We start from the raw sequence: 230,686 nt of genomic DNA, 5'->3' as shown, positions 1-230,686 counted from the left end.
TTGCTGGACTACCATTATATTCTCTAACTTCGATTTCTCGGTCAGATTTCCAGACTATTGCTCCTAATAAAGCAAGAGAAACACCTTCAACATTTCCTGCGTGATGGTCAGCTCTATCTAAAACTCCATTTAAGTATTTTTGTAATGTTTCTATTGAGTCAATTGAAATTGCCATATTTTAGTTTTATTGTTTAAATTTAGTTCGGTGTCAATTGAATGCCAACGGTTTTGTGTATGATTTCGTTGCGTGTTTAAGCTACTAAATTAGTAAACTAAAACGAACCAGAGGAAATTCCGAAGGAATTTCCAAGTAGGCTAGAACTAGCAATGAATTATACACGTTGTTGGCAACTGGCTTTTATTCCATAATGTTCCAACCAAGCCAACGGTTCAGTTAATTTATGTTTATTAAATTCTAAATGTATTACTCGTCTTTTCTTTCCGTTTGTTGTTCTGTTCGATGCGTGTAAAGTCAGAGGTTTCATTAACATTGCTCCACCTTTTTCCACTTCACAGATAAATTCGTTTTCAATATTCCAATCTTTTGAGTCCACTCGAACAATTCCGTTCAAGTGAGATTTTGGAATGACTTTTAAAGCTCCATTATTTTTGTCCGTTTTGTCTAAATGAACTCGGATTGTAATCGTGTCTTGCAAAATTTTAATTGGTGGTTGAACTCCGTTTTGTCCTTTTTTAAATGTCCAATTCACATAATTTTCCAAATCAGCTTTTTTGTCAACTGAAATGCTCAAATCTTGGTGATAAGCAACAAACCAATTCGATTCACTTGGTTTGTCAAAATAAATGGCTTTGGTCAGGAAATATTCGGATTCGGAAAGGTCAGAAATTAATTCAGTTAGTTTTTTGTTAAACAACAAATCACTCAATTCAGGAACATTTTTGATTAATTGTCTAATCGCAAATAAATCCTTTGTTTTCATAAATGAATTTCCATCTTGTTCAGCATTTTCAATACAAGCTAAAATTCGGTTTATTTCATTCTCCGAATACAAGTCAGTTAAAACGGAAAACCCATTTTCTTCAAGTTCTATTTTGTTCCTTGCGTAGTTCATTTTTCAGCTTGTAGCCAACGGTTTTGTGTATGGCTAGTTGCGTTGGCGAGAACTAAGTTAACAAAAGAAAACGAACCAGAGGAAATTCCGTTAGGAATTTCCAAGTAGGCTAGAACCAAGCAATTGGTTATACACGTTGTTGTAAAACGTTTTTTAATTTTGGTTTCCATTTTTTCAATTCCGCTAACATTTCATTTTTAGTATTTTCTAAATGTTTCTTATCGACGTTTAATTTATCTAACGAATCGTAATATTCAACAAAAAGTCCGTAAATATTTTCAAATCCTACGCTATCGTAACAAAATTTATCAGATTCCGAATAAAAGTCATAGCAAGAAAATGCATTACTTTTAATTTCAGAAACTCCTTTTATAATATCTTTTTTATCGTTCAGTATTTCGTCAATTATTCCGCTTGAATAGAGTAGTCCTGCGTCTCTTTTGGTTGGAATTTCAATATTCAACTCTTCTATTGTCCATTTTAGATATTTTCTCAATTCAGATATTTCGTCAGTTCTTTTCATTGCTGCTAAAATTCCAAGGTATTTTGAGTCATAACCATCTAAAAGTCCTGCAATAGCAAGTTCAGGATATTCCATTTCAGAGAGATATCCGCAAACGTATTTTCCTAAATATTGATTGAAGTTCATTGGTTTCGCAAATGTTTTACAACGGTTTTGTGTATGGCTGGTTGCGTTGGCTAGGACTAAGTTAGCAAAATAAACCGAACCATTAGGAAAATCCGTAGGATTTTCCGAGTATACACAAACCAAGCAATTGGTTATACACGTTGTTGTGCACTGTTAATTTTTGTTCTTAGCTTTCATTTGAGGTTTACCAACTTTTTCCAATTTTATATTCAGTTCCTTTCTTCTCCTTTCAATTTTCTTAGGTTGTATAAAAACAAAATCAAATAATGCTTCAATAACTTCAATTAACCATTCTGCTTCTCCATTTTCAACAGGGACTATTTCTCCTGTATTTATATCTTTCGTTGGATGTGCTGCAAAGTTGCCAATATTTCTAAGAGCATCCACAGAATCAGTAATATGGGAAGGAATGCCTGGAAGGTCTATAAATTCAGCAATTTCTTGAGCTAATGTTCTTTTCTGAATTTTAAATTCTTCTCTCAAAATACTTTGTAATAATCTTCGATTGAGAGCAGCTGAAGCTTTTGGACTTAAAGACAATATCATTAGAGATTCTTCATAATCTTCTAAATATTGTTTGGGAATATCTTTTATGTTTTGAAATTTAGATTTACTCGGATAAATCATAGTTTCAGTTTCCGACTCAAGTTTCCAATTGATTTGTTTAATTCCAGAATATTTTTGTTCAGAAAGTTTGACTACTAATTTTTCACAATTCGGACAATGAGTAACATGAATTTCATGCATAATATTTTTATCAGGTGTATTAAATACAACTGATTCCCAATCGAAATTTACTTTTGCTGAACAATGAGTACAAAGCATATTTTATCTATGTTATTAGTTTTAATTAATTATTGTTTGCTGTTTGGCTTTAATTGTGCACAACGTGTTTGTGTATGGCTTGTTGCGTTGGTAGGAACTAAGTTAACAAAAGAAACCGAACCAATAGGAAATTCCGATAGGAATTTCCGAGTACACATAAACCAAGCAATTGGTTATACACGTTGTTGCCAACTGGCTTTTTTCAATTAATAATCTTGAATTAAAACTTCAGTAGGAATATGTAGAGTAGTGTTGAGTTTTCTAATCATATCTAGAGTCAGTTTTCTTTTTTTATTCAAAATTTCGCTAACTCTGCTTTTAAATCCAACAACTTCTGCTAAATCCTTTTGTTTCATTCCCATTTGTTCCATTCGGAATTTAATTGCTTCTATTGGGTCAGGCATTCCGATTGGGAATTGTTCATTTTCATATCTATCAATCAAAATTGACAGGATTTCCAATTCGTCTCCATCTTCCGTTCCTTTTTTTGCATCAAAAATTTCCTCAAGTCTGTTGAGTGCGTTTTGATAGTCTTTTTCGTTTCTAATTGGTAATATTTTCATAATTAGATATTATTTGCGTCAATTTTATCATATTCAGCGTGAGTTCCGATAAACCTTATCCAGCATATTCCGTATTCAAAATTAAATTTTACAATTAAACGATAATTATTACCTTTAATATTGTAAACAATTCGATTGTCTTTTAAAATACTAGCACTCGGATATTCACTTTTTAATTCGTTAATATTGTTCCATTCGGATTTTTCAGTTTCTCTATACCACGATTTTAATTGTTCTTCACAATCAGCGTGTTTTTCCCAAAAATCTCGTAAAGTTCGTTTTGCAATTACTCTCACATTATAATTGTTTGACGCAAATATAATAAAAAAGTTACCAATTTGGTAATTAGTTCAATTTTTTTAGCTTGTTGGCAACGGTTTTGTGTATGATTAGTGGCGTGTTCCACGCACCTAATTTAGCAAATAAAAACCGAATAGAAAATCCGCGAGGATTTTCGTAAGCAAGCTCTAACTAGCCATTAATTATACACGTTGTTGTGCGTAGGCTTTTTTTCGTTTCAGATGATTTCTTTTTTGTTCAATCAGCTAAAAAATCCGACACACTTTTATTTCAGTCAATTTATTAATTTTTGTTCTAAAATCTCAAAAAAATCCGTTCTGTTTTGTATTCCGAACGTTTTGACATCCAGTTTTTCAGCCCGAACCTTTTCGGCTCGCTGAATTTTCGATGCAAGGACTGAACTTTTGGCAATTCCTTTCAGCGTGCAGTTCAGCCGTAATGTTTGTCGTTTCTGTTATTCAGCCGAAACTTTTCGGCTCGCTGAATTTTCGATGCAAAGAACAGGTTTTGGGCAAATCCTAAATTCCGCTTTTTTCCGCACGTTTTGTAATTCCGTTCGAGTGATAAATTCCACGTAATTTTTTCAATTTCATTTTCGGTTTCAATTTTCAGTTTTTGTTCTTAAAAATCAAAAAATTTTCGATGTATTTCGGATTTTTCTTGGTCTGTTCAGCTTACGCACAACGTGTTTGTGTATGATTTCGTTGCGTGTTTAAGCACTAAAGTTAGCAAATAAATCACAGATAGAAAGTCCGCGAGGACTTTCGTAAGTAGGCTATAACTAGCAATGAATTATACACGGTGTTGGCACCAGTTTTTTATTCAATTTCATATACTCGCTTTCTGAAAACTTCTTCTTTTAAAATTAATTCATTTTCGATAGCATATTCTAAGGTGACTGATTCTCCATTTGAATTATAAAATTTCCATTCGTTCGTCAGATTTCCGCATTTTAGATTTGCTCCACCTTCGCAAGTATTTTCAATATTTTTTGAGCCATATTCATAAACTCCATTTGCTTTGATTTTATTATTTGAATAATAATAGCTCCATTCTCCAATTTTGAACTCATAATATGCTGTAAAAGGTACAACTCCACATACAGTATAACTTCCAGATGAAAATTTTCCTGAAGATTTGATTATTCCACTCTCATAAAATTCAGTCCAAATGCCGCTTCGTAATTCATTTCTTAAATTACCACTAATTTTTTTATTGCCACTTGGATAATACTCAATAAATAAACCGTTCTCAATTTTATCATTTGAATAGTTTAAAGTAAAACGCAATTGACCATTAGGATAATAATGACTTAATATTTTAGTTCTTTTTCCGTATGAGTTTTTATTCGCAGCATTATCAAGATAGGTGTTTTTATTCGTAAAATACTGTTCAATTTTTATTTGTCCGTTATCGTAAAAATCACTCCACACTCCATTTTTAACACCTAAAGAATCGTAATTTTCTATTTTTTTTGGTTTACCATTCTCATAATATGATTTCATAAAGGTTTTATTAGAAAAGACATAACCGTTTCTAGCAGTATCTAGTCTAAATTTAACACTATCTCTTAGTTTTCCGCTTTTGTAATAATTGACTCCTAAACCAGTTATTTTTTCATCTAAATAATTTTCGATTAATTCTAACTGACCATTTTCGTAATATTGGCGATACTGACCATTTAATTTACCGTTTTTTAATTCGAAAATCTTTGCAGGAATTGAATCATTTTTTTTGTAAAATTGAATCCATTTTCCATTGGATTCATCTTTTCTCTCAAGCTTATATTTATCTCTAATTAAATACCACGATATGTTGCTCCAATTCATATATTTTTCATCCTGACTTTCAGGATACAGAAAATATTCTTCGTTAGAATAAATGACTGATTCGATTTTATTTTGCGAAAAAGAATCCCAAAAGCTGAAAATCAGAAATATTAATAATATTGAACGGTTGATTTTAAATTGGTGCCAACGGTTTTGTGTATGATTAGTTACGGAAAAGGACGTAAGTCATTTTCCGATTAGCAGCTAAGTTAATTAATTATTGTGAATTTCCGATTGGAAATTCCGCAGTAATTAATTATACACGTTGTTGGCAACTGTAGCGACACATCTGAGTAATCACATTCAGATTAGAGTGTTGGAGCAGGAGTGAATTTTCATACATGTATGATAGATTTTTCTAATAAAAGAAAATTGTACAAAATTAGATTAAAGCTCCTCTTTAAAATAAAGAATTTGAGTGATCATCTTTTTACGTTTGAGTGATTATTTCCGCAAGCTTTCTCAAACTCAAATAAAAATTTTCTCAGAATAGTTTTTTAGTGAATGTGCCTTAACCTCAAAAAAAAAAATCGCGAAAAGAAAACCAGGCTTTTTTTCGCTACAATGAGTTTTAGAGTTTGAGTAAGCTTTCAACTTTAAGAGTAAGAGTGGCAATAGTTCCAAAGATGTAATTATAGTAACTCTGTATCACTTGGAGTTACAATTTCGGAGCTATTGTTACCAACGTGTTTGTGTATGATTTCGTTGCGTGTTTCAGCAACTAAATTAGTAAACTAAAACGAACCAGAGGAAATTCCGAAGGAATTTCCAAGTAGGCAAGAACTAGCAATGAATTATACACGGTGTTGGCAATAGTTTTTTAATCAATCGAAATTTCATAAATCAATAATTGTCTGTCGTTATCTTCGTCATTTGTCAATTCCGATTTCAAATTGCCTTTACGATAATATATTTCAATAAATTCAGGTAAATCCGTATTGTATTCTATAATGCAATAATATTTATCCTCATGCTCTAATAATTCTGTCATTTGTTTCTTTTCCTCATCCATAAAAACAATATCTGAATTCGAATAAATAGGAATGTTTTGTATAATACTTGTTTTCAAAAATGTGGTTTTAGTTTTTACTAAAGTCCTTTTATCATTGAGTTGGATAAAAACTCTAAAACTGAAAATTGAATCATTAAGTTTTCCATAATCTTTGTCAATTACATTTGCATTAGGAAATACTATGTCAGATTTTATAATCGATTTTCCATTATACTCATAACGCTTGATTGACAATGATTTTCCTATTAAATCTTTTCCAGTGAATTTAATCTCTCGGTATTTAATGCCTAAAAAATCAACTAGTTCAGTTGAGCTTTTGTTATCAATAATTTCGTTTTCTGAAATGTCGATATTATTTTGAGCGGTAATGTTATATGTAATTAAAAGAAATAAAATGATTATTATTTTTTTCATTTTTTATCTTTTTTTAGTGTTTGGTTTAATATCTGAACTTTTTTTCGATTTAGTATATTCACTTTAACAGAATCTAAAAAAACCTTGTGCAAAATATCTTCTTTTCTTTTAGAAAATAAAACAATCTCATTATCTTTAATTAGATATTTACCATAAATTGAGTCATAAGTCATACTAGCTTCGAGTAATAAGCTATAAGTATAGTCAGACCTTAAATCTAGAGACATCTGTCTAACATTTCTTTTTTGGGTTTTATAAGTTCCAAAAACTTCTTTCTTTTTAACTCCGCAAGAGTAAAATCCAATTATTAAGATTAATATAATTGAAGTTTTGTAGTTCATAGGGTTCTTAAATTATTGCCAACGTGTTTGTGTATGGCTTGTTGCGTTGGCGAGAACTAAGTTAACAAAAAGAAACGAACCAGTAGGAAAATCCGATAGGATTTTCCGAGTACACACAGACCAAGCAATTGGTTATACACGTTGTTGTGCATAGTATTTTATAGAAATTTTGATTCAGTTCGTTCAACTAAATCAGCATTTCTTGTTACCTGGTCTTTCAATGCTAAATAATGTATTGCTAAGATTAATTGAATATTCGGATCATTTAAATCAAATGAACTTTTGTTATTAAGTATCTCATGATATTGCAAGTTCAAACCGCTAAAATTTCCAGAAGCTTCAATTTTTTCAGCATATTTGGCAATATTCGGATTTGTTTTTCCTATATCAGCCAGATATTTTTGGTATTTCCCTGTTGCAACTGCACAAAGACTTTTAGCTTTTATTTTACTCGGAAAATATGTTGTTTCACAAAACATCCAAATTTCATTGAAAGTCGATTCAGAAATACTCTTGTAAAGTTTTTTCTGTTCGTTAAAATCTATTTTTGTCCAAATTCCAACACCTTTTACTTGTAATGAATCGTGATTAGTTTTTTCAAAGCAAGTCTTGAAGTTAGAATTACATATTTCCTTTTTGAAAAATTCTCTAATTTCTTTTAAATCAGCTATTTGTTCAGTTGTGAAGTTAGCTTTTAATTCCGAGTTAGAATATGACTTTTCGCAAGAATTAAACACTTGTAAAAGTACTATTGTTAATATTAGTAAAAGTGTTTTTCTCATATTATGCACAACGTGTTCGTGTATGGCTTGTTGCGTTGGCGAGAACTAAGTTAACAAAAGAAACCGAACCAGAGGAAATTCCGATAGGAATTTCCAAGTAGGCTATAACCAGCAATTGGTTATACACGTTGTTGTGCAACGTTAATTTCATTTTGAATTCTATCTGTTTCTGATTTAACCAATGGCTTAAGATTTAGCTCTCTAACTTTAGCAATAAAATCATTTGCCTTATCAAAGTTCTTTCTCTCTAGTTCAACATTAGCCAAGTTCAACAAAGCTATAGATGTATCATTTTCAGTCCTTAAACCTATTTCTATTGCTTTTGACCATTCAGAATAGCTCTTTTCCCATTCATCATTATTAGAGGCAATCGCTCCTTGAGTAAAATGATAGTAACTCTTTTGTCCTTTACTCAGTAAATCAGGGTTTTTGATTTTTGAAATTAGTTTTTCAGCTTTATCGTAATTTTCTTTTTTGAGCTCTTGAAATGCTATATAAACTGTTCCATATCTGTAATGTCCATAGATTATAAGTCCAGCGGCTAGAAGCATCATTGACATACTTATATAATCTTCTTTCATTAAATAAAAAAAAGAGGCTATAAGACTAATGCAAACTATGACTATTCTGTAAGTTTTGTTAAACATAAATTCCCGAATTATGTTTCGTAAAATGAAATAAAAAGCTATTAATCAAACTCAGTTTCTATTTTGTTTAGGTTTGCAATTTCTTTGTTTAAGTATTTAATACTCACTTTTGGAGGAATTGATATTTCAATACAAGTTTCACTAAAAACTAAACTTTCAGAAGATAACTTGCTTTGAAAATCATTTGACATTATTAGTGATTTTAATATCAATTTGAACATTTTTTTGTCATTATATTCTTCGAATAATTTTTCAATTTCCTTTTCTTCAAATACTTTAAACCTACTGACATGAATTTCTATTGATGGAGGAATGGAAATTCCAACAATGACTCTATTTGTTCTGAAACCTGCTTTTTCAATCAATGGTAATACATCAAAAACATCTTTGACATAATTGATAAATTTATTCTTAGCATTTGATCCTAAATCTCCAATTTTGGAAAGACCATTTTTTAGTTGGTTTAGAACTTGATCAGTACTATCAGAAATAGTTTCAGTCGTTTTTTTAATCATCGATTTTTCTTCCATTGAATATTTTCTGGTTTAGTCTTTAATGTTGCACAACGTGTTTGTGTATGGCTTGTTGCGTTGGCAAGAACTAAGTTAACAAAAGAAAACGAACCAGAGGAAATTCCGTTAGGAATTTCCATGTAGGCTATAACCTAGCAATTGGTTATACACGTTGTTGGCAATAGTTTCTTAATCAATCTTCAACATATTTCTCCAATCTTATTGTTGCTCGATGAAAAATAAATTGTGTTTCTGTTTCAGTAAACTCAATTTCATCAAAGTAAATTGTATAAATATTATCGTTAATTCCACCATTAACTAATCCTGAAAATGAATTGCCGTTCATTTCAGAATCTTCATAAATTGTATGAAGAAATTCCCAAGTAAAGTCATCTATAAATATGCTTACGAATATTTCAGCGTGAGGTATATTATTGAAATCAGTTTTAGTGAAAGGGTTAATTCTAACAAATGTAAAAGTCATAACAGGATCATCAAGAAAGATAAAACAGTCATTGGGTTCGGCAATAAAAGATTCAAGAAACATTTTTTCCTGGCATTCAGGTATGTCTTCCTTACTGTCATCACTTTTTGAACAACTAATTGATAGAATTAAAAATAAAAAAAACAATCTTTTCATAATTTGAGTCAATAATTATTGCCAACGTGTTTGTGTATGATTTCGTTGCGTGGTTTAAGCACTAAAGTTAGCAAATAAAACACAGATAGAAAGTCCGCGAGGACTTTCGTAAGTAGGCTATAACCAGCAATGAATTATACACGGTGTTCTACGCAGTTTTTATTCAGCTATTCTTTTTTTTAAATCCATTCTTTCGTGTAATATTCTCGTAATCTCAACATAATTTTCGTTTAAAGTTCTATAGAATATTATATGTCGATTTGATTTTATTCCTAAAAGTTGCTTTGAAATTCCTGCATAATTCTTTCCTAAATCTGGGTTTTCAGCAATTTCCTCACAATTTGAGATTAGTCCATCGTAATATTTATCGGCTTGTTTTTCCGACCAAACCTCAAATGTATATTCCCAAATTTTTGATAAATCCGCAACAGCTTTATTCGTTAGTTTATATTCAGCCATTCGAGTGCTTTTTGGCTTTTAGAGATTCAAGATGTTTTTTCGGGTCAAAATCGTGCGCTATTCCGCTGTCTATTCCTTCTTGAATTGCTTTTTTCAATGCAATTACTTTACTTTCTTCTTCTTCCAAAAGTCTTAATCCTGCTCGTATTACTTCGCTAACGTTTTTAAATCTTCCTTCACTAATACTACTTTGCACAAATTGGTCAAAATAATTTCCGAGTGATATTGATGTGTTTTTGTTCATTTTGATACTATTTATATCAAATATACCAAAAATTGGTATGATTGCAAAATTTTTCTCAAATTGCGTAGAACGGTTTTGTGTATGATTAGTTACGGAAAAGGGCGTAAGTCATTTTCCGATTAGCAGCTAAGTTAATTAATTATTGTGAATTTCCGTTAGGGAAATTCCGCAGTAATTAATTATACACGTTGTTGCATCACTTTTGCGACAGAGTAGAGTAAGCACGTTTTACTTAGAGCGTTGAAGCAGGAGTAATCACATTTAGCGAGTTTGAGTAAGCAGAATTAGCCGTTTGAGTAGAACGTTCCGCAAACAAGCTCAAAATCCGTTAGAGTAAGAAACCTTTTCTTTTTTTGTATAGAGTTTGAGTAAGCTTCTCCTTCAAGAGTTTGAGTGAGCAATAGATCTAAAATTATAAACTTATAGACTGAATTTAAAAAGGAGTTAGGATTTGGAGCAATTGGTTGCAACGGTTTTGTGTATGGCTTGTTGCGTTGGCGAGAACTAAGTTAACAAAAGAAACCGAACCAATAGGAAATTCCGATAGGAATTTCCGAGTATGCAGAAACAGAGCAATTGGTTATACACGTTGTTGGCAACTGTAGCGACACATCTGAGTAATCACATTCAGATTAGAGTGTTGGAGCAGGAGTGAATTTTCATACATGTATGATAGATTTTTCTAATAAAAGAAAATTGTACAAAATTAGATTAAAGCTCCTCTTTAAAATAAAGAATTTGAGTGATCATCTTTTTACGTTTGAGTGATTATTTCCGTAAGCTTTCTCAAACTCAAATAAAAATTTTCTCAGAATAGTTTTTTAGTGAATGTGTTTTAACCTCAAAAAAAATCGCGAAAAGAAAACCAGGCTTTTTTTCGCCACAATGATTTTTAGATTTTGAGTAAGCTTTCAACTTTAAGAGTAAGAGTGGCAATAGTTCCGAAGTTGTAATTATAGTAAGACTGTATCACTTGGAGTTACAATTTCGGAGCTATTGTTACCAACGTGTTTGTGTATGGCTAGTTGCGTTGGCAAGAACTAAGTTAGTAAAAGAAACCGAACCAGTAGGAAAATCCGCAGGATTTTCCGAGTACACACAAACTAGCAATTGGTTATACACGTTGTTGGCTATAGTTTTACTCGTAAATTCCAAACCATTCTAGTTTATCTTTCCATCCAGTTTTTTCATATGCAGTTTTATCGTTTTTGTATATCCTTAATATTTTATTTATTTCCGTTTCTCTAATAATAGATTTTAATGAATCTATATCAGATTTTGGTACAGACTTATCGGCAATTAAATTAACAAAAACGTTAAACTGATTTGTTTCATAACAAGAGTAATACCTTGCTGCTTCTCTAGTAATGTTATGAAGTGTTACTCCAATGTATCTATCAGTTCTAGCAATGAGTTTTTCATTATTATAACCTACATAGATATTAAGTCCACATTCGTTAAAGTTATTTTGAGTTAATTTTGTATTACTTATTGGTAAATCAATTGAAAGATTAACACTTTTTTTTAAATAGTCAAAACCATTTTTAATTTTCATTAATGGCACATTATAAGTGGAATCACTTTCTCTTTTTAGATATAGAGAGTCTTTATTTCTAGATAATTTATAATCGAAAATTATTTCCTCCTCAATTTCTGGACCATTACCAATTAATTTGGTTACATAAAGTTTTCTGGAATCGAATTCCCAATTATTTAGGTAATTCAAACCCATTTCATCAACAATTAATGAGTCTTTGAAAAATTGAAATTCTATTGGATTCCAAAATCCACCAGTACTCCAATTCCCTATGAATTGTTCTTTCTCTGAATTAGTAGAACAACTCAAAATAAGAAGAATTAATAATAAAAATTTTATACTTTTCTTCATTTCAAAATTATTGCCAACGTAGACGTGTATGATTAGTTACGTTTTGTTATTACTAAATTAGCAAAAAGAAACTAACCATTTTATTTATGGTAATAAATATTCCAAATATAAGAGGAACAAGTAATTAATTATACACGCTGTTGTTTTTAGTAATTTGGAAATGACCATAGGGAATCTCCATAATTACGTAGGAATGACAGACGCTACATAACAGATTCTGAATCCGGTTTATGGTTTTCAAATTATGTACTATATCGCGGGATATGGTATCGTCATTTTAAAAGCGATCATTAAAAGTTGTTGCGTATTAAAGTATTCAGCACTTTAAATGATAAGTATTTGGGTAATTACTTGACTTTGTCGAAAATATTCTATACCTTAAGGCAAGCTTTATGCGAATTCATTCGTATTTGAGAGTAAAACTCTCATACGATTTCAATCGAAAGCTTGACAAGGAAAAAAATCTATCGAAAGTCAATTCCGTACTGCTTTTAGAGTACTGACCTTAATCTACAAGTTTTGATGATGGCAATAAACCTGGGAAGATCAGAAAGGCTGGCATTATTAAATACAACGGTTTTGTGTATGGCTGGTTGCGTTGGCAAGAACTAAGTTAACAAAAGAAAACGAACCAATAGGAAATTCCGTTAGGAATTTCCGAGTATGCACAAACAAAGCAATTGGTTATACACGTTGTTGGCAATTGGCTTTTACTTTTTCATCTCGTTTTTAAAAAATTCCGCCAATTTTTTTCTCTTGGTTTCGTTTTTCAATATATTCTGCAACCACATTTGAGGTTGTTCAATTGCGCTTTTATATTCTTTATTTTTATAATCTTTAAATGCCGAAAAATCAAACCAATTCTTTTTATGAATGTGCTGAAGAGAATATACAGCCATTTCTCCATTTGTTGCTTCAAAAAATGGACAGATATGGACTTTAGTTCTTGTTGTGTCAGAAAGTTTGGTAATGAGAAATTCAGTTAGTTTACCTTTATCGTTATTCGAGAATTCTTTCCATTGCGTTTCGCTGAAAACGAGTGTTTTTTCGTTTCTTTTAAATTCCTTTTCATTTATATATTGTTCTCCACCTAAGCAACCACCAGTTTCGAAAACTAAAATATTCCACAATTCAGATATCGAGTAAGTCTGTGTTATTTTAATCAATTCGGTTTTCTCAATTTGAGCAATTTCCAATTTCAATTCCGATTGATTTTTACACGAAATCAAAGTTGAAATCAGAAGTAATATGTTTAAAGCGTGTTTCATTTTCAGCTTATTGCCAACGGTTTTGTGTATGATTAGTTACGGAAAAGGGCGTAAGTCATTTTCCGATTAGCAGCTAAGTTAATTAATTATTGTGAATTTCCGTTTGGGAAATTCGGCAGTAATTAATTATACACGTTGTTGCCCACAGTTATTTTTATTCTTTCAATTTTTTTATTTGTTTCTTCGTTCTGATTAAATTCAAGTCTGTCAATTGCTATTCCACTTTTTCCTTTTATTATTTCCGCATTAACAATTCGTTCCAAATAATCAATTTCGTTCGCACTTACTCCGTAATAATCAAATATAAGAATATCATATTTTTCAAAATCACACTTAATAGTTAATGCTTTATTTTTTCCGATTGTCAGATTATTCAATTTTTCTGTAGAATCCAATTCTAAATTTTTTGCTAAAATTTCCGCTTTTGTTCCGTCAACATTTAGTTTTTCCGTTATATAATTCTCAACAGTAAGTGATTTCATAAATTTTCGAATTCCACTTTCTGAATAATCTTTTGTTAGCTTTAGTTTAGGGATTTTTTTCTCAAAGTGATTCATTATTTCATTTCGGAAATTCTGAACTAAACTATTTCCTTTTGAATCAAAATTCGGCAAGCACAATCTTATGAGTTTTCCAGATTCCATATCAAATTCAGGGATTAAAATTCCCTTAAATTCAAATTTTGGACTATGAAAAATAATGTTCGTCATAATTGTTGGCAACGTGTTTGTGTATGATTTCGTTGCGTGTTTCAGCAACTAATTTAGCAAATACAAACCGAATAGAAAATCCGCGAGGATTTTCGTAAGTAGGCGAGTACTAGCAATGAATTATACACGGTGTTGTAAGCCGTTTTTAATTCAGTTCTATTTTTTCAAAATTCTTTCTGCTTAACATTTCTTTAAATTTATTTCTGTTAAGACTTTTGTTAGTTCGATAATGCCAATGATGATAACCAAATTCAATGTTGTAATAATCTCTGGTTTGTTCAAATCCGATTTTAATTATTTCTCCGATGAATTCATTAAATACAGATTCGTCTTTTGTGTGTAATCGAATTTTTTTATGTTCGTCCAAAGTAAGATTTGTTTCTCCTTTTTTTGAATGAACCACAATGTCAATAAATCCGTTTTTTAATGTTGATTCGTTATTTGATTTTAAGAACTCAATTATATTTTCTTTAGAAATTAAATCTTTTCCTGCGAACAATTCAGTTTGTTCATTTTCCCAATGGTCACGTAAATAAATCCAAAAACCGTCTGTTTTAGGCAAAAAATCAATTGCCTTAAAAAATGTTTTTATTAATCGACAATTGTCTGCAACAAGTTCAAATTCAAATATTTCGTTTTCATTTTTACCATAAGCAACAAAACATTCTTTTATCAAATCCGTTTCGTATTCGTTTTCGTCAGTTCCGAATGCAATTCCAGTTGGTGGCGTAAATTCCGTTTCTTCTTTTTTTAATTCGTAAGAATTTAAATTAGAAAGCATAAAAACATCTGAATTCATTTCGATAGCGTTTTCAGGTAACTCAAATTCTTCTAAATTATCTAATCGGCAAGTTTCGATTAATTCAGGGTTAATTATCCCTTCGTTTTCCGCTATTTCAATTGATTTAGCCAAACAATTTCCACAATGTGTTCCGTAAGTATAAAAGTTTGAATAAACTCCTGTATTATCGTCTAAAGTTCCATTTAATAGGAAGTACCAAAATTCTCGCTTTTTACTCATTTTTGTTGGTCTGTTCAAATGGCTTACAACGTTGTTGTATATGGTTTGTTGCGTGTTTCAAGCAACTAATTTAGTAAATAATTACCGACCAAGAAAGTCCACGAGGACTTTCGTAAGTAGGCAAGAAGCCAGCAATAAATTATATACGGTGTTAGCAGCAGTTATTATTTTTTCGAATATTTTCTAAAAGCACTTATTAATTGATATATCAAATATGAGCTAAAAATTCTAGATATACTATCAAAAAATACTGCATTACTTGAGTACATCTCTTTTTTTACATCAAAGACTATGTTAAAGCGATGAGCAGGATTCATAAAACTAATAAATCGACCAATTTCATTAATTATTAATTTAGGATTAAATTGGGTTTGGTTTAAACTATATTTAACTAAAGTATACCAAATAATGGAAAAAAAGATAAGCCAGCAAAAAGCAACAAACCAATTTAACCCGTGATTATTTGATATTAGATTAGTAAATAATATAAACTTATCTGAAAACATTCCCTTTTCTTTTCTAATTGACTTTAAGTGTGCTTTCATTTCATATTTATAATACATTAACTTGGTTGGTGTATCTAAATTCTTTTGAGCAACAATTTTCAATTGTCGATAAGTTTCTATTCTATCTTTTAAAGTATTTTCAGTTTTAAGTAAATTCGATTTGCACCATTTGATATTTATTGGCACAATGTCAACTAGATTACAGCTTGATATTTTAATTTTTGAAAATTCTGAAAAGTTAATAGAACTTATCATTGCATTTCCTAAATTAACTCCCTTTAAAGCAAGTAAAGATTTTTCTGTTAATGGCGATAAAGCATTGATTAATACATTTCCATTATTAAAAAAATATTTTATAATTCCAACACGTAATTTTATATTGTTTATTGATAAGGTTGAATCTTTTAACTCTCCATGAATTTGAATGTAGTCGGTTGTTAAGTTTCTTAATAAAAAGTCAGTGTTGTGATTAGAATTAAATTCTAAAAATAATTTATTAATTGTGTTTTTATTACCTCTATTTGAAAGAGTTAAAGTGCTTTTGGACTCTCCTCCAATTAGAGATATTAGATCTGCTTGTTTAGGTATTAATTGAATGTCGCGATTAAATTCGTTTTTTTCAAATTTAAAATTTTTTGTTTTAAACTGATCAATAACTAATTGTTTCGAATGGTTGAATTGGCAAGATTCAAATATGAAATTTATGGTTCTTAGTTGTTTAGAAGAAAAATATTGATGAAACGTACAACTAGAAAAAGTTAAATTTTTTAAGTCTATTTTTTGAACTAAAAAACGTTGATTAAAAATACAATTGATGAAAGAGTAATTTTCATTAGTTTGATATCCTTGAATTTTAAATTCAAAATTAAATACACAATTAATAAATGTTATTGATTTATTGTTGCCTGTTGAAATATTATTATCAATATTAATTTCATCTATAACAGTTAGGTTAAAAATATTCTTCTGTGTCTCTAGAAAATATCTAAATCTTCCAAAATTTACCTCTTCATTTTGTTTTTTGTCCAATAGTGTTTTTTTATTGCTGCTAACATGTTCGTGTTATGGCTAGTTGCGTTGGCAAGAACTAAGTTAACAAAATAAACCGAACCATTAGGAAAATCCGCAGGATTTTCCGAGTAAACACAAACTAAGCAATTGGTTATACACGTTGTTGGCAACTGTAGCGACACATTTGAGTAATCACATTCAGATTAGAGTGTTGGAGCAGGAGTAATCACATTTAGCGAGAAGAGTGAGAAAACCTTAAGGTAATGAGTGAAAATTTCCGCAAACTAGTTTAAAAACGTTTAAAAAAAATAAATTTTTCATCAAGATAGTTTTTTAGTGAATGTGTCTTAACCTCAAAAAAAAATCGCGAAAATAAAACTAGGCTTTTTTTCGCCACAATGAGTTTTAGAGTTTGAGTAAGCTTTCAATTTTAAGAGTAAGAGTGGCAATAGTTCCGAAGTTGTAATTATAGTAACTATGTATCACTTGGAGTTACAATTTCGGAGCTATTGTTACCAACGGTTTTGTGTATGATTAGTTACGGAAAAGGGCGTAAGTCATTTTCCGATTATTAGCTAATATAATTAATTATTGTGAATTTCCGATTGGAAATTCCGCAGTAATTAATTATACACGTTGTTAGCAACTGTAGTGTAGCACAAGTCATTGGTAAATCACAGAACTAGCTATATACCTCATAGCAACCGAAAGAGAATGCTATAACTAACATTAGCTGATACTCCCAAGAAACCGTTGATTTGGCAAAAGAGAAAAGTCCATAATAACATTTAGGTTGCACCACAGGAATAATAACGAACACCTTTTTTGGATTTTAGAACGATACAGAACGCAAGCGATAATTCGACTGACTTACAAAAAAACAATTTTAAATGATCGAAGATATTATCTTAAAAATAAATTGTTTACCATTGAAGTAAGAAATTATCTTGAGAGTTTCCTAGCTATAATTTAATAAACAAAAACAGACCATAAAAGCGTTTAGTTCTCCAAAAAATGATAAACGAAAATCTTAAATGAGAAATTTGAGATTTTTGTGTTAATAATAATAGTTCAAATAGAGTAGTGCTGTTGAATTTTTGCACTATTGTTGTTAACGGTTTTGTGTATGATTTCGTTGCGTGTTTAAGCACTAAAGTTAGCAAATAAATCACAGATAGAAAGTCCGCGAGGACTTTCGTAAGTAGGCTAAAACCAGCAATGAATTATACACGTTGTTGTAACCAGTTTTTTATTTTTAAAAATACAATAAACTTGAAAAAAATAAAGCAATAACAAGTAATATAAATCCGATACTTATTATAACGTTAATCCTTTTTTTTGTTATCGTCCAAGTGTTAAATTCCTTAAAATATTTTAAATACGTGTCATTTTTAAATGTAGCGAAATAGCAAATTACATAAGAAATTATACCAAATGCAATGAAAACGTATTTAGGTAAATTAAATTCAAATCCAGAGACTTTTAGCGCAATGATAGTTAAACTGATAAGTATTATAAAAATTAGACCTACAAGCCAGCCACCAATTAAATGTAAACTAAAACCATTTTTTTGATTAGTCCAAAAGTCATCTAAATATTCCTTTGTGTTTTCTATTCCATACTTCGTTTTCATTCTTCTTTTGACAGCAGGAATTTTATATAACAACAAAGCAGGATTTATTTTGTTAAAGAGAAAATGAATTTTTTTCTCAATTAGATAAAGACAAAAGTGTAAAATATTTAATCCTTTTTTCATTATTCAAGTACGATTTCTCAAATTGGTTACAACTATTTGTTGTTGTTATAAATCTTTGGATTTAATCCAGCCATTGTTGAAATAATAATTACAGTTATAATTAAAAATCCAACTCCTAAATAAAAGGCCTTGTAATAATATTTTTTAATTCCGCTTTTTGAATCAACTTCATTAAGAATTTGTTCATATGTTATTTTCTTTCCTATTAATTTGAAGTAAATCAACAATAGATAAGCTCCAATGTAGCCAACAATTATTTGTTTTATTATTATATTAAAAAGTTGGTTCACTTGGTTTTTCTCAAATTGGTTACAACGGTTTTGTGTATGGCTGGTTGCGTTGGCGAGAACTAAGTTAGCAAAAGAAACCGAACCAATAGGAAATTCCGCTAGGAATTTCCGAGTATGCACAAACTGAGCAATTGGTTATACACGTTGTTGTGCTTTCGTTATTTAATTTCTTTATCGATATTCTCAACAAGTAGAAGAGCCTCTTCTTTATATTGTCTTAAATGACCTAAGTAGCCATTGTAATACAGTCCATAAAATGAAATTATTCTATTTCTATAATCAATAGATGAAAGTGCATATTTTACAAAGTCTTCATTAAATACACCTTTTTCATAATCTTCAAACCAAGTCATATTGTTTTTAAAATAGCTGCGGTTTTCTTTGAAATCTAGAATTACTTCTTGTAAAGCTACTTCAATTTCAATGTTAAAGGAAGAATAAAAATTATTAATCTCTATTGAAAGACTATCTTGATAGGAATTAAGAACTGTGCTATTTTGTTCTAATAAATTTAATCCTTTCGTTTTTAGTTTTATGTCTGGGAAGCCACCAAGAGTTCTAATACAACGGTTACATTTTAAATAATCATCATAGGTCATTTCCTTATTAATGACTCGTTTGAATAAACTATCTTGAGATTTACTACCAACAAGTACTTTATCAATGGTTTTAATATCAGATAATAAATCACTTTGTATAATTGAATAAATACCTTTAATTGTATTATTAAGTTTACGATTCTCATTCCAATTACTAATTGATAGCGCAATTAAAATTCCAATTACGACAAGTACAATCTCTCCAAGAGCATATTTAAAATACTTTCCAGTTTTTCCCTTTGAAAGTAAATTTTGTCTAATTTTTCTAAAGAATTTTATCATTTGTTAGCAGTTTCTGATAATGAAGCACAACGTGTTCGTGTATGGCTTGTTGCGTTGGCAGGAACTAAGTTAACAAAAGAAAACGAACCAGAGGAAATTCCGTTAGGAATTTCCGAGTACACACAAACCAAGCAATTGGTTATACACGTTGTTGTGGTGTCGTTTTTATTCTTTCAATTGTTTTGTCAGTAAGTATTTCTAATTCAATTTGTTCGGTTTGATAACTGTTTTCAACTTCCATACCAGTTTTAGATGAGAAAATATCCCATTTTAAATTCAAGCCATTTCCTAACTCGATAATTAATTCTCTTAAATTATGTCCATTTTTTTTTAAATCTGCCATAATCCAATCTCCAATTCCGTGAGCTGATTTTAGGTTATCCGAAAAAATCAAATAATATTTTGGTGTATCATTTTCATAGATAACATTTTCATTAAATTCTAGTTCTAAGAAAGGGTAGAAGCGTTTATTTTCTTTTCCACTTATTAAATAAGATTCTGTATTGAGTGCTATTTTATCCATTTACTTTGTCAAAATAAGTGTAAAACTCGTCTTCTTTAATCATATGATTTATAACGTTTAGAACTTCTTTTCTATTCAGTTTATCAATCAGTATCAAGTCAGTTGCACAAAAATATTTTCCATTTAAACATTCACCAGTTTTCTGATTCTTTTGTCTCAACGATTCAATATTTTCATAAGTAAAAAATGTAGCTACATACTTATCTCCATTTTCAAATGTTACTATTACATCTGAATTATCATTTAATTCCGTTTTTTCTCTAAGAATTGGTTCTTTTTCTTCTGTTCCAATCCAAACGCTTTTTATGTTATTCATTTCGTTTCTTAAATGCACCACAACGGTTTTGTGTATGGCTGGTTGCGTTGGCGAGAACTAAGTTAGCAAAAGAAACCGAACCAATAGGAAATTCCGCTAGGAATTTCCGAGCACACACAAACTAGCAATTGGTTATACACGTTGTTGGGTGTTGTGCTTTTTAATAATATGTATATTTTTTCCCATCAATAGGAGGAATTGTTTTTTTAGATAAAGTCAACAAACTGTTTTTACTAAGTTCAATCCAATTCTCTATTTTATACTCACATTTAAAAGAGCTTGTGAATATTCCATTTACCTGTTCTATCCGAATCGGATGTTTCAAAAGAATATCTAAAGTGTTTAAGATTTCAGTCTGTGATTCTTCAATCCAATTTTCATTAACATCTTCAGAAGAAGGATTAAACATTATATCGTTATACCAGAAATAGGAATTTGGATGTAAATTTGGAATCGCATACACTTGAGATAGTGTCCATAAAGACTCAACACAGATCTGAAATTTAAAAGATTTGCAAAATGGAGATTCAAACTCTAATTCTAACTCATTCAAAGTTGGAATTATATTAAAATCAATTTCCTTAAATTGATTCTGTATGGTTTTTATAAAATCTTCATTTTTGATCTTCATCGTTTGAGGATTACACCCAACGGTTTTGTGTATGGCTTGTTGCGTTGGCAAGAACTAAGTTAACAAAAGAAAACTAACCAGTAGGAAATTCCGTTAGGAATTTCCGAGTACACACAGACTGAGCAATTGGTTATACACGTTGTTGGCAATAGTTTTTAATTCCAATTGTGCTTGTTTTTTAACCCTTTTATGGATTTCTTAATTGAAAAACTTATTAGTTTGTTTATTTTACTAGAAAAAGCTATATCATTATTACCATCAAAACTCTCATTATAAAAGTGTTCTTTTTTTAGAATAATATCTTTACTTTTTAAATCGTAAATAGTTATAATAAGTCTAATTTCTTTTTGTCTTTTAAGTTCTGTGTTAATATCAATAATAGGGAGTTCATCCTTTAGAATGTCAATTGAAGTGTCTATTAGAAAATCAAATTTGGTTTGTTCATATATTACAGCAAGTCCTTCTTCAGTTCTGTCTTTTTTAGGCAAGAAAAGATTATTAAACTCTGATATTAAAGCGAATTCTTTTCCTATTTTTTTATTAAGATACTTTTTGTAATTTATTAAAACTTCATTCTCGAAAGAGAAATCTATATTTTTTCCTAAAAAAGGTTTATTAATAATCCATTTACCAATTTCTGGATTGAATTTTATGGGCTTAACTTCATAAGAATAGTTAGAATCATATGAAGCACAAGACGAAATTAAAATTATTAATATCAGAAGTAGGTTTCTCATAATTATTGCCAACGTGTTTGTGTATGATTACGTTGCGTGTTTCAGCAACTAATTTAGCAAATAAATAACGAATAGAATATTCCGCAGGAATATTCGTAAGTAGGCGAGAACTAGCAATTAATTATACACGTTGTTAGGTACAGTTAATTTAATTGGTGTTATGTTTTCAAAAGGCTCTTTTTCCGTAACGAATTCTAATCGGTCTAATGCAATTCCAGATTTTCCTTTTTCAATTTCTGAATTCACAAGTTTTTCTAAAATCCCTATTCCGTTCGAATCAACACCATAATAATCTAAAATAATAAAATCATTCTTTTCAAATAAGCATTTTATTATCAACGCTTTTTTATTGGTTAAACTTAAATGTTCAACTTTATCTGAAAGATTAATTCCGATTTCATCCACGATTCTTTTTCCGACATGCTTATCAATCCACATTTCGTTTTTTAGATATTTGTCAACGGTTAAAGGACTTATAATTTCCGAGATAATTTTTTTCTGATAATTTTCTGCGAAAGGGAAATTCGATTTTTGACTTTGAAATTGTTTAATCAGCTCTTTAGTTAAGTTATGACCTAAAACAGAATTATTTTCACCAATAAAAGGAACATATATTCGTATTAGTTTTCCTTTGTTTAGGTCAAATTCAGGTACAGAAATTCCATTTATTTTAAACTCATTAATATGAAAGATGCTGTTTGTCATAATTGTACCTAACGGTTTTGTGTATGATTAGTTACGGAAAAGGGCGTAAGTCATTTTCCGATTAGCAGCTAAGTTAATTAATTATTGTGAATTTCCGTTTGGGAAATTCCGCAGTAATTAATTATACACGTTGTTGTGACACTTTAGCGACAGATTAGAGTAAGCACGTTTACTTAGAGTGTTGAAGCAAGAGTAATCACATTTAGCGAGTTTGAGTAAGCAGTTCTCGCCATTTGAGTAGAACATTCCGCAAACCAGCTCAAAATCCGTTAGAGTGAGCAACCTTTTCCTTTTTTAAATTTAAGAGTTTGAGTAAGCTTCAACTTTAAGGGACTGAGTGAGAATAAGAAGTAATAAAGTTTAAATTATAGTAACTTAATATGAGAAGGAGTTAGGATTTGGAGCTATTGGTTACAACGTGTTTGTGTATGGCTTGTTGCGTTGGCGAGAACTAAGTTAACAAAAGAAAACGAACCAGAGGAAATTCCGTTAGGAATTTCCAAGTAGGCTATGACCAAGCAATTGGTTATACACGTTGTTAGGCACTGGAATTATCTTCTATTTGTTTCATCAATTATTCTTACCTTAGGTATAAGTGATTTTATCTCTTCAATATTATCTATTTCAGTTACATCAACTAAAAAATGATGCAAGCCTTTTAAATTGACAATTTCACTAGGAATTTGTTTGAAGCGATTTCCATGCATCCATAAATTCCCAACACTTTCTATACTTAAAACTTCTCTAGGAAATTCATAGAAATTATTATTAGAGATATTAAGCATTTGTAAGTTTTTTAAGTTGGTAAAACTTTCTGGCAAATCATCTAGTTGATTTGAACCAAGACTTAAATTCCAAAGTGATTCTAGTTTTCCAAATTCTTCTGGTAACTCTTTTAATTTGCAATAACTGAAATTGATGTTTCTTAATTTTTTCAAATTTCCTATTGAATTGGGAACTTTTGATAATTGACTTGCATTAGCTATAATTGATTTTAAATGAATACAATTTTCTATTTCTAGAGGAATAATTTTTATTTGAGAACCAGAAATATCCAAAACTCTTAAATTAGTTAGTTTTCCAATTTCGGGAGAGAGAATTGTGGTCGAAGAATTTCTATAACTTAACTCATAAATTTTTTTAGGTTTTTTTAAGGCTTCAGATATTGAATTAGCAACGATCATAGAATCTTTTTGAATTGATTCTTGTAAAATCTCTATAGCTATTTCATTTATGTAATTTGAAAGAACAGTAAATTTTCTAATTTCGGTAGAATCCAATTCCAAGTAATTGATTTTAATATCTTTTCTCTTAAAATTTGAAAATTTTCGTTTGTATTCTTTGTCTGCTATTTCCTTTGATGTTTCTAAATAACCCATATATTTAAAATAGGGATTATAAAAGTATTCATTACTCTTAAAATCATCTACGACAAACAATTTAAATATTTCAGAGAATGAAGTATTCTCATATTTGGTGTTGTAAAATTCATTTGCTCCAACTTTAACTTTTACGTAATTTCTATTTATGTTAAATTCAATTGAAGGAATTATTAATCCTGAATCTTCAATTTGTTTAAGTTGCCCTCTAATTTTGATTTTTAATGGTAAGATATGTTCTTTATTTGCTTTTTTGTCAATTTTTTTTTGAGATTGACCTTTAACACAGCTTAAATTTATGACCATTAATAATATCAGCAGATTTAATCTCATTAGCAGTATTTTTTTCTTGTGCCTAACGTGTTTGTGTATGGCTTGTTGCGTTGGCAGGAACTAAGTTAACAAAAGAAAACGAACCAATAGGAAATTCCGATAGGAATTTCCGAGTATGCGATAACCAAGCAATTGGTTATACACGTTGTTGGGTGTAGTTTATTTATTCAGTCAATCTGTTTTTTAAATCCATTCTCTCATGTAATATTCTTATTACTTCAATTTCATTTTCCGAAATCAAATGATAAAATATTATATGTTTTCCAGACTTGAGTCCAAGTAAGTTTCTGTTTATTCCATCATATTCTTTTCCGATATCAGGATTTTCTGCTATTCCTTTACATGCAAATTTAATTGTTGCATAATATTTGTCCGCTTGAGTTTCAGACCAATTTTCGTAAGTATAATTCCAAATGCTATTAAGATCTTCGTTGGCTTTTTGTCTGAAAGAAATTTTAACCATTCTTTCTTTTTTCAGATTTTAATTTTTGAAGATTTTCTTCGAAATCAAAGTTTTCTACTATAGGACTATTCAACCCTTCTTGAATAGCATTTTTTAATGCAATCACTTTGCTTTCCTCATTTTCTAAAAGACGAAGTCCAGCTCTGATTATTTCACTAACGTTTTTATATCGTCCAGCAGAAATTTGGGTTTGTACAAATTGGTCGAAATAATTTCCGAGTGATATGGATGTGTTTTTACTCATTTTTCAATCTTTTCTCAAATGTACCAAAAATTGGTAAAATATCCAAATTTACTCAATTTTCTCAAATTACACCCAACGTGTTTGTGTATGCTTAGTTGCGTGTTTAAGCAACTAATTTAGCAAATAAAAAACGAATAGAATATTCCGCAGGAATATTCGTAAGTAGGCTATACCTAGCAATTAAATATACACGTTGTTACCACACGTTTTTATGTTCCTTGCATAACAAAAATTGTTTTATCGAAATCTTTGTTTTTCAAATCTTCTTTTTTTATTCCGAAATAACATTCTGAAATTCCTATTGTATCAAACCTATCATACATACTAAAACTAAAAAGGTTAATAAACTGCGGTCTAAGAATGTTAACTTGTTCTTTAATTTCCTCATTATGATAATCAAGCGATTCTAGGTATGCATATGACCAGTCGTATTCTAAATCGTCTTGAATTGGTGCTGGAATTCCAAGTATCACTTCACTCATACAATAATCGTCGAATCTTTCAATAAATTCAGTCATTGTACTTTTATCATTATCAGTAAAGGATGCTTGTTGATACTTCCAGCCAAAATTAGAACACGGAAGTCTAAAGTCTAATTCATATTCAATAGCAGTTTGTTTAAATTGATATTTTTTAATTAGTTCTTTTGGAAATTTAGTTTTCCGTAAATCACTAATGGAACCAGCGTAATATAAAACCTTGTATTCGGTTTTTGGGATTTGAAATAAATATTCAGCTCCATATTCATTCTCAGGATTCTTGAAATATGAGAAAAAATATAATATTCCTTCTTTTGGTAAATATTCATTTTTATGCAAAAAACTTATATGTTCTAGATTAATCTGACCAAAAAACACCATTGGATTATTATTGAATTTAGGCCAATTTAATGATTGTGGCAAATCTGGCGTTCCTCCAAATTTAGAATCTCCTATTTTTATTTTTTTCTTTGAATCAAAAACATAAATATATGGTTCTAGTAAAGAAACTATTTTTTCGGTTTCATCAAATTTAAATGCTTTAACATCCTCAATATTCTCATTCAATTTTTTATCGTAAAAACTGTAAGAATTTTTATTATTGCAACTGAAAAGCATAAATAAAATCATAAAATAGGTTAATGTTTTTCGCATAAATGTGTGGTAACGGTTTTGTGTATGGTTAGTTGCGTGATTAAGCAACTAATTTAGTAAACAAATACTTGCCAGAGAAAATTCCGCAGGAATTTTCCAAATAAGCACTTACCAAAGCAATTAATTATACACGTTGTTGTGCAACGTATTATACCCACGTAATGTATAAAATCATTCTTGCTTTATCTTATAGTTTGTTACATTTTTCCTCTTTAATCGTTATTATAATATACCAACCTATTAAACTTTAAAAATGAATCAACTTGTTGTAGAAACTAAAAACCTCAATTTTTCATATTCCAAAAACAAGAAAGATATTGAAGATTTAGAACTTAGAGTTCCCAAGGGAAGTATTTATGGTTTTTTAGGTCCAAATGGCTCAGGGAAAAGTACTACCATTCGTCTAATTCTTGGTCTTTTAAAGAAAAACTCTGGAACTGTTGCTCTTTTTGGGGAACTCTTTAATGGACAATCAAGACTTAAAGTTTTGAATAAAGTAGGTGGTTTAATAGAAAATCCATCTTTATATGAGCATTTAAATGCGATTGATAATTTGAAAATATCTGCCAACTACAGACAGAAAATATCGTCAAGTAGAATTTTTGAAGTATTAGAGATTGTAAACCTAACTAACGCTAAAAACAAAAGAGTTAAAGAATATTCACTAGGAATGAAACAGCGTTTAGGATTAGCAATTTCTTTATTAAGCAATCCTGAACTAATCATTTTAGACGAGCCAACAAATGGATTAGACCCAAAAGGGATTATAGAAATGCGTACCCTTATTAAAGACTTAAACAAAAAGTTTGGGACAACAATTTTTATTTCAAGTCACTTGTTAAGTGAAATTGAGAAAACCTGTACACACGTTGGTATTATTAGGAATGGTAAAATGTTATATCAAGATACTGTGGCAAGTTTAAAAGAATCTAAAGAAACAAATATCAAATTTGAAATAGAAGTGGATAAGCCTATTGAAGGGATGTCTGTACTTAAGAATTTGAAAATAGAAAACATTTCGTTGCTTGATGGTTTTATACAAATTGAAGTAAAAAGTAAAAATGAAATAACAGATGTGATAGATGTTTTAAGAACTGATAGAATTAATATTTATCAGGTATCCATTAAGAACAATTTAGAAGAACTCTTTTTATCATTAACCGAAAATTAATAGTATGTCAGCAATCTTATATTATACTGCAAGCTTAAAAAATGAACTTATTAAGTTAAAACGAACATTTGCTTTTTGGCTTACAATTATTAGTGCAGTCCTTTTTCCTATATTATTTATTGTAGCTTACATTTTTGAACATGAAACTTTAGTTCCGGCAGCAGAAATAAATCCTTGGGAAAAATTTATGGTTACTCAAATTGAAAATTCTACTCCCTTTTTTATACCAATGTTTATTGTTTTAATAACGAGTTTGATTATGCAAATAGAACATAAATCTTTAGGAATAAAACATCTATTTGCATTGCCTGTACCCAAGTCGAGTATATATTTTGGAAAACTAAGTATTGTTATTCTAGCTATAATGGTTACTTATTTATACTACTATATAGCAATTCTCTTATCAGGTGCTTTATTAGGTTTTGTTTATCCAGATTTAGGGTTTTTAAATTTTTCGCCCGAACATTTGAGATATATTAAAATTTTAATTACATCTTTTGTAGCTTCTTTTGGTATTATTGGAATTCAATTTTGGTTAAGTTTCAGATTTAAGAACTTTGTTATTCCTTTAGGCTTTGGAATGTTTTTAGCTATTATAGGTATCATCGTTTCACAAGCTCCACAACAATCCATTTATTTTCCATACTCATTTAGTGTTTTATCAGTTTCTTTGGGTGAAAAAATGCCTTTAATTTTTGGTATTTCCTCTGTTACTATATTCAGTATTATGTGCTTTTTAATAACAAGTGTTTTAGGTTATTTAAACATAAAGAAGTTAAATATTAAATAAGCAAATAGTAAATAATTTTAATGATTATTCACTTTGTTTGTAGATTTTCTTATATGTTGCACAACGTGTTTGTGTATGGCTAGTTGCGTTGACAGGAACTAAGTTAGCAAAATAAACCGAACCAATAGGAAATTCCGATAGGAATTTCCGAGTACACACAAACTAAGCAATTGGTTATACACGTTGTTGTGTTTAGTTATTTAATTCAGTTAATATTTTTTCTTTGTCTTTACTCCAAATCGTATATGTAAATGTTCTTTTATTATGAAAAAACATTTCATCTTCCAATATTGTCGCACTTGATAATACATAAAAAGCTATACTAAAAAGTTGAAGTAAATTTTTAATGAATGAAGTCAAGAATGATGGGTTTTCTCCAAAGTCATCAATAACTCTCATTCCGAACACATATTTCCCAAAAGTTCTACCAGTCAACGATTCAAATATCGGATTAATAATAAATAAAGCTAAAAATGCCAACAAGTATGGATATATACTTTTTTCGATTAAAATTCTGTCAATAAGATAAAATATTCCTAAATAAAATCCATAGTCAAATACTTTCGCAAATAATCTTATCCAAAATTCGTCTAAATTCGGGTTTAACGGAAATTCATATTCAAAATTTTCTCCTTGCCTTGTAACCGTTTTATAAGTTTTAGCATTAGATATTCTTTTCGTTTTTTTCTTTTGCAGTTCGTATTTGATTATGAGTTTGGATAAATAGTACAGAGTATAGTATGTAAGTATTAAAACTCCAATAGCTATTAATTCAAATGTAAAGTCGTTCGTCATAATTAAACACAACGTGTTTGTGTATGATTAGTTACGGAAAAGGACGTAAGTCATTTTCCGATTAGCAGCTAATATAATTAATTATTGTGAATTTCCGATTGGAAATTCCGCAGTAATTAATTATACACGTTGTTAGCAACTGTAGTGCAGCACAAGTCATTGGTGAATCACAGAACTAGCTATATACCTAACAGCAACCGAAAGAGAATGCTATAACTAACATTAGCTGATACTCCCAAGAAACCGTTGATTTGGCAAAAGAGAAAAGTCCATAATAGCATTTAGGTTGCACCACAGGAATACTAACGAACACCTTTTTTGGATTTTAGAATGATACAGAACGCTATCGATAATTCGGCTGACTTACGAAAAAACAATTTTAAATGATAAAACATATTATTCTAAAAATAAATTGTTTGCCATTTAAGTGATCAATTTTCTTGAGAGTTTTCTAGCTATAACTTAATAAGCAAAAACAAACCAAAAAGCGTTTAGTTCTCCAAAAAATGATAAAGCGAAAATCTCAAATGAGAAATTTGAGATTTTTGTATTAATAACAATAGTTCAAATAGAGTAGTACTGTTGAATTTTTGCACTATTGTTGTTAACGGTTTTGTGTATGATTAGTGGCGTGTTAAAGCACTAAAGTTAGCAAATAAATCACAGATAGAAAGTCCGCGAGGACTTTCGTAAGTAGGCTATAACTAGCAATGAATTATACACGGTGTTGTGCGTAGGCTTTTTCGTATTCAATTGAATAAAGATTTACCTAAATTTTTAAACATATCTATGTAAGATTTTTTTCTATTCATTAAAGCTCGTTCTGGATATAATTCCGCTTCTTTTTTCAATTCAGACGCAATTTGTTTTAATTCCTCATTGTTAAATTCACAATCCACAAAAAATTCTTCGTCATCTTTGGCATTTGGATGGCGAGATTCTAAATCAAACGTTATTCTTATTCGTTTTTTATGCGCATATTTTTTAGTCAGTTCAAATTCCAAATTTGGTTCCATAAATACAAGTGAATCCGTATCTGTTTCTATATCATTCGAAAGTTGCTCAAACCATTCAATAATGTCTTTTAAATCTCTTACCAAAAGAGAAGGGTCAACCGTTTCCCAATTTCCGCAATCACTTTTTACTTTTAAATAAACTAACAACCAATTTGAATCATATTCACAATCAGTTATTTCAGGAAACTGATAATTCGTTATCCTAAATTCAACTGTTTGGTTATTTATTCCTTTAAATGTCATTTAATTCAGATTGTTTTTCGTTCGTAAGTAACTAAAAAGTTTAAATTTTAGTTCGATTTTCGTTGGTCTGACAGCTTACGCACAACGGTTTTGTGTATGATTAGTTACGGAAAAGGACGTAAGTCATTTTCCGATTTGTAGCTAATATAATTAATTATTGTGAATTTCCGATTGGAAATTCCGCAGTAATTAATTATACACGTTGTTAGCAACTGTAGTGCAGCACAAGTCATTGGTAAATCACAGAACTAGCTATATACCTCATAGCAACCGAAGAGAATGCTATAACTAACATTAGCTGATACTCCCAAGAAACCGTTGATTTGGCAAAAGAGAAAAGTCCATAATAGCATTTAGGTTGCACCACAAGAATAATAACGAACACCTTTTTTGGATTTTAGAACGATACAGAACGCTAGCGATAATTTGGCTGACTTATGAAAAAACAATTTTAAATGAACGAACATATTATCTTAAAAAGAAACTGTTTACCAATGAAGTAAGAAATTATCTTGAGAGTTTTCTAGCTATAAGTTAATAAACAAAAACAGACCATAAAAGCGTTTAGTTCTCCAAAAAATGATAAACGAAAATCTTAAATGAGAAATTAGAGATTTTTGTATTTACAATAATAGTTCAAATAGAGTAGTGCTGTCGAATTTTTGCACTATTGTTGTTAACGTAGACGTGTATGATTAGTTACGTTTTGTTATTACTAAATTAGCAAAAAGAAACTAACCATTTTATTTATGGTAATAAATATTCCAAATATAAGAGGAACAAGTAATTAATTATACACGCTGTTGTTTTTAGTAATTTGGAAATGACCATAGGGAATCTCCATAATTACGTAGGAATGACAGACGCTACATAACAGATTCTGAATCCGGTTTATGGTTTTCAAATTATGTACTATATCGCGGGATATGGTATCGTCATTTTAAAAGCGATCATTAAAAGTTGTTGCGTATTAAAGTATTCAGCACTTTAAATGATAAGTATTTGGGTAATTACTTGACTTTGTCGAAAATATTCTATACCTTAAGGCAAGCTTTATGCGAATTCATTCGTATTTGAGAGTAAAACTCTCATACGATTTCAATCGAAAGCTTGACAAGGAAAAAAATCTATCGAAAGTCAATTCCGTACTGCTTTTAGAGTACTGACCTTAATCTACAAGTTTTGATGATGGCAATAAACCTGGGAAGATCAGAAAGGCTGGCATTATTAAATACAACGTGTTCGTGTATGGCTTGTTGCGTTGGCAGGAACTAAGTTAGTAAAAGAAACCGAACCAGAGGAAATTCCGTAGGAATTTCCAAGTAGGCTATAACCAGCAATTGGTTATACACGTTGTTAGCCACTGCTTTATTGTCTTATACCAATATATTCATATGTTTTTTCCCATAAATCTAAATTTATTGAAAACCAAGCCTCTACAAACTGTTTATCGGACCATATATTGTCTTTTATCTCTAACATCGATAGATTTTTTTTTGGCCAAGGGTTTTTATCTACAATCTTAATTATTTTAAGAAAATCATTATAAATATCCTGATCAATTTTATTCTTATTTTCAATTATGAATTTTTTATTTTCTTGCCATTTTTTCTGTTTTAAAGAATCAATTGCTAATTCTACTGTTTTAGACGATGAAAAAAGGGTTGCGTTTGATGGGAAATATGTTTTTCCGTCAGCTTTTATAATCTTTTCTATTCCATTATGATTAATTTTATCACCAGCTAATAAATCTATATATCCTTCTTTAGGAGCTGTAAGATAATTCCATCTGACAATCGAGTATTTATCTGAAAAATGTTGCATTGCGACATAGTATTCATAGTTTTCTTTTAAAATTTCATTTCTTAATTCATAATTTAAGTTGCTCTTAAAAAATAGTTGTTGAAAAAGTACAACACTTAGTCCACTAACGACTGCAATTAGTACGCTCTTGAAGAGGCTGAGATTTTTCTGATTATTGTTATTGGATTTCTTTTTCATGTAGTTGTGGCTAACGGTTTTGTGTATGGTTAGTTGCGTGTTTAAGCAACTAATTTAGTAAACAAAAACGTGCCAGAGAAAATTCCGAAGGAATTTTCCAAATAAGCAACGACCAAAGCAATTAATTATACACGTTGTTGTGTGTAGTTTTTATTTATTCGTTTTATAAGTACTTGTTATTCCCTCAAAGAGATCTTCAATACTTATGTCTGTTAAAGCACTAGATATGATAATACTTTCTTTATAATTCCTGTTATTCATAATCGCAAGAAATTTTGAGAGTAAGTTTCTTTTTCTCGTTTTGTGTATATCTCTTTTCACGAATACCTCAATACTTCTTTTCTTTAGTCTTTGTATTTTGGTAATATCTCTCCATTTTACTTTTCCTAATGATTCATATTTAGAATTATCAATTAAAAAATCATCTGTAATTTGAATAGCATATTTTTTTCGAAGAATTTTAAAAAATGAAAATAAGAGTGCTGAAAAATATATAACTCCAATTATTCCTATTGTTTGAATATGTTTCTCTTTCATAAACACATTTCTTAAAAATAATTCAGGATTAGCTAAAAACCAAATTGAGGCAAAAAGCATTAAACTAAAGAAAAGTATTCCTAATAAAATTCGATTCTTTTTAAATTTAATTTCTTTATTCATTCATTCATTTACTTTTTCTATGGTAACTGTTTTGCTTAATGTGCACTATTTCTCAAATTACACACAACGTGTTCGTGTATGGTTGGTTGCGTTGGCGAGAACTAAGTTAGTAAATAGAAAACGAACCAGTAGAAAATTCCGCAGGAATTTTCCGAGTACGCAACGACCACAGCAATTAATTATACACGTTGTTGTGTGTAGTTTTTTAATCGTTTTATTATTTTCCTTGCGTTACTTTCGATTACTTTCCATTCCCACAATTCAGGATTTCCAAATTCAGGATTAGTGCTTTTCCAATTTTCAGCTCTTTTTTTTGAATTCACAGAAATTCGACATTCAATTTCGTTTTCAGCATTTATTAAATTCAATTGAATGTAAATAATTCCCCAACCATCAATTCGGTTTCGGTAAGTTTTTCCGTTACAATATTTTGGGTCAAGTTTTAATTCCGTTATTGAGAATCTGCCTTTACTTTCAGGATGGTAAATTCCAAATCCTAATTGTTTTTTATTTTCAGCAATCGAGTGAGAGAAATAGTCTTTAAATTCAGAGTAATTTTTTATCCGAACCAAATCTTTTTCCATTTCAGAGTATGATTCATAAAGTTCAGCTTTAGAATCCGATAGAATAAACTCAATCAGTTCAAAAAACTCTTTCTTATTTATGATTTCTGTTCTTTGCATTCGGTTTTCTCAAATTACACACAACGTGTTTGTGTATGGCTAGTTGCGTTGGTAAGAACTAAGTTAGCAAAAAGAAACGAACCAGTAGGAAATTCCGTTAGGGATTTCCAAGTATACACAGACTGAGCAATTGGTTATACACGTTGTTGGCAACTGTAGCGACACATTAGAGTAATCACATTCAGATTAGAGTGTTGGAGCAGGAGTAAGTTTTCATAGATGTATGATAGATTTTTCTAATAAAAGAAAATTGTACAATTTTAGATTAAAGCTCCTCTTTAAAAATAAAGAATTTGAGTGATCATCTTTTTAGATTTGAGTGAATGATTGCACAAACTTTCTCAAACTCAAATAAAAATTTTCTCAGAATAGTTTTTTAGTGAATGTGTCTTAACCTCAAAAAAAAAATCGCGAAAAGAAAACCAGACTTTTTTTCGCCACAATGAGTTTTAGATTTTGAGTAAGCTTTCAACTTTAAGAGTATGAGTGGCAATAGCTCCGAAGTTGTAATTATAGTAACTCTGTATCACTTGGAGTTACTATAATTATAACTTCGGAGCTATTGTTACCAACGTGTTTGTGTATGATTTCGTTGCGTGTTTCAGCAACTAAATTAGTAAACTAAAACGAACCAGAGGAAATTCCGAAGGAATTTCCAAGTAGGCTAGAACTAGCAATGAATTATACACGTTGTTGCCATTTCGTTGTTTTTATTCAGTTCGAATTTTCATTTAGATGTAAATTTAAAATGCATATATTTGTTTTTATTAAATTGTATATTATGAAAACAAAATTACGTTCTTTTTTATTAAATTTAGTAATAGTAATTATGCCTGTTCTTGGTTTTAGTCAATGTCCAGGTACAATTACTTTAACATCACAAGCAGAAGTTGATGCTTTTCCCACAAATTACCCTTCTTGTACAGATATAGACGGTACATTAACAATCAGTGGGAATGATATAACGGATTTAACACCTTTACTTGGTATAGAAACGGTTTATCATTTATATATACAAGACAATCCATTACTTGTTGACTTAACAGGTTTGAATAATTTCACAGGAGAAGGTGTAGATGAATTTATAATATCAAATAACGATAATCTAATTAATATAAATGGTTTGAGTTCCTATGTATCAAATTATGGAATTCGATTACATTACAATAATTCTTTACAAAATTTAATAGGTATATCTCCTTCATTTGCAGGAACCATACAACTATTAGGGAATCCTAATATACAAAGTTTAGAAGGACTTGAAGTCATATCGTCTTTATTTGGAATTTTATTACAGAGTAATAATTCGTTGTCCGATATTTCCGCATTGTCAAATGTTAGTTTGGGTAACGATACTTATGTAGACATTATAATTACAGATAACCCTAATTTATCAAATTGTAATATAGAATCAGTTTGTTACTCTTTAGCGAATTGTATTTCAGAGTGTAGTTATCAGATTGAAAACAATGCAGAAGGTTGTTCAAATATTTTGGAAATAGGCTATAATTGTGGAATTGAACCAAGAAATGATGATTGCAGTAGTTCGTTTTTATTAACTTTAGGAGAACAAATCGTTGCATATAATGAGTTGGCAACATCATCAAACCAAATACCATCTTGTAATAATGTTAGTAATAGAGCAGACGTTTGGTTTAGTTTTAATACTGGTGCTAATGAATTTATTGATATTAACGTAAGTGAAGGTTATAATTTACAGTTATGGAGTGGAACTTGCAGTTCATTGACCCAAGTAAACAATGCTTGTAGTACAGGTTCATTAGTGAATATTCCAGTCTCAACATTTACTTACTATAAGCTACAAGTATGGAGTGAAGACACAGGTAGAATGGCAACAGGTTTATTCGATATTGTTATTCAAGACGAATTGTTATCTACGCAAGACATTTCACTCATAGAATTTAGCTTATATCCTAATCCAACAAGTAATATTTTGAATTTAAAATCTAATAAGACTATTACTCAAGTTAAAGTACATAATCTTTTGGGTCAGGAGATAATGAGTTTGAAACCGAATTCATTTAGAGAAGAAATCGATTTGGTTGAACTAAATTCTGGAATGTATTTAGTTACCGTTGAAAACAATAATTCATCGGCAGTTTATAGAGTGATTAAAGAATAATATTTGGACAAATTATTCAATAAAAGTTCGTTGCTCACAATGAATGGCAACGTGTTCGTGTATGGCTTGTTGCGTTGGCAAGAACTAAGTTAACAAAAGGAACTAACCATTAGGGAAATCCGCCGGATTTTCCGAGTACACACAAACCAAGCAATTGGTTATACACGTTGTTGGCAGTTGCTATTTACCAGTCATATATTTCTTTAATATTTCCAATTTCGCTAGAAGGTAAACTGTTAATTTTCTTTATAGCAGTAATAGAGGCTGTGTCTTTATAAACTGAACTATACATATTTAAGCCTTCTCCAGGATATAATACTTGAAACGCATAACTCATGATCCTTTTTTCAATAATATTTTTTCTTTCAGCATTTACAGGTTCATTAGTTAAAGCTGTAAGTATAGAACCAGTTTCTTCTTCTTTATGATTGTAAATTTTTTTAATAAATACCTTAAAGGCTACTGATTTTATATTAAATTTTTGAGGTTCTTCTATTGGTTTTGGGAGCTCTTTAGCATCTTCATAAACCTGCACTTTCTTAGAAATCATAACTTCAATAAGCTTTTTCAGATTAATAATCGGGTCGTCAATTATAACCATAGTTTTTCTTAATTTATCTATTATTAGATAGTCATTTTCTTTCTTTAATAATACATACCTAGTATTAATATTGGTCAATATTTCATTATGAATTTCCATAATATTATTTTAAAAAGGGGCTATTAATATTGAAAGTTACTCTTTTTTTTCCAATGGGTAATATTACCGATTGAATCTGAGGTGAACCTACAGATTGAGCAGTTTTCAACCAATTAATATCGTGAATGCTTGGTTTTATTGTGCCATTTGGATGTGTATGAGAAAGAAGTATTTCTTTAGCGTCAATTGGTAATTCTACGCTATTACTTGTGCCTTTGTATATGCAATAGTAATTACCATTATTTATTGTAAACATAATAGCAAATTCAATTTTAAATCTCTCAGACATCTTTCTAATTAAAGATTGAGTTGGTAAAAAATCTAATGTTAGCCCATACTCTGGGAGTCCATGTTCTTCGAATATTGAAATAATATTTTGAGGTGTTAACATTATTTTAGGTTACTGCCAACGTGTTCGTGTATGGTTGGTTGCGTGTTTCAGCAACTAATTTAGCAAATAAAAAACGAATAGAATATTCCGCAGGAATATTCGTAAGTAGGCTATAACTAGCAATTAATTATACACGTTGTTAGCTGTAGTTATTTTTCGAAGTGAAAAATATACTATTAAAATTCCTGATAAAACTAAAACCCAATATAAATAGTTGTATTCCAATGATAAAACCCAATTGTAGATATTAGCACCAAATTTAATTGTAAGCAGCCATGTTAGATTTGATAGAAAATGTATTAGAATAGTGTAAAGAATATTTCGTGTTTTAGAATAAATTAGACAGCATATAACGCCAAAAAGGAATGTTGGGATTAAATTCCTATAACTTGGAAGGTGAATTAATGAAAAACAAATACTTGAAATTATGATTGAAATTTTACTTGAGTACTTCTTTGACAATTCTACAAACAAGTATTTTCTAAAAAATAATTCTTCAAATATTGGAGCAATAAATAGAACAGCTATAGTCCTATAGAATAAAGAAATATTTGAACCTTGATAATTTGTATATGGTTCAATTGGAACATTATTTATTGTATCCAAGATTCTTGTGAAATCAAAACATGGTCTATCAAAAAAATATAAGCCAATGTTCATTATTAGAAGATAAATTACAATTTCTAAATTCAATGATTTTACTTTTTTAATTCCATTATCCCATTTGAGTTTCATTTTAGAAATAAAAAATAATACTATGATAAATGAGATTGAATAAGGAACAATACCAGAAATCCCAATTAAATGCAGAATTGAATTTGTTTCAAAATTAGTAGTATCTGCAAAATACCATACAGGATAAGATAAAGCTAATTCAATAACCATTAATAAAGCGGTAAGTAAGAATGCCTTGAGGATGTTCATTTTTTAATTACTGCTAACGTGCTTGTGTATGGTTAGTTGCGTTGGCTAGGACTAAGTTAGTAAACAAAAACGAACCAGAGGAAATTCCGAAGGAATTTCCAAGTAGGCGAGAACTAGCAATGAATTATACACGTTGTTGTGCTTTCGTTATTTTTCTAGCCTATCTTTAATCTTTTCTTTAATTATCTCAGCAAGTTCTTGTTGTTGTATCAAATCTCGATTGTGGTTTTTTATAGCAAAAAGTTGATAATCAAAAACTCGAATTTTAAAGTCTCTACTATTATTAATATAATCTAAATAGTCAAGATTTAATTTATGATTTACTGCAAAATCGAGAAACCAATCTTTTTGTTGAAATTCTGTAATGTTCCTATCGGTAGCGTTTTTAACCAATTCATATTTTTCGTTAATGATCGCTTGTGAATAATAGTCTTCTATAGAAAAAGAAAGTGAATCAGAATCTATATCCATAGTATTAAATGTTTTAAAAAGTTGATACCCTTTTTTGGTGTTCGATATATTATCATGATTTGTAATAAGACGGATACCGTAGGGAAATGTATATTGATTTTCATCATTTATGGTTTCGTATTCGATTGAAGGCACACTATCGTAAAGAATTCGATTCATTAAAGTATCCTTTTGTTTGTAATATTTAATGACAAGAGAGAGGTTTAAGCTATCTGCCTTTATATCTTTATAAATTTGTGTGTAAACTTGTTCTTCATAGGTTTTAGCTTTTCTATCTTCATTCCAGTTATTAATGCTTAATGCAATCAAAATTCCAATTACCACAAGTATAATTTCTCCAATCGCATATTTAAAATACTTTCCAGTTTTATTTTCCATAAGCAAGTTTTGTCTAATTTTTCTAAAGAATTTTATCATTGGTTAGCGGTTTCTGATAATGAAGCACAACGTGTTCGTGTATGGCTAGTTGCGTTGGCGAGAACTAAGTTAGTAAAAGAAAACGAACCAGAGTAAAATCCGCAGGATTTTCCGAGTACACACAAACTAAGCAATTGGTTATACACGTTGTTGTGCTTTCGTTATTTTTGTTCTAATTCAATTAGACCTAAAATGTAACCAGCGTATTCTTTGTAAGAAATTAAAATTCGGATATAATTTTTTTTGTAAAAAAGCTTATAACTTGCTAATTGATTACGATAAGTTTCGCTTTCAAATATATACAATAGCATATCTTCATTATATCTTTTTTCAGTCCAATCTACAAACCAAGAATATTGCTGAAAGTCTTTTATGTTTTCTAAAGAAATATTTTTAACAACTTGAACTTGAGTCTGAATCCTTGGCATGGCACTTGTATAAAATTCATCAATCCTATCTGGTAGTGAATCTTTTGTTATTGTTTTAATAACACCATTATTATTGAATAGATTATAACCTTTTGAATTAATTTCAAAGGAACTAAATGTTGCAACATCTATGACGCATATTTTACAGTCTTTATAATTAAGAGGGCTTATAGTATCGTAAAAAGATGGTTTTATTCTTTTTTCTAAAATATCCTGAATTCTTTCTTCTTTTTCTTCATAGATTCGAACTATTCGCCCAATTTGTGTTGTGTCAATTATTAAGTCATTTTGTATTTGTTTATAAATTTCTTTTAGTTCTTTTTTTGCTGTATGTTCATTACTCCAGTTATTAATTCCTAATGCAATTAGTATTCCAATTACCACTAGGACAATCTCACCGATTGCATATTTCAAATACTTTGTAGTTTTGTTTTTTCCCATAAGGTCGTAACGTATTTTTCTAAAGAATTTTATCATTGGTTAGTTATTTCTCGAAAGTTAGGATAATTATTTCATTCCGTTCGAGTGAGAATAATGAAGCACAACGGTTTTGTGTATGGCTGGTTGCGTTGGCAAGAACTAAGTTAACAAAAGAAAACGAACCAATAGGAAATTCCGTTAGGAATTTCCGAGTACACACAAACCAAGCAATTGGTTATACACGTTGTTGTAAGTAGTGCTTTTATTCATTGCAATGTACCTTTATTTTTTCTTTAGCATCTAAATCTCCTAAATCAGCTGATAAGGTAAAGTTTTCACAAGCCTTATTAAGTTCAGCTTTTTCCAAATATATTCCGCCAAGAAAGAAATGGCTTTCGGCTTTATTATAATTTGCTTTAATGGAATTTTCAAAGTCAATTATTGCTAGATCATATTTTTTAGTAAAAAAGTAATTTACACCACGAGAAAATTGAATTTTACATTTATGTATTTCAAAATCATTATCGTTATCTAATTTATCAAAGTCAAGATTTGTTCTTAAACCTAACGTACCTCCATTTGAATTTGCAAAACTTGTCAAAGCTCCACTTGTATTCAGTGCTTTTGTAAAATATTCAATGGCTTTTTTTGGTTTTTCTAATTCTTGATAGTTAGTTCCGATGTTATAGAGGGCAAGAGTGTTATCAGAATCAAATTCTAATATTTTTTTATAGTCCATAATTCCGCCATCAAGGTTTCCTAGTTCAGTTTTGTAATATCCACGATTTAAAAGTGCAGGTCTGAAATCAGATTGTTTTTCGATAGATTTATCGAGTAATTCAATCGCTTTTTTTAAATCACCTTTCTCTTCGTATTCGAAAGCTTGATTATAGTATTCATCAGCAGAAGTGAAGTCACAAGAGTACAATAGCACTCCGAAAATTAATATGTAAATGAGTTTTTCTCGCATTACTTACAACGGTTTTGTGTATGGCTTGTTGCGTTGGAAAGAACTAAGTTAACAAAAGAAAACGAACCAATAGGAAATTCCGTTAGGAATTTCCGAGTACACACAGACTGAGCAATTGGATATACACGTTGTTGTGTTTAGTTATTTAATTCAGTTAATATTTTTTCTTTGTCTTTACTCCAAATCGTATATGTAAATGTTCTTTTATTATGAAAAAACATTTCATCTTCCAATATTGTCGCACTTGATAATACATAAAAAGCTATACTAAAAAGTTGAAGTAAATTTTTAATGAATGAAGTCAAGAATGATGGGTTTTCTCCAAAGTCATCAATAACTCTCATTCCGAACACATATTTCCCAAAAGTTCTACCAGTCAACGATTCAAATATCGGATTAATAATAAATAAAGCTAAAAATGCCAACAAGTATGGATATATACTTTTTTCGATTAAAATTCTGTCAATAAGATAAAATATTCCTAAATAAAATCCATAGTCAAATACTTTCGCAAATAATCTTATCCAAAATTCGTCTAAATTCGGGTTTAACGGAAATTCATATTCAAAATTTTCTCCTTGCCTTGTAACCGTTTTATAAGTTTTAGCATTAGATATTCTTTTCGTTTTTTTCTTTTGCAGTTCGTATTTGATTATGAGTTTGGATAAATAGTACAGAGTATAGTATGTAAGTATTAAAACTCCAATAGCTATTAATTCAAATGTAAAGTCGTTCGTCATAATTAAACACAACGGTTTTGTGTATGGCTGGTTGCGTTGGCAGGAACTAAGTTAGCAAAATAAACCGAACCATTAGGGAAATCCGATAGGATTTTCCGAGTACACACAAACCAAGCAATTGGTTATACACGTTGTTAGGCGCTGTGTTTTAATTATTTAAATAATTCTCTTAATGGGGTTCCCGAATTTCCACTTGGTAATTGAAGATTCAGCATCATTGTTAGGGTAGACGAGATATCTGTAGGTGAAACTTGTCTTACAGATTCTCCATGTGAGATCCCGTTTCCAAACCATAATAAAGGTACATGAGTATCATAACCATATCCAGAACCATGAATGGTTCCTTTTACTAAAGATACGTCAATTTCAGAATCATCATCTTGAACAAAACCAGCATTAAAAGTTAAGATGACATCTCCAGATCTTTTTTGATTGTAACCATTTTGAGCGCGTTTTTTCATTCCAGAATTATATTGAGTAGTTTGCATGTGGTATGCTGTTAAAGCACTACTAATTCCTTTGAGATTTACCAAAAAATCGACTGCATCTTGCTGTATGCTTTTTAGTTGAATTCCCTTTTCTAAAATAATATCTCTATTTAAATATAATTGTTCATCATCAAAATTTTGAATCCACGAACCTTTTCCATATTTGGTGTTTAAATATTTTTCTAATTGTTCTTTATATTTAGCCATTCGTACTACTCCAGTTGGGATGTTGATATCATTAAGATATGATGCAATAGGAATTGCTCCGTGATCGGAAGTAAGAAATAGCGTGTACTCTCCTTTGCCAATATTCTTATCTAAATACTTTAGAAGCTTACTTATTTCACGATCTAATCGTATATATATATCTTCAACTTCTACTGAATTAGGTCCAAAAACATGTCCAGCTTTATCAGTTACAGAATAGCTAATAGTTAGCATATCGGTGTCTTTATCGATGCCTAATTTTTCATTTTTAATGGCATCTAATGCAAATTCAGTAAGTAATGTGTTTCCTGCTGGTGAAAAGCCTAACATCAAATATTCGATATTTCTTTTCTTGTATTTTACACGAAGTTTTCTAAAATCATAAGGAAAAGTAGGGCTGTCTTCTCCAAGAATAAGCTCATATTTGTTGTTATCTCCATAACTTTCAGTATAGTTTTCTATTGGGTAAAATGTATTCCAGACCGTGTCTAAATATTTACTCGATTTTTCTAATTCATTAAACCTACTAACCCATTTAGGTAATTTATTCATATAGTAAGAACTAGAAACAAAATATCCAGGACTAGTTTCAATATCATGCCAATATGCTGCGTTAGCGAGATGACCTCCAGGTAATACTGCTCCTCTGTCTTTTAATGAAACACTTATTACTTTCGATCTAAAATTTGTACTCAAACGAAGCTGGTCAGAAATTGTAGTGGTTAATAGCTGTTTTGGGGAAGACCCAACATTATTTTTATTTTGACTACCAATCAATACAACAGTGGTATCTTCCACACTTTTAACATATCTATTTTTATAGCGATTGAACCAACTATTCGCTATAACACCATGTTTAGATGGTGTGGTGCCCGTATATATTGAAGAATGTCCAGCAGCTGTAACCGTAGGTGTATAATTATATTGGGTGTTTTTAAAATTGAATCCATCGCGTAAAATTCTTTTAAAACCATCATCGCTATATTTTGCTGCATACCTATACAATTGTTCAGATCTCATTTGATCTACTACAATCCCAATAATCAGTTTGGGCTTTTTTAAACGATCAGATTGCCCGTATGAAAAATTAGAACTAATTATATACAGTATTAAAATTGAAATTATACTTTTGGATTTCATTATGTTAAATATTGATTTGTTTATTGAAGACGAAGCGGTATCTGTTTTGTTACATTGCGCCTAACGTTGTTGTGTATGATTAGTTGCGTGTTTTAAGCACTAAAGTTAGCAAATAAATACAGATAGAAAGTCCGCGAGGACTTTCGCAAATTGGCTAAAATCAAGAAATTAATTATACACGGTGTTGGCAATTGGCATTATTTATTTTGTCTCTTGAATTTTGTCAGGACTTTGACGACTATCAAAAACGTTTGCAATTTCAACTCTTTTAAAATCAAAATTTATCCAATAAACGATTTTATAATTTTTAAAAACTAAATACCGAAATTCGTGTTTTCTATTTGATAGATTTAATTCGACTTGACCAATTTCAGGTTGGTTTTCCAAATCAATTGTACTATCTATAATTCCATTGATTAATTTTTGAGCTATGCGTTTTCCTGCTTTAAATTTATAATAACTATAAATATCATCGAGTTTGTCCTCCGCTAATTGTAACCAATAAACTTCTAATCCCATTTTTGGATTTTGGCTTTTAGATCTGTAGCTTTAATCATTCTTCCATTTTTGGAATCTTCCATAGCTTGGTCAATTTCAGAGTTGTATTGCTCCATACTCATTGGTTTTAGGTTTTTCTCAACAAGTTCGGTTTTTCTTTTTCGCAATAATTTTTCAAGTCCACTAACTATTTCTTCGTTTTGTAGTCTTAAAAACTCTTGAATGAATGATATTTTTCGGGTTTCTAAATCCATTTTATTTACTTTTTATCAAAGATACAAAATTATCAATTCAGTTGTCATTTTTCTTTAATTGACGGATTTTACTGCTTGTTGCCAACGGTCTTGTGTATGATTAGTTACGGAAAAGGACGTAAGTCATTTTCCGATTATTAGCTAATATAATTAATTATTGTGAATTTCCGATTGGAAATTCCGCAGTAATTAATTATACACGTTGTTAGCAACTGTAGTGCAGCACAAGTCATTGGTGAATCACTGAACTAGCTATATACCTCATAGCAACCGAAAGAGAATGCTATAACTAACATTAGCTGATACTCCCAAGAAACCGTTGATTTGGCAAAAGAGAAAAGTCCATAATAGCATTTAGGTTGCACCACAGGAATACTAACGAACACCTTTTTTGGATTTTAGAACGATACAGAACGCAAGCGATAATTTGGCTGACTTACGAAAAAACAATTTTAAATGAACGAAGATATTATCTTAAAAATAAATTGTTTACCATTGAAGTAAGAAATTATCTTGAGAGTTTCCTAGCTATAAGTTAATAAACAAAAACAGACTATAAAAGCGTTTAGTTCTCCAAAAAATGATAAACGAAAATCTTAAATGAGAAATTTGAGATTTTTGTATTAATAACAATAGTTCAAATAGAGTAGTACTGTTGAATTTTTGCACTATTGTTGTTAACGATTTTGTGTATGATTAGTTACGGAAAAGGACGTAAGTCATTTTCCGATTAGCAGCTAAGTTAATTAATTATTGTGAATTTCCGATTGGAAATTCCGCAGTAATTAATTATACACGTTGTTAGCAACTGTAGTGCAGCACAAGTCATTGGTAAATCACAGAACTAGCTATATACTTCACAGCAACCGAAAGAGAATGCTATAACTAACATTAGCTGATACTCCCAAGAAACCGTTGATTTGGCAAAAGAGAAACGTCCATAATAGCATTTAGGTTGCTCCACAAGAATAATAACGAACACCTTTTTTGGATTTTAGAACGATACAGAACGCTAGCGATAATTTGGCTGATTTACGAAAAAACAATTTTAAATGAACGAACATATTATCTTAAAAATAAACTGTTTACCATTGAAGTAAGAAATTATCTTGAGAGTTTTCTAGCTATAACTTAATAAACAAAAACAAACCAAAAAGCGTTTAGTTCTCCAAAAAATGATAAACGAAAATCTTAAATGAGAAATTAGAGATTTTTGTATTTAAAACAATAGTTCAAATAGAGTAGTGCTGTTGAATTTTTGCACTATTGTTGTTAACGGTTTTGTGTATGGCTAGTTGCGTTGGCAAGAACTAAGTTAACAAAAGAAACCGAACCAATAGGAAATTCCGATAGGAATTTCCGAGTACACACAAACCAAGCAATTGGTTATACACGTTGTTGGCAATAGTTTTTTAATAATCGTCTAAAATTTGTTCAGTTGAGCAAATTTTACTAAATAAAATATCGAGCTCTTTTGCTGTGCATCTATCAGAAAAATCTTCTCTTAAAAAATTAATCATTTTTGGGATTTCCAATGTTTTTTCTACAATAATATATGATATATCTTTTGAATTAAATCCAAATCTACAATCAGAGATGTTTTCATTAGCTTCTTCTTTATTTTTATTGAAAAAACTTAAATCTAATGAAAATGAAGCATTATTCATTTCTTTTTTAGTAGGTACAAGTCTCCATTCTCGTTCATCATAAAACTTATAATTAGGATTATTCACATCTTTTCTTTTTAGTAATCCAGAATAGTTTTTTGCGTAACTTTTTATTTGTAAAATTTCTAAATCTTGTTTTCTTGTTAAGTTCGTGTCTTTTTTTCGTCTTTCTTTAATTAGTTCAAATAAACTTTTAGCAAAAAGAGAATTGTGATCTATATATAAAACAGGATTTACTCCGTTTTTAATTGCCCAATTTTTAGATAATCCAATTCCATACTTTCCATAGGCATCAAAATGTTGTTCTGAATCAGATAAGGGAATATCACAAAATGAAATCATTGGATGTGCTGCATTCGATGAACCAGAACCAAGTTTTAATTTTTCAACACAGTATTTAATTCGAAACCCTTCTTTTAAGATTGATGTTAATACTTTGAAAGAATCAGTGTAATGAATTATTGAATTTGTACTTATTGCCATTCTGTTTAATTATTGCCAACGGTTTTGTGTATGATTAGTTACGGAAAAGGGCGTAAGTCATTTTCCGATTAGCAGCTAAGTTAATTAATTATTGTGAATTTCCGTTTGGGAAATTCCGCAGTAATTAATTATACACGTTGTTAGCCACTGGCTTTTTTATGATTCAATATTTAGTTCCAATTTCAGATGTCCACTATCTATTTCCCTAACCATAATTCCAGATAAGTCAAGGTCGTCAATATCGTGTCCCCAAATTCCATATTTTCCATCAGTTTTATTCCGATTAATCATACCTTCTCTTTCGTTGATAGGTATTGTTTTTATTATGCTCGTTTCCTCTTCTTCTTTATAAATTTGATTATATGCTTTACTGATTTCTTCAATTAATTGTTTTCGAGTAAATCCTTTTGAAGAATCAGACATTATCATTATTTCAACTGGATTGCTTAATGGATAATCAATTCTTAAAAGTGCAAATTTTCTCTCTATTACGATTTCATCTTTTCCGATTAGACTTTCAATTTCTGATTCAGGGTTTTTAACAGAAATCCAAGGCATTATGTCATTTTCAAATCCCTCTTTGGCATCTACTTTGACTCCAAAAGTAATTTCATTTACAGTTTGATTCAGCTCCGTTTTATTCTTTTCGTTTTTCGTTTTGCAACCTTGAATAATGAATACAAATGAAATTATCAGCAAAATATTTTTCATAAAGTTTGGTTTTCAGCTTGTGGCTAACGGTTTTGTGTATGGCTTGTTGCGTTGGCGAGAACTAAGTTAACAAAAGAAACCGAACCAATAGGAAATTCCGATAGGAATTTCCGAGTATGCAGAAACAGAGCAATTGGTTATACACGTTGTTGGCAACTGTAGCGACACATCTGAGTAATCACATTCAGATTAGAGTGTTGGAGCAGGAGTGAATTTTCATACATGTATGATAAATTTTTCTAATAAAAGAAAATTGTACCAAATTTGATTAAAGCTCCTCTCGAAAAATAAAGAATTTGAGTGATCATCTTTTTACGTTTGAGTGATTATTTCCGCAAGCTTTCTCAAACTCAAATAAAAATTTTCTCAGAATAGTTTTTTAGTGAATGTGCCTTAACCTCAAAAAAAAAAAATCGCGAAAAGAAAACCAGGCTTTTTTTCGCCACAATGAGTTTTAGATTTTGAGTAAGTTTTCAACTTTAAGAGTAAGAGTGGCAATAGTTCCGAAGTTGTAATTATAGTAACTCTGTATCACTTGGAGTTACAATTTCGGAGCTATTGTTACCAACGTGTTTGTGTATGGCTTGTTGCGTTGGCAAGAACTAAGTTAACAAAAGAAACCGAACCAGAGGAAATTCGGTTAGGAATTTCCAGGTAGGCTATAACCAAGCAATTGGTTATACACGTTGTTGCCTCACGTTTTTTATTCTTTTTCCATTTTCGATGGTTTTGGTGGTGGCGGAATTTGTCGAAAATAATCAAAGAAAACTCTTAATTCTAATGTGTCATGAGTTTCCTCTTTTATTTCGTCAAATGTGCGTGTCAATTTAATTAATATTTCTTTCAGTTCTTTTCCGTTTTTACTCGTATCTATCGTGATTTCTACAAGTGCTTTTTTAGGTGACTGAGCATATCTAAAGTTTTCATCTTTATTCAGATAATGTTTTTTTAAAATCCGTTTCAATTCTGATATTGAATATCCTCCGTCTTTTAATATCGAGTCAGATGTTATTGGGATTACATTTCTATATTTTATTAGTCCTCCATCGTAAAAGTAAGGTGTAATTCTTTTTTTTAATTTTCCATCATCAAATTCCACAATTAATTTTTTATTATTCTCGCTGTAACTTCTAACTATATTGGTTATTTCTCTAAAATTTAAAGTGGTTGTGTCAAGTCCAACTAGTTCAAAAGTTTCTTTTTGTAATTCTCTGTCAGTTGGGTAATTTCTTATTTCAGTTGTTTTGTTTTTACAACTCAAAATCAGAAAGATTGACAATATGTAGATGATTTTCCTCAAATGTGTGGCAACGGTTTTGTGTATGATTAGTTACGGAAAAGGGCGTTAGTCATTTTCCGATTAGCAGCTAAGTTAATTAATTATTGTGAATTTCCGTTTGGAAATTCCGCAGTAATTAATTATACACGTTGTTGGCAACTGTAGCGACACATTAGAGTAATCACATTCAGATTAGAGTGTTGGAGCAGGAGTAATCACATTTAGCGAGAAGAGTAAGAAAACCTTAAGAGAATGAGTGAAAAGTTCCGCAAACTAGCTTAAAAACGTTTTTAAAAAAATAAATTTTTCATCAAGACAGTTTTTTAGTGAATGTGTCTTAACCTCAAAAAAAAATCGCGAAAAGAAAACCAGGCTTTTTTTCGCTACAATGAGTTTTAGAGTTTGAGTAAGCTTTCAACTTTAAGAGCAAGAGTGGCAATAGTTCTGAAGTTGCAATTTTAGTAAGTGAATTTGAATAAGAGTTACAATTTTGGAGCTATTGTTACCAACGTGTTCGTGTATGGTTAGTTGCGTTGGCTACAACTAAGTTAGTAAAAGAAAACGAACCAGAGGAAAATCCGCAGGATTTTCCGAGTACACACAAAACGAGCAATTAATTATACACGTTGTTGTGCTTTCGTTATTTTCAACTCAATTTATTTTCTAATTCTTGTTTAATAATATTTAAAATAGAATTTACTTGTTCCAACATCTGTTTTTGTCTTTCTAATCTGTTAAACTCATCAATAGATTTCAAAAATAGATTTCCAAAATAAGAATCATTTGTAAAGAAAGTCTCGGAGATGGTCAGACTATTAATTTTTCTCGAATTATAACCTAAATAATGTCTCATTTTATTGCTGGCTATTTTAAATATGAAATGACTAGTTTCATTATTAAGATTTTCTAATAATTTCATTGAAGATTCTTGGTCCTCAAAACCAGATTCAAAGTCTGCAATAAACTGGGCTAATAAATTTCTTAAATTTTCATTTTGTATTAAGTCAATTTTACCAGCACTAATCAAAGAATTGTAGGCTCCTGTAACTGGTTCAGCTCTATACCAGGAAGTGCTATAAGCAATAAGATGACTTAAAGAATCTAAATTTGTATCAAAATATTGATACTCTTTTTTATTATGTCTTTCATAAATTCCTGCTAGAGCTTGACTATGGCTCATTACCTTGGATTGAGATCCAAGAGTTTTTCCTATTCTTTCTTTAGAAACTTTAAAGTCCGCATCCAGAGCATTCAAAATCTTAATTTCTTCGTTTGAAGCTTTTCGGTTTTCATTCCAATTATTGATTTGAAGAGCAATCAAAATTCCAATTACCACAAGTACAATTTCACCAATAGCATATTTAAAATACTTTCCAGTTTTATTTTTTTCCATAAGATCGTATCGTATTTTTCTAAAGAATTTTATCATTGATTATCGGTTCTCATAATGAAGCACAACGGTTTTGTGTATGGCTAGTTGCGTTGGCGAGAACTAAGTTAGCAAAATAAACCGAACCATTAGGAAAATCCGATAGGATTTTCCGAGTACACACAAACCAAGCAATTGGTTATACACGTTGTTGTACAACGTTTTTTAATTCCGTTTCTATTATTTTTCCTAGATTTATAAGGTTAACAGAGTCTTGCTCGTTAAATTCTTTTTCAAATTTTAAAAAGATTGAATTGTCCTTAAATTCCAAACTAAATTCATTGACTTTAACTAATTCATCTGTTATATTTCTAGTTATTATTTCTTCTAATTCCGTTTGACTCAATGAAGATTCTAGAATGTATTTTTTGTTAAATTCTTTTCTATCATTAAGTTTTTTGTCAAATTTCAGGAATAGATTCGCAATTTTTTCATTTAGATAAGCAGGTCTAATTATGAGTTCAGGAAGATTTGATTCCGTTTTTAAAATCAATCCATTATGTTTACTTTCAGTATCAATTTCAACCATAGATTCTCCAGCAGTTCCCATTATTTCAGTTTTATAGGAGTTGCGAATAGATAATAAATATGCATCAAAATCAAATTCCGTTAATTTCCAAGTGTAGATGTTTTTTAAAAATTTTCCTTTTGGAATAATTGAGTATTTACTTAAATCAAATCGAATTCCTTTTGCGACTTCCATTGGGAATTTCTTTTTTAGAAAGTACAGTATTTTTCTATTGCTTTTTTCTATTTCGGAAGTCATTTCTCAAATGTTGTACAACGGTTTTGTGTATGGCTAGTTGCGTTGGCGAGAACTAAGTTAGCAAAAAGAAAACGAACCAGTAGGAAAATCCGCAGGATTTTCCGGGTACACACAGACCAAGCAATTGGTTATACACGGTGTTGCCAGTAGTTTTTATTACACTTCAAATATTTTATCAAATGGAATGTCAAATTTACCTTCTCTATGATAAAAACGTAGAATTCCGTTTATTTATAAGTTCCACTTTGTATTGAATCCAACTCAATATCTGCAAAAGAGTAATTGTCTTTAAGTTTATAATCAACTTTTTTTCGTTTGTAAGTTGTATTTGCTTTGAGTCATTTTTGTTTTGAATAATAATTAATTCTTAGAATAAAATCTCTGAAAAAACCTTGTATTTCAATGAATTTTATAAAAACCCATTAGAGTTTAGTTTTCAATTAGAAGAAAATGTAAAATAAAATTACAATTTTGTAAAACGTTCTTCTAACTCAGATTCATCGTAGGCTAAGGTTAAGTTATTTTCATCGATATTTAGTATAAAAGCTCTAAAGCCAAAATTCTGACCAATTACTGTAAAGTTAGTTTCTTCATTATTATAAGTTATAGTACCTGTTGTCTGTGTTTCTATTTCACAAGAATTTCCAGAAAATGTTACCTTATCATAAATAAGGTCTTCAGAAAATGATATTGTTTCCAATATTTCACAATTATCTAGATTTTGAGGGTTGTTATTTATTAATCTTGTTTCAATTTGCCATACACCCATAATAAGTTCGGCATTATTTCTAACATCATCATAATCATCATCATCATTTGAATCCTTATTACAAGAAGATAAAAGAAAGATAGAAAGCAGTAAGATACTTTTAAATAGTGTTTTCATAATTTAATTACTTAAGAGTTATTTATAATGCATCGTACGGGTTTGATAATGTCATCACAATTTTTAACGCCTAATTACTTTGTCATATTTATACATAATGTTTAAAATTATATAGTCTTTATTCAGGATGGGGCAATATTACTGGCAACGTGTTCGTGTATGGCTTGTTGCGTTGGCGAGAACTAAGTTAACAAAAGAAAACGAACCAGAGGAAATTCCGTAGGAATTTCCAAGTAGGCTAGAACCAAGCAATTGGTTATACACGTTGTTGTATGCAGTTTTTGTTATTCCAATTTCCAAGTTTTCTTATCAACTGTTTTTATAGATTCAATTTTGTAACCATTCAGTATAATTTGTTCAATATTTGATTTACCTAGTCCACAACTTGTTCTTTCGAAAACAAATTTATTATTTGTCAATTCAGACGGATTTACTTTAAAACCATCGATTGACGAAATACATTGGCTGAAAAGATTCAATTCATAATCACCATTTTCTCTCTTGGTTAAATGAATTTGAATTTCTTTGTCTTGAAAATCCACAATATAAGATTTGACATGTTGACATTCTCTGTAATTCATTGGACCTTTAAAAGAAGTCTTTTCATAAAAATCAATCTTTTCTATTAGTGTTATACTGTCAATTTCACTTTTGTCAGAAGTAAGATAATATTTGTTGTTTATTTTATTTAAGTCGAATACACTTTCGTCTATTGGTTTTAGCTTACATTCTTTTTCACATGACGTAAGAATTAAAAAAAGAAGTAAGTTCATTATAATTCGCATTCAGTTCGGTTTAAATTGCATACAACGTGTTTGTGTATGATTAGTTACGGAAAAGGGCGTAAGTCATTTTCCGATTAGCAGCTAAGTTAATTAATTATTGTGAATTTCCATTTGGGAAATTCCGCAGTAATTAATTATACACGTTGTTGCATCACTTTTGCGACAGAGTAGAGTAAGCACGTTTTACTTAGAGCGTTGAAGCAGGAGTAATCACATTTAGCGAGTTTGAGTAAGCAGAATTAGCCGTTTGAGTAGAACGTTCCGCAAACAAGCTCAAAATCCGTTAGAGTAAGAAACCTTTTCTTTTTTTGTATAGAGTTTGAGTAAGCTTCTCCTTCAAGAGTTTGAGTGAGCAATAGATCTAAAATTAAAATTTATTGACTTAATTTAAATAGGAGTTAGGATTTGGAGCAATTGGTTGCAACGTAGACGTGTATGATTAGTTACGTTTTGTTATTACTAAATTAGCAAAAAGAAACTAACCATTTTATTTATGGTAATAAATATTCCAAATATAAGAGGAACAAGTAATTAATTATACACGCTGTTGTTTTTAGTAATTTGGAAATGACCATAGGGAATCTCCATAATTACGTAGGAATGACAGACGCTACATAACAGATTCTGAATCCGGTTTATGGTTTTCAAATTATGTACTATATCGCGGGATATGGTATCGTCATTTTAAAAGCGATCATTAAAAGTTGTTGCGTATTAAAGTATTCAGCACTTTAAATGATAAGTATTTGGGTAATTACTTGACTTTGTCGAAAATATTCTATACCTTAAGGCAAGCTTTATGCGAATTCATTCGTATTTGAGAGTAAAACTCTCATACGATTTCAATCGAAAGCTTGACAAGGAAAAAAATCTATCGAAAGTCAATTCCGTACTGCTTTTAGAGTACTGACCTTAATCTACAAGTTTTGATGATGGCAATAAACCTGGGAAGATCAGAAAGGCTGGCATTATTAAATACAACGTGTTTGTGTATGGTTAGTTGCGTGTTTAAGCAACTAATTTAGTAAACAAAAACGAACGCGAGAAAATTCCGAAGGAATTTTCCAAATAAGCACTTACCAAAGCAATTAATTATACACGTTGTTAGGCACAGTTATTTATCATACCACGAGTAAATTAATTCCGTTATTTTCTCTACATCATTTTCATTCACAGAAAGTCCATATGTAGTAATTAATTCGCTTGTTATTACTCTTTTTATTTTTTCCAATTCGTAACCATTCTGCAAGTCAAGAATTAGTTTTTTGCTTAATTTTCTAAAAGAATCGCTTTTACCAGATGGTATAATATTGGTCTGGTATATAATTTTACTCAACGCACTAATGTTATGTTGGTCAAGAACTTTCATTCAATTTTTTTAAGGTGCTAATTAATTCAGTTTTCTTATTAACTGTTCTATCATTGTGCGTTTCCCAAGTACAATATTCAGTCAGATTTTCATTTAATCCAATTAGGAAATTCCGATGTCCATTATACCAAGTCTCCGGTTTTTCAGATTCAAACCAATTCCGCAAGAGTGGGATTCCGATTTCTATGAGGAATTTTTTAATCCGCTTATTGTTTTCTATTTCAACCGCTTTTAAATTTATAGTCCATTTGTCTAAAGGTTTTGAGTAAGTTCCAGAAATCACTCTCCAAAACCCTAAAAGTTCTCTTGATTGTCCTTTCATAGTTCTTCCATTCCAACCAGGAACAGAAACTCCCATTCGATGACCTTTTTCTTTGTCAAATGAAATTGATAAATCGTCATAAATTTCAATTCCGCTCAACATTTCCGAAACCTGTTTAGTTCCGATTGAGTGAGTAAACCCTTTAATTGGATGCGATTTGTAACTTGTCTTTATCAATGTTCGTTTTAATTGTGCCTAACGTGTTTGTGTATGGCTTGTTGCGTTGGCAAGAACTAAGTTAACAAAAAGAAACTAGCCATTAGGAAAATCCGCAGGATTTTCCGAGTACACACAAACCAAGCAATTGGTTATACACGTTGTTGTACCTAGTTTTTTATTGTTCATCTTCAATAATTTCAGTTTCTATTATTTCGTAATCATTATTGTGTAAATCTATTAAACCAATTAAATTTTCAGATTTATCTCCATGTAGTCTAATTAAACCAGTATTCTTTTCTAAAAAACTATTTAATATTTCTGAACTTTTCTCATCAAGAGATGATATACTTAGAATCTCATTTATTAAAGTAAAAGGAGTAAAGAGAAGTCCTTTAATTGACCACCATCCAGAAAGTAAAATAATAAGTATTGAGTTCCTCTTTTTTCTTTTGCCACAATCAAAACACATTATTCTATTTTCGATGAAGCTAGAGTAAAAAATTAAGATTGATAAAACTCTTTTAAATTCAAATCCACCAATTGTATTGTTTCTTTCTCCACAGTTTGGGCATGGAAGTTTTTCAATTTTTCTTATTAGAGATTCTTGTTCGGATTTTGATAAAGTATCATTTTCTACTTTTACCCAAGTAATTAAGGATTCGTCTAATTTTCTTTTTTCAATTTCTTCTGTAAGAACTTTAAGTACTTCTTTTCTTAAGCTCTTAGATTCATTAATAGCAATTTTTTCAATCTCGAAATCAGAATATTCTTTATAGTTATTTCTGATTTCATCAATGCTTATCATTTGTTGGTTTTAAATTAGGTACAACGTGTTTGTGTATGGCTTGTTGCGTTGGCAAGAACTAAGTTAACAAAAGAAACCGAACCAATAGGAAATTCCGATAGGAATTTCCGAGTACACACAAACCAAGCAATTGGTTATACACGTTGTTACAAGTTGTTTTTTATCTGATAATCTGCTATAAAATCTAATGGATTGTTTCCTGTTGAATTTTCCATTCCTAGATCTTTAGGACTGAAATTCGGATAAGGCCAAATAACATGACAATTTGATAATTTAAGTAATTTGCTTTTTTTAATATTTTCGACAAATGATTTATGTTTTTCATTTTCGTTACTGTACATAAAAGTTATTGTGCTAGCAACTAGGTCTGCAAACTGTAATGATAATTCGGTTGAAGAATCTTTCAATGTTAATGTGTCTATTTGAGTTGGAAAAACCATTTTCCTATTCCCATATCCAACTTCTTGAGTTTTAACATTCATTTGTTTCATGAACTCAATAAACTCTTTATAGAATTCAATTTGCTTTGAATTATCAAAAACAATATTAATTTTTGCATTATGTTTCTTGTGCCATAAATCACATAAATTTAAAAATGATGACAATGTTACGTCTAAAGTAAATTTAGTTACAGATTCTAAAATTTGTTCGATTTGTTCTCGACTTTCTATTATAGGGTTGATAAAAGTTTCTTTAAATTCCACATCTATGGATTCAGAAAAATCATTAACAATTGAATAAAAAGCGTTGATAGAATCATCATCCTTTTGCCTCATCATTTTTATAAATGATTCCAGAACCTTATTAAATGACGTTTTGTCCCATACTAATTCTCCTAAATAAAACAAGTAGTTTGTGTAAATAAGATTTCTCCCATCAATATATAAATCAATTCCATTATCATAAAAAACAGGTTCAATAAGTTGATCAACAATTTGTGCAACAGTAGCAAATTTCTTATGACAAGTTGAACTAATTATATTCTGTTCACAGATTAATTCGTGATTGATAAAATCAATTATTTGTTTTCGCCCTGTAGAACTATTTTTTAATTTTTTAAAATGGATTTCTCCACCATTGTCAAATATTTTTGACAATTCATCTTGTTGTTCTTGATTAAACTGGACAGAGGCTAAAGAAAAAACTTTCTGTTGTTGATTAAGCAAATCTTGTCCTGTATTTCCTGCTTCATCAAAGTATATTGTGTGTTTCATTTAAATGACTTGTAACGGTTTTGTGTATGATTAGTGGCGTGTTTAAGCACTTAATTTAGCAAATAAAAACTGAATAGAAAATCCGCGAGGATTTTCGTAAGTAAGCGAAAACTAGCCATTAATTATACACGTTGTTACCTACTGGCTATTTTGAATTATTCCTTAGATTTTCCAATAACATTTATAATCTGTTCCGTTGGGCTAGAAGGACTTTTTTCAAATTCAATTTCTGAATTTACTTTTGAAATTAATCCATTTCTTAAGTCATCCAATTGTGCTTTTTCATCTGTGAATAACTTAAAAAGCTCGATTTTAGTTAATAAACTTGATTCTTGTCTTTGATTATATTTATAAATATGAAAGAAAATTTGCACTAGAAACAAAGTTAAAGCAGCTATTGTAATTCTCATTGCAATGTCTGGCCAACTTATATAAGATTCCTTTTCAATGTTACTTATTAGTACTTTATAGTCATTGTTTTTCCCATATCTGTCTTCTATTAGTTTCTTTATTTCGGTTAATTTTTCATTTAATTTTTCATCACTAGTGTTTTTTAATAGTCTAGTTGTAGTTAACATTTTAATTCTTTCAGCTTCTAATTCTCTTATTTTATTTGCTTCATTTAAAGCTACAGTCCCAAATGAAGCACTACTTCCAACTATTACAATAACTATCATTGCTATCAAACTAAAAAACACTCTTTTGCTAGATATAGAAACACGTTCTTCAATAGATATAATAACTTTATCTAAAAGGGTCTTTTGTTTTTTAGTTTCAATTATATCATTTTCTGATTCATTAAATAGATCAATTTTTTTATTTTTTATTAGAACGTAAATTTTGTAAACTACATAAATATTAATCAAGTAATAAATAATTGAGATAATAGTATAGTAAAAATTTAAGTTTAAATTCTCTAGAGAATTAATAGCTGGATTGAATGAATTTATAATAGAAGGAATCAATAATAGGTAAGCAAATTTTGACGCCTTAATATTAAATTTTGTTAAAATCCAATTAATGAATAAAGCTAGCGCCAAAGTCGTACTCCAATCACCTATGCGATGGAAAAAAGCAAATTCATCACCTCCATTTGCAAATGCTATAATAAAGGATAGAATTAGTCCAGAAATTGAAATTAATATTAAGCTTTTACTAATAGAATCAATTTTGTTGTTTAAAATATTCATTTCACTATAGTTTGGTTAGCTTGTAGGTAACGGTCTTGTGTATGGAAAGTTGCGTTTTATCAGCGAGGATTTTCCGAAGGAAAATCAGAAGTTGGTAAAAAAGCAACCACCTTTATTTAAGCACTAATCTAGCAATTTTTTATACACGTTGTTATAAAATGTAGCGAAACATTTGAGTAAACGCGAATTGCTTTGCCGTCAAGTTATTTAATAAAAGGAACAAAAGCTAAACGAGTTTTGCTTTTACAGCTTAATAGCGAAAAGTGTTTTTTTTCAAAACTCTTTGTAGCATTTTGCTTTTGAGTAAGTAAATCCGTTTAAATTTAATTCCCGATTGAGTAAAAATCCGCTTTATTAATTTTTCCGAAAGAGGCTAAAATCCGAAGTTGAGTGAGCAGAATCTACTCAATAATTCAATCAGATCTGAGAGCGGAAAAAATCAGAAGGAGAGGAGGAAAACAATAAATATCCATTTAGAATTAACGATTGGTTTCGGATAGAAGTTTTTTCCGAGCTATTTTTTATAACGATTTTGTGTATGGTTAGTTGTGTTGGCTAGGTCTAAATTAATAAAAGAAAACGAACCAGAGGAGAATCCGTAGGATTTTCCGGGTAGGCGAGAACCCAACAATTAAATATACACGTTGTTGTGCATAGTACTTTTAATTAAAGTAGAGATGCCTTAACGACTTTAATCGTTACAATACTTGGCATAGGAGTAATTAAGTCTGCATAAGCTAAATAAACATCATTATTGAGAATTGTTATTCCTCTTATTGTAATATTTGACATGTCTAAATTAGAAAGGATATCAGAAAAAGAATTTGTCAATGTGTCATATTCAGCGATAAATGAGTTTGTCTGGTTTGAATTTTTATTTCCTGAAACTATAATTTTATCATTGTATAAATCAGTAAAGGATTCATGTATTTGATAAGGTGTTGTTTCTTGAGTCCAAGTGTCAGTTACAAAGTCGTATATATTTATTTCGTTGAAACTATTACATTGTTGATTCATGAAATCTTCAAACGAATCACATTCTCTACCTCCAAATATGTGAATTTTACTGTTATAAATTTCTCCATCATTTTGATCTCTATAGCCATACGGCATTGATGAAACATCGAAATCAAATGTATCTAAACTAGTATCATAACTTATAATTTTGTCATTTCCAGCAAAAATTAGTAATTCATCATTGAATGAAGTAGTTCTTAGATATCTCAATTGGGTAAAGCCATTATCTACAGTAGTTATGTTATTTAAATTCAAATCATATTTATAAATATCATTTGACGAAACAGAATAAATTGAACCATTGATTATTTCAATTTGTCTACTTTCTGCAACATCGGGATGAGTTAAATCGTTTTGAGTTAATGTTGTTAAATTATATTTCAAAACACTTTCATTTAATCCATTGTCAGCTGAATAAGTAATAAAAAAAGAGTTTTCACTTGAGCTACTTGCCAAATCTAATTCCAAAGTATCAACTTGGAATGTCAAAATTTCGGTAAAGTCTAAAGATGTTATATTTAAATTTGACAATTCATTATCGGAAGAACAAGAACTCAGAGAAATTGTAACTAATAAAACTGCTAATAAGTTTTTCATAATATCTGGATGGTTTAGAAATTTTACTTTAAACTATATAAAAACCTTTTTATTATTTGTTATTGAGTTAATTAATGTTAAATGTTTTTCGGTTCGCGGTATTATGCACAACGTGTTTGTGTATGGCTAGTTGCGTTGGCTAGGACTAAGTTAGCAAAAGAAACTGAACCAGTAGGAAATTCCGCTAGGAATTTCCGAGTATGCGATAACCAAGCAATTGGTTATACACGTTGTTAGCCACTGGCTATTCAATGTAATATTTCTGTTAAATAAACAATTCCATAAATCCAGCCTAAATATAAAGCTGTATAAGTCAGCGAATAAACGGCTGAAATTCCTAAATTCCCTTTTGTTTCTATCGATTTAGAGAACACAAATTTTAAAGCTCTGAAAAACACCCAATAAAGTGTTGTTAAAATTATAAAAAGTGAAAACCAAAATATAGCCTCTAATAATAATAGTAAAATGATTATCAAAAATGTCATTCCGATCCAAAGTAATATTGATACAATCAGACCACCAATTCCGTCACCAACATCTACTGAAGGTGTATCAAAAGTTGGAGAAGCATTTCCGATAATATTTCCTCTTTTAAATTTTCTAAATTTTGGAAAATTGTCTGTTAGCCCAATTCCTTTGTAAAGTCCATAAGTCATAAATAGAAAAAGAGCAGTTCCGATTATTGAAAGTGATAAATATAAATTCGATGTGATAGTACGATTATAATTTTCTCCAGTGAGATAAACCGTTAAAGATGTAATTCCGATTACTAAAAGCGAAATTAGGAAAACTGATTCCCCTTTTAAATATTCCTTTTTGTTTTTCAATTAGAGTTTTTTTTGCTTGTGGCTAACGGTTTTGTGTATGCTTAGTTGCGTGTGTAAGCAACTAATTTAGTAAATAAAAAACGAATAGAATATTCCGCAGGAATATTCGTAAGTAGGCTAGACCTAGCAATTAAATATACACGGTGTTGTGCTTTCGTTATTTTTTAATTATTGATTTTATTTTATCAAATTCTTTATTAATATGTAATTCCAAAATCGATTTTGTTTCTTCAAAACCTTGTGATTGATAACGAAACTCTTCTTCGCCGAAGATTAATGATAAATTTAAATCCTTATTAACTTCTATTATCATTTCTAAATCATTCTCATTTAGCATAGAAATCCAAAAAGCTCCGTGTTCCTCGTCCATTTTTTTAATATCCTCTAGAGCCTTTGTAATGTCATTAGCATTTACATCTTCTTTATTGTAACCACCTGCATATTGAATATATGAGTCAGATAGTGAGACTCCTTTAGATTGAGAAAAATATAATTCAAGACGTTTACTAAATTTATCGAATTGGGGAATTTTCCTTTTTGATAAATATTTTGATAGTCCAGTTTTGTCATTTATCAAGAAATGAAAATAAATAGCATAAGTTATACTAAACCCTTTACTCAATCCTAGAGTTTCAGAAGTTTCCTCCATTGATTGAGAATTGTTTTTCTCGTGCTTTTTTTCCTGATGATAACTGTAACAAATAAACTTTATCAAGTCTTCATTAAATTTTTCAAATACAGATAATATGGATTTAGAATTTATTCCGCTCTGTTTTATTTCGTCATCAGAAAGTTGTTTGAGTATTTCTTGGTCAGAAGTAATCAAATCAACTTTTATAAGTCCAGTTATCCTTTCATCCATTTTCGAAACAAGAGGATGATTAAATAAATCTATGTTCTTTTTTCTTTTAAACCACATTCTTTCGTAGGTGTGTTTTTAATGAAGCACAACGTGTTTGTGTATGGTTAGTTGCGTGTTTCAGCAACTAATTTAGTAAACAAAAACGAACGCGAGAAAATTCCGAAGGAATTTTCCAAATAAGCGACGACCAAAGCAATTAATTATACACGTTGTTGTGGTGTCGTTTTTAATTCGGTTAATAATTGTGTTCAACTCGATTTATATAAAAATCATTTGTTTTTTTAAGTAAGTCAAAAACTCCACTTTCTTTTAAATTTTCTACAACTTTTTCCATTGATTTTGCATAATCCGAAGTCAGCTGATAATCTTCATCTTCGTGATAATGTTCATTATATTCCTCCATATCAAACCCTGAATTTTCGTCAAATTCCGCAAAACCTTGATATTCCCAATCTCCAGTATTTTCTTTCAAGTCCGCAATAAGTTCGTCCGTATCATATCCACCAAATTTTTCTCTATAATACTTTAGAGACTTTTGAAATTCTTCTTCTGAATTCAAGCACAATAGGTTTGTGTCTATAGAGAATCCGTAAAATGTTTCTTCTTGATGTTCTTTCGCAAACTTGGTAATTTTAGCTATTGCAAATTCAGTTAATTTATTAGTATCAAATTTGCTTTTAGATTCAGTCATTATATTCGTTTTGATTCCGTTACAATTTATCAGAAAGATTGGAATAAGTAGGATTAAAATTTTGTTCACAATGTTCGTCTTAAATGCACCACAACGTGTTTGTGTATGGCTAGTTGCTTTGGCGAGAACTAAGTTAACAAAAGAAAACGAACCAGAGGAAATTCCGAAGGAATTTCCAAGCAGGCTAGAACCAAGCAATTGGTTATACACGTTGTTGTACGTAGTATTTTTAGTTTATTAAACCATTTTCCATTTTTCCGAATGATAAATCTGTTCCAAATTCAAAATCAAATTTTGGAATTATATTGCTAAATTTTTCAAGATTCAGTTCATTAATAGTTAATGGTTTTTCAGGTTTAAATAAAATATCAAATTGTTTTTTTTCAGTTGTTCTATGTACGTCTTGTAAATCGTGAGAAAATAATCCTTTCTCACTATATTCAATCCAATCATCCAAACGAGAATTCTCTTTCGTGATTTTTATAGCATTTGTTGTTCTTGCTAAACTCTCAAGGATTTCTTCGAGCTCTTTATATAATTCTAAAGATTTAGTGACACATTTAGGTCTAAAACCTCTGTTAAACGATGAAAACATTGCAATTTGTCCCAGTTTATCAATTCCGAACCAATCAAACTCATAATCGTAACTTTGGTTTTTGATATTCTCCCAATCTTCGTTAGTTAAAAACTCCATATTTTTCAACTCATCAATATCTAAATTAGTAGAGAATTCAACTTCTTTATTTGGTTTTTTATTGAAGAGTTTTTTCAATTTCCACATAGTTTGGGATATTACGTACAACGGTTTTGTGTATGGCTTGTTGCGTTGGCAAGAACTAAGTTAACAAAAGAAAACGAACCAATAGGAAATTCCGTTAGGAATTTCCGAGTATGCACAAACAAAGCAATTGGTTATACACGTTGTTATGTGCTGTTGCGACACACAAAGCAAAGCACATAAAGTTGGCAGGCAACGAGTTCAAATTATTAAATCACTTGCTAATTGCCATTATTAGCAAAATCTATCTAAACTCAGATTAGAGTGAGTATAATTTTTATATTAGTGTTAGGGAAGGAGTAAGCACGAAAAAACTATAAGATTTAGATTAGACGTTTGAGTGAAAAACTCTGAATGTTCCATTTTAAGACTTAAGTATCTCCAAAAAGAAAAACCTTTCATGTATGTTTTTAAATTAGACCTTGTAGGTTTAGTGAGTGTGATTTATTTGAGAAAAACTAAGTATAAATTTTAGTGGAATTTACCTAAAGAAGACAAATTTCGGAGCAATTGCATTTAACGTGTTTGTGTATGGCTAGTTGCGTTGGCGAGAACTAAGTTAACAAAAGAAACCGAACCAATAGGAAATTCCGATAGGAATTTCCGAGTACACACAAACCAAGCAATTGGTTATACACGTTGTTAGGCAACGTTTTCAATAACTTTTTCAATTTCCGAATCCGTTTTTATCTTCATTCCGCTTTCTGTGAATTCATAAAGCAATGGATCGTCAGACACTTTTTTAATATAATTTTTCTCAACAAGTAAATTCAAATATCTCGTTACTTCTAAATTAGTATTATATGTCATTTTAGAAACTTCAAAAATTTGAAACCCCATATTCTTAATTGGTTCAGTAAATTCGTTTGATTGTAACCATAATTGCTTGAGTAAGATCTTCATAGTTTTGAATCTCAATTTATCGGTTTCTAAATCTTCGATAATCTCATAGGTTTCAAAAATGAATTTTTTATATTTCTTATTAGAAACTCCAAATAGAAAAACTTTTTTTGGTTTTTCAATAATTCGCTTGTGAAGAAGTCTTAATTTAATGTCATTTTCATAATTAGGAAAACTATCTAAAACTTGATTTTTAGAAATTTGTCCGCTAAAATATTTTCTTGCCATATTAGCAGCATATTGTCTGTCGGATTTCTGTTTGTTTTCTGTCATTCCCAAATGTTGCCTAACGTGTTGTGTATGGCTAGTTGCGTTGGCGAGAACTAAGTTAGCAAAAAGAAACGAACCAGTAGGAAAATCCGATAGGATTTTCCGAGTACACACAGACCAAGCAATTGGTTATACACGTTGTTACCCAACGTTATTTTTTTATTTATTCAACTGTATTTATAAAAACGTGAATAAATCTTATTGAAAGAATTAAGCTTAAAAAAATCAGAAATAGAAATAGATATTTTCCATAAAAGATTAATTCAGTCTGTAATCTTAAATTCATTGAGTTTTTGAAAAGAGGCACACACAAAGAAATTATAGCAATTAACAAACTGGCATAAATTGCTACTTTCAAATAATGCACCAAAGAAAGATAACCACTTGTTTTTCTTAAGTCTCTCATTATTTTCGTGTCTATTGTGTATAAAAGTGTTGAAACGGTTAATAGAAAACCAAATAAAACACTAAAAACTACCATTGTAGAATTTAAAAGTTCTGCAAAGTTGATCGAATTTACAATATCATTATCTAATAAGTAAATAGCAAGTACAATAATGAAACTCACAGGATATGGATAATATGTAGCTATTTTATTCAATTCTATTTTTATAAATTTCTCTAAAAAACACTAAATGTAATTGAAATTTTAATTCCAATTGTTGATAAACTTCTTTTGTTCTAAATTCTCCGTGTCTTGTTATTTCGACTGTAATTGAATCCGATATTCTATTTGAGATAAAGTTAAACACTTTTTCCTCAACATCTTCATCATTTCCTACAACTTCCATAGTTTGAATATTACCAGTCGTAACACGAAGAAGATTATTAACCATATTTCGTACTGGATTTATTGGAAGACTTTCCTTTGCTGATGTTGTAACTTCAAATGAAATTTTATTTGCTCCAAATTCCTTTATTAGCTTTGAGAATTCTGTTACAGCTAAACCTTTATTATCTAACAAAGGTGTGATTTCAGTCGGATTTGCAATTTTTACTTTTAATTTTCTATAACTAGTTGTTCTTAAAAAATTATCTAAGGATGATTTGTAAGCAATTCTCTCAAATCTAAAAACAGGTAAATCAAAGTTCAATCTTATAAAGTTTTCAATCGATGTGACGTTTACTCCAGGTCTTCTGCTTACAACAGCTATAATATTCGTTTGTTTGTCAAAAATAAATGATGTTTGATAGCCTAAACCATCGTCATCGTCTAAATTTAGATTTTCAGTAGCTTTTGAGGTTTTATTCTGTTTTGGTGGTATATTTTCTGTTTGAGTAAACGCAAATGTTCCAAATATATAATCGTTTTTGTATTTTCTTTTACCAAATAAACCAACTTCTCCGTGTGTTTGATATACATTTTCGTATTCTCTATCTTCTGGAAGTTCAAACGCTTTAGTTATCTTATTTTGAGCGTTAACATATTCCGCTTCATTGATTATTGGAATAATCTTAAAGTAATTAACGCTTAAGTTTTTTTGTGTCATATAGTTTTTCAGGTTTGAGTGGTTAATCCCAACTAGCGTCAAATTATCTTGTTGACATTCAGTTAATTGAAATTTTTTACAAATCTAATAATTTTTTGCTAATATCTTGATTGAATTTTACTCGTTAGCTTGAGGAATTAATCGGATTCTGCTGTTAATGTTGGGTAACAGTTTTGTGTATGATTAGTTACGGAAAATGGCGTAAGTCATTTTCCGATTAGCAGCTAAGTTAATTAATTATTGTGAATTTCCGTTTGGGAAATTCCGCAGTAATTAATTATACACGTTGTTGCATCACTTTTGCGACAGAGCAGAGTAAGCACGTTTTACTTAGAGCGTTGAAGCAGGAGTAATCACATTTAGCGAGTTCGAGTAAGCAGAATTAGCCGTTTGAGTAGAACGTTCCGCAAACAAGCTCAAAATCCGTTAGAGTAAGAAACCTTTTCTTTTTTTTGTATAGAGTTTGAGTAAGCTTCTCCTTCAAGAGTTTGAGTGAGCAATAGATCTAAAATTAAAATTTATTGACTTAATTTAAATAGGAGTTAGGATTTGGAGCAATTGGTTGCAACGTGTTTGTGTATGGCTAGTTGCGTTGGCTAGGACTAAGTTAGCAAAAGAAACCGAACCAGTAGGAAATTCCGATAGGAATTTCCGAGTACACACAAACCAAGCAATTGGTTATACACGTTGTTGTGTGGCGTTATTCTTTCAAGTAAACAACTCCAAATTTTTCCTCTATTAATTTCAAATTAGGTTTTCCTTCTTTTACTTGTCGACTTGTTTCTGTAAAAAAATCTTCAGCCCAATTTCCAGGAAAGATGTAACTAATCACTTTCGCGTTTTCATTTCCGACATTTTTCATATAATGAGCAATTCCTCTTGGGCAATGAATAGTATCTCCAGAATCAATAGTCATTTTTTCATTTCCGACAACGATTTCAAGTTTTCCTTTTATGATATGGAATGTTTGGTCTTCCCATTTATGATAATGGTTAGGAATGAATCCATTAGGTTCAATAACTCCATCTGTAATTACGTATTCCGAATTTGTCGCATCTTTTCCAACTACAATTCCAGTAAATTCATTTTCAGTCATCCAAAACTTTTTACTGGATTCCCAATTCTTAATCACAAGTTTTTTAGTCGTTTTTTCAATTCTTTCGTTCATTTTTCAGTTCTCGGTTTTAATGACACACAACGTGTTTGTGTATGGCTTGTTGCGTTGGCAAGAACTAAGTTAACAAAAGAAACCGAACCAATAGGAAATTCCGATAGGAATTTCCGAGTACACACAAACAGAGCAATTGGATATACACGTTGTTACCTGTAGTTTTTTCAATCCGCAATTCGTTTTAATAATTTTGCTGTTTTAGGTTCAATTTCACCGTTATATTTTATACTTGACGCTTTGTTGTTAGTTAATATTTTATAAAAAATACAAGCATTTAAAAAAGCGCCATATTTATTAGAATGAATTTCATCTTCATAAAGTTCCACTTCAGGATATTTCGTTAATATTTCATAAAATTTAGTTCCATTATTGGATCTTAATATTTTATTTTTATTAGCTAAAATTTCGTAAGATTCGTTTATCAGTTTAATTTCTTGTTCTAAGTTCTTAATAATTGGTGAACAATAGTCGTAATCTTCTAAGTCTTTTTCAATCGATCTACCTGAATAGCAGTATTCCTTTGGGTATCCTTTTTTTGATGGCCAAGTATTAAAAAGTATAAATTTGCAATTTGGATTAGAAACTAATTTTTTAATATCTGTAATAGCTTTATTCACTTTTAAATCTCGATTTTCTGGAATTAAAACACTCACAGTTCCTGTTTGAAAAATTATAATATCCCACTTTTTTTCAAGAATTTTTTTTTCAGTTACAGTAGTTTCTTCAGCTGTTTTTTTTCTAGTGCTAATTCCGTTTTCTGTCCAAGAAGTAATCATATCTGTTAAATGCGCTGATAATGACATTCCAGGAAAAGTGATTTTTTCAATATTTATGAATGGAGTAGTTTCCACAAGCATGTTTCTTAATGTTTGAGTCATTCCATTATATTCAGTTAGACTATTTCCAATAAATAAAACATTTATTCTTTCGTTAAATTGCTTTTTTTGTGACTTACAACTGATAGTCGCTAAAGATAAAATGATAAATAGAATGATTCTCATAAATTACAGGTAACGTAGACGTGTATGATTAGTTACGTTTTGTTATTACTAAATTAGCAAAAAGAAACTAACCATTTTATTTATGGTAATAAATATTCCAAATATAAGAGGAACAAGTAATTAATTATACACGCTGTTGTTTTTAGTAATTTGGAAATGACCATAGGGAATCTCCATAATTACGTAGGAATGACAGACGCTACATAACAGATTCTGAATCCGGTTTATGGTTTTCAAATTATGTACTATATCGCGGGATATGGTATCGTCATTTTAAAAGCGATCATTAAAAGTTGTTGCGTATTAAAGTATTCAGCACTTTAAATGATAAGTATTTGGGTAATTACTTGACTTTGTCGAAAATATTCTATACCTTAAGGCAAGCTTTATGCGAATTCATTCGTATTTGAGAGTAAAACTCTCATACGATTTCAATCGAAAGCTTGACAAGGAAAAAAATCTATCGAAAGTCAATTCCGTACTGCTTTTAGAGTACTGACCTTAATCTACAAGTTTTGATGATGGCAATAAACCTGGGAAGATCAGAAAGGCTGGCATTATTAAATACAACGGTCTTGTGTATGATTAGTTACGGAAAAGGACGTAAGTCATTTTCCGATTATTAGCTAATATAATTAATTATTGTGAATTTCCGATTGGAAATTCCGCAGTAATTAATTATACACGTTGTTAGCAACTGTAGTGCAGCACAAGTCATTGGTGAATCACTGAACTAGCTATATACCTCATAGCAACCGAAAGAGAATGCTATAACTAACATTAGCTGATACTCCCAAGAAACCGTTGATTTGGCAAAAGAGAAAAGTCCATAATAGCATTTAGGTTGCACCACAGGAATACTAACGAACACCTTTTTTGGATTTTAGAACGATACAGAACGCAAGCGATAATTTGGCTGACTTACGAAAAAACAATTTTAAATGAACGAAGATATTATCTTAAAAATAAATTGTTTACCATTGAAGTAAGAAATTATCTTGAGAGTTTCCTAGCTATAAGTTAATAAACAAAAACAGACTATAAAAGCGTTTAGTTCTCCAAAAAATGATAAACGAAAATCTTAAATGAGAAATTTGAGATTTTTGTATTAATAACAATAGTTCAAATAGAGTAGTACTGTTGAATTTTTGCACTATTGTTGTTAACGGTTTTGTGTATGATTAGTTACGGAAAAGGACGTAAGTCATTTTCCGATTTGTAGCTAAGATAATTAATTATTGTGAATTTCCGATTGGAAATTCCGCAGTAATTAATTATACACGTTGTTAGCAACTGTAGTGCAGCACAAGTCATTGGTGAATCACTGAACTAGCTATATACCTCATAGCAACCGAAAGAGAATGCTATAACTAACATTAGCTGATACTCCCAAGAAACCGTTGATTTGGCAAAAGAGAAAAGTCCATAATAGCATTTAGGTTGCACCACAAGAATAATAACGAACACCTTTTTTGGATTTTAGAACGATACAGAACGCTAGCGATAATTTGGCTGACTTACGAAAAAACAATTTTAAATGAACGAAGATATTATCTTAAAAATAAATTGTTTACCATTGAAGTAAGAAATTATCTTGAGAGTTTCCTAGCTATAAGTTAATAAACAAAAACAGACTATAAAAGCGTTTAGTTCTCCAAAAAATGATAAAGCGAAAATCTTAAATGAGAAATTTGAGATTTTTGTATTAATAACAATAGTTCAAATAGAGTAGTACTGTTGAATTTTTGCACTATTGTTGTTAACGTGTTTGTGTATGGCTTGTTGCGTTGGCAAGAACTAAGTTAACAAAAGAAAACGAACCAGAGGAAATTCCGTTAGGAATTTCCAAGTAGGCTAGAACCAAGCAATTGGTTATACACGTTGTTGGCAACTGTATTTTAAAGAATATTATCTAAATCTTGTCTTCCAACTATTGTCATTATATTTATAACATCTTCATTTACTTTATAGAAAATGCTATCAGATCCACATACACAACGTCGATATCCTTTTTTTATAAAATCAACAGATTCAAATGAAAAAGGTCTCTGAGCAATTATCTCAAAATATTCAAAAAAAGAGTCAAAGTATTTATCCGCTTGAGTAATTCCGAATTTTTTAACTCCGTAATGATGGATTCTAATTAAGTCTTCTTTGGCAGTATTACTTATTCTAAATTTAGCCATTGAGTAAGTCCTTTGATTGCTTTAGAATTTGAGCTTTACTATCAGAAGTAAATCCACTATTTTCAGCTCTTTCCAGTTTAGTTCTTATCCAATCAATTTGAACTTGTTGACTTCTTGCTTGTCTAATTAAATCGTTGACTAATTCACTTTTACTTGAATATTCTTTATTGTCAACTTGATTTTTTAGCCATTCATCATTTGGTTTTGTGAATGAAATACTTTGCCTTGCCATAATATTGATTTTTGATGTAAATTTACACCAAATATACATCAATTGCAAATTTTCCCAATATTGTTGCCAACGGTTTTGTGTATGATTAGTTACGGAAAAGGACGTAAGTCATTTTCCGATTAGCAGCTAAGTTAATTAATTATTGTGAATTTCCGTTTGGGAAATTCCGCAGTAATTAATTATACACGTTGTTAGCAACTGTAGTGCAGAACAAGTCATTGGTAAATCACAGAACTAGCTATATACTTCACAGCAACCGAAAGAGAATGCTATAACTAACATTAGCTGATACTCCCAAGAAACCGTTGATTTGGCAAAAGAGAAAAGTCCATAATAGCATTTAGGTTGTACCACAGGAATACTAACGAACACCTTTTTTGGATTTAAGAACGATACAGAACGCTAGCGATAATTTGGCTGACTTACGAAAAAACAATTTTAAATGAACGAAGATATTATCTTAAAAATAAATTGTTTACCATTGAAGTAAGAAATTATCTTGAGAGTTTCCTAGCTATAAGTTAATAAACAAAAACAGACCATAAAAGCGTTTAGTTCTCCAAAAAATGATAAGCGAAAATCTTAAATGAGAAATTTGAGATTTTTGTGTTAATAATAATAGTTCAAATAGAGTAGTGCTGTTGAATTTTTGCACTATTGTTGTTAACGTGTTTGTGTATGATTTCGTTGCGTGTTTCAGCAACTAATTTAGCAAATACAAACCGAATAGAAAATCCGCGAGGATTTTCGTAAGTAGGCGAGTATTAGCAATGAATTATACACGGTGTTGTAAGTAGTGTTTTTTTATTTTAAATTCAGTTCCAAATAGTTTTCCCCAATTTTCTGCATTGTCAAATTTTCTTGGAATCGTAATGGCAAAATCCTGTCGTTTAGGCACCATATTTATTAATTCCACTTCTACAATTGGGACTTCAGTTCCGTTACTGGTCAGAAGTAAATCATTTACATTTATTTCTCCTTGTATTATTTCTCCAGTTAGTATATTTCCAATTCCATCTCCGTTTGGAAATCCATTTGTGATTCTAACTATTGTGTAGAATTCATCGGAATCTTTAAATAATTCCTCAAAGTCTTTTTGTCCGACAATATTACCATAACAATAGTTTTCTTTAAAAATCAGATTATCAGTTTTTGCTCCTTTAAACATTGTTGATTCAACAGAACAATTATTAATCGTTGCGTTAGTCAAGTCCGAATTTCTAAAGTCAGCTGTTTTTATATTACAACCTATAAATTTTGCTCCATTCAATTTCGATTCCCTGAAATCCAAAAAAAGAAAACAGTTTTCGAAAAATATATCAGATAAGTCTTTTCCTTTTACAGAAAGGTCTTCGTCAAAATCCCAATTCAGAAAATGTCTTTTTCCCTCTGAATAAGCAGAGAATAATTCTTCTAAAGTTCTGTTTTCCGTTTCGTTCATCACATTACTTACAACGGTTTTGTGTATGGCTTGTTGCGTTGGAAAGAACTAAGTTAACAAAAGAAAACGAACCAATAGGAAATTCCGTTAGGAATTTCCGAGTACACACAGACTGAGCAATTGGATATACACGTTGTTGTGTTTAGTTATTTAATTCAGTTAATATTTTTTCTTTGTCTTTACTCCAAATCGTATATGTAAATGTTCTTTTATTATGAAAAAACATTTCATCTTCCAATATTGTCGCACTTGATAATACATAAAAAGCTATACTAAAAAGTTGAAGTAAATTTTTAATGAATGAAGTCAAGAATGATGGGTTTTCTCCAAAGTCATCAATAACTCTCATTCCGAACACATATTTCCCAAAAGTTCTACCAGTCAACGATTCAAATATCGGATTAATAATAAATAAAGCTAAAAATGCCAACAAGTATGGATATATACTTTTTTCGATTAAAATTCTGTCAATAAGATAAAATATTCCTAAATAAAATCCATAGTCAAATACTTTCGCAAATAATCTTATCCAAAATTCGTCTAAATTCGGGTTTAACGGAAATTCATATTCAAAATTTTCTCCTTGCCTTGTAACCGTTTTATAAGTTTTAGCATTAGATATTCTTTTCGTTTTTTTCTTTTGCAGTTCGTATTTGATTATGAGTTTGGATAAATAGTACAGAGTATAGTATGTAAGTATTAAAACTCCAATAGCTATTAATTCAAATGTAAAGTCGTTCGTCATAATTAAACACAACGGTTCTGTGTATGATTAGTTGCGTGGTTAAGCAACTAAGTTAGCAAACATTTACGAACCCGTGAATATTCCGCAGGAATATTCGCAAGTTGTGAAGAACCTAGCAATTAATTATACACGGTGTTGTAACCAGTTTTTTTTATTCAGATTTAAATCAATATTTGAGTATGACAAAATAGAGAAACAACCAATTTCTTTTTCAATTCCAATCATAAACCCATAATATAACTCATCTGTATTATCGTATTCGTCATATGTTTGTTCGTGCTTGTCATTTTTAAACCACCAACTCATAAGTTCAAAAGTATTTAAATCCGATAAATTTTGATTGTTTTCATCTGGTCCATATTCGTCTATAATCAAGCCTATAAGTTTCTTTAAGTCAATGGGCTTACAATTCGAAGCACGCAATTCTAAATGTTCAGCTTTTCCGTCAAAGATTGAGATTTGGAACTGGTCAAATATTTTGAGAAATTTTGATTTTAAATCAAACAGTAAAAAATTCTTATTATCATTCGTTTCCGCAATAGAATCAGTTTTAAATACTGAATTTTCATAGAGAAATTCAATATCTATTCCTAATAATTCTTTTATAGTTCTAATTTTTCTCAAATTGGTTACAACGGTTTTGTGTATGATTAGTTACGGAAAAGGACGTAAGTCATTTTCCGATTTGTAGCTAAGATAATTAATTATTGTGAATTTCCGATTGGAAATTCCGCAGTAATTAATTATACACGTTGTTAGCAACTGTAGTGCAGCACAAGTCATTGGTAAATCACAGAGCTAGCTATATACCTCATAGCAACCGAAGAGAATGCTATAACTAACATTAGCTGAAACTCCCAAGAAACCGTTGATTTGGCAAAAGAGAAAAGTCCATAATAGCATTTAGGTTGCACCACAAGAATAATAACGAACACCTTTTTTGGATTTTAGAACGATACAGAACGCTAGCGATAATTTGGCTGACTTACGAAAAAACAATTTTAAATGAACGAACATATTATCTTAAAAAGAAACTGTTTACCATTTAAGTAAGAAATTATCTTGAGAGTTTTCTAGCTATAACTTAATAAACAAAACCAAACCAAAAAGCGTTTAGTTCTCCAAAAAATGATAAACGAAAATCTTAAATGAGAAATTTTGAGATTTTTGTATTTAAAACAATAGTTCAAATAGAGTAGTGCTGTTGAATTTTTGCACTATTGTTGTTAACGTTGTTGTGTATGGTTAGTTGCGTGTTTAAGCAACTAATTTAGTAAACAAATACGAACGCGAGAAAATTCCGAAGGAATTTTCCAAATAATCAACGACCAAAGCAATTAATTATACACGGTGTTGGCAAATCGTTTTTATTTATTCGTTTTTATCTTCTTCTTCTATTGCAGGATGATACAAACTTATTTCAATTCCAAAATTTAGTTCTCCAGCCAACTTTAGTAATTCAGGTTGCAAATATTCAGTTTGACACCAAAAATCCGCCATTTGATTTTCAATTCCGAATCCAATAGTTGGGACTTCGCTTATATTTAGTCCGAAACTTGAAATTCCTTTAAGCTTCTTGAAATTATCGGTTAAAAATTTGATAACATCTTTTCTTTGAGTCTCAAAATCATTAAAATCCGCATTGCTTAATTCAAATCGGCATCCACTTTTTTCATAAATAAGTTGTTTTCCAGTCTTTTTGAAAGGACGTTTTTCTCCTTTTAAATGCTTTTCGTATGGTTGCATTTCGGTGATTTCCAAAAATCCGTTCACATCAAATTTTTCTCCTTCAATTATTAAAATACAGCTCAAATTTATTTTTGTATTGTTTGAATTCCGATTATCAAATTCAGTTTATTTTTCGTTTCCAATAAGTTGCTCTCAAATGTTTGCCAACGTGTTTGTGTTATGGCTAGTTGCGTTGGCAAGAACTAAGTTAACAAAATAAACCGAACCATTAGGAAAATCCGCAGGATTTTCCGAGTAAACACAAGACCAGCAATTAGTTATACACGTTGTTGTAAAATGTTTTTCTATTTTTTTCTCCAGTCCTTAAATCCGATTACATCATTTCTGATTTCTTTTTTCCATTTATTTCCGTAATCTTTAATCAGATGTTCAAATATCACTTCATTATAAGCAATTATTAAATCTTTTTCTGGACTAGTGCAACCGAATTCATAAAAGTATATCTTATATTCTTTTTCAAATATTGGATCTGTTGCAATTATTGTTGGTGCAATTCCACCTGCTAGTAATAGAAAAGGTATTTCATTTTTTATATCCATTTCAGCCATTTCTTTCGCCTTTTGTATTTCAGTTATGAAATTTAATTTTGAAGCACCAGAATTGTTTATTTGTTCTTTAGTTAATTCACCAATTCTTGTGAATGTTATAGTTTCATTGTCATTTTGAGCATTAGTGATAAATGTAGAAATTCCAATTATTAGTATTATTATATATTTCATTATGACTTGCGATATATTTTATTTAATACTCAAATTTAAATTTTTAAATGAAGATTATAGAATGCAAATTAGTTTGCAATACATTGGCTTGAGTGAAATAGCCTTTCGGATTAGCCAAATGTTTTACAACGTGTTTGTGTATGATTTCGTTGTGTTGGCTAAGTCTAAATTAGTAAAAGAAAACGAACCATAGGAAAATTCCGCAGGAATTTTCCGAGTACACACGAACCGAACAATGAATTATACACGGTGTTAGGCAACGTTATTTTGTTTTAATCGGAATCGACAATTCAATATTTGTTCCAACAGCTTTTTTGTCAGCAGTTTTGGTAGGAATAAATTTAGGTAGTGATTCTATTATTTTTTTAATTTCTTTTCTCGCTTGATTTCCACCTGGAATTGAGTTCAAGGTTTCCACGTTAGAAACATATCCACTTTTCGCAATGCTTACTTTGTATTTTAGGATTCCGTCTTCTTTTGGCGGTTTTATATTTGTAGTTTTTAATTTGTCAATAACATAGGAATGAATAGATTTCATTGTACATTCAGTTATTTTATCCTTATCTGCTTCATTTTCACAACCCACGTATGATAATGGTTGAACAAGTGATTCAGCTTCTTCTTTGTTTGGTAAGCAAATTCCTTTAATTCCTTTTTTGCTTGTTATAGCCACAAGTCCCAATCCTCTTTTGTAGTAACGTTTTTCTTTAGTACCATTTGAGTATTTATTTTCAACAACAATTAGGTTTTCATAGTTACAATAAGGCGATTCAAAACTTCCATCAATTTCGGCAACTTTTCCAGTCTCCCATTTAATCCCTTTTTGAGGTTTTGCAATTAAAAGTATCTGATCTTTTTTCTTGACCTCGTTATACATAAAAATTGTGTCATTTTGGTTTCTCAGCAACAGGTCATATACAGTTCCATTTCTAAAATCTTGCTCATATTTGAAATATTCTTTTCCGTCAATTTCTTTTTTTTCAGTTACCCTTTCCACATAAAATGCATTTCCCCAAGTAATATGTTTTTCAAATCCGATTTCAAGTGGAAAATAGCTTTCTCCGAAACTTTTATCGCAAAATTCGCTTTGTCCGAAAGTTAAAATTGGTAGAATTGCTAATAATAAAAATATTGTTCTTTTCATTCGTTGATTTGGTTTTAATGTTGCCTAACGGTTTTGTGTATGATTAGTTACGGAAAAGGGCGTAAGTCATTTTCCGATTAGTAGCTAAGTTAATTAATTATTGTGAATTTCCGTTTGGGAAATTCGGCAGTAATTAATTATACACGTTGTTACCTGCTGGCTTTTAATTCAGTTTTATTTCCATTGTTTTATTTTCAACATCAATATCAATCCAATCTCTAGTGTTTTCTTCAGGAATACAATCTATCAAACTCAATCCATCTTTATATTCTTTTAAAGACTGTTTTCCTAAATTTATTGTTAAATTATAAATCGTTTGTCCAGTTTGACCAGTCCAGGCAATAGTTTCTATAAACTTAGTTTTACTTATGTTTTTATAATCCAAATATTCCTTATTGTTCTCAAATCCAATTAACGGTTCGGAACTTACTCCATCACACCAAAAGTGTTTTAATTCTTTATCTGCTGAATACTGAAATTCTCTTGAAATGGCATATTCTAAATGAACACAAAATTTAGAATTGAATGATTTATTATAATCTTTTTGTTCGGTTTCCATTTTTTAGCTTGCAGGTAACGGTTTTGTGTATGGCTTGTTGCGTTGGCGAGAACTAAGTTAGCAAAAGAAACCGAACCAATAGGAAATTCCGCTAGGAATTTCCGAGTACACACAAACTAAGCAATTGGTTATACACGTTGTTAGCAATTGCAGTGACACATATAAGTAAGCCGTTTCGTCGCTTAAGAGATATGCCGTATTCTGCATCATTTCCTTTTTAAGTTTAGATCTTTCAATTTAAGATTTCTACGTCTGAGTTAATCAATTATAGAGGTAGGAGTGAACCTTTTTGAAATAAATCACATCTCCAATTTACCTTTAAAACACAAGAATTAACCTGTTTTCTAGTTTTTTACACGAACTCACACGACTTGACACGGACTATATACGGAGTAAACACGGAGTAAACATGGAGTAAACATGGAGTAAACACGAAGATAACCTTAAGTATAACATGTTATTAAATAACTATGCAATTAGCTTAAAACAGATGTTTGTCTGAGTGAGTTTCGAAGTTTGAGTAATTCAACAAAAAGATTAATTGATAAAAAATTATGATTTTTAGAAATATTTACCTTTTGGAAGTAGGATTTGGAGCTGTTATTGCTAACGGTTTTGTGTATGGCTTGTTGCGTTGGCAAGGACTAAGTTAGCAAAAGAAACCGAACCAATAGGAAATTCCGATAGGAATTTCCGAGTACACATAAACCAAGCAATTGGTTATACACGTTGTTGGCAACTGTAGTGACACATTTGAGTAATTACATTCAGATTAGAGTGTTGGAGCAGGAGTGAGTTTTCATACATGTATGATAGATTTTTCTAATAAAAGAAAATTGTACCAAATTTGATTAAAGCTCCTCTCGAAAAATAAAGAATTTGAGTGATCATCTTTTTACGTTTGAGTGATTATTTCCGCAAACTTTCTCAAACTCAAATAAAAATTTTCTCAGAATAGTTTTTTAGTGAATGTATCTTAACCTCAAAAAAAAAATCGCGAAAAGAAAACTAGACTTTTTTTCGCCACAATGAGTTTTAGATTTTGAGTAAGCTTTCAACTTTAAGAGTAATAGTGGCAATAGTTCCGAAGTTGTAATTATAATAAGACTGTATCACTTGGAGTTACAATTTCGGAGCTATTGTTACCAACGGTTTTGTGTATGATTTCGTTGCGTGTTTAAGCACTAAAGTTAGCAAATAAATCACAGATAGAAAGTCCGCGAGGACTTTCGTAAGTAGGCTAGAACTAGCAATGAATTATACACGTTGTTACCTGTAGTACTTATGCGTGTGATTTCATTTTCCAATCTATTATATTCCGTTGTTTTTTATCTACTGCAACTCCTACTAATATCAATATTTTATTCTTTGAGAAATATTTTTGATAGTATTCTTTTTCTAATATTTGCTCTAAAGCGATTTCTGAATCATTTTGTTTAAATTCAATAATATGAATGTAATTTTTAGTTTCAATAACTGAATCAATTCTACCTTTATTAGTTTCTACTTCGGAATGAATATCGAAATCAAGTAAAGTCAATAGAAAATGGATATGACTATGAAAGTATCCTTCTGTTATTTTCATATCGTATGAAAGAGAAGCAAATACACCTTGTAAGATTTTGAAAAATTCAGCCAAGTCATTTTTAATTAGACACTCTTTTAAATTATTTAAAGTTTGAAATTTTACAGGTAAAATATCTTCTCCGTTTTTTTCGTCAAGTTCCTTTAATCCACCATTTTCAATAAATTTTACTTTTATTTGATTACGAAGGTCAACTATTGCTCTTTGTTTTCCAAGATATTCTGCAATCTCACTTTTCTCTGTTAAATTTTCAAAATTTGAACTTATAGTTCCTTGAATAACTGCATTTATTCGTTCGATTTTGTATGGTATTCCAAGAATTTTTTTCCAGACAATTGTTACTTCGTTTTCAGTGTTTTTTGTTTTTAACTCTTCTTCTTGTTTATGAAAATTTGCTGTTTGTGGAATTGCATTAATTACATCAATTATATTTCCTCCAAGTTTCATTGAATGGTCAAACAAATCGATAATCTTTTTATCTAATTCACTATTAACCATAAGACCACCAACAAGATTGATTATTCCTAATTGAAATTTTGTAGCGTATTGTTTGTCAACAGCGTTAATGTAAATTTTATCTAAAGACTCAAATAAATCGTCATATTGAACCTTGTATGATTCTTCATAAAGTTTGATTAATTCTCTGTCTTTCATTTAAAATACTGATGTTTTTTCGTATTACAGGTAACGTTGTTGTGTATGGTTAGTTGCGTGTTTAAGCAACTAATTTAGTAAACAAAAACGAACGCAAGAAAATTCCTTCGGAATTTTCCAAATAAGCAACGACCAAAGCAATTAATTATACACGGTGTTGTGCGTTCGGCTTTTTTAATATTTTAATAATTCCAATCTAATATATGCGACTTACGAATCGTTTATTTTCATCATTATTCCATTGTACTTGATATGTTGTTCCGTTTAACTGGTCAAGTAGAATAAAATTGAAGTTATTTTTAGTTGGATAAAGAGTAAACCTTCCGTTTATTTCTTTGTCATCCCAAATAAGTGAACTTGAATTTAAAATTAGCTCGCCTTCATAACCTTCTTCTGATATAGTGAAATGTACTTGCCACATTTTTCCATTTCGTGTGTCCAATTTAATAAAAGTCCAATAGTTTGTAGTTGGAAATAATTTGTAAATAGGAACTTTCAATTGTTGAATTTCAGTTTGTTTTTCAACTTGCTTTTCTACTTTTTGTACTGCGCTTATACTGTCTTGTTCTATTTGCCCATATGAATTAAAGGCAATTAAAATCAGAAAACAAATCAGTACAAAATTCCTCGTATTCATGTTTTTAATTTTATGTTCTGTTCGTTGGTCAGCTGACGCACAACGTGTTTGTGTATGGCTTGTTGCGTTGGCAAGAACTAAGTTAACAAAAGAAACCGAACCAGTAGGAAAATCCGCAGGATTTTCCGAGTACACACAAACTAGCAATTGGTTATACACGTTGTTAGGCATAGTTTTATTCTTCTTCGTCTATTACTAATATTCCGTTAATTTGTTGTTTAAAAACACCTTTAGCGATTAACTGTTGAATTCCAGTAGAAACTAATTTATTGGATACTTCGAGTTCCCTAGCTATAATTTTATGAATACCTGTTATCCATGGTTGTTCTGGAAGTTTCTTTTCTATTTCAGATAAAATTTCGTCATCCAATATCCTAGAAGCAAATTGCTTTTCTTGACTTTTATTTTTTTCTTGAATGATTTTAACAACAAATTTTTCTTTTTTCTGAGAACGATTTATAATTCTAGTATAGCTTCTTATTTGGGCAAATGATCCAGATATTATAAATTCAATGGTATTTGCATCAATTGCAGTTCTACTATCTAAAATATCGGAGAAAACAGAAAACTCATCTTGTGACCAGAATTCATAATCAGGCTGAAAATAACTCATGCCATTCATGTCATTTTCAAATTCTACATTTAGGGTTAATGTTCTATCAGTTGATTTTGTTTTTTGTGATTTAACAGTAAATTCATTTTTCAGTTGATATTTCATTTGGTTATGAACCATGTTACAGAATGAACTCAAATCATCAATACACTCATTTAAATACTCATCAGATATTGAAATTGAAAGTTTATTAGTATTATATTTTTTTCTGTACTGACTATCTGTGCGGCCTAATCGATGAACAAGAAGATGTCTTCTTTCATGATATTCCTCCATTTTACTTCTTCCAGGTGAGAAACTACCCATTTCGATATAAAAGTGTTTTTTGTAATATTTAATTATTTCACTAAATCCGCTACTTGATAATTTTCTACATTCTTTATTGATTACTTTATTAAAAAAATTCGCAGTTGATTTAATCGACAGTATCTCTGCTTGAGAAAGTTGAAACATTAGATCTTGCTTCTTGAAGGGTTCTTTAGTTTCTAAAAAAGCATCGCGAACTAAATCGACTAAGAAGACTTCTAAAGCAGAAATTAGTCTAACGAAAATAATTTCGTTAAGATTTTTTCGTCGTTTAATTTTTCTGCTTTTTTTTGTTCCAAAGTTAGTGGGTTGTGATACTATATGATTTAGACTTGTTTCTTCATCGAACTTTAGTCTATGCCTTCTCCAAAAGTGGAGTAAGTTTTCTGTTTCGTCAAAAGCGTAAATTGTTGATATATGAAAATATTGCAATTCCGTTATCTCTCTCTTAAAGTTTAAATAGGATTTCAAATTTTGATTTTAAATTATGCCTAACGTGTTTGTGTATGGCTTGTTGCGTTGGCAGGAACTAAGTTAGCAAAATAAACCGAACCAATAGGAAAATCCGCTAGGATTTTCCGAGTACACACAGACTGAGCAATTGGTTATACACGTTGTTGGCAAATCGTTTTTTAATAATATGTCATATCAAATTCACCACCTTTAATTCTAACAACTTCTCCATCTGAATTCACAGCATCATAACTAAAAGAACCTCCTAATATTCTATTTTCTATATCATGAAAAACAATTTCTAACTGACCTGTAAAATCTATATTTGTTGTGAAGTTATAATCTGGAGAATTTATTTTGTACTTTCCATAATTAGAATCAAATTCATTCCCAAGAATATAAATATTTCCTACTTGATTTGATTCTAAGTTAATATCAACAATTACTATTTTAATTGATCTTGATATAAAATTAGGAGATTCTCCATCATTTAAAAAGCTCAGACTTATATATGGTTGATTATCGGAAAATCCATACACCAAGCTCGCAGCGAGACCAGTTCCGTTGAGAGCTGCTTTGGGTTTTATTAATTTTCCATTTACTCTACATTTAATTCCGCCATTACCATCAAACTTATAGTTTTCGTCAGATAAATCGACAGGTGCTATTTCACAACTAATAAATGTAATTAGTGAAAATATTAATATGAGTTTCTTTATCATTATTATTCTATTAATATATAATAGATGTAGTTTTTTTGCAAAGGTTGCGTCAAAATGTTTGCCAACGTGTTCGTGTATGGTTGGTTGCGTTGGCGAGAACTAAGTTAATAAAAGAAAACTAGCCTGTAGAAAATTCCGCAGGAATTTTCCGAGTAAGCAACGACCACAGCAATTGATTATACACGTTGTTACAACACGTATTCTAGATTCCATGTATTAATTCGCCTTGTTCAATTAATTTTTTACCAAATTCGGAGTGGCAATCTAAATTGATTATTTCGAAATCTACATGCTTGTAGAAATATTTTCTTAAATTTAATTCTATATGTTCAGTATCTAATTCTGAGTCATTTCTGAGCATAATTCCGATTACAAAATATGGTTCTTCATATTCTCCAACATTTATAAATAAACCTAAGTAAACCCTATTCAATGGTACAAGATTGAGGTTGGTTCTCTTAATTGCTTTAATTATAATTTTTTTATTCGATGAACTTACTTTTGAAAAAATGTTGTGAACTTTATTTATTTCTACTTCTTTTTTTAAAAGAGATTCTTGAGTTAAATTGACCATTATATCTTTGGTAATATCAATTCCACCATTTTTATTGATTTTGTAAGCATTATAAGTTAGAAAAGGACCCTTAAATAAAAACCAAGGCCCAAAAATCAAGTTTATTCTGTTATATTTTTTTCTAAAATTAGGGATTTCATTTTCTCTTTTAATAAAGATAGCAGGAGAGAACCTTAACAAAGAAACCAACCCTAGACCAATTCTATAATTGAACATAATAAATCGCGCTCCATTATTGATATCATTTTTGAGTAGATTCAAATCAGATATATCAATGTTTTGGAGTTTTTGATTCATATGTGTTGTAACGGTTTTGTGTATGGCTTGTTGCGTTGGCGAGAACTAAGTTAACAAAAGAAACCGAACCAATAGGAAATTCCGATAGGAATTTCCGAGTATGCAGAAACAGAGCAATTGGGTTATACACGTTGTTGGCAACTGTAGCGACACATCTGAGTAATCACATTCAGATTAGAGTGTTGGAGCAGGAGTGAATTTTCATACATGTATGATAGATTTTTCTAATAAAATAAAATTGTACAAAATTAGATTAAAGCTCCTCTTTAAAATAAAGAATTTGAGTGTTCATCTTTTTACGTTTGAGTGATTATTTCCGCAAGCTTTCTCAAACTCAAATAAAAATTTTCTCAGAATAGTTTTTTAGTGAATGTGTCTTAACCTCAAAAATAAATCGCGAAAAGAAAACCAGGCTTTTTTTCGCCACAATGAGTTTTAGAGTTTGAGTAAGCTTTCAACTTTAAGAGTAAGAGTGGCAATAGTTCCGAAGTTGTAATTATAGTAAGACTGTATAACTTGGAGTTACAATTTCGGAGCTATTGTTACCAACGTGTTTGTGTATGGCTAGTTGCGTTGGCGAGAACTAAGATAGCAAAAAAGAAACTAACCATTAGGAAAATCCGTAGGATTTTCCGAGTACGCACAGAACCAGCAATTAGTTATACACGTTGTTGGCAATAGTATTTTTATTTAATTCATAATAATATTCATCGAAGTAAAAATATTCTTCCATTAAGGTGTATCTTATTCGAAGTAATAATTTTTGTTCCTTCTCAAACCAATAATAATCTTCAATTTTCTCTGTATAAAAAAGCTTATTTTTTGGTTTAATAATAAATATTGATTCTTCAGCGCTCAAAGAGTAAATGTTTACCTTGTTGTCATTTATGCAAGCAATTAAGTCTGTCCCATTTAACCAAATAGGTTTATTGCCTTTTGCGTTTAATTTATTTAATTTGAAGTCAGTCAGATTATAAGTGTAAATTTCATTTTCCTCATTGCTTAATACTATTTCATTTTTCAAATCAGACCAACATTGTTGCTCAATTATAAATTTTTTTTTCAAATCAGTTATTGATTTTAACTGTTTGTTCTCAAATATTCTAATGACAGTCTTTTTGTCACGGTTTTCTAAAGTCAGTATTTGAGTTTTATCAGGACTTAAAAAGGCTCTGTTAACATTAATAGAATCAAATCCAATAGAATCGTAAACTTTGTAATTCAGAGATTTTTTGAGTTTCAATATGCTTAAATCTCTTTTGCCATTTCGCTGGTTATAATGATTGTGAAATTTTTCTACATAGATAGTATCGTTGTTTATCCAATTATCATTTATCCTATATGCATCTTTTATTGTCCAGTCATATTCGTCTGTGTCAGGTAATTTTAGATAAGCACTATCGTTAATTTTTACATTAAAAATTCGAGAGTTTTGAGGACTCGGAATAAAGTTCGTTTTGTCAATAGAATTAGAAAGGTAGAAAGTATCAGTTCCAACTTTTTCATTTGAACAAGAAATAAAGAATATAAATAAGAAGATTATTGTAATTTCTCTGGTCATTTCAATATTATTGCCAACGGTTTTGTGTATGGCTAGTTGCGTTGGCAGGAACTAAGTTAACAAAAGAAACCTAACCAGAGGAAATTCCGTTAGGAATTTCCAAGTAGGCTATAACTAAGCAATTGGTTATACACGTTGTTGGCTGTTGGTTTTCCCATTTCATCTGAGTAAACCATTAATTTTTTATTTTCTTCTAATCATATATGAATTAAAAGATTTAGTTGAACTCATTTGTTGTTGCCAAAATACAATAGGAATTATTGCGCTTACAGTTCCAATTGCTCCATAAAAAAACCATAAAAAGATTGTTGCTACAAGTCCAATTCCAATTCCAACAAGAATAATTGTATTATTTACTTCAGCTTTTATGTCATTCACGTGTTTCTTTTCCAATTTTCCACAATTTTGACAATTCACATTAAATTCATCTCCTTTTTCCATTTGTAAATCAGGTCGAGTAGAAGCGTTTGATTTTATTTTAATATCCTTTTTACAAGATTTACAATAGGTTACTAAATTCATACTGTATTCAGTTTTATTTTATTGAGTTTGAGTAAGTGAACTTACTGCCAACGTAGACGTGTATGATTAGTTACGTTTTGTTATTACTAAATTAGCAAAAAGAAACTAACCATTTTATTTATGGTAATAAATATTCCAAATATAAGAGGAACAAGTAATTAATTATACACGCTGTTGTTTTTAGTAATTTGGAAATGACCATAGGGAATCTCCATAATTACGTAGGAATGACAGACGCTACATAACAGATTCTGAATCCGGTTTATGGTTTTCAAATTATGTACTATATCGCGGGATATGGTATCGTCATTTTAAAAGCGATCATTAAAAGTTGTTGCGTATTAAAGTATTCAGCACTTTAAATGATAAGTATTTGGGTAATTACTTGACTTTGTCGAAAATATTCTATACCTTAAGGCAAGCTTTATGCGAATTCATTCGTATTTGAGAGTAAAACTCTCATACGATTTCAATCGAAAGCTTGACAAGGAAAAAAATCTATCGAAAGTCAATTCCGTACTGCTTTTAGAGTACTGACCTTAATCTACAAGTTTTGATGATGGCAATAAACCTGGGAAGATCAGAAAGGCTGGCATTATTAAATACAACGTGTTTGTGTATGATTTCGTTGCGTGTTAAGCAACTAAATTAGTAAAAATGAACCAAACCAGTGGACAATCCGCAGGATTTTCCACGTAGGCTATCACTAGCAATGAATTATACACGTTGTTACCCAACGTTTTTTAATTTTTCTAAATTCAATTCGTTTTCTACTAGACAAATAATTTCATAAAAGGTACTTGAACTATTGATTAATTCCATTCCAGATACTATTAAGTTCTTGAAATCAGGTTCAAAAACCTCTATATATTCTTTATAGCCTTTCGATATTTTTTTCTTTAAATCTGAAATAGAGATTTCACCAACGAATCTTTTAGGATAAGAATATCCGATTTTCAATTTTTTATTATAACAATCATTTTCAATTTTAAACACTAAACCTTTAGAATCTATTACAATTGCATCTAATTTAGAATCTATTGGTGTGATTCCACTCCAATGAGAAAAAATTGAATGATTAATAAGACTTTCGAGATTTGAGAAGACTTCAAATTCCCATTCTATATTATTATCTAACAACAAAACAGGTAATTTAATATCTTGATCTTTTTCTGACTGAACAATTTCGTTTAAAGATTTAGACCACTCTTTCTCTTTCAGTTTATCATTTTTCATTTATAGTATTTTGGTCTAATGTTGGGTAACGGTCTTGTGTATGGTTAGTTGCGTGTTTCAGCAACTAATTTAGTAAACAAAAACGAACGCGAGAAAATTCCGAAGGAATTTTCCAAGTAGGCAATTGCCAAAGCAATTAATTATACACGGTGTTGGCATAAGTTTTTTTAGAACCAGTTGTCATATTCAATATCAAATCGACCGTCAAGAACTTCCACTATTTCATCTGTTTCTGGGTTTATACAAGTAAAATAAAACACACCAGAAATTATTTGGTTTTCTTCGTCAACAAGATTGAAAGTTATCTCTCCATTAAATTCGTCTGTCGTAATATGATTAAATGAATTATAATAGTAAATATTAGGATTGTTTGGGTCTTGTGTGTTTGTTGAAAAACCGTATTCTGCAGATATTGAACCATCAGTTTTTAAAACAATTGGATATGTTTGCCCAGTAACAATTGGTTCATCTGATGCTGCCAATTCTATACTAACATTTTTATCAGTAAGAGAATTACTTGCTCTAATTGCTAAATGATATCCTGGTTCTAATCCATAGTATTCGTATTCATAATATCTATACTGTGCTCTTAAAACAGTCGTGTATCCAGCACTGAATCCACCATTATTCCTTGGTAGAAACGTTTCTCCGTCAATTTTACAGCCAAAGGTGTTTTTTCCTTCTGTAGTTATTGCAGGTAGAGAACTTTCTGTTCCATCGTCATCATTCGAACAAGAATAAAGACTAAAAATTATAAAAAATATTAATAGTTTTCTCATTTTCACAAATTTATGCCAACGGCTTTGTGTATGATTAGTTACGGAAAAGGACGTAAGTCATTTTCCGATTAGTAGCTAATATAATTAATTATTGTGAATTTCCGATTGGAAATTCCGCAGTAATTAATTATACACGTTGTTAGCAACTGTATTGCAGCACAAGCCATTGGTAAATCACAGCATTTAGCTATAAACCTTAGTGTAACCGAAACAGAATGCTAGCTCAAAGCTTTTTAGATAAGCTTAATATTCAAAAATTAAAATAAGAAGTAATTATCATTCTAGCATTTAGGTTACACACTTTATAAAAAGAAGGACACCTTTTTTGGATTTTAGAACGATACAGAACGCTATCGATAATTCGGCTGACTTGCGAAAAAACAATTTTAAATGATAAAACATATTATTCTAAAAATAAATTGTTTGCCATTTAAGTAATCAATTTTCTTGAGAGTTTCCTTGCAATAACTTAATAAATAAAACCAGACCATAAAAGCGTTTAGTTCTCCAAAAAATGATAAAGCGTAAATCTTAAATGAGAAATTTGAGATTTTTGTATTAATAACAATAGTTCAAATAGAGTAGTGCTGTTGAATTTTGCACTATTGTTGTTAACGGTTTTGTGTATGGCTGGTTGCGTTGGCGAGAACTAAGTTAGCAAAAATAAACCGAACCATTAGGAAAATCCGATAGGATTTTCCGAGTACACACAGACTAAGCAATTGGTTATACACGTTGTTGCCAATTGGCTTTACCTTTTATTCAATACGCTTATATTTAGTTATCTTCTTTATTTTTCCATTTCTGCTAGGATGGTAAAAACTTAACCGTTTGTTAGAGATTTTAACAGTCCAATTGAAATTCGTTTTGTTTCCATTTCTATATTCAGTCAGAGTATAAAATTCACCATTTTGAGTGATTTTTCCATTACTAACTTCAGGCTTATATTTCTGATAGGTTTTCCATTTCTTTTTATTATTCACTTTCCAACTTTTCCAAGTGAAAGTTGAGTCAGAATGAATTGTTATTTCCGAAATTTCATATGAGTAAGTTGTACTGTAATTATGGTTGTGTTTTAAATAAGTTCGGTCAGAATTTTGTCCAAAAACACTTGAAAAATAAAAAATTAATAATAAAGTTAAGATTTCTTTTTTCAATTATGAGTGATTTTCAGCTTATTGGCAACGGTTTTGTGTATGGCTTGTTGCGTTGGCGAGAACTAAGTTAGCAAAAGAAACCGAACCAATAGGAAATTCCGCTAGGAATTTCCGAGTACACACAAACTAAGCAATTGGTTATACACGTTGTTAGCAATTGCAGTGACACATATAAGTAAGCCGTTTCGTCGCTTAAGAGATATGCCGTAATCTGCATCATTTCCTTTTTAAGTTTAGATCTTTCAATTTAAGATTTCTACGTCTGAGTTAATCAATTATAGAGGTAGGAGTGAACCTTTTTGAAATAAATCACATCTCCAATTAACCTTTAAAACACAAGAATTAATCTGTTTTCTAGTTTTTTACACGAACTCACACGACTTGACACGGACTATATACGGAGTAAACACGGAGTAAACATGGAGTAAACACGAAGATAACCTTAAGTATAACATGTTATTAAATAACTATGCAATTAGCTTAAAACAGATGTTTGTCTGAGTGAGTTTCCAAGTTTGAGTAATTCAACAAAAAGTTTAATTGATAAAAAATTATGATTTTTAGAAATATTTACCTTTTGGAAGTAGGATTTGGAGCTGTTATTGCTAACGGTTTTGTGTATGATTAGTTACGGAAAATGGCGTAAGTCATTTTCCGATTAGCAGCTAAGTTAATTAATTATTGTGAATTTCCGATTGGAAATTCCGCAGTAATTAATTATACACGTTGTTAGCAACTGTAGTGCAGCACAAGTCATTGGTAAATCACAGAACTAGCTATATACTTCACAGCAACCGAAAGAGAATGCTATAAGTAACATTAGCTGATACTCCCAAGAAACCGTTGATTTGGCAAAAGTGAAACGTCCATAATAGCATTTAGGTTGTACCACAGGAATAATAACGAACACCTTTTTTGGATTTTAGAACGATACAGAACGCAAGCGATAATTCGACTGACTTACAAAAAAACAATTTTAAATGATCGAAGATATTATCTTAAAAAGAAACTGTTTACCATTGAAGTAAGAAATTATCTTGAGAGTTTTCTAGCTATAACTTAATAAACAAAAACAAACCAAAAAGCGTTTAGTTCTCCAAAAAATGATAAAGCGAAAATCTTAAATGAGAAATTAGAGATTTTTGTATTTAAAACAATAGTTCAAATAGAGTAGTGCTGTTGAATTTTTGCACTATTGTTGTTAACGTGTTCGTGTGATGGCTAGTAGCGTTGGCTGGCACTAAGTTACTAAACTAAAACGAACCAGAGGGAAATCCGCAGGATTTTCCGAGTACACACAGAACAAGCTATTAGTTATACACGTTGTTAGCAACTGTAGTGCAGAACAAGTCATTGGTGAATCACTGAACTAGCTATATACTTCACAGCAACCGAAAGAGAATGCTATAACTAACATTAGCTGATACTCCCAAGAAACCGTTGATTTGGAAAAAGAGAAAAGTCCATAATAGCATTTAGGTTGCACCACAGGAATAATAACGAACACCTTTTTTGGATTTTAGAACGATACAGAACGCTATCGATAATTCGGCTGACTTACGAAAAAACAATTTTAAATGATAAAACATATTATTCTAAAAATAAATTGTTTGCCATTTAAGTGATCAATTTTTATGGGATTTTCCTTGCAATAACTTAATAAATAAAACCAGACCATAAAAGCGTTTAGTTCTCCAAAAAATGATAAAGCGAAAATCTTAAATGAGAAATTTGAGATTTTTGTATTAATAACAATAGTTCAAATAGAGTAGTACTGTTGAATTTTTGCACTATTGTTGTTAACGTGTTTGTGTATGGCTTGTTGCGTTGGCGAGAACTAAGTTAGCAAAAGAAACCGAACCAATAGGAAAATCCGCAGGATTTTCCGAGTAAACTATAACCAAGCAATTGGTTATACACGTTGTTGTAGGTAGTTTTTCTTTTCCCAGAATACATAAACAATAAGTCCAACGCTAATAATAACCATTGCAATAATACCAAGTTTTATTCCTAAAGTTGGATTGTCATAAAACCTATCATTAAATAAGCCAAATATAAATCCAAATAGTCTTGTTGGAATAAATGCCAAACTAATTAAAATAGCAAGATATTTTGGGTTAGAATACTTTGTTAATATAGAATGAATTATTGGAGCAATATGGATTTCCGCAATGCCAAGAAATAATAATGCTATAATATATAAAATTGTATGTTTTTCGGTTGGGACTCCTGGAATTAGATATATAATTCCATATGAAATTGCTCCAAAAATAAAACCAATCATCAATTTAAAAAATTGTGTACTATAGAAAAATGTCCAAACTATAATAGCGATTATACTAATTGGTAAAATAAGAGTAGAATTAATAGTTTGCCATAAATGTTTCGGAATATTTAAGGATGAAATTTCGCTGAATTCAAATTGTAAATCAGAAATCCGAATATATGAGATTTGGTAAATTCCCCAAAATAAACCTACAACAATGAATGCAAGGGAAATATTTAAAATTCTTTTACCCATTGGAAATTCATTCTTGAATTTTTTATCTTCAATTTTATCTTTAGATATGAGTATTGGAATTATTGAGATAAGCATTAATATACCTGATATTATGAATCCAATATTGTAACCATATTCTTCTCCAAAATATCCAATTAATGACATGCCAAGAAATGAACCTAAATTTATTGCTAAATAAAATATAGTGAATCCTGAATCTAATAACTTAGTTTTATTTAAATATAACTTTCCAAAATTTGAGATAATATTTGGTGTATAAAAACCACTACCTAAAACTACAAGAAACAAACCAATATAAATTCCAGTAGTTGAAGTAATACAAAGAGTAAATGCTCCAAATGCTTGAATAATACCACCAAAAATTATAGCTTTTTTATTCCCAATAATCAAATCACCAAGTAGAGCTCCTAATATTTGTGAAACAACTATAGAGCCTGTAAACCAGCCCATTATACTCAATGCTTCAGTTCTTTCCATTTTTAGAACTATTCCTGTCATATGTAAGATTATAAGTATTCTTAAACCATAATATGATCCTCTCTCAAGCATTCTTGATATTGCGTAGTAAAAAGTTTCTTTTGTGTGTTTCTGATTTCGATTTTTTTCCATTCAGTTTCTTGGGTTGGTAAATTACCTACAACGTAGACGTGTATGATTAGTTACGTTTTGTTATTACTAAATTAGCAAAAAGAAACTAACCATTTTATTTATGGTAATAAATATTCCAAATATAAGAGGAACAAGTAATTAATTATACACGCTGTTGTTTTTAGTAATTTGGAAATGACCATAGGGAATCTCCATAATTACGTAGGAATGACAGACGCTACATAACAGATTCTGAATCCGGTTTATGGTTTTCAAATTATGTACTATATCGCGGGATATGGTATCGTCATTTTAAAAGCGATCATTAAAAGTTGTTGCGTATTAAAGTATTCAGCACTTTAAATGATAAGTATTTGGGTAATTACTTGACTTTGTCGAAAATATTCTATACCTTAAGGCAAGCTTTATGCGAATTCATTCGTATTTGAGAGTAAAACTCTCATACGATTTCAATCGAAAGCTTGACAAGGAAAAAAATCTATCGAAAGTCAATTCCGTACTGCTTTTAGAGTACTGACCTTAATCTACAAGTTTTGATGATGGCAATAAACCTGGGAAGATCAGAAAGGCTGGCATTATTAAATACAACGGTCTTGTGTATGATTAGTGGCGTGTTTAAGCACCTAATTTAGCAAATACAAACCAAATAGAAAATCCGCGAGGATTTTCGTAAGTAGGCGAGAACCAGCCATTAATTATACACGGTGTTGTGTAGAGTTTTTTTACTTTTTATTTAATGATTTAATCACATCTGAAATAAATTCTTCAGGTAAATAATGTCCAGATTCGTAGAATTTCAATTTTTTGTCTTTAATCTCGATATTATCATAAAAATCCTGTGCCTCCTTTTGAGTATACCAATTATCTTTTGTTCCCATAAGTAAAGTAATAGGCGCTTTTTGTAATGGTGCATATATTTCACTTGAAAAGCGTTCCTCCACCTTTTTTGCGTTTTCCTCATTGAGCCCTAAACTCATACCTGCCTTAAGAGCACTTCCCAAAGGTGCTACGCATGCGACTATGCGGTTCAATCTGTTATCAACCGAGTTTAAATAAATAGCCATTAATCCACCCATACTATACCCAACTACATCAAAAGTAATCTGCTCCTCTTTCGCAAGTGATTGCATATAGTCCATTATTACTCTGACATCTTTAACCGAAGTTGAATAAAGGTTGACTATTTTTTGTAAATCTTGTGTTGCGAAAAATGAAACTGGAGATGCAAAGTCGGCTTCATAACTTCTTTCTCCGTGATATTTAGCATCAGGTATAATAACGTTATAGCCGATAGATACTAGTGAATCTTTTAATTTCACATATTTTGTAGAAAGGCTTGATGTTGGATTAACCCAATTTTCTTTACTTCCAGTTAGGCCGTGAAGTAGAAAAACGAACTTGTTTGTTTTATTAATTTTTGGTTTAATAACGTAGAATGGAACTCTAGAATCAAATCCGTCTATGACCATTTTTTCAAAAATAGTATCATCGTCTGAAGTATTACTTTCAGCAACTTTAGCATTGTATTCTACTTTTGGAAAATAACTTAAATAGTCAATTTTTTCTTGGGCAAATGAAATGGTACTAATGAAAATTAGTCCAAATAGTATTATTATAGTTCTGATTTTTCTCATAATTATTATTGATTTCTGGTTAGTTTTTCAAATTCTACACAACGTGTTTGTGTATGGCTAGTTGCGTTGGCGAGAACTAAGTTAATAAAAGAAAACGAACAAGAGGAAATTCCGTTAGGAATTTCCAAGTAGGCTAGAACCAAGCAATTGGTTATACACGTTGTTGGCAGTAGTATTTATTCGTTAAATTCAATTTCATAATCAACTTTTTTCCAGTCTATTTCTTTATAAATACTCAATAGATAGCTAAGTATCTCTCTATTAAAATATCTAACCATCGAACCTCCACTTTTTCTTTCTTTATTATTGTACCTAAATATAAATTTAAAAGATGGTGCATCTATTAGGAAAGGTAATTTTTCTGGAAATCTGTCAAGCTCACTTCTGTTTAGAATTTCGATAAGCGATTCAAGTTGCTTTGATGTCAGCTTGCCTTCATAATTACCAGTAAATGGTTCTGTGTATTTTTCTCCTTTAAATTTTGCGTTACCTAAAGAATCTATTTCAATTTTCATTTTCGGACAACTGCCAAAACAGGTTGTGCCTCTAAAGAAAACAGATTGAAAATTAATATTATTCTTTTTGAGTGATGATTTTCGACTGTAATTGTAATGTTTTTCAGGACTGGATAAATTCCTTCCAATAACTTTGTTTAGATTGAGTTGTAAAGAATCTTTATTGATTAGTTTATAATCAAAATAGTATAATGTAGAATCAGCAACAAAATAAATACTATCTCTAGTTCCGCTCGAAACTTCGTAAGTATTTTTTAAAATCAGTTGATTGTTTTTTATTTGATATTGAAATTTGTCCTGAAAAGTTCGAAATTCTACAGAAACTAAAGTGTCATTTTCCAAATTTTCGCCAATCCAAATTCCGTTCAGAGAATCTTGTCCAAATATTGAATTTAGAAATAGAAAAATGAATATTGTTACGAGGTGTTTCATCATATTACTGCCAACGTGTTTGTGTTATGGCTAGTTGCGTTGGCAGGAACTAAGTTAATAAAAGAAACCGAACCTGTGGAAAATTCCGCAGGAATTTTCCGAGTAAACACTGACTAGCAATTAGTTATACACGTTGTTACCTGCTGGCTTTTATATTTTCTTTTCCGAATTCGTTGTCAAAATTCCTAACTCTTTTATTGGGATGCTCATATTCAGCGTTCAAAAGTAGGTCTCTCCAATCTGTTCGTGCGAGTTCTATCATTTTTTTTAGATGAACAATATCCTTATTTCCTGTGTATATTAATGCTCGTAAAATTCTATTGCTCCGAAAATCTTTGTTAGAGATTAATGCCTTTTGAATACACCAAATTGCTTCTCCGTAGTTTTTTCTATAATCAGATTTAAGTCTATTTTTTATGTCAGTTGGATATAAATTCAGATTTATAGTTTTTTGGTCAATATCATCTTCGCATTTTAAATCAGCATTTATAATCTCAATTATTTTTCCGAAACCAATAGTCCGACTTCCTTCGCAAAACTTGAATTCCATATTTTTATAAAGTCTCTTTGAAAAATATTCTGTACCAATAATGGCTATTTCTGCTTTTACTTTTGTTCCTAATTCTACAGTTTTTTGTCCAATATATGTCTGTTGTCCAGAAGTTAAATAATCTGGATAATTGTCAAATTCAATATGAGGACGATAACCAGAATGTGCAGGATTATTTCGTCCACCTTGTTCGGTAGTTAAAAATTCTAATTCAGCTATGAAGTCAGTTTGTTTCACAATGTTTTCAGCTTGCAGGTAACGTGTTGTGTATGGTTAGTTGCGTGATTTAGCAACTAATTTAGTAAATAAAACACAGATAGAATATTCCGCAGGAATATTCGTAAGCAAGCTAGAACTAGCAATTAAATATACACGGTGTTGGCAAATCGTTTTTATTCCACCATTGGTTTTATAATACTGGTTTTTTTCTTTCCTATTAAACCAATATTTATTCCATTATCGATAAGAAATGTAATGGGAAATAATATTATTCCGATACAACCAAAGTTAAAATCTGTAAATATTTTCATCCCATTTTTTGGGTTCATTCCTTCTTTAGTAACTGATTTGAAAATTTTCCCAAATAAGAAATAGTCGATAGTCGTCCAGCCCTTTTTTAGAGGAGTTTCTAGAACCTGATCTACATAATCAATATTTTCTTGATTGAATTTTCCACGTTTTGGTCCGTTTCCGCCTAATAATTCTCCAGACCAGCTATTTACTTTAGAATTGTGAAATTGTATATCGTCTATTGTCAGCCAATCATTACTAGGCCAGATAAAATTAATTTCCGTTTCACTTCCTATTGCAGTTATCGTATAAACTCCGTTCGATAAGACATTTGTTTTGTCATCAATTGAGAAAATTGAATGGTCAGAAAACTTTCTTTCCAAATATTCTTTCCAATTTTTAATATCAGTTCCGATTTTCATTCAAATGTTTGCCAACGGTTTTGTGTATGGTTAGTTGCGTGGTTAAGCAACTAAGTTAGCAAACTTTAACGAACCCGTGAAAATTCCGCAGGAATTTTCGCAAGTATGGAAGAACCTAGCAATTAATTATACACGGTGTTGTGCACAGGTTTTTTCATTCAGTTTCTTTTCGGAAATACGTTTTATATTTTTTATCAGTCCAAAATGCTTTTACTTTTCTCAAATCAAGAGTTCCATTTTCGTTAATCCGATAAAGTTTGTTCCTTTTCCAATAGAGTTTATTTGGTGGTTTAACTCTATTTTGTCCACCACTTGATAATGATGACATTATAAATTCATTTAATTCAATTCGGTTAATTTTAAGGTCAGCGGAAAGTACTAATGAATCTTTAATTTTATTTCCATTTAAATCTCGAACTTGCAAAGAGTCCGAAACTAACTCGGATTTGAAATAAATAGTGTCATTTGACACTTCCCATTTTCCAGTTGTCCAACTTGACGAAAGGTCAAATCTGTAATTATGGACAAAAGTTGAGTCCGATTTCAATTCAATACTTTCCGAAAATCGGTCATTATAAATTCCGACATATTTGTCTTGTCCAAAAGTCAAATTGGATATCAGTAAAATCAGGATTAATTCGGTTAGTCTCATTTTTGGTCAACTTGTGCACAACGGTTTTGTGTATGGTTAGTTGCGTGTTTCAGCAACTAATTTAGTAAACAAAAACGAACGCGAGAAAATTCCGAAGGAATTTTCCAAATAAGCAACGACCAAAGCAATTAATTATACACGTTGTTGTAAGTAGTGCTTTTTTCGTTCACTTACTTAATTTCAATATTCGAAATGCTCCTTGAATTACCAACGCAAAAACTATTGTTCCGATAATCAAATCAGGTTTACTCGAACTCAAATAATTTACTAAAATTCCAGCAATTATTACTCCTAAATTTATAATAACGTCATTCGAGGTGAAAATCATACTTGCTTTCATATGTGCTTCTTCTTTGCTCTTTGACTTTTGCAAAATGTAAAGACAAATTCCATTTGCGATAAGTGCAAAAATCGAAACGATAATCATTGTTGAAAAATCGGGAAGTTTCTCGTCTCCGAAAAATCTCCTTAAAACTTCTACAAATCCAATAATCGCGAGTGTTATTTGAAAATATCCAGCAAGTTTAGCAATCCGCTTTTTCTTTATTATTGTTCCGCCAACCGCAAACAAACTAATTCCGTACACAAAACTGTCCGCAAGCATATCCAAACTGTCGGCAACAAGTCCCATAGATTTTGAGATAATTCCTGTTGTCATTTCAATTATGAAAAAAGCAAAATTGATTGCAAGTACAGACCAAAGTAGCTTTTTTTGGTTTTCGTTTTCTTTAAATTCCGTTTGGTCGGTTTGTTCCGTTGAGATTTTTTTTCCGCCTAAATTCAGTTCGATAACTGACTTTTCGATTTGGTCAATTTCTCCGCTGTGAAAAACGGTCAATTTCCGATTCGGAATATCAAAGTCCAAATTCGCAATACTTGAAATTCCGTCCAATTTCATTCGGATTAGATTTTCCTCTGAAGGACAATCCATTTTGGTAATTTCAAACATTGTTTTATTCACTCGTTTTCTGGGTTTTTCGGCATTACTTACAACGTGTTTGTGTATGGCTAGTTGCGTTGGCAAGAACTAAGTTAGCAAAATAAGCCGAACCTGTAGGAAATTCCGATAGGAATTTCCGAGTACACACAAACTAAGCAATTGGTTATACACGTTGTTGTATGCTGTTTTATAAAGCAGAATACTTTGTGTAATTCATAACATAAGTTCTATTTCCTTTTTCTTGAATTGCATAATAGTAGTTTAGAAAACATACTTTTTTTATTAATTGTAAATTTTCAATATTAATAGCAATTGCATATTTTTTTAGAATATAAGCATTAGGATATTCTGGTGTCATTAATTGGAAATTTTTCATGTTATTTTCTATTCCTAAAGTTATGTAACCCTTATTTCCAATTTTCGAAAAATCAAAATCTTTTATTAAAATGGTCTCTTTTTTTAATTTAATTAGAATTGAACAGGTATCTGTAACCTTAGGAATGAGGATTTTGTTCTCATTGATTTCACATTTTAGGGTATCCTTGTCTGATATAATATATATATTGACTTTTTTTGGTTTTACTATTCGTCCATTTTTATAAAATTTAAATTCGTGACTATCTTTTAAAGATTGTGCAGAACAAAACAGACTAGTAGATAATAGAATTAATAAGAATAATTTCATACTGGATTTGGTTTCGATTTAATTGCATACAACGGTCTAGTGTATGATTTCGTTGCGTGTTTAAGCACTAAAGTTAGCAAATAAATCACAGATAGAAAGTCCGAGAGGACTTTCGTAAGTAGGCTCTAACTAGCAATGAATTATACACATTGTTGTGCTTAGTGCTTTATTCTTTATTCAAATCGAAAGCCATTTTTATAAAATCAGATACACTTTTTCCTAAAATAGCTCTTCCTGCATCGTGAGGAAATTCCAATTTATATCGTCCGCTTGCTGAACCATTCAAAGCAAAGTCCAAACCATCAATGGTTACAATGCACCAATGGTTTTCTCTACATTCGATAATTACTTCGTCAGCGTAAAAAGGCCAATCTCCATTATATTCAGTTTTGTTTATTTTTCTCGACTTATAATTTGGGTTTATATTCCTTTGTAATTCGTCAATTACAGTTCTTTTATGTTCTTTTTTAGGTGTTTGCTTATATCTTGTAGTTTGACTTCTATAATCTTTCTTTCCGAAATCTTTATCGTATAACATACCAAAGTCAAAAACTGTTGTTGCAGATAATTGCAAACCTTTTTGTCCTAAACATTTGAAAATAAATTGTCTTGATAATGCAGAAACAAACTTCTCAAATATGATAATAATATGATTTGTTATTTTTTGATAAACTTCGTGGTTTAAATCGAAGTTCATTAGTTTTTCGTAGTCTTTTTTGTCAAGAAGTTTATTTTCAAAATCTTCCCATAATTTTCTTGCATTAATTCCAATTCGTGTATTATCAGTAATCAAATCGAAATTGTGATATCTTGCTAATTTCCCGAACTCAGAAAGAATAAAAAGAAGTTCTTTTAAATCTGAATTAGTAAGGATAAATTCATTGTCTAAATCAAATTGTGGTCTATCGAAGTTGAAGTAATAATTGTCTATTATTTCCTTTAGTAACTTTTCTAAATCGTGTCCTAAGTTTTTGAGATATCTAAAATTTGGTAGTTCTTGGTGTTTATGATAATGTCCTATACAAATGTAAGCTTTCATAAACCTTTCAAATCCTTGAGATAAAAGCTGAAAAGGAAGGAAATAAAAGTCGTTATTTAGGTTGATGTTTTGAAGTTCGCCAAAACCTAATTTAATCAGCTTGTCAGAGGTTTCAAATTCCTCTAAAAGTGCAAACTGTTTTATGTTTTCGATTTCTGGCATTCGGTTTTTTCGGCATTAAGCACAACGTGTTCGTGTATGGCTTGTTGCGTTGGCTGGAACTAAGTTAACAAAAGAAAACTAACCATTAGGAAAATCCGCAGGATTTTCCGAGTACACACAAACCAAGCAATTGGTTATACACGTTGTTGTACATAGTTTATTCCTCTTGATCTAAACTTTTAATTTTTTTATAAAAACTTCTTTTTTCTTCAATATCAATTGGTATTTTTTCTTCAAATTTCTCAGTTTGAACTGTAACTCCAGCAATTACTCCAGAAATTCCTGAAGCAACATTTAAAAATATCTCCCTTGAGCATTCCATATCATCTGATGATTTCGTTTTAAGTTTATTACATGATTTTCTAATTGAATCTGTTTCAAAACTGATGTTTTTTTCCGAATGTGCAAATTCATTTCTTATTTGTCTAAGAATATTAATGTCACTCATAATTACCTTATCAATAAGTCCAATTGAGTAAGCTAATTTAATTTTAGAAGAAAATGTTCCAACTGGACCATTAAAGGAAAAAATTTCTTTAAGGTGTTTGTTACTTCCTATCAATTTTTTTTTAAGTAAAATTTCTAACTTTTTATCTATGTAAGCTGTTGCATAAAGCGACATACCTCTATCGGATTCCTTAGTTAATTCACTTCTTAATTTTGTGAAATCTTTGAGTCTTTTTTTAAATTCATCAATCATAAAGTTAATTTACAAAGTTCTTATTTCTATAATTATGTACAACGGTTTTGTGTATGGCTTGTTGCGTTGGCAAGGACTAAGTTAGCAAAATAAACCGAACCATTAGGGAAATCCGATAGGATTTTCCGAGTAAACACAATCCAAGCAATTGGTTATACACGTTGTTGGCAACTGTAGCGACACATTAGAGTAATCACATTCAGATTAGAGTGTTGGAGCATGAGTAAGTTTTCATACATGTATGATAGATTTTTCTAATAAAAGAAAATTGTACCAAATTAGATTAAAGCTCCTCTTAAAATAAAGAATTTGAGTGATCATCTTTTTACATTTGAGTGATTATTTCCGCAAGCTTTCTCAAACTCAAATAAAAATTTTCTCAGAATAGTTTTTTAGTGAATGTGCCTTAACCTCAAAAAAAAAAATCGCGAAAAGAAAACCAGGCTTTTTTTCGCTACAATGAGTTTTAGATTTTGAGTAAGCTTTCAACTTTAAGAGTAAGAGTGGCAATAGTTCCGAAGTTGTAATTATAGTAACTCTGTATCACTTGGAGTTACAATTTCGGAGCTATTGTTACCAACGGTTTTGTGTATGATTAGTTACGGAAAAGGACGTAAGTCATTTTCCGATTTGTAGCTAATATAATTAATTATTGTGAATTTCCGATTGGAAATTCCGCAGTAATTAATTATACACGTTGTTAGCAACTGTAGTGCAGCACAAGTCATTGGTAAATCACAGAACTAGCTATATACCTCATAGCAACCGAAGAGAATGCTATAACTAACATTAGCTGATACTCCCAAGAAACCGTTGATTTGGCAAAAGAGAAAAGTCCATAATAGCATTTAGGTTGCACCACAAGAATAATAACGAACACCTTTTTTGGATTTTAGAACGATACAGAACGCTAGCGATAATTTGGCTGACTTATGAAAAAACAATTTTAAATGAACGAACATATTATCTTAAAAAGAAACTGTTTACCAATGAAGTAAGAAATTATCTTGAGAGTTTTCTAGCTATAAGTTAATAAACAAAAACAGACCATAAAAGCGTTTAGTTCTCCAAAAAATGATAAACGAAAATCTTAAATGAGAAATTAGAGATTTTTGTATTTACAATAATAGTTCAAATAGAGTAGTGCTGTCGAATTTTTGCACTATTGTTGTTAACGTGTTTGTGTATGGTTAGTTGCGTGGTTAAGCAACTAAGTTAGCAAACTTTCACGAACCAGTGAATATTCCGCAGGAATATTCACTGGTAGGGAAGAACCTAGCAATTAATTATACACGGTGTTGTAGTGCGTTTTTATTCCGCTATTATTCTTTTATTTCCGCACGAAGCACATAATTTCGCTTTTGGCGTTCTGTATGGTTTTCCGCAATTTTCACAATCAGACCCAATTTGTTCGAGTGAATGATGCATAATTGCATTCGGTTCAGTTTCTCCAAATCCAGTCAAATTATTATAGTATTCCAATAACTCTTTAAACTTTTCTTGTCTATCTGATTTTGCTACTTTAAATCCTTTAGAATATAGTTCAGACGCTATTGCAAACTCATTTTTATCCAACATTGGAATTTCCATTTTACATCTCCAGCAATATTTAATTTCCATTCTATTATTTCATTATTCCATTTTCGAAAATTGTTGTTTTGTAAAGATGCTCAAACCCTTTTTGCTTTACTCTAACTTCATCTAATGTTCTTTTTGATTTTAAGACTCCAACAAATTCAGAATATTCGTAGTCTGAAAATATTATGAAACCTCCATTTTTTGTCATTAAGGACGAAACATTAATAAATTCTAATTCCGACTTTTTTAATCTCGGAAGTAAATCTTTGTATCCAATTACAAAATGGTTTTCAGGTCGTAAATTTTCCTCAAGTCCGAATCTCGTTCTGTAAACATTGTAGATGTGTTCTTTGTCCACTTTTCGGTCACTATCAAAACTGCTGAAAAATAATTCAGAATTTTTAAGTGTAATACATTCAGATACAAGTTCAGCTTGAATATTAGTCAAGCTCAACATTTGAAATAATTTACTAAAATTCGATTGTTTACTGTTCATTTCTCAAATGCACTACAACGTGTTGTGTATGGCTTGTTGCGTTGGCGAGAACTAAGTTAGCAAAAGAAACCGAACCAGTAGGAAATTCCGCTAGGAATTTCCGAGTAAACATAAACCAAGCAATTGGTTATACACGTTGTTGGGTGTAGTATTCAAAATCACCACCATACTTATTTATGAACTTTTCTTTTGATATATATTTACCTTCTCCACGTGACGTTCCCATTCCTGTTTGAACCCAGAATAATGATTCCTTTCCAAAGTCGATGAAAACAGACCTTTCAACTTCTTCCCAGCTTTTTCGAGCCCACTTCCAGTCAAAGACTAATTTATTATTTGCGGGCAAATTATTATAAAATCTGTATAATACATCAAAGTTATCCTGATTCGAAACTTCGAAATTATCTTTAAAATCAATTCCATTTATCAACCATAACATTCTTTCACCATAGAACTTTTCTCTCTTTCTTATGACTGATTTTTGTATAGGTGAGTTTTGTAATTCTATAACAACATCACTATTTGTTAAAATATCAGCTATGTGCCTTTTTCCATCTTTCTTGATTACTATTTCAGCATTTTCCTTTCCAAATGTCAACTTCCAGTGTAAATGCCAAAAGGTCTCTGGTTCATACCAATGATCACAACTCTTGTCTTTAAGATGTGCCCAATGCCATACTTTTATTTCTCCACATTTTGAAACGACTTTCTTGCCACATAATGGACATTTTCCAAAAGTTTTTGGTATTGCTTCTGTTTTTTCATCATTTAATAATGCCCAAATCATTTACTTAGTCATATTACACCCAACGTGATTGTGTATGGTTAGTTGCGTGGTTTAGCAACTAATTTAGTAAACTTTTACGAACCTGAGAATATTCCGAAGGAATATTCCAGATGAGCACTTACAAAGCAATTAATTATACACGGTGTTCTACGCAGTTTTTATTCAGTTCGTAATAATAATTATCTCTATTCGCATTGTCTGGAAGTCCTGCAACTTGTCCATCTCCTAATTCCATTATTATCCAACCTCCATTTTTCTTTTTTGCAACATCCATTGTAAAGAAATTACTTTCTATTCTCGATGCAATTTTTTGGAAGAAATCAATATTTGGTTTTTCAGAATCATAATTTCCCTCGTCCCAATAATTGAAAATTTGAACAACTTTTTTATTTAAGAAAACAATTCTAAATTCTTTAGTTAATGGCATTTTACTTTTCGAGTGTTCAGTTAGAAACTCTAATTCTATAAACTCGCGGAAAACAATTCCCTCGTTTAAATAATCTCCTCGTAATTCAAGAAATCGATTGACTATTTCTTGAACTTTGTTTTTTTTAGATGCGTTTGGTATAAAACAAGCGTCATTCCAATTATGCTTTTCCGATTTCACATAATCTTTTACAATTATTGGCTTATTTCCAAATTCAGTTGATAACTTTAAAATACTGTTTTCGGAAATGTCTTTAGTCCAATTTGATTTTGGTGTTTCGTCAATTATTTTGTCATAAGATTCTGGTAAATAATGACAATGTTTGTATTCCTTTGGATTGTTAATCAACTGAATATTCTTTTTTAAAAGTCCATTGTAAAACTGTTCGTAAATTTTCGGTGTCATCATCCAACCACGATAAATTCCTAATTCTATTTTTTCACAAGTTTTAATGAATTTCAGAGCATTATTTATATTTCCGTCTTCTATTTCCTCAAAGCTAAATAATTCAGTTTCAAATCCGTTTTCTCTCGCAGAATTAAATTCAGATTCATAGTCAGGTTCGACTATTTTATTATCAATTACGCTGTCGTTAAATATGATTTTCATTGGTCTGTTAAATTGAGTAGAACGGTTTTGTGTATGGCTGGTTGCGTTGGCAAGAACTAAGTTAACAAAAGAAAACGAACCAATAGGAAATTCCGATAGGAATTTCCGAGTACACACAAACCAAGCAATTGGTTATACACGTTGTTGGCAACTGTAGCGACACATCTGAGTAATCACATTCAGATTAGAGTGTTGGAGCAGGAGTGAATTTTCATACATGTATGATAGATTTTTCTAATAAAAGAAAATTGTACAAAATTAGATTAAAGCTCCTCTTTAAAATAAAGAATTTGAGTGATCATCTTTTTACGTTTGAGTGATTATTTCCGTAAGCTTTCTCAAACTCAAATAAAAATTTTCTCAGAATAGTTTTTTAGTGAATGTGTTTTAACCTCAAAAAAAATCGCGAAAAGAAAACCAGGCTTTTTTTCGCCACAATGATTTTTAGATTTTGAGTAAGCTTTCAACTTTAAGAGTAAGAGTGGCAATAGTTCCGAAGTTGTAATTATAGTAACTCTGTAACACTTGGAGTTACAATTTCGGAGCTATTGTTACCAACGTGTTCGTGTATGGTTAGTTGCGTTGGCTAGAACTAAGTTAGTAAAAGAAAACGAACCAGAGGGAAATCCGTAGGATTTTCCGAGTACACACAGACCAAGCAATTGACTATACACGTTGTTGGCAATAGTACTTTTCATCGAGTTCTGTTTTTTAATAATTGCTTAAACGAAAAATTGGTTTCGTCTTTGAGTAAATTCAAAGCAATTAATCTAATCTTAATGGACTCATTCGATGCTTTAAATTTTATAGATAGCTTGTTTAATAAATTCAGAACTAAAAGTCTGTTTACAGGTTGATTATCCAAATAGAGATAACTTTTATGTATTCTCTCTTTTGCAAAGTATTTTGAAACTTCTTTTAATAACGGATTTAGTGGAATTAATAAATGACTTGCAAAAATATTTGCTTGTATTTCTAATCGTCTATTTGACATATCAGAAACGTAATATTTTAGAGATAAACTATAATCATTATCTTCTTTTTTATCAATACTATTTTCTAATAATTTTCCGTGTAAAATTAAATGACCAATTTCGTGACAAAGTGTAAATCTTAAACGGTTTTCTTCTAAATTTTTGTCAACAGTAATTTTCATTGGATTGAATTCAATTTTCCCTAAAATGTCATCAGTTAGGTTGTTGAATTCAAATTTGACAGGATATTTTGATTCAATAAATTCACATAATTTTTGAGTATCCAAACAGTAATTTTCGTGAATATCGTATCCGTAAAGTCTTTCTACAATTCCTTCGATACGTTTTTCAGTCAGATATGGAATGTTTATGTACTTTTCTTTGTGCGTGTAGGAATCAATTATTTTCAATTCAAGTAATAAATCGGCTAGGTTAGTTAAAACCTTATTATTGACTGAAGCCAAAAATGGTTCCGAATTATTATCCTCAAATTCTATTTCCTGTTTGAATTTATCTTTACGGAAATTAATCCAATCAAGTTGATTGTTTGATTGAACCTTTAAAAGTCCAATTTTCAAAGATTTAGCTATATTTATTGTTCTTTTAGCAAAGCCTTTTGTTGATACCATAATTCCTTTGGTATCGTGTTCGCCAACTTGTCTTAATTTCGATTCAAATTCTTCTATGTCATCGACAGAAACATTTTTATTCAAATCTTTACATTCAAAGACTGTCAAATGAGAATACTGTTCTGCGTTTGGTATATAAGATTCTATAGTTATATCGAATATTATGTCGCTTTTTCGTCTCTCTGATGGATAACCTTTTTTAGCGAAAATTTCACTATGATTTCTACTCAAATAGAACTCATCGTTTTCTAAAAGTTCTTTGAGTAAATCAAAAACCCTTTTTTCAAAAATGTCTCCCTTTAAAGTTGTATTCATTCAGCGTTCTTCTGTATTGTTGCCAACGTGTTCGTGTTATGGCTAGTTGCGTTGGCGAGAACTAAGTTAGCAAAAAAGAAACTAACCCTTAGGAAAATCCGTAGGATTTTCCGAGTACGCACAGACCAAGCAATTAGTTATACACGTTGTTGCCTGTAGTTTTTATTTTTTCAATCGTTTATCAAACCATTCAATTACCAATTCGTTCAATTCTGTTTTATAATCTGAAAAGTAATGGTCTGTGTTAAATTTTCTTAATTCAAAATCATAATTGATTTCAGATAGTTTTTCTGCAATTTTATCAGCTTGTTTAGGGTTTACTCTTTTGTCATTTGTTCCACACAAAATTAAAAGACTGCTATTTTTATCTAATTCGTCTGCCCAATAAATTACTGACCTTTTTTTTAATTCCGATTCTTTATTTTTCCAATAATCAGGAATACATTCGGCAAATACATTAGTTTCCATTTTTGGTCTAAAATTAACTGTGTCAAATAAGTCGGATGCTCCATTCCCAACAATAGCTGTTTTTATTTTGTCTGATTTTTGTAACGCCAAATAGGTCATCATTCCACCTCTCGACCAACCGAACATTCCAATACAATTCGAGTCGGCTTTTTCAATTTCCTTTACGGTTTCTGTTAAATTTAGCACGTCATTAATTTCAGTTCCGCCAAATTCATCCCTTTCTCGATAGTTACTACCAATAATTACATAACCTTGTTCCGCTAATTTGGAAGTGTACATAATCAAAGTTGCAACTGTTAATTGAGCAAAATCCCTATTTCCACCACGATTGAAAATTACAACTGGATATTTTCCATCTTTTTTTGGTTCAACTAATAATCCTCTAACTTTTTGGTTGTCACTTTCGTAAGTGATAAAGTAAAAATCCAATTTTTTGAGATGCTCAAAATCAGGAAATAATTTATTGTCTTGAGAAATTCTATTCCAGATTGGTGTGTTAGAAATATCAATTAAATTTTTAGAGATTAGTTTTCCGTTTTGAGCAAATCCGAAACTTACAAAAAGTAAAAAAATGATTGAAGTTAGAATTCTGTTCATTGATTGGTTAAATTACAGGCAACGTGTTCGTGTAATGGTTAGTAGCGTAAAAGTACACGCTTATTTTTCCGCAGCAACAATATAATAAAAAGTACGCAAAGATCATCGTCTTAGCCAGCAGAAGCTATTAACTATACACGTTGTTGTGCATAGTGCTTTTCACGTTCAGCTTGGTTTTCTGATGTTGTTTATTTAGTTCAAATGTGTGCGTTGGACATACTCTTTTGTAATTTTTGGTGTAGCGTTGGATGATGCGAATTGCAAATGTGTATGGATTTTTAGCGTTGGCATAAAACTAACAAATTTTCAATATTCAATTAATCCATTACGAACTTAAATCCTGCTGTGATAATACTAGAACTAAAAGATGTATCTCTATCGTACTGATAAAATTTTAAGTCAATATTTTTTAGACCTAGTTTCCAAATATGTGCCTTTGCGAAAATATCTGTATAAGACACTCCAAAACCAATTTGGTTAGCAGAATATTCGGAAAGGTCATAATCAGACGTATAAAACTCATCGGTAGATAAAGCACTTTCATAAGGTCTAAAATAATCGGCTGCTGTTTGGTTATAAAATCTATAAGATGGATACAACGTAAACTTATCAGTTATTTTAATTGGAACTTCAATACTTGCAGTATGTGAAGATATTCCCCAATCATCAAAATAATAGCGATAGAATGTTCTTACTGTAAATGTTTCATTTAAATACCAATTTAAACGACCACCAACAGCAACTTTAATTCTTGAATCTGGCAAACGCTCAATTGCATCTGCTAGTTGAAAATTATCTATAAATGAATTTGCTACATCATTAAAATACACTCTTTGAAATGGTGTAGATAATAAACCTTGTTGTTGCACAAAATCTAATGCTAACGAACCTTGTACATTCTTGTGAAGAATTTGAGAGAATCCAAAACCTAAAGAATAAGAATTACGTCCTTCATCTTTAAACTCACTAAATCTAGGATTGTAATTTGTGTTGCCTGTAATTGTGTTTTGTGTGAACAAACTATTGTTTAAACCATTACCGTTCTCTCCAAATGGTCTTAATTCAGTTGGGTAAATGGCGTTCCAAGTATCAATATAAACATTTGCATTTACACTCAATTCTGTATTCTTTTCATTAAATAATTTTGTGTAACTACCACCAACACCAGCTGAAAAATAATCGTATTCTGATGAAATAGATATTTTTGCAGACCAAATATCATTTCTGTCGTCAGAGCTATGACTATAATTTCCTGTTAAATTTACCCAAAGGTCGCTACTTGATGCACCAGAAGATGCTTGAAATGGGTCTGCTGGTCCATCATCAAAAGGTCCAACGTTACTTGAAGATGCTGATGTGTAAGCAGAAACTCCAGCATCAATGGTTAGTACATCATCATCATTTAAAGGTATTGAAACTACAAAGGTTCCTGTAATATCTGTTAATTCTTCAGTACCTATTCCGCCACTTACCGCAGCATTATCTCCATCTTGAGAATAATAACTTGTTAGAAAATCTACTTCTGTAGTTTCTAGTACACGTTTTTTATAAATTTTAGTTGAGTCTTGCGTTGTTTGCGAATAGGTTTTAACAAAAGCAAATACGCATAATATCAAAATAAATTTTTTCAACTTTCTTGTTTTATTAGTTACAGCCACAGCCTCCTCCAGTTTTCCCTCCATTTGCTCCTACAGCTGCTTCACGATATGAATGCATCGTAGAAACATTTCGGTCACATTTCTTATCTGCCAATGCCATATCTGGGTCATTTATATTTACTTTTTCGTATTCTTTAACCACAACACAACTACTAAAGCAAGTAGATATTAATGCAACGCATATAAATTTTTTAATCATAATTTATCTATTTCTATATTCTTTGATTTCGTAATATTTCCTCTATCATCGATGATTATACATTCTATTTTTGGTAATTGATTAATGCGGTCTAAACCAGCTTCTTTTCCCATAACAAATACTGAAGTTGCTAGTGCATCTGCCAATTCTGCTTTAGGTGCAAAAACGGTTACACTTATAATTCCAGTAGAAGGATATCCAGTTCTTGGGTCTATAATATGTGCGTATCGTTTGCCATTAAAGTTTACATATTTTTCATAATTTCCAGAAGTAACTACAGCTCCATTCGTAATAGGTAGTAATGCAAAGACTTTATTTTTATCCATTGGGTTTGTAATCGCAACTTTCCATTCATCTCCATTGGGTTGTTTTCCCCAAGTATTCATATCTCCAGAAGCATTAATAATTCCAGAAGGTACACCTTTTGAAATAAGAAGCGATTTTGCTTTATCAGCTGCATATCCTTTTCCAATAGCGCCAAAACCAATTTTCATTCCTTCTAATTTAAGAAAAACAGTGCTATCCATTTTATCTAAAACAATGTTTTGATAGCCAACTTTTTCTACAGAAGAAATTATTTCCTCTTTTGAAGGCATTTTAGTCATACTTCCGTCAAACTTCCAAATTTTGTCCATTGAAGCATAGCTAATGTCAAAAGCACCATCGGTCAATTTTGAAATACCTATTGCTCTTTCAATTAAATCAAACAATTCTTTGTCAACTTTCACAGGTTTAATTCCTGCATTGCGATTAATTTCGGATGTTTGAGAAGTATTATCCCAAGATGAAATTAAATTTTCAATTCTTGATATTTCTGCAACAGCAGTATCGATATATATGTTTGCTTGTATAGAATCGTTTGCTACAACAGTAATGTCAAATCGACTACCCATTAATTTGAGTGTTCTCTTATATGGTTGTTGTGCTGTACAACCCATTGTTGAGAATAAAAATAATAAAGTGATTAGATGTTTCAAATTACTTTGTAAAAGCGTTTAATTCTTTAATATAATTTTCTGGTGTAGTCTTTTTATAACTACTTTTTCCTAACACTTGGCCATTAGAGTCAAGTACTACAACAAAAGGAAAAAAACCTTGTTTATTGTATTTTTCTGCAAGTAATGCATTCGCTTTTGTTTGTTTTTCTGACAATGTGTTTTTCTTTCTTCTAGGAAAATCTGCCTTTAGCATAACATAATTATCTTTTGCATACTTTTTAAAAGTGTCTGTGCTCCAAATTTCTCTGTCAAGTTTGATACAAGGTGCACACCAATCTGAACCTTGAAATACTAATATTATGGGTTTACTTTCTTTTGATGCAATTTCTTTTGCATCGTTAATATTTGTTTGCCATTCCTGAGCCATTGTTGCGCTTACGCTTACAAACATTACTATTAATACCACAACTATTCTTTTCATTTTTGCTTTTAATTAATATTCATAAATTTATAGTCAACAATTAGACCAATACCTATCAACGAATGTATTGTTTTTTTGTTATATGAATTGCTTATTTTTTTTGGTTTAATGTTAGAGTCAATTCGAGCATTGGCAAGAAACAGCTCTTTTGGTTTTTTCAGCGTTGGATTGTGTGTCGGCAAAAAAACAAATGTGCTGTTTGTGCGTTGGCTTTTTTAGTTCAAATGTTCAGTTTTAGCACGATTTCCGCATTATGCACAACGGTTTTGTGTATGGTTAGTTGCGTGTTTAAGCAACTAATTTAGTAAACAAAAACGAACGCGAGAAAATTCCGAAGGAATTTTCCAAATAAGCACTTGCCAAAGCAATTAATTATACACGTTGTTGTAGCCAGTGCTTTATTTTTTATAGTAATAACTTCGTGTCAAATTATAACCAACTGTCTTATTGTTTTCTTTTCCCCATTTTGCTAAATCAGTATGTCCTGAATTTTTCCATTCGACATAATTTTCTATAATTTCCAAATCTTCATTCAATTCCTTCGTCCAATATTCTTTTCGGTTGTTATCAGTCAGTTTGGAAATTTGTTCCTCAATCTTTTCAGCAAGTTTTAAGTCCTCTGAAGGGTTTCCAATATAGCCTTCTGGTAAGTGATGAATAGAGTAATAAATGTTGTAAGTCCACCAACTTAAAATCGTTTCTCTCGCTAAATCATCTTCAGGATTTAATTCGATTGCCCTAAATAAATGCTCTTCACTTTTGTAATATTTCCCGAACCAGCGAAATGGTCTATTATCAATTATTTCAATTTCACACCATTCTTCTAATGTCGGTTTTATTAGTTTATCACTCAAAGGTTGTGGGAATGGACCATAATCCGCGTCTTGAATATTCTCAAAAAATGGAAATAAGAATTTAGCAAAATCAATCTTCTGGTCAAGTGTCCAATTTTTAGTTGATTTTAGAAATTCCGCAAGTTTTTTGAATGCTTGTTTTCTTAAACCATTCTCTCTATCAATACAATAATCGGCATAATCTTTCCATTCGGAATTTTCCGAGGCTGCTTTTGCAACAGTTAATAAAGCGATATTTTGGTCTTTAGCAATCATTTTCTCGCATTGGCTACAACGTGTTTGTGTTATGGCTAGTTGCGTTGGCAGGAACTAAGTTAATAAAAGAAACCGAACCTGTGGAAAATTCCGCAGGAATTTTCCGAGTAAACACTGACTAGCAATTAGTTATACACGTTGTTACCTGCTGGCTTTTATATTTTCTTTTCCGAATTCGTTGTCAAAATTCCTAACTCTTTTATTGGGATGCTCATATTCAGCGTTCAAAAGTAGGTCTCTCCAATCTGTTCGTGCGAGTTCTATCATTTTTTTTAGATGAACAATATCCTTATTTCCTGTGTATATTAATGCTCGTAAAATTCTATTGCTCCGAAAATCTTTGTTAGAGATTAATGCCTTTTGAATACACCAAATTGCTTCTCCGTAGTTTTTTCTATAATCAGATTTAAGTCTATTTTTTATGTCAGTTGGATATAAATTCAGATTTATAGTTTTTTGGTCAATATCATCTTCGCATTTTAAATCAGCATTTATAATCTCAATTATTTTTCCGAAACCAATAGTCCGACTTCCTTCGCAAAACTTGAATTCCATATTTTTATAAAGTCTCTTTGAAAAATATTCTGTACCAATAATGGCTATTTCTGCTTTTACTTTTGTTCCTAATTCTACAGTTTTTTGTCCAATATATGTCTGTTGTCCAGAAGTTAAATAATCTGGATAATTGTCAAATTCAATATGAGGACGATAACCAGAATGTGCAGGATTATTTCGTCCACCTTGTTCGGTAGTTAAAAATTCTAATTCAGCTATGAAGTCAGTTTGTTTCACAATGTTTTCAGCTTGCAGGTAACGGTTTTGTGTATGGTTAGTTGCGTGTTTCAGCAACTAATTTAGTAAACAAAAACGAACGCGAGAAAATTCCGAAGGAATTTTCCAAATAAGCAACGACCAAAGCAATTAATTATACACGTTGTTGTAAGTAGTGCTTTTTTCGTTCACTTACTTAATTTCAATATTCGAAATGCTCCTTGAATTACCAACGCAAAAACTATTGTTCCGATAATCAAATCAGGTTTACTCGAACTCAAATAATTTACTAAAATTCCAGCAATTATTACTCCTAAATTTATAATAACGTCATTCGAGGTGAAAATCATACTTGCTTTCATATGTGCTTCTTCTTTGCTCTTTGACTTTTGCAAAATGTAAAGACAAATTCCATTTGCGATAAGTGCAAAAATCGAAACGATAATCATTGTTGAAAAATCGGGAAGTTTCTCGTCTCCGAAAAATCTCCTTAAAACTTCTACAAATCCAATAATCGCGAGTGTTATTTGAAAATATCCAGCAAGTTTAGCAATCCGCTTTTTCTTTATTATTGTTCCGCCAACCGCAAACAAACTAATTCCGTACACAAAACTGTCCGCAAGCATATCCAAACTGTCGGCAACAAGTCCCATAGATTTTGAGATAATTCCTGTTGTCATTTCAATTATGAAAAAAGCAAAATTGATTGCAAGTACAGACCAAAGTAGCTTTTTTTGGTTTTCGTTTTCTTTAAATTCCGTTTGGTCGGTTTGTTCCGTTGAGATTTTTTTTCCGCCTAAATTCAGTTCGATAACTGACTTTTCGATTTGGTCAATTTCTCCGCTGTGAAAAACGGTCAATTTCCGATTCGGAATATCAAAGTCCAAATTCGCAATACTTGAAATTCCGTCCAATTTCATTCGGATTAGATTTTCCTCTGAAGGACAATCCATTTTGGTAATTTCAAACATTGTTTTATTCACTCGTTTTCTGGGTTTTTCGGCATTACTTACAACGGTTTTGTGTATGGTTAGTTGCGTGGTTAAGCAACTAAGTTAGCAAACTTTAACGAACCCGTGAAAATTCCGCAGGAATTTTCGCAAGTATGGAAGAACCTAGCAATTAATTATACACGGTGTTGTGCACAGGTTTTTTCATTCAGTTTCTTTTCGGAAATACGTTTTATATTTTTTATCAGTCCAAAATGCTTTTACTTTTCTCAAATCAAGAGTTCCATTTTCGTTAATCCGATAAAGTTTGTTCCTTTTCCAATAGAGTTTATTTGGTGGTTTAACTCTATTTTGTCCACCACTTGATAATGATGACATTATAAATTCATTTAATTCAATTCGGTTAATTTTAAGGTCAGCGGAAAGTACTAATGAATCTTTAATTTTATTTCCATTTAAATCTCGAACTTGCAAAGAGTCCGAAACTAACTCGGATTTGAAATAAATAGTGTCATTTGACACTTCCCATTTTCCAGTTGTCCAACTTGACGAAAGGTCAAATCTGTAATTATGGACAAAAGTTGAGTCCGATTTCAATTCAATACTTTCCGAAAATCGGTCATTATAAATTCCGACATATTTGTCTTGTCCAAAAGTCAAATTGGATATCAGTAAAATCAGGATTAATTCGGTTAGTCTCATTTTTGGTCAACTTGTGCACAACGTGTTTGTGTATGGCTAGTTGCGTTGGCAAGAACTAAGTTAGCAAAATAAGCCGAACCTGTAGGAAATTCCGATAGGAATTTCCGAGTACACACAAACTAAGCAATTGGTTATACACGTTGTTGTATGCTGTTTTATAAAGCAGAATACTTTGTGTAATTCATAACATAAGTTCTATTTCCTTTTTCTTGAATTGCATAATAGTAGTTTAGAAAACATACTTTTTTTATTAATTGTAAATTTTCAATATTAATAGCAATTGCATATTTTTTTAGAATATAAGCATTAGGATATTCTGGTGTCATTAATTGGAAATTTTTCATGTTATTTTCTATTCCTAAAGTTATGTAACCCTTATTTCCAATTTTCGAAAAATCAAAATCTTTTATTAAAATGGTCTCTTTTTTTAATTTAATTAGAATTGAACAGGTATCTGTAACCTTAGGAATGAGGATTTTGTTCTCATTGATTTCACATTTTAGGGTATCCTTGTCTGATATAATATATATATTGACTTTTTTTGGTTTTACTATTCGTCCATTTTTATAAAATTTAAATTCGTGACTATCTTTTAAAGATTGTGCAGAACAAAACAGACTAGTAGATAATAGAATTAATAAGAATAATTTCATACTGGATTTGGTTTCGATTTAATTGCATACAACGTGTTTGTGTATGGCTTGTTGCGTTGGTAGGAACTAAGTTAACAAAATAAAACGAACCGTTAGGAAAATCCGATAGGATTTTCCGAGTACACACAAACTAGCAATTGGTTATACACGTTGTTGTGTGTAGTTTTTTTATTCTAACCTCTTTTTAATATCCATTCTCTGATTTAGAATTCTTACGATTTCAACAATTTCATTGTCAACTTTTCTATAGAAAATAAGATGAGATTTTATTTTAGTAAATCTATAGTTTTTTCGAGTTTGTTCTGCAGATTTTCCAATTAAATAATTGTCTGTAATAAATTCAATTTCTCCAATTATTAAGTTGTAATATCTATCAGCTTGTTCTTTAGACCACTTATGAAAAGTATAAAGCCATATATTATTTAAATCATCTATCGCTTGTTGACTTATTCGATATTTATTTTTACTCATAAGTGTTTGCGATGTAATTCATTCAGGTTTTGTTTAGGATCAAAATTTTCAATAAATCCACTTTTTTCTCCAACTTTTAGAGCTTTAATTAATTCTCTTTCTTTTTTTTCTTCACTTTCTAATAGTCTTAGAGCAGAACGAATTACTTCACTAACAGAACCATATCTGCCAGACTTTACTTCGTCTTTGATGAAATCCTCAAAGTGATTTCCGAGTGATATTGATGTGTTTTTTCCCATTTTGAAATACATTTATTCAAATATACCAAATCTTGGTAACGTAGGCAAATTCTCAAATTACACACAACGGTTTTGTGTATGATTAGTGGCGTGTTTAAGCACCTAATTTAGCAAATAAAAACCGAATAGAAAATCCGCGAGGATTTTCGTAAGTAGGCGAGAACTAGCCATTAATTATACACGTTGTTGCCCACAGTTTTTATCCTTTGCTTAAAACTCTTTTCGTTTGTCGAACTAAATTCACATATAATTCTTCTCTTTCATTTTCGTCCATTTTACTTATTGGTCTGCTTGGTGGATTTATTGCTTGAAATTTATTCAAATCATCGAATTCCTCAAATAAGCAAGGTTTCAAAATGACGGTTAAAATTACAGCACCATCTTTTTCAGCACTTTCTAATAAAGGTGGCAATTCGTCTGTTGCAATAAATTCTGAACCTAAAAAATCTGTACTAACGAGAAGTATCGCAACTTTGGTTTCCGCTATTGCTCTTTTAATTTCCTCTTTCCATTTTTGTCCAGGCAGAATTTTACTATCATCCCAGAAATCTATGTCATTTTTGAAAGGTTTAAAATGTCGTTGAATATCATTTAAATAGTCTTTGTCTAAATGACTGTAACTAATGAAAACCTTGTTCCTTTCCAATTTTGTTTCTTGCTGATATTTTTGGTGTACAACTTTTGGTAAAATTCCCAATTCCTGATTTACATAAAATAAAGTCTTTTCCGCTACAATCTCGTATTGACATTCAGGACTCGGATTTCCAGCGTGCGAATTATCACGGTGTTTTTGTAAGTCCTCCGCAATTGTTTTTTGAATTTCATCTAAAAAAATTGCTTTGTACTCGTCAGAATAAAAATCATATAATTTGTGTTTTAAATCCTGCAATTTTACCGATGTTTCTGTATAAGGATTTGCAAGACTGCTATTTTTACAAAATTCCCTTGCCTCGTCTCTAATTATTTTTTCGTTATTCATTTAATCGGTTTTTTCTTTGGATTTCGGATGTTTTTTCAAATTGTGGGCAACGGTCTTGTGTATGGTTAGTTGCGTGTTTAAGCAACTAATTTAGTAAACAAAAACGTGCCAGAGAAAATTCTGAAGGAATTTTCCAAGTAGGTAATTGCCAAAGCAATTAATTATACACGTTGTTGTAAACAGTTTTTATTCACAATTCAGATTTAGTCTTTGTCGGACATTTTCATTTCCTAATTCCAAAGATTTCTTCCAATTCTCACAAGCTTTTTCATTATCTAAATTCAGTTTATAAGCATTTCCCAAATTCGCATAAACAATTGGGTAATCTGGGTTAATTCGGATTGACTCTTTGTAATCAGAAATTGCTTTTTCATTTTCTCCCATTTTCATATAGATAAGTCCACGATTCATATGAGCTTCGTTGTCATTTGGATTTAGTTCTAAAGATTTTGAGTAATCAGAAATTGTCTGCTTTTCCTTTCCGCCTAATAAATGTTGTGCATAAGCTCTATTGTAATATGCGTCTGCATCTTCAGAGTTAACTTCGATTGCTTTTGTAAAATATTCTATTGCCTTTTCCTGATTTCCTTGTCTTGCTTGGTAAATTCCGAGATTATAATAATCAGCTCCATTACAGCTAAAAAGCATAAAAGCAAAAATCAAAAAGCCATATTTAACTGCTCTTTTCATTCTTTCGATTTTTCTTAACCTCTTTTTTAATTGAACTTTTTCGAGCCCATTCGCTTAATTCAGAATTTGGGTCTTGAGCTTGTTCGTCAAGTTCAGTTTTAGTTAAACCTTTAAAATTTTTCTTTGTTATATGAATGCTTTTCGACATTTCTTAAATTGTTTACAACGGTTTTGTGTATGGTTAGTTGCGTTGGCTAGAACTAAGTTAGCAAAAAGAAACGAACCAGTAGGAAAATCCGATAGGATTTTCCGAGTACACACAGACCAAGCAATTAATTATACACGTTGTTGTGCGTAGTTTTTTATTTATCCGTTTTTATTAAATCCAAATAATAATGATATTCCTTTTTTAATTTTTTTTGTTCAGAATGAATTTTGTCTTTATTAATCTTTTTGGATTGCCTCTCATTTTTTTTGTATTCTTTTCGGTCAGTTGAAATAACCGTAAATCTTCGTTTATGTTTGTCTTCTATTAAACCAAAAAGATGATTATAAATTTTTTTTAAATATGCTTTAGATTCTTTTTTTGTTTTATCAATCTCTATTACTTTTTTAAATAAGGAATCAATATTCTTTAGAGGATCATTATAAAAGATAAATTTATTTTTGTTTTTAATCAGTAAATAAGAATTCCAGTGATAATGATAATAAATCCAGTATATACCATTTGTGAGGTTATCATCAACTTTATTCTCGACATCAATTAAATCTGTTATATAAATTTCTTCAATGTTAACGTCTGAAGAGAATATTTGTTTTTCATTTAATATACTAATCACCTTTGAATGTACATTTTTAAAATCAGAAACTTCAAATGCGCTTTGACAATAAAATATATTTGGAATTATTAAAATGATTAATAATAGTTTTCTATTCATCTTTTCTACAACGTTATGAAAATCAGTTATTAATATTTTTTGATTTTCAGTTTTTTAACCATTTACTAAACGTTAATATGAAGTAATTATTTTCTTTCCGCAATTTGAGGGAATTACGCACAACGTGTTTGTGTATGGCTAGTTGCGTTGGCGAGAACTAAGTTAACAAAAGAAAACGAACCAGTAGGAAAATCTGCAGGATTTTCCGAGTACACACAAACTGAGCAATTGGTTATACACGTTGTTGGCATTTCGTTGTTTTTAGATTTAATATGTTTTTCAGAAGTCAATAAGAAAATTGATATATTTGGTCTTAAGTCATTTACATCTAAACTCAAATTATGAAAACAAAGTTACATTTTTTGGTATTATGCTTAATACTAGGCTTATTACCTATCCTTAATTTTAGCCAATGTCCAACTTCAAACATTACTTTAAGTTCTCAAGCAGAAGTAGATGCTTTTTCAACTAATTATCCAGATTGTACTATGTTAACTGATCGTTTAACTATAAGTGGTGCTGATATTACAGATTTAACAGCGTTATCAACTATTACTTATATTCCAAATTTGAGGATTTTGGACAATCCATTATTAACAGAATTAGATGGATTACATAATTTACAATCTTTAATCTCAAATAATACTGCTTTGCAATTAGAAGACAATCCTTTACTAACTAACCTTACTGTATTTACAGGTCTAACTTCATTGAGTCATTTGCATATTCAAGGCTGTTCTTCACTAGTAAATTTAGAAGGATTAAATTTTGTTACAGATTTTGATCCCAATGGAATAGGTGGAGGAGGTTTTACGGGACTTAAAATCGATGATAATATTTCGTTGACAGATATAAGTGCTCTAACAAATATATCAAATGCCAATATTGATATTGGGTTGTATGCTTTTTTCATTATTATATCTAACAATCCTGTTTTGGGTAGTTTAAATGGGTTGCAAGCATTCGATGGAGTCTATGACTTTTTGCAAATAATAAATAACGATTCTTTAATTAATTTAACAGGATTAAGTGACAATTTTGGCGTTTCTGACCAAGATTTTGTAATTTCAAATAATGATTTATTACAAAGCTTAGGAGATATTGGAGGAGGTGGTATTTCTCAATTAGTTATAGACAATAACCCCTTACTTGATGATATTTCTGCATTTAATAACTTTTCAACAACATTTGGTCCTTTCCTAAAAATCACCAATAATCCGAATTTGTCTATATGTGAAAATAATCTTTTTTGTGCTTCCATTAATCGATTACAAGAGCCTGATTTTATAGACCTATATCCTCTTTTCATAATTGAAAACAATGCTGAAAGTTGTAGTAGTGTTGGAGAAGTGGCTTTTGCTTGTGGATTTGTACCTTTTAACGATGAGTGTGATAATGCATTCTCGCTTACGATTGGACAACAATTACAAGCATATGATGACCTTTCTACAACTTCGATTCAAATACCAAGTTGTAATGATGTTAATAGACTTGATGTATGGTTTAAGGTCAATTCTGAATCTTTTAACAATTTGGATATTATTGCAGAATCTAGTTATAATTTACAGCTTTGGGAAGGTGATTGTTCAAATTTAACCCAAGTGATTAATGCTTGTGCTGAAAATGCATTATTGGATATTCCTGTAACGACAAATACAGATTATTATATACAAGTTTGGTCAGATTCTGAAACAGATAGAGCAACAGGATTATTTGATATTTTAGTTCAAAACGCTACATTAACAATTGAAGATTTTACATTTAAAGATTTTACTTTATACCCAAATCCAACTAGCAACATTTTGAATTTAAAATCTAATAAGAAAATGGATTTTGTAAGAGTATATAATCTTTTAGGTCAACAAATTTCTAGTTCCAAGCCTAATTCACTGGTGGAAGAAATCAATATGTCAGAATTAAATTCAGGAATGTATTTAATTTCTGTTGAAATTGATGGCAATTCAGTTGTTTACAGAGTTATGAAAGAATAATTTTAATGAGATATTTTTGTAATTTGAAATATTGTTAAAATTATTATTCACAATGAATGCCAACGTGTTTGTGTATGGCTTGTTGCGTTGGCGAGAACTAAGTTAACAAAAGAAACCGAACCAGTAGGAAATTCCGATAGGAATTTCCGAGTACACACAAACCAAGCAATTGGTTATACACGTTGTTGTATGTAGTTTTTATTCATTAACATATTTGATGCTTGGTCTTTTCTTAAATAGTTTTAACTCCTCATCTATGAAAACAACTCCATTTAAATCCATTCTGATTTTTCTTTCATTGTCATTACCAAAAACAAAAATATCTAAAAGGAATTTTTCTTTTAAATCCGTAATTATTTGAGTTTTGGATTTTGGCCAATTAATAATTGAGTCTTTTCCTGGTTTTGGGAAAACAATATCATAAGTAATACTATCGATTTTTGAATTATTCCACTGAAACTCGCTAAAAGTAATTTCTAAATCATATTCTGCGAGGTTTATATGTTCTTCTTGCTTCTCGATAGTAAAATCTATAAACTCATTTAATTGGTCATTACCTGAATTATCGCTTCTAAATTCTTTTAATAATTTTCTTAATTCTGATTTGGTCAGATATAAATTTTTCTGATCGTTTAAATCTGTTTTATAAGTTTGATAAACAGATTTGCCAAACTCTTGAATCGTTTGTTTTTTTTGTTGACAGGAAACACCAAGAAAGAACAAAAAAAGAAGTAATAAATTTAGTTTATTCATTTGTTTTTAATGTTTCATCAATTTCTCAAATTACATACAACGTGTTTGTGTATGCTTAGTTGCGTGTTTGAGCAACTAATTTAGTAAACAAAAACGAACGCGAGAAAATTCCGAAGGAATTTTCCAAATAAGCACTTGCCAAAGCAATTAATTATACACGGTGTTGCCAGTAGTTTTTATTTCACTGTAAATACTTCATTAATAGGAATATCTATTTTTTTGTTTCCTTCATAAAATCTGAATATTCCATTTATTCTGTAGGTTCCTTTTTGCAATGAATCAAATTCAAAATCAACAAAAGAGTAACGTTCTTTCAATGTGTACTCGACTTTTTTTTCTCTTCCATTAAATTCAATTTTATTGACGATAATATGTCTGTTTTTTATTTTATACAGTTCGAGATTAGATGTTAAAGAAACTTTGATACCGTTATCTCCTATTTTAGAAGAGTATGAGTTTATTTTTGCAGTAATAAGTTTGTCAGACGCGTATGTCGTTCTGTTTGCATATTCAAAAGCATAGGTCATAGCAATCGAAAGTCTATTCTTTATATAGTTAAGATTTAATTCATTAGAATTAGATTTTATTGGCTTAAATTCGGATGATAAATAATCTTTTCTATTATTCACTATTTTTGGAATTGCATTTAAGATTTTGTTGTATTCAGAAGTTATTTCTTCTAGATTACTGTCTTTATTCGAGATTGCTTTATCTATATTAGAAATAAGCAATTGAAACCTTGAATCTAATTGATTTAACTCATCGATTTTTCGTGAAGGTTGTTCTTCAATTTTCAAATAGTATTCTCTCTTGTATCGATTTAGAACTTTATTACTGAATTCATAATTTGCTTGATAAAATGAATTATCAGATATTTCTTCTTGTTGATTTTTGCAAGAGAAGAAAGTGAAAATGGCTAAAAAATAAACTAAAAATCGGTTTTTCATTTAATCAATAAACATCAATGTTTTCGGTTCAGTCAAATTACTGGCAACGTGTTTGTGTATGATTAGTGGCGTGTTTAAGCACCTAATTTAACAAATAAAAACCGAATAGAAAATCCGCGAGGATTTTCGTAAGTAGGCGAGAACTAGCCATTAATTATACACGGTGTTGCCAGTAGTTATTTTTCCGAATCAAAATCCGTATTCAGTTTGTTTAATCAGATACTGAATTGCATCTTTTTGACTTTCTCCTTTTTTCAAAACATCCATTATTTTTAGAGTATTCTGTTTGATTTCAGCACTTTGTGAACCATATCCAGCAGTTAAATATCTTTTCATATAATAATCAATGTAGTAAAACTGTTTTTTAGTAATATCGAAAAAGGCGTAATTTCCCTCTCCATTTTGTCCGATAACGTACTTGTCAGTTTTTTTAACGGTTGAAAATGATGTCATTCTTTGTCCGCCACTTGCATTAAATCCTAATTCTTTTTCGTCATATTGAACAGTCAGTTTATAATCTCCCGGAATTGAAGTCATTCCATTTTTTTGACTACAACTATAATATTCAGTTCCGTTAGTTGATGCTGTCTTTTGAGCAAAAAGTGAATTTCCTACAAATGTTAGTAATGCAATAAAAAGTATTTTTTTCATATTCGTATTTTAGTTTTTCTGATATATTTTATTCAATTCCGTTCTAAATTCTCTTAATTTGGTAATATCGTTGAGTTTGAATTTCTTTGATTTAACCATCTTTAAATATTCTATATAATATGTAACGAAAGCCTCAAGAGGAACAACAGTTTTCCCTGGACTATTTGCTATTAACGTTTCATATTCCTTAACAGCCATTTCATACGCTATTCTCGTTAAATCTCTATTTACTTGATTTCGCTGTTGTATCCAAGTTGTTAAAATAGAAATTGAACCACCAATTAAAGCACCTAAAATCACAGCTATTTCAGTCGTTATTTCCATTTGTTCAATGTTTAGTTACGGTTTTTTTTTAATTACTGGCAACGTGTTTGTGTATGGCTAGTTGCGTTGGCGAGAACTAAGTTAACAAAAATGAACTAACCAATAGGAAATTCCGATAGGAATTTCCGAGTACACACAAACCAAGCAATTGGTTATACACGTTGTTACCTGCTGGCTTTTAATTTCTTTACCTATGTCAATCCTTTTTTTTCAACACCATAATATTTTTCTCTGTATCCAAATTAGGAATATATTTTTTAGTGTCAAGCATTTTTTCAACCTCTAATTTTGTTAATATTTTACCATTTTCATCTTTCCAAACAATTGATTCACTCAAACGTAAAGTTGTTCCATTTTTTTCTTTCTTAATTGTGTATGCCTTTTTGAATATCAATTCGTATAATAATTCGTCTAATTTTTTGCTTCTCAAATTTCGAGCAATTATTATCCCATTTTTATCGATAAGAATATTATCTGGAATACCATTTACAGCATAAATTAGAGAGGCTTTATTATTTGTTCCTTCTAAATCGCTTACGTGTTTCCAGTTCAAGTTGTCTTTTTTTATAGCTTTTATCCAATTTTCTTTATTCTCATCTAAAGAAACTGCAAAAATCTCAAAATTAGATTCTATATATTTATTATAAACTTTAACTAATTCTGGGTTTTCTTCACGACAAGGAAGACACCACGAAGCCCAAAATTCAAGAAGAACATATTTCCCATCAAGTTCAGATAATTGTTTTTGTATACCGTTTTGATTATTCATTGAAAAATCAACGTACTTTTCTCCTATTTGAGGGGTTTTAGTGATGTTCAAATCTAAATAGTCAGATATTATTTTTCCATATTGTGATTGTCTATTTTTAATGGAAAATTTATTAAATAGTTTTTCTGACTCTTCATGTCCAAATGCCTTTGCCATAATAGATAAGTTATGAGCACTTATTATATTATTTGGATTGTTTTTTATAAACTCTAACTCGAACGCAACTATTTCTTCATAGGATTTTAGTTCCTTATATTTACTCTTTAATGATGTAGCTAATCTGTCTGTAATTGAGCCATTTATAATTGCATTCTCAAAATTTGAATTGCTAGAATCAAAAGTCATATTTTTGTTTTCAACCCATATTGTTTTTGCAGTAGAACCATCTCTCCAAAGAATTAGTTTCGCTGGAAAATAGGTCAGTTGAGTATTAAAAACAAAAGTGTTGTCAAGGACTTTTACTGAATCAATGAATTTGTTTGATAATGGATTTTGTAATAGTAAGATTGTTCCATTGACTAAATTTTTAGTTTTTCCATTAATTGAAAACTTGCTGTCATTTTGTCCAAAACAAGAGTTTGTTATTAATGAGATAAGAAATAATTTTATCACTAAATTTTTTTTCATAGTTCTGATTTTCAGCTTGCAGGTAACGTGTTTGTGTATGATTTCGTTGCGTGTTTCAGCAACTAAATTAGTAAACAAAAACGAACCAGAGGAAATTCCGAAGGAATTTCCAAGTAGGTGAGTACTAGCAATGAATTATACACGTTGTTGTAGCACGTTATTATCAGATTAATAATTTTTTACAAACTCATAAATAGGATCAATTCCTTTTTTATAATCATCAAATGTTCTTATTATTTCAATATCTGGTTTTATGGTATTATCAATACCTTTATATAAATTATGATATTTTGTTGAATAATTTAATTTAATATTAGAATACGGAAGATAAAAAGACTTAATATTACCATAATGATTTGGCATACCTGATGTTTCTTCACCAATGACTGTAGCATTTGTAAAATGTTTAAATGCAAGAGTATTGAGTATAGCTGAAGAATAAGTTCTTTGTCCAACAACAACAAATAACTTGTCTTTTTGGTTAAGAGATTTGTTTACACGAATTTGTCTAATTAGATTCTTAATTATTGATGAATTACCACCTGTATTGAATCTCATGTCAAAAATTAGTTTTTTAACTTTTTTAGTTTCTATTGTATTCAATATTTTTTGTTCAAACTTCTTGTACGAAGGGTATTTTGTTGCTTCTAATTTATTACCTGTTGCTAAAACAGATTCTTTACTAATGCATTTATTATATTGGATGTAGTATATTTTATCTTTTTCATAATATTTTTCCTTAAAAATGTTTCCTTTACCTTCTATATAATATGGTCTTAATCCATCTATTTTTGTGCTTATTCTAGTTTTTTTGTCATATCTTTCTGTCGCCACATTTTCAAATGACAATTGATTTTTACTGTTTTCAAAACCAATTCTGTAAATAGAATCTGAAGACTTTGAAAAACCAAAATAGTCAAGAAGCTTTTTGTTGTTTATTAATCGAATCGTTCCTTTCTTAATTGTTGCATTATTATCATTAGAAAATATAGTTTTTATACTATCAATAATTGTTTTAATATGGTATTCATTTATTGAGACCATTTTTTTGTCAAGAATTTCGTAATTATCTTTTGAAGTACTTACAACGTGTATATCTTCCCCAAACCAAGTGCAATTAATTGGAATATTCTTTTGGATATTCAAAAATTTGGAAATGTTTATAGTTGTATGAGAATCTCCAATTTTGGCAAGCAATTGACTCAATTTCATTGTAGTTTCAAAATCTGAATCAGAATCTAATTTTGAAATGATTTCTTCAATTCCTTCTTCAAACTCATTTTTTGTTAATTTAAAAAATAGGTTAATATGTTTTTTTTGTAATTCGGATTTCAAAAAATTAAGGTCAGTAGTCCAATCTTCCGTTTTTATTTCTTGGCAGAATGATAAAGTACTTAATAATATTATTATAAATAAGGTTAAAATCTTCTTCATGTTCAATTTGAGTTTTTTTTTAATGTGCTACAACGGTTTTGTGTATGATTAGTTGCGTTGTTTAAGCAACTAATTTAGTAAATAAAACACAGATAGAATATTCCGCAGGAATATTCGTAAGTAGGCTAGACCTAGCAATTAAATATACACGTTGTTGTGCCTAGTTATTATAAAATTCAACCGATTCTTTTATTAATTCAGTCAAAATATTAATATTATCTGTGACTTGTTTAGGTGTAACAGTTACTTGTAAATTTCTTTTATTCGCAGTAGATGTTATTCCTAAATCATCAAGTTTCTCAATCCATTCTTCTTTGTTCATAAGTTCAAAATAGATATGAGTAAATTGTTTCTTTGGTTTAAAATGTATGAAGTTTCTTGATTTGAAACCATCATTAAGTCCAATATAATACTTATTATAATTTAATTGTTGCGAACTGTCTAGATTGCTATTTAAGATTTCAAGAAGTTTGTCAACTATTTCTACTGTTTTTTTAGTTGCTCTTTTATTCCAATAATCTCTATTAGTTTCTACTAATTTAGCTTCTACTGTATCATCTCTTCTCAATGCAAATTGGTTCATTACTGTCACGAAGTCTAGGACAATTTTATTTCCAACTTTTAAAGCATTTAGTTGAATTGCAATTAATGGAATGTGACCATTAAACAAACTTAAAACGTTTAAAAATCTACTTGTTATATCTTCAGCTACAATTACAGCACAATGTTCATAATGTGGATATCTTTTCTTTTCAATATCCCAATATTCAAGACATCTAATTATATGACTAGCATCTAATTCGCCAAGCATAATTTCTACTTCGTATCTTTTTTCGTTTTGTGTATCTGCAAGAAGTAAATCAAGTCTTCCAGATTTATGTTTTCTTTCCCGTTCAATTAAATCTAGTTCTCCAAGTCCTAAAATTTGAGGGTTTTCAGCGATTTTATTTTGAAGCCAATCTTCATTAAAATCTGGACTGTTTTTTAATGAAAGTTTTTCGGCAAATGTGAATTCAAGTTTACTCATTTTATGTTTTTGGTCGGTTTTCGTTAATTAGGCACAACGTGTTTGTGTATGGCTTGTTGCGTTGGCAGGAACTAAGTTAGCAAAATAAACCGAACCAATAGGAAAATCCGCTAGGATTTTCCGAGTACACACAGACTGAGCAATTGGTTATACACGTTGTTGGCAAATCGTTTTTTAATTATTCTCAAACTTTATGATTCTATTTGACGATTTTTTCATCTAAATAAATCAATCTTTCTCTGTAATAGATTGAATCATTTTTAAGTAAATCTGCATACTCTTTAATTATACCTCTAAGATTAAAATTTAATTTTTCTCTTTTATGTTTAACTTTATATTCGATATCAACTTTATTATTAGTAAAAAAAATGGTATCTAAAACAACTTCATCAATATTTGAGAATTCTTTGTTAAGCTTTTCATTATGTAGTAAAATCACATTAGCATTTTCAGCAATTAATGGTTTATATTTTATAGAAATGTCTATTGTTTTTTCTTTTAGTTTAACTGAGTATTTAAACTTATAATTACTACCATATTCATGTATAGTATCTCCTGACTTATCGAAAAACCATCCTTGATTTAAATATTGCTTGCCATCAATATTTTTATATTGCATGATCTTATCTATTTTTTGGTTTTTATATAATTTCCATTTACCTGTTTTTTGCGTTTTAAACATATGACCTTCACTTGTAATATAGCTATTATCATAATTTTTAACATAGATACTATCTATCGAATTTTTGTTTCTATAAATAGCTGTTTTTATTGTGTTAGATTTTAAGCTATCGTAAACTATAGTTGAATCAATTTCAACATTATTTCTAAATAATTGAATAGATTTAATATTACCATTCTCGTAATATTTTATATATTTCCCTTCTAGTATTCCATTTTTTGTTTTTTGATATTCAGCTTTTAGATTTCCATTGTCGAAGTATTCTTTTTTGTTTTTTAAGCAAGAAACAAAAAAGACACAAACAAATAATATTGAAAAAATTAAATTCAGTTTTATTCTATTCATTTGCTTTTGGTTTTTGTTTTAAGTGGATTTCTAAATGTTTGCCAACGATTTTGTGTATGATTAGTTACGGAAAAGGACGTAAGTCATTTTCCGATTAGCAGCTAAGTTAATTAATTATTGTGAATTTCCGATTGGAAATTCCGCAGTAATTAATTATACACGTTGTTAGCAACTGTAGTGCAGCACAAGTCATTGGTGAATCACAGAACTAGCTATATACTTCACAGCAACCGAAAGAGAATGCTATAACTAACATTAGCTGATACTCCCAAGAAACCGTTGATTTGGAAAAAGAGAAAAGTCCATAATAGCATTTAGGTTGCACCACAGGAATACTAACGAACACCTTTTTTGGATTTTAGAACGATACAGAACGCTATCGATAATTCGGCTGACTTATGAAAAAACAATTTTAAATGATAAAACATATTATTCTAAAAATAAATTGTTTGCCATTTAAGTGATCAATTTTCTTGAGAGTTTTCTAGCTATAACTTAATAAACAAAACCAAACCAAAAAGCGTTTAGTTCTCCAAAAAATGATAAAGCGAAAATCTTAAATGAGAAATTTGAGATTTTTGTATTAATAACAATAGTTCAAATAGAGTAGTACTGTTGAATTTTTGCACTATTGTTGTTAACGTGTTTGTGTATGGCTCAGTTGCGCTGGCTAGGACTAAGTTAGTAAAAAGGAACCGAACCAATAGGAAAATCCGCTAGGATTTTCCGAGTACACACAAACCAAGCAATTGGTTATACACGTTGTTAGGTGCAGTTTTTATTATTCAGATATTATTTTTGATTCCATATTGTTCTTGTTTTCCCAATTAATAATTATTTCTTGTTCTTCTTTTACTTTTTCCTTTAAGAATTGTTCAAATTCCAATTTTAAGGTATTATAATTAGATATTTTTGTGGATTTTGGAAATGTTAATTTATCTAAAAACAATAATGCATTTTCAATTAAATATATTGGTTGTATATAACCAGTATGTATAAATTGATTTGTCCATTTTTCAATTTTTAGAATTGTATCAACTTCAATAGGAAGTTGAATTCTTTTGAAGTTAATTTGGTCATTTTTGATAAATTCCCACGCAATTTGTGTTTTTATTTTTCTAATTCTATCTCCATTTTCATCTGTTATAGAATTAAAACCTAAAATTTTCTTACCAGCAACCTCAATCATCAATCTAATTGTAAATACAGAATAAGAAAAAAAGTCTCTATAATGAATTGAATCAGTTCCAAAGTGTTTTATAAATAATATGATTGACCCATTTTCAAATACATCTCTTGTGGATGAACCTATAGAAGAACCCATAGAATAATTTAATGTTTTATTATTATATTTAAATTCAGCGTATTTGACTAATTCATAAACATCAAATGAAAAAATAAAAAGAAAATCAGAAAAGTCATTTATTGAACCATTAGTCTTACCTATATTAAACCTATTTACAACTCCAGTTTCAATTCCTTTTTTTATTCTTTCTAATGTTTTTAAAGATGCGAATAATTGTTTTTTGAATACAGCTTCTGATTGTTTTTCTGTGAATTTTTTTCTAAATATATCTACTGATAATTGTCGTTCAGTAAATGTCTTTTTCTTTAAAACGCTTTTTACTAATTCAGAATAATAGTCATAGAATTTGTAAAATGCCTGTTCTTTTTGACTTTCGTCTTTTTTCTCATTTTTAATTATAGAAGAAAAATCATTTAGGTTCATTTATTTAGTTTTTCAGAGTTTGCTTGGTAATTGCACCTAACGTGTTTGTGTATGGCTTGTTGCGTTGGCAAGAACTAAGTTAACAAAATAAATCGAACCATTAGGAAAATCCGATAGGATTTTCCGAGTACACACAAACTGAGCAATTGGTTATACACGTTGTTGTACAACGTTTTCTATTATTGATAAAGAATGATTTTATTCCATTTTTTATTTTCTGCAACTTTAGTTTTTAGTCCTTTTTTCAAGTTCGGATTCAGCTTTATCTCTTGATTGTGTCCAACTTCTACGAGCTTTATTAGCATTAACCCAATTTTCCATTTTATCACAAGCTTGAATCCAAGTTTCAAGCTCTTGATTTGTCATATCATTAACTTTCTTTCCTCTGAGTCGTTCTTGTTGTTTAGTAAGTGGGTTTTTCATTCAAATTATTGTTCAGATTTTGGATATTGAATATCGTTACTGAGATTTTGCTTTTCAAGAGTTAACTCTATCAGATTATCTTCAACTAAATCGTTTAGAACAGAAATGATTGTAATATCTAATTCTTTTGGAATTGGTGTCTTTCGATTATAACTTGAAGCCATTTTATAAACAAATTCTGAAACAGTAATTTGTCCATTTGCTTCTAAATAAATTAATTGAGGCCAAGGATCCATTGTAACAACTCTTGGCGAATTTTTATCAAAGACATGAATCATTTTATTATCCATCCAATCCCAAGGAGATAAACGACTAAAGTATTTGTCCTTAAATTCTGAATTTTGTAAAATTTCAAATGATGGAATTTCTTTTTTTTGTGTTCTAAATAAGTTCAGCATTTGAGTTTTCTTAATGTTGTACAACGGTTTTGTGTATGGCTTGTTGCGTTGGCAGGAACTAAGTTAACAAAAGAAACCGAATCAGTAGGAAATTCCGCTAGGAATTTCCGAGTACACACAAACCAAGCAATTGGTTATACACGTTGTTACCACACGTTTTTTATTTCAATTGCTTTTAGTTTCTTTTCATTCCTTGTTTTCTCAATAATCAAATCGACTCTTTTTTGAAAATCCGTAATGTTATTCAGTTCAGTTTTTAAATTAGAAACTCTGTCTTTTAATTTATTTGCCCAAGCTACATCATGATCTGTCTTTAATATCAAATCAAAATATTGTTCAGCATTTTTTTGATCATTTTTTAATCCGCAAATAATTGCTCGGTGATAATTTCCCCAAAGACTGTCACTTGCAAATTTGTGATTCAGAATTGTATTTGTTCCAGTTTCTAAATTCGCTAATTTTTCTCGAAACCCTAACGTTCGTTTTAAAGCTAATTCCACAAGAGAATTCATTTTGATTTCAAATTGTTCTTCAGTCTCAAAATCTATAAATTCAGATTCTCTATCTCCAATATCAAAAGAGAGATAATCTTTTTCGTACCAATGAAAATTTACAGCAACATTTAAGCAAGTTCCTTGTCTATTACTAAAAGGTTGGAACTCGATAATTGTAGTGAACCAATAGTGGTCATCTAACCAAATTCTTGATTGACCTTTGCGAACAATTCCATACTCTTTAAAAAATCCGCGAGCAATCTTGTTTATTATTTTACTATGAATTGGTGTAGGCATTTCTTAAATGTGTGGTAACGTGTTTGTGTATGCTTAGTTGCGTGTTTGAGCAACTAATTTAGTAAATAAAAAACGAATAGAATATTCCGCAGGAATATTCGTAAGTAGGCTAGACCTAGCAATTAAATATACACGGTGTTGGCAAATCGTTTTTTATTCCACCATTGGTTTTATAATACTGGTTTTTTTCTTTCCTATTAAACCTATTTCTATTCCAATATTGATAAGAAATGTAATCGGAAATAATATTGTTCCTATGCAACCAAAGTTAAAATCTGTCAATATTTTAATTCCAACTTTTGGTTTCATTCCTTCTCTAGTAACTGATTTGAAAACTTTCCCAAATAAGGAATAATCAGTACAAGTCCAGCCTTTTTTCAGAGGAGTTTCGAGAACCTTATTTACGTAATCAATATTTTCTTGATTAAATTTCCCGCGTTTTGGTCCGTTGCCTCCTAATAATTCTCCAGACCAACCATTTACTTTAGAATTATGAAATTGGATATCGTCAATTGTAAGCCAATCTTTATCTGGATATATGAAACTAATTTCCGTTTTACTTCCTTTCGCAGTTACGTTATATACTCCGTTGGATAACACATTAGTTTTATCGTCAATTGTATAAATTGATTGGTCAGAAAATTTTCTTTCCAAATAATCTTTCCAATTTTTAATTTCATTATCGATTTTCATCAAATGTTTGCCAACGGTTTTGTGTATGATTTCGTTGCGTGTATAAGCACTAAAGTTAGCAAATAAATCACAGATAGAAAGTCCGCGAGGACTTTCGTAAGTGGGCTATAACTAGCAATGAATTATACACGGTGTTAGCCACAGTACTTTTATCGGATTATCTCTAAAATCTTTTCTTTTTCAGACCATTTTATTGGTTCCTGCGTAGTTTTTTCATTTAATAAATCCATCATACTGCTCAATCTTTCGGGTTGATAACCGACAGCTTGGTCATTAATAATTGAAACTTTTTCCCGAATGAAACTTCTATATTTCGATTTTTCTGAAATCTCAAAATTCACGATAGTTTTTCTTAAATCATTCGTGAAATAATATGAACTACTTCCAGTCACATAAGAAACTAAAAAGATGTCAGAGTTTTTTGTAATTAAGGCATTAAATCTTATATTTTGAAAATCATCTAAAGACTTTTGAAGTTTTACATTGTCGTTATAATTTACTTTCAAAAAAGTATTTGCGTCTTTTCTAAATGTCTCTCTTTCTTTTTCTTCTTTCTCGTCTTTATATCTAATTCCTAAAGAATTTACTGCTCCAACAATAAAGTTGGCTAAATCATAAACATTTGCTGGAATATCTCTTGGATTTGAACAAGTTTTAAAATAATGTAAAGTTCCAGCTTTGTCAGAGGTTGTAGAAATCTCAAAACTCTCTTGATAATAAGTGAAAATACGCTCAATTATATCATCAGATTCTTCGCTAATACTTACATCATAATAATTTAAGTCAGTCCATCCAGCATCTGAAATCACATATTTACCTTTAATTTCTTTTATGAAAACAGAAACAAATTTATTGTTTAAAGTCGTAAATGGCGTGATTACCTCTAAACTCTCTCCTCGCAATTTATAAGTTGTAAGAGAGCAGAAATCATCTTTGATTGTTTTGAATATGTCTAACAATTTATCCATTCCGCTAATCTAAAAAATCAATTCCATTTAATGGGTCAGTCTTTGGTTCAATTTCAAATAATTCTGGCTCATTAACTTTTATTTCTGGGTATTCTGTTTTTCCATTTGTTTTGATATTTGTTTCTTGGAAAAAATGACTTATTCCAAAATCTAAATTCTCGACAATTGCTTTTGCGTCTTTCTCACTTTTCAGAGTATCACTTTTATAAGCAAATTCTTGTCCTTTCTCATCGTAAGTATTAAAATGTGGTGTCGTAATTATTTGTTCAGATAATGGTAATTCCGTTTTGTTCCTATGAGCAGGTCCATCTGAATCAAATCTGAAATATGGTTTTTCTGTAAAATTCGGACAATGTAATTTAATTCCATATTTGTATAATGATAGTTTTTTTTCAACTATCAAAGTGATATTTTCATCAATTGTAGAATGGTCAATTTTCGTTGACTGTTTTAACCAATCTCTATTATTTCTTTTCGGTTCGAGAACAATTGGATTGGTAGCGAGATTCTTTTCTTCATACGATAACTCTTGGAAATACTCGTAATTATCTCTAATATCTAAATTCAGTTTACTCATTCGGTATTTTCGTTTTTCGTATTGTGGCTAACGGTTTTGTGTATGAAACGTAGCGTGTAAAAAGGTACTACTTTTCGGATAAACACAGAGCCGAATTTTTATATTTTGTTTTTAACTTATCAATCTTAAAAGCCAAATTTAAAAATTTGGCGGACTTTGAAAATAAACACAAACCTCTCGGAAAGCTTTTACTAGCTATGTTTTATACACGGTGTTGGCAACAGTATTTTATTTCTTTTTGTTCATTTCTATAACTCCAAAGACACTTTCATATCCAAATTTTTGATAAGCAACTATTCCTTTGTAAACATTAATCTCATAGTTTTCTAATTGAGGATTGATTGTATTTAATTTTCTTTCAAGTTTTTTATTCCGTTTTGGTTCTCTTTCTAAAAGTCCGTAAGAATTAGTTAATCCAGAATCTAACTTATATTCCTTTCCGTTTATAATATATGTCAAATAATGTTTCTTTTTAAAGTCATTGTTTAAAACATATACTAATCCATTATTTTGGTCAAGAATCGCTTTATTATCTAATTTAAAATTCAGGTCTTTTATGAAATTTGCAAATCCATTATTTGCTAAATCTAAACTGTCAGAATGTTTTAATTCCGATTTATAGATTTTCAAAACTCTATTTTCTTTTTTATAGTTAAAAGTCATCCTGAACTGTTTTGACATATGCCTTTGAATAGAACTTAATTCAAGTGTTGAGTCATTTTTAAATTCTAAAAGATGGTTGTTTATTAAACTGTCAGAGGAAATTCCGTAGTATATTTTATTCAGTTTCTGAGAATAACAAATATGTGTCATAAATGACATAATAATTAGTGAAATCAATATTCTTAACGGTTTTTTCATATTGTTGCCAACGGTTTTGTGTATGGCTAGTTGCGTTGGCGAGAACTAAGTTAGCAAAAAGAAACGAACCAGTAGGAAAATCCGTAGGATTTTCCGAGTACACACAAACTAGCAATTGGTTATACACGTTGTTGGCTACTGTTTTTTACCAACCTTCTAATAATTCAGTATGACTATTCATAGCATCACTTGAATAAAATTCAACCCTTTCTTTCCAAAATTCTCCATTCAGAACTTCGTCAATTCTTTTTTCTAACGTGCTGCCTTTAATGGTTTCATAATTCTTAATCTGTGTAAGTAATTCTATTACCTCTTCATTTTGATAGTATTTACCAACATAATATCTATGTTTTATGTTGTTGAATATAGTTGGGTATTCAAGAGTTTTTTTTGAGATTTCACCAACTTTATACTTTTCAAAACATTCAGATATAAATTCAATATAATTTTGGAATGAAAGTCCATTCATTGCACTTATTAGGAATTCCTTCTGTGCATCTGTTATGTTAGAACAATTTAGAAGAGATAAAACTTCATTTTGATATTCTGCAGCATTATCCAAAATTTCATCCCAATCATCATCGTATTCTCCATCGTCAAAAATATTGACATCTTTTTTGGTTGAAAAAATAAAGTTTGTTAAGTATGTTGAAGTACTATCGCAGGTTTTTTTTGAAGAATCTAATCCTAAAGAATTTTCGGTTCTGACTGTTTTTTCATCTGACTTTTTACAATTTGTGACAAAAAGTAGAATACAAATAAAATAAGATAATTGTTTCAATTTAGGTTTTTTAAATTGTTGCCAACGGTTTTGTGTATGATTAGTTACGGAAAATGGCGTAAGTCATTTTCCGATTAGCAGCTAAGTTAATTAATTATTGTGAATTTCCGATTGGAAATTCCGCAGTAATTAATTATACACGTTGTTAGCAACTGTAGTGCAGCACAAGTCATTGGTAAATTACAGAACTAGCTATATACTTCACAGCAACCGAAAGAGAATGCTATAACTAACATTAGCTGATACTCCCAAGAAACCGTTGATTTGGCAAAAGAGAAAAGTCCATAATAGCATTTAGGTTGTACCACAGGAATACTAACGAACACCTTTTTTGGATTTTAGAACGATACAGAACGCAAGCGATAATTCGACTGACTTACAAAAAACAATTTTAAATGATCGAAGATATTATCTTAAAAATAAATTGTTTACCATTGAAGTAAGAAATTATCTTGAGAGTTTCCTAGCTATAATTTAATAAACAAAAACAGACCATAAAAGCGTTTAGTTCTCCAAAAAATGATAAAGCGAAAATCTTAAATGAGAAATTTGAGATTTTTGTGTTAATAATAATAGTTCAAATAGAGTAGTGCTGTTGAATTTTTGCACTATTGTTGTTAACGGTCTTGTGTATGGCTAGTTGCGTTGGCGAGAACTAAGTTAACAAAAGAAAACGAACCAGAGGAAATTCCGTTAGGAATTTCCAAGTAGGCTAGAACCAAGCAATTGGTTATACACGTTGTTAGGCTTAGTTTTTTACTAATTCATAAATTATTTCTCCAAGTTTATCAGAACCATTTTCTTTATTATATAATCTTTTATGAAAATCAATATTACCATTTTCGTTCTTTTTATAAAGGAAATAGAATACTTCCTTTTCCTCAATCAAAATATCATCAAAGAACATAACGAGATCATTTATTGCAGGAGGACCACAGTAAATATCAGTTGAAAAGTAAGCAGTGAAATTGTCTAATAGAGTGAATCCACTTACAATTCCGTTATCTCCAATAGTAAAGTTTTCAGAGAGTATATTTCCCAAATTATCCTTCAAAGTATAATTTCCACTGAGAGTTTTATTTCTAGTGTAATAATATAAAGGATTTGGAAATAAATAATCTTTTCTGAATTTAGATTCAACTCTTTTGTATTTAATATAATATTCTTCAAGACCATTTCCTTTCGGTCTATAAAGAGTAAGTGAGTTTTTATCGATATTCCATCTTAAATACGAAATCCATTCGTAATTGAAATATGAAATGTCGGTAGTCTTATAGTAACCAATAGAATCTTTTTTATTTAAATTAATCTTAAAAATAGAAATATTAGACACTTCAGGATAAATGTTATGGTCATGAAGTTCTGAGTATCCAATGTTTAATATTCCGTTTTTAATATCTTTTGAGTTAATTCTAAGAGCTACAGGATAATTTAAGTTAAACGCATTTTTAGATTTAATAGCACTTTTCGTTTGTTCGAAGGAATTGTAATAATCTTCAGCAATCCATATTCCCTCTATTGTTTTAATTTCTTTGCTAACATTTTGTGCAAAACAAAAAATGCTGAAGAAGAACAGAAATATTTTAATTGCGTGTTTCATTTTTTAATTAAGCCTAACGTGTTCGTGTATGGCTTGTTGCGTTGGCGAGAACTAAGTTAACAAAAGAAACCGAACCAATAGGAAATTCCGTTAGGAATTTCCGAGTACGCACAAATTGAGCAATTGGTTATACACGTTGTTAGCAACTTTAGCGACAGAGTAGAGTAGGCACGTTTAACTTAGAGAGTTGAAGCAAGAGTAATCACATAAAGTGAGAAGAGTAAAAAGCCTTAAGGGAAAGAGTGAAAAGTTCCACAAACCTGCTTAAAATCATTTTGAAATAATTAAAATTTTCATCAAAAGTGTTTTTTGGAGAATACTTCTTTAAAACTCAAAAAAAAAAAATCGCAAAAAAAACCAGGCTTTTTTTCGCTACAATGATTTTAAGAGTTTGAGTAAACTTTCAACTTTAAGAGTTTGAGTGGCAATAGTTCCGAAGTTTTAATTTTAATAAGATACTAAGAATAGGAGTTACAATTTGGAGCTATTGTTGTTAACGTGTTTGTGTATGGTTAGTTACGGAAAAGGGCGTAAGTCATTTTCCGATTATTAGCTAATATAATTAATTATTGTGAATTTCCGATTGGAAATTCCGCAGTAATTAATTATACACGTTGTTAGCAACTGTAGTGCAGAACAAGTCATTGGTAAATCACAGAACTAGCTATATACTTCACAGCAACCGAAAGAGAATGCTATAACTAACATTAGCTGATACTCCCAAGAAACCGTTGATTTGGCAAAAGAGAAAAGTCCATAATAGCATTTAGGTTGTACCACAGGAATACTAACGAACACCTTTTTTGGATTTAAGAACGATACAGAACGCTAGCGATAATTTGGCTGACTTACGAAAAAACAATTTTAAATGAACGAACATATTATCTTAAAAAGAAACTGTTTACCATTGAAGTAAGAAATTATCTTGAGAGTTTTCTAGCTATAAGTTAATAAACAAAAACAGACCATAAAAGCGTTTAGTTCTCCAAAAAATGATAAACGAAAATCTTAAATGAGAAATTAGAGATTTTTGTATTTACAATAATAGTTCAAATAGAGTAGTGCTGTTGAATTTTTGCACTATTGTTGTTAACGGTTTTGTGTATGGTTAGTTGCGTTGGCTAGAACTAAGTTAGCAAAAAGAAACGAACCAGTAGGAAAATCCGATAGGATTTTCCGAGTACACACAGACCAAGCAATTAATTATACACGTTGTTGTGCGTAGTTTTTTATTTATCCGTTTTTATTAAATCCAAATAATAATGATATTCCTTTTTTAATTTTTTTTGTTCAGAATGAATTTTGTCTTTATTAATCTTTTTGGATTGCCTCTCATTTTTTTTGTATTCTTTTCGGTCAGTTGAAATAACCGTAAATCTTCGTTTATGTTTGTCTTCTATTAAACCAAAAAGATGATTATAAATTTTTTTTAAATATGCTTTAGATTCTTTTTTTGTTTTATCAATCTCTATTACTTTTTTAAATAAGGAATCAATATTCTTTAGAGGATCATTATAAAAGATAAATTTATTTTTGTTTTTAATCAGTAAATAAGAATTCCAGTGATAATGATAATAAATCCAGTATATACCATTTGTGAGGTTATCATCAACTTTATTCTCGACATCAATTAAATCTGTTATATAAATTTCTTCAATGTTAACGTCTGAAGAGAATATTTGTTTTTCATTTAATATACTAATCACCTTTGAATGTACATTTTTAAAATCAGAAACTTCAAATGCGCTTTGACAATAAAATATATTTGGAATTATTAAAATGATTAATAATAGTTTTCTATTCATCTTTTCTACAACGTTATGAAAATCAGTTATTAATATTTTTTGATTTTCAGTTTTTTAACCATTTACTAAACGTTAATATGAAGTAATTATTTTCTTTCCGCAATTTGAGGGAATTACGCACAACGTGTTCGTGTATGGCTTGTTGCGTTGGCGAGAACTAAGTTAATAAAAGAAACCGAACCAGTAGGAAAATCCGCAGGATTTTCCGAGTACACACAACCAAGCAATTGGTTATACACGTTGTTGTACAACGTTATTTTTATTTTACCAAGAATGGAAATAATACATAAAACTTCCGTCCTTTTTTAAATACAACGTAAATCTTTCTCCTTCTGAATACATATGAGCAACAGTTGCTACAGAATTATATTCTATAGGATTTTCTGTAAAATGTAATTCAGTTAAGTTTCTATCTGATAATCCAGTTATAGACTTTTGCCATATTGTTTTCCCTTTATTGTCCTTGCTTGTTAATATAGTTTTGTTATCAATTTTTGAAACAGTCAAAAAACCAAATTCCGTTTCATGTTTTTTAATAGGTTTTAATTCTGTTTTACTTTCAAATTCAACACCATAAAAAGGACCATCGTCAAAGGTCATTGTCATTTTTGGTAGATATTTTATGTTTTCTACTTGAGAATAAAAATCGTTTAGTAAAAACTCAATTTTTTCGGTAGTTGATTTGGTATTTAGTATTGTATTATCCAAACCTCTTATTTTAAAATATAATTCTGAAATTTGATTTAAATATGTTGTATCAATATTAGACTTACAATTCGGATGATACTCTTTTAGTTGGTAAATAATTAAAGGAATTATAAAACTTGTTTTAATAGTTGAGCCATTTCTGTCTTTCTCAAAATCCATTGCCAATAATCCACTTATTTCAGATTTTGGCCATTTTACAATTTCTTGGTTTTCTAAACCAAAAAAATCAAGATATTTTATTTCGAAACAATCTTTTGATTCGGTTTCTTGTCCAAAAAAAGTTAGACTAAGTACTAGGAATATTATTGTTAAAACTCGAATTTTCATTGTTAGGTCAAATGTTGTACAACGGTTTTGTGTATGATTAGTTACGGAAAAGGACGTAAGTCATTTTCCGATTATTAGCTAATATAATTAATTATTGTGAATTTCCGATTGGAAATTCCGTAGTAATTAATTATACACGTTGTTAGCAACTGTAGTGCAGCACAAGTCATTGGTGAATCACAGAACTAGCTATATACTTCACAGCAACCGAAAGAGAATGCTATAACTAACATTAGCTGATACTCCCAAGAAACCGTTGATTTGGCAAAAGAGAAAAGTCCATAATAGCATTTAGGTTGTACCACAGGAATACTAACGAACACCTTTTTTGGATTTTAGAACGATACAGAACGCAAGCGATAATTCGACTGACTTACAAAAAAACAATTTTAAATGATCGAAGATATTATCTTAAAAATAAATTGTTTACCATTGAAGTAAGAAATTATCTTGAGAGTTTTCTAGCTATAACTTAATAAACAAAAACAAACCAAAAAGCGTTTAGTTCTCCAAAAAATGATAAACGAAAATCTTAAATGAGAAATTTGAGATTTTTGTATTTAAAACAATAGTTCAAATAGAGTAGTGCTGTTGAATTTTTGCACTATTGTTGTTAACGGTTTTGTGTATGATTAGTGGCGTGTTTAAGCACCTAATTTAGCAAATAAAAACCAAATAGAAAATCCGCGAGGATTTTCGTAAGTAGGCGAGGACTAGCCATTAATTATACACGTTGTTGGGCGTAGTGTTTTAACGTATTGCTTCGTCAACCGATTTACTATCTACAAACTGCTCAAAACTGATAATCTTGCCATTGTTCAGTTTCCATATATGGGCAACTCTTGCTTCAAAATACTTGTTCGTTTTTTTATATGTACCCGAATAGGTTCCATAAGCAACTACTTTGTCTTCATTTGCAATATAATCTTCGGGTGTAAATTTATAATCAATCCACTCGCTACCTAAGCGTTTAAAAACATTTTCAGTAACACTTTCTAAACCAATATAAGTTCCTGCATAAGGAAAGCCTTTGGCTTCTGTCCAACTGATATTTACGGCTACATATTTGGCTAAATTTTTGCCGTTTTCTTCTGATGTTTCACCTTCATAGGTACTTTTTATTATGTCGAGATTTGTCATAACTTCTTGTTTAAATAAACAACTTGACAATACTAAAAGCATTGTCAAGTTGATGATTATTATAGTTCTTACCATTTCATTTCTCCTGTGTTCACTTTTGCTCCTAACATTAAGGCTGTTTCAAAAGTTAAATTTGGATATTTTGATTTAATAGTTGCTATTAACGCTTCAGAAGTTTTATTGCTACTCAAAGCTTCTTCATAAAATTGAATATAATTCTTCGTGTGGTTTACAGCATCAATAGTGAAATCTGAATTGGTATTTGCGTGTGCAGGGATTACTATTTCAGGTTTTAATTCGCTGATAGTATTTAAGATCGAGATCCAGTTGTTACGAACCTCTGTTGTTTGTGCATCTGCCATCCACACATTAAATGTTGTGCCAAAAACATTAATTCCGCCTAAAGCTGTTTTAATTGATGGTATCCATACAAAGGTTCTTTTTGGGAATTCGTCTAATCCAATGATTTCTAGTTTTTCGCCTTCTAACTCAATCGAATTTCCTTTTAGAACTTGAGGTAAGACAACATTAGATGTGATGTTATTGCCTAATTTTTCGCCCCAAACTTCCAATTTCTTTTGAGCTGTAGCTTTAATATGCTCTACTGTTGCAGACGAAGCATATGCCGTAACCTCTGGGAAATATTTTTTGAAGACTTCTAATCCGAAATAAAAATCAGGGTCGCCATGCGAAACATAAATTGTAGTTAAGTTCTTTCCTGAGTTTTTGATTTCTTGTGCTACTTTTGTTGCCTCTGCCAAGGTAAATTGTGCATCTATTAATACGGCATCGTTTTTACCTGAGATAATAACAGATGCCACACCAAAACTATTTTCTGATGCGTTGTAAACTTGAAGTTTAAATTTGCTTGTTTCTATTGTTTTAAAACTTTGTTCTTGTGCGTTCATTTTGAATAAAATTAAAATTGTTAAAAATACTGTTGAAAAAATCGATTTCATTTCTGTCTTGTTTTTACTGATGGTACAAAGATGCAACGGTTACCTACTTCAAAACATTGAACAAGTTCAATAAATGAATTTTCTACTATTATTTACTGGCGATTTTTCGTCTTATTTTACTCAAAAACTCGTGGCTTATACCCAAGTAAGCGGCAATCTGCACGTTGGTTAATCGTTGAAAGAGATTAGGATATTTTTCAATAAAGTCTATATAACGTTGGTCGGCATTTTTACTCAAATTATCTATCATTCTTCGTTGTAACGAGATATGCGTTTTTTGAGTCATTACTCTAAACAGTTTTTCTATTTTTGGAATGTTATCATAAGCAAGCTCTTTGTCTTTTTTTGAAATTAATAATACTTCACTGTCCTCTAACGCTTGTATGTAAAGTTGAGATGGCGTTTCATTGGTAAAACTGTCGATATCGGTTATCCACCAATTTTCCTGTGCAAAATAGAGTACTTGTTCAAAGCCATTATTATCTATATGATATACTCTAAAAAGACCTTTAGTAACAAAGCCCTCAAACTTGCAAATTTGACCTTCTCGCAGTAAAAAGTGTTTTTTTTGAACTTCTTTTTGGTCGAATAAGTTGCAAAAGCTATCTATCTCTTTTTTGGAAAGCGTAATATGGTTTAAAATATTTTGTATTAATAACTCTGTCATATTCGGAGGATTTTTACATTACGCCCAACGGTCTTGTGTATGAAACGTAGCGTATAAATAAACACTAATTTTTCAGATTTTGCACGAGCCGAATTTTTTATTTTTATGTTTAATTTTCTTTTCTAAATATAACCAAATAAAAAATTTGGCGTACTATGTAAATATACAAAAACCTCTCGGAAAGCCTATAATAGCTATGTTTTATACACGTTGTTGTGCATAGTGCTTTTCACGTTCAGTTTGGTTTTCCGATGTTTGTTATTTAGTTCTGATTTGAGCATTGGCAAGACATACTCTTTTGCAATTTTTGGCGTAGCGTTGGCTGTAGCGAATTGCAAATGTGTATGGCTTTTAGCGTTGGCATTAAAAAGATTCATTTAAAATTGAATCAATAAGATTTTCAGAAAGACTATTTTGACTTTCGATTTCTAATTCTAATTCTTCACATTTTTTCAATAAGTTATTTACCTGTTCTATTATATATTTTTGTTCTTCTAGAGGTGGAATTGGAATTGGGCAAGATAAAATTTGACTTTTTTTCAGATTTGTTTGTTTTTTTCCATCATTAAAATTCAAGTAATATTTATTTCTATCTAAAACCATTTTTAAGTATTCAGGATGAATACCACATAATGATTTTAAACATCCAATTCTTTGGTTTAGTGTATATAAGTTGTTTTCCTCTACAAGATAGCATCTACTTAAAGCTCTACCGTTAGGAACATCACTCATTACTATGGCAATATCATTTTTTTTAAGAGGAACTAATATTTCAGTACTGTGTTTTTTAACTGAACCATTTGTTGAGACAAATTTTGAGTTTACTAAAATATATTGACCACTTGAATCAACTAATTTTTCGTGAGCCTTACCATTATAAAATATTGAAACATTATCAAGTATATTCCAACACCAATGGTTTGGTATTTTATACGGTATTGCTTGTTTTTCAATTGGAATTACTGATTTTTCAGGTTTAAGTCTTTCTTCTTCAAAAATGATTGCTTTTTCTTCCAACATTTTATCAGAGAGTAACTCTCCAGACTTGAATTCTTGTTTATCGCTAAAATCTTTACTTAAATTTCCTTTTAGCCCTTCTAGAATAATAACTTTCTTGAATTTATTAATAAAATCTATGTTTAGGAACAAAGAATTATTATTTTGAAGAAGTTTGTCTAGAACTGGAATTCTGTTAAATAATATATTTTTTGATATTGTAGAGAATGTTTGTTGAACTGAAGTCAGTTTGTTGTTATATTTTTCATATAATTCAGTAGCAGGAATATGTTTTATTTTCTCTTGATATGGATTTTTAATATCTAAATCCCAATCTTTTAATTCTGAAACATTTACTTTCCAAGAAACTGAAGATTCTTCTCTGTTTTGCCACCATTTTATAATTGGTTGAAATTCATCAAATTCAATAGGTTTAGTTTTAGAGTAGCTTTTTTGACCTTTGGGTAATTTATGCTCATAGTACCAAATATCATTTGTTTTCTTTCCTTTTTCAAAAAAAAGCAGATTTGTTCTAACTGCTGCTGGAAAAAATGTACTAGTCGGCATTCTAATAATTGTATGCAGATTACATTCTGTTAATAGTTTTTTATGTATTCGAGCTTTTACTCCTTCGCCTTTAATACATCCATCAGGTAAAACAATTGCAGCTCTACCATTATGGTTTAATAATTTTAACATTAATACAACAAATAAATCTGCTGATTCACGACAACGAAAAGAACTCGGAAAGTTTGATTCTACACCTTCAGCTATACTTGCACCAAATGGTGGATTAGCTAATATTACATCGACTTGGTCTTTTTTACCAATACTATTATATTCCTTTTTTAGACTATCAATATAATGATAGTCAGGAACATCCATTTCGTGTAAAATTAAATTGGTTAGTCCTAAAACGTATGCTACAGGTTTTAATTCCCATCCTGTAATACTTTTTTGCAGAAGATGCTCGTCTTCTACCGTATTTACATAATTTTCTCTAACGTGGTCTATTGCTGCGCTTAAAAAACCTCCTGTACCAGCTGCAGGGTCAAGTACTTTTTCACCCAATCTTGGATTGGTCATTTGTGTCATAAACTGTGTTACTGCTCTTGGTGTGTAGTATTCACCTTTATTTCCTGCATCACGCAATTCTTGTAAAATACTTTCGTAAATATTGCCGAAAATGTGCTTATCGTTAGAATTGTTAAAGTCAATTTCATTGAGTTTATTTATGACTTTTCGCATTTCGTAACCACTCTTCATATAGTTATTTGAACCATCAAAAACTTCTTTCGCTATGGCAGCACGTTTTGGATTATTAATACTTGTGAGATTACGTAAAGTGGCAAATAACCCTCGGTTGTTTTGGGCGTTACTGTCTATAAATTCCAATAAATCATCTCCTGTAATTCCTTCTGGGTCACTTGCCCAAGTTCTCCATTGAAATTGCTCTGGAATTACAGACTGATAATCGTCTTTTAAAATTTCTAATTCTTGGTCTTTGTCGTCAATAATTTTTAAAAAGAGCATCCAACCTAATTGCTCTAATCTTTGGGCATCACCAGAAATCCCTCTGTCTTGACGCATTATATTTCTTATGCTGCTTACTACTGCTGCTACGTTTGCCATTTATGCTGTTGTATTGTATAATTGTGTTTCTAATTCCTTCAATGCTTGTAAATAAACTTTTTTACTACCAAAAGCTTTGATTAATTCAATTGGTGTTCCTAATTTATTTAAAGGGTCAAGTTTTAATACTTCTGTACTTTCAATAGTTAATAAACCATCTTCTGCATATTTATCGAGTAAACTATTTAAAACCGTTTGGGCTTTGTCTCCATATTTGGTAAAATAGTTTCTCTTTTTTACGTTGTTTGCTCTTTCTTTTCTTGTTAAGGGCTTTGCTTCAAAAGCTACGTGACAGATTAAATCGAAAGCGTCAAATTCTTTTCCAACTTCATCTTTTAAAGCTTCAAAGAAAATTCCTTGTTCTTCTAATTCTTTAATAATAACTTCTTTCTTTTCTGAATTATTCCAAGAATTTAGAAATTTCTCTAAACTTTGATATTGTTTGGTAACGCTATTTTTAGTGTAGTCCTTTAGGCTTTCCGTTATAATTTTACCATCATTACCTAAATATTGCACACGTTCATTTACAATTTTTACTTGAACACCATCCACTCGAATTTTTTCACGCCTTGTATCTTCTTCAATTTCTCCACCACCTTCAATGTCTGGAAAATCAACTTCTTCGCCATCCAAAATGTCTGTGATTACTTCATCTGTCATTTCGTCTTCTGCACCAGATAAATCATCATCTTCACCAACTTGTTTTATCATTACTGGGTCACCATCAAAATCAGGGTCAGCAAATAAGTTGGTTACATTTCTAAAGTCCATAATGGTAAAATATGTTTTACCATATTCCTCATTTATTCTCGTTCCACGACCAATAATTTGTTTAAACTCGGTCATTGAACCAATATTACTATCTAAAACAATGAGTTTACAAGTTTGAGCATCAACTCCTGTAGTCATTAATTTTGAAGTTGTAGCAATAACAGGATAAGGTTCACTTGGATTGATAAAACTATCCAACTCACGTTTTCCTTCTTCGTTATCGCCTGTAATTTGCATTACGTACTTATTGTTTTGAGCGAATAAATCGGCATTGGCGTTAGCCAATGCGGAACGCATTCCTTCTGCGTGCTCAATATCAATACAGAAAACGATTGATTTTGCAAATCTGTCATAACCTTTTAAGAATTCGGTTATCTTTTTTGCAACTAATTTTCTGCGTTCGTCAACAACTATATTTTTGTCAAAATCCGTTCTGTTGTAAATTCTATCTTCAACTGGATTTCCGCTTTTATCTACAAAACCTTGTGTTGGTCGCCAACCTTCCGCATCAATATCTAAAGTGACTTTTACAACTTTATAAGGTGCCAGAAAACCATCATCAATTCCTTGTTTTAAAGAATAGGTGTAAAGAGGCTCACCGAAATAATCAATATTTGAAACTTCTTCGGTTTCTTTTGGTGTTGCTGTTAAACCAATGTGAGTTGCTTTGTTGAAATAAGCTAAAATCTCACGCCATTTGCTATCTTCTTTAGCACTTCCTCTGTGGCACTCGTCAATTATGATTAAATCAAAAAAGTCTGGACTAAATTGTTTGTATGCATCTGCTCCTTGACTATCTGATAAACCTTGATATAATGCTAAATAAATATTGTAAGCTGTGTCAATTTGTTTCTTTTTTATGATTGTTAGAGCATCTTTAAAATGTCTAAAATCTCCACGAGCTGTTTGGTCAATTAATGCAGTTCTGTCCGCTAAAAATAAGATTCTTTTTTTTGCTCCACTTTTCCAAAGTCTGTAAATGATTTGAAAAGCTGTATAAGTTTTTCCTGTTCCAGTTGCCATAACTAAAAGAATTCGGTCTAATCCTTTTGCAACTGCTTCGATTGTTCTGTTTACAGCAATTTGTTGGTAGTATCTTGGACTACGACCAGAACCATCTTGAAAATAATCTTGTTTTGCAATTTCTTCAACTTCTTCGGTTTCAATTCCTTTGTATTTTTTGTATTTCTGCCAAAGAATTTCAGGACTTGGAAATTCGTCTAAAGTCAGTTCTTTTTCAATTTCTCCGTCTGTTGCTGTTTTGTCGTGAAAGTAAAATCCGTCTCCATTACTACTAAACACACAAGGAATATCCAAGGTGTTGGCGTAGCCAAGAGCTTGTTGAATTCCACTTTTTACGCTGTGTTTGTTGTCTTTTGCCTCAATTATTGCAATCGGAACATTCGGTTTGTAGAAAAGTATATAGTCCGCAAATTTTCGTTTTCCTCTTGCAGTCAGCTTTCCTTTCACATAGATTCGACCATCTGTGAAGAAAATCTCACGTCCTAATTGTGTTTGCTCATCCCAACCTGATTTTAAAATAGCAGGTGTGATAAATTTCGCCTTTATGTCAGATTCAGATAAGTCTTTTTTATTCATTCATTTTGTTGGTTTGGTCGAGCGTTGGCTAAAATAGCTCTTTTGTTTTTTTTAGCGTTGGATTTTGCGTTGGAAAAAAACAAATGTGCTATTTATGCGGCTGGCTTTTATAGTTCAATTTTTCAATTTTTATCGTTTTTCCGCATTATGCACAACGGTTTTGTGTATGGCTAGTTGCGTTGGCAAGGACTAAGTTAGCAAAAGAAACCGAACCAGTAGGAAATTCCGATAGGAATTTCCGAGTGCACACAAACCAAGCAATTGGTTATACACGTTGTTAGGCATTGGCTTTTTCTATATCATCAGTTAAATTTGGGAAAATATATTTACCATTTTCTTCATCATATTTAAATTCATATTGTGGCAAACTAAATTTGAAAGTCTCTGATGCCCAAAATGCAATTGCATAAAATAATCCTTCGCTTTGATAGTCACATTCATTTAATTCAATTTTTTCAAGAACAATTTTTATCGGAAACTTAATTTTATTTATAATCAATGAGTTTACCCATTTTATACCAGCCAACAAAAGATTAATTTCTTGAGTCGTTAGTTTTATGTTTTCAACTTTGTTTTCATAAAACAGATTGTGAGATATTTTTATTCCTCCACTATCTTTTTCAATTCTTGCTGAAATTTGAATTCTGATTCCCCAACTTAAACCATATTCTCGAATCCTGTATATCGAAGTAAACTGTTTTTCCATTTGAGTGAGATCCGCTTGTGCCTAACGTGTTCGTGTATGGTTAAGTTGCGTTGGCAAGAACTAAGTTAGTAAAAGAAACCGAACCAGAGGAAAATCCGTAGGATTTTCCGAGTAAACACAGACCAAGCAATTAATTATACACGTTGTTGGCTGTAGTTATTATTTCTTCGTTTTTATATTCCATGTAATATTTTTTTCCATTATTCTCAAGTAGAATTTCAAAAGGTTCTGGTTTAATTTTTATTGATGAAGTTGGAAACCAGATTTTTTTTATTTCGTAGTTTGGTAATAAAAATAAGCCTTCTTGAGAACCATTCGTACCAAATCGTTTTAAATCACCTTTCCAAAACTCTGTACCAAATTTTTTTAGAAGTTCATTATTTACCCTTTCTACGTTATTTGTTGGCATTCCTATTTCATTTACACATAATACATCAGAAATATTGAAATCGGAACTAATTCCGTTATTCAATTTATGTCTTACTATAAATTCGGCAATATTTCCACTAGCATCATAAAAGTAAAATGAGTCTGCATTCCAACTTTCAAATCTTTGAGTTTTCCTTCCATTCTCAATATCAATAATTGGAACACGCTTTTCCATCCATTTCATTGCTTGTTCCAGCTTATTAGATGGAATTAAAAAACAATAATGATATATATATTCTTTTTTAGATTTTTCAAATGTTAATTCGCTCCATCCTATATTTATTGTAAAATAATTCGAGTTGTTTTCTATTATTTCAAAACCTAAAGTTTGAGAGTAGAATGTTTTTTCTAACTCAAGTTTATTTGTAAATAATTTTAATTTTCGAATTTTCATTTATTATGTTCTCGTTTGGTTTTTAATTACTGCCAACGTGTTCGTGTATGGTTAGTTGCGTTGGCTAGAACTAAGTTAGTAAAAGAAAACGAACCAGAGGAAAATCCGTAGGATTTTCCGAGTACACACAGAATGAGTAATTGACTATACACGTTGTTGTAGGTAGTTTTTTTTATTCCATAACACATAGGTAATAAGCCCAACACTAATAATTGCCATTAAAATTGTTCCAAATATTAAACCTAAACTAGGTCTGTCATAAAATCTATCATTGAATAAACTAAATATCAATGAAATTAATTTTGTTGGAATAAATGCTAGACTTATTAGTATTGCTAGATATTTTGGGTTAGAATACTTAGTTAGTATTGAATGAATTATTGGCGCAATATGGATTTCCGAAATACTTAGAAATAGTAATGACACGAAATAGATAATTGTATTTTGTTCAGTTGCAACTTCAGGAATTAGGAATAAAATACCAAATGAGATTAATCCAAAAATAGAACCAAGCATTAATTTAAAAAATTGACTATTGTAAAAATATGTCCATATAATAACTGCGATTAAGCTAATTGGTAAAATATAGATAGAGTTCATTGAGTACCAGATACTATTTGGTATATCAAACGATGAAATTTCGATGAATTGCAATTGTAATTCGAAAAAACGAATATTTGAGATTTCGTAAGCACCCCAAAATAATCCAACTACTAGAAAAGCAATGAAAATATTTAAAACTCTTTTGCTTATAGAGTATTTGTTTTCTTGATTTTTAGTAGGCTTTTGTTCTTTTAAAATCCACATAGGAATTAATGAAAATAGCATCATTATTCCAGATACTAAAAACCCAATATTATAACCATATTCTTCTCCAAAATGACCAACTATTAAGATTCCAAGAAATGATCCTAAATTTATTGCTAAATAGAATAATGTAAAGGCTGAATCTAATAATTTTGTTTTGCTTAAATATGATTTCCCAAAGTTTGAGATAATATTAGGTGTAAATAAACCGCTACCTAATACCACTAGCGATAATCCAACATATAGACCAATATTTGTTGGAATAATTAAGCAGAAGGCACCAATAGCTTGAATAATACCACCAATAATAATTGATTTTCTGTTTCCAATGAGCAAGTCTCCCAGTAAAGCACCAATTATTTGAGAAAACACTAATGAGCCTGCAACCCAACCATAAGTTATTATAGCGTCAGTTCTATCCATTTTCAGGACTTCTCCGGTCATATATAGAACAATTAGTATACGCATACCATAATAAGATGCTCTTTCCAACATTCTAGAAATAGAGTAGTAGAGAGTTTCTTTTGTGTGTCTATGATTTGTGTTTTTTTTCATTAAGTTTCTTGGGTTGGTAAATTACCTACAACGGTTTTGTGTATGATTAGTTACGGAAAAGGGCGTAAGTCATTTTCCGATTAGCAGCTAAGTTAATTAATTATTGTGAATTTCCGTTTGGGAAATTCCGCAGTAATTAATTATACACGTTGTTGCATCACTTTTGCGACAGAGTAGAGTAAGCACGTTTTACTTAGAGCGTTGAAGCAGGAGTAATCACATTTAGCGAGTTTGAGTAAGCAGAATTAGGCGTTTAAGTAGAACGTTCTGTAAACAAGCTCAAAATCCGTTAGAGTAAGAAACCTTTTCTTTTTTTTGTATAGAGTTTGAGTAAGCTTTCTCCTTTAAGGGTTTGAGTGAGCAATAGATCTAAAATTATAAACTTAATAGACTGAATTTAAAAAGGAGTTAGGATTTGGAGCAATTGGTTGCAACGTGTTTGTGTATGGCTTGTTGCGTTGGCGAGAACTAAGTTAACAAAAGAAAACGAACCAGAGGAAATTCCGTTAGGAATTTCCAAGTAGGCTATGACCAAGCAATTGGTTATACACGTTGTTAGGCACTGGAATTATCTTCTATTTGTTTCATCAATTATTCTTACCTTAGGTATAAGTGATTTTATCTCTTCAATATTATCTATTTCAGTTACATCAACTAAAAAATGATGCAAGCCTTTTAAATTGACAATTTCACTAGGAATTTGTTTGAAGCGATTTCCATGCATCCATAAATTCCCAACACTTTCTATACTTAAAACTTCTCTAGGAAATTCATAGAAATTATTATTAGAGATATTAAGCATTTGTAAGTTTTTTAAGTTGGTAAAACTTTCTGGCAAATCATCTAGTTGATTTGAACCAAGACTTAAATTCCAAAGTGATTCTAGTTTTCCAAATTCTTCTGGTAACTCTTTTAATTTGCAATAACTGAAATTGATGTTTCTTAATTTTTTCAAATTTCCTATTGAATTGGGAACTTTTGATAATTGACTTGCATTAGCTATAATTGATTTTAAATGAATACAATTTTCTATTTCTGGAGGAATAATTTTTATTTGAGAACCAGAAATATCCAAAACTCTTAAATTAGTTAGTTTTCCAATTTCGGGAGAGAGAATTGTGGTCGAAGAATTTCTATAACTTAACTCATAAATTTTTTTAGGTTTTTTTAAGGCTTCAGATATTGAACTAGCAACGATCATAGAATCTTTTTGAATTGATTCTTGTAAAATCTCTATAGCTATTTCATTTATGTAATTTGAAAGAACAGTAAATTTTCTAATTTCGGTAGAATCCAATTCCAAATAATTGATTTTAATATCTTTTCTCTTAAAATTTGAAAATTTTCGTTTGTATTCTTTGTCTGCTATTTCCTTTGATGTTTCTAAATAACCCATATATTTAAAATAGGGATTATAAAAGTATTCATTACTCTTAAAATCATCTACGACAAACAATTTAAATATTTCAGAGAATGAAGTATTCTCATATTTGGTGTTGTAAAATTCATTTGCTCCAACTTTAACTTTTACGTAATTTCTATTTATGTTAAATTCAATTGAAGGAATTATTAATCCTGAATCTTCAATTTGTTTAAGTTGCCCTCTAATTTTGATTTTTAATGGTAAGATATGTTCTTTATTTGCTTTTTTGTCAATTTTTTTTTGAGATTGACCTTTAACACAGCTTAAATTTATGACCATTAATAATATCAGCAGATTTAATCTCATTAGTAGTATTTTTTTCTTGTGCCTAACGGTTTTGTGTATGGCTTGTTGCGTTGGCTAGGACTAAGTTAGCAAAAGAAACCGAACCAGTAGGAAATTCCGATAGGAATTTCCGAGTACACACAAACCAAGCAATTGGTTATACACGTTGTTAGGCATTGGCTTTTTCTATATCATCAGTTAAATTTGGGAAAATATATTTACCATTTTCTTCATCATATTTAAATTCATATTGTGGCAAACTAAATTTAAAAGTCTCAGATGCCCAAAATGCAATTGCATAAAATAATCCTTCGCTTTGATAGTCACATTCATTTAATTCAATTTTTTCAAGAACAATTTTTATCGGAAACTTAATTTTATTTATAATCAATGAGTTTACCCATTTTATACCAGCCAACAAAAGATTAATTTCTTGAGTCGTTAGTTTTATGTTTTCAACTTTGTTTTCATAAAACAGATTGTGAGATATTTTTATTCCTCCACTATCTTTTTCAATTCTTGCTGAAATTTGAATTCTGATTCCCCAACTTAAACCATATTCTCGAATCCTGTATATCGAAGTAAACTGTTTTTCCATTTGAGTGAGATCCGCTTGTGCCTAACGGTTTTGTGTATGGCTAGTTGCGTTGGCTATGACTAAGTTAGCAAAAGAAAACGAACCAATAGGAAATTCCGCTAGGAATTTCCGAGTATGCGATAACCAAGCAATTGGTTATACACGTTGTTGTAGGTAGTATTTTATATTCTTTGCCTGATTTCTGGGATTAAGAATTCCATTGAGTTTTTAATTGACGTAATAAATAAACACGACAATGAATTTCCACAAGTCCACATTCCTCCATAGCTATTTGTATTTCCGAAAACATTCTTTTCGAGAACAATTTTGTTTTCTTTTTTCGAGTACAATTTTAGTTGAGAAGTCATTTTGTAAAGTCCTTCTATATTTGTGACTTTTATGTTCTCAAACAGTAAAATAAAATCTACTTTTTTAATTTCCGCATATTCTGATAATTCATCGTTTTCAATTTCATGATTTTGAACCTCAAAAATACTGGAATATGGTTCATATTCATTAAAAGACATATTCAGAATTGTTGTCGTGTAGTATGAAATCAGTTCGTAATATTTATAATTCAAGATTTGGTTCTCTAGACTATCCAATTGTTTCAGTTCAAGAGCAGCTTGTTTTTTACTTTCTTTAAAATCTGCTCTCATATCTTCTGGGTAATCTTCAGGTTTTTCATCCTGCATTTCGATAAGACGATTACGATAAGTGTAATATTGATTACGATATGTTAATTCTATTGAGTCAGTAAACTTTTCTAAAGATTTTTCTATTTCAGCTTTATTTGGTTTAACAACAGCCATTGAAAACGTTCCTTGAGTTCCATCTTGACCAAAAGAGAGTTGGCTAATTAGTATAATCAGAAGAACAATTTTTCTCATTTTCTTGTTTTTATATTACCTACAACTCGTTATATATCGATAAATATACACAATATCAGTTGCTATTTTTCCGATATCTTGAACTTTTGTTCCAGATTATCCGTTTTTTTATAGTGTTCTACAGCAAGATCTAGTGGGCTTCGAATCTCTAATAAGTCTTTCCTAGCTACATGTGTGTAAATCATTGTAGTTTCTGGTTTTGCATGGCCTAATAACGATTGAATATGTCGCAGCCCTACACCATTTTCTAATAAGTGTGTTGCATAACTATGTCGTAATGTATGTGGTGTAACACGAACTTTTAAACGGCATTGTGAAGCTGCTTTATGCAAAAATTTACTCACACTACTTGAACTATATTTAAAACCTGGCTTTCCTTCTATAAGATAGGTTTCTGGTTCATAGGTGATCATATAATTTCTTAATAGTGGTAATAAATGCTCAGCTAAAGGTGCATATCTGTCTTTTCTGCCTTTGGCTTTTTTAATAATAAACTGCTTTCGGTTAATATTTATATCATCAATTTTTAAATTTATGAGTTCGCTTATTCTTAATCCTGCCGAATATAATAATGCAATAATGGTTCTATGCTTTAAATTTTTTGTTTTCGCTATTAATTCAATTACCTCATTTTGTGATAGAACTGTTGGTAATACTTTATCTCGCTTTGGTCGTACTAATTCTATGTCTTCAATTTGTGTCGATTTATCAAAAACAATAAATAATTTTAATGCACTTATAAATTGTCGTTGAACACTAATACTTAGTTTTCGCTTTATAAAAACATCTTCTATAAATAATTCGACATCTCTATTGCATAAATCTTGAATTTGTTTCTCTCTATGGTAATCAATAAAATCAGCAATTTGAAATGTGTAATTTTTTACTGTACTATCACTATAGCGTTTCCCTCTTAAGTATTTATAATAATTATTAAGTACTATTTTTTGCTCTTCGTTTAATTTTCTTTCAGTTTTAGGCATACTTTTCTTTTGCTTTGCCTGTAATCCTAATGCATTCTCATTTATGAATGCATAATCTTTAAAATAATACCGAATCAAATCAAGGTTTTTTGTAGTATAGGGAAGGTGCCATAACATAACTATTTGATTCCATTTTGAAGATGGAATAGATTTGGCAACATCTATTAGTATTTTGTTGTATTTAAATTTAATCCCTATTTGATGCTTCTCTTTATAATAGAATTTAATTAAATGTATTTCTGGTCGATTTTTCATAAAATTTTAAATTGAAAAATAGAGAAAATAATCTACAAATCAAAATCCGATTGCAGTATCGTCAGCTCTATAATCGGCTCCTCCCTCGAGTTTCCCGCTTTCTAACACTAAAATAGCTTCAACTCTTGCAGTAATAGGTGCAGAGGCTTCATTAATATCATAACCTTTGGCTTCTAATTGTTGCTTTAGTTCTTCGGAAAATAAATCGACTTCCATCCGAATATGATCTGGTAGCCACTGGTGATGTAATCGAGGCGCATCAACAGCGTCTTGCATTGTCATATCAAATTCTACCACATTTAAAATGGTTTGTAATACGGAAGTTATAATTGTAGAACCTCCTGGTGTTCCTAAAACCATAAACAGTTCTCCGTTTTTTTCAACTATTGTAGGAGTCATAGCACTTAGCATGCGTTTTTCTGGAGCAATACTATTGGCTTTTCCTCCAATTAATCCGTAAATATTGGGTTCTCCTGGTTTGCTGCTGAAATCATCCATTTCGTTGTTCAAAAAGAATCCGAGTGTATCAACATATAGTTTAGAACCATAGCCACTATTTAATGTGGTGGTTACTGAAACTGCATTTCCAAACGGATCAACAATAGAGTAGTGCGTCGTTTCTTCACTTTCGTAGCCTAAGATTTCTCCATAGGAAATAGAGTCTGAAGGTGTTGGTTTTTCAAACGAAAAATTGTCCATACGTTTACTTAAATACGCATCACTTAATAGTTTTTTAGTCGGAATGTCCACAAAATCGGGATCTCCTAAAAAGTAACTTCGGTCTGCATAAGCACGACGTTCTGCTTCCACCATCACTTGAATACTTTTTACCGAATTATGACCATAAGATTTTAAATCGAAGGGTTCTATCATCTTCATAATCTGAGCCAAACATAAGCCACCACTTGAAGGAGGTGACATAGAAATTACATTCAGGTCTTTATACTTAAACTGGATTGGATCTCGCCATTTTGCTTCATAACGCTCTAGATCTTCAAGCGTCATTATGGTTCCTTTTTCATTTAAAAACGTAATGAGTTGCTTAGCAGTTTCACCTTTGTAAAACTCATCTTTTCCATTTGTTACGATTCGCTTTAGTGTTTCAGCAAGCTTCAGGTTTTTAATAGTGTCTTTTACTTTTATGTTTTTAGTAAACAGAATGTCTTTTCCGTTAACCGCTCGAATAATACTATCATAATGTTCTAATTTTACATGCTGCTTTTCAGTGATAATAAAACCATTTTGAGCGAGTTCAATAACAGGTTGCATGATATCTTTAATAGGAAGCGTTCCAAATTTCTCATGAGCAGCAAAAATTCCAGCAATGGTACCAGGAACGCCTACTGAATGTACTCCAACAGAACTCAAATCTTTAATAACATTGCCGTTTTCATCTAAATACATGGTTTTGTGAGCTGCTAAAGGTGCCTTTTCTCTATAATCTAAAGCGCCTGTTTCTCCATCTGCCAGTCTGTAAACCATAAATCCGCCTCCTCCTAAATTCCCTGCATAAGGATATACGACTGCCAACGCCATTTCTGTTGCGAACATCGCATCAAAGGCATTTCCGCCTTTTTTTAAAATAGCACTTCCTATTTGTGAGGCTTCTTTTCTTGCTGTGACGACCATAGCATTTTCTGTAATGAGACCTCTTTTTTTATGAACTTGTATTTGTTCTTTTTTACAAGCTGAAATCGATAATAGTAGGATTAATAAAGCAACATAAGTTCTCATATTTTGTATTCTTTTTCGAGTTCCAAACGTTTCGTGTTTGAGGTTTCTATCAATTCTTCAAAAAAGCGCGTAAATTCATCTTCAAATTCAGAATAGAATTCTTTGAGTTCTTTGGTTGCTAGGTGCATTCTAGATTTGTTTTTTGTGCGCTTATTCATGCCGTTCAAAACTCGCTGTATGCCATCAACTTCCGCATAACTCAATAACCAATTGTCTGCAATCATGAAAGGCATGAGCTTCTGAAAGCGTTCGGGTAAGACGTCATGGTGTTCTTTCAAACACTCATAAAAATCATCAATATACACATCTAAAGGAATGTCTGAATAGGTAAGCCAGTTTTTGGCTAAAAAATGATCGTATAAAATATCAACAATCACTCCGCTATAATGGCTATAGTTTTTGTGTAATCGTTTGGTGCTCTGCCTTACAATAGGATGCGAATCTGTAAACGTATCGATATGACGATGTAGTTTTATACCAACTTGAAACTCTGAAGATAGTATTTTGTATTTATTACCTCTAATAGCATCTGCGACGAAGTTGCCAATGGTAATCATTTTGTTGTCTCCTGAAAGGTAAATATGGGCTAGAAAATTCATAGGTGTAATTTACGAATTGTGAGTTAAGATTTACGGTTTTGAAATGGTATATTTGCTGAAAATATTAACAATATATGACACTTATAAAATCAATTTCAGGAATTAGAGGAACTATTGGAGGTAATGTAGGCGATAATTTAACACCTATTGATGCTGTGAAATTTGCATCTGCTTATGGCACATGGATCAAGCAACAACGTGACAAAGACAATTACAGAGTTGTGGTTGGTCGTGATGCTCGAATTTCTGGTGAAATGATTCAGAATTTAGTAATGAACACCTTAGTTGGTCTAGGAATTCATGTGATTGATTTAGGCTTATCTACGACACCAACAGTTGAAGTTGCTGTACCAATGGAACATGCTGATGGTGGAATCATATTAACGGCAAGTCACAATCCGAAACAATGGAATGCTCTTAAATTATTAGATGCTAAAGGTGAATTTTTGAATGGTGAAGAAGGTGCTAAAATTTTAAAACTTGCTGAAGGAACAGATATGACCTTTGCTGATGTTGATAGCTTAGGAAAAATAACCATTAATGATGCTTATATCGATTTACATATTGATGAAGTTCTAGATATGGATTTGGTAAATGTTGAAGCAATAAAGAAAGTCAATTTCAAAGTGGTTGTTGATGGTGTGAATTCAACAGGAGGAATTGCAATTCCTTTATTATTAGAACGTTTAGGTGTACATCCTGTAAAATTATTTTGTGAACCTAACGGACAATTTCCTCATAATCCTGAACCGCTTAAAGAGCATTTAACCGACTTATCAAAAGCGGTTGTAAAAGAGCATGCAGATTTCGGAATTGTTGTAGATCCAGATGTTGATCGTTTGGCGTTTATGGACGAAAAAGGAGAGATGTTTGGTGAAGAATATACGTTAGTGGCTTGTGCAGATTACGTATTGAGTAAAACTAAAGGAAACACCGTAAGTAATATGAGTTCTACTAGAGCGCTTAGAGATATTACTGAAAAGCATGGCGGAACTTATGAAGCGAGTGCTGTTGGTGAAGTCAATGTTGTTAGCCTTATGAAAAAGAATAACGCTATAATTGGTGGAGAAGGTAATGGAGGAATTATCTATCCTGAGTTACATTATGGTCGTGATGCTTTGGTTGGTGTAGCTTTGTTTTTAAGTCTTCTGGCTGAAAAGAAAATGAATGTGAGCGATTTGAGAGCGTCGTATCCAAATTATTATATGAGTAAGAAGAAAATTCAATTAACACCAGAATTAGATGTCGATGGTATTTTGAGCACAATGGAAGCTAAGTATGCACATGAGAATTTAACGACTATTGATGGTGTGAAAATTGATTTTTCTGATTCATGGGTTCATTTAAGAAAAAGTAATACCGAACCAATTATTCGAATTTATACGGAAGCACCTTCACAAAATGAAGCAGATGCACTTGCTAATAAAATCATTTCTGAAATTAAAGACATAGCAAATATATAATTCATGAGATCTATTGTTTTAATTCTATTGTGTAGTAGCCTTTGCTTTTCCCAAAATACATTTGTTCCTGATGATAATTTTGAACAAGCGTTAATCGATTTAGGACTAGATTCTGGGCCTTTGGATGACTTTGTTCCTACGGCAATGATTAATACAGTAACGTATTTAAATATAAGCGAAAAGAATATTTCAGAATTAACAGGAATTGAAGACTTTGCTGCTCTCGATCATTTAGATGTTTATATTAATGATTTGCAAACATTAGATGTTAGTAATAATCAACAATTGCGTCTTTTACGTTGTTATCAAAATGATTTAACTAACCTTACATTAGGTTCTAATACAGCTTTAGAACAAGTATGGACTTACGATAATTATCTAACAACAATTGATGTAAGTGGTTTGCCAAATCTCGACCGATTGAGTATTTTAAATAATGACTTAGTAAGTTTAGATGTCACTAATAATCTTCAACTAAGACTGTTATGGTGCTATGATAATGAAATACCAGTTCTTGATGTAAGTAATAATACGCAACTTGAATTACTATGGTGCTCAGGAAATACTATAGAAAGTTTAGATTTATCTAACAGTGTAAACTTAAACACAATATTGTGTCATCAGAATAATATAACCACTTTAGATTTATCAAATAATTCATTACTGACATATTTGAGTTGTTATACTAATGAACTTACTTATTTAAATGTGAAAAATGGGAACAATACAAATGTGACTAATTTTCAAGCCAATGGTAATCCTGATCTTGACTGTATTGAAGTTGACGACGCAAATTATAGTGAGGTAAACTGGATTTATGTGGATTCCAATGCTAATTTTAATGGCGACTGTAATAATTTAAGTTTAGATGATTTTTTAGTGGGTCAAATTCAAATTTTTCCAAATCCAACTTCAGATACAATCACAATTCAAAATTTAAACGGTCAATCCTTTTATTTTGAACTTTATGATGTTTCAGGTAAAAAATTGATGAAAACTAAGTTGAATACTATTGATGTTTCAAATTTAAATTCTGGGCTATATTTTTTGAAAATGGTTTCAAATAGTGTTATATTAACAAAGAAAGTCATTAAGATTTAAGTACAAAAAAAATTAAATAATGAATGATTCAAATGTAATAACTACTAAAAAGTCAAAGCTAGAACAACATTTTCAAACGTTTAGACAACATATTATTGGTATAGATCAAGAGTTTGAATCGCCTTTCGGAACAAAAAAAATTATTTACACAGATTGGACAGCTTCTGGTCGTTTATACAGACCTATTGAAGAAAAGATTTGTAATGAATTCGGACCATTTGTCGCCAATACACATACTGAAACGACAGTATCTGGAACTGCAATGACTAAAGCCTATCATGAAGCGAAACATATCATAAAAAAGCATGTCAATTGTAATGAAGATGATGTCTTAATCGTTTCAGGAAATGGTATGACAGGCGTTGTGAATAAGTTTCAGCGTATTCTCGGACTTAAAATTCCTGAGAACCTAAGAAAATTCACCAATATTCCTGATGAAATTCGTCCAGTGGTTTTTATTTCGCATATGGAACATCATTCTAATCAAACGTCTTGGTTAGAAACGATAGCTAAAGTAGAAGTGATTCCACCTGATGACGAAGGACTCTTTTGTTTAAAAAACCTTGAAACTCTTCTTGAACAATATAAAGATTGTACATTAAAAATTGCATCCATTGTTGGAGGATCTAATGTTACAGGAATTCAAACGCCTCATCATGATGTTGCTGAGTTAATGCACAAACATGGTGGAGTTTGTTTTGTAGATTTTGCATGTTCTGCACCTTATGTCGATATAGATATGCATCCTAAAAATGAAGATCAGGCTCTAGATGCCATTTTCTTTTCACCTCATAAATTTCTCGGAGGACCAGGAACTTCAGGTGTTTTGGTTTTTAATAAGAAATTGTATCATAATATGATTCCTGATTGTCCAGGAGGTGGAACCGTAAGTTGGACTAATCCTTGGGGAGAACACAAATACATTGATAATATTGAAGATCGTGAAGATGGAGGAACTCCAGGATTTCTTCAAACTATAAAAACGGCTTTAGCGATAAAACTCAAAGAGGATATGGGAATTGAAAATATCCTTGATCGTGAACATGAGCTTAATAAAATTATTTTCAGCGAACTTTCTAATATTGAAAATATAAATATTTTGGCTGGTCAGCATCAAGACCGATTAGGTGTAATTTCGTTTTATATTGATAACTTACATTTTAATTTAGGAGTGAAATTATTAAATGATCGCTTCGGAATTCAAACACGTGGAGGTTGTAGTTGTGCAGGAACTTATGGGCATTTCCTATTGCATGTAGATCAAAAAACAAGTCAAGAACTTACAAGTGAAATTTCTATAGGAGATTTAGTGAGAAAACCAGGTTGGATTCGCATGTCTATTCATCCAACAACTACAAATGAAGAAATGAATTTTGTTTGTCATAGTATTAAGTCCTTAGCTAAAAACCATAAAGAATGGGCTAAAGATTATGAATATATAGGAACAAATAATGAATTTGTACATCACAAGGTTAAGAATGATGTGTCTCAAGATACTATTGTAAAATCTTGGTTTAAGCTTTAGGATTTATTGAAATTCTGGCGGAACGTCATTTCTGTGTTTCCAGCGCTTATGCGTCCACAAATAATATTCAGGAGCCTCATAAATTTGTTTTTCAACCAACTTTAAAAAGATGTCTGTAATCTCATAATCTTTATATTCGTTAGGTTCCATAGTGATCGTTTTAAACGTTGTTTCGTAGTACCCTCTTTTAATTTTTTTAACACTAAAAAAGATAACAGCCATATCTAATTTTTTGGCTAACATTTCGGCACCTGTATGTATAGGAACTTTAATGTTCATGAATTCATTCCAATGAAATGCTTTATGAAGCTTAGGCGATTGGTCTGAGATAAACCCATTAATAGTACGTTCACCATTATTTTTGGCTTCAATAAGTCTAGGTATCGCTTCTTTAGTTGTAATAAGATAGCTATTGTATTTAGCTCTTATGCTTTTAACAAGTTTGTCAAAATGCTTGTTTGCAATCCGTTTGTAAATTCCGTAGCCCATAGATTTTACATAGGTTTGTAACACAAAAATCCATTCCCAACTTCCATAATGTGCACACATCATTACCATGCTTTTATTCGCATCTTCAATTTTGTGTACTTCTTCAATATTAGTGAATACGAAACGTTTTTTCATTTCTTCTTCAGAAATGCTTATCGATTTAATCGACTCAACAACCATATCACATAAATGATGAAAGAATTTTTTGGTAATGGTTTTGATTTCCTTTTCAGACTTCTCAGGAAATACAAGGTTTAGGTTTTCTTTTACTACTTTTTTTCGATAACCAACAATGTAATATAGAATAAAGTAGAGTCCATCAGAAAAGACATATAAAAGCCTGAATGGAAGTATTGAAACGAACCATAAAAATGGATATATTAAAATGTAAACTAGAAATTGCATTTATTAATCTTAGATTTGCAGGAGCAAATATATGTATAATTTAATGTTTAAAGTTTATGGGTGGCTTAAGTTTAGTAACCATTGTAATAATTGCGGCTAATGTCTTGATCTCATTTAAGGGATTTAATGATTATAGTTTTTTTGAGCGTTATAAATTTAACATAGGTGGCATAAGACGAGGTGAACAGATAAGAGTGTTTAGTTCTGGGTTTTTGCATGCAGATCAGCAGCATTTATTATTTAATATGTTAACACTTTACTTTTTTGCAGACCGTGTTATTTATGAATTAGGAGAATTTAATTTCTTAATTGTTTATGTGTGTAGTTTGATTATGGGAAGTTTGTTGTCTTTCTACTTTCACAAGAATGAATATCATTATAGTGCAGTAGGAGCAAGTGGAGCAGTCATGGGAATTCTTTATTCTGCGATATTAATAGATCCTATGATGCAAATTAACTTTTTTATTCCTGGTTTTGTTTTTGGAATTGGGTACTTATTGTATTCCATTTACGGAATGAGAAAACGAAACGATAATATTGGTCATGATGCTCATTTTGGAGGCGCAATTGGAGGCTTTGTTGTTACTTTAATTTTGATGCCTTCACTATTTGAAACAGATTTGTTAATGATTGGATTACTAGCCATTCCAATAATCGTTTTATTCGTAATGCATAAAATGGGAAAACTTTAATTGAGTTCTAAGAGCTCTTTTAGTTTTGAGTCTAATGAATTTCCGTTAAGATTCTTACCAATTATTACACCTTCACTATTTAATAGAAATGATGCAGGTAATGACCTTATACTATAAGCTTTAGAAATGGTATCATTAAAGTAATTAAGGTTTGAGATTTGATTCCAAATAAGTTGGTCGTCTTTAATCGCTTTTTTCCAATCAGATTTAGGATGTTTTTGATCTGCATTTCCATCTAAAGAAACACCGATCATCTCTAACCCTTTATCATTGTACTTATCATACAACTGAACTAATCTTTTGTTTTCCCTTCTAGAAGCGCCATACCAAGATGACCAAAAATGGATTAAAGTCGCCTTTCCTTTAATAGCATTTAATTCAATGATCTTTCCATTTGGATTAGGAGCTGAAAAATTAGGAGCTTTACGCCCTATATGAGTTGCAGCAATGATGTCATATTGTTTTCTAATATCTGGTATGCTTTTAGCAACTCGCTTACCTAAGTTTGAATTTTTAAGAGCTTCATTTAGGGCATCGTAAGATTCGAGAAGCATGCCTTTTTTAGATGTGTTTCTTCTTATCATAGTATGAATTAATACCATACTATATGGATTGTCTTTGTTGTTTTTGATAAACTGATGAGGATATAACGCAATGGCATCTTTTAAATTTGCAACTTTTTGTGACATACCAGTAACATTTTCTTTGTTGTTAATCATCTCTCTATATCGCGCTCTCGTTTTTTCAATCGAATCATTAAGCTTTATTAATTGTGCATTAAAATCGGCTATGGTATTGTTAATAGGATTGCCTTCAATTTTAGATTTCCTAATATCATCTTTATTAACGACTATGCTTAAATTGGCATTGTCTATAATAAACGGAAACGAACTATCATAACTATCGACTTCTAAATACCATGCTTCAATGCTATCAACTTTTCCTTCAAACATGAATTTTTCATTCATGATGATGGCAGTGTCTTGATTTTTTAAAAGTCCTTTTTCGTTAGTAGATTTTAAATAAGCTCTTAAACCATTATACACTCCTGGAGCATTTCCAGAAATGGTATAACCATCAAGTTTAACAGGTATAGGTTCTACTTTAGTATTTTCTTTGCAAGAGAAAATAAGGATACAGATAACAATGTATAAAATAGAGGTTTTCATTGCTTTTAGTTTAGGTATTCAGCAACTTTTTTCTCAAGAGCATTACCTCTAAGGTTTTTTGCAATAATCTTTCCATCTTGATCTAATAAAAATGTAGCAGGTATAGAACGTATATTATAAGATTTAGCAATGGGATCGTTAAAATATTTTAAGTTAGACACATGACTCCAAGTCAGATTGTCGTCTTTAATCGCTTTTATCCATGACGCTTTAGGATCTTTTTGATTTCTGCTGCCATCAAGAGATACACTAATAATTTCAAGACCTTTACTGTGATATTTCTGATATACTTTTACAACATTCGGATTTTCTCTTCGACAAGGTTTACACCAAGACGCCCAAAAGTCGATAAGCGTTAATTTTCCTTTAACATCATTTAAAGCTAGCGTTTTTCCTTCTGGATTAGGAGCAGAAAATGAAGGTGCGGTTTGTCCTATGGCAGAAGCACCTAGAGCAGCTGCTTCTGACTTTTTGATCTGAATTTGAGTTTTAAGCATGCTCGCATTAATAGAATTTTTCTGCTTTTCACTTAAATTATTTATACTAGATTCTATTCTTGTTAAATCGGCAGTTTTAGATTCTGCCAATTTTTGAAGCAGTAATATAGAAAAAGCATTGTCTTTATTTTCACTGACAAACTCAAAAGGAAAGTCTTTCATTTTTGAAGAGATATCTTTCATTGTCTTTTGAAGTTCATCTACATTTATATCACTTTCTTTAGACCGTAATTTTCTACTAGCACTAAACCGTTTTGAGGTTAATTCGCTCGTTTTCTCATTATACAATTGCAAAGCCGAATTGGCTTCAGAGCCTAATATTTTCGATTCATTCAAATTTTCAATATCAACAGAAATTGTCATTTCTACGTTGTCAACTATTAAAGGAGCAGTACCTTTAACACTGTTTATTTTTAAATTTACCATTTGAGGATAATCCACTCTGCCTTCAAACACGAATTTTTCATTCATTACGATTGCAGTATCCATTGCAATTTTTTTTCCTCGATCTCCATTAGTTTCTAAATAAGCTCTCACTCCATTATAAACACCAGGAGCAGTTCCGGAAATATAATACCCATTTCTTTTCAGGGTTTGTTTTTCTTCCGTTTTACAAGATGATACAAGTAAACAAAGGACTAGAATAGAAATAATATGCTTCATAATTTTAATTTTTTTGCTACTACAAATATAAGAAGTCAATTGATAATAAAAACTTAAAGAACTTTTATAAAATGCGTTATAACGTTAAAATTCCAATACTTTTGTGAAAAACACATACAAAATGACTTATCAAGATACAATTATTGCTTTGGCTTCTGCGGCTGGAAGTGGTGCTATTGCTGTGATACGCCTTTCAGGAAATGAGGCTATTTCTATTGTTGATGCTCATTTTAAATCGGTTGTAAGCAATAAATCACTCATCAATCAGCAAACACATACCATTCATTTAGGTCATATTATAGAGAAGGGAAGAGTTATTGATGAAGTTTTAGTGTCGGTATTTAAAAATCCAAATTCTTATACAGGTGAAGATGTTATAGAGATTTCTTGCCATGGTTCAAATTACATTCAGCAAGAAATTATACAATTATTTCTTCGCAAAGGATGTCGAATGGCAAATGCAGGAGAGTTTACATTGCGAGCCTTTTTAAATGGTAAGTTAGATTTATCGCAAGCTGAAGCTGTAGCAGATTTAATAGCTAGTGATAATGAAGCGTCGCATCAAATTGCGATGCAGCAAATGCGAGGCGGTTTTTCTTCGGAAATTGCAAAGTTAAGAGAGGAGCTTCTCAACTTTGCATCGTTAATAGAACTTGAATTAGATTTTGCAGAAGAAGATGTAGAGTTTGCAGATCGTTCTCAATTTAAAGATTTGGTTGATAGAATCACATTTGTATTAAAACGATTGATAGATTCGTTTGCAGTTGGAAATGTTATTAAAAATGGTATTCCTGTCGCTATTGTAGGCGAACCTAATGTTGGCAAATCGACTTTATTGAACGCCTTATTAAATGAAGAACGCGCTATAGTTTCGGAGATTGCTGGAACTACAAGAGATACAATTGAAGATGAAATATCGATAGGAGGTATTGGTTTCCGTTTTATTGATACTGCAGGAATTAGAGATACTGAAGATGTTGTTGAAACGATTGGAATTAAAAAAACTTTTGAAAAAATAGATCAAGCGCAAGTTGTTATCTATTTGTTTGATGCACATGATTTTAAAGTAAAAAGCTCGGTTTTAAAGGTTGAATTAGAGAAAATCAAGAATAAATATCCGCAAAAACCACTTCTAGTTATAGCGAATAAGATTGATAAGGTTGATGATATTTTAATTTCTAAACTACAAATAGACATTCCAGACATCAAGCTATTATCTGCTAAGACAGGCTTTGGTGTTGAGCAGTTGACAAATTCGCTTCTAGATTTAATTAATACAGGAGCTCTTAGAAATAATGAAACTATTGTGACGAACTCACGTCATTATGATGCATTGTTGAAAGCCTTTGAAGAGATTCAGAATGTTAAAGGTGGACTAGAAACAGGGATTTCGGGCGATTTATTGGCTATTGATATTCGTCAGGCCTTGTATCACTTTGGTGAAATTACAGGTGAGATTACTAATGATGATTTGCTGGGTAATATATTTGCTAATTTTTGTATCGGGAAGTAACTTGCTTTCTTTTATTTGCTAATCCCTTGTTATTGTTGACTTTATAGTATTTTATCTTCTTTTATTTGTTGTTTATTTGCTCTTTTTTGATTAAATTTGTTGTATATCTGTTGCCTTAAATACGGATTTGTTGCCCAAATCTGTTGGCAGAGAGATTGGCGAAATGATGCACCATATTGCCCCACGTTGCACCATAACGCTACATAAAGCACCATTTATGAGCAGTAATTTATACATCCCAAAAACTTGTAAGCATTGTGGTAATGCCTTTACAGCACGTACAACAGTTACTAAATACTGTAGTGATATTTGTGCTAAAAGAGCATATAAGGCACGTAAACGTAATGAGAAAGTACAAGCCACACTTCAAGAAACTATTCAACAGCAAAAAGAAATAGTTAATCACTACAACCCAAATGCAGTAAACAACAAAGATTTTTTAAGCGTAACAGAGGCTTCTCAACTCATTGGTGTAAGTAGATGGACCATCCAAAGAATGATACAACAAGGACGTTTAAAAGCAGTTCCTTTTGGTAGAAAACATATAGTAGCTCGTTGGCAAATTGAAAACCTCTTTAATTGATTTATTATGAAAGTAACATTAAGACAGCGCAAAAAAAATGATAATATTAGTTTGTATTTAGACTACTATCATAAGGGTAAAAGAAAAACTGAATATTTAAGGTTATATCTTACTGCTAATCCTAAAACAAAAATTGAAAGAGACGTTAATAAGAAAACAAAGCAACTTGCTGAAACGATTTGTGCTCAACGTCAAATTGAAATACAAAATGGTATTTACGGATTTAAGGATATTGAGAAATTAAAGGGTAGTTTTATTACATACATAACCACATTAGCAGAAAAGAAAAACACAAGTGCAGGTAATTATGGGAATTGGAATAGTATGCTAAAGCATTTAAAAATCTTTTGTCCAACCGATGTTAGTTTTCAAGATATAGACAAATCGTTTGTAGAGCGGTTTAAAGAGTATTTAGATAAGGATGCTATGGGAAGAGCTGGAAAAAAATTATCTCAAAACTCTAAATATTCATACTATGGTAAGTTTTCAGCAGCACTAAAACAAGCTGTTAAAGATGGTATTCTAAAAGTAAATCCTGCCAACGGTGTTGAGTATTTCAAACAAGGTGAACCTCAACGAGAATTTTTAACGCTTGATGAATTACAAAGAGCAGCAAACACTGAATGTGAACTTCCTTTATTAAAAAAAGCTTTTATATTTTCAGCAATTACCGGATTAAGATGGTCAGACATTGAAAAGTTAGTGTGGTCAGAAGTACAGCATTCTAAAGAAATGGGATACTACATCCGCTTTAGACAAAAGAAAACCAAAGGAGCTGAAACTTTACCTATTTCTGAACAAGCAAGAGAACTATTAGGAGAAGAAGGAAAGCAGACTGATAAAATTTTCAAAGATTTGCATTATAGTGCCTGGTCTAATTTGAAATTACAACAATGGATAATGAAAGCGGGTATTACAAAAAATATTACTTTTCACTGTGCACGTCATACCTATGCAACTTTACAATTAACTTTAGGTACAGATATTTATACAGTATCAAAATTATTAGGTCATAAAGAATTAAGAACAACGCAGATTTATGCCAAAGTAATCGACGATAAAAAGAAAGATGCTGCTAACCGTATTCAATTGGATTTATAATGAAAAATAACATATTTTCAAGTTTAGTTTCTATAACTAAAGGATTACATCGCGACAATAGATCAGAAAGAGAATTTCAATTATTGTTATCTGAAATAAAATTATATCCATTAGCAACTAATGCGGTTTTTAAAATACATTTTAAAAGACCTTTAAATAGCAAAAAAGAGTATTACCAAAAAAGCATTTTTAATGAAACTGAAAAGATTATTGTTTCATTTATTGCAGACTTTCCAGAGAATGCCACAACATCAGAAAATAATTACAGCTATACGATTCTGCATAATAAATTTGATAAGTACTTAAATGACATAGCCAGCTACATTAGTAAAAGGGAGATAACGGTAAATTTAAGCGAAGATGTTGACTATATAATTAATTATCTAAAAGTATCAGTGATACGACTATATGCTGAATTACAAGAGCAGTACGGACAGTTTTCAGAAACACCATTATTTACGATTCCCGAAATAGCTGAAAAATATTTCAATGACACTAAATTCAATGCAGACTTAATAAAGAAGATTGAGACCTCTAAAAAAGTAGTCATTAAAAAAACATCAAAGCCTAAAAGCAAACCAAAAACTTCATTTGGTTTTAAAAGTAGAGATACCGCAAAACTATTAACAGTATTAAAAGACCTACATTTTAAAATTGATTTACTACAAAATGGAACTTCCGTTGAAGAATTACATAAACTTTTAATTGCAAAAGATTTTACACAAATAGATTCTCAAATTTATTTGGAATGCGAAACCACCCAATTTAGTTATGTAGTTTCAAAACTCAAACCTTTCTTTAATAGTTTCAATCCTACCGCAATTGAACGCTCTGGAAAATTCATTACCAAAACAGGAGCAGATTTAAAAGCTAATAATCTTCACAAAAACAAAGTCCACAATCCAAAAGAAAAGGAAGAAATAGACAAAATCATCCAACAACTGCAATAAAAAACAGTAAGAATAGTAAGAAATCTTACTGTTGTCTTACCCTTGTTTTACACCCTTACTAAAATAGACTTACCAATTTTGAACCTTTGTCCTGTTCTTGAAAACCAAGAATGACATTTGGCCAGATGTCCTCATTTATTTAAAACAAAATAAACGATGGACACAAATATCATCGAAAAATTAGACCGTATCGAAAAACTCTTAATAGAGCAACAAACGATGCAAAAGCAAGTATTGAATTTCAATGAAACTTGCAAGTATTTAGAACTTTCCCAATCACACTTGTACAAATTGACGAGTACGGGAGCCATTCCACACTATAAACCGAATGGCAAAAAGATTTATTTCCAACGTGAAGAGTTAGACCATTGGTTACTGCGTAACCGTATGGACTCACAAGACGAAATCGAGCAGCAAGCTGCCGACTTCTTAATTAAGAAAGGAGCGGTAAAATTATGACTGAAATAATCGATTTAATCTTGGCGCTCTCACAAGAAATAAAGGACATAAAGGCACGTATCGAATTGCTACAAATATCGAGAGCCGAAGTATTAAAAGATACGTGGATAGACAATCAAGACGTCTTACAGACCTTACATATTAGTAAGCGAACACTGCAAACATTTAGAACAAACGGTACACTGCCATATAGTAAAGTTCAAGGCAAGTTTTATTATAAAGTTTCTGATGTTGAGCAATTGCTTCAAGACAACTACTACAACCATAATTTCAAGTGTAATGGAAATAAGTAGAGAAGCAATATTAGACAAAACACATTATGGTTTAAAGATTTACGCCTATGTGTTGAGACAGTATTATCCTGAAACTACAGTCCTTTCTTTAAAAGGAAGGGACTGCGGGATAACCCGAAACCCTTTTAATGGTGGTAAAGAAACTTTACGGATTCATATCGATGGTGTTATTGCGACGCATAAAGACACAGAATTAGAAACCTTTATAGGCGATGTATTCGATTTTGCACAATACCATTTTAAAATGACTGATGAAGCGGATGTATTACAGAATATAAACCAAGAACTACATCTAAATTTAGAAGTCAAGGAAAAAGACGAATTGGAATGGTTGAATGACCCAGACGATACCTGGTATGCGCATTGTAGCTTTTTCAAAGCACCTGTTCGCAATGTGTTTCCTACGGAAACCTTGCGGTTACATCAAGTATTTGAATTAATCACAAGTGATAAATACAAAAAGAGTACAGAAGATTTAAGAGCAATAACAGATGTAAAAGAAGCTCGTAAATTCAAAGCTAATCGCTTTGATTACGTCACCTTTTCAGGAGTATTTGAAAAACGTAACGATAGTAATTTGTTACAGCATTCTAATCTATTAACTATTGATTTTGACCATTTAGATAATCTGCAAGAGTTAAAAACACAATTGTTGAACGATGAATACTTTGAAACCGAAATGCTATTCACCTCACCATCTGGAGATGGTCTTAAATGGATAATCAGAATTGACATTTTAGAAGTATCTCATAGTGAGTATTTCACAGCAGTAGCCAATTACATTAAGCAAACCTATAATATAGAAGTTGACCAGTCAGGTAAAGACGTTTCCAGAGCGTGTTTCTTACCATACGACCCAACAGCTTTTTTACATAAAAGACATCAAAAATTATGACAAAATCATTTAACCCAAAAGATTGGTTAGACGTTCCAAAAGCGCAACCAAAACCAACAGTCAGCAACAAAGCAACAACTAACGTTGTTGCTGTTGCTGATAACGACATAGAATCCTATATCTCGGCAATTGAGCAGTCTGGTACAGATATAACAGGCAATTACGCTACTTGGCGAGATTTAGGCTTTGCTTTAGCTGAAGAATATGGAGAATCAGGTAGAGATTATTTCCACCGCATAAGTAAAAATTATGCAGAATATGATTCTAAAGAATGTGACGAACAATTCAATAAATGCCTTAACGCTAAAGGACACGGAATAAGTATTGCAACCTTTTATCATCACGCACATCAAGAAGGTATAAGGCTATCAAAAATCGAAATGAAGTTACCTCAACAAAAAGAGGAAAAGGAACAAGAAACAATGCCTACTATTCCTGAAAAGATATATGACAGTCTTCCACAGTTTTTACAACAAGTTGTAAATCCTGCGAGTAGTCAAGAAGAAAAAGATATTCTATTGTTAGGTGCTTTAACAGCTTTTAGTGCTTGCTTTCCTAAACTATTTGGCGTTTACGACCAACGAAAAGTATATAGCAATTTATATCTTTTTGTAACTGCACCTGCATCTGCAGGTAAAGGCAGACTCAACCAAATTAAAAATTTGGTAGATCCTGTACATAAACTAAAAAGGGAACAAGCTAAAGTATTAAAGCAACAATTTAATACAGAAACAGCGACTTACAATATGAATAAAGGCAAAGATGAAAACTTGGAAAAACCGAGTAAACCACCAGAACGAATGTTGTTCATTCCTGCCAATAATAGTGTAACCGGTGTATATCAATTAATATCAGATAATGAAGGCAAAGGGTTGATTTTTGAAACCGAAGGAGATACACTTGCACAAGCGTTTAAAAGCGATTATGGTAATTATAGTGATGGCTTTCGTAAAGCATTTCATCACGAAACCATCAGTTATTATCGTAGAACAGATAGAGAATATGTAGATATTGAAAAACCCTGTTTATCAACCGTATTATCTGGTACACCAAAACAAGTAGCAACCTTAATACCTAATGCAGAAAATGGGTTGTTTAGTCGCTTTATGTTCTATTATATGAATATCAAGCCGACTTGGAAAAATGTATTCCAAAACAATAATAGTTTAGGACTTGATGATTATTACAACCAATTAGGTAGTGAGTTTTTAGGACTGTATAAAACGCTTAAAAACAATCCAGAAATAGAAATAAGATTGACTGTATCGCAACAAGAACAATTCCATACGTTTTTTGAATCCTTACAAACCAAATACATCAATCTGCAACCCGAAGAATATATTGCTACTATTAGGAGGTTAGGCTTAATTGCCTTTAGAATAACAATGTTATTCACAGTATTTCGCATTATGGAAGATGGCGATGTCAATGCAGTGAAACAATGTGAAGATGTTGACTTTGATAATGCACTAACCATAATTTCAATTTTGGTTAAACACAGTAGTAAAGTGTTTAATGATTTACCTATGGAGCAAAAAACAGTAAAACGCTTAAATAGAAAAGAACGCTTTTTAGAGAGTTTACCAAAAGAATTTGACAGACAACACTATTTAGGTTTAGCCATTAAACATAACATTCCAAATAAAACAGCAGAAGGTTATATTACCAAATTTGTTGAAGCAGGTTTAATCCATAGAGAAGCTCACAATACCTATTCAAATCCTGCAAAATTATAATTGGGGAAGTTCAGGATTTAGAGGATATTAAATATAATGTCCTCAAATCCTTAATATCCTCATTCCCTTGTTAATAACTGTTAATATCTTTTTCTTACTTCTTTCTTTCCTTTTCTTAAATTAGACAAAATTTGACAAGTCTAAATAATTCTATTATGGAGTTTGGAGAGTATATACGTTCATTGCGTGAAAAGCACAATTTACTATTAAGAGAAATGGCTGCAAACCTAAATATGGATGTTGCCTATTTAAGCAAAATAGAACGTGGAATTCGTATAGCAAGACGCGAACAAGTAGTCGCTTTTGCTAAAACATTAAAAGAAGACGAGAACGAATTAATTAAGCTATGGATGTCTGAACAAATTGTACTAATGCTAAAAAATGAAAAAGAGCGTACGGAAATCCTCAAAATAGCTGAAGAAAAAATTAGTAAGATTGATGAATTAAGTTTACTGAACATAGATGTAACATTTTGAAAAAAACTAAAAAACAAATAAAGGCTTGGGATGACTATCGACTATCATTACTGTTAGAGAAGAGTAAAAGTGATGACCATTTCGAGAAATACATTACAATAATTGCGTCTGGCGCTTTAGGTCTTACTATTACATTTATAGACAAAATAAGTCCTTTAGAAAACGCTATTTGTATTTGGATTATTTCTATTGGTTGGTTTCTGTTAACTACAACATTATTTATCAATTTATTATCGCATTATATAGCAAGTAAAAATAATACTAAAGCAGTTCAAGATATTGATGATGAAAAAGAATATGATGAGATAGTTAGTGGCATAAATTCGAGAAATAAAAAAATGAACAGATTAAATTTAGCTTCAATTTACACTTTAGCTATAGGTCTATTCTGCATATTAATATATACATCAATAAACGCATACAATGGCAAAAAAAATCACATCACAACAGAAACCCAAGACGAATACAAAACAAAATCCTGCACAAAATCGGCAGAATCAAAAAGGCAGAACGACACCATTACCAACATCTCAATTAAGCAATAAGCCTAAAAAGAAATAATTATGAAAGACAAGGACAAAAATTTACCAAAATCAAATCCAAATACAATATGGGATAATGTTGGAGCTGGTAGAACAACAACAAAGCCACCTACTTTTTTAAAACCAAAAGATTCAAAACCTAAAAAATAGACGCAATGGCAAAACAGAAAAACTCAAGTAAATCTAAAAATGTCAAAATTGATTTAGGTAGAACTACCACTAAACCATCTAATTCGCTTAAACCAAAAAATAGCAAACCTAAAAAGTAGTTGTTATGGAATCACTATCTCGCTATAAAAAAATAATCAAATGGGTGTTTTGGTTAACGTTAGCATTAATTGTGTTTCTTACATTTCAAGCAATATATGAAACCGATAACTGGAAGTTTTTTGATGTTGATTTTAATACCAGAGATCATATCATTTCTGCTTATGGCTCATTAATTGGTGGAATATTAGCTTTTCTCTCAATTCTTTTTGTGCTTTATCAAGTTTATGAACAGAGAGAGCATTTAATTATAGAAAGGCAAGACGCTGCTAATGATAAACGTCAAGATTTAAAAGACCGTCTATTATTATTAACTAATTATTTAAAGACATTAGAAAAGGATATAATACGTCACGGTGAACGAATGGAAATATTTTTCAAAGCTGAAAAAGAAAATCCATCAACAATGAATACAATGTATTTTAATACTAACAAAAATTTTGAAAGAGTTATTGAAATGGATATACTGTCCAACTTTAAAGCCTTTCAAGCTTTTTTTAGTGAAGATGAAGAAGATTGGCAAAAACAATTTGTTAACCTTTATGAAATATCAGATTTTTATAATGAAGCATTTAAAGATTTAAAAAAGAAGTACACATTCCATATCGAAGATAAAGTATCTAAACAAAAGCAAATTGCTTCTGATATGATGGAATTATTAAATGCTAATTCCAGATTAGTAGATGATTATAGAATAAAATTTGGTGCAGCAGATTATTTGACAAAACCTTGGTCAAATTTAATTAACGAATACACCCCAACCCATTACGCGTATTTACAAGAAATTCAAGATACTGGAGATGTACCGGATTTTAGGTATATATCAGATAACCTGTTATTACCCTTTATTCAAGCTGCAATGGATATAAGAAGGGATGAAGGGTATGATGATTTAGGTAGTAGAAATATTATAGAATTAGCCTCGACAATTAGAAAAAAAACTTGGGATGTTGAAGTTTACAGCCTTCAGTATGCTGGTGATATAGAAAAACAGTTTAATAATTATTTCAGTCCTGATAATGAAAGTATAAATGAGCTTAAAACAATCAAAGCAAAAATTGATGCTAAACTTTAAATAAAAATATTCCTCTATGTAAAACCCAAAACACCTCATTACTTATGCAAGAACAAATAAAATTTAACATTCTTAATTTCAATTGGCCTCGAAAGTTATTGACATTTTATGTCTCTTTAAAACAATCCAAAGAGTGTCAAACAATATATTATACAAAGTTTCCTGCAAATATTACAGAAGTGTTTACCAATGAGGAATTAGAGGAAAAAGAAGAAATTTATACCACTTTTACAACACCTTCAGAGGGCTTTAAACCTTTAAAGATAGATTGTAATAATTACAATAAAAATTTATACAAGCAATTCTTAAATGCCCAAATAAAACAACATTTTGATAGTTTAAACATCATTAACTGTAAAAATAAGGTTTTAAAAGACCGTCAAGTTTGGGTGTTAGATAAAGAAGCATATCATAAGGATTATCATTATTACGATAAGTTTTCTTTAAAAATACAGTTTGCCGAAGTATCAGATTATCCAGAGTTGGTAGTTTCTTTTGATGGGACTACTAAAATCTTAAAAAAATCCCTTCAAGAGATCGATAATGCACATTTGGTTACAAAAGCCATTTTTAGAACCCAAGTATTCTATTATCAAACCGAAAGAGAAACACCACAACAAGAAGAATTTTACAATAGCCTAATTTTAGATGAAGTATTTCCAATTCTTAACAGAGATTTGCAAAAGGCTTTTAACATCCCTTATGAACGTAAAAAAACAAAGAATAGATACAGTAAGTATTTGAATAAAATCAGCAACTTTACTAAAGAGTACCTTTTTACAGAGGACTTTCAGCATATTTGTGATTTCCGAAATCAACAGTTTATAGATGCACCTTTAAACAGGATTGGTCATATAGATAAAGATAAAGGCTTGTTGGAATATGGCAAAGACCCACAAGGCAACAAACAAATTGGCTTAACCCCAAAACTGGAACTTAATAGGTATAGACCATATTTAAGACCAAAAAATCCTAGCACAGAGTTCTTTTTTATTTACCATAAAGACCATCAACCAATAATAAAAAAGTTATGGAGCTATTTAAAGAATGGTACAGGTCAAGGTACATATTATCACGGTTTAGAAGCTTATATAGATATTAAAGTAAATTCTGCATTTCATAATTTTATTGAGTTTTCAAATAAGGAAAATCCTATTCCAGAGATAATGCAAAAGTTAGAAGAATTACAATGGGATAAAAACATAGCCTATTTAGCCTTTTACATAAGCCCATACACGCGTTTTGAATCCAACCCACAATTAAAAAACATCTATTATCAAGTAAAGGAATTATGCTTAAATGAAGATATAATGACCCAAGCAATTGATTTTGAAGATTTGCAAAAAAACATAGGTAATTATCAATGGCATTTAAATAACATTTCATTGGCAATTCACGCCAAATTAGGTGGTAAACCTTGGAAATTAGCAGTTACTGAAAAAAAGGAATTAGTTATAGGTGTTGGTGCATTTACAAATCAAGACCATAAACATAGATACGTGGCAAGCGCATTCAGTTTTCAAAACAATGGCATATTTAACAATTTTCAATGCTTTTCTAAAACTGAAACAACACAATTAGCAGGAAGCATAATAAAAGCGATTCGTACTTTTTTTAATCAATCTGAAGCTGATAAAATTGTGATTCATTTTTATAAAGAAATGAGCAAGAAAGAAATGGAACCTATACTTATAGGGATGCACAGACTAAATCTCGAAAATAAACCCATTTATATATTAAACATCAACAAAACAGAAACAAAGGATATTATAGCCTATGATACAGATTTTCAAGAAAGTTTAATGCCATATAGTGGTACATTTATAAGATTGGGAATGCTTAAATTTTTATTATTTAACAATGGACGATTTGAAGATGAAAAGTTTTATCCTTCCGATGGTTTTCCCTTTCCAGTTAAAGTAAGTATGAGTAGCCCAAATGAGGATGCTTTTGAAGATGACAACATCATTACTGAATTATTAACACAAGTATTTCAATTCAGTAGATTATATTGGAAATCATTAAAACCTCAAAACGTACCAATAACCATTAAATACCCTGAAATGGTTGCACAAATGTTACCTCGCTTTAAAAGTGACATAAAGGAAGAAGCAAAAAGTAAACTTTGGTTTTTATAAAAAATAACTCATTATCTTTTGCACAACCATTGCATTCAATAATTTGTATATTTGTCTAAATTATATGAAAATATTCGTTTCCATTTCAATGTCTATTTTATTCTTTTTTCAAGGGATAAGCATAGATATGGACTTTTGTGGTCCAATTAAAGAAATTTCAAACGTTATTACCCATTATCAAGACCATAAAGTTTATGGTGACTCTTTCCTTGAATATGTAGTTGAAGACTACATTGGCAGCGATGCTAAAAATGAAGAGCATCATCATAACCCAGATAAGGAGAATACACCAGTCCATTCCCATAATCAGTGTTGTCACCCTTTGGTATTAATTATTGCGAACAATAATTTGGCTTTAACCAATCGACTAAAATTTGAAGAGAAAAAACAATATAATTTACATAAAGTAAACTTCACTTCCAGATATTTGGAATCACTTTTCCAACCCCCTCGAGTATAATTCAGTTTTTTTTAAGGATAGCTATATCCTAACGTGATGCTTCTCAAAGTAAGCATTGCTCTATAAAAGCGTTGCACCTATTCGCACCGCAAGTTTTCAACTGAATTAATACATTTTCTATGATTAATAAAATCATTGATTTTTCAATCAATAACAAATTCATTATTGGTTTGCTAACGCTTACCATTGTTGGAGCAGGTATTTGGAGTATGACCCAAGTACCAATAGATGCTGTTCCAGATATTACCAATAACCAAGTTCAAGTCATTACGCAAGCCCCCAATTTAGGTACAGAGGATATTGAACAATTTGTAACCTACCCTGTGGAAGTTGCAATGAGCAACCTGCCTGATGTAAAGGAAATCCGTTCCATTTCTCGTTTTGGTTTATCTGTAGTTACTATAGTTTTTGACGATGATATGGGAACGTATCTACCACGTCAATTAGTAGCAGAAAAACTAAACGAAGTTAAAGAACAAATTCCGAGTGGTTTTGGCGAGCCAACTATGGGTCCTATTTCTTCAGGTTTAGGAGAAATTTATCAATACACACTTAAAGTAAAACCAGAGTATAAAGACAAATATTCGGTTACTGATTTGCGTACAATGCAAGATTGGATTGTACAGCGTCAAATGGCTATGGTAGAAGGTGTAGTTGAGGTAAACGCCATAGGTGGAAAAATTAAGCAATACGAAGTTGCTGTAGACCCAAACGAATTAAAAGCTATTGGTTTAACAATTACCGATGTTTTTGAAGCTCTTGAAGCTAACAATCAAAATACTGGTGGAGCATACATTGAAAAGAACCATCAAGCCAATTTTATTCGTGGAGAAGGTTTGGTGCGTAGTTTAGAGGATATTAAAAAGATTACCGTTAAAAACACAAACAATATTCCAATTACCGTAGGCGACATTGCTACGGTACAATTTGGTGCTGCCATTCGTTATGGAGCTTTAACCCAAGATGGAGAAGGCGAAGTAGTTGGTGGTTTGGTTATGATGCTTAAAGGCGCTAATTCAAACGATGTTATTGAGAATGTAAAAGTGCGAATGGCTCAAATTGAAGAGTCATTACCAGAAGGTGTCATTATCGAACCATTATTAGACCGAAGCAAATTAATAGCAGAAACGACCTCAACGGTTGCTACCAATCTAATTGAAGGGGCATTAATAGTGATATTTGTTCTTATTTTCTTATTAGGTAATTGGCGTGGTGGTTTAATAGTAGCTTCAACAATTCCATTATCTCTATTATTCGCATTTATACTAATGAATGTGTTTGATGTTTGGGCTAACTTAATGAGTCTGGGAGCAATAGATTTCGGAATTATTGTCGATGGTGCTGTGATTATTGTAGAAAGTACCGTTTTCCTAATTGCTTCGCAAGTTCTAAAGAAAAGGAAATTGACATCCAAAGAGCGAGATGGTGTTGCTGCAAACGCTTCAAAAAAAATGATGAATGCTGCCTTTTTCGGTCAGCTGATTATTTTAATTGTATTTCTGCCAATACTGGCATTAGAAGGTATAGAAGGAAAAATGTTTAAACCAATGGCATTGACCTTTATTTTCGCAATGATTGGTGCAATGGTACTTTGTTTAACCTACGTTCCAATGATGTCTGCACTTATTTTAAGAGCGCCAAAGTCAGACAAAAAATCTTATGGCGATAAATTCGTGCATTGGGTAGAACGTAAATACCAACCACTATTAGAAAAAGCTTTAAAGAAAGGAAAATTAATAATTGGTGTTTCTGTTGTCTTATTTGGTATTGCAGTTTTTATGTTTACAAGAATGGGTGGCGAATTTATTCCACAACTCGATGAGGGTGACATTGCATTTCACGCCATTTTAAAACCCGGAAGCTCGCTTACAGAAACGATTGAAACAACCACAAAAATTGAACAAATTGTAAAAGCAAAGTTTCCAGAAGTTGAAAAAATTGTAAGTCGAATTGGTGTTGCCGAAATTCCAACCGATCCAATGCCAATGGATTTAGCAGATGTATTTGTAATACTGAAACCAAAAGGTGAATGGACAACCGTTGAGACAAAAGATGAACTCATCGAAAAAATGAAAGAATCAGTGGAAATAATTCCTGGTGTGAATTATGAGTTTACGCAACCAATTGAAATGCGTTTTAACGAATTGCTTGAAGGTGTTAGAGAAGATATAGCTATTAAACTTTATGGAGAAGATATAAATGTATTGTCTCAAAAAACAGAAGAAATATCTAAAATTATTGCAGGTACTGATGGTATTGGAGATATGAAAGCGGAAGCTACAACTGGTTTACCGCAAATGACAATTACTTATAACAGAAGTAAATTGGCACAATACGGACTTCAAATAAACACGTTAAATCAAATTGTGCAATCAGCTTTTGCAGGAGGAATAGCAGGAACTATTTTTGAAGGCGAAAAACGATTTGATTTGGTGGTTAGGTTAAGTTCTCATAATCGTAAAGACATAACAGATGTGCAAAATTTGTTTATCAACTTACCTTCTGGTGCACAGATTCCACTTCGCGAAGTAGCTGATGTAAGTTACAAAGCAGGTCCAATGCAAATAAGTAGAGATAACACCAATAGAAGAACTTATGTAGGTATTAATGTAAGAGGTCGTGATGTAAAATCGTTAGTAGGCGAAATTAAAACTAAATTAGATGCACAATTAGAACTACCTTCTGGTTATTTTATTCGTTATGGTGGTGCTTTTGAAAATTTAGAACGTGCCAGTAACCGTTTACAAACTGTCGTTCCTATTGCCTTGTTACTCATTTTTGTACTGATATATTTTGCACTAAAATCGTTACCACAAACCTTAATGATTTACATCGCTATCCCAATGGCAACCATTGGTGGTGTTGTGGCATTGTGGTTACGAGATATGCCTTTTAGTATTTCGGCAGGTGTTGGTTTTATTGTTCTGTTTGGTGTTGCGGTTTTAAACGGATTAGTAATGATTAGTGGACTTAACGAATTAAAAGAAGAAGGAGTAACCAATCTAAAAGATAGAATAATAGAAGGTACAAAGCGAAGAATTAGACCTATTATGTTAACAGCTTTTACAGATGTTTTAGGCTTTTTACCTATGGCAATTTCAGCATCAGCTGGTGCAGAAGTTCAGCGTCCTTTAGCAACTGTTGTAATTGGTGGTTTATTAACCTCTACATTATTAACATTATTCGTTTTACCTATATTATATCATTGGGTAGAAAACAAATCATTCAATTTTAGAACTGACAAAAAAGTAATAACAGTTACTGCTATGGTAGCTTTTATGTTTTTGTTGCCAATAACAGGTAACGCACAACAAATAAACGATTCGTTACCTAATATTTCAATGCAAGAAGCTGTGAAATTGGCTAAAGAAAACTATCCAAGTCTAAAACAACGACAGCTTGAAATTGATAAGCAACAACAATTAAAAGAAACTGCTTTCGATTTTGGTACTACTCAAATTTTTACTGGTGGCGAAGAAATTAACAATGGCACAGGTATTTATACAACTATAGGTGTTGGTCAATCAAATATAGACGTGTTTGGTATTTCGCCAAAGAGAAAATTACAGGAGCAACGTATTCAGTTAGCCCAAAAAGCCTTTCAGCTTTCAGAATTAGATTTAGAATTGGAAGTTAAAAAGGCGTGGGCAAATGCCTTACAGAGTAAAAGAAAATATAATTTATACAAAGAGTTAGATTCTATTTATACCAACTTTGAAAAAGCAGTTGCATTAAATTATGAAGTAGAAGCTATTTCGCGGTTAGAATATTCGGCTGCCAAAAATCAAGCCTTACAAATTCAGAATAAATTTATGCAATCAAAAAGTGAATATGCTATTGCATTACAACAATTAAATCTATGGTTAGTTTCTAATGAATTTTATACAGTTTCAGATGAAATTGATATAGAGAGCGAAATAAATGTAGAATCCTTTAGTTTAGAAGCACATCCGTTGTATACTATTTCTCAACTTCAAGTCACAGAAGCAGAAGCAAACTATAGAGCTGCCAAAGCCGAAAATTTACCAAAGTTCAACCTTCAAGGTGGCTTGCAAAAAGTAAATGGAAATTCTGGATTTTACACCTATCAAGCTGGTATTTCCATTCCGTTTTTATCTGGTACAACAAAAGCACAAGTTAGAACAGCAAAAATTGATAGACAAATTGCCGAATCAAATATGCAGTTCAAACAAAAGGAAGTACAATCTAAATTTAATCAAACTAAAGAAAATTACCAAAAATGGAAAACATCTTGGCTGTTCTATAAGAATGAAGTATTACCACTTATTAAAGAACAAAAAACAGGTGCTTTGTTTGCATATAGAGAAGGAGAGATTGATTACACAGCGTTTACACAACTTATAAAAGAAGCTATTCAATCAGAACTGGAAGCACAAACAGCGTTAGCAAACTATTTAGAAAGTACATTTCAATTACAATATTTTAATCAATAAGAAAATGAAAAATAGATTATATAAATTTTTAGCCATAATAATGTTATCCATTTTTGTTTCTGCTTGCGGAAATAAAGAAAGCCACAAAGAAGACAATGGCAATTCGCATAACGAAGAACAAAATACTGAAGAAAACGATGACCATAAAGAAGACGAAGAAGTGATGCTTTCACAACAACAGTTTGAAGCCTTAAAAATGAAAATAGATACCATTGCTTCACGCAATATGAGTGGTTATGTGGAAGCCAATGGAACTTTAGAAGTACCACCACAAAACGAGGCTGCTATAACATCAGTAATTGGTGCTAATGTAGTTTCTATTGAAGTGATTGAAGGGGATAAAGTGAATAAAGGTCAAGTAGTGGCATATCTTTCACATCCAAATATTATTCAAATGCAAACCAATTATTTAAATGCCTATAGTGATAGTAATTTTTTAAAGAAGAATTATGAGCGTCAACAAAAATTGTACGATGCAGGTGTAGGATCTGGTGCAAATTACCAAAAAGCTGAAGCAGAATATGAAGCCTCAAAGGCAATGGTTCAAGGAATGGCAGCTCAATTACAATTATTAAATATTAGTGCAACGTCGGTTCGCAATGGTAGTATTGCACAACGTATTTCACTACGCAGTCCTATTGAAGGCTATGTGCAAAAAGTAGAAGTAAAAACAGGACAATATGTTGAACCTCAAACCGAACTCTTTGAAATAGTAAATACACATCACGTTCACGCTGATTTAATGGTGTTTGAAAAAGATGTGTATAAAGTTAAGAAAGGTCAAAAAGTAACCTTTAATGTACAAACAATGCAAGATGAAGAATTAACAGCTGAAATTTATTCGGTAAGTAAAACTTTCGAAGACAATCCTAAAGCGGTACACGTACACGCAGAAATTGAGAATAAAAAAGGCATTCTTATTCCTGGAATGTATATTCAAGGAAAAATCCAAACAGAAAATACGAAAACTATGGCGTTGCCCGAAAGTGCCATAGTAAAAGAAGGCGATAGGTTTTTCGTGTTTTCGGCGGAAAAAGAAAATGAAGACTGGAGTTTTAAACCTATAGAAGTGCTATTAGGGGCAAAAGATGGTAATTGGATAGCAGTTCAATTTTCTGTAGATATAAAGCCAAATACAAAATTCGCTTATAATAATGCTTACTACCTTATAGCAGAAATGAAAAAAGGCGAAACAGAACACGAACATTAATTATGCAAACAATAGAACAATTTTTAGAGTCAAAAGATATACGGGTTACGGCAATGCGTTTATTGATTTATAAGTTTCTTGCAAATAAACAAATAGCAGTAACATTAAGTGATATAGAAAATGCTTTTGAAAAAGCAGATAGAACCACATTGTACAGAACTATTAAAACATTTGAGGAAAAAGCGATAGTGCATCAAATAGACGATGGTACAGGAATTACTAAATATGCTCTGTGTGAAAACGGATGTAATTGTGAAATTGAAACTGATTTGCATTTGCATTTTCATTGCAATAACTGTAATGAAACTATTTGCTTAACAGAACATAAAATCCCTTTAATAAAAGTACCAGATGGTTTTGTGTCAGAAAACGTAAACTTGGTGGTAAAAGGTATTTGTGATAAATGTAGTGGACAATAATTGCACTTCCATTGCACGTATTGGTATTATATTTTTACAATCAAATGAGATAATAATGAAACTGAATTATAAAATACCAAAGTATTTAAAAGATGCTTATAATAAAGAACTTGGTTTATATGAAGTTGCTTTGGCTAACAGTGATTTTACTAATGCGTGGTATCATTTAGAAAGAAGTCACATTATAGGTCAATCTTATCCTATTGAGCATACCTATTCACATTGGTTAATGCTAAAGTTTGGCTTAATGCAAAAAAACACCAAAGAAGTATTTGGACAAATAATAAGATTAATTGTTGGAGGTTGGAAATCGTTCATTAATCACATACCAATCGGCAATACAGGAGGTGCAAATGTACCACCATTAAAACGTATGCCTATTCCTAATGATATTAAAAATTTATTCAATTCAAAATGAAAAAAAAGAAAGTCAATTTAAGAGATTTAAAACCAGATTCAGAAGAACAACATAGTCACGATGATGGTCACGATCATAGTGGCAATTCAAGTCAAATTAAAGCCTATATTCCAGCAATCATAAGTTTTACAATGCTAATTATTGGCATTGCTTTAGATTATTTTGATGTTGCATTTTTTAAAGATTGGTTGCGTATTGTATGGTATGGTATAGCATATTTGCCAGTAGGTCTTCCTGTAGTAAAAGAAGGATGGGAAAGTATTAAAAAAGGAGATGTGTTTACAGAGTTCTTTTTAATGTCCATTGCTACTATTGGTGCGTTTATTATTGGCGAATATCCTGAAGGTGTTGCAGTAATGTTGTTTTACGCAGTTGGGGAACTATTTCAAAATGCAGCTGTTAACAGAGCAAAAGGAAATATAAAAGCCTTACTTGATGTAAGACCAAATGAAGCTCTGGTATATCGCAACAATGATTATGTGTCTGTGAGTCCAGAAACGGTTGAAATTGGCGAAAAAGTGCAAGTGCGTGTGGGAGAAAAAATTCCTTTAGATGGTATTCTACTTTCCAAAAAAGGTTCATTCAACACAGCTGCATTAACAGGAGAAAGTAAACCTGATACGATTGCAAAAGGTGAAAAAGTTTTTGCAGGCAGCATTAATTTGGACGGTGTAATTGAAATAGAAACCACCAAAGAATTTAAAGACAGTTCCATTGCAAGAATTTTGGATATGGTACAGAACGCCACAGCTCGAAAATCTAAAACAGAATTATTCATTAGAAAATTTGCACGTATCTACACGCCAATAGTTGTGTTTTTAGCAATAGGTGTTACGTTTCTACCATACTTTTTTGTAGATGATTATGTCTTTAGAGATTGGTTATACAGAGCTTTAATTTTTCTTGTGATTTCTTGTCCTTGTGCTTTGGTAATTTCTATTCCATTGGGTTATTTCGGAGGATTGGGAGCAGCTTCAAAAAACGGAATTTTATTTAAAGGAGCTTCGTTTTTAGATGCAATGACCAAAATAAACACCTTGGTAATGGATAAGACAGGAACGGTTACCAAAGGAGTTTTCAAAATCAAAGAAGTAAAAGCAATTGATTGGAAAGAAACCGAATTTATGCAATATTTAATGGCGATGGAAGAGCAATCCACGCATCCAATTGCTAAAGCAATTTTAGAGTATAAAGCAGAAGGAGAAGATTTTGAAGCACAAGACGTTTCTGAAATTGCAGGAAAAGGTTTAAGAGGCATTGTAAATGGTAAAACAGTTTTAGTAGGAAATAAAGCCTTAATGACTGCCAATAATATTGAGGTTCCAACGGAAACGGAATCTATTGTAGAATCTATAGTTTTAGTAGCAATAGATAATAAGTTCGCTGGTTATGTGGTAATAGCAGACGAATTAAAAGAAGATGCCAAAGAAACAATTACAGCCTTACATAAAGTTGGTATTAATAATATAATGATGCTTTCTGGAGATAAAGATTCCATTACCCAACAAGTCGCAAAAGAATTGAATATTAAAAATGCTAAAGGTGGATTATTACCAGAAGATAAATTAAACGAAGTTGAAATTTTAAAGAAAAATCCAGCAAACAAAATAGCTTTTATAGGTGATGGTATTAATGACGCACCAGTTTTAGCAGCAAGTGATGTAGGGATCGCAATGGGTGGTTTAGGAAGTGATGTAGCTATTGAAACAGCAGATGTTATTATTCAAACAGACCAACCTTCAAAAGTGGTAAAGGCGATTAAAATAAGTCGTTCCACAAGAAAAATTGTTTGGCAAAATATTATTTTGGCATTTGGTGTCAAAGTAATTGTATTGATTTTAGGAGCAGGAGGTTTGGCAACAATGTGGGAAGCAGTTTTTGCAGATGTTGGTGTTGCACTTTTAGCAATATTAAATGCGGTTCGCTTGCAGAAAATGACTTGGGATTAAGCAGATTAGTCAATTAAACTTCTGTTAAACAGAATCAATAGTTGTTAAAATTTCGTAACTTCGCAATCAATATGAAGCAATTTTTCCATAAAATAATGTCTTTAACAATGGCTTTTGTAGTGTTATTCTCTACAATGTCATTTACTTTGAATATGCATTATTGTGGAGATACGTTAGTAGAAACTGCTATCTTTCAAAAAGCCAAAGGGTGCGGAATGGAAATGGAAAAGCCTTCAACCGAAGGATGTTCTATTACCAAGAAAAATTGTTGTGATGATGAACAATTAGCAATTGAAGGTCAAGACGAATTGCAATTGCAAGTTGATAAAATCACGTTTGAGCAACACCTATTTATAGCTTCATTTGTTTACACTTACATTAACCTTTTTGAAGGTTTAGAAAATAACGTTTCTACTTACGAAGAATATAAACCGCCACTCGTCATAAGGCAACTCTACAAGATTGACGAAACATACTTAATTTGATTTTTAAACAATAGAATTTTTTATCCTATGACTGCAATTTCGTAAGGATAATTCGCTGTATTCGGTGTTTTCCTTACACCATTGTCTAACTGTTTAATAATCAAAGCCAATGCTCAATAAAAGCATCAAATTTTTAATAGAAAATAAACTCGTTGCAGTTCTGCTACTCGTCCTTTTTGTAGGATGGGGAACGGTTAATGCACCTTTTAATTGGGATACAGGTTTCTTACCAAGTAATCCAGTTGCTGTAGATGCCATACCAGATATAGGAGAAAACCAACAAATCGTTTTTACAAAATGGGATGGTCGCTCACCACAAGATATAGAAGACCAAATTACATATCCATTAACCACATCCTTGTTAGGGATTCCTGGAGTAAAAACCATTCGTAGTTCTTCTATGTTCGGCTTTTCAAGTATCTATATCATTTTTGAAGAAGACATAGAATTTTACTGGAGTAGAAGTCGTATTCTCGAAAAACTTAATTCCTTACCAAGTGGTTTATTACCCGAAGGTGTTAATCCTGCATTGGGTCCAGATGCTACAGGATTAGGACAAATATTTTGGTACACGCTTGAAGGTCGTGACGAAAACGGAAATGTAACTGGTGGTTGGGATTTGCAAGAGTTACGCAGTATTCAGGATTACTATGTAAAGTATGCGCTGTCCTCTGCAAGTGGTGTTTCAGAGGTTGCTTCTATTGGTGGCTATGTTCAAGAATATCAAGTGGACGTGAATCCAGAACTAATGCGTCAGTATAATATTGGATTACATCACGTTGTAAAAGCAGTTAAGGAAAGCAATAAAGACATTGGTGCACAGACTTTGGAAATTAACCAAGCCGAATATTTAGTTCGTGGTTTGGGTTATGTGAAATCCATTTCAGACATCGAAAATGCAGTAGTCACTTCAGAAGATTATACTTCAATTAGGATAAAGGATATTGGTAAAGTTTCATTAGGTCCTGCAACAAGACGTGGATTATTAGATAAAGAAGGTGCAGAGGTTGTTGGTGCTGTTGTGGTGGCTCGTTATGGCGCAAACCCAATGGAAGTCATTAATAACGTAAAGGAAAAAATTAATGAATTAAGTGCAGGATTACCTTCAAAAGTATTAGCGGATGGTAGAACCTCACAAGTAACCATAGTGCCTTTTTACGATAGAACAGAATTGATACAAGAAACATTAGGCACACTTAACGAAGCCTTAACTCTTGAAATATTGATTACCATTTTAGTAATAATTATTATGGTGTTTAATCTTCGAGCTTCCGTACTAATTTCTGGACTATTACCTGTTGCAGTTTTAATGGTATTTATTGCAATGAAACTCTTTGGTGTAGATGCCAACATTGTCGCTTTATCAGGTATTGCTATTGCTATCGGTACAATGGTCGATGTTGGTGTCATACTATCAGAAAATATCATTCGGCATTTAGATGAAGATGATGGAACACAATCCACTAATACGGTAGTTTATAACGCAACAGCTGAAGTATCTGGCGCAATCGTGACCGCAGTTATGACAACTATTATCAGTTTCATTCCTGTATTTACAATGATTGGAGCGGAAGGAAAACTATTCAGACCATTAGCCTTCACAAAGACTTTTGCACTAACAGCTTCTATAATCGTGGCGTTATTTTTAATTCCACCGTTTGCTGCATTTTTATTCAGAAAGAAAAACATTAAAAACACTTTTAAATATGTTTTAAATGGTGTCTTAATGGCATTAGGAATCGCTGCCATAATTTATGGGTATTGGTTAGGATTGATTTTGATAGCGTTTGGAATTACAGCACTTCTCAATCTTCAAAATAAGATAACAGAGAAACAAGCTAATCTTATCAATATTATTATTTCCGTATCAGCTATTGTGTTCTTGTTAGCCGAATACTGGAGACCATTAGGCGTTGATAAAAGCATTTTTTGGAATCTCATTTTTGTGAGTGTTATTTGCTTTGGTTTATTAGGTGTTTTCTCATTATTTATAAAATACTACACACGTATTTTAAGGTGGTGTTTAGATAACAAACTATTGTTTTTATCTGTTCCAACTGCTATTGTCATCGCAGGATTTTTCATTATGAAAAATACAGGCAAAGAGTTTATGCCCTCATTAAATGAAGGCTCATTTCTACTAATGCCAACCTCGATGCCACATTCTGGCGTAGAAGAAAACAAACGTGTTTTACAGCAATTAGATATGGCAGTAGCCAGTATTCCAGAGATTGAAACCGTAGTTGGTAAGGCAGGAAGAACAGAATCAGCTTTAGACCCAGCACCACTATCAATGTACGAGAATATGATTCAGTATAAACCAGAATATATGCTGAATGAAAACGGAGTACGCCAACGCTACAAAGTAAATGATGATGGCTTCTTTGAATTGAAGGATGGTCGTTTGGTTTCTAATCCTAATAATTCCGAAAACGTCATTTTTAGCACTATAAAAAGGTCTCAATTAATTGAAGATGATGATGGCGAGTACTATCGTAATTGGCGACCAGAAATACAGTCACCAGACGATATTTGGAATGAAATCGTAAGAGTTACAAAGTTACCAGGTGTTACTTCAGCACCAAAACTACAACCTATTGAAACCCGATTAGTGATGCTTCAAACAGGAATGCGAGCACCTATGGGAATTAAAGTAAAAGGTCAAGACTTAAAGCAGATTGAAGCGTTTGGTGTGCAATTAGAAAACATCATCAAGGAAGCTGAAGGTGTTAAAAAAGAAGCTGTTTTTGCAGACCGTATTGTTGGTAAACCCTATTTGTTAATTGATATTGATAGAGAGAAAATTGCACGTTATGGCATTTCGATACAAGATGTTCAAGATGTATTAAAAGTAGCAGTTGGTGGTATGGTCTTAACCCAAACGGTAGAAGGTCGAGAGCGATATGGTGTTCGAGTACGATACCCAAGAGAATTACGTGCAAACCCAACAGACTTACAACAGATTTATGTACCAGTTGAAAAGGGTAGTCCTGTGCCATTAAGCGAATTGGCAACTATAAGATACGAACAAGGTCCACAAGTCATTAAAAGTGAAGATACTTTTTTAGTAGGTTATGTATTGTTTGATAAAATGGATGGTTTTGCAGAAGTCAATGTCGTAGAAAATGCACAAGCACTAATCCAAGAAAAGATAGATTCTGGTGAATTGATAGTTCCAAAAGGAATCAACTATGCATTCACAGGAACGTATGAAAATCAGTTACGAGCAGAAAAAACCTTATCGGTTGTTGTACCGTTAGCATTGGCAATCATTTTCTTAATTCTGTATTTCCAGTTCCGTTCGGTTGGTACGTCCTTAATGGTATTCACAGGTATCGCAGTAGCGTTTGCAGGTGGTTTTATAATGATTTGGCTCTATGGCCAAGATTGGTTTTTAAACTTCAATTTCTTTGGCGAAAATATGCGAGACTTATTCCAGATGCATCCTATTAATTTAAGTGTAGCAGTTTGGGTTGGATTTATTGCGCTCTTCGGTATTGCAACAGATGATGGTGTAGTAATGGCAACCTATTTAACGCAAACATTTGATAGAAACACACCAGAGAATAAAAAGGAAATTAGAGCATCCATAGTGGAAGCAGGAGAAAAACGTATCAGACCCTGTTTAATGACTACAGCTACAACCATTTTAGCATTATTACCAGTATTAACCTCTACAGGTCGAGGAAGTGATATAATGATACCTATGGCAATACCAAGTTTTGGTGGAATGCTTATAGCCTTAATAACCTTATTTGTTGTTCCAGTATTATATAGCTGGAAAGCCGAATTTCAACTTAAAAGAACTGTAAAATGAAACAAATAAAATCACACATAAAATCAGTCTTTATTCTTTGTTCGTTATTCTTTGTTCTCATTGGAAATGCACAACAATTAGAAACACTTATAGATGAAGCATTAACAAACAATCCAGAAATTCAAAAGTTTGAGTTACAATACAAAAGAGCTTCTGAAAAAGTAAACGAAGTCAATACCATTCCTAATACCGAATTTGGTGTTGGTTACTTTGTAAGTGAACCGGAAACCAGAACAGGTGCACAACGCTTTAAAGTATCTGCTAAACAAATGTTACCGTGGTTCGGAACCATTACATCGAGAGAAAACTATGTAAGTTCATTGGCAGATGCTAAATACGAGGACATTGTTATCGCAAAGCGAAAACTAATGGCTTCGGTATCACAATCCTATTATAATCTATACGCCAACAAAGCAAAGCAAGAGGTTTTAACTGAAAACATCAAACTATTAGAAACTTACGAAACATTAGCACTAACATCTGTTGAGGTTGGTAAAGCATCCGCAGTAGATGTATTGCGTTTACAAATGCGCCAAAACGAAATGCAACAACTAAAAGATGTATTGCAACAACAATTTTTAGCAGAACAAACTAACTTCAATAATCTATTGAATAGAGATAATGATGTTACCGTGAATGTAGTAGATAGTTTAATGATACCTTCTGAAGACTTTGATATTACTTCTGAAAATTTAGCATTACATCCTGAATTGCTAAAATATGATAAACTGTATCAATCCATAGAACAATCAGAATTATTGAATCAAAAAGAAAGCAGTCCAATGATTGGTTTTGGATTAGATTATATCAATGTTGCTGAAAGGCCAAATATGGATTTTAGTGATAACGGAAAGGACATTGTGATGCCAATGGTTTCGGTATCTATCCCAATTTTCAATAAGAAATATAAATCGCAAACCAAGCAGAATGAGTTGCAACAGCAAGAAATTACTGCTCAAAAACAGGAACGCTTAAATACTTTGGAAACTCTTTTAGACAAAGCGATTAACGAAGGCATTTCTGCAAGAATAAGTTATGCTACCCAAACCAAAAACCTAAAGCAAGCTAAAGATGCAGAAGGTATTTTAATCAAAAGCTATGAAACAGGAACGATAGATTTTAATGATGTTTTGGATATTCAAGAGTTGCAGCTAAAGTTTCAAATGAACCAAATAGAATCTGTGAAGACCTACTATGTGCAAAGTACAATCATTAATTATTTAACACAGCAATAATGAAATGAGCGGATGTATTATTATTATAAAACTATTCAAGATTTTTATAAGCGAATTACATCTGACCATTAAAAAATAAATAACAACAGATGAAACACACATATCATATACACGGAATGACTTGCAACGGTTGTCGCAGTCACGTTGAAGAAACGCTCTCTAAAATAGAAGGTGTTTTAAAAGCAACAGTCGATTTAGATAAGGCAGAAGCTACCATCGAAATGGAATCGCATATTCCTATAGAAAAGTTTCAAGAAGCCTTAAAAAAGGATGGTGATAGATACAGTATTCATAAACAAGGTGAACAACATCAACATTCAAATGATAAAAAGAAAGAGCAACCAAAAGGAAAAGGCACAGGCACATTTTATTGTCCTATGCATTGCGAAGACGATAAAACTTATGATGAACCAGGCGATTGTCCTGTTTGCGGAATGGATTTGGTGGAAGAACAAAATCTATCCACAGCTTCAGCAGAACAATGGACGTGCCCTATGCATCCAAAAATTGTCAAAGACGAAGCAGGTTCGTGTCCTATTTGTGGGATGGATTTAGTGCCAATGGAAGTAGATAGTTCAGCAGAAGAAAAAACGTATAAGAAGCTATTAAAGAAATTTTGGATAGCATCTGTATTCACATTACCTATTTTCTTAATTGCTATGAGCGAAATGCTTAATAATAATCCATTATACGATATAATGGAACAGAAATATTGGAACTGGATTCAGTTTGCTTTATCCATTCCAGTTGTCTTTTACGCTACGTGGATGTTCTTTGAGCGTGCTTATAGAAGCATAAAAACTTGGAATCTCAATATGTTTACACTCATTGGAATCGGTGCAGGTGTGGCTTGGTTATTTAGTGTATTTGGGATGTTGTTTCCAGATGTATTTCCTGAACAATTTAAAACTGAATCAGGTGCAGTTCACGTCTATTTTGAAGCAGCAACGGTAATTCTAACATTAGTACTTTTAGGTCAATTATTAGAAGCTCGCGCACATAGTAAAACCAATTCGGCAGTAAAAGAGTTACTAAAGTTAGCACCGAATAAAGCCATAAAATTAGTAGATGGTGAAGAAGTTGAAGTCAGTATTGACGAGATAGAACTCAACGATATTCTAAAAGTGAAACCAGGAGATAAAATTCCTGTAGATGGTGTGATAACTGAAGGCGAAACAACCATTGACGAATCTATGATTACAGGTGAACCTATTCCTGTAAACAAATCTCAAGAAGATAAAGTAAGTAGCGGAACAATTAATGGGAATAAAACCTTTTTAATGAAAGCTGAAAAAGTAGGAAGTGACACGCTTTTATCACAAATCATTCATATGGTTAATGATGCCAGTAGAAGTCGTGCACCTATTCAAAATTTAGCAGATAAAGTTTCAGGTTATTTTGTACCAGTTGTAGTTCTTATTTCTATTATCACATTTATTGTATGGTCTATTTGGGGACCAGAACCAGTTTATGTGTATGCGTTTGTGAATGCAATTGCAGTACTAATCATTGCGTGTCCTTGCGCTTTAGGTTTAGCAACACCAATGTCTGTGATGGTTGGTGTGGGTAAAGGTGCTCAAAATGGTGTATTGATTAAAAATGCCGAAGCTCTTGAAAAAATGGATAAGGTAAATACGCTTATCGTTGACAAGACAGGCACAATTACCGAAGGAAAACCAACAGTTGAAACCGTTGGTGCTTTTAATGCTGTTTTAAGCGAAAAAGAAGTGTTACAATACATCGTGTCATTAAATACAAATAGCGAACATCCTTTAGCAGAAGCGACAGTTAAATATGGCAAAGAACACAACGCAGAAATTTTAAAGTCCGAAGATTTTAGTGCTGTTACAGGAAAAGGTGTTGAAGCTAAAATTGATGGAAAAAATGTAGCATTAGGTAATCCTAAAATGATGGAATATGCCAAAGCAGATATTACCTCTAAAATGAAAGACGAAGCTAAATCTTACCAAAAACAAGGCAAAACAGTTTCTTATTTGTCAATAGATGAAACCGTAGTTGGATATGTAGTTATAGGCGATAAGATAAAAGAAACAAGTGCTAAAGCGATTAAAGCACTTCAAGATAAAGGCATTGATGTGATAATGCTTACAGGTGATAATCACGATACAGCACAAGCAGTAGCATCAGAACTAAATTTGGCAGATTTTAAAGCCAGTATGCTACCAGAAGACAAACTCAAAGAAGTAGAGAAACTACAAAAAAATGGAAAAGTAGTTGCTATGGCAGGTGATGGAATTAATGATGCACCAGCATTGGCAAAAAGTGATGTAGGTATTGCAATGGGAACAGGAACAGATGTAGCGATAGAAAGTGCAATGATAACGTTAGTAAAAGGCGATTTACACGGTATTGTAAAAGCAAAAAATTTAAGTAATGCTGTAATGAAGAACATTAAGCAAAACCTATTTTTTGCACTTATCTACAACACTTTTGGTGTGCCTATTGCAGCAGGTGTGTTGTTTCCATTCTTCGGAATACTACTCTCGCCAATGATAGCAGCTTTAGCAATGAGTTTTAGTTCGGTTTCGGTAATAGCAAACGCACTACGATTAAGAACAATTAAAGTTTAACTATAAAATCAAAAAAATATGGAAAATTCAAAAGAACACTCAAACAAAGGAAATTACAAAACCTTCTTTATAATGTTGGCTTGCTCATTTGTAGCAATGTACATCACAATGTATTTAAACACCTATTCCATAGACCACGTATGGTTTAGTCTAACACGATTCTATATGACGTGTTTAGGAATTTCAACAATGGCAGTAATAATGTGGTTTTTTATGCGAAAAATGTATAATGATAAAAAGAAGAATATCGCCATACTCGCAGGTAGTTTTATACTGTTTGTAGGTGCATTAGGGTTGGTAAGAACACAAGCACCAATTATTGGTGATGTCCTTTGGATGAAAGCAATGATACCACATCATTCTATCGCTATTTTAACAAGTGAAAGAGCAGATATTCAAGACCCAGAAGTTAAGAAATTAGCAGAAGACATTATAAAAGCACAACGTAAAGAAATAGAAGAAATGAAAGCAATAATAAAACGATTAGAGAATGAAAAATAATAAAATAGTCATATATATTGGCATACTCGTAGTAGGTGTGTTATTGGGTTGGTTGCTTTTTGGTGGTTCATCAAAAAAAGATACAGAACATAATCACGATGCCATTTCAGAAACCAATCAACTGTGGACGTGTTCTATGCATCCACAAATTATGCAACCAGAACCAGGCGATTGTCCTATTTGTGGAATGGATTTAATTCCTGCGGAAAATGGAAGTGATGGCTTGTTAGCAGACCAATTCAAATTGACTAAAAACGCAATGGCTTTAGCTAATATTCAAACATCTATTGTTGGTAAAGGCAATGTTGAAGGCAATACTATCAAATTATCTGGTAAAATTGCTGAAAACGAAGAAGCCAATGCAGTACAGGTAAGTTATTTCGCTGGAAGAATTGAACGTTTGAATGTGAGTTTTACAGGCGAAGAAGTTCGTAAAGGTCAATTATTGGCAACCATTTATTCGCCAGAACTCTATGCAGCACAACAGGAACTGATTACAGCAGCATCTTTAAAAGAATCACAACCTGCTTTATACAAAGCAGTCCGTAATAAGTTGAAATTATGGAAGCTTTCTGAAAATCAAATCAATCAGATTGAAGAAACAGGAAAAGTGAAAGAAAACTTTCCTGTTTATGCAACCTTTTCGGGTACTGTTACAGAAAAATTGGTAGAGCAAGGCGATTACATTAAACAAGGACAACCCTTACTTAAAATTGCTAATCTAAACACGGTTTGGGGAAATTTTGATGTGTATGAAAATCAGATTGACCGCTTTAAAAAAGGACAGGAAGTGATGATAACAACCAATGCTTATCCTAATAAAGAGTTTAAAGGTAAAGTTGATTTCATTGACCCAGTTTTAAACACGAAAACAAGAACTGTAACCTTACGTATTGTTTTAAGCAATAAGGACGATGTATTTAAACCAGGAATGTTTGTAACCGCAAATATTGAAGGCAGTACAGCTAAAAATGACGAAGTATTAACAATTCCTGCATCTTCTGTGTTATGGACAGGTGAACGTTCTGTGGTGTACCTTAAAACAAATCCAGACCAACCTATTTTTGAAATGCGTGAAATTAAATTAGGCAATCAAATTGGTAATGAATATGAAGTTGTAGAAGGTTTATTTGTTGGAAATGAAATAGTGACTAACGGTACATTTACGGTTGATGCAGCAGCACAATTACAAGGCAAAAAGTCTATGATGAATAAAGATGGTGGTAAAGTAATGACTGGACACGAAGGTCATTTAGGTATGGATAACAATGCATCTAACAAAGAAAGTGACCACACTAATATGAATGAGCGTTTGAAAGTATCAGCGAAATTTCAAGAGCAGTTAAAAGCTGTTTTCAATGAGTATATCAATTTAAAAGATGCTTTAGTAAAAGAAGATTCAAAAAGTACTTCAGCAAACGCAACAACTTTATTAAATAAATTGAACAAAGTAGATATGAAATTGTTGTCAGATAATAAGGCGCATAACCATTGGATGTCATTAGAAGGCGAAATAAAATCTTCTGCAACTTCAATTTCTGAAACGTCCGATATAGAATCACAAAGAGACCATTTTAAACATTTATCATCACATCTAATCAATGCTGTTCAATTGTTTGGTGTTAATGAAAAGGTCTATGTGGAATTTTGTCCAATGGCAGATAACAACAATGGTGCATATTGGTTGAGTAAAGAAGAAAAAGTAATCAATCCATATTTTGGCGAAGCAATGCTAACCTGTGGTGAAGTAAAACAAGTAATAGAATAATAAATCAAGTAATAACAATTAAATTTTAAACAATGAAGAAAGTAATTTTAAGTGTAGCTGTAATAGCAGCATTAGGTTTGACAAGTTGTAAAAACGAAACCAAAAAAGAAACAGAAACCACAACTACTGAAATGTCAAAAGATATGGCAATGACAGACCTGTCTTTTGGTGTAAGAGGAAATTGCGGAATGTGTAAAAACACTATCGAAAAAGCAGCTAACGGTGTTGAAGGTGTAGCAAGTGCTAATTGGGATGTCGATAAAAAGAAGATTGATGTGTCTTTTGATGATACAAAAACCGATGCAATGGCAATCCATAAAGCAATCGCAGCTTCAGGATATGATACCGAAAAAGTAGCAGGTGATGAAGAAGCATATGATGGTTTACCAGGTTGTTGTAAATACGACCACGAAATGATGATGAATCAATCTGGTGAAATGAAAGATGATGACGATACAAATCACGATCATTAGAATCTACAAATTGAGAGTCCTTTTTAGGGCTCTTTTTTTATTACACAATTCAGTAATGATAGTATAATCCGTGAGCAGGTAATAAGGTGTTCGTCAGTTGTTCCATTTAGTTCCATAAAACATATCTGCAAGCCAGTTTGTTTATATATCGTCATTACGTAGTAATCGACAATCTCACAATCAAAAAGCTCTCAAGTTAAAAGGGCTTGCATATACCATAAATAGTACCACTGCGGCGACACGTCCTCGTTGGTACTATTTATTTGTTTTATTTCACACATTACTCGCCTTCCTCACCCGTAGCTACTTTTGCCCCTTAAAATCCCAATAAGGTCAGCACGTTGTGCTGTTAGAAATTATTAAGGGGCAACCGCTACTTAATGTTATGCGAGCCTGCGGGTCGCTTCGGGCAAAACCCACATATAATTTCGCTTCAATAGATTGTTTAGCGAATTAATTGAAATTACAGAATGTCATAACATTTGATTTAATAAAGTATGTGGGTCTACGGGTGTCACATTTTTTGAACGTCCCAAGTTTGCAAATAAGATAACCGCAGTTAAATCAACAATATTTGATTATTGAATTAAAATATTCGCATCATAAGATAAATTGAACTTCATTGAATACTGCGGATTATCCTATTTCGCAAGCAGTACACAAGAGCAACTCATTCAGTCAGCAATTCCATCCACCACACAATAGTTTCTACATTACGGTTTGCCTTCAGACAAATTCAATTCCTATTTTTCTTCAAATACGGCATTTCCTCAACTTCATTACTTCGTGTCAAATACGGCAAACCTTAAATGAAAACTATTCCCAAACCTTCCATTGCTTCCTTCAATCCTTGCACTTGCCTAAACATTACTATTTTGAACTACCAATAAAAATCCTTCTGACACGAAATAAGAATCAAAAAATCCGCCACCCTTGCGGTAAACCGTTGCTGTGGTACGCACTTATGCAAAAAAAATGCAACGTGCTATTACCACAACACCCTTGCTCATCTCGCAGCCGGCTCGCGCCTTTTAGATTACCTGCTTATTTTTGGTAATTGATTTAATTCTTCAGCTAAAATTGTTAGAACACGCGTCCTATCATATCTATCTGCAATATGTGAGTCTTCATATAAAATCCGATTTACAAAATGTACGATATTAGCTTTAGTAAAGGCAAGATTTGAATATTCTGCTACAAATCTGAACATATCAATAAATTCTTGATGTTTAAATTTTGCAAATAATTCAAATATATTCGTTTTAATTCCTTCCCAAACGTCATTTCTAATAATACAAATATTACATTCTTCATTATTGTTATAATTTATATTTCTTAATGGATCAAAAGATTTTTCTAAATCAAAAAAACTATGTTTCATTCCATTTACTTGACTGGCTTTATTATATAGTATAATTATATATTCATTGAACAATAAAAAATATGGATTTCTATATTTTGGTATCTCTAAAACAGAATTGCTTGACAATCTTTTAATGGCATTTGAATTAAAAAAAATTCCAAGAGGATAAGGACAGTTTAAGTTTATGTTTTTTTCGACGTGAATTTTTAGTTCAGGTATATTTTCTTTAAGATTATTATTTAAATAGTTTCTAATGGCTCTGTGTTCTTTATCTTTCAGTTTGAATTTATTGTGGGTTGCTAAAGAAAACCTTAATATAACAGAATACCAGAATAAAGATATAAGTCCTAAATCATTATTAAAAGTGAATATTTCATCCTTGTCACACTCTTTTTTACTTAAATGCTTATGGATTTTATCTGCATACATAGATTCTAAATGTCCTAACTTTTTTTCACAATCAGAACAAAAGATATTGTCTTCTATAAATGGTATATAGTTTTGATCAATTTCCTCATCGGTCAATTCTCTTCCCATATAATCCTCAATTTGTTCAGGTGTAAGTTCTCGTCCGATATGATTTTCAACAGCTTCACTTCCTATAGATACTACAAACTCTTTATTTCTTTCAAATAGAGTTTTTAAAATAAATGCAGGTACTATATGTGAACCTTTTTTGTCAGCAGGTTTAACTAAACATAATTTACAATTCATAGGTTTATTTTATATTTTAAAGTTAAGTAAAAAGATTGCAAAGTTAGATGCCTTCCTTCATCCATCGCTATCATACTATAAAGTTCAAGCCCTACGGGTTTTGAAAAAAATTTTGCACCCAACTTTTGGCAAATCCTGCTATAGCTATTTTGTATAGCAATATTTTTCCCAAAAAACTTGACAGTATGTCCACGCCATCAATTGAACTGCTTTCTTTTTTCTCTTTTTCTTTGTAAAAAAAATATTGTTTTTTTATTTCTGATGCAAAAAGAAGCAATCTAAAGCAACAAAACCCATATTGAAAGAATAGCATAAAACTTGCCATATATTTCAGCGGAAGGTACAGCTTCGTGTTAAGTCCGTACCAAGTCCGAAGAAAAGTAAGTTTCATTTAAATCATTTATGTTATGGGTAAAATTGCTCAAGGTATTTTAGGAGGGCTTTCAGGTAAGGTTGGAAACATTATCGGTGGAAGCTGGAAAGGAATTGACTACATTAGAATTAAACCTTCAAGTGTAGCGAATCCAAGAACTGTAGGTCAGGTAAACCAAAGAAATAAGTTTACAGTGACTTTAGAATTTATTCAAGCTGTTAAACCTTTTATCCAGAAAGGATATAAGTTTTTAGCAGTGAAGAAAACAGCATTCAATGCTGCAATGTCGTATGTGTTAAACAATGCTATTGGTGGAGTTGAGCCAAACTTCAATGTAGATTATGCTAACGCTTTAGTAAGTAGAGGAGGTTTATCGACTGCTTTAAACCCTACTACTGATCTTACAACTGCGGGAGAAGTAACTTTTAACTGGGATGATAACTCTGCTGAAGGTAATGCGAACGCCACCGATAAAGCAATGTTATTGGTTTACAATCCATCAAAGAAAGAATCTATTTCTTTAACTGATGGAGCAGACAGAACAGTAGGAAGTCAAATTGTTGCTATCCCAACAACCTACGCAGGAGATACAGTGGAGCTATTTATGGCATTTATCACTGCCGATGGTAGTCAAGTATCAAACAGTACTTATTTAGGCTCTGGAACAGCTAATTAATGCTTGGTGTTTTATGTATGAAAACCACTCTTTATGAGTGGTTTTTTTTATGCTATATTTGTAATTAATATTATTAATGTTTGTTGCTAATCTTCTCTTATTTTGTGTTTTTTGTTTCCTATTTGTTGCCCAAACGCTACAATACCAATGAATATAGGGTTAGTTAAATATTGTATCGGGAAATAATTAGTTTGTTTTTAGTTTGTAATGGGTTCTCGATACGATTCCTCATGTATCGGAATCACTCGAACTGACGAAGGTGGTGTGATTTCTTGTGTCTTAGAAATTACTTTAACTGAGGTAGATGGTGTGATAGGTTCTCGATACGATTTCTCGTTCCTCGCAATCACTCGAACTGACGAAAATGATACGATTTGTTAGGTTTATAAATCACTTGAACAGATGTAGGTAGTGCTATAGGTTCTCGATGCGATTTCTCATGTATCGGAATCACTCGAACTGACGAAGGTGGTGTGATTTCTTGTGTCTTAGAAATTACTTTAACTGAGGTAGATGGTGTGATAGGTTCTCGATGCGATTTCTCATGTATCGGAATCACTCGAACTGACGAAGGTGGTGTGATTTCTTGTGTCTTAGAAATTACTTTAACTGAGGTAGATGGTGTGATTGGTTCTCGATACGATTTCTCGTGCCTCGAAATCACTCGAACTGACGAAAATGATACGATTTGTTAGGTTTATAAATCACTTGAACAGATGTAGGTAGTGCTATAGGTTCTCGATGCGATTTCTCATGCTTCGAAAGCACTCGAACTGACGTAGATGGTGTGATTTCTTGTGTCTTAGAAATTACTTTAACTGAGGTAGATGGTGTGATTGGTTCTCGATACGATTTCTCGTGCCTCGAAATCACTCGAACTGACGAAAATGATACGATTTGTTAGGTTTATAAATCACTTGAACAGATGTAGGTAGTGCTATAGGTTCTCGATACGATTTCTCGTTCCTCGCAATCACTCGAACTGACGAAAATGATACGATTTCTCGTGCATTGAAAGCACTCGAACTGACGTAGATGGTGCGATTTGTTGGTTTTTTGTTTTAGTGAATAATCACGATTTCTTATTAAAATGTTTCGTTTCCTTTTTCTTGATTTGTATTTCGTAGGTGTCTTATCTATATCTTATAAGTATCTGTCATGCTATAAGGTTGCCATAAGCACGCTATAACCACGCTATAAGCCTTAATTTGATTTTTTGTATATTGCTGTAAATGTGAGTGTTAACTTAAAACAGAGTATTATGGCAAAACAGGCAGGTATTTTACCATTTGTAGGTACTATAGGTGGTATTAATTTTTACTATTTGAACGGTAAGCCTATTGCTAGACAGGCTGGTGGTGGTTTTAATGGTAAGGCTATTAAAAGTAAAGGAAGTATGCAGCGTGTTCGGGAGAATAGCAATGAGTTTGGAGGTTGCTCTCGGGTGAATAAAGCTTTTAGAGAGGCTTTGCGTCCGTTTTATAAAAAGCATCGATTTACGCATTTACATAGCCGATTGATGGGTTTATTTAGTACATTGAAAAACTTGGATTTGGTTAGTAAACGTGGTGAACGCGTGGTTGCTAATGGTGTTGTTGGTGCTGATGGATTGGAATTGCTTAAGCGTTTTAGTTATACGCCTGATTGTCAGGTTAAGACTGTGCTGCCATTTAATTATGTGGTTGATTCTGTTAGTTATGCTTTAACGATTTCTGATTTTGATATTAATCGAGTTGGATTTATTGATGGTGCTACGCATATTGAATTGACTTATGGTGTGCTTGATTTTAATTTTAGAACTTTAGATTATGAGCTGCATTTGGCTTCTGCTTTGGTTTTGGATACTGATTTTGCTGGTGCTAGTGTTTCGCTTGTGCCTGATACCTTGCCTTTAGGTATTGGTACTGAACTTTGTGTTTTTGGTGTTCGGTTTTATCAAGAGGTTGATGACGCACTGTATTTGCTTAATGCTAAGGATGGCGTTGGTTTTATGGTGTTGTGATGTTGGGTGTGTTTTGTTTAAGCTTCTAAAAGGTTTGACACGAATTTCACGAATCTTCACGAATTTTACATCTGATTAGAAATATGTGGTTGATTCTGTTAGTTATGCTTTAACGATTTCTGATTTTGATATTAATCGAGTTGGATTTATTGATGGTGCTACGCATATTGAATTGACTTATGGTGTGCTTGACTTTAATTTTAGAACTTTAGATTATGAGCTGCATTTGGCTTCTGCTTTGGTTTTGGATACTGATTTTACTTAATGCTAAGGATGGCGTTGGTTTTATGGTGTTGTGATGTTGGGTGTGTTTTGTTTAAGCTTCTAAAAGGTTTGACACGAATTTCACGAGTTTTCAGGAGTTTTACATCTGATTAGAAATATTTGGTTGTACTTTTTATGATAAATATGCACGTATGAGATTCCTCGTCGCTATGCTCTGTGGGCATGACAACTGTACTGAAAAAGCATAATTGTGCGATCATAGCCTGGTCAATTATAATTTGAAATTGTAATGCCTAATGCATTTCGGTTTTGTACGTTTATACTTGTTTTAGAAGAATTATAACATATCAAGGTATAGAAGCTTTTCTATTCCTATGATTTGTTATATTTTTAAGATTCTATTAATCATAGTACAAAACACTTTACAACATAAATGATCCAAAACAAATTAACCTTAGAAACCTTAGAGTCTTGGCTTTGGGATTCTGCCAATATATTAAGAGGAAGTATAGATTCCTCAGATTTTAAAAATTACATTTTCGGTTTACTATTCCTAAAACGTTCTAATGATGTTTTTGAAGAAGAAGTAGAAGCTATTATGAAGCGTGATAACGTTTCAAGAGAAGATGCCGAAGACGACACCTATTTTCAAATGCCAGAAGAGTCTAGATGGGAAACCATTAAAAAGCATACCGAAAACATAGGTATTGCATTAGATAAAGCATTTGCTGGAATAGAAGGTGAAAACACTTCATTAGAAGGCGTCATGACAGCTACCAAATTTGGTGATAAAGAAAAATTGTCCGACGAGCTTTTACAACGTTTATTACGTCATTTTAATCAGCATTCTTTACGTAACGACCATTTAGAGTCTAACGATTTATTGGGAGATGCTTACGAGTATTTAATTAAGATGTTTGCGGATGACGCTGGTAAAAAAGGAGGGGAATTTTATACACCTAGAGGTGTAGTGCAATTAATTGTAAAGTTAATTAAACCAGAGCCAAAACAAAAGGTGTACGACCCAACGTGTGGTTCTGGTGGTATGTTAATAGAGTCTGCTAGATATATTGCAGAACAACCCAATGGTAAAGTGGGTAATAACGTAAATGTGTCCTTATTTGGACAAGAAAAAAACTTAGGCACTTGGGCTATTGGGAAGCTAAATATGTTACTCCATAATTTTATGGATGCCGATATACGCAAAGGTGATACGCTTACCACACCACAACATAAAAACGATAATAACGAACTCACACTTTTTGATAGAGTTATTGCAAATCCTCCTTTTTCTATGGATGGTTGGTGGACTCCAGCAGAAAACTCTATTGAAGTGAAACTAGATAAAAACGGAAAAGAGAAAAAAGTATCACCTAACTACAACAAAGTAGTAAGCGACCCTTTTGGGCGTTTTCAATACGGTATACCACCAAGAGGTTATGCCGATTTAGCTTTTTTACAACACATGATAGCCGTATTAAAACAAGATGGAAAAGCAGGTGTGGTATTACCACATGGTACCTTGTTTAGAAGTGGTACAGAAGGTAAAATTAGAAAAGCATTATTAGAAGCCGATTTGGTTGAAGGTATTGTGGGCTTGCCATCTGCTTTGTTTTACAATACAGGGATACCAGCAAGTATCTGGATTATTAATAAAAATAAAACCGAAGCACAAAAAGGAAAAGTGTCTATTATTGATGCTAGTAACGATTATAAAGATGGTAAAAACCAAAACGAATTATTAGAAGAACATATTTCTAAAATTGTAGATGCTTACGATGAAGCAAAAGATGTAGAGAAATACATGCGAATTGTAGACTTAGCAGAAATTTCAGAGAACGATTACAAATTAAATATTTCTCGTTTTATAGATACTAGCGAACCAGAACCAGAAGTGGACATTAAAGTAGTACATCAAAAATTAGCTATTTTAGAAGAAAAAGAAACTGATATTGATGAAAAATTAGCTGGATTTTTAAAGGAATTAGGGATATGAGTGAACTAATTGTGAAAACGAAGGCTGGTTTGATACCGAGTTCTTGGAGTTCAACTAAAATACAAGATATACTTTTAGAGTATCAAAACGGGTATGCTTTTTCAGCAAAAGGATATGTTAAACATGGAATACCAATTGTTTCAATGGCTATGATTTCATTGAAAGGAAGGTTTAAATTTGATGATAACAAATGTAAATATTGGGATTCTAAGGAAGAAGATAGCCTTTCTCGTTATCTTTTACAGAAGGGAGATTTAATTATTGCTATGACAGATGTTACACCTAATAAAGATTTAATAGGGAAGATGGCTGTTATAGATATAGATGGTAAGTTTTTGTTGAATCAGAGAGTAGGACATCTGAAGTTAAATAAAGAACTAATTAATGTTTCTTATTTATCATATATTGGGAATTCTGAAAACTGGCTAAAAAATTGTAGAAACATTGCATCTCAAGGAGCTCAAGCAAATTTAGGGACAAAACAAATACTTGAAAGTTACATACCTCTTCCACCATTATTAGAACAGCAAAAAATAGCAGACATACTAAGCACTGTAGATGCTAAAATCGAAGTTATAGACCAACAAATTACTGAAACCCAAGAACTAAAAAAGGGGTTAATGCAAAGCTTGCTAACCAAAGGTATTGGACATACCAAGTTTAAAGATTCTCCTTTTGGAGAGATTCCTAAGAGTTGGGAGGTAAAGCTTCTTGATGAATGTGCTATAAGAGCTAGTGGTCATACTCCAAACAAAAAAGAAGATAGTTATTACAATGGTGGGATAAAATGGGTCTCTTTGGGTGATTCAAAAAGATTAGATAAAAGATACATATCAAAAACTAAAATTGAAATATCAGAAGAAGGGATTAAAAACTCTTCTGCTGTTTTGCACCCTAAAGGTACAGTTCTAATGTCAAGAGATGCTGGAGTAGGAAAAAGTGCAGTGATGAAAACAGAAATGGCAGTTAGCCAACACTTCATTGTTTGGAAATGTGATGATAATTTTAATAATTGGTTTTTATATTACACTTTACAACAATTAAAACCATTGTTTGAAAGAGTGGCAGTTGGTTCAACAATTAAAACAATAGGTCTTGGTTTTTTTAAGAAATTAAAAATAGCTGTTCCACCAATAGAGGAACAAAATAAAATTTCCAAAATATTAAATTTAGCAGATGATAAGTTAGATGTTCTTTTAGGAAAAAAAGCAACTTATCAAGAGCTTAAAAAAGGCTTAACGCAACAGTTGTTAACGGGTAAGGTTAGGGTAAAAGTTTAAAAAGTAAAGCATGAGTGTTTCAGTTGAAGACCTAGAAAATTTTATTATAAAAACGCAACCAGATTTAGAAACTATTAAAAGAGAATTAAGTGCTTTTAATATTTTTAATGTGTTAGGCATACAACATCGTGAAATACGTCATAGTAATTTTTTAGGCTGGTTGTTTGACCCTAACGAGTCGCATCAGTTAGGTGATGCCCTTTTAAAAACATTATTACAGTATCTTAGTAAATTAGATGCTGTAAAAGGTTTCAATTTAGGGGATTTATTAAATAAAGATTTATCAAGTACGCAAGTATATAGAGAAAGTGTACATAATATAGATATTTTAATAGTCAATGAACAATTAGGGTTTGTTATAACCATAGAGAATAAAATCTTTTCAGATTTCTCAGAACATCAATTAGCAAAATATTACAAGTATATAGAACTAAATTATAGCCATTTAAAAACTAGAGTGTATTTAACATTAACTCCAAATGAAAGTAATCGTCATATTGGCTTTAATTTGGGAGATATGTACATCAATATTAACTATAAAAACATTGTAACTATTCTTAAGGCAAATAAGCAACTTATAGATGCATCAAAACCAACAGTAAAAGAAAGCATTAGCCAATATATATCCATGGTACAAAAAGACATTACAAAAACCAGTAAAGAAGTAGCATTAGCCAAAAAGCTTTACAAGAATTACAAAAAGGAAATAGATTTTATTATCAGCAATCAAGAGGATTTTTCAGTTTACAAAAAGGACATTCTAAATTATTTTAATGGAGGTGGTTTTGAAGGGTTTATAATCAGTCATAATTCAGAAAATAGAAATGTTATTTTTCTATTACCAGACAATGAAGATTTATTAGAGTTGTTTCGTTATCCAGAAGCAGAATCTCGTGGTGGGGAATTTATTTTTAGCCTAGTAATTTATTTTGAAAAAGATGTAGTTTGGATGAAATTTGGCTTCGGAAATATTGTTGAGTCTATACACAAAGGGGCTTTGCAAGAAAAAAAGGATGCACTATTTAATACAATGAAAGGTTTTGAATGCTTTAAAAATAAAAAACTATCTATTGACCACCATAACCACAATTCATCTATGGAATTTGCAGGGATTTGCGGTGTACAATTATTTGATGACGATATGTATTATTCTGAAAACACCTCGTTTTTAGAAATCTTTAAGATGAAATTTGAAGTAATAAATCGTGAACTTATTCAACCGTGGATAAAAGAATGTTTGGAAAAAATAAGCTAATATGAATCAATCACCAGAATTTATACATAGTGAGCTACCAGCCATTAAGTTGTTTCAACAATTGGGCTATCAATACTTTGATGCTAGTTTGCATGATGAGCGAGCAGTCATTACAGAGGTGCTGTTAAAAGACAGGTTACTTGCTTCTATAAAGAAAATAAACCCATGGATTAACGAGAATAATCTTAATAAGGCGTACACAGTTTTAACATCGGTTACTGGTGCGTCCTTAATGGAGATTAATCAAAAAATATGGGAGTTAATACGAGGTGGCACATATACCGTAAAACAAGTTATTGATGGTACAGAGATTTTTAAATCAGTTCACTTTATAGATTATATCAAGCCTGAGAATAATGATTTCTTAGTGGTTAATCAAATGAAATATCATGGTAGATATCAAAACTCTATTCCAGATCTGGTAGTCTACATTAATGGTTTGCCTATAAGTGTAATTGAATGTAAATCTCCAACAGCTCAAAATGCATGGGATAAAGCTTATGGTGATTTAGATTATTATCAAAAGAATTCAGAAAAGCTATTTCATTATAATCAAATATGTGCTGGTATTTGGGATGTTGGTGGTAAGTATGGAGCAATCAATGCTCCACAACAATTTTATTCCGTATTTAAAACTAGTAAAGAAGATACAGAGATAATAAATCAAGCTAAAAAAGACCAAGACAAACTCATTATAGCCTTATTTAAAAAAGAACGTGTTTTAGATATTATTCGTCACTTTGTTTTATTTGAATTAGAAGAAGGCGTAACTATTAAAAAGCTTCCAAGATATCAACAGTTAAGAGCTACAAATAAAACTATTGCACGTTTACAAGCTGGCGAAGGTGGTGTTGTTTGGCATACACAAGGTTCTGGAAAGTCTTTAACTATGGCATATGTTACTAGAAAGTTACAAGCTTCAGAATATGGATTTGATAATCCAACGGTTATGATAATGACCGATAGAAAAGATTTAGACAGGCAGATAACCACAACGCTTCAAAACGTAGGGTTTAAAAATGTAAATCAAGCATCGTCTGTGGTGCATTTAGATAAATTGCTCCGTAATGATTATGGAGGTATTATTACAACTACGCTACAAAAATTTCAAGAAACCGATAAGGATGCTACAGCTTCAGCTGACCAAACAGAACTGGAAGAGCGTGGTAATTTGATGATTGAAAAACATCTAAAAGAAAAAACATTAGTAAAAATTACCAAAGAGCTTCAAAAAGGTAAATGGGTTGAAATTGAACGTCAAGAAATAGAACTGGAAGAGCTTTCTAAAAAAGAGAACCTTTACATATTAGTAGATGAAGCACACCGAAGTCATTATGGTTTTTTAGCTTCATTCATGCGTACTGTATTACCCAATGCTAAGTTTGTAGCCTTTACAGGTACACCAATATCTAAAGAAGATAAATCTACACTTGGAGAATTTTATGGAGGTGATTATATAGATGTTTATACGATTACGGAAGCTGTAGCCGATGGAGCAACCGTTGAGTTATTGTATGATGAAGGCATCGCTAAACTAGATGTTAAAAAAGAAGAATTAGACAAAGAGTTTGAAGAGAAGTTTGGACACTTTTCAGAAGAAAAAAAGGATAAGTTAAAAAAGGAAGCATTACGAAAATACCAACTTTCTAAAAGTAGGATTAATGATATTTCAAAACACCTTATAGACCATTATCGAGATAAGATATTTCCAGATGGACATAAAGCGATGTTGGTTTGTAGTGGAAGACCTCAAGCATTAAGATATCAGCAAGCACTTCAAGAACTAAGCGACCAAGGTTATCATAATTTTGAATCTAAAGTGGTTATGAGTATAGGTTCTCCTAAGTCTGATATCATAGCAAAAGCGTATTATGAAACTTTAGAATGGAACAAGAACAACCCTACAGATAAAAAACCAATTTATGTAGTTCCTCCAGAAGACATCAAAAATGTTACCGATGATTTTAAATTGCCTTTTGGAAATGAAAATGAAACAGAAAAATCTGGGAAGAAAAAGTATGATAATACGGCTATCATTATTGTGTCAGATATGTTACTTACTGGTTGGGATGCTCCAATTGCATCCTGTTTGTATTTAGATAAACCATTAAAGGAACACAATCTCTTACAAGCTATAGCAAGAGTTAATCGTTCCAGAAAAGGTAAGAGTGCTGGTTTTATTGTGGATTACAATGGGATAACAGCGTATCTAATTCAAGCATTAGACATATTTTCTGGTGATATAAGACCAGATGATATTTTAAAGAATATAAATGAAGAATTGCCTAAGCTAGAAATGAACCACACTAAACTGGTTAATTTCTTTAAGCCTATGAAAATTGATAGGAATTATAATAGAGCTGATTATATTGATTCGGCAGTTCGATTTATTGAGCCTATTAATAAAAGAGATGATTTTAAAGTTTTACTGAAGGACTTTAATAAGTCAGTTAACATCGTGCTACCTAATACAAAAGCAATGAAGTATCAGGGAGATTTTAAACTTTTTAACGAGATTAAATTACGAGCCAGAAATGCTTTTCCAGATGATGACGAGCTAAAAATCAGTAAAGACGAAAGTAAAATGCTTCAAGGGTTAATTGATGAGCATTTAAAATCTGAAGGAGTTGAGAATCTTTTAGAAGAGCCCATCTCTATTATTGATAAAGAGAAGTTTAAGGAAGAAATAATGAACGCCTCTCCTGCAACCAAGGAATTGAAGATGCGAAATAATTTAAAGCATACCATAAAAGTTGGAATAGATAAAAATCCAGACTTCTATAAACCATTAGCGCAACGTTTAGATGAGCTACTGAAACTAAAAAAAGACGAACGCATTACTCAACTGGAGCTACTTAAAGCTTATGCTGATATTCAAGACGAAATTATAGACCAACAAAAAGAAGGTGAAGAAAAGGGGTTTAAAACAGAGCGTGAGAGAGCTGTTTACGACTCAATGAAGGTATTGTTTAACGAAGACGCTGAAGATGCCACAAAGACGATATTTGACCTCATAAAAGGAGAGTTAGACATTGTGGGCTGGCAAGCTAAAGGTCAGGTAAAAAAAGATATAGAAAACAAAATTAGAAGATATTTAACCACTGCAAAAATAGAACGAAGCGAAGCGAAAGCTAAAGCTAAAGATATGGTTGATGTATTAATAAAGAATAAGGATGCCTAACGTAAAGTACGGACATAAAACAATAGAGTATAAGGTTCTTGAAAAAAGTTCTCTTAAGTCACATTACATTAGTGTTGAGAAAGGAGAAGGTGTTATTTTGAAAGGTAAACCAATATCCAATGACCATGCTAAGAAGCTGATTCTTAAAAAAGCCAAATGGATTATAGATAAGTTAGATTTGGTAAGCTCGATTGGAGATGATGATATCGTTACAGGATCGAGGAAACAATACTTAGGACGAAAGTATTATGTTGAGATTTTTGAGACTAATGACAATAATAAAATCGTAATCAATTTTACAGAATCTAAGTTTATAGTCTCATTGCCAAAATTATTGAATAATCAAGAAGATTTAAAACAAGCGTTTGAAACCTTTTATAGGCAAAAAGCTAAAGAGAAGATTACACCAAGAATAAGAAAGTGGTCTAAAGTAACAGGTTTAGATTTTACAGACCTTAAAATTAGAAAATTAGACAAACGATGGGGTAGTTGCACGGCATCAAATACTATAATTATTAATTTAGAAGCTATTAAACTTCCATTTAGTTTAATAGACTATTTAATAGTGCATGAGCTGGTGCATACAAAAGTTAAAAACCACTCAAAAGAATTTTGGTCAGAATTATCAAAGCATATTCCAAATTGGAAGGAATTAGATGCGGAAATGTATGGAATGCGGTTGTAGTGAACTTTGAATGTTTTATTTTAAGTAATTTTCCTTAACTCTGTACCTGTTTTGTGTCTTAAAGTCTACAATAACTTATAAACACTGGATAATAGCTTTCTGTATCGGAAAGTAACTATATAAATCGTTAGCAAACATTAAAAACTTAACGACTTATGTTTCTGTTTTTGATAGATCATTATTGTCTGTAACAGAATATGAAAGCGAATCAAAAAAAATAATAGTTTATCCTAATCCAACTAATGATTACGTTTATATTTCTGGAATAAAAGATACAAAAGAGTATACCATTTTTATTAAGAGTGGTTCAGAATTTCATCAAGTACTTATTCAAGATATTAAATACATAGAAAGTGATGGCAATTATGTAACGTTACATACTATTAAGCGTTCTATTTTAGCACGTTATAAATTATCATAAATCAAAGATTTATTGCCTCAGCAGTTATTTGTAAGAATTCATCGTTCCTATATTATTGCAATAAAACATATTGAAACGTTCAAGAAATACTGTGTGGTTATCGATGGGAATGAGATTCCCATAAGCAGTAATTAAAGGGAAGGATTTTTAACGATTATTGACAATTTAAGCAAAAGTTAAAAATATGAACTATAGGTTTAAAAGTTTGTTCACTTGGTTTTTATAGGTTTGTCCAATAGGAATTTTTTGATTCTTTATAAGAATACGATTTCCTTCAATGAATTTTATTTTATCTAAGAGCACAATAAATGATTTATGAACTCTTAAAAAACTTCCTTCGGGTAAAATTGAATCGTATTGAGATATTTTTTCGTGACTTACAATCATTTCATCGTTAAAAAAAAGCTTAGTATAGTTCCCATAAGCTTCGATATAGAGTAACTCATTCAAATCAATTTGATGATGCTTTTTATCTCCTTTAACAAAGAATCTAGTAGAAGAATTTTCATTACTAACATCTTTGATAATCGTTTTAGTTTCTTGAATTTCAGAAACTTTATTAACAGCCTTGACTAAACGATCAAAGCTAAAGGGTTTTAACAGGTAATCGATGACATTTAATTCATAACCTTCTAAGGCATGTTCCTTATAAGCTGTAGTAATGATTGTTTTTGGAGGATTAGTTAGTGTCTTTAAAAAATCTAAACCTTTTAATTTAGGCATATTAATATCTAAAAACATGAAATCCACACTATTTTTATTTAAAAATTGCACTGCTTCCATGGCATTGTAACAGTTTTTTTTTAATTGTAAATGCGGTAACATGCTACAAAATTCCTCGATAATTTCATGAGCTAAGGGTTCATCATCAATAATGATATAGTTAAGCATGTTTAGAAATTTTTAAAATTGTTTTATACAAGTTGGTTGTTGTTATAATACTCAAATTATGCTTTTCTTTATACAATAAAGATAGTCTTCTTTTTAAGTTTTTTAAACCAATTCCATTTGTTTTATCACTTTCTTTATCGTCAAAATTATTTTCAATTTCAAAATAGATAATATCTTCATCATCATATAAGTTAATATGAATGAATGCATTTTCCGACAATGTTTCAACACCATGTTTAAAAGCATTTTCTAAAAGGATAATGTACAATAATGGGGCAATAGCGATATGCGTATTTACAGATGCATAGTCAAAGGTAATCTCAACAGATTTTTTGTAACGTATTTTGTGTAATTCTATATAGTTGTTCAAATATCCTATTTCATCAGCGAGTTTTACTGTTTCCTTTTCTCCTTCGTAAATGGTGTAACGCATCATGTCTGATAGTTTCAGAATAACATCTGGCGCTCGATCAGAGTTCTTAACTGTTAATGCGTAAAGATTATTTAGCGTATTAAAGAAAAAGTGAGGATTTATTTGTGATCGCAATAATGATAATTCAGTTTTTGCTTTTTCAGCCTTTAGATTTTGTAACCATTTCCATTGCTCAAAAACCCAAATAAGAAACAAAATTGGAATAGGCAAAAAGAACATATAGAAAGGGATATCTTCTTTAATTTTTAAATAGGCTTCTAAGTCACCTGTAAACAATCTTAAATAGAGAAAGTAGAGTATTAATGGAACATAAATGAATGTAATAAGTTTCCAATATTTTATTATAAAAGTTGACATTAACAAATAGGCCAAGCCAAACCAAAATCCCATTAAAAGAATAAATGTAATTGGATTATCTGGCAAATCCATATAAGAATCTACAAGCAACGTTACAAAAAAGAGTGAGAATAGAGTAAGTATTTTAATTACAGTTATCCTGTTTTTTTTAAAATGATAAAATGGTAAAGCCACTATAAATCCCCAAAAAATGGCATAAAAAGCAATCTCTAATGATCTTTCTTTAGGAAGTAGGATTAATCCTAAATAATCTAACACATAGAATATTGGAATCATAATTATGGATCCAATTAAAAAGGCTTTGTATTTCTTTAATAGCTTAATCATAACTCAAAAGTAAGTATGATAAGTTATCTAGACAAGTAAGTTTATAGACACTATGATTTTTATGACCAACATGTTCATTTTCAGGACGAACACTATTGATGCCGTTTTTTTATGTGTATGACTTAAAAAAAATAGCATATATCATATTAATTATATAGCTCATTCCGTCTACTTTATGTTTGTCTTAAATTAATATAAAACATCAATTATGAGAACATTAAACAACAATCAAATTACGAGCAAAGTAAGTGCAACCAATAGCTATATATGGAATTCTAAAAGACGTTTTAGATAAAAAAATCATTGCTAAATACATCAATCAAAAACGAGCAACCATGAATACATTACAAATCAAGAATTTAAGTAAAACCTATCCAAATGGTGTTAAGGCGCTAAACGGAATTAATTTAGAAATCACTAACGGTATGTTTGGCTTGTTAGGAGCCAATGGTGCAGGAAAATCATCTTTAATGAGAACCATTGCATCTTTACAAGAACCTACTTTTGGTAGTATTTCATTCAATACTATTGATGTTGTTCAAAAACCTGAAGAGATAAGAAAGCACTTAGGATACTTACCTCAAGAGTTTGGAGTATATCCAAAAATTTCTGCTGAAAAATTATTAAATCACTTAGCTATTCTTAAAGGGATATTAAATAAAAAGGAACGCAAAGAACAGGTTACAGCATTATTGCAGCAAGTCAATCTATATCAACACAGAAAAAAATCTGTTTACACTTTTTCTGGAGGCATGCGCCAGCGATTTGGGATTGCACAAGCATTGTTAGCAAATCCACAAATAATCATTGTAGATGAACCAACAGCAGGTTTAGATCCAGAAGAGAGCAACCGGTTTTTAAACTTACTGAGTGAAATAGGGGAGAACGTCATTGTCATCTTATCAACTCACATTGTAGAAGATGTTAGAAACTTATGCCCAAAAATGGCAATACTTTCTAATGGTGAAATAATTTCTGAGGGTAATCCAACAGAATTAGTTGCTAGTATAGAAGGAAAGGTTTGGGCAAAAATCATTCCTAAAAGAGACATTGATATTTATAAAAAAGCATTCGATGTTATCTCTACAAAGCTAGTGTCTGGAAAGACTCAAATTAGAGTATTGTCAGGCAAAAAACCAGAAGAAGGCTTCGGATTAATCACACCTAATTTAGAAGATTTTTATTTCACTACACTTTTCAACAATCAATCTAAAGCGTCCTAAATTATGTTTAAACAATTATTTAATTTTGAAATTTTTTATCAGTTAAAACAACGTGCATTTCCAATATTTGCTATCTTATTTTTAGCATTAGGTGTATTTGTTGGTAGACAAGGATTTGCACCAAAAGGGGTGAATTTCAACTCTGTTTATCAAGTATATTTTCATACCAGTCTTTTTACTTTAGGTAGTGTTTTTATCATCATGTTTTTCGCTATTAGTGCAATTCTTAGAGATAAGCAGCACAATATGGAGAGTCTAGTTTACAGTTCTTCAATTAAAAAAGCACAGTATTTCTGGAGTCGATTTTTAGGTACTTTTACTTTTAGTGTATTAGCGTTTTCACCTTTCATTATTGGCTATATTATTGGGAATTATTTTTCCGATTTAGATCCAGAACGCATTAGTGACTTTCAATTGCTAACCTATTTGCAACCTTGGTTATACATTGTTTTACCTAACGTCTTTTTTTGCTCTGCAATAATATTCTCTGTAAGTACACTTACAAAAAACAATACAGCAACTTATGTAAGTGCTGTATTTGTTTACATGCTATATTTTGTAAGCTCACTCTTTTTAAATTCACCTATGTTAGCACAAGCCGTTCCGGCATCACCAGAAAGCATGGCTATTGCTGCTATTGCAGATCCATTTGGAATTGCTGCATTTTTTGAGCAAACACAATTCTGGACTCCTTTTCAAAAGAATACACAATTACTATCTTTTTCAGGATTATTCTTACTTAACCGGCTGGTTTGGATATTCGTTTCAATTGGTATTTTATTTGGAACTTACCGAATATTCTCTTTTAGAAAAATCACTAAAAAAGTAAAGAAAGATAAAAAAATAAAAAATGCAAGTAAAGAATTAATAGCCTATAAACCAATACAGAACACACATGGATTTAAAGCTCAACATAAAGCATTTTTTTCTTTATTAAAACTAGAATTAAAAAGTGTTTTTAAAAGCTTACCATTTATTGCAGTCTTAATTATGTGGTTGTTTATTGTGTTTTCAGAATTATATTCTATAGTAATAAGCGGAAGTGAATATGGAGTTAGTATATATCCATTTACAAACCAACTGATAGATTTAATAGTAAATCCATTAACTATATTCAGTTTAATCTTAATCATTTTTTATAGTTCCGAAATTGTATGGAAAGAACGTAGTTTGCACTTTAATTTAATTATTGATGCTGTGCCAACAAAGAATAGCGTATTCTTTTTGTCTAAATTTTTCGCCATACTATTACTACCAGTTATTTTAATAACTACAGGGATTTTAATGTGCATCGCTTTTCAAGTAGCGTTAGGATATTCTAACTTCGAATTTAGTCTTTATGCATCTCTATATTATCATTACGGATTACAATTAGGTATTTATGCAATGATTGCCTTATTTATTAGCAGTCTAGCAAAAACCAAATATATGGGAATGGGAATCTTCGGATTCATTGTATTGTTATGCACAAAATCTAGTGTCATAGGTTTAGAACACCCTTTGACTAGTATTGGATTTATGCCGAGAATTTCTTACACAAATATCAATGGTTTTTATGGTGGTTCAAGTTTGTTTAATCATTTAGCAATGTATTGGCTGGCTTTTGGTTTATTATTATCTGTATTATCATTTAAAATTTGGAATAGAGGAGTGATTGCTAGCTTTTCAGTGAAATTAAATCAACTCTTTTATAATTGGACATCTATTCAAAAATTAACAACATCGCTCTTAATTGTTCTATTTATAGGTTTTGGAAGCTTGATATTTTACAATGTAAATATTGTTTCAGATTATGAAACTGTGAGCAATAAATTAGATTTTAGTGAAGGCTATGAACGAAAATACAAGGCATATGAGGATATTGAAAGATTAATTCCGACTTCAAAAAAGACAAAAGTTGATATCTTTCCAAAAGAGAGAGTTATAAGAGTGTCAGCTGATTATATGATTAAAAATAAAAGCGAGCAACCTATGTCGATTCTTTTCATCACTGAAAGAATTCCGTTAGATTCAATTACTATAGAAAACGCACAGTTGGTATCGCATGATACTTACTATGGAACGTATGTATTCAAATATGATACACCTTTACAGCCAAGCGATTCTGTGAAGTATACTTATACATTAAAAAAAGAAGTAAAAGGCTATGAAGAAGACCATTCAAATGAAATCAACGGGACTTATTTAAATCGATTTGCCAATTTTGAACCTATTTTGGGCTATACAACATCATTCGAGATTAAAAATAATATCGAACGTAAAAAAAGAAATTTACCAGTACGTGTTGAAGAAGATAATTCGGACGCACATATTGTTTTAGAAGATATCAAATATGAAAAAGTAAGATTCGAAACCATTATCTCTACATCTAATGATCAAACCGCCATAAGTTCTGGACGTTTAGTAAAAAAATGGATCGATAATAACAGAAACTATTTTCATTATAAATCGAGTGAAAAGATTTTACCAGAAGTCGGATATATTTCTGCTAAATACAGTACTAAAAAGATAGATTATAACGGTATTTCAATTGAGCAATATTATGATGAAAATCATGACTTTAATATTCAAGACATTGAAAACAGCGTAAAAGAGACATTAGACTATTGTCAAGAAAATTTTGGAGACTATGCTTTTGACCATGTAAGAATTGCAGAAGTTCCTTCCTATTGGCCCTTTGCAGGATTTGCGCATCCAGGAGTAATTAGTATGGTAGAAGACAGATTATATTTGTCTGATGTTAGTGATGATGAGACATTTAATGTCGTTGCAAAAAGAACAATTCATGAAGTTTCACATCAGTATTGGGGACACACACTTTCTGCAAAACCAGTACCAGGAGGATCATTATTTACTGAAGGATTTGCTAAATATACAGAAGCTATTGTATTAGAAAAAATGTATGGAAAAAGTGCATTATATACCTTAACTGAAAATGCAAGGAGCAGATATTTCACTGGAAGAGCTTTTGAAGGAGACATTGAACCACCAGTTTATAAAATAGACGGACAAAGTTATATTTCTTACGGAAAAGCATTGACAGTAATGCTAGGTTTACGAGATTTAATTGGCGAAAAGCAAGTTAATAACGTATTAAAAATAATGACAGATAGATATCGTTCAACAAACAAGTTTGAAGCGACCACTCTCGAATTGTTAGATGAAATTTTTAAAGTAACACCAATAGAGCTTAAATCTTTAGTAAATGATTGGTTTAAAAAAGTTATTACTTATGATTTAAAAGTAGACGACGCATCTTATATTGAATTATCTAATGGTACTTTTGAAATTTCAGCTATCATAAATGCCAAACGTTTTAAAACTTTAGATAACAGAGAAATAAAAAAAATCACAATAAATGAACCCATTAAAATTGGTGTGTTTTCAAAACATCCTTCAGAGGTTAGTAAGGAGGACAACTCAATTTTATATTACAAATCACATCAGATTACTAAAGAATTAACAGAGCTTAAAATTATAGTAAAAGAGAAACCTGTTTATCTTTCTATTGATCCTTTTGGAACACGATTAGATGAAAATTTAATAGACAACACCTTAAGAGTAAAATATTAAATTCTTAAAAGGGAATAAATTTTTTTGATTTTGAGAATGCCATTTAATAAAACAAATGTATACAATAGTAGGTGGGAAGCATTATGTGTGTAGAATGATTGTATAGAAATATTTTTGAGAATTCATATAGACATTTATTTTATACATTTGTTTGAGTTAAAAGACGAAATTGACCAACCAAAAAACAATAGCAGTATTACCCTTTGTCAATATAAGCAATACTATTGATAATGAATATTTCTGCGATGGTATTACCGAAGAAATTATTAATGCACTGGCAAAAATTAAGGATTTGTTAGTAACGTCTAGAACTTCTTCTTTTTATTTTAAAAATAAAAAAGTTACCTCTCATGCAATAAGAGAAAAATTAAATGTTGCAACCTTTATTGAAGGAAGTGTTAGAGTCTCTCGCAATAAAATGAGAATCACGGTTCAGATGATTGATGCCGAAAATGATTTTCACTTTTGGTCCGAAACTTTTGACAGACAAGTGGGTGATATTTTTGCTGTACAAGATGAAATTAGTCTTTTTATAGCTGAAAGACTAAGAGAATATATTGGTCATATTGAAATTGAAGATAAGCTCGTTGAGCCACTAGATGTTCCCGTAGCTATTTACAGAGAATACCTTAAGGGTCGGTATTTTTTAATGAAATTAGGTTATGATAATACGTGTAAGGCAATTGAAATATTTGAAGACATTATTAAAAAAGCACCAAATTTCCCAAATTCTTATCTTGATATTAATCAAGGCTATACGTATATGGGAACCATGGGGCTTTTACCTGCATTTGAAGCATACAAAAAGGCCCAGCCTTATTTACAGAAAGCCTTAGAACTTGATCCCTATTCATCAAGGTCTCAATTGAATTTGTCTTGGATAGAATGTTGGCAAAATTGGAATCTGAAGAAGGCTTATGAACATGCTAATAATGCTTTAGAGATGCAACCAACAGATGATATTTACTTAACCATTTCCAACTTTTTAACAGTAGAAGGAAAATTAGATGCAGCACGTAATTACCTTGATAAAGCGTTACAGTTAGACCCTTATGCGGCCATAAACCATCATTATAAGGGGTTTTTGTATTACTTGAAAGAAGAATATGACTCTGCAATACCTTATCTGAAAAAAGCATTGGATTTAGATCCTATGCTACCCTTTCCACCAATTTATTTAGGAATTAGTTTATTAATGCTAGGTAAATCAAATGAAGCTTTGGCATATTTTGGTTCACTGAAAGGTATTTCTGTGATAGACCTTACCAAATTAGGAGGTGAAACCATGTGTTATGCAAAGCTCAATGAAACGGAAAAGTGCAATGATGGATTAAAAGAATTAGAGACTTATTTAACAACAGCACTTGTAGATAAGGCACTTACTTTTTTGATACTAGTAAATGCCTTGCTAGGTAATAATGAAAAGGTAGTTGATTTAATAGAACAAGCATACAATAGCCGTTTGCCTTTAATTTTAATATTAAATCCATCACCAATTCTTAAGCCAATAAAAAATCACAAAAGGTTTAAAGAAATAATGCTTAGAGCAATTCCAGATAACAACAATTATAAGTTTTCAAAAAAGTATAAGCAATCACTGCTAAGTGATGTTGAAATTAATAGATATTCAACTGATCTCGAACAAATAATGATGGATTATAAACTGTATTTAAACCCAGACCTGTCATTAAAGGATCTAGCATCTTATCTCGAACTTCCAGCAAATTATGTATCTCAATTGTTAAATCAAGGTTTTCAAAAAAACTTCGCCGAATATATTAATATTTATAGAGTTGAAGAATTTAAAGACCGCATAATTCTAGAGGAAAATAGCGAGTTAACCATAATGGCTGTTGCCTACGATAGTGGTTTTAATTCTAAAACAGTCTTCAATACGTTTTTTAAAAAGATTGAAGGAATCACACCCAACACTTATCTTAAAAATAGTAAAGCCAATTAGTTCTGATTCTCAATACCGAACTTTTTATTAAGCCAGCTAAATTAGTTTTGTTTGGTAGCATTAAATATAAATCTTGAAATAATTAGAAAGAATGAAAAACGTAACCAACATAGGATTTGGAAACACCACCAATGATAGCTTCATTTTTATAGGTATTATTAATGTTTCCTTTAGCATATTTTCTAAACAAACTCGGTAAGCTTATTATACCATTTAGCCATCTCTGTATTTTGCCTTTTATAGTAGGATTAATGGATTATGTAAAAAAAACACTGTAATAGGCTATATAGTAGTGACTTAACCGGAATTATCAAAAGTGTTGTAACAATAACTGGCAGTTTCAGTCTACTTAAGAGCATGAGTACAATCGCATACTTTTTAATTTTTGCTATTATGCTTATTATTTTAGTAATTAAATTTTTTGGAAAAAGAAAACTTACGGTATAGCAAATATTTTGCTTGACTCATTGCTTATATTCAGTATAGAAAATGTTGAAAATTACTAATTACAATATATGTGATTAAAATATCACTTTAAAAAATAATTATATGTCAAAAGCGAAATCTAAAAACAAAGAAACTTGGAAAACAATCTTTTTTTTCTTAGCTATAGTAACCGTATTAAGTTCATTATTTCATTATGCAATAGTTACTTTATATCCGTCACGTATATACATTGGTGCCCTTATGTGGTGTCCAGCTGTAGCTGCAATACTCACAATTAAACTGAACGGAGGTTCTATTTCTTCATTACATTGGAACTGGGGAAATTGGAAGTATATTAGATGGTCTTATTTCACTCCTACCTTATATGCACTAATCACTTATATACTTATCTGGTTTTTTGGATTTGGAGGTTTGGTTAATAAAGAAATGGTTCTAGATTGGGCTAAAGAACTTGGACTCGTTGGAATAGGAACATTAAATGTAACGGTTGCAGTAATTGTGGCGGTAATTCTGTTAGGAACTATAGAAGTGATACGAGCAATGGCAACTACATTAGGAGAAGAAATAGGGTGGCGAGGTTTTTTTATTTATGAATTAAGAAAGGTACTTTCCTTTACTGGTGTCTCTTTTTTTAGTGGTATTATTTGGGCATCTTGGCACTGGCCATTAATTGTGTATTATGGAGAAAATATCATCTTGGAATTGGTAATGTTTTTTGTTGTTATTATTTCGATGTCATTTATGATGACCTATTACACATTTAAATCTAAAAGTGTATGGCCAGCAGTGCTCTTTCACGCAGTAAGCAATGTATATATTCAAAAAGTATTTCCGCCATTAACAACAAAAATGGAAGGTTCTGAACATTGGCTTGGCGAAAACGGAATTATGTTTGCAATCGTGACTCTTGCCTTTGGAATTTACTATTGGAGAAAAGCAATAAAAGAAAAGATATAACATCACTTATTTTTTATGAATAGGTTCTAATTTCAAAACACGAACCTTTAAGCTTGAAATATGCTACAACTTTGCTACAAATTATGAAATCAGCAATCAACAATCCATAATACATCATCAATCAAAAAACGAACAATTTTATGTTATTTAAATCACAAGAAGGAAAAATAGCGATACTTAAGCTTTACAATCAAAAGCTACAAAATCTTTGTATCGAATATTCCGAAAAATTAGTAGAAACCCAATTTGGTACAACAAATGTCATCATAACTGGAGATTCTGAATTGCCACCTTTAGTACTTATACATGGTACAGGAGGTTGTGCACCTTTAATGTTAGAATCCTTTTCAGAACTATCCAATCATTATTGTGTTTATGCAGTAGACGTGTTGGCTCAACCTAATAAAAGTGACGAAAATAGGTTAGATATGAAAACGTTAGATTATGGACAATGGCTATTAGAAGTCATCATAAAATTAAGATTAAAAGAGGTAACCTTAGTTGGATTTTCATTTGGTGGTTTAATCAGTTTAAAGGCGCTTGAATTTAGTGAAATTCCTATAAAAGAAGTCTACTTAATAGCACCTGTTTATATTGTAAACGGAAACCCATTGCTTGGTTTATTTAAGATGCTTATGCCTTTAAAAAAATTCATAAAAACCAATAATCAACGATATATTAAAAAAGTGATGAATGTACTTTTTTCAGAATACGATGATTTTGCATTAACATTTATGTCATCTACTTTTCAGTATTGTAATATGGATTTCTCGCCATTACCTGTAATATCAAAAAGAAATGCTGAAAATATAGTAACTCCAATTACAATTTTCGCTGGAGAAAACGATATTATGTTTCCTGGTAAAAAAATGTTAAAAAGAGCAAAAAGAATTTTTCCTTCTTTGAAAGAGGTAGTATTAATAGAAGGTTCCAAACACGTGCCAAATTCTAAAGACTTTAGAGCAATAGAACATAGCATTAAATAGAATAATATCAACACAATCAACTTTTAATGTCTTTAAGATTATTGAATCTTAATAATTCCGATTGCTAATTTGATTATTTTTTGATATTTCTTATGCCAAATTTGTCCTTTTTATTCAGAATTCTTATAACTGTTTTCTGTATATACAAGAAAATATTTACTCTTTTTATATGTCTTTTCTTACATTACAATTTGTAATAGACTATTTTCTAAATCATTATGTTTTGTTTTTAAAATTGTTAACAAGTATATTGATAACTATTTTAGTGTATCTAATTGTAATAGAGTGAATTATTATTTTTACAAATTATTTTAAAGATTGGTTTTTACTGATTTTTTTAGTAAATTATACCTATTGATTTTCACTTTTTGGAGTGATGATTTTAATAAAAATGCTATTAATTCAATAAAATATATTAGAGGGAAATAATATATTTTTAATGAGTAAAACAAATAAGGGATTAGTTGAAGAATTACAACAACTAAATGGATTTACAGATAGTTTTATAGAATCATTAAAAGATGGTTTTATTCTTATAGACACAAAAGGAAGTATAATTATAACGAATGCGGTTTTTTGTGATATAATTGGGTATGCTAAAGATGAAATATTAGGGTTACATGCTCCATTTCCATTTTGGCCTAAAGAGTTTCATAATGATTATACAAATCGTTTTGATGAAATGCTGAAGGATAACTTGAAGTGTGAATTTGAAGCTATTTATGTACAAAAAAATAAGGATAGAATTCCTGTTTTACTATTTGTAGCAACAGTTAAAAACAAAAATAATAATGCCATTGCATATTTGGTTTTAGTTCAAGATTTAACTAATAAAAAGCACACTTTAGATAATAAATCATTCCCTAATAAAGAATTATATTCTGTATTAAATTACAGAAAAGGATATCTCGATTTAATAGTTAATAAACATCTTACTTCTCAATTAGATAATGCTTTAGACTATATGTCTGATGGTTTAGTATCTTTTGACACCAAGTGGTGTTATACTTATGTAAATAAAAGGGCAGGAGAGCTCATAGGAAGAGATCCAAGCAGTTTAATAGGCAAACATGTTTGGACAGAATTTCCTGAAGCAGTAGGCCATTCATCTTACAACGCTTTTCATAAGGCAGTTGAAACCCAAGAAACTCAAATTTTTGACGATTTTTATGCGCCTTTTAATATATGGTTCGAAAACAGAGTTTATCCGTTCCCAAAGGGTTTGACCTTATATTTTACAGATATAACAAAGCGCAAAAAAATTGAAAACCTTTTAATAGAGAGTGAAAAAAACTTAGATAATATTATTAATAATATTGCCGATCCAGTATTTGTAAAAGATGATAAAAGCCGTTTAATCTTTGTAAATGATGCTTTTTGTGAAGTTTTTAATCATTCAAAAAAGGATATTATTGGTAAAACCTTAGAAGATGATGTTGCTCCAGAAGAACGAACTAATTTTTTTAAGATTGATAAGGAGGTTTTAAAGACTGGTATTGAGAGTATAAATATTGAAAACTTAACATTAAACGGAAGTGAGACAAAAATCATTTCTACCAAAAAAAATAGATTTATAGATGCCAATGGGAATAAGTTTATTGTTGGAATTATAAGAGATATTACTCAACTTAAAAAGATTGAAAGAGAGTTAAAATCGGCTAATGATTATTCGGAGAATTTAATAAATTCTATGCATGATGGTTTGGTTGTTTATGATACAGATACTGTAATTATAAGTGTTAATAATTCGTTTTGTATCATGTCTGGGTTTTCTGCAAATGAATTAATTGGTCAACACTATCCTTATTCTTTTTGTCCTCCTGAAATAATAGCCGAATCAAGCATACGTCATAAAAAAGCAGCCAAAGGGTTTAAATTAGAAAATTTTGAAAGCGTTTACATGCGAAAGGATGGAAAGCGCTTTAACGTTAATGTTATGGTCTCGTATATTGACGATTCTGAAGGCAATATGCTAGCTTATTTTGGAACTGTTCAAGACATTACTAATCGAAAACAGTTTGAAATTCAGCTTTTGGAAAGTGAGTATAATTTAAGACAGTCTCAAATTGTTGGGAATATTGGTTCGTATACAGTAGAATTTGATACCATGACTTGGGAAGCTTCTGACGTATTGAATAAAATTTTTGGTATTAATAAATCCTATAAAAAAACTGTAGAAAGTTGGAATAATCTTATTCATGTTGACGAAAAAGAAGACATGCTAACTTACTTGAAAACGTGTATTCAAAATAAATTACGATTTGACAAAGAGTACAGAATCTTAAAACATGATACTAAAAAAGAAATTTGGGTGCATGGAATAGGTGAATTTATTTTTGATGAAGATGCAAATCCAATAAAAATGATTGGTACTATTCAAGATATAACCGAACGAAAACAAACAGAAATAGAACTGCAAAAAAATGAAAAGTCATTATTAGAAGCTCAAAAAATCGCTAAGACTGGTAATTATAACCTCAATTTAAAAACTGGAATTGCTGAAACTTCAATTGCTTTTAATGAAATTGCAGAACTTGATCTAAATAGTGAAGTCACACTTGATCTTTGGACTACGTCAATAACACACACTGAAGATGCTCCAATACTCTTAAAAATGCTTGATAAATGCGTAGAAACAAGTGAAAAGTTTGATTTAGAATTTAGAATATTGACCAAAAAGAATAAGAACTTAAAATGGATTCATGGACTAGGCGAAGTTTTATATAAAGATGGCCAAGCTTCAAACTTTTTTGGTACGATACAAGATATTACGCATCGTAAAAAGGCAGAGTTAAAATTAAGATCGTCAAAAGAGTTTACAGATAATTTAGTAATGTCGATGCAAGAAGGATTGATTATTGTTAACCTAGTTGGTGAAATCATTATGGTTAATGAGTCAGCTTGTCATATTTTAGGATATTCTAGAGAAGAATTATTGGATATGAAAAGACCGTTTCCTTTTGAAAACAAAAAGGATGTAAAAACAATTGAAAAAAAGCTTAAGTCTCCCCAAAAAGGAAGACAACAATCTATAAAATTTGAATTAATTAAAAAAAACGGTAAGGTCTTTACGGCATCATTCTTAACTGGTATTATAAATAATGATGCAGGAGAGTTGATAGCAACGTATGCGACTATGAAAGATATTTCTGAAGAAGAAAAAGCTAAAAGTGTTTTAGAGAATATTGCTCAGAAATCATTAGAGAGAAAACAGGTTATTATAGAATTGGCTAGTCTAGTAGGTACAGATTATAAAGTAGCGTTAAATAAAATTACAGCACTATCAGCAAAAACGTTAAATGTTGAAAGAGCAAGTGTTTTGAAATTTAACAAAGAAAAAACTGAAATGTGTTGTAAAAAACAATACAATCTAAAAAATGATGTTTACGAAAATGGACAAGTGTATTCAAAAAAAGGGAATGAAAAATTTTTTAATACATTAATTGAAAATAAGATAGTAGCTGCTTCCAATGCTCTAAGTCATGAGCTTTCAAAAGGGTTTATAGATGATTATCTTATACCATTAAATATAAAATCTAAATTAAGTATTCCAATTCAAGGAATCAATGAAGTTTATGGAATTCTATGTTTTGAACAAGTTCGTACTGTTCATGTTTGGACAACTGATGAGGAGGAATTTGCAACTTCAATTGCTAATTTAGTGTCTTTAATGATTCAAAGTAATGAAAGAGAATTAGCAGAAAAAGCTTCAATTTTAGCAAATCAACAGTTAACCTTAGCAAATGAAGAGCTAAATAAGTTACAATACCAATTAGAACAAGAAAACGTGTATCTACGTAACGAGTTAGATTTAGTATTTAACTATGAAGAAATGGTATATGGGAGTGTAGAGTTTAGTAATGTTTTAAATGAAGTAGAGAAAGTAGCACCAACAAATGCAACAGTTTTATTGACAGGTGAGTCTGGAACAGGAAAAGAATTACTTGCCAGAGCCATTCATAATATTAGTCATAGAAATAAAAAACCCTTAATAAAAGTTAATTGTTCTGCTATACCTAGAGAGCTTATTGAGAGTGAGTTGTTTGGTCACAAAAAAGGATCATTTACAGGTGCTTTTAGTGATAAAGTTGGAAAGTTTGAATTAGCAGATGGAGGCACCTTATTTTTAGATGAAATAGGTGAATTACCTTTAGATATGCAACCGAAAATTTTAAGATTTCTTCAAGAAGGAGAAATAGAAGTTGTTGGTGGTCTTGGCTCAAAAACTCTTGATGTAAGAGTAATTGCTGCTACTAACCGAAATCTTTTAGAAGAAATAAAAAAGAAGCAATTTAGAGAAGACTTGTATTTTAGACTCCATGTATTTCCAATAAATGTACCTGCATTGAGGGAACGAAAAGATGATATTCCTTTATTGGTAGAGCATTTCGTTGATAAGTTTAATAAAGCTTACGATAAGCATATTAAGTATATCTCTGATGATGCTATGAGTAAATTAAAAGCTTATAACTGGCCAGGAAATATTAGAGAATTAGAAAACCTTATAGAGCGTGCTTCAATATTATCTCATAGTGAAACTTTAGTTGTGCCTGGTTTTGAAACGGCTCATCAAAAAACCAAGCAACTTATTACAGGTAAAGACCTATCTCTAGACTCGGTATTACGAAATCATATATTAGAAGTTCTTGAAAATTGTCAATGGAAAATTAGTGGTAAGAAAAGTGCTTCTGAGTTACTAGGTTTAAAACCAAGCACATTACGTGATAAAATGAAAAAATTAGGAATTCATAAATCTAAAGTTATGTAACGGCATTCCGTGTATTGTGTATTTCAGCGATAAAAATACACGGTATATCGATATTTTATAAATAGGCTTAATTTTAAATTTAAAAACACAAAGTACTTAAAATCAGTATTTTGTGTTTTTTTTTTGGACTAAATCCATTTTTGGCACTTGTTTTGGCATCAGTTTTAAAAATGAAACTAGAACTAAATTAAATACTAATAGTTCGTTTTAAAATAAAAGATGTCAAGTGCATTTAATTAGGACTAATAAAATAAGCATGAATAACAGTGAAAATAGTATAATAATAGGATCTACAAAATTTTGGGTAGGAGCTAAAGGTATCCTTTACTGTAAGTTTAGTAATGATAACCCTAATTATAAATTAGATATAGAAAGAGCAAAATTATATGTGCAAGCAATAGTAAGATTATGTAATGGAAAATCAATGCCTTTTCTAATAGACTTAAGAGGAACACGTGGCACATTTTCTCCAGAAGCAATTACTGTTTTAGCTGAGTCTTCATATCTAAAAGTCTTAAGAATATCTGAAGCTTTTGTTTATAATTCAATAGGCATGAAACTATTAATTATTTCATATAAAAGAATATACAATCAAGTTACACCATACTTTATGTTTAGTGATGTCGCAATAGCAAAACAGTATTGTATAGAAACTAAAAATATGTTTTATGGAAGCAATTAATTATTACATATCATCAAACTTAGATAAAAACGCATTGTCTTTAATTAAAGATAATTCAATGTTTACTGTTACTGATTCATTAGGTAGGTTAGAATATGCGAGTGATAGTTATTGTGCAATTTTAGAGAGTAATAGTAATAGACTTATTGGTGAAACTCAAAAAATATTAAGATCTCATTTACATACAGATTCACTGTATAAAAATTTATGGAGAACTCTTAAAATGGGACAAAAGTGGAATGGTGTTTTATCTGAAACATTAACTAGTGGACAAATAATATATTTAGATACTAAACTAATTCCAGTAAATGATGAGATTGAAAATAATGTGAAATATTTTGGCCTCTATGATGATGTAACTAAAACCTATAAACAAAATAATTTACTATTAAAGGCGAGTTCAAAACACAAAGATTTTTTGAATATTATGCCATTTCATGTGTTTTTAATTACACGACATGGTAAAATTCTAAATGCAAATAAGAATTATGGCAATCTAGAAGTTTCAGAAATGATTGACACTTATATTTATGATCATATTAGTTTAGACTCTTTTGAAATTTTAAAACAAAATATTAATTATGTAAATACTGAAAAAACAGCTAATCAATTTGAAATCACTGAATTTGATTCAAAAGGAAAACAACATGATTATTCAGTATTAGTAGCTCCAGTTTTTAACAAACTAGGAGGTATGGTTTCTATAACAGTTACCATTCAAGAAAATCCTAAGACATATTCTATAAACGAAGACAGAGAAGTCGGTTCAAAATGTAGATTAATTTATCAATCTATTAATGTAGGCATTATAGTTGTCACAGATCATAAAGGAAATATTACAGAATGGAATAAAGGAGCTGAGCTTGCTTTTGGATATACCAAATTTGAAATCATAGGAAAACCACTTACCATTTTAATCTCAAAAAAGTATAGAAAAACAAGCATTAGAGAGTTATTAAATGTGACTCAAAAACTAGAAAACAATCAAGATGTTGATTTGATTGAAATGTATTGCCTAAGTAAGAATAAAGAAGAATTTCCGGTAGAATTTGCATTAAGTAGTTTGAATATTAGAGGACAAAAAATTTACTGTGCTATGATGTTGGATATTTCTAAACGGAAAGCATTAGAAAATAAATTACAACAAAAAACTAAAGATTTAGAGTTGTTTTTATATCGTTCTGCTCATGATTTAAAAGCTCCTTTTTCATCAGCTGAAGGCTTACTAAACTTATTAAAAGATGAAGCAGTAAGTGACAGGAATATATTATTAGAAATGCTTGATACTACTATAGCAAAAGGTAAACTTTTGTCTGAAAGTTTAACTCAAGCCTCTCTGATAACCTTAAATAGAAATGTATTTAGTGAGATTGATTTTCAAGATATTATTGAAAACATTATACAGATACTTTCATGTTCAAATAATTTAAAAAAAATTAAAGTAGAGACTCATCTAGATACACCTGCTACATTCAATTCGAGCCCAGAGTTATTGAGTTCTGTCTTTCATAATTTAATTCAAAACGCTATTAAATATTCTAAAGCACCTACAAAAGAGAGTATATCATGTATTAATATTTCAGTGAAAACTAATCAAGATAAAGTAGTAATTACAGTGATAGATAATGGAGTTGGTATAGCAAAGGATGATGTAAAAAAGATATTTGATTTATACTATAGAGCAAACAAACATGATGTGGCTGGAAATGGATTAGGCTTATATGTTGTTAAAAGTATAGTAGAAGATTTAGAAGGAGAAATACTTGTGAAAAGCACAATAAATAGAGGTACTTGCTTTGAAATTATATTACCTAACCCCAAATAACTACTTGCTTATGAAACTGAACATTATGCTAATTGACGACAATAAAATAGATCTATTTATCAGTAAAAAAATTATTGAGAAAGCCACAATTGATACTAATGTAAGAACATTTGTAAGAGGCAACACAGCTATTAATTTTTTAAAAATCTTTGAAAAGAAAAAAGAGCACCAAGACAAGTTTATACCAGATGTTATTTTATTAGATATAAACATGCCAGAAATGAATGGTTTTCAATTTTTAAATGAGTTTAATAAGCTAAAAAACATAAGAGAAAAGCCCATTAAAATATATATGCTGTCTTCATCAACTAACATACATGATGTTATTAAAGTTAAGAGTGAGAAACATTGTGTAGATTTTATATGCAAGCCTTTAACAACTCAGGATTTCAATACTATTTTATGTGAATTTTATCCCTATTTAAACAGTTATGATTATCAAATTAACCCTATAACTAATTATTTTAAAAAAGCCCTATAACTAATTATTTAAAAAATCCCCAAACAAATCTATTATTAACCTTAAATTTTTTATTTATGAAAATTAAATTTTACTTATGTAGCATTTTAACTATTTCAAGTTTTATTTGTTGTTACTCTCAAATTGTAAATGAGGGGCTTTTAAAAATTGAATCGTTTACAGATGTTTATTTTAAAAATGACTACACAAACGCAACTAACGGTATTCATACTACCAATGGCAACCTTTATTTAAACCATGATTTTATTAATAATGGTATAACAACATTGCCAACGTCTGGCACCACTTATTTTAAGAGCTCTAACAATACATTATTAAATATTTCTGGCTCTTCAAATTCAATCAATTTCTATAATTTAGAAATTAACGTTACAGCAACTAATACTAAAGGTGTTGCAGTAGCTGACAATTTCGAAATTATTATAGAGAAAGGATTAAACTTAATAAATGGAAATTTTCGTCTATTAGGAGAATCACAACTCATCCAATCTTCACCTGCAAATATGAATATAATTGATTCTGGTAGACTACTAGTTGATCAACAAGGCTATGCATCTGCTTTCAAATTTAATTATTGGTCATCTCCTGTAAGTGATGATGGTACGTTTTCTCTTTCAGAATCAAAATTTGATGGTTCAGACTCGAGTAATAACCCTTTTAAACCAAGGCCAATATTATTTAATTCTGGTTCACCATATAATGGATTACCTTCTGTATTAGATGAATTTGGCAATGTTGTTACAGCTTTAACCATTAATGAACAATGGGTATACAAATATTTACAAGGAACTGGCGCATACTCAGATTGGGTTGGTTTAGATCAATACAGTAGACTAAACCCAGGAGAAGGATATACCATGAAAGGGACTAATACTCTTTTTACAGAACAAAACTATGTGTATTCTGGAGCTCCAAATAATGCAAACTATTTTTTACCGATAAATATAGGAGAACAATCTTTAATAGGTAATCCTTACCCATCAGCTATAGATGCTAATAAATTTATAAATGATAATATATTGTTATTTGACGCTCTATATTTTTGGGTTGATGGAGGATCAACTTCACATGCGTTAACAGATTATTTAGGAGGATATGCCATACGCAATTTAACTGGTGGAATAACACCATCTATTGCTTCACCTCTAATTACTGGTATTGGAAGTTCTGGTAGTGTCACTGCACCATCGCAATACATATCTATTGGTCAAGGATTTTTTGTCGATTCGTACGGAAGTGGCAACATTGCCTTTACAAATTCTCAAAGAGTTTTTGTTACTGAAAGTTCATTACAATCTAGAGTAGCAAATCAGGTGGAATCAGAAACAGATATAGATGCAACTAATCAATATATAAGAATTGGTTTTGAAGATACTGAAGGTTTTCATAGACAGTTACTTTTAGGGTTTTTACCAAACACTTATGCAGATATAAACTACAATCCAGGTTATGACGCTCTATTAAATCAAAATAGAGATGATGATATGTTTTTTGTGATAGAGGATGATGCTGAAAAAAAGTATGCAATTCAAGGTTTAAACAATTTTAATGACACCATAGAAGTGCCATTAGGAATATTGATAACAAATGCTGAAAATCAACAAATTATGCTCGATGATGTTGAAAGCTTTGAACATACTGTGTATTTAAAAGATAATGTTTTAAATATCACACATAATTTAAGTGAATCTAACTATGATGTCAATTTGCCATCAGGAAATCATTTAGATCGATATTCAATTGTTTTTCAACCACAAGAGACTTTATCTATTACGGATGAAGCTGCCTCAAATATTGATGTTTTCTATAATGGTAATAAGCAAATCATAGTGAATAACCCTAAAAGAGCACAGATAAAGAATATCAAAATATTTAATGTTCTAGGACAAGAAGTTTTACAGTTACATACAAACTTAAATAACCAAAATAGAATAGTAATCCCATTTAATAATAGCAACGGTATTTACCTAGTGAAGGTTGAAACCAATAAAATGAAACTAACCAATAAAATCATAAATTACTAAATTATGAAAAATCTAAAACTACGATTAACACTATTAACTTTAACAGTTTTTGTTAGCTTTAATTATAATGCTATATCACAAGTAGGCATAGGTGTAGAACCAGAAGCGTCTGCAATGCTAGATGTGAGTTCTACAGAAAAAGGACTTTTAGCTCCACGAATGACCACTGCTCAAAAAACAGCGATTACGAATCCAGCTGATGGACTTTTGGTATTTGATACAAATGAAAAAGGGTTTTCCTTTTTTAATGGTATAAGTTGGAAGAGTATTAACACAAAAACACCAGAATTTTTACATGCAAAAATGAATGCAGATGAATCTGTTGTCACAGGGAATAATATTGATAACCTAACTATTACAGCTTCTTCTGGAGCTTTAGGTACTGCAGGGTTTTCTGCAGGAACTGGAGTTGTGACCTTAAGTGCTGGTGTTACATATAAGCTAACAGCAGCATTAAATGCCACTAATTCGTCTAACTTTTCTTATTTAGTTTATCAATGGTACGATGATACAAATTCAATAGAATTTGGAAATAAAGCTTTTATTTCTCCAACTAACCTTAATGTAAGCGGTTCTAGTCAACCTATTGCAGTGGCCTTTATAACACCATTAGTAACTACAGAAGTTTATCTGAAAATAATCTCCTTAACAGGAACAAGTGTTAATGTAGATTCGGACTATGGTTACATTACAGTGGAAGGTTTATAATAGAAGTCATTTTTGATTTCAAAGCTTGAAGATTAAATATCTTAAAAGAAGCCTATTTATTATAAAAATAAGAATATAAAACAACTTTAAAATACTCATTATGAAAACTATAAAACTACGATTGATACTATTAACTTTAGTCATTTTTGCCAGCATAAATTATAACGCCATTTCACAAGTTGGTATAGGTGTAGAACCAGAAGCATCTGCAATGTTAGATGTAAGCTCTACAGATAAAGGGCTTTTAGCACCACGAATGACAACAGCACAAAAAAATGCCATATCGAGCCCAGCAGATGGCTTATTGGTGTTTGATACAGACGACAATGTATTTTGCTTTTTTGATGGTGTAAGCTGGGTAAGACTTATTAATGAAAATAGCACTAGTGATTATACAGGATGGGCTGATTATGTTGATGGAACTTACACTTCAGGAAGTCCTTTTACATTAGTAGCTAATACCAAAGTGACTTTACCTAATGATGCAAGTACGACTCGAGATAGTCAAAAACCGATAGATATAACAGAGTTTTATGATTCTGCTAATTCTAAAATAACAGGTAGAGATGGAGATGGTTTAAATGTAATGATAGAATTTAAAGTGAAACCAACTGCTAATAAAACCACTAAAATAACTGTAGCTATAGATATTGGAGGAGCAGTAGGAGAAATATATACAAGAGACTTTATAACTTCAAAAGGTGTAGGAATAGAGCATTTTTATTTGAGTTCTTTTAATACTTATACTTTAGATACTTGGGAAACAAATGGAGGAACAGTTAAAATAGAATCTGATTATTCTGCTGAGATTTACGATATAAGATATGTATTAACTAGAACCCATAAAGGAAGATAAACTTTTATCTATTTTAGTATGTTAACTTAACACGACTAAAAAACACAGAAGGTGCTACTTAAATAGATTTATATTTTACACCAGAGCGCTTATTGATTACATAAAAAGTATTGTAAATTTTCCCTATAATTAGTTAATAGCAGAGCGAGCTTACTTCAAATTGAAGTGGCTCGCTTTTTTTTAATTATAATAAAGAAGTATGTTTAATATTTTACTTGGATACAAATTATTTAATACAGTATTCTACATTAAATTTCCTAATCTAAGTTTTTAAACAAAATCCTAAATCTTATCTAATGCACTTGATTATAAAAAAAGCATTTTATATTTTCCTGATTCTAGTTTCAAGCAATTATGCGTTTTCTCAAGACATTCAAATTAATGTTTATGGTACTCTAATTGAAAAAGAGAGTTTGCAACCTGTTCCATATGCAACAGTAGTACTTTAT

At 30.9% G+C, this 230,686-nt stretch carries 216 protein-coding genes (2 of these 216 only partly in view); 59 read left to right on the top strand and 157 right to left on the bottom strand.

The genetic code is table 11. From position 1 onward, the window contains the following. From MUN68_RS08905 to MUN68_RS08750, 32 genes are all read right to left on the bottom strand, one after another. A protein-coding gene (locus MUN68_RS08905) for a hypothetical protein (RefSeq protein WP_249997419.1) crosses the window boundary here: on the bottom strand, nt 1-175 show its 5' portion. The gene continues 164 nt to the left of window position 1, outside the view; only the first 175 of its 339 coding nucleotides appear in the window; the start codon lies at nt 173-175; its stop codon lies off the left edge, out of view. 157 nt (nt 176-332) lie between these two features. Continuing rightward, a complete protein-coding gene (locus tag MUN68_RS08900) occupies nt 333-1,073 on the bottom strand; it encodes a phytanoyl-CoA dioxygenase family protein (protein ID WP_249997421.1) in 741 nt (246 codons plus the stop codon). Nucleotides 1,074-1,200: 127 nt separating this feature from the next. Further along, complete coding sequence (locus MUN68_RS08895) at nt 1,201-1,722, bottom strand: hypothetical protein (RefSeq protein WP_249997422.1); 522 nt, start codon at nt 1,720-1,722, stop codon at nt 1,201-1,203. A gap of 153 nt (nt 1,723-1,875) precedes the next feature. Beyond that, on the bottom strand, nt 1,876-2,547 hold the full coding sequence (locus MUN68_RS08890; protein ID WP_249997425.1) for a DUF4145 domain-containing protein: 672 nt from the start codon (nt 2,545-2,547) through the stop codon (nt 1,876-1,878). A 206-nt stretch (nt 2,548-2,753) separates the two neighbouring features. After that, on the bottom strand, nt 2,754-3,110 hold the full coding sequence (locus MUN68_RS08885; protein WP_068449010.1) for a helix-turn-helix domain-containing protein: 357 nt from the start codon (nt 3,108-3,110) through the stop codon (nt 2,754-2,756). Nucleotides 3,111-3,112: 2 nt separating this feature from the next. Further along, entirely contained in the window at nt 3,113-3,406 is a 294-nt protein-coding gene (locus MUN68_RS08880) for a type II toxin-antitoxin system HigB family toxin (RefSeq protein WP_054729199.1), read from the bottom strand. Nucleotides 3,407-4,228: 822 nt separating this feature from the next. Continuing rightward, nucleotides 4,229-5,239, bottom strand: a complete 1,011-nt coding sequence (locus MUN68_RS08875; protein ID WP_249997427.1) for a toxin-antitoxin system YwqK family antitoxin — start codon at nt 5,237-5,239, stop codon at nt 4,229-4,231. A gap of 820 nt (nt 5,240-6,059) precedes the next feature. Next, the gene (locus MUN68_RS08870) at nt 6,060-6,665 is read right to left on the bottom strand and encodes a hypothetical protein (RefSeq protein WP_249997296.1); all 606 of its coding nucleotides are present in this window, start codon (nt 6,663-6,665) and stop codon (nt 6,060-6,062) included. Next, nucleotides 6,662-7,006 (bottom strand): hypothetical protein, encoded by a 345-nt coding sequence (locus tag MUN68_RS08865; protein WP_249997295.1) that lies wholly within the window; start codon nt 7,004-7,006, stop codon nt 6,662-6,664. The genes MUN68_RS08870 and MUN68_RS08865 overlap by 4 nt, the downstream gene beginning before the upstream one ends. 158 nt (nt 7,007-7,164) lie before the next feature. Then, nucleotides 7,165-7,788, bottom strand: a complete 624-nt coding sequence (locus MUN68_RS08860) for a hypothetical protein (protein WP_249997294.1) — start codon at nt 7,786-7,788, stop codon at nt 7,165-7,167. 119 nt (nt 7,789-7,907) lie between these two features. Continuing rightward, complete coding sequence (locus MUN68_RS08855; protein WP_249997293.1) at nt 7,908-8,369, bottom strand: tetratricopeptide repeat protein; 462 nt, start codon at nt 8,367-8,369, stop codon at nt 7,908-7,910. A gap of 107 nt (nt 8,370-8,476) precedes the next feature. Then, a complete protein-coding gene (locus tag MUN68_RS08850) occupies nt 8,477-8,965 on the bottom strand; it encodes a hypothetical protein (protein WP_249997292.1) in 489 nt (162 codons plus the stop codon). Between the two features lie 175 nt (nt 8,966-9,140). Beyond that, nucleotides 9,141-9,587 carry a hypothetical protein gene (locus tag MUN68_RS08845; protein WP_272792455.1) on the bottom strand — a complete coding sequence of 149 codons (447 nt, stop codon included), beginning with the start codon at nt 9,585-9,587 and terminating at the stop codon, nt 9,141-9,143. A 159-nt stretch (nt 9,588-9,746) separates the two neighbouring features. Continuing rightward, nucleotides 9,747-10,046 (bottom strand): type II toxin-antitoxin system RelE/ParE family toxin, encoded by a 300-nt coding sequence (locus MUN68_RS08840; RefSeq protein ID WP_249997290.1) that lies wholly within the window; start codon nt 10,044-10,046, stop codon nt 9,747-9,749. Then, nucleotides 10,039-10,290 carry a type II toxin-antitoxin system ParD family antitoxin gene (locus tag MUN68_RS08835; RefSeq protein ID WP_068449605.1) on the bottom strand — a complete coding sequence of 84 codons (252 nt, stop codon included), beginning with the start codon at nt 10,288-10,290 and terminating at the stop codon, nt 10,039-10,041. Before MUN68_RS08835 ends, MUN68_RS08840 begins: the two co-directional genes overlap by 8 nt. Nucleotides 10,291-11,428: 1,138 nt before the next feature. Then, nucleotides 11,429-12,178 (bottom strand): hypothetical protein, encoded by a 750-nt coding sequence (locus tag MUN68_RS08830; protein ID WP_249997289.1) that lies wholly within the window; start codon nt 12,176-12,178, stop codon nt 11,429-11,431. A 710-nt stretch (nt 12,179-12,888) separates the two neighbouring features. Further along, the gene (locus MUN68_RS08825) at nt 12,889-13,446 is read right to left on the bottom strand and encodes a hypothetical protein (protein WP_249997288.1); all 558 of its coding nucleotides are present in this window, start codon (nt 13,444-13,446) and stop codon (nt 12,889-12,891) included. 122 nt (nt 13,447-13,568) lie between these two features. Beyond that, complete coding sequence (locus MUN68_RS08820; protein ID WP_272792454.1) at nt 13,569-14,156, bottom strand: hypothetical protein; 588 nt, start codon at nt 14,154-14,156, stop codon at nt 13,569-13,571. A 145-nt stretch (nt 14,157-14,301) separates the two neighbouring features. Then, entirely contained in the window at nt 14,302-15,177 is an 876-nt protein-coding gene (locus MUN68_RS08815) for a hypothetical protein (RefSeq protein ID WP_249997286.1), read from the bottom strand. 164 nt (nt 15,178-15,341) lie between these two features. Continuing rightward, entirely contained in the window at nt 15,342-16,712 is a 1,371-nt protein-coding gene (locus MUN68_RS08810; protein ID WP_249997285.1) for a hypothetical protein, read from the bottom strand. A gap of 1,237 nt (nt 16,713-17,949) precedes the next feature. Beyond that, nucleotides 17,950-18,450 carry a hypothetical protein gene (locus tag MUN68_RS08805; protein ID WP_249997284.1) on the bottom strand — a complete coding sequence of 167 codons (501 nt, stop codon included), beginning with the start codon at nt 18,448-18,450 and terminating at the stop codon, nt 17,950-17,952. A 32-nt stretch (nt 18,451-18,482) separates the two neighbouring features. After that, nucleotides 18,483-18,740: a hypothetical protein gene (locus MUN68_RS08800; protein ID WP_249997283.1), complete on the bottom strand. Its 258-nt coding sequence runs from the start codon at nt 18,738-18,740 to the stop codon at nt 18,483-18,485. 158 nt (nt 18,741-18,898) lie between these two features. After that, on the bottom strand, nt 18,899-19,621 hold the full coding sequence (locus tag MUN68_RS08795) for a DUF6090 family protein (RefSeq protein ID WP_249997282.1): 723 nt from the start codon (nt 19,619-19,621) through the stop codon (nt 18,899-18,901). Nucleotides 19,622-19,760: 139 nt separating this feature from the next. Beyond that, nucleotides 19,761-20,144: a hypothetical protein gene (locus MUN68_RS08790; RefSeq protein WP_249997281.1), complete on the bottom strand. Its 384-nt coding sequence runs from the start codon at nt 20,142-20,144 to the stop codon at nt 19,761-19,763. Beyond that, on the bottom strand, nt 20,137-20,460 hold the full coding sequence (locus MUN68_RS08785; RefSeq protein WP_249997280.1) for a hypothetical protein: 324 nt from the start codon (nt 20,458-20,460) through the stop codon (nt 20,137-20,139). The genes MUN68_RS08790 and MUN68_RS08785 overlap by 8 nt, the downstream gene beginning before the upstream one ends. Nucleotides 20,461-20,620: 160 nt before the next feature. After that, nucleotides 20,621-21,091, bottom strand: a complete 471-nt coding sequence (locus MUN68_RS08780; RefSeq protein WP_249997279.1) for a hypothetical protein — start codon at nt 21,089-21,091, stop codon at nt 20,621-20,623. Between the two features lie 155 nt (nt 21,092-21,246). Then, complete coding sequence (locus MUN68_RS08775; protein WP_249997278.1) at nt 21,247-21,828, bottom strand: hypothetical protein; 582 nt, start codon at nt 21,826-21,828, stop codon at nt 21,247-21,249. Nucleotides 21,829-21,945: 117 nt separating this feature from the next. After that, the gene (locus MUN68_RS08770) at nt 21,946-22,533 is read right to left on the bottom strand and encodes a hypothetical protein (protein ID WP_249997277.1); all 588 of its coding nucleotides are present in this window, start codon (nt 22,531-22,533) and stop codon (nt 21,946-21,948) included. 551 nt (nt 22,534-23,084) lie between these two features. Further along, a complete protein-coding gene (locus MUN68_RS08765) occupies nt 23,085-24,245 on the bottom strand; it encodes a leucine-rich repeat domain-containing protein (protein WP_272792453.1) in 1,161 nt (386 codons plus the stop codon). Nucleotides 24,246-24,408: 163 nt separating this feature from the next. Then, nucleotides 24,409-24,708, bottom strand: a complete 300-nt coding sequence (locus MUN68_RS08760) for a type II toxin-antitoxin system RelE/ParE family toxin (protein ID WP_249997507.1) — start codon at nt 24,706-24,708, stop codon at nt 24,409-24,411. After that, on the bottom strand, nt 24,701-24,952 hold the full coding sequence (locus MUN68_RS08755; protein WP_249997505.1) for a type II toxin-antitoxin system ParD family antitoxin: 252 nt from the start codon (nt 24,950-24,952) through the stop codon (nt 24,701-24,703). The genes MUN68_RS08760 and MUN68_RS08755 overlap by 8 nt, the downstream gene beginning before the upstream one ends. A gap of 209 nt (nt 24,953-25,161) precedes the next feature. Continuing rightward, nucleotides 25,162-26,085, bottom strand: coding sequence for a DUF1963 domain-containing protein (locus tag MUN68_RS08750; protein WP_249997503.1), 924 nt, complete (start codon nt 26,083-26,085; stop codon nt 25,162-25,164). 253 nt (nt 26,086-26,338) lie between these two features. On the opposite strand from MUN68_RS08750, the gene MUN68_RS08745 reads away from it, so the two are divergent. After that, nucleotides 26,339-27,256 carry an ABC transporter ATP-binding protein gene (locus MUN68_RS08745; protein ID WP_249997501.1) on the top strand — a complete coding sequence of 306 codons (918 nt, stop codon included), beginning with the start codon at nt 26,339-26,341 and terminating at the stop codon, nt 27,254-27,256. A gap of 4 nt (nt 27,257-27,260) precedes the next feature. Next, nucleotides 27,261-28,046: an ABC transporter permease gene (locus tag MUN68_RS08740; RefSeq protein ID WP_249997499.1), complete on the top strand. Its 786-nt coding sequence runs from the start codon at nt 27,261-27,263 to the stop codon at nt 28,044-28,046. A 192-nt stretch (nt 28,047-28,238) separates the two neighbouring features. Here MUN68_RS08740 and MUN68_RS08735 read toward each other — a convergent pair whose 3' ends face one another. The 5 genes from MUN68_RS08735 to MUN68_RS08715 all read right to left on the bottom strand — a co-directional run bounded on the left by MUN68_RS08735 (nt 28,239) and on the right by MUN68_RS08715 (nt 33,444). Continuing rightward, nucleotides 28,239-28,841: an RDD family protein gene (locus MUN68_RS08735; protein WP_272792447.1), complete on the bottom strand. Its 603-nt coding sequence runs from the start codon at nt 28,839-28,841 to the stop codon at nt 28,239-28,241. Between the two features lie 749 nt (nt 28,842-29,590). Continuing rightward, entirely contained in the window at nt 29,591-30,100 is a 510-nt protein-coding gene (locus MUN68_RS08730) for a WapI family immunity protein (RefSeq protein ID WP_272792452.1), read from the bottom strand. A 1,368-nt stretch (nt 30,101-31,468) separates the two neighbouring features. Next, a complete protein-coding gene (locus tag MUN68_RS08725; RefSeq protein WP_249997390.1) occupies nt 31,469-32,101 on the bottom strand; it encodes a hypothetical protein in 633 nt (210 codons plus the stop codon). Between the two features lie 150 nt (nt 32,102-32,251). After that, nucleotides 32,252-32,761 carry an STM3941 family protein gene (locus MUN68_RS08720; RefSeq protein ID WP_249997391.1) on the bottom strand — a complete coding sequence of 170 codons (510 nt, stop codon included), beginning with the start codon at nt 32,759-32,761 and terminating at the stop codon, nt 32,252-32,254. 179 nt (nt 32,762-32,940) lie between these two features. Continuing rightward, nucleotides 32,941-33,444, bottom strand: a complete 504-nt coding sequence (locus MUN68_RS08715; RefSeq protein WP_249997392.1) for a hypothetical protein — start codon at nt 33,442-33,444, stop codon at nt 32,941-32,943. 781 nt (nt 33,445-34,225) lie between these two features. Here MUN68_RS08715 and MUN68_RS08710 point away from each other — a divergent pair. Beyond that, complete coding sequence (locus tag MUN68_RS08710; RefSeq protein ID WP_249997393.1) at nt 34,226-35,587, top strand: T9SS type A sorting domain-containing protein; 1,362 nt, start codon at nt 34,226-34,228, stop codon at nt 35,585-35,587. Nucleotides 35,588-35,771: 184 nt separating this feature from the next. Here the strand turns inward: MUN68_RS08710 and MUN68_RS08705 are convergent, their stop codons facing one another. The 80 genes from MUN68_RS08705 to MUN68_RS08310 form a co-directional block, all read right to left on the bottom strand. Next, the gene (locus MUN68_RS08705) at nt 35,772-36,287 is read right to left on the bottom strand and encodes a hypothetical protein (protein WP_249997394.1); all 516 of its coding nucleotides are present in this window, start codon (nt 36,285-36,287) and stop codon (nt 35,772-35,774) included. 4 nt (nt 36,288-36,291) lie between these two features. Then, nucleotides 36,292-36,678, bottom strand: a complete 387-nt coding sequence (locus MUN68_RS08700; protein WP_249997395.1) for an MPN domain-containing protein — start codon at nt 36,676-36,678, stop codon at nt 36,292-36,294. A 123-nt stretch (nt 36,679-36,801) separates the two neighbouring features. Then, entirely contained in the window at nt 36,802-37,602 is an 801-nt protein-coding gene (locus tag MUN68_RS08695) for a CPBP family intramembrane glutamic endopeptidase (protein ID WP_249997396.1), read from the bottom strand. Between the two features lie 147 nt (nt 37,603-37,749). Next, on the bottom strand, nt 37,750-38,490 hold the full coding sequence (locus MUN68_RS08690; RefSeq protein WP_249997397.1) for a DUF6090 family protein: 741 nt from the start codon (nt 38,488-38,490) through the stop codon (nt 37,750-37,752). Between the two features lie 161 nt (nt 38,491-38,651). After that, on the bottom strand, nt 38,652-39,359 hold the full coding sequence (locus tag MUN68_RS08685; RefSeq protein ID WP_249997398.1) for a DUF6090 family protein: 708 nt from the start codon (nt 39,357-39,359) through the stop codon (nt 38,652-38,654). Nucleotides 39,360-39,600: 241 nt separating this feature from the next. Beyond that, a complete protein-coding gene (locus MUN68_RS08680; RefSeq protein ID WP_249997399.1) occupies nt 39,601-40,308 on the bottom strand; it encodes a tetratricopeptide repeat protein in 708 nt (235 codons plus the stop codon). Nucleotides 40,309-40,445: 137 nt separating this feature from the next. After that, complete coding sequence (locus MUN68_RS08675) at nt 40,446-41,048, bottom strand: RDD family protein (RefSeq protein WP_272792447.1); 603 nt, start codon at nt 41,046-41,048, stop codon at nt 40,446-40,448. 152 nt (nt 41,049-41,200) lie between these two features. Continuing rightward, on the bottom strand, nt 41,201-42,883 hold the full coding sequence (gene pafA / locus MUN68_RS08670) for an alkaline phosphatase PafA (RefSeq protein WP_249997538.1): 1,683 nt from the start codon (nt 42,881-42,883) through the stop codon (nt 41,201-41,203). A 201-nt stretch (nt 42,884-43,084) separates the two neighbouring features. After that, nucleotides 43,085-43,402, bottom strand: coding sequence for a type II toxin-antitoxin system RelE/ParE family toxin (locus MUN68_RS08665; protein WP_249997540.1), 318 nt, complete (start codon nt 43,400-43,402; stop codon nt 43,085-43,087). After that, entirely contained in the window at nt 43,393-43,635 is a 243-nt protein-coding gene (locus MUN68_RS08660; protein ID WP_249997542.1) for a hypothetical protein, read from the bottom strand. The genes MUN68_RS08665 and MUN68_RS08660 overlap by 10 nt, the downstream gene beginning before the upstream one ends. Nucleotides 43,636-45,047: 1,412 nt before the next feature. Next, nucleotides 45,048-45,785, bottom strand: coding sequence for an abortive infection system antitoxin AbiGi family protein (locus MUN68_RS08655; RefSeq protein WP_249997578.1), 738 nt, complete (start codon nt 45,783-45,785; stop codon nt 45,048-45,050). A 156-nt stretch (nt 45,786-45,941) separates the two neighbouring features. After that, complete coding sequence (locus MUN68_RS08650) at nt 45,942-46,496, bottom strand: hypothetical protein (protein WP_272792451.1); 555 nt, start codon at nt 46,494-46,496, stop codon at nt 45,942-45,944. A gap of 703 nt (nt 46,497-47,199) precedes the next feature. Then, complete coding sequence (locus MUN68_RS08645) at nt 47,200-47,757, bottom strand: hypothetical protein (RefSeq protein ID WP_272792450.1); 558 nt, start codon at nt 47,755-47,757, stop codon at nt 47,200-47,202. A gap of 664 nt (nt 47,758-48,421) precedes the next feature. Beyond that, a complete protein-coding gene (locus MUN68_RS08640) occupies nt 48,422-49,168 on the bottom strand; it encodes a DUF6090 family protein (protein WP_249997276.1) in 747 nt (248 codons plus the stop codon). Between the two features lie 175 nt (nt 49,169-49,343). Beyond that, complete coding sequence (locus tag MUN68_RS08635; RefSeq protein WP_249997275.1) at nt 49,344-49,970, bottom strand: hypothetical protein; 627 nt, start codon at nt 49,968-49,970, stop codon at nt 49,344-49,346. Between the two features lie 463 nt (nt 49,971-50,433). Beyond that, entirely contained in the window at nt 50,434-50,856 is a 423-nt protein-coding gene (locus MUN68_RS08630; protein ID WP_249997274.1) for a lipocalin-like domain-containing protein, read from the bottom strand. Between the two features lie 284 nt (nt 50,857-51,140). Further along, on the bottom strand, nt 51,141-51,629 hold the full coding sequence (locus MUN68_RS08625) for a hypothetical protein (protein WP_249997273.1): 489 nt from the start codon (nt 51,627-51,629) through the stop codon (nt 51,141-51,143). 1,367 nt (nt 51,630-52,996) lie between these two features. Continuing rightward, entirely contained in the window at nt 52,997-53,509 is a 513-nt protein-coding gene (locus tag MUN68_RS08620; RefSeq protein WP_249997272.1) for a hypothetical protein, read from the bottom strand. A 157-nt stretch (nt 53,510-53,666) separates the two neighbouring features. Next, nucleotides 53,667-54,296 carry a hypothetical protein gene (locus MUN68_RS08615; RefSeq protein WP_249997271.1) on the bottom strand — a complete coding sequence of 210 codons (630 nt, stop codon included), beginning with the start codon at nt 54,294-54,296 and terminating at the stop codon, nt 53,667-53,669. A 146-nt stretch (nt 54,297-54,442) separates the two neighbouring features. Then, nucleotides 54,443-55,510, bottom strand: a complete 1,068-nt coding sequence (locus MUN68_RS08610; RefSeq protein ID WP_249997270.1) for a DUF3800 domain-containing protein — start codon at nt 55,508-55,510, stop codon at nt 54,443-54,445. 155 nt (nt 55,511-55,665) lie between these two features. Next, complete coding sequence (locus MUN68_RS08605; RefSeq protein ID WP_249997269.1) at nt 55,666-56,700, bottom strand: hypothetical protein; 1,035 nt, start codon at nt 56,698-56,700, stop codon at nt 55,666-55,668. Between the two features lie 666 nt (nt 56,701-57,366). Continuing rightward, entirely contained in the window at nt 57,367-58,314 is a 948-nt protein-coding gene (locus tag MUN68_RS08600) for a Kelch repeat-containing protein (RefSeq protein WP_249997268.1), read from the bottom strand. A gap of 248 nt (nt 58,315-58,562) precedes the next feature. Then, nucleotides 58,563-59,141 carry a hypothetical protein gene (locus MUN68_RS08595; RefSeq protein WP_249997267.1) on the bottom strand — a complete coding sequence of 193 codons (579 nt, stop codon included), beginning with the start codon at nt 59,139-59,141 and terminating at the stop codon, nt 58,563-58,565. A gap of 157 nt (nt 59,142-59,298) precedes the next feature. Then, nucleotides 59,299-60,060, bottom strand: a complete 762-nt coding sequence (locus tag MUN68_RS08590) for a hypothetical protein (RefSeq protein ID WP_249997266.1) — start codon at nt 60,058-60,060, stop codon at nt 59,299-59,301. Between the two features lie 178 nt (nt 60,061-60,238). Further along, a complete protein-coding gene (locus MUN68_RS08585) occupies nt 60,239-60,694 on the bottom strand; it encodes a DUF4303 domain-containing protein (protein ID WP_249997265.1) in 456 nt (151 codons plus the stop codon). Nucleotides 60,695-60,923: 229 nt separating this feature from the next. Continuing rightward, complete coding sequence (locus MUN68_RS08580) at nt 60,924-61,466, bottom strand: hypothetical protein (RefSeq protein WP_249997264.1); 543 nt, start codon at nt 61,464-61,466, stop codon at nt 60,924-60,926. 648 nt (nt 61,467-62,114) lie between these two features. Beyond that, a complete protein-coding gene (locus MUN68_RS08575; RefSeq protein WP_249997263.1) occupies nt 62,115-62,645 on the bottom strand; it encodes a hypothetical protein in 531 nt (176 codons plus the stop codon). Nucleotides 62,646-63,235: 590 nt separating this feature from the next. Then, nucleotides 63,236-64,132: a DUF6731 family protein gene (locus tag MUN68_RS08570; protein WP_249997262.1), complete on the bottom strand. Its 897-nt coding sequence runs from the start codon at nt 64,130-64,132 to the stop codon at nt 63,236-63,238. Between the two features lie 700 nt (nt 64,133-64,832). Beyond that, a complete protein-coding gene (locus tag MUN68_RS08565) occupies nt 64,833-65,300 on the bottom strand; it encodes a cupin domain-containing protein (protein WP_249997261.1) in 468 nt (155 codons plus the stop codon). Nucleotides 65,301-65,467: 167 nt separating this feature from the next. Next, complete coding sequence (locus MUN68_RS08560; protein ID WP_272792448.1) at nt 65,468-66,304, bottom strand: DUF4886 domain-containing protein; 837 nt, start codon at nt 66,302-66,304, stop codon at nt 65,468-65,470. 1,898 nt (nt 66,305-68,202) lie between these two features. Further along, the gene (locus MUN68_RS08555) at nt 68,203-68,490 is read right to left on the bottom strand and encodes a type II toxin-antitoxin system RelE/ParE family toxin (protein ID WP_249997564.1); all 288 of its coding nucleotides are present in this window, start codon (nt 68,488-68,490) and stop codon (nt 68,203-68,205) included. Further along, nucleotides 68,483-68,722, bottom strand: coding sequence for a ribbon-helix-helix domain-containing protein (locus MUN68_RS08550; protein WP_028291119.1), 240 nt, complete (start codon nt 68,720-68,722; stop codon nt 68,483-68,485). Before MUN68_RS08550 ends, MUN68_RS08555 begins: the two co-directional genes overlap by 8 nt. Before the next feature lie 775 nt (nt 68,723-69,497). Beyond that, nucleotides 69,498-70,163 (bottom strand): pentapeptide repeat-containing protein, encoded by a 666-nt coding sequence (locus MUN68_RS08545; RefSeq protein ID WP_249997566.1) that lies wholly within the window; start codon nt 70,161-70,163, stop codon nt 69,498-69,500. Between the two features lie 142 nt (nt 70,164-70,305). Beyond that, nucleotides 70,306-70,908 carry an RDD family protein gene (locus MUN68_RS08540; protein ID WP_272792447.1) on the bottom strand — a complete coding sequence of 201 codons (603 nt, stop codon included), beginning with the start codon at nt 70,906-70,908 and terminating at the stop codon, nt 70,306-70,308. Nucleotides 70,909-71,031: 123 nt separating this feature from the next. Beyond that, on the bottom strand, nt 71,032-71,532 hold the full coding sequence (locus MUN68_RS08535) for a hypothetical protein (protein ID WP_249997487.1): 501 nt from the start codon (nt 71,530-71,532) through the stop codon (nt 71,032-71,034). Nucleotides 71,533-72,279: 747 nt separating this feature from the next. Further along, nucleotides 72,280-72,720: a hypothetical protein gene (locus MUN68_RS08530; RefSeq protein ID WP_249997486.1), complete on the bottom strand. Its 441-nt coding sequence runs from the start codon at nt 72,718-72,720 to the stop codon at nt 72,280-72,282. A 221-nt stretch (nt 72,721-72,941) separates the two neighbouring features. Then, nucleotides 72,942-73,376, bottom strand: a complete 435-nt coding sequence (locus MUN68_RS08525) for an FEKKY domain-containing protein (RefSeq protein ID WP_249997483.1) — start codon at nt 73,374-73,376, stop codon at nt 72,942-72,944. 262 nt (nt 73,377-73,638) lie between these two features. Then, on the bottom strand, nt 73,639-74,520 hold the full coding sequence (locus MUN68_RS08520) for a hypothetical protein (protein ID WP_249997481.1): 882 nt from the start codon (nt 74,518-74,520) through the stop codon (nt 73,639-73,641). A 163-nt stretch (nt 74,521-74,683) separates the two neighbouring features. Then, nucleotides 74,684-75,079 carry a hypothetical protein gene (locus tag MUN68_RS08515; RefSeq protein ID WP_249997479.1) on the bottom strand — a complete coding sequence of 132 codons (396 nt, stop codon included), beginning with the start codon at nt 75,077-75,079 and terminating at the stop codon, nt 74,684-74,686. A 1,282-nt stretch (nt 75,080-76,361) separates the two neighbouring features. After that, nucleotides 76,362-77,318 (bottom strand): PD-(D/E)XK nuclease domain-containing protein, encoded by a 957-nt coding sequence (locus MUN68_RS08510; RefSeq protein ID WP_249997466.1) that lies wholly within the window; start codon nt 77,316-77,318, stop codon nt 76,362-76,364. A gap of 196 nt (nt 77,319-77,514) precedes the next feature. Then, on the bottom strand, nt 77,515-77,955 hold the full coding sequence (locus MUN68_RS08505; RefSeq protein ID WP_272792446.1) for a hypothetical protein: 441 nt from the start codon (nt 77,953-77,955) through the stop codon (nt 77,515-77,517). 175 nt (nt 77,956-78,130) lie between these two features. Then, nucleotides 78,131-79,345, bottom strand: a complete 1,215-nt coding sequence (locus MUN68_RS08500) for a hypothetical protein (RefSeq protein WP_249997463.1) — start codon at nt 79,343-79,345, stop codon at nt 78,131-78,133. Between the two features lie 161 nt (nt 79,346-79,506). Continuing rightward, a complete protein-coding gene (locus MUN68_RS08495) occupies nt 79,507-80,049 on the bottom strand; it encodes a hypothetical protein (RefSeq protein WP_249997461.1) in 543 nt (180 codons plus the stop codon). A 202-nt stretch (nt 80,050-80,251) separates the two neighbouring features. After that, nucleotides 80,252-80,920 carry a hypothetical protein gene (locus MUN68_RS08490; RefSeq protein ID WP_249997459.1) on the bottom strand — a complete coding sequence of 223 codons (669 nt, stop codon included), beginning with the start codon at nt 80,918-80,920 and terminating at the stop codon, nt 80,252-80,254. Between the two features lie 655 nt (nt 80,921-81,575). Then, on the bottom strand, nt 81,576-82,481 hold the full coding sequence (locus MUN68_RS08485) for a hypothetical protein (RefSeq protein ID WP_272792355.1): 906 nt from the start codon (nt 82,479-82,481) through the stop codon (nt 81,576-81,578). Nucleotides 82,482-82,664: 183 nt separating this feature from the next. Beyond that, nucleotides 82,665-83,003, bottom strand: coding sequence for a hypothetical protein (locus tag MUN68_RS08480; RefSeq protein WP_249997516.1), 339 nt, complete (start codon nt 83,001-83,003; stop codon nt 82,665-82,667). 729 nt (nt 83,004-83,732) lie between these two features. Beyond that, nucleotides 83,733-84,239, bottom strand: a complete 507-nt coding sequence (locus MUN68_RS08475) for a hypothetical protein (RefSeq protein ID WP_249997518.1) — start codon at nt 84,237-84,239, stop codon at nt 83,733-83,735. Between the two features lie 167 nt (nt 84,240-84,406). Beyond that, on the bottom strand, nt 84,407-85,018 hold the full coding sequence (locus MUN68_RS08470) for a hypothetical protein (RefSeq protein ID WP_249997520.1): 612 nt from the start codon (nt 85,016-85,018) through the stop codon (nt 84,407-84,409). 758 nt (nt 85,019-85,776) lie between these two features. After that, complete coding sequence (locus MUN68_RS08465) at nt 85,777-86,175, bottom strand: hypothetical protein (RefSeq protein WP_249997522.1); 399 nt, start codon at nt 86,173-86,175, stop codon at nt 85,777-85,779. Nucleotides 86,176-88,087: 1,912 nt separating this feature from the next. Continuing rightward, nucleotides 88,088-89,305 carry a POT-type proton-dependent oligopeptide transporter gene (locus MUN68_RS08460; protein ID WP_249997510.1) on the bottom strand — a complete coding sequence of 406 codons (1,218 nt, stop codon included), beginning with the start codon at nt 89,303-89,305 and terminating at the stop codon, nt 88,088-88,090. Between the two features lie 722 nt (nt 89,306-90,027). Further along, entirely contained in the window at nt 90,028-90,939 is a 912-nt protein-coding gene (locus MUN68_RS08455; RefSeq protein ID WP_249997512.1) for an alpha/beta hydrolase, read from the bottom strand. A gap of 176 nt (nt 90,940-91,115) precedes the next feature. After that, a complete protein-coding gene (locus tag MUN68_RS08450; RefSeq protein ID WP_249997514.1) occupies nt 91,116-91,889 on the bottom strand; it encodes a DUF6438 domain-containing protein in 774 nt (257 codons plus the stop codon). Nucleotides 91,890-92,022: 133 nt separating this feature from the next. Continuing rightward, nucleotides 92,023-92,673 carry an elongation factor Tu gene (locus MUN68_RS08445; RefSeq protein WP_272792442.1) on the bottom strand — a complete coding sequence of 217 codons (651 nt, stop codon included), beginning with the start codon at nt 92,671-92,673 and terminating at the stop codon, nt 92,023-92,025. 155 nt (nt 92,674-92,828) lie between these two features. Next, the gene (locus MUN68_RS08440) at nt 92,829-93,368 is read right to left on the bottom strand and encodes a hypothetical protein (RefSeq protein ID WP_272792444.1); all 540 of its coding nucleotides are present in this window, start codon (nt 93,366-93,368) and stop codon (nt 92,829-92,831) included. 154 nt (nt 93,369-93,522) lie between these two features. After that, nucleotides 93,523-94,020, bottom strand: a complete 498-nt coding sequence (locus MUN68_RS08435; RefSeq protein WP_272792440.1) for a hypothetical protein — start codon at nt 94,018-94,020, stop codon at nt 93,523-93,525. A gap of 166 nt (nt 94,021-94,186) precedes the next feature. Then, nucleotides 94,187-94,981, bottom strand: coding sequence for a cation transporter (locus MUN68_RS08430; RefSeq protein ID WP_272792441.1), 795 nt, complete (start codon nt 94,979-94,981; stop codon nt 94,187-94,189). 166 nt (nt 94,982-95,147) lie between these two features. Beyond that, nucleotides 95,148-95,645 (bottom strand): hypothetical protein, encoded by a 498-nt coding sequence (locus MUN68_RS08425; RefSeq protein ID WP_272792439.1) that lies wholly within the window; start codon nt 95,643-95,645, stop codon nt 95,148-95,150. Between the two features lie 166 nt (nt 95,646-95,811). Beyond that, nucleotides 95,812-96,846 (bottom strand): hypothetical protein, encoded by a 1,035-nt coding sequence (locus tag MUN68_RS08420; protein ID WP_249997572.1) that lies wholly within the window; start codon nt 96,844-96,846, stop codon nt 95,812-95,814. Nucleotides 96,847-97,003: 157 nt separating this feature from the next. Beyond that, nucleotides 97,004-97,546 carry an MltR family transcriptional regulator gene (locus MUN68_RS08415; protein WP_249997574.1) on the bottom strand — a complete coding sequence of 181 codons (543 nt, stop codon included), beginning with the start codon at nt 97,544-97,546 and terminating at the stop codon, nt 97,004-97,006. Nucleotides 97,547-98,857: 1,311 nt separating this feature from the next. Then, entirely contained in the window at nt 98,858-99,124 is a 267-nt protein-coding gene (locus MUN68_RS08410; RefSeq protein WP_249997365.1) for a hypothetical protein, read from the bottom strand. A 46-nt stretch (nt 99,125-99,170) separates the two neighbouring features. Next, nucleotides 99,171-99,572: a hypothetical protein gene (locus MUN68_RS08405; protein WP_249997364.1), complete on the bottom strand. Its 402-nt coding sequence runs from the start codon at nt 99,570-99,572 to the stop codon at nt 99,171-99,173. A 175-nt stretch (nt 99,573-99,747) separates the two neighbouring features. Next, complete coding sequence (locus MUN68_RS08400) at nt 99,748-100,407, bottom strand: competence protein CoiA (protein ID WP_249997363.1); 660 nt, start codon at nt 100,405-100,407, stop codon at nt 99,748-99,750. Between the two features lie 133 nt (nt 100,408-100,540). Beyond that, on the bottom strand, nt 100,541-101,443 hold the full coding sequence (locus MUN68_RS08395; protein WP_249997362.1) for an ATP-grasp domain-containing protein: 903 nt from the start codon (nt 101,441-101,443) through the stop codon (nt 100,541-100,543). A gap of 694 nt (nt 101,444-102,137) precedes the next feature. Then, the gene (locus MUN68_RS08390) at nt 102,138-103,361 is read right to left on the bottom strand and encodes an ImmA/IrrE family metallo-endopeptidase (protein ID WP_249997361.1); all 1,224 of its coding nucleotides are present in this window, start codon (nt 103,359-103,361) and stop codon (nt 102,138-102,140) included. Nucleotides 103,362-103,523: 162 nt separating this feature from the next. Next, entirely contained in the window at nt 103,524-104,426 is a 903-nt protein-coding gene (locus MUN68_RS08385) for an alpha/beta hydrolase family protein (RefSeq protein WP_249997360.1), read from the bottom strand. Nucleotides 104,427-104,743: 317 nt separating this feature from the next. Beyond that, nucleotides 104,744-106,108: a DUF3570 domain-containing protein gene (locus MUN68_RS08380; RefSeq protein WP_249997359.1), complete on the bottom strand. Its 1,365-nt coding sequence runs from the start codon at nt 106,106-106,108 to the stop codon at nt 104,744-104,746. Then, nucleotides 106,071-106,283: a DUF4266 domain-containing protein gene (locus MUN68_RS08375; RefSeq protein WP_249997358.1), complete on the bottom strand. Its 213-nt coding sequence runs from the start codon at nt 106,281-106,283 to the stop codon at nt 106,071-106,073. Before MUN68_RS08375 ends, MUN68_RS08380 begins: the two co-directional genes overlap by 38 nt. Next, nucleotides 106,280-107,221 (bottom strand): FAD:protein FMN transferase, encoded by a 942-nt coding sequence (locus MUN68_RS08370; protein WP_249997366.1) that lies wholly within the window; start codon nt 107,219-107,221, stop codon nt 106,280-106,282. Before MUN68_RS08370 ends, MUN68_RS08375 begins: the two co-directional genes overlap by 4 nt. 40 nt (nt 107,222-107,261) lie before the next feature. Beyond that, nucleotides 107,262-107,702, bottom strand: coding sequence for a thioredoxin family protein (locus MUN68_RS08365; RefSeq protein ID WP_249997357.1), 441 nt, complete (start codon nt 107,700-107,702; stop codon nt 107,262-107,264). A gap of 398 nt (nt 107,703-108,100) precedes the next feature. After that, the gene (locus MUN68_RS08360) at nt 108,101-108,811 is read right to left on the bottom strand and encodes a hypothetical protein (RefSeq protein WP_249997356.1); all 711 of its coding nucleotides are present in this window, start codon (nt 108,809-108,811) and stop codon (nt 108,101-108,103) included. A gap of 141 nt (nt 108,812-108,952) precedes the next feature. Continuing rightward, a complete protein-coding gene (locus tag MUN68_RS08355; protein ID WP_272792442.1) occupies nt 108,953-109,603 on the bottom strand; it encodes an elongation factor Tu in 651 nt (216 codons plus the stop codon). A 167-nt stretch (nt 109,604-109,770) separates the two neighbouring features. Next, nucleotides 109,771-110,565 (bottom strand): cation transporter, encoded by a 795-nt coding sequence (locus tag MUN68_RS08350; protein ID WP_272792441.1) that lies wholly within the window; start codon nt 110,563-110,565, stop codon nt 109,771-109,773. A 171-nt stretch (nt 110,566-110,736) separates the two neighbouring features. Next, the gene (locus tag MUN68_RS08345; protein ID WP_272792440.1) at nt 110,737-111,234 is read right to left on the bottom strand and encodes a hypothetical protein; all 498 of its coding nucleotides are present in this window, start codon (nt 111,232-111,234) and stop codon (nt 110,737-110,739) included. 155 nt (nt 111,235-111,389) lie between these two features. Beyond that, nucleotides 111,390-111,887 (bottom strand): hypothetical protein, encoded by a 498-nt coding sequence (locus tag MUN68_RS08340; protein WP_272792439.1) that lies wholly within the window; start codon nt 111,885-111,887, stop codon nt 111,390-111,392. 168 nt (nt 111,888-112,055) lie between these two features. Then, complete coding sequence (locus MUN68_RS08335; protein WP_272792438.1) at nt 112,056-112,358, bottom strand: type II toxin-antitoxin system RelE/ParE family toxin; 303 nt, start codon at nt 112,356-112,358, stop codon at nt 112,056-112,058. Next, on the bottom strand, nt 112,355-112,597 hold the full coding sequence (locus MUN68_RS08330; protein WP_249997552.1) for a type II toxin-antitoxin system ParD family antitoxin: 243 nt from the start codon (nt 112,595-112,597) through the stop codon (nt 112,355-112,357). Before MUN68_RS08330 ends, MUN68_RS08335 begins: the two co-directional genes overlap by 4 nt. Before the next feature lie 199 nt (nt 112,598-112,796). Next, nucleotides 112,797-113,576: a toll/interleukin-1 receptor domain-containing protein gene (locus tag MUN68_RS08325; protein WP_249997553.1), complete on the bottom strand. Its 780-nt coding sequence runs from the start codon at nt 113,574-113,576 to the stop codon at nt 112,797-112,799. Between the two features lie 186 nt (nt 113,577-113,762). Further along, entirely contained in the window at nt 113,763-114,266 is a 504-nt protein-coding gene (locus tag MUN68_RS08320; protein ID WP_249997555.1) for a tetratricopeptide repeat protein, read from the bottom strand. Next, a complete protein-coding gene (locus tag MUN68_RS08315) occupies nt 114,250-114,414 on the bottom strand; it encodes a hypothetical protein (protein WP_249997557.1) in 165 nt (54 codons plus the stop codon). The genes MUN68_RS08320 and MUN68_RS08315 overlap by 17 nt, the downstream gene beginning before the upstream one ends. Before the next feature lie 154 nt (nt 114,415-114,568). After that, nucleotides 114,569-115,144 carry a hypothetical protein gene (locus tag MUN68_RS08310; RefSeq protein ID WP_272792437.1) on the bottom strand — a complete coding sequence of 192 codons (576 nt, stop codon included), beginning with the start codon at nt 115,142-115,144 and terminating at the stop codon, nt 114,569-114,571. 341 nt (nt 115,145-115,485) lie between these two features. On the opposite strand from MUN68_RS08310, the gene MUN68_RS08305 reads away from it, so the two are divergent. Further along, nucleotides 115,486-117,135, top strand: a complete 1,650-nt coding sequence (locus MUN68_RS08305) for a T9SS type A sorting domain-containing protein (RefSeq protein WP_249997387.1) — start codon at nt 115,486-115,488, stop codon at nt 117,133-117,135. Between the two features lie 198 nt (nt 117,136-117,333). Here the strand turns inward: MUN68_RS08305 and MUN68_RS08300 are convergent, their stop codons facing one another. From MUN68_RS08300 to MUN68_RS08135, 34 genes are all read right to left on the bottom strand, one after another. Further along, nucleotides 117,334-117,888, bottom strand: a complete 555-nt coding sequence (locus tag MUN68_RS08300; RefSeq protein WP_249997386.1) for a hypothetical protein — start codon at nt 117,886-117,888, stop codon at nt 117,334-117,336. 176 nt (nt 117,889-118,064) lie between these two features. After that, complete coding sequence (locus tag MUN68_RS08295) at nt 118,065-118,835, bottom strand: hypothetical protein (protein WP_249997385.1); 771 nt, start codon at nt 118,833-118,835, stop codon at nt 118,065-118,067. A gap of 189 nt (nt 118,836-119,024) precedes the next feature. Continuing rightward, on the bottom strand, nt 119,025-119,486 hold the full coding sequence (locus MUN68_RS08290; RefSeq protein ID WP_249997384.1) for a hypothetical protein: 462 nt from the start codon (nt 119,484-119,486) through the stop codon (nt 119,025-119,027). A 9-nt stretch (nt 119,487-119,495) separates the two neighbouring features. Beyond that, nucleotides 119,496-119,810, bottom strand: coding sequence for a hypothetical protein (locus MUN68_RS08285; RefSeq protein WP_249997383.1), 315 nt, complete (start codon nt 119,808-119,810; stop codon nt 119,496-119,498). 196 nt (nt 119,811-120,006) lie between these two features. After that, nucleotides 120,007-121,206 carry a TlpA disulfide reductase family protein gene (locus tag MUN68_RS08280; protein ID WP_249997382.1) on the bottom strand — a complete coding sequence of 400 codons (1,200 nt, stop codon included), beginning with the start codon at nt 121,204-121,206 and terminating at the stop codon, nt 120,007-120,009. Between the two features lie 168 nt (nt 121,207-121,374). Next, nucleotides 121,375-122,640 (bottom strand): S41 family peptidase, encoded by a 1,266-nt coding sequence (locus tag MUN68_RS08275; RefSeq protein ID WP_249997381.1) that lies wholly within the window; start codon nt 122,638-122,640, stop codon nt 121,375-121,377. Between the two features lie 160 nt (nt 122,641-122,800). Continuing rightward, a complete protein-coding gene (locus MUN68_RS08270) occupies nt 122,801-123,667 on the bottom strand; it encodes a hypothetical protein (RefSeq protein WP_249997380.1) in 867 nt (288 codons plus the stop codon). A gap of 199 nt (nt 123,668-123,866) precedes the next feature. Further along, entirely contained in the window at nt 123,867-124,694 is an 828-nt protein-coding gene (locus MUN68_RS08265; RefSeq protein ID WP_249997379.1) for a toxin-antitoxin system YwqK family antitoxin, read from the bottom strand. Between the two features lie 781 nt (nt 124,695-125,475). Next, nucleotides 125,476-126,423, bottom strand: a complete 948-nt coding sequence (locus MUN68_RS08260) for a hypothetical protein (protein ID WP_249997445.1) — start codon at nt 126,421-126,423, stop codon at nt 125,476-125,478. Between the two features lie 225 nt (nt 126,424-126,648). Then, nucleotides 126,649-126,846 (bottom strand): hypothetical protein, encoded by a 198-nt coding sequence (locus MUN68_RS08255; RefSeq protein ID WP_249997443.1) that lies wholly within the window; start codon nt 126,844-126,846, stop codon nt 126,649-126,651. A 5-nt stretch (nt 126,847-126,851) separates the two neighbouring features. Then, entirely contained in the window at nt 126,852-127,244 is a 393-nt protein-coding gene (locus tag MUN68_RS08250; RefSeq protein ID WP_249997441.1) for a hypothetical protein, read from the bottom strand. 146 nt (nt 127,245-127,390) lie between these two features. Further along, complete coding sequence (locus MUN68_RS08245) at nt 127,391-128,035, bottom strand: hypothetical protein (protein WP_249997439.1); 645 nt, start codon at nt 128,033-128,035, stop codon at nt 127,391-127,393. A 153-nt stretch (nt 128,036-128,188) separates the two neighbouring features. Further along, on the bottom strand, nt 128,189-128,728 hold the full coding sequence (locus tag MUN68_RS08240) for a hypothetical protein (RefSeq protein WP_249997437.1): 540 nt from the start codon (nt 128,726-128,728) through the stop codon (nt 128,189-128,191). A 149-nt stretch (nt 128,729-128,877) separates the two neighbouring features. Continuing rightward, entirely contained in the window at nt 128,878-129,696 is an 819-nt protein-coding gene (locus tag MUN68_RS08235; protein WP_249997435.1) for a hypothetical protein, read from the bottom strand. Nucleotides 129,697-129,700: 4 nt separating this feature from the next. Next, nucleotides 129,701-130,273, bottom strand: coding sequence for a hypothetical protein (locus MUN68_RS08230; protein WP_249997433.1), 573 nt, complete (start codon nt 130,271-130,273; stop codon nt 129,701-129,703). 228 nt (nt 130,274-130,501) lie between these two features. Further along, nucleotides 130,502-130,936 (bottom strand): hypothetical protein, encoded by a 435-nt coding sequence (locus tag MUN68_RS08225; RefSeq protein ID WP_249997431.1) that lies wholly within the window; start codon nt 130,934-130,936, stop codon nt 130,502-130,504. Nucleotides 130,937-131,279: 343 nt separating this feature from the next. Then, nucleotides 131,280-131,915 (bottom strand): hypothetical protein, encoded by a 636-nt coding sequence (locus MUN68_RS08220; protein WP_249997429.1) that lies wholly within the window; start codon nt 131,913-131,915, stop codon nt 131,280-131,282. A 748-nt stretch (nt 131,916-132,663) separates the two neighbouring features. Further along, nucleotides 132,664-133,515, bottom strand: a complete 852-nt coding sequence (locus tag MUN68_RS08215; protein ID WP_249997585.1) for a hypothetical protein — start codon at nt 133,513-133,515, stop codon at nt 132,664-132,666. 1,229 nt (nt 133,516-134,744) lie between these two features. Next, entirely contained in the window at nt 134,745-135,320 is a 576-nt protein-coding gene (locus tag MUN68_RS08210) for a hypothetical protein (protein ID WP_272792437.1), read from the bottom strand. 264 nt (nt 135,321-135,584) lie between these two features. Continuing rightward, on the bottom strand, nt 135,585-136,355 hold the full coding sequence (locus MUN68_RS08205) for a hypothetical protein (protein WP_249997355.1): 771 nt from the start codon (nt 136,353-136,355) through the stop codon (nt 135,585-135,587). Nucleotides 136,356-137,105: 750 nt separating this feature from the next. After that, nucleotides 137,106-137,495 (bottom strand): nuclear transport factor 2 family protein, encoded by a 390-nt coding sequence (locus tag MUN68_RS08200; RefSeq protein ID WP_249997354.1) that lies wholly within the window; start codon nt 137,493-137,495, stop codon nt 137,106-137,108. Between the two features lie 68 nt (nt 137,496-137,563). Then, a complete protein-coding gene (locus MUN68_RS08195) occupies nt 137,564-138,403 on the bottom strand; it encodes an MBL fold metallo-hydrolase (protein ID WP_272792436.1) in 840 nt (279 codons plus the stop codon). A 139-nt stretch (nt 138,404-138,542) separates the two neighbouring features. Then, nucleotides 138,543-139,121, bottom strand: coding sequence for a Crp/Fnr family transcriptional regulator (locus tag MUN68_RS08190; RefSeq protein ID WP_249997352.1), 579 nt, complete (start codon nt 139,119-139,121; stop codon nt 138,543-138,545). 363 nt (nt 139,122-139,484) lie between these two features. Continuing rightward, entirely contained in the window at nt 139,485-141,749 is a 2,265-nt protein-coding gene (locus tag MUN68_RS08185) for an N-6 DNA methylase (RefSeq protein ID WP_249997351.1), read from the bottom strand. Further along, nucleotides 141,750-144,119, bottom strand: coding sequence for an EcoAI/FtnUII family type I restriction enzme subunit R (gene hsdR, locus MUN68_RS08180; RefSeq protein WP_249997350.1), 2,370 nt, complete (start codon nt 144,117-144,119; stop codon nt 141,750-141,752). A 277-nt stretch (nt 144,120-144,396) separates the two neighbouring features. Further along, entirely contained in the window at nt 144,397-144,825 is a 429-nt protein-coding gene (locus MUN68_RS08175) for a hypothetical protein (protein WP_249997349.1), read from the bottom strand. A 130-nt stretch (nt 144,826-144,955) separates the two neighbouring features. Then, on the bottom strand, nt 144,956-145,648 hold the full coding sequence (locus tag MUN68_RS08170) for a VOC family protein (protein WP_249997348.1): 693 nt from the start codon (nt 145,646-145,648) through the stop codon (nt 144,956-144,958). A gap of 144 nt (nt 145,649-145,792) precedes the next feature. Then, nucleotides 145,793-147,010, bottom strand: a complete 1,218-nt coding sequence (locus MUN68_RS08165) for a POT-type proton-dependent oligopeptide transporter (protein ID WP_249997347.1) — start codon at nt 147,008-147,010, stop codon at nt 145,793-145,795. A gap of 568 nt (nt 147,011-147,578) precedes the next feature. Further along, nucleotides 147,579-148,739 (bottom strand): leucine-rich repeat domain-containing protein, encoded by a 1,161-nt coding sequence (locus MUN68_RS08160; protein WP_272792435.1) that lies wholly within the window; start codon nt 148,737-148,739, stop codon nt 147,579-147,581. Nucleotides 148,740-148,887: 148 nt separating this feature from the next. Beyond that, nucleotides 148,888-149,316 carry a hypothetical protein gene (locus tag MUN68_RS08155; protein WP_249997349.1) on the bottom strand — a complete coding sequence of 143 codons (429 nt, stop codon included), beginning with the start codon at nt 149,314-149,316 and terminating at the stop codon, nt 148,888-148,890. 161 nt (nt 149,317-149,477) lie between these two features. Then, the gene (locus tag MUN68_RS08150) at nt 149,478-150,185 is read right to left on the bottom strand and encodes a hypothetical protein (RefSeq protein ID WP_249997260.1); all 708 of its coding nucleotides are present in this window, start codon (nt 150,183-150,185) and stop codon (nt 149,478-149,480) included. A 62-nt stretch (nt 150,186-150,247) separates the two neighbouring features. After that, nucleotides 150,248-151,423 carry a tyrosine-type recombinase/integrase gene (locus MUN68_RS08145; RefSeq protein ID WP_249997259.1) on the bottom strand — a complete coding sequence of 392 codons (1,176 nt, stop codon included), beginning with the start codon at nt 151,421-151,423 and terminating at the stop codon, nt 150,248-150,250. 39 nt (nt 151,424-151,462) lie between these two features. Beyond that, on the bottom strand, nt 151,463-153,157 hold the full coding sequence (gene ggt, locus MUN68_RS08140) for a gamma-glutamyltransferase (RefSeq protein WP_249997258.1): 1,695 nt from the start codon (nt 153,155-153,157) through the stop codon (nt 151,463-151,465). After that, on the bottom strand, nt 153,154-153,756 hold the full coding sequence (locus tag MUN68_RS08135; RefSeq protein ID WP_249997257.1) for an acyl carrier protein phosphodiesterase: 603 nt from the start codon (nt 153,754-153,756) through the stop codon (nt 153,154-153,156). The genes ggt and MUN68_RS08135 overlap by 4 nt, the downstream gene beginning before the upstream one ends. A 74-nt stretch (nt 153,757-153,830) precedes the next feature. Here MUN68_RS08135 and glmM point away from each other — a divergent pair, with 74 nt between their 5' ends. The 3 genes from glmM to MUN68_RS08120 are packed head-to-tail and all read left to right on the top strand — an operon-like array spanning nt 153,831 to nt 157,845. Further along, a complete protein-coding gene (gene glmM, locus MUN68_RS08130; protein ID WP_249997256.1) occupies nt 153,831-155,219 on the top strand; it encodes a phosphoglucosamine mutase in 1,389 nt (462 codons plus the stop codon). A gap of 3 nt (nt 155,220-155,222) precedes the next feature. Further along, entirely contained in the window at nt 155,223-156,320 is a 1,098-nt protein-coding gene (locus tag MUN68_RS08125; protein WP_249997255.1) for a T9SS type A sorting domain-containing protein, read from the top strand. A gap of 19 nt (nt 156,321-156,339) precedes the next feature. After that, a complete protein-coding gene (locus MUN68_RS08120) occupies nt 156,340-157,845 on the top strand; it encodes an aminotransferase class V-fold PLP-dependent enzyme (protein ID WP_249997254.1) in 1,506 nt (501 codons plus the stop codon). A 3-nt stretch (nt 157,846-157,848) separates the two neighbouring features. On the opposite strand, the gene MUN68_RS08115 is transcribed toward MUN68_RS08120, so the two are convergent. Continuing rightward, the gene (locus MUN68_RS08115; protein ID WP_249997253.1) at nt 157,849-158,739 is read right to left on the bottom strand and encodes a lysophospholipid acyltransferase family protein; all 891 of its coding nucleotides are present in this window, start codon (nt 158,737-158,739) and stop codon (nt 157,849-157,851) included. Nucleotides 158,740-158,795: 56 nt separating this feature from the next. On the opposite strand from MUN68_RS08115, the gene MUN68_RS08110 reads away from it, so the two are divergent. Continuing rightward, complete coding sequence (locus tag MUN68_RS08110) at nt 158,796-159,431, top strand: rhomboid family intramembrane serine protease (RefSeq protein WP_249997252.1); 636 nt, start codon at nt 158,796-158,798, stop codon at nt 159,429-159,431. Here MUN68_RS08110 and MUN68_RS08105 read toward each other — a convergent pair. Beyond that, nucleotides 159,428-160,600: a TlpA disulfide reductase family protein gene (locus MUN68_RS08105; protein ID WP_249997251.1), complete on the bottom strand. Its 1,173-nt coding sequence runs from the start codon at nt 160,598-160,600 to the stop codon at nt 159,428-159,430. The genes MUN68_RS08110 and MUN68_RS08105 overlap by 4 nt on opposite strands. Nucleotides 160,601-160,605: 5 nt before the next feature. Then, on the bottom strand, nt 160,606-161,760 hold the full coding sequence (locus MUN68_RS08100) for a TlpA disulfide reductase family protein (RefSeq protein ID WP_249997250.1): 1,155 nt from the start codon (nt 161,758-161,760) through the stop codon (nt 160,606-160,608). 121 nt (nt 161,761-161,881) lie between these two features. On the opposite strand from MUN68_RS08100, the gene mnmE reads away from it, so the two are divergent. The 26 genes from mnmE to MUN68_RS07970 all read left to right on the top strand — a co-directional run bounded on the left by mnmE (nt 161,882) and on the right by MUN68_RS07970 (nt 193,568). Then, nucleotides 161,882-163,273, top strand: coding sequence for a tRNA uridine-5-carboxymethylaminomethyl(34) synthesis GTPase MnmE (gene mnmE, locus MUN68_RS08095; protein ID WP_249997249.1), 1,392 nt, complete (start codon nt 161,882-161,884; stop codon nt 163,271-163,273). 217 nt (nt 163,274-163,490) lie between these two features. After that, on the top strand, nt 163,491-163,856 hold the full coding sequence (locus MUN68_RS08090) for a helix-turn-helix domain-containing protein (protein ID WP_249997248.1): 366 nt from the start codon (nt 163,491-163,493) through the stop codon (nt 163,854-163,856). 6 nt (nt 163,857-163,862) lie between these two features. Further along, a complete protein-coding gene (locus tag MUN68_RS08085; RefSeq protein ID WP_249997247.1) occupies nt 163,863-164,957 on the top strand; it encodes a site-specific integrase in 1,095 nt (364 codons plus the stop codon). Then, entirely contained in the window at nt 164,957-165,907 is a 951-nt protein-coding gene (locus MUN68_RS08080) for a DUF6617 family protein (protein WP_249997246.1), read from the top strand. The genes MUN68_RS08085 and MUN68_RS08080 overlap by 1 nt, the downstream gene beginning before the upstream one ends. 156 nt (nt 165,908-166,063) lie before the next feature. Then, complete coding sequence (locus tag MUN68_RS08075; RefSeq protein WP_188604435.1) at nt 166,064-166,366, top strand: helix-turn-helix domain-containing protein; 303 nt, start codon at nt 166,064-166,066, stop codon at nt 166,364-166,366. Continuing rightward, nucleotides 166,363-166,659 (top strand): helix-turn-helix domain-containing protein, encoded by a 297-nt coding sequence (locus tag MUN68_RS08070; protein WP_249997245.1) that lies wholly within the window; start codon nt 166,363-166,365, stop codon nt 166,657-166,659. Before MUN68_RS08075 ends, MUN68_RS08070 begins: the two co-directional genes overlap by 4 nt. Next, nucleotides 166,646-167,554, top strand: coding sequence for a BT4734/BF3469 family protein (locus MUN68_RS08065; protein WP_249997244.1), 909 nt, complete (start codon nt 166,646-166,648; stop codon nt 167,552-167,554). Before MUN68_RS08070 ends, MUN68_RS08065 begins: the two co-directional genes overlap by 14 nt. Continuing rightward, a complete protein-coding gene (locus MUN68_RS08060) occupies nt 167,551-169,290 on the top strand; it encodes a DUF3987 domain-containing protein (protein ID WP_249997243.1) in 1,740 nt (579 codons plus the stop codon). The genes MUN68_RS08065 and MUN68_RS08060 overlap by 4 nt, the downstream gene beginning before the upstream one ends. A gap of 131 nt (nt 169,291-169,421) precedes the next feature. Next, the gene (locus MUN68_RS08055) at nt 169,422-169,766 is read left to right on the top strand and encodes a helix-turn-helix domain-containing protein (protein WP_249997242.1); all 345 of its coding nucleotides are present in this window, start codon (nt 169,422-169,424) and stop codon (nt 169,764-169,766) included. Next, on the top strand, nt 169,763-170,311 hold the full coding sequence (locus tag MUN68_RS08050; protein WP_106688407.1) for a hypothetical protein: 549 nt from the start codon (nt 169,763-169,765) through the stop codon (nt 170,309-170,311). The genes MUN68_RS08055 and MUN68_RS08050 overlap by 4 nt, the downstream gene beginning before the upstream one ends. 18 nt (nt 170,312-170,329) lie before the next feature. Beyond that, on the top strand, nt 170,330-170,458 hold the full coding sequence (locus MUN68_RS08045; protein ID WP_255457248.1) for a hypothetical protein: 129 nt from the start codon (nt 170,330-170,332) through the stop codon (nt 170,456-170,458). A gap of 124 nt (nt 170,459-170,582) precedes the next feature. Further along, nucleotides 170,583-171,650 (top strand): hypothetical protein, encoded by a 1,068-nt coding sequence (locus MUN68_RS08040; protein ID WP_249997241.1) that lies wholly within the window; start codon nt 170,583-170,585, stop codon nt 171,648-171,650. 44 nt (nt 171,651-171,694) lie between these two features. After that, the gene (locus MUN68_RS08035; RefSeq protein WP_249997240.1) at nt 171,695-173,788 is read left to right on the top strand and encodes a Piwi domain-containing protein; all 2,094 of its coding nucleotides are present in this window, start codon (nt 171,695-171,697) and stop codon (nt 173,786-173,788) included. Between the two features lie 64 nt (nt 173,789-173,852). Further along, nucleotides 173,853-174,248: a hypothetical protein gene (locus MUN68_RS08030; RefSeq protein ID WP_249997238.1), complete on the top strand. Its 396-nt coding sequence runs from the start codon at nt 173,853-173,855 to the stop codon at nt 174,246-174,248. Between the two features lie 119 nt (nt 174,249-174,367). After that, nucleotides 174,368-178,702, top strand: coding sequence for a CusA/CzcA family heavy metal efflux RND transporter (locus tag MUN68_RS08025; protein ID WP_249997237.1), 4,335 nt, complete (start codon nt 174,368-174,370; stop codon nt 178,700-178,702). A gap of 4 nt (nt 178,703-178,706) precedes the next feature. Continuing rightward, a complete protein-coding gene (locus MUN68_RS08020) occupies nt 178,707-179,912 on the top strand; it encodes an efflux RND transporter periplasmic adaptor subunit (RefSeq protein ID WP_249997236.1) in 1,206 nt (401 codons plus the stop codon). Between the two features lie 2 nt (nt 179,913-179,914). Beyond that, the gene (locus MUN68_RS08015) at nt 179,915-180,331 is read left to right on the top strand and encodes a Fur family transcriptional regulator (protein ID WP_249997235.1); all 417 of its coding nucleotides are present in this window, start codon (nt 179,915-179,917) and stop codon (nt 180,329-180,331) included. 55 nt (nt 180,332-180,386) lie between these two features. Then, nucleotides 180,387-180,749, top strand: coding sequence for a DUF3703 domain-containing protein (locus tag MUN68_RS08010; RefSeq protein ID WP_249997234.1), 363 nt, complete (start codon nt 180,387-180,389; stop codon nt 180,747-180,749). Continuing rightward, nucleotides 180,746-182,698: a heavy metal translocating P-type ATPase gene (locus MUN68_RS08005; RefSeq protein WP_249997232.1), complete on the top strand. Its 1,953-nt coding sequence runs from the start codon at nt 180,746-180,748 to the stop codon at nt 182,696-182,698. The genes MUN68_RS08010 and MUN68_RS08005 overlap by 4 nt, the downstream gene beginning before the upstream one ends. Nucleotides 182,699-182,769: 71 nt before the next feature. Continuing rightward, nucleotides 182,770-183,183, top strand: a complete 414-nt coding sequence (locus MUN68_RS08000; protein ID WP_249997231.1) for an HYC_CC_PP family protein — start codon at nt 182,770-182,772, stop codon at nt 183,181-183,183. A gap of 109 nt (nt 183,184-183,292) precedes the next feature. Beyond that, the gene (locus MUN68_RS07995; protein WP_249997230.1) at nt 183,293-187,000 is read left to right on the top strand and encodes an efflux RND transporter permease subunit; all 3,708 of its coding nucleotides are present in this window, start codon (nt 183,293-183,295) and stop codon (nt 186,998-187,000) included. Further along, nucleotides 186,997-188,235: a TolC family protein gene (locus tag MUN68_RS07990; protein ID WP_249997229.1), complete on the top strand. Its 1,239-nt coding sequence runs from the start codon at nt 186,997-186,999 to the stop codon at nt 188,233-188,235. Before MUN68_RS07995 ends, MUN68_RS07990 begins: the two co-directional genes overlap by 4 nt. 89 nt (nt 188,236-188,324) lie before the next feature. Continuing rightward, the gene (locus MUN68_RS07985; protein WP_249997227.1) at nt 188,325-190,826 is read left to right on the top strand and encodes a heavy metal translocating P-type ATPase; all 2,502 of its coding nucleotides are present in this window, start codon (nt 188,325-188,327) and stop codon (nt 190,824-190,826) included. An 18-nt stretch (nt 190,827-190,844) separates the two neighbouring features. Next, complete coding sequence (locus MUN68_RS07980; protein ID WP_249997226.1) at nt 190,845-191,327, top strand: DUF305 domain-containing protein; 483 nt, start codon at nt 190,845-190,847, stop codon at nt 191,325-191,327. After that, nucleotides 191,317-193,095 carry an efflux RND transporter periplasmic adaptor subunit gene (locus MUN68_RS07975; protein WP_249997225.1) on the top strand — a complete coding sequence of 593 codons (1,779 nt, stop codon included), beginning with the start codon at nt 191,317-191,319 and terminating at the stop codon, nt 193,093-193,095. Before MUN68_RS07980 ends, MUN68_RS07975 begins: the two co-directional genes overlap by 11 nt. A 32-nt stretch (nt 193,096-193,127) precedes the next feature. Further along, nucleotides 193,128-193,568, top strand: coding sequence for a heavy-metal-associated domain-containing protein (locus MUN68_RS07970; protein WP_249997224.1), 441 nt, complete (start codon nt 193,128-193,130; stop codon nt 193,566-193,568). A 1,036-nt stretch (nt 193,569-194,604) separates the two neighbouring features. Here MUN68_RS07970 and MUN68_RS07965 read toward each other — a convergent pair. Further along, the gene (locus MUN68_RS07965) at nt 194,605-195,645 is read right to left on the bottom strand and encodes a hypothetical protein (protein WP_249997223.1); all 1,041 of its coding nucleotides are present in this window, start codon (nt 195,643-195,645) and stop codon (nt 194,605-194,607) included. 407 nt (nt 195,646-196,052) lie between these two features. Between MUN68_RS07965 and MUN68_RS07960 the strand changes: the two genes are divergently transcribed. From MUN68_RS07960 to MUN68_RS17750, 12 genes are all read left to right on the top strand, one after another. Then, the gene (locus MUN68_RS07960) at nt 196,053-196,694 is read left to right on the top strand and encodes a DUF6266 family protein (protein WP_249997222.1); all 642 of its coding nucleotides are present in this window, start codon (nt 196,053-196,055) and stop codon (nt 196,692-196,694) included. 207 nt (nt 196,695-196,901) lie between these two features. After that, entirely contained in the window at nt 196,902-197,075 is a 174-nt protein-coding gene (locus MUN68_RS07955) for a hypothetical protein (RefSeq protein WP_272792433.1), read from the top strand. A 92-nt stretch (nt 197,076-197,167) separates the two neighbouring features. Next, nucleotides 197,168-197,389, top strand: a complete 222-nt coding sequence (locus MUN68_RS07950; protein WP_272792432.1) for a hypothetical protein — start codon at nt 197,168-197,170, stop codon at nt 197,387-197,389. A gap of 566 nt (nt 197,390-197,955) precedes the next feature. Beyond that, nucleotides 197,956-198,696 carry a hypothetical protein gene (locus MUN68_RS07945; protein WP_249994793.1) on the top strand — a complete coding sequence of 247 codons (741 nt, stop codon included), beginning with the start codon at nt 197,956-197,958 and terminating at the stop codon, nt 198,694-198,696. Between the two features lie 85 nt (nt 198,697-198,781). Next, nucleotides 198,782-198,961, top strand: a complete 180-nt coding sequence (locus MUN68_RS07940; protein ID WP_249994791.1) for a hypothetical protein — start codon at nt 198,782-198,784, stop codon at nt 198,959-198,961. A 393-nt stretch (nt 198,962-199,354) separates the two neighbouring features. Then, nucleotides 199,355-200,917 (top strand): type I restriction-modification system subunit M, encoded by a 1,563-nt coding sequence (locus MUN68_RS07935; protein WP_249994790.1) that lies wholly within the window; start codon nt 199,355-199,357, stop codon nt 200,915-200,917. Then, on the top strand, nt 200,914-202,197 hold the full coding sequence (locus MUN68_RS07930) for a restriction endonuclease subunit S (protein ID WP_249994789.1): 1,284 nt from the start codon (nt 200,914-200,916) through the stop codon (nt 202,195-202,197). The genes MUN68_RS07935 and MUN68_RS07930 overlap by 4 nt, the downstream gene beginning before the upstream one ends. 10 nt (nt 202,198-202,207) lie before the next feature. Continuing rightward, a complete protein-coding gene (locus tag MUN68_RS07925) occupies nt 202,208-203,452 on the top strand; it encodes a PDDEXK-like family protein (RefSeq protein ID WP_249994787.1) in 1,245 nt (414 codons plus the stop codon). 1 nt (nt 203,453) lies between these two features. Then, on the top strand, nt 203,454-206,633 hold the full coding sequence (locus MUN68_RS07920; RefSeq protein WP_249994786.1) for a type I restriction endonuclease subunit R: 3,180 nt from the start codon (nt 203,454-203,456) through the stop codon (nt 206,631-206,633). Beyond that, nucleotides 206,626-207,318, top strand: coding sequence for a M48 family metallopeptidase (locus MUN68_RS07915; protein WP_249994785.1), 693 nt, complete (start codon nt 206,626-206,628; stop codon nt 207,316-207,318). The genes MUN68_RS07920 and MUN68_RS07915 overlap by 8 nt, the downstream gene beginning before the upstream one ends. 181 nt (nt 207,319-207,499) lie before the next feature. Continuing rightward, on the top strand, nt 207,500-207,739 hold the full coding sequence (locus MUN68_RS17755) for a LytTR family transcriptional regulator DNA-binding domain-containing protein (RefSeq protein WP_394357636.1): 240 nt from the start codon (nt 207,500-207,502) through the stop codon (nt 207,737-207,739). A gap of 12 nt (nt 207,740-207,751) precedes the next feature. Further along, entirely contained in the window at nt 207,752-207,874 is a 123-nt protein-coding gene (locus tag MUN68_RS17750) for a LytTR family transcriptional regulator DNA-binding domain-containing protein (protein WP_394357635.1), read from the top strand. Nucleotides 207,875-207,928: 54 nt separating this feature from the next. Here the strand turns inward: MUN68_RS17750 and MUN68_RS07905 are convergent, their stop codons facing one another. Further along, entirely contained in the window at nt 207,929-208,630 is a 702-nt protein-coding gene (locus tag MUN68_RS07905; protein WP_249994784.1) for a LytR/AlgR family response regulator transcription factor, read from the bottom strand. Then, the gene (locus MUN68_RS07900) at nt 208,623-209,747 is read right to left on the bottom strand and encodes a sensor histidine kinase (protein ID WP_249994783.1); all 1,125 of its coding nucleotides are present in this window, start codon (nt 209,745-209,747) and stop codon (nt 208,623-208,625) included. The genes MUN68_RS07905 and MUN68_RS07900 overlap by 8 nt, the downstream gene beginning before the upstream one ends. A 335-nt stretch (nt 209,748-210,082) precedes the next feature. On the opposite strand from MUN68_RS07900, the gene MUN68_RS07895 reads away from it, so the two are divergent. The 13 genes from MUN68_RS07895 to MUN68_RS07835 all read left to right on the top strand — a co-directional run. Next, complete coding sequence (locus MUN68_RS07895) at nt 210,083-210,970, top strand: ABC transporter ATP-binding protein (protein WP_249994798.1); 888 nt, start codon at nt 210,083-210,085, stop codon at nt 210,968-210,970. A 3-nt stretch (nt 210,971-210,973) separates the two neighbouring features. Beyond that, nucleotides 210,974-214,543 (top strand): ABC transporter permease/M1 family aminopeptidase, encoded by a 3,570-nt coding sequence (locus MUN68_RS07890; RefSeq protein WP_249994781.1) that lies wholly within the window; start codon nt 210,974-210,976, stop codon nt 214,541-214,543. Between the two features lie 169 nt (nt 214,544-214,712). Continuing rightward, nucleotides 214,713-216,503, top strand: a complete 1,791-nt coding sequence (locus MUN68_RS07885; protein WP_249994780.1) for a helix-turn-helix domain-containing protein — start codon at nt 214,713-214,715, stop codon at nt 216,501-216,503. Between the two features lie 549 nt (nt 216,504-217,052). Continuing rightward, a complete protein-coding gene (locus MUN68_RS07880) occupies nt 217,053-217,907 on the top strand; it encodes a CPBP family intramembrane glutamic endopeptidase (protein WP_249994779.1) in 855 nt (284 codons plus the stop codon). A gap of 140 nt (nt 217,908-218,047) precedes the next feature. Further along, nucleotides 218,048-218,893 carry an alpha/beta fold hydrolase gene (locus MUN68_RS07875; RefSeq protein ID WP_249994778.1) on the top strand — a complete coding sequence of 282 codons (846 nt, stop codon included), beginning with the start codon at nt 218,048-218,050 and terminating at the stop codon, nt 218,891-218,893. Between the two features lie 439 nt (nt 218,894-219,332). Further along, nucleotides 219,333-223,661 (top strand): PAS domain S-box protein, encoded by a 4,329-nt coding sequence (locus MUN68_RS07870; protein ID WP_249994777.1) that lies wholly within the window; start codon nt 219,333-219,335, stop codon nt 223,659-223,661. Nucleotides 223,662-223,917: 256 nt separating this feature from the next. Next, the gene (locus MUN68_RS07865; protein WP_249994775.1) at nt 223,918-224,343 is read left to right on the top strand and encodes a DUF7793 family protein; all 426 of its coding nucleotides are present in this window, start codon (nt 223,918-223,920) and stop codon (nt 224,341-224,343) included. Further along, on the top strand, nt 224,330-226,168 hold the full coding sequence (locus MUN68_RS07860) for an ATP-binding protein (protein WP_249994774.1): 1,839 nt from the start codon (nt 224,330-224,332) through the stop codon (nt 226,166-226,168). Before MUN68_RS07865 ends, MUN68_RS07860 begins: the two co-directional genes overlap by 14 nt. 10 nt (nt 226,169-226,178) lie before the next feature. After that, nucleotides 226,179-226,649, top strand: a complete 471-nt coding sequence (locus MUN68_RS07855; RefSeq protein WP_249994773.1) for a response regulator — start codon at nt 226,179-226,181, stop codon at nt 226,647-226,649. A 56-nt stretch (nt 226,650-226,705) separates the two neighbouring features. After that, nucleotides 226,706-228,673, top strand: a complete 1,968-nt coding sequence (locus tag MUN68_RS07850) for a T9SS type A sorting domain-containing protein (protein ID WP_249994772.1) — start codon at nt 226,706-226,708, stop codon at nt 228,671-228,673. Between the two features lie 3 nt (nt 228,674-228,676). After that, nucleotides 228,677-229,381, top strand: coding sequence for a hypothetical protein (locus MUN68_RS07845; RefSeq protein WP_249994771.1), 705 nt, complete (start codon nt 228,677-228,679; stop codon nt 229,379-229,381). Nucleotides 229,382-229,481: 100 nt separating this feature from the next. Then, nucleotides 229,482-230,237 (top strand): hypothetical protein, encoded by a 756-nt coding sequence (locus MUN68_RS07840; RefSeq protein ID WP_249994769.1) that lies wholly within the window; start codon nt 229,482-229,484, stop codon nt 230,235-230,237. 296 nt (nt 230,238-230,533) lie between these two features. After that, nucleotides 230,534-230,686: the 5' portion of a hypothetical protein gene (locus MUN68_RS07835; protein ID WP_249994768.1), read on the top strand. The gene runs 75 nt beyond the window's last position; 153 of the gene's 228 nt are visible here — the first part of the coding sequence; it begins with the start codon at nt 230,534-230,536; its stop codon lies off the right edge, out of view.

The sequence above is a fragment of the Psychroserpens ponticola genome, assembly GCF_023556315.2.
Taxonomy (GTDB): Bacteria; Bacteroidota; Bacteroidia; order Flavobacteriales; family Flavobacteriaceae; genus Psychroserpens; species Psychroserpens ponticola.
The sequence above is the reverse complement of the archived record's forward strand: the minus strand, read 5'-3'. Positions and strand labels throughout refer to the sequence as shown.

What these genes read in the sequence shown, in the direction of transcription:
- MUN68_RS08900 (WP_249997421.1), bottom strand. Translation starts at nt 1,073, where the DNA reads ATGAACTACGCAAGGAACAAAATAGAACTTGAAGAAAATGGGTTTTCC.
- MUN68_RS08895 (WP_249997422.1), bottom strand. Translation starts at nt 1,722, where the DNA reads ATGAACTTCAATCAATATTTAGGAAAATACGTTTGCGGATATCTCTCT.
- MUN68_RS08890 (WP_249997425.1), bottom strand. Translation starts at nt 2,547, where the DNA reads ATGCTTTGTACTCATTGTTCAGCAAAAGTAAATTTCGATTGGGAATCA.
- MUN68_RS08885 (WP_068449010.1), bottom strand. Translation starts at nt 3,110, where the DNA reads ATGAAAATATTACCAATTAGAAACGAAAAAGACTATCAAAACGCACTC.
- MUN68_RS08875 (WP_249997427.1), bottom strand. Translation starts at nt 5,239, where the DNA reads ATGAATTGGAGCAACATATCGTGGTATTTAATTAGAGATAAATATAAG.
- MUN68_RS08870 (WP_249997296.1), bottom strand. Translation starts at nt 6,665, where the DNA reads ATGAAAAAAATAATAATCATTTTATTTCTTTTAATTACATATAACATT.
- MUN68_RS08865 (WP_249997295.1), bottom strand. Translation starts at nt 7,006, where the DNA reads ATGAACTACAAAACTTCAATTATATTAATCTTAATAATTGGATTTTAC.
- MUN68_RS08860 (WP_249997294.1), bottom strand. Translation starts at nt 7,788, where the DNA reads ATGAGAAAAACACTTTTACTAATATTAACAATAGTACTTTTACAAGTG.
- MUN68_RS08855 (WP_249997293.1), bottom strand. Translation starts at nt 8,369, where the DNA reads ATGAAAGAAGATTATATAAGTATGTCAATGATGCTTCTAGCCGCTGGA.
- MUN68_RS08850 (WP_249997292.1), bottom strand. Translation starts at nt 8,965, where the DNA reads ATGGAAGAAAAATCGATGATTAAAAAAACGACTGAAACTATTTCTGAT.
- MUN68_RS08845 (WP_272792455.1), bottom strand. Translation starts at nt 9,587, where the DNA reads ATGAAAAGATTGTTTTTTTTATTTTTAATTCTATCAATTAGTTGTTCA.
- MUN68_RS08840 (WP_249997290.1), bottom strand. Translation starts at nt 10,046, where the DNA reads ATGGCTGAATATAAACTAACGAATAAAGCTGTTGCGGATTTATCAAAA.
- MUN68_RS08835 (WP_068449605.1), bottom strand. Translation starts at nt 10,290, where the DNA reads ATGAACAAAAACACATCAATATCACTCGGAAATTATTTTGACCAATTT.
- MUN68_RS08830 (WP_249997289.1), bottom strand. Translation starts at nt 12,178, where the DNA reads ATGAAGAAAAGTATAAAATTTTTATTATTAATTCTTCTTATTTTGAGT.
- MUN68_RS08825 (WP_249997288.1), bottom strand. Translation starts at nt 13,446, where the DNA reads ATGAAACACGCTTTAAACATATTACTTCTGATTTCAACTTTGATTTCG.
- MUN68_RS08820 (WP_272792454.1), bottom strand. Translation starts at nt 14,156, where the DNA reads ATGACGAACATTATTTTTCATAGTCCAAAATTTGAATTTAAGGGAATT.
- MUN68_RS08815 (WP_249997286.1), bottom strand. Translation starts at nt 15,177, where the DNA reads ATGAGTAAAAAGCGAGAATTTTGGTACTTCCTATTAAATGGAACTTTA.
- MUN68_RS08805 (WP_249997284.1), bottom strand. Translation starts at nt 18,450, where the DNA reads ATGAAAAAAGGATTAAATATTTTACACTTTTGTCTTTATCTAATTGAG.
- MUN68_RS08795 (WP_249997282.1), bottom strand. Translation starts at nt 19,621, where the DNA reads ATGATAAAATTCTTTAGAAAAATTAGACAAAATTTACTTTCAAAGGGA.
- MUN68_RS08790 (WP_249997281.1), bottom strand. Translation starts at nt 20,144, where the DNA reads ATGGATAAAATAGCACTCAATACAGAATCTTATTTAATAAGTGGAAAA.
- MUN68_RS08785 (WP_249997280.1), bottom strand. Translation starts at nt 20,460, where the DNA reads ATGAATAACATAAAAAGCGTTTGGATTGGAACAGAAGAAAAAGAACCA.
- MUN68_RS08780 (WP_249997279.1), bottom strand. Translation starts at nt 21,091, where the DNA reads ATGAAGATCAAAAATGAAGATTTTATAAAAACCATACAGAATCAATTT.
- MUN68_RS08775 (WP_249997278.1), bottom strand. Translation starts at nt 21,828, where the DNA reads ATGAGAAACCTACTTCTGATATTAATAATTTTAATTTCGTCTTGTGCT.
- MUN68_RS08770 (WP_249997277.1), bottom strand. Translation starts at nt 22,533, where the DNA reads ATGACAAACAGCATCTTTCATATTAATGAGTTTAAAATAAATGGAATT.
- MUN68_RS08765 (WP_272792453.1), bottom strand. Translation starts at nt 24,245, where the DNA reads ATGAGATTAAATCTGCTGATATTATTAATGGTCATAAATTTAAGCTGT.
- MUN68_RS08760 (WP_249997507.1), bottom strand. Translation starts at nt 24,708, where the DNA reads ATGGTTAAAATTTCTTTCAGACAAAAAGCCAACGAAGATCTTAATAGC.
- MUN68_RS08755 (WP_249997505.1), bottom strand. Translation starts at nt 24,952, where the DNA reads ATGAGTAAAAACACATCCATATCACTCGGAAATTATTTCGACCAATTT.
- MUN68_RS08750 (WP_249997503.1), bottom strand. Translation starts at nt 26,085, where the DNA reads ATGCGAAAAACATTAACCTATTTTATGATTTTATTTATGCTTTTCAGT.
- MUN68_RS08745 (WP_249997501.1), top strand. Translation starts at nt 26,339, where the DNA reads ATGAATCAACTTGTTGTAGAAACTAAAAACCTCAATTTTTCATATTCC.
- MUN68_RS08740 (WP_249997499.1), top strand. Translation starts at nt 27,261, where the DNA reads ATGTCAGCAATCTTATATTATACTGCAAGCTTAAAAAATGAACTTATT.
- MUN68_RS08735 (WP_272792447.1), bottom strand. Translation starts at nt 28,841, where the DNA reads ATGACGAACGACTTTACATTTGAATTAATAGCTATTGGAGTTTTAATA.
- MUN68_RS08730 (WP_272792452.1), bottom strand. Translation starts at nt 30,100, where the DNA reads ATGACATTTAAAGGAATAAATAACCAAACAGTTGAATTTAGGATAACG.
- MUN68_RS08725 (WP_249997390.1), bottom strand. Translation starts at nt 32,101, where the DNA reads ATGAAAAAGAAATCCAATAACAATAATCAGAAAAATCTCAGCCTCTTC.
- MUN68_RS08720 (WP_249997391.1), bottom strand. Translation starts at nt 32,761, where the DNA reads ATGAATAAAGAAATTAAATTTAAAAAGAATCGAATTTTATTAGGAATA.
- MUN68_RS08715 (WP_249997392.1), bottom strand. Translation starts at nt 33,444, where the DNA reads ATGCAAAGAACAGAAATCATAAATAAGAAAGAGTTTTTTGAACTGATT.
- MUN68_RS08710 (WP_249997393.1), top strand. Translation starts at nt 34,226, where the DNA reads ATGAAAACAAAATTACGTTCTTTTTTATTAAATTTAGTAATAGTAATT.
- MUN68_RS08705 (WP_249997394.1), bottom strand. Translation starts at nt 36,287, where the DNA reads ATGGAAATTCATAATGAAATATTGACCAATATTAATACTAGGTATGTA.
- MUN68_RS08700 (WP_249997395.1), bottom strand. Translation starts at nt 36,678, where the DNA reads ATGTTAACACCTCAAAATATTATTTCAATATTCGAAGAACATGGACTC.
- MUN68_RS08695 (WP_249997396.1), bottom strand. Translation starts at nt 37,602, where the DNA reads ATGAACATCCTCAAGGCATTCTTACTTACCGCTTTATTAATGGTTATT.
- MUN68_RS08690 (WP_249997397.1), bottom strand. Translation starts at nt 38,490, where the DNA reads ATGATAAAATTCTTTAGAAAAATTAGACAAAACTTGCTTATGGAAAAT.
- MUN68_RS08685 (WP_249997398.1), bottom strand. Translation starts at nt 39,359, where the DNA reads ATGGGAAAAAACAAAACTACAAAGTATTTGAAATATGCAATCGGTGAG.
- MUN68_RS08680 (WP_249997399.1), bottom strand. Translation starts at nt 40,308, where the DNA reads ATGCGAGAAAAACTCATTTACATATTAATTTTCGGAGTGCTATTGTAC.
- MUN68_RS08675 (WP_272792447.1), bottom strand. Translation starts at nt 41,048, where the DNA reads ATGACGAACGACTTTACATTTGAATTAATAGCTATTGGAGTTTTAATA.
- pafA (WP_249997538.1), bottom strand. Translation starts at nt 42,883, where the DNA reads ATGAAATCCAAAAGTATAATTTCAATTTTAATACTGTATATAATTAGT.
- MUN68_RS08665 (WP_249997540.1), bottom strand. Translation starts at nt 43,402, where the DNA reads ATGGGATTAGAAGTTTATTGGTTACAATTAGCGGAGGACAAACTCGAT.
- MUN68_RS08660 (WP_249997542.1), bottom strand. Translation starts at nt 43,635, where the DNA reads ATGGATTTAGAAACCCGAAAAATATCATTCATTCAAGAGTTTTTAAGA.
- MUN68_RS08655 (WP_249997578.1), bottom strand. Translation starts at nt 45,785, where the DNA reads ATGGCAATAAGTACAAATTCAATAATTCATTACACTGATTCTTTCAAA.
- MUN68_RS08650 (WP_272792451.1), bottom strand. Translation starts at nt 46,496, where the DNA reads ATGAAAAATATTTTGCTGATAATTTCATTTGTATTCATTATTCAAGGT.
- MUN68_RS08640 (WP_249997276.1), bottom strand. Translation starts at nt 49,168, where the DNA reads ATGGAAAAAAATAAAACTGGAAAGTATTTTAAATATGCTATTGGTGAA.
- MUN68_RS08635 (WP_249997275.1), bottom strand. Translation starts at nt 49,970, where the DNA reads ATGACTTCCGAAATAGAAAAAAGCAATAGAAAAATACTGTACTTTCTA.
- MUN68_RS08630 (WP_249997274.1), bottom strand. Translation starts at nt 50,856, where the DNA reads ATGAAAACACTATTTAAAAGTATCTTACTGCTTTCTATCTTTCTTTTA.
- MUN68_RS08625 (WP_249997273.1), bottom strand. Translation starts at nt 51,629, where the DNA reads ATGAACTTACTTCTTTTTTTAATTCTTACGTCATGTGAAAAAGAATGT.
- MUN68_RS08615 (WP_249997271.1), bottom strand. Translation starts at nt 54,296, where the DNA reads ATGATAAGCATTGATGAAATCAGAAATAACTATAAAGAATATTCTGAT.
- MUN68_RS08610 (WP_249997270.1), bottom strand. Translation starts at nt 55,510, where the DNA reads ATGAAACACACAATATACTTTGATGAAGCAGGAAATACAGGACAAGAT.
- MUN68_RS08605 (WP_249997269.1), bottom strand. Translation starts at nt 56,700, where the DNA reads ATGAATATTTTAAACAACAAAATTGATTCTATTAGTAAAAGCTTAATA.
- MUN68_RS08600 (WP_249997268.1), bottom strand. Translation starts at nt 58,314, where the DNA reads ATGAAAAACTTATTAGCAGTTTTATTAGTTACAATTTCTCTGAGTTCT.
- MUN68_RS08590 (WP_249997266.1), bottom strand. Translation starts at nt 60,060, where the DNA reads ATGTGGTTTAAAAGAAAAAAGAACATAGATTTATTTAATCATCCTCTT.
- MUN68_RS08585 (WP_249997265.1), bottom strand. Translation starts at nt 60,694, where the DNA reads ATGACTGAATCTAAAAGCAAATTTGATACTAATAAATTAACTGAATTT.
- MUN68_RS08575 (WP_249997263.1), bottom strand. Translation starts at nt 62,645, where the DNA reads ATGACAGAAAACAAACAGAAATCCGACAGACAATATGCTGCTAATATG.
- MUN68_RS08570 (WP_249997262.1), bottom strand. Translation starts at nt 64,132, where the DNA reads ATGACACAAAAAAACTTAAGCGTTAATTACTTTAAGATTATTCCAATA.
- MUN68_RS08565 (WP_249997261.1), bottom strand. Translation starts at nt 65,300, where the DNA reads ATGAACGAAAGAATTGAAAAAACGACTAAAAAACTTGTGATTAAGAAT.
- MUN68_RS08560 (WP_272792448.1), bottom strand. Translation starts at nt 66,304, where the DNA reads ATGAGAATCATTCTATTTATCATTTTATCTTTAGCGACTATCAGTTGT.
- MUN68_RS08555 (WP_249997564.1), bottom strand. Translation starts at nt 68,490, where the DNA reads ATGGCTAAATTTAGAATAAGTAATACTGCCAAAGAAGACTTAATTAGA.
- MUN68_RS08550 (WP_028291119.1), bottom strand. Translation starts at nt 68,722, where the DNA reads ATGGCAAGGCAAAGTATTTCATTCACAAAACCAAATGATGAATGGCTA.
- MUN68_RS08545 (WP_249997566.1), bottom strand. Translation starts at nt 70,163, where the DNA reads ATGAACGAAACGGAAAACAGAACTTTAGAAGAATTATTCTCTGCTTAT.
- MUN68_RS08540 (WP_272792447.1), bottom strand. Translation starts at nt 70,908, where the DNA reads ATGACGAACGACTTTACATTTGAATTAATAGCTATTGGAGTTTTAATA.
- MUN68_RS08525 (WP_249997483.1), bottom strand. Translation starts at nt 73,376, where the DNA reads ATGAAATATATAATAATACTAATAATTGGAATTTCTACATTTATCACT.
- MUN68_RS08520 (WP_249997481.1), bottom strand. Translation starts at nt 74,520, where the DNA reads ATGAAAAGAACAATATTTTTATTATTAGCAATTCTACCAATTTTAACT.
- MUN68_RS08515 (WP_249997479.1), bottom strand. Translation starts at nt 75,079, where the DNA reads ATGGAAACCGAACAAAAAGATTATAATAAATCATTCAATTCTAAATTT.
- MUN68_RS08510 (WP_249997466.1), bottom strand. Translation starts at nt 77,318, where the DNA reads ATGAAAGACAGAGAATTAATCAAACTTTATGAAGAATCATACAAGGTT.
- MUN68_RS08505 (WP_272792446.1), bottom strand. Translation starts at nt 77,955, where the DNA reads ATGAATACGAGGAATTTTGTACTGATTTGTTTTCTGATTTTAATTGCC.
- MUN68_RS08495 (WP_249997461.1), bottom strand. Translation starts at nt 80,049, where the DNA reads ATGATAAAGAAACTCATATTAATATTTTCACTAATTACATTTATTAGT.
- MUN68_RS08490 (WP_249997459.1), bottom strand. Translation starts at nt 80,920, where the DNA reads ATGAATCAAAAACTCCAAAACATTGATATATCTGATTTGAATCTACTC.
- MUN68_RS08485 (WP_272792355.1), bottom strand. Translation starts at nt 82,481, where the DNA reads ATGACCAGAGAAATTACAATAATCTTCTTATTTATATTCTTTATTTCT.
- MUN68_RS08480 (WP_249997516.1), bottom strand. Translation starts at nt 83,003, where the DNA reads ATGAATTTAGTAACCTATTGTAAATCTTGTAAAAAGGATATTAAAATA.
- MUN68_RS08475 (WP_249997518.1), bottom strand. Translation starts at nt 84,239, where the DNA reads ATGAAAAATGATAAACTGAAAGAGAAAGAGTGGTCTAAATCTTTAAAC.
- MUN68_RS08470 (WP_249997520.1), bottom strand. Translation starts at nt 85,018, where the DNA reads ATGAGAAAACTATTAATATTTTTTATAATTTTTAGTCTTTATTCTTGT.
- MUN68_RS08460 (WP_249997510.1), bottom strand. Translation starts at nt 89,305, where the DNA reads ATGGAAAAAAATCGAAATCAGAAACACACAAAAGAAACTTTTTACTAC.
- MUN68_RS08455 (WP_249997512.1), bottom strand. Translation starts at nt 90,939, where the DNA reads ATGAGAAAAATCAGAACTATAATAATACTATTTGGACTAATTTTCATT.
- MUN68_RS08450 (WP_249997514.1), bottom strand. Translation starts at nt 91,889, where the DNA reads ATGATGAAACACCTCGTAACAATATTCATTTTTCTATTTCTAAATTCA.
- MUN68_RS08440 (WP_272792444.1), bottom strand. Translation starts at nt 93,368, where the DNA reads ATGAAAATCGGAACTGATATTAAAAATTGGAAAGAATATTTGGAAAGA.
- MUN68_RS08435 (WP_272792440.1), bottom strand. Translation starts at nt 94,020, where the DNA reads ATGAGACTAACCGAATTAATCCTGATTTTACTGATATCCAATTTGACT.
- MUN68_RS08425 (WP_272792439.1), bottom strand. Translation starts at nt 95,645, where the DNA reads ATGAAATTATTCTTATTAATTCTATTATCTACTAGTCTGTTTTGTTCT.
- MUN68_RS08420 (WP_249997572.1), bottom strand. Translation starts at nt 96,846, where the DNA reads ATGCCAGAAATCGAAAACATAAAACAGTTTGCACTTTTAGAGGAATTT.
- MUN68_RS08415 (WP_249997574.1), bottom strand. Translation starts at nt 97,546, where the DNA reads ATGATTGATGAATTTAAAAAAAGACTCAAAGATTTCACAAAATTAAGA.
- MUN68_RS08410 (WP_249997365.1), bottom strand. Translation starts at nt 99,124, where the DNA reads ATGTTGGATAAAAATGAGTTTGCAATAGCGTCTGAACTATATTCTAAA.
- MUN68_RS08400 (WP_249997363.1), bottom strand. Translation starts at nt 100,407, where the DNA reads ATGATTTGGGCATTATTAAATGATGAAAAAACAGAAGCAATACCAAAA.
- MUN68_RS08395 (WP_249997362.1), bottom strand. Translation starts at nt 101,443, where the DNA reads ATGAAAATCATATTTAACGACAGCGTAATTGATAATAAAATAGTCGAA.
- MUN68_RS08390 (WP_249997361.1), bottom strand. Translation starts at nt 103,361, where the DNA reads ATGAATACAACTTTAAAGGGAGACATTTTTGAAAAAAGGGTTTTTGAT.
- MUN68_RS08385 (WP_249997360.1), bottom strand. Translation starts at nt 104,426, where the DNA reads ATGAACAGAATTCTAACTTCAATCATTTTTTTACTTTTTGTAAGTTTC.
- MUN68_RS08380 (WP_249997359.1), bottom strand. Translation starts at nt 106,108, where the DNA reads ATGGAGGGAAAACTGGAGGAGGCTGTGGCTGTAACTAATAAAACAAGA.
- MUN68_RS08375 (WP_249997358.1), bottom strand. Translation starts at nt 106,283, where the DNA reads ATGATTAAAAAATTTATATGCGTTGCATTAATATCTACTTGCTTTAGT.
- MUN68_RS08370 (WP_249997366.1), bottom strand. Translation starts at nt 107,221, where the DNA reads ATGGGTTGTACAGCACAACAACCATATAAGAGAACACTCAAATTAATG.
- MUN68_RS08365 (WP_249997357.1), bottom strand. Translation starts at nt 107,702, where the DNA reads ATGAAAAGAATAGTTGTGGTATTAATAGTAATGTTTGTAAGCGTAAGC.
- MUN68_RS08360 (WP_249997356.1), bottom strand. Translation starts at nt 108,811, where the DNA reads ATGATTGCTAAAGACCAAAATATCGCTTTATTAACTGTTGCAAAAGCA.
- MUN68_RS08345 (WP_272792440.1), bottom strand. Translation starts at nt 111,234, where the DNA reads ATGAGACTAACCGAATTAATCCTGATTTTACTGATATCCAATTTGACT.
- MUN68_RS08340 (WP_272792439.1), bottom strand. Translation starts at nt 111,887, where the DNA reads ATGAAATTATTCTTATTAATTCTATTATCTACTAGTCTGTTTTGTTCT.
- MUN68_RS08335 (WP_272792438.1), bottom strand. Translation starts at nt 112,358, where the DNA reads ATGAGTAAAAATAAATATCGAATAAGTCAACAAGCGATAGATGATTTA.
- MUN68_RS08330 (WP_249997552.1), bottom strand. Translation starts at nt 112,597, where the DNA reads ATGGGAAAAAACACATCAATATCACTCGGAAATCACTTTGAGGATTTC.
- MUN68_RS08325 (WP_249997553.1), bottom strand. Translation starts at nt 113,576, where the DNA reads ATGAATAACGAAAAAATAATTAGAGACGAGGCAAGGGAATTTTGTAAA.
- MUN68_RS08320 (WP_249997555.1), bottom strand. Translation starts at nt 114,266, where the DNA reads ATGAAAAGAGCAGTTAAATATGGCTTTTTGATTTTTGCTTTTATGCTT.
- MUN68_RS08315 (WP_249997557.1), bottom strand. Translation starts at nt 114,414, where the DNA reads ATGTCGAAAAGCATTCATATAACAAAGAAAAATTTTAAAGGTTTAACT.
- MUN68_RS08310 (WP_272792437.1), bottom strand. Translation starts at nt 115,144, where the DNA reads ATGAATAGAAAACTATTATTAATCATTTTAATAATTCCAAATATATTT.
- MUN68_RS08305 (WP_249997387.1), top strand. Translation starts at nt 115,486, where the DNA reads ATGAAAACAAAGTTACATTTTTTGGTATTATGCTTAATACTAGGCTTA.
- MUN68_RS08300 (WP_249997386.1), bottom strand. Translation starts at nt 117,888, where the DNA reads ATGAATAAACTAAATTTATTACTTCTTTTTTTGTTCTTTCTTGGTGTT.
- MUN68_RS08295 (WP_249997385.1), bottom strand. Translation starts at nt 118,835, where the DNA reads ATGAAAAACCGATTTTTAGTTTATTTTTTAGCCATTTTCACTTTCTTC.
- MUN68_RS08290 (WP_249997384.1), bottom strand. Translation starts at nt 119,486, where the DNA reads ATGAAAAAAATACTTTTTATTGCATTACTAACATTTGTAGGAAATTCA.
- MUN68_RS08285 (WP_249997383.1), bottom strand. Translation starts at nt 119,810, where the DNA reads ATGGAAATAACGACTGAAATAGCTGTGATTTTAGGTGCTTTAATTGGT.
- MUN68_RS08280 (WP_249997382.1), bottom strand. Translation starts at nt 121,206, where the DNA reads ATGAAAAAAAATTTAGTGATAAAATTATTTCTTATCTCATTAATAACA.
- MUN68_RS08275 (WP_249997381.1), bottom strand. Translation starts at nt 122,640, where the DNA reads ATGAAGAAGATTTTAACCTTATTTATAATAATATTATTAAGTACTTTA.
- MUN68_RS08270 (WP_249997380.1), bottom strand. Translation starts at nt 123,667, where the DNA reads ATGAGTAAACTTGAATTCACATTTGCCGAAAAACTTTCATTAAAAAAC.
- MUN68_RS08265 (WP_249997379.1), bottom strand. Translation starts at nt 124,694, where the DNA reads ATGAATAGAATAAAACTGAATTTAATTTTTTCAATATTATTTGTTTGT.
- MUN68_RS08260 (WP_249997445.1), bottom strand. Translation starts at nt 126,423, where the DNA reads ATGAACCTAAATGATTTTTCTTCTATAATTAAAAATGAGAAAAAAGAC.
- MUN68_RS08255 (WP_249997443.1), bottom strand. Translation starts at nt 126,846, where the DNA reads ATGAAAAACCCACTTACTAAACAACAAGAACGACTCAGAGGAAAGAAA.
- MUN68_RS08250 (WP_249997441.1), bottom strand. Translation starts at nt 127,244, where the DNA reads ATGCTGAACTTATTTAGAACACAAAAAAAAGAAATTCCATCATTTGAA.
- MUN68_RS08245 (WP_249997439.1), bottom strand. Translation starts at nt 128,035, where the DNA reads ATGCCTACACCAATTCATAGTAAAATAATAAACAAGATTGCTCGCGGA.
- MUN68_RS08240 (WP_249997437.1), bottom strand. Translation starts at nt 128,728, where the DNA reads ATGAAAATCGATAATGAAATTAAAAATTGGAAAGATTATTTGGAAAGA.
- MUN68_RS08235 (WP_249997435.1), bottom strand. Translation starts at nt 129,696, where the DNA reads ATGGATAAATTGTTAGACATATTCAAAACAATCAAAGATGATTTCTGC.
- MUN68_RS08230 (WP_249997433.1), bottom strand. Translation starts at nt 130,273, where the DNA reads ATGAGTAAACTGAATTTAGATATTAGAGATAATTACGAGTATTTCCAA.
- MUN68_RS08225 (WP_249997431.1), bottom strand. Translation starts at nt 130,936, where the DNA reads ATGACTTTTAACTATAAAAAAGAAAATAGAGTTTTGAAAATCTATAAA.
- MUN68_RS08215 (WP_249997585.1), bottom strand. Translation starts at nt 133,515, where the DNA reads ATGAAACACGCAATTAAAATATTTCTGTTCTTCTTCAGCATTTTTTGT.
- MUN68_RS08210 (WP_272792437.1), bottom strand. Translation starts at nt 135,320, where the DNA reads ATGAATAGAAAACTATTATTAATCATTTTAATAATTCCAAATATATTT.
- MUN68_RS08205 (WP_249997355.1), bottom strand. Translation starts at nt 136,355, where the DNA reads ATGAAAATTCGAGTTTTAACAATAATATTCCTAGTACTTAGTCTAACT.
- MUN68_RS08200 (WP_249997354.1), bottom strand. Translation starts at nt 137,495, where the DNA reads ATGACAAATCTCGACATAATAAAAAGTACCTATGAAGGTGAAACATCA.
- MUN68_RS08195 (WP_272792436.1), bottom strand. Translation starts at nt 138,403, where the DNA reads ATGAACGCACAAGAACAAAGTTTTAAAACAATAGAAACAAGCAAATTT.
- MUN68_RS08190 (WP_249997352.1), bottom strand. Translation starts at nt 139,121, where the DNA reads ATGACAGAGTTATTAATACAAAATATTTTAAACCATATTACGCTTTCC.
- MUN68_RS08185 (WP_249997351.1), bottom strand. Translation starts at nt 141,749, where the DNA reads ATGGCAAACGTAGCAGCAGTAGTAAGCAGCATAAGAAATATAATGCGT.
- hsdR (WP_249997350.1), bottom strand. Translation starts at nt 144,119, where the DNA reads ATGAATAAAAAAGACTTATCTGAATCTGACATAAAGGCGAAATTTATC.
- MUN68_RS08175 (WP_249997349.1), bottom strand. Translation starts at nt 144,825, where the DNA reads ATGGAAAAACAGTTTACTTCGATATACAGGATTCGAGAATATGGTTTA.
- MUN68_RS08170 (WP_249997348.1), bottom strand. Translation starts at nt 145,648, where the DNA reads ATGAAAATTCGAAAATTAAAATTATTTACAAATAAACTTGAGTTAGAA.
- MUN68_RS08165 (WP_249997347.1), bottom strand. Translation starts at nt 147,010, where the DNA reads ATGAAAAAAAACACAAATCATAGACACACAAAAGAAACTCTCTACTAC.
- MUN68_RS08160 (WP_272792435.1), bottom strand. Translation starts at nt 148,739, where the DNA reads ATGAGATTAAATCTGCTGATATTATTAATGGTCATAAATTTAAGCTGT.
- MUN68_RS08155 (WP_249997349.1), bottom strand. Translation starts at nt 149,316, where the DNA reads ATGGAAAAACAGTTTACTTCGATATACAGGATTCGAGAATATGGTTTA.
- MUN68_RS08150 (WP_249997260.1), bottom strand. Translation starts at nt 150,185, where the DNA reads ATGAGAAAAATTGTTCTTCTGATTATACTAATTAGCCAACTCTCTTTT.
- MUN68_RS08145 (WP_249997259.1), bottom strand. Translation starts at nt 151,423, where the DNA reads ATGAAAAATCGACCAGAAATACATTTAATTAAATTCTATTATAAAGAG.
- ggt (WP_249997258.1), bottom strand. Translation starts at nt 153,157, where the DNA reads ATGAGAACTTATGTTGCTTTATTAATCCTACTATTATCGATTTCAGCT.
- MUN68_RS08135 (WP_249997257.1), bottom strand. Translation starts at nt 153,756, where the DNA reads ATGAATTTTCTAGCCCATATTTACCTTTCAGGAGACAACAAAATGATT.
- glmM (WP_249997256.1), top strand. Translation starts at nt 153,831, where the DNA reads ATGACACTTATAAAATCAATTTCAGGAATTAGAGGAACTATTGGAGGT.
- MUN68_RS08125 (WP_249997255.1), top strand. Translation starts at nt 155,223, where the DNA reads ATGAGATCTATTGTTTTAATTCTATTGTGTAGTAGCCTTTGCTTTTCC.
- MUN68_RS08120 (WP_249997254.1), top strand. Translation starts at nt 156,340, where the DNA reads ATGAATGATTCAAATGTAATAACTACTAAAAAGTCAAAGCTAGAACAA.
- MUN68_RS08115 (WP_249997253.1), bottom strand. Translation starts at nt 158,739, where the DNA reads ATGCAATTTCTAGTTTACATTTTAATATATCCATTTTTATGGTTCGTT.
- MUN68_RS08110 (WP_249997252.1), top strand. Translation starts at nt 158,796, where the DNA reads ATGGGTGGCTTAAGTTTAGTAACCATTGTAATAATTGCGGCTAATGTC.
- MUN68_RS08105 (WP_249997251.1), bottom strand. Translation starts at nt 160,600, where the DNA reads ATGAAAACCTCTATTTTATACATTGTTATCTGTATCCTTATTTTCTCT.
- MUN68_RS08100 (WP_249997250.1), bottom strand. Translation starts at nt 161,760, where the DNA reads ATGAAGCATATTATTTCTATTCTAGTCCTTTGTTTACTTGTATCATCT.
- mnmE (WP_249997249.1), top strand. Translation starts at nt 161,882, where the DNA reads ATGACTTATCAAGATACAATTATTGCTTTGGCTTCTGCGGCTGGAAGT.
- MUN68_RS08090 (WP_249997248.1), top strand. Translation starts at nt 163,491, where the DNA reads ATGAGCAGTAATTTATACATCCCAAAAACTTGTAAGCATTGTGGTAAT.
- MUN68_RS08085 (WP_249997247.1), top strand. Translation starts at nt 163,863, where the DNA reads ATGAAAGTAACATTAAGACAGCGCAAAAAAAATGATAATATTAGTTTG.
- MUN68_RS08080 (WP_249997246.1), top strand. Translation starts at nt 164,957, where the DNA reads ATGAAAAATAACATATTTTCAAGTTTAGTTTCTATAACTAAAGGATTA.
- MUN68_RS08075 (WP_188604435.1), top strand. Translation starts at nt 166,064, where the DNA reads ATGGACACAAATATCATCGAAAAATTAGACCGTATCGAAAAACTCTTA.
- MUN68_RS08070 (WP_249997245.1), top strand. Translation starts at nt 166,363, where the DNA reads ATGACTGAAATAATCGATTTAATCTTGGCGCTCTCACAAGAAATAAAG.
- MUN68_RS08065 (WP_249997244.1), top strand. Translation starts at nt 166,646, where the DNA reads ATGGAAATAAGTAGAGAAGCAATATTAGACAAAACACATTATGGTTTA.
- MUN68_RS08060 (WP_249997243.1), top strand. Translation starts at nt 167,551, where the DNA reads ATGACAAAATCATTTAACCCAAAAGATTGGTTAGACGTTCCAAAAGCG.
- MUN68_RS08045 (WP_255457248.1), top strand. Translation starts at nt 170,330, where the DNA reads ATGAAAGACAAGGACAAAAATTTACCAAAATCAAATCCAAATACAATA.
- MUN68_RS08040 (WP_249997241.1), top strand. Translation starts at nt 170,583, where the DNA reads ATGGAATCACTATCTCGCTATAAAAAAATAATCAAATGGGTGTTTTGG.
- MUN68_RS08035 (WP_249997240.1), top strand. Translation starts at nt 171,695, where the DNA reads ATGCAAGAACAAATAAAATTTAACATTCTTAATTTCAATTGGCCTCGA.
- MUN68_RS08030 (WP_249997238.1), top strand. Translation starts at nt 173,853, where the DNA reads ATGAAAATATTCGTTTCCATTTCAATGTCTATTTTATTCTTTTTTCAA.
- MUN68_RS08025 (WP_249997237.1), top strand. Translation starts at nt 174,368, where the DNA reads ATGATTAATAAAATCATTGATTTTTCAATCAATAACAAATTCATTATT.
- MUN68_RS08020 (WP_249997236.1), top strand. Translation starts at nt 178,707, where the DNA reads ATGAAAAATAGATTATATAAATTTTTAGCCATAATAATGTTATCCATT.
- MUN68_RS08015 (WP_249997235.1), top strand. Translation starts at nt 179,915, where the DNA reads ATGCAAACAATAGAACAATTTTTAGAGTCAAAAGATATACGGGTTACG.
- MUN68_RS08010 (WP_249997234.1), top strand. Translation starts at nt 180,387, where the DNA reads ATGAAACTGAATTATAAAATACCAAAGTATTTAAAAGATGCTTATAAT.
- MUN68_RS08005 (WP_249997232.1), top strand. Translation starts at nt 180,746, where the DNA reads ATGAAAAAAAAGAAAGTCAATTTAAGAGATTTAAAACCAGATTCAGAA.
- MUN68_RS08000 (WP_249997231.1), top strand. Translation starts at nt 182,770, where the DNA reads ATGAAGCAATTTTTCCATAAAATAATGTCTTTAACAATGGCTTTTGTA.
- MUN68_RS07995 (WP_249997230.1), top strand. Translation starts at nt 183,293, where the DNA reads ATGCTCAATAAAAGCATCAAATTTTTAATAGAAAATAAACTCGTTGCA.
- MUN68_RS07990 (WP_249997229.1), top strand. Translation starts at nt 186,997, where the DNA reads ATGAAACAAATAAAATCACACATAAAATCAGTCTTTATTCTTTGTTCG.
- MUN68_RS07985 (WP_249997227.1), top strand. Translation starts at nt 188,325, where the DNA reads ATGAAACACACATATCATATACACGGAATGACTTGCAACGGTTGTCGC.
- MUN68_RS07980 (WP_249997226.1), top strand. Translation starts at nt 190,845, where the DNA reads ATGGAAAATTCAAAAGAACACTCAAACAAAGGAAATTACAAAACCTTC.
- MUN68_RS07975 (WP_249997225.1), top strand. Translation starts at nt 191,317, where the DNA reads ATGAAAAATAATAAAATAGTCATATATATTGGCATACTCGTAGTAGGT.
- MUN68_RS07970 (WP_249997224.1), top strand. Translation starts at nt 193,128, where the DNA reads ATGAAGAAAGTAATTTTAAGTGTAGCTGTAATAGCAGCATTAGGTTTG.
- MUN68_RS07965 (WP_249997223.1), bottom strand. Translation starts at nt 195,645, where the DNA reads ATGAATTGTAAATTATGTTTAGTTAAACCTGCTGACAAAAAAGGTTCA.
- MUN68_RS07960 (WP_249997222.1), top strand. Translation starts at nt 196,053, where the DNA reads ATGGGTAAAATTGCTCAAGGTATTTTAGGAGGGCTTTCAGGTAAGGTT.
- MUN68_RS07955 (WP_272792433.1), top strand. Translation starts at nt 196,902, where the DNA reads ATGGGTTCTCGATACGATTCCTCATGTATCGGAATCACTCGAACTGAC.
- MUN68_RS07945 (WP_249994793.1), top strand. Translation starts at nt 197,956, where the DNA reads ATGGCAAAACAGGCAGGTATTTTACCATTTGTAGGTACTATAGGTGGT.
- MUN68_RS07935 (WP_249994790.1), top strand. Translation starts at nt 199,355, where the DNA reads ATGATCCAAAACAAATTAACCTTAGAAACCTTAGAGTCTTGGCTTTGG.
- MUN68_RS07930 (WP_249994789.1), top strand. Translation starts at nt 200,914, where the DNA reads ATGAGTGAACTAATTGTGAAAACGAAGGCTGGTTTGATACCGAGTTCT.
- MUN68_RS07925 (WP_249994787.1), top strand. Translation starts at nt 202,208, where the DNA reads ATGAGTGTTTCAGTTGAAGACCTAGAAAATTTTATTATAAAAACGCAA.
- MUN68_RS07920 (WP_249994786.1), top strand. Translation starts at nt 203,454, where the DNA reads ATGAATCAATCACCAGAATTTATACATAGTGAGCTACCAGCCATTAAG.
- MUN68_RS07915 (WP_249994785.1), top strand. Translation starts at nt 206,626, where the DNA reads ATGCCTAACGTAAAGTACGGACATAAAACAATAGAGTATAAGGTTCTT.
- MUN68_RS07905 (WP_249994784.1), bottom strand. Translation starts at nt 208,630, where the DNA reads ATGCTTAACTATATCATTATTGATGATGAACCCTTAGCTCATGAAATT.
- MUN68_RS07900 (WP_249994783.1), bottom strand. Translation starts at nt 209,747, where the DNA reads ATGATTAAGCTATTAAAGAAATACAAAGCCTTTTTAATTGGATCCATA.
- MUN68_RS07895 (WP_249994798.1), top strand. Translation starts at nt 210,083, where the DNA reads ATGAATACATTACAAATCAAGAATTTAAGTAAAACCTATCCAAATGGT.
- MUN68_RS07890 (WP_249994781.1), top strand. Translation starts at nt 210,974, where the DNA reads ATGTTTAAACAATTATTTAATTTTGAAATTTTTTATCAGTTAAAACAA.
- MUN68_RS07880 (WP_249994779.1), top strand. Translation starts at nt 217,053, where the DNA reads ATGTCAAAAGCGAAATCTAAAAACAAAGAAACTTGGAAAACAATCTTT.
- MUN68_RS07875 (WP_249994778.1), top strand. Translation starts at nt 218,048, where the DNA reads ATGTTATTTAAATCACAAGAAGGAAAAATAGCGATACTTAAGCTTTAC.
- MUN68_RS07870 (WP_249994777.1), top strand. Translation starts at nt 219,333, where the DNA reads ATGAGTAAAACAAATAAGGGATTAGTTGAAGAATTACAACAACTAAAT.
- MUN68_RS07865 (WP_249994775.1), top strand. Translation starts at nt 223,918, where the DNA reads ATGAATAACAGTGAAAATAGTATAATAATAGGATCTACAAAATTTTGG.
- MUN68_RS07860 (WP_249994774.1), top strand. Translation starts at nt 224,330, where the DNA reads ATGGAAGCAATTAATTATTACATATCATCAAACTTAGATAAAAACGCA.
- MUN68_RS07855 (WP_249994773.1), top strand. Translation starts at nt 226,179, where the DNA reads ATGAAACTGAACATTATGCTAATTGACGACAATAAAATAGATCTATTT.
- MUN68_RS07850 (WP_249994772.1), top strand. Translation starts at nt 226,706, where the DNA reads ATGAAAATTAAATTTTACTTATGTAGCATTTTAACTATTTCAAGTTTT.
- MUN68_RS07845 (WP_249994771.1), top strand. Translation starts at nt 228,677, where the DNA reads ATGAAAAATCTAAAACTACGATTAACACTATTAACTTTAACAGTTTTT.
- MUN68_RS07840 (WP_249994769.1), top strand. Translation starts at nt 229,482, where the DNA reads ATGAAAACTATAAAACTACGATTGATACTATTAACTTTAGTCATTTTT.